We start from the raw sequence: 225,858 nt of genomic DNA, 5'->3' as shown, positions 1-225,858 counted from the left end.
CGAAGTGCGGGCAACAGCACTGAACTTCGGCGAGGTGCACTTCATCGATCGGATGCGTCAACCCGGCGAAGTACCGGGTTGGGACGCCGCGGGCGTGGTTGCTCAGGCCGCCGCGGACGGTTCTGGCCCACCGGTCGGCAGCCGCGTCGTCGGGTTCAACGGCGCGGGCGGCTGGGCGCAGCGGCGGGCGGTGCCGACGGAAAACCTTGCGGTGCTTCCGGATTCGGTGGACTTCGGCCCAGCGGCCGCTCTGCCGGTCGCGGGCGTCACAGCATTACAGGCGCTGCGCAGGCTCGGGCCGGTGGTCGGGCGTCGGGTGCTGATCACGGGAGCATCGGGCGGCGTCGGCCGCTTCGCGGTTCAGCTGGCGGCACGGGCGGGCGCACACGTGATCGCGGCGGTCGGTTCTGCGGCACGCGGGGCCGGTCTGAGCGACCTCGGCGCGGCGGAGGTCGTCGTCGGGCTGGCGGATGTCACCGAGCCCGTCTTCGGCGTTCTGGACAACGTCGGCGGACAACTGCTCGCTGATGCGTTCCGTCTCGTCGACGACGGTGGCTCAGCGCAATCCATCGGGATGGCGTCGAACCAACCCACGACCATCGACTTCGAGGCCGAGCGACAGTTCGGCGTGCACAAGCGGTTGGAACCGTTCACCGTTGGCGCGCCGTTCGGGCCGGATCTCGGGTATCTGGTGGAACTGTTGGTCGCCGGCGAGATCGATCCGCAGATCGGATTGCGGACGTCATGGGACGAGGTAGCGGACGCGGCCGAGGCGCTGCTCGACCGTCGGGTCGCAGGCAAGGCGGTTTTGGACGTGGTCTGAGCCGCGACAGGATACGGTCATCGACCATGACGTCGACATTGGACAGCGAGGTCGTCGCGCGGGCGCGCGGAATGCGCGAGCTGGTGCGAGCACAGGCCGCCGAGTCGGAGCGATTGCGGACCTTGTCGCCCGCCATCGTCGACGAGATGTGGGCGAGTGCCTTGATGTCGTCGTTCAATCCCGTCGCGGCGGGTGGCGTCGAGCCGACGTTCGCCGAGATGATCGAGACGTGGATCGAAATGGCTTGGCAGGACGGCTCGTTCGGATGGTGTGGCATCGCCAACCTGCCGTCGACGTTCGCGGCAGGGGCGTATCTGCCCGACGAGGGCTTCGCCGAGGTGTTCACCGCCAACGACAACCGAATCACCATGGGCGGCCAGTTCTTTCCGAACGGGCAAGGTCATGCCGTCGACGGCGGTTACAAGTTGACGGGATCGTGGAGCTTCGGGTCGGGCACCGGCCATTCGGAGTACATCGCGGCCGGGTTCATGCCGATGGACGACGGTGAGGTCCGCTGGATCAGCGAGGGCCTGCCCGACATGCAGGTGGCGATCGTGCCGCGCGCCGACATCACTTTCACCGACGGCTGGTTTGTCCAGGGGCTCAAGGGAACTGGGTCCTATGACTACAACGCTGCGGATGTGTTCGTGCCGCAGTGCCGGACCTTTCCGTTGATGGTCCGTGAGCCGCAGCGGGGTACGTCGCCGGCGACACGCATGGGCTTGATGCCCGTCGTCGCCGCCGGGCACGCGTCGTGGGCGCTGGGGGTGGCCAAGAGCATGCTCGACGACGTCGAGGAGCTGGCCGCCACGAAGTTCCGGATGAGCGACATGGCTTCGCTGGCCAGCCGTCCGACATTTCAGAAAGGCTTGGCGCATCACGTCGCATCGTGGCGGGCCGCCCGCCTGCTGGTGCTCGACGCATTCACCACTGCGGAGTCTGCGGTGGCGGCAGGCAACGACCTCACCCCGGGGTTGCGCGCCGATATGCGGGTGGCCGCCGTCTACGCCACCGACGTGGCACGGGCATGCGGAGAGTGGGCCCATCTGGTGGCCGGCACCAGTTCGATCCGCGAAGGCAGCCGGTTGGAGCGTGCCTTCCGCGATTTGTACACCGGTACGCAGCATGCGTTCATCAGCGAGAAGGTCGCCATCGATGCGGTCCAGATCTGGCTCGGCATCCTCGAAGACCAGCCGGGCCTGTAGGCGGCGGCGACGCTGCGTCTAGCAGAGCGCCGGGACGCCGCCGATCTGCCGGTCGCCGAAAACGCTTATATGTTGCGGCCCAATCGCTGGATCAGCGCGAACAGCGTTGGCGGACAACCAAAATGATCGTCCGAAACGCCCTCGCCTCAAAAGGCAATGCAGTCGAATAGGAATCAGCACTCGGGTCTGTTTTGTCGGTAGTTATGGCAGATAGTCGACTGCGAAAGTGACATCGACGGCATAGTGCAAGTCGCCCGAAGTTGCGGGGATGTCCATCTTGAAGCTGCTGCTGGTCACCTTCTCCGAAGGCCCGTCGGGCAGATCGAGCCGCCTGCCCCGATCAATCCCACTGCCGGCAGTGTCGTCGCCCCAGGGCGCGTCATCTTCTCGCGCCCATGAGTGAACCCAGATACAGGTGCGCCCCGCAGCAACCGTCTGTGCGTCCGACTCTATGTAGGCGAAGCCCACCGTGTAAGGACGGTCGGTCTCGCCCCAGTCATCGAGGTTGGGCTCAGGGAGGTTGAACCGTTCCAATGAATTCAACGGGCCGGTGTCGGATCCCGCGGAAACCTCGAACCAGAAGTCGCCTTCACCGGTAGTCGCCCAGTCGCCGTCGTTGAATACGTGCATTTTAGGGAACTGCACCGTCAGCTTGCGTTTGAGGGAGTCCTGCTCGACATCGAGTATCTCCCAATTGCCACCAGCATCGACCACCATCGCGGTGAGGAAATAGTGATGCCCGGGTACCAGCGGCTTGAGCTCGAACATATGACTCACAGCGGGGCCGAGCGGCGCGGGAATGACGGCATCGGGATCAACCAATTTTGGGATACCGATTGCGTCGGAAACGGCCGGTGATCGACTGGCACCGGCGAGCACGAGGGTCGTCGGCTTATTGGTTTTTATTCCGTGGCTCAGCCATGTGCCCCCACCCGTGCCACTGTGATCGCTAATCAGTCTCCTTGCCGCCGGTTTCTTGAAGACCGCGACGACAACGACCTTCGTACCCACCGGGTCCGTCGAGACCGGAGTGTGCAGCGAATCGAACAATCCTGCGGTGTAAATCTCGCCGGGGCTCAGGGTGATCGAGTAATTTCCGGAGAAGTCGGCCTCATCACCTAGCCCCGTCAACGTGTGGACATTGACTTTCGTCCAACCCATCCCGGGCTTTTTCTCCCACAGTTCCTCAGCCTGTTCCTTCTTGTACTTCACATTGGTATTTCCGGTGGCCTCGGGTGGAGAGATGGTGTTGTCAACGACGATCGGATTGGGATCGGCCTTAATGGTGCTCATGGGCGTTGCTCCTGGCGTGGTGATTTTCCTGAGAGCTGATGTACCGCTCTCGTACCACTCTGTTTTTCGATCACGAAGGCGCCGCCGGCTCTGGCTCGAACGCTACGCGTCATAGGCACCGCAGGCGGCCTTTACCGATATTCGCGCGAGCGACTTGCCGGCCGAATTCGCTATTGGTCAGCCGCGTTTAAATTCAATTCCGCGGCCGCGAAACGGCCGTCCTCCCATTCGAGAACTTGGATTTTCGCCGTCAATCCCAAAAGGCCGTCGCCATGCAGCGCGAAACCCATGTGGCACAAGCTAGTTGGACACCAATTCGCACGACTCGCTGACGGCCACGCAGTGGCCTAGCCGCCCTTGAGGCGAATCTTCCAGCGCACGAAGCTGATGTAGCCGACGCAGATCGCACCGAGCATGGCCATGTTGAACCACCAAGTGCCCGCCTGGTGTTTCCAGTGCGAATCCTGCGGAGTCAGCGGACCTGGCACAAGTCTGAGCAGATCGATCGTCGACGCGGTGCTTGCGAAGCCCCAGCGGGCCGGGGTGATCCACGACAACTGATCGAGGCCGATGCGGCCGGTCACCGGAATCATGCCGCCCTGGAACACCAGCTGCGACATGATCGCGATCACCAGCAGCGGCATGATCTGCTCGTTCGACTTGGCCAGCGCCGAGAGCGCCAAACCCGTCATCGCGGCGGCCACACAGCATGCCGCGACGTCGACGTAAAGCTCCAGGGTTCGAGGGGGTATGACGGCGCCGCTGGTCACGGCTCCCGGGCCCCACTTCTTGCCCCACACGTTGATGCCGACGACGATCGCCGACTGCAACAACGCGAACCCGGCGAAGACGAAGACCTTGGCCAAGATGTACGCGGATGTCGACAGCCCAACCGCCTGCTCGCGCAGGAAGATCGCCCGCTCGCCGATGAGCGCGCGGATCGTCAGCGCAGTGCCCATGAAGATCGCGCCGACGTTCAGCAGCACCAGGATCTGTCCCGGTTCGTTGGGCGCCTCGCCGCCCTTTATCGCGGGAACGGGCACGCCGAATCCGACGTCGCCGGGCACCGACAACGACAGCACACCCATGATGAACGGCAGGAATGCCAGGAAGATGAAGTAGCCGCGATCGGAAACGATCAGCCGCATCTGACGGCGCGCGATCGTCGAAAACTGCCGTGGCAGACTGGTTTTCGTCGGCTGGCCGAGGTCTGCGGGTTTCTGCGCCGGTGGCTGCGGCGGCGGCGGGCCGTGCTGTGCGATGAACCGCTTGTTCGCGGCATCGGGATCGCTTGCGACAGTGCTGAAGATGTCGGCCCAGTTGGTGGTGCCCATCGACGCGCCGATCTGGTTCGGCGGCCCGTAGAACGCCGTCTTGCCGCCGGGAGCCAGCAGCAGCACCTGGTCGCAGACATCGAGATACGTCAGCGAGTGCGTGACAACCAGCACCACGCGGCCTGCGTCGGCCAGTTGGCGCAGCATCGTCATCACCTGACGGTCCAGCGCCGGGTCAAGGCCGGACGTCGGCTCGTCGAGGATCAGCAGCGACGGCCCGGTGAGCAGTTCCATGGCCACCGATGCGCGCTTGCGTTGGCCGCCGGACAGCTTGTCCACCCGCGTTTCGCGGTGCTTGGTCATCTCGAGTTCGTCGAGCACCTGAGCGACGACCTGGGCGCGGTCCTCCTTGGAGGTGTCCGGCGGCAGTCGAAGCTCAGCGGCATACATCAGCGCCTGGCTGACGGTCAGCTGGCCGTGCACCACGTCGTCTTGGGGCACCATGCCGATGCGGGAACGCAGCGATGCGTACTCCGCGTGAATGTCGTGGCCCTCGAACGAAACCGTGCCCGTCGTCGGATGGGTATAGCCCGCCACCAGGCGCGCGAACGTCGACTTGCCCGCGCCTGAAGGCCCGATGACCGCGGTCAGCGTGCCAGGCCGGGCGGAGATCGAGATGTTGTCCAGCAGCGTCTTGTTGCCCTCGATGGTCCATGTGACGCCATGCACCTCGAGGCCGCCGGTGCGGGTCGCTGCCTCGGTCTCGGTGCGGCGAACCAGCGTGCCGCCGCGGAAAACCAGGTCGACGTTGCCGATCGTGACGGTGTCACCGTCGTGCAGGACCGCCGACTCAACGCGCGCACCGTTGACGAAAGTGCCGTTGATGCTGCGGTTGTCGATGATCTCCGTGCCGCGGCCAGTGGTTACCAGCGTCGCGTGATGGCGGCCCGCCAGCACATCGGGAATGACGATGTCGTTGTCGGTGGCCCGCCCGATCTTGATCGACCCCGGGGGTGCCTTGGGCGCACCGCCGGGCCGCAGGATCTTGAGCATGCTCGTCGCGAGGTTGCCCTCGCTCGTGCGCGGCGCGGCCGTCGGACCCATCTGGGTGACGGACTCCAGGCTGGGCGAGGAGATCGACGGCTGCGACACGGCGGCTGGGCGGGCCTGCTGCGGTGTGCTCGGCGGATACGCCGGTCCGCTCGGATAGGAGTGCGGACCGGAGGGGTAGCGCGCCTGCTGGCCCGACGGATACACCGGCTGCTGCGGGGGAGGCGTATGCGGTCGCGACGTCGGCGGGCTCTGCATGGGGTACGCCGGGCTTGGCCGAGATGCCACCGGCACCGATGTGGTCTGCGGCGGCATGCCGGCCGATCCCTGGTGGCGACCGACCTCGAACGACAGCCCCGGACCGTCGGGGTTGCCGATGTTGACCTGCATGCCGTCGTGGATATCGGCCGTCGGGACGCGGTGGCCGTTGACGTAGAGGCCATTCAGGCTGCCGTTGTCGATCGCGACCCAGCGACCCTGGTCGAATCGCAGCACCAGGTGGGCGCGTGAGATCAGCGGGTTTCCGACGCGGACGTCGGCGCGCAGGTCGCGGCCGACCACAACGTCGTTGCCAGGCGAAAAGGTCCGCGTCGATCCCTCGTGCCGAACGGTCAGCGCGGGTGGGTTTGGTCGGCTCATCGGCACCGACTCTATCGGTCCCGGGGCCGGATGGAGTGCTGCCCGGTGGGGCGCGTCAGGTCGCCTGCCCGATGGTTGGCACTTATGCGGGCTGGTTAACTTTTCGGCCACGTCACGGCGCGTCGCGCACGCTCACAAGCGCGAGCATGCTCTGGTTAGGCATGCGGTCTGTGAAGGCCACGGCATTGCGCCACGGCAAACTGGGGCGAGCGATGCTCCCGGTGCTCTTAGTCTGCGCCGGTCTCATCGTCGCGCTGCTGCTGGCGAATCAGTTGTCAAAGGCAGGCGCCGAGCCCGGCGCGTTTGCCACCGACGATCGCGGGTTCATCGACAGGGCGGCCCGCTGCGACGGGCCGAAGTCCGCCGTCGCGCTCGGGCGTACCGAGCAATCGCTGGTGGTGATCTGCGTCGATGGCAAGGGCCACTACGAATACCGCGGTATGCGGGTGAAGGACGATTACGCGCTCAAGGTGCCCGGCGCCGGGGTGGAGGGCGGGAAGTATGTGGCCCGCAACGACAAGTTCACCTACATCTTCTCGGCGAAGGAACTGATGATCCTGCAGGGCTGGGGATGGGTGATCCACAAGGAGCCCATGGTCGCGTTCGTGGAGCCGCGAGGATCTGCAGGCGGTTAGCCGATTGCGACGCGATCCGGTGATCCGGTGACCACGCAGTGGGTGTGGCTGTAGATCGTCGACATGCAGATGTTGCAGTGCGTGCACGCCGATCGAACAGCGCTGTCGGCCTGGATGCGGTTGATCAGATCAGGTTCGGCCAGCAGCGCCCGGCCCATCGCGACGAAGTCGAACCCCTCGGCCATCGCGAGGTCCATGGTCTCGCGGTTGGTGATGCCGCCCAGCAGGATCAGCGGCATCTTCAACTCGGCGCGAAACAGCTTGGCGTCGCGCAGTAGGTACGCCTCGCGGTAGGGGTACTCGCGGAAGAACTTCTTGCCCGTCATCCGGATGCCCCACCGCAGCGGCGGTTTGAACGCATTCGCGAACTGCTTGACCGGAGCGTCGCCGCGGAACAGATACATCGGGTTGACCAGTGAGCTGCCAGCGGTCAACTCGATCGCGTCCAGGGCGCCGTCGGACTCGAGCCATTTGGCGGTCTGCAGGGACTCGTCGGTCGAAATGCCGCCGCGCACACCGTCGGACATGTTGAGTTTGGCCGTCACCGCGATCTGGTCCTTGACCGCCCGCCGCACGGCCAGCACCATGCCGCGCGCCACCTTCGCGCGGTTCTCCAGCGATCCGCCGAATTCGTCGGCGCGGCGGTTGATCAGCGGGCTGAGGAAGGAGCTAGCGAAATAGTTGTGGCCGAGGTGGATCTCGACCGCGTCGAATCCGGCGTCGATCGCGTAACGCGCCGCGTCGGCGTGCGCCTTGATGATGTTGTCGATGTCGTCTTTGGTGGCCTTCTTAGCGAAGCGCATGGAGAGCGGATTGAAGAACCGCACCGGTGCGTACGCCGTCGCTTTCGTCGACCGGGCATTGGCCACCGGCCCGGCGTGACCGATCTGCGCGCTGATCGCCGCGCCCTCGGCATGGATGGCCGCCGTGAGTTTCTGCAGGCCGGGGATGGCCTCGGGGCGCCACCAGATCACGTTGCCCTCGGTGCGCCCGCCTTTCGACACGGCCAGGTACGCGACGGTGGTCATCCCCACGCCGCCCGCTGCGGGCAGCCGGTGATAGGTGATGAGGTCGTCGGTGACGAGCGCGTTCGGCGACGACGCCTCGAACGTCGCCGCCTTGATGATGCGGTTGCGCAGCGTCACCGGGCCGAGCTTGGCTGGGGTGAACACATTCCGGGGAGTGTCCATGCAGGGGAGCCTGCCACAATGTGATCCGTGGGTGCGATGACACTGGACGGTAAGGCCACGCGCGACGAGATCTTCGTCGACCTGAAGGAACGGGTGGCGGCGCTGACCGCGGCGGGCCGGACCCCAGGGCTGGGCACGGTCCTGGTCGGTGACGACCCCGGCTCCCACGCCTACGTGCGGGGCAAGCACGCCGACTGCGCCAAGGTCGGCATCAACTCGATCCGCCGCGATCTGCCCGCCGACATCAGCCAGGCCAAGCTCGACGAGACCATCGACGAGCTCAACGCCAACCCCGAGTGCACCGGCTACATCGTGCAGCTGCCGCTGCCCAAGCACCTCAACGAGAACGCCGCTCTGGAACGTGTCGACCCGGGCAAGGACGCCGACGGGCTGCATCCGACCAATCTCGGCAGGCTGGTCCTCAACGAGCCGGCGCCGCTGCCGTGTACCCCGCGCGGCATCGTGCATCTGTTGCGCCGCTACGAGGTTGAGATCGCAGGCGCACAGGTCGTGGTGATCGGGCGTGGTGTCACCGTCGGCAGACCGCTGGGTCTGCTGCTGACGAGACGGTCGGAGAACGCGACAGTCACGTTGTGCCACACCGCAACTCGGCATCTGCCGCAGCTGACGCGCGAGGCCGACATCATCATCGCCGCCGCCGGAGTGCCCCACATGGTGACCGCCGAGATGGTGCGTCCTGGCGCCGCCGTCGTCGACGTCGGGGTGTCACGGGACGCCGAAGGAAAGTTGGTCGGCGACGTGGCGCCAGACGTGTGGGAGGTCGCCGGTCACGTATCGCCCAACCCCGGCGGTGTGGGCCCACTGACCCGCGCTTTCCTGCTGACGAATGTGGTCGAGCGCGCCGAAGCCTTGCAGTGACAGTGACGAGCGCTCGCGCGAGGAACCGATGACCTTAAAAGAGTTCGCCCGCAAGGTTTTTGGTGGGCAGTGGCCGATCCTGCTGGTCGGCGTCATCATTGCCGCCGCGTTCGGATTGGTGGTCGCAGGTTACTGGCGGCGCGGTGGACTGGTGCTCGCCATCGGCGTCGGTGTGGCCGCGGCGTTTCGGCTGGCGCTGCCCGAGGACCGGGTGGGTCTGCTGGCGGTGCGCAGCAGGACCATCGACTTCGTCACGACCGCGTCGGTCAGCGCGGCCATGCTCTACGTCGCGTGGACGATCGACCCGCTCGGCACCAGCTAGTCACTCAGACATGCAGGCTGGGGCGGTAGATGAGCTCGTGGATATGACCGTCGAGCGTCCGACTCTCGATCAACTCGAGATCGAAGTCCGCTGCGCCCGCGAAGATGGCGTCGTCGCCCGTCTGACCGGTGATGACGGGAAAGATCGTCACCTGGATGCGGTCGACCAGGCCAGCGGCCATCAGAGCCCGGTTCATCGACAGGCTGCCATGCGAACGCATCGGCACATCGGACTCGTCTTTGAGTCGTGCGACCACGTCGACGGCGTCACCGCTCACGATCGTCGCGTCCGGCCAGTCGAGAGGCCCGTTCAAAGTTGTGGACACGACGGTCGCCGGCAGGCTCCTCATGCGGGTCACCCATGGGTCGTGCACCGTCTCCTCGTCTGAGGCCAGTATCTCTGTGAACGCGCGATATGTGTTGGCGCCGAACACCATCCGCTGCTCGGCCTGATACAAGCCGAGGCGGTGGTCTAGCAGTTCGGGGCCTTGCTTACCCCAATATCCGCCCCAGTCGCCGCCGCTGACGCCGCCGTAGCCGTCGAGGCTGGAGAAGACGTCGAAGGTGTAGGTGGCGGTCATGATGCTCTCCTCGAGTGTGTGCTGGGTTTGAGAAGACAGACTGGGAACCGCGGCGAGACTCATCGCCGTTGGATTTTTCACCCCAATTTCAAGGCACCTGCGACAATCGGCTTCGCCCATTCGGAGGTCGACGAAAGGTCCGGCGGGCCAACGATGTCGCCGTGGTCGAGGTGCAAAACAAGCACCGGCCGCGGTGCCTGACCGGCCTTTGGATCGGCATCTGCGGAGTTGTCGTAGACGCGAAGTTCGGTCAGGTGTGGCAGCAACTGCACCAGATTCAGCCTGCTGTGCCGCCACCGGCGCCGGATGCTGGACTCCGGGATGTCATGACCGCCCGCCTGCACGCGGTTGCGGACCCGTTCGATGTGCAGATCGGGGCTCGCCAGTCCGACGTACCAGACGCGCACCTCGAATCCGTTGGCGGCGGCGTCGGCGAGCAGTCGCGGCATCGTGCTGCCACCGAGCGTGGTCTCGAACGCGAAGTCCTTGCGTTCGGCGATCGCTCGCTCCAGCAGCCGTCGGCCTTCATGCCATGCCGCGGCGTTGGCCTTGACCTGATCGAGGCCGGGATTCGCGGCCATCAACTTCTGAGCCGCCTCGTCGGGATTGAAATAGTCCGCGCCCGACGCACGGATCATTGCGCCACCGATGCTGCTCTTGCCCGCGCCGTTCACCCCGGCGAGGACGTACAGACGCGGTACCTGGGCCTTGCGGGCCATCCGGTCGGCTTACCGTTTGGCGCGGGCCGCCTTGACCGCCGCGCGGCCGAGTTGTTCGGGGGTGGCGTCGAATGCCGACGCCATCGCGCTCTTCGACTCCGGACTCTGCATGCGCTCGAGCAGTTGGTCGAACTCCTCGGAGAGATCGTCCAGCGCGGGTGTGCTGGCCTTGGTCAGCGCCTCGAACTCGGCGTAGGACAACAACACGGCCTTGGGCGTGTTGTGCTTGGTGATCGCGACCGCCCCGCCGAGGGAGGCCTGCTCGAAAATCGAGCCGAACTCGTTCTTGAAGCGGGTGGCGGCGACGGTCGGGACGTCGACCAGCTCGCCGTCGCGATTCCGAAAAGTCAAAGTGGCCATATCAGACATTCTAGCCATTCTATCCGAAATGGCCATTTATGGTGCTACGGGCGAGGGCACCCCAAGAATTGGCACGTGACGTTGGTGTCCTCGCCTGCGACCAAGCGCCAGCTGCCGCCAATGGCGCCGTCTTGGACTTTCAGTCCAACGATCTGAGGTGGATAGCCGCGCGACATTGCGTAGTAGTTGTGGCAGACCGTCCAGTCCCAGTCAACGTCTACAAATCCTCCGGGGACTGGCTGGCCCGGACACCAGGTATCTGCTTGGGCGACGCCGGCGCCCAGCCCGAATGCGGCCAGACCCAGAGCGCCAGACGCCACCACAGTCGTCGCGATCCGCGAAACTCGGTTCATCGTTAGTTCCCTTCGTGAGGCGCAGCCGAAGTTCTCGTCGGCAATGCGCATAGGGCCATATTCGCGTCCGGGCGCCCGCGTGGATGGGGTAATCGACTACTCCATTTCTGGCTACGAAGTGAAGCGTTCTGGCATGCTGGAAAATTGCCTGTCAGGCAATTTTGCCTACCGGGCAAGTTTTGGCTAGCCTGGTCGCATGGACACCGCGTTGGGGCTCCGCGAGCGCAAGAAACTCGGGACCCGGTGGGCTTTGAGCGACGCCGCATTGGCGCTGGCGTTGGAGCGTGGCTTGGACAACGTCACCCGCGAGGACATCGCCAACCGGGCCGGTGTCTCACTGCGGACGTTCAACAACTATTTCGCAGGCAAGTACGAGGCGATCTCCTTCCGGCAGATCGATCGCACGCGACGCAGCCTCGAGGTCTTCCGGGAGCGGCCCGCCGACGAGCCGCTGTGGTCGGCGATCACCGAATCCATGCTCGCGCCGCTCGAGGCTGCAGGCGCAACCGACGTCAGGCCGACTCCTGAGGAACTGGCCGTCATCCGTGAGCTCCTGTCCGCCCGGGACATGCGGGCCGCGCTGACGCGGCACCTCTTCGAGGACTGGGTCGATGCGATCGCCGAACGCACCGGGACCGATCCCGTTCGCGATATGTATCCGCGGCTTGTCGCCGCCGTCGTTCGCGCGGTCGGTGAAACGGCAATGGAGACCTACGCCAATGCCGATCCGCCGGTGGCCTATACCGAACTCCTTCGCCGCGGCTTGACCGATGTCGCGGCCGGACTGCCCGAAAGGTAATGCCGATGTCAGAAAACCAAGTGTCCGTTGTCATTTCAGGCGCCGGGCCGAACGGTTTGATGCTGGCGTGCGAACTGGCGCTGGCCGGTGTGCGGCCGGTGGTGCTCGAGCGACTGCCCGCGCCCAGCGACGAGCCCAAGGCCAACGGCATGGTCGGCCAGGTCATTCGGCTACTGGACATGCGTGGCCTGTACGAACGGTTCACGGGTTCAACCGAGCCGCCGAAGCCGCTGCCCGAGTGGATCTTCAGCGGCATGTCCGTGCCGCTGTTCGGCATGGCGGACAACCCGATGTACGCACTGATGATGGGCCAGCCGCAGCTTGTCCGACACCTCGACGCGCGCGCCCGTGAACTCGGCGTCGACATCCGCTGGGGCCACGAGTTGATCGGCCTCGAATCCCGTTCGGACGGTGTCAAAGTCAACGTCTCGACCTCCGACGAAACATACACATTGGAGGCCACCTACCTTGTCGGCGCCGACGGCGGCCGCAGCACGGTCCGCAAGATGGTGGGCATCGACTTCCCCGGTCACACGTCGAACACTGTCGCGCGGATCGCCCACGTGCGTCTGCCTGACGAAGTCCGCACCGCCAGCGGCGATATCGAGTTGCCCGGTGTGGGCCGGCTGCCCTTCGGTCACAACCGGCTCGACAACGGTGGGCTGATCTATGCCCCGTTCGAACCCGACCGCCCGATGGTCGGCACGATCGAGTTCGGCAATCCTGCTGACGAGGCTGTGCCGATGACCATCGACGAACTGCGCGACAGCGCGCGGCGGGTGCTCGGTGTCGACCTGCCCATGGAATTGCCTGACGACGGCAAGCCAAATGCGCTGCGCCGCATCGCTGGTCAGAACAGCCGGCAAGCCGACCGCTATCGCGTCGGAAACGTCTTTCTGGTTGGTGATTCCGCGCACGTGCACTCGGCGATGGGCGGACCCGGCTTGAATCTCGGTTTGCAGGATGCGATGAACCTCGGCTGGAAACTGGCCGCCGCGGTCGACGGCCGGGCCCCCGAGGATCTGCTCGACACCTACCAGAGCGAGCGGTATCCAGTCGGCGAACGGGTGATGATGCACTCCATGTCGCAGACCGCTCTCTTTGGCCCCGGACCCGAGATCGGCGCTCTGCGAAAGCTTTTCAACGAGCTCCTGCAACTGCCGAGCGTCGCCGAGCACATGGCGCACCTGCTCGCGGGCTCCGACGTGGCCTACGACACCGGTGACAGCCATCCGCTATCGGGTCGGCTGGTGCCGGACGTGACGCTTGGCGACGGACGTCGCGTCAGCGAGCTGCTGCATCACGCCCGTCCGGTCCTGCTCGACCTGTCCGGCGGACGCATCGGCCAGACCGTCGATCGGATCGATGTCGTGACAGGCGAGGTGCCGGACTTCGCGGCCTGTGCGCTGCTCATCAGACCCGATGGCTATGTCGCTTGGGCGGCGGACACTTTCGACGTCGACGCGGAGCGCCGGTTGCGTGACGCGCTGCAGCGGTGGTTCGGTGTCAGCGCCGCAGGGCGCGGCGAAGTACGCCGGGGTGGCGAGCGATCTTCGGCCCCAGCAGAAGAGCGAACAGCGTGATGGCCAGCCATGGCTTGAGGTGAGGGCGGATCCGCACGATCAGCCCCGCATCGTCAAGCTCGAGCACCATCGCGTCGGTGATCGTGACGCCGGCAATGCGCGCATCGCTCACCGCTACTCGCGTCGTGCCCTCGCCGATGACCTCGCGCCAGACAAGGTTGGACAGCCCGCCGTAGACGGCACCGAGTAGCACCCGCAGGTCATCGCGCCCGCGGAAGACCATGCGGCCGAACAGCGGAGAGGCCAGTTCGGCATCGGGCGCAAGGGCGCTCACCATTTGGTCGATGTCGCGGGCCTTGGTGGCCGCCAAGAAGGCAGCAACTGCGTCATCGGTTTGGATGTGTGCCATGCACCCAACGTAACCAGCTCAATTGCAATTTGCAATGGACTATGATGGCCCCATGTCGAAGCCGGAGTTCGCGGACATCGCGTGCTCGATCGCACGCGCCGTCGACGTGATCGGCCAGCGGTGGACACCGTTGATCGTGCGCGACCTGTTCGCCGGAATGACGAAGTTCGAGGACATCCGTCGCGACCTCGGAATCGCATCGAACATCCTGGCCGCCCGGCTGGCCGAGCTCGAACGAAACGGCGTCGTCGAGCGGCGTCAATACCAAAGCGCGCCGGCCCGCCACGAGTACGTGCTGACCGACAAGGGCCGCGACCTGTATCCCGTCATTGCCACCTTGTTGGCATTCGGCGACAAGTGGCTGTCACTCGACGGGCCGCCTGCGCTGATCGTGCATGCCGACTGCGGCCACGTCACCACTGCGAAGATGGTGTGCGCCGATTGCGGGGGAGAACTGAACGCCGCCAATGCGATTCACTCGCCGGGGCCTGGCGCCAAACCAGGCCCGGGCACCGCCCTCATCGGCGACTACATACGTTCGCCGAAATAAGGTTCCGGTACGCGAAACGCGGAAAACCGTGCAACAAGTCTGATCTCGACGAACGGTCTTGTGGGCGTCAGGCCAGCGTCGCCCTGATGCCGACCGTGACGTACGGCAACGCAAGGCCGTTGGTGTTGGCCAATGCGGGATGGGTCGCCAGCAGCTCGCGCACCCGATCCAGCGTCTGGGTGCGCACCTTCTCCGGCGACGTGATGCAGTAACTGCGCGATGCGACCAGGTCGATGAGCGCCTGCGGTGTCAGGTAACTCGTCCACTCGACCTTGCGCCGCTCGACATCGGTGAACGGCGTCGGCAGCGTCACCTTGTCGTGGAATTGCGCGTCCTCGTGGCCGATGATGCGCCCGAGATCCTTCACCCAGCCCATCCGCTCGTCGCGGGCGTTCCATACCAGGCCGAGTCGGCCGCCCGGCCGTAGTACGCGCGCGATCTCCTTGGCGGCGAGTTCCGGGTCGAACCAGTGCCAGGCCTGAGCCACCAGCACGACGTCGACGCTGTCGTCGGGCAGCGGAATGTCCTCGGCCGTGCCGAGCAGCGCGGGCGTGTCCGGCAGCGAGTTGCTCAGCAGCTCGAGCATTTCCGGAATGGGATCGACCGCGACCACACCGAGGCCACGCTCCACGAGCCGCGTGGTCAGCTTTCCGGTGCCGGCCCCGAGATCCAGCACGTCGCGCGCGTTGGCGGGTAGCAGCCAGTCGATCGCTTCGGGTGGGTACGACGGTCGGCCGCGCTCGTATGCCGCGGCTTCTACGCCGAACGACAGTGAACGCTGCTGCCTGGGGTCGGTCACCGCTCGGCCAGCTCCAAGGTCCGACGTATCAACTTGCCCACCGCCTCGGTCTCCAAGAGGAATCCGTCGTGGCCGTAAATCGAGTCGACCACGTTCAGCTCGGTACAACCAGGCAACAGCTCGGCCAATTCCTCCTGCAGCCGAAGCGGGTACAGCCGGTCTGAGGTGATGCCGCCGACGACTGTCGGAACCGGGCAGCCGCGCAGCGCCGCCTCGATGCCGCCGCGCCCGCGGCCCACGTCGTGACTGGACAGCGATTCACTGAGCGCCACGTAGGTGCCGGCGTCGAAGCGGGCCAGCAGCTTGCGGCCCTGGTGCTCCAGATAGCTCTGCACCGCGTAGCGGCCGCCCTTCGCCGGATCCTCGTCGCCCTGCGGATCGTTGCCGAACCGCGCGTCCAGTTCGGGCTCGCCCCGATACGTCAGATGCGCAAACCTTCGCGCGATCTCCATGCCCACATCGGGCGAACGGCCGGTGCCGTAGTAGTCGCCGTTCTGCCAGCCCGGGTCCGATTTGATGGCCGCGATCTGCGTGCTCTGCGTGCCGATCTGGTCTGCGGTCGCGCGGGCGCCGACGGCCAACACCAGCGCCGCGCGCACCGCGTCCGGGTAGCTCACGATCCACTCCAGCGCCCGAGCACCGCCCATCGACCCGCCGACCACCGCGGCGACCTCGGTGATGCCGAGCGCCGCCAGCGCGGCGACGTCGGCCTCGACCTGATCTCGCACAGAAATCAGCGGAAACCTTGAGCCCCAAGGCTTCCCGTCCGGCGCGGGCGAACTCGGGCCCGTCGACCCGCGAAAGCCGCCCAACACGTTGGTGGCCACCGCACACCAGCGGTCGGTGTCGATCGGTGCCCCCGGGCCGGCAACACCTTCCCACCAGCCTTCGGTCTCGTCACCAGGGCCACTTGGGCCGGTGACGTGTGAGTCGCCGGTCAGGGCGTGCAGGACGACGACGACGTTGTCGCGGTTGGGCGACAACTCGCCCCACCGCTGCACAGCGATCGTGACGTCGTCGATCACGGCGCCGTTCTCCAGCGTCAGCGGGCCGATGTCCACGTAGCCGACTTCACCCTCGGCAGGCAGCGTCACGGTGTTCATGTCGATGACCGTCATCAGAACGCCGCCGCGGTCTTCGGGTCTGCGCCCGCGGAGGTGCTGAACGGTTTGGCCGCGGCGAAGCCCTGCTCCAGGTCGGCCAGGATGTCGTCGATGCCCTCGATGCCGACGGCGAGCCGCACCAGGCCGGGGGTCACGCCGGTGGCCAACTGCTCCTCCGGGGTGAGCTGGGCGTGCGTCGTCGACGCCGGGTGGATCACCAGCGACCGCACGTCACCGATGTTCGCGACGTGACTGTGCAGCGTCAACGCGTTGACGAACGCCTTGCCCGCGTCGATACCGCCTGCCAGCTCGAACGCCAGCACTGCGCCGGTTCCCTTGGGGGCCAGCTTCTTTCCGAGCTCGTACCACGGCGAGCTCGGCAGCCCCGCGTAGTTCACCGATGTCACGTCCGGATGTCCTGCGAGGAATTCCGCCACCTTTTGTGCATTTCGCACATGGCGTTCAACGCGCAGGCTCAGCGTCTCCAGCCCTTGTGCGACGAGGAACGCGTTGAACGGCGCGGCAGCCGAGCCGAGATCGCGCAGCAGCTGCACCCTTGCCTTCAACGCGAAGGCCGGCGGGCCGAGTTCGGCGAACACCACGCCGTGATAGCTGGGGTCCGGGGTGGTGAAGCCGGGGAACTTGCCGTTGGTCCAGTCGAAGGTGCCGCCGTCGACGATCACGCCTGCGATCGCCGCGCCGTGTCCGCCCAGGTACTTCGTCGCCGAGTGCACGACGATGTCGGCGCCGTGGGACAGCGGTTGAATCAGGTACGGGGTCGCGACGGTGTTGTCGACGATCAACGGCACACCGGCTTCGTGCGCGACGGCCGCGACGTTCGGGATGTCGAGGATGTCGTTCTGCGGGTTCGAGATGGTCTCGCCGAAGAACGCCTTGGTGTTCGGCTTGACCGCAGCGCGCCAGGACTCCAGATCGTCGGGGTTCTCGACGAAGCTGACCTCGATGCCCATCTTCGGCAGCGTGTAGTGGAACAGGTTGTAGGTGCCGCCGTAGAGCCGCGGGCTGGACACGATGTGGTCGCCCGCGTTGGCGAGGTTGAGGATCGCGAAGTGCTCAGCGGCCTGACCGGACGCGAGGAACAGCGCGGCGACGCCGCCTTCCAGGGCCGCGATGCGCTGCTCGACGACGTCCTGCGTCGGATTCATGATCCGGGTGTAGATGTTGCCGGGCTCGGCGAGGCCGAACAGGGCGGCGGCGTGCTCGGTGCTGTTGAACGTGTACGACGTGGTCTGGTAGATCGGCAGCGCCCGCGCGTTCGTCGCGATATCGGGCGTCTGACCGGCGTGGACCTGTTTGGTTTCAAACGACCAACCGGCCGTCGGATCTGGCGTGCTCATACGAAACGGACCTCCATCTGTCTCTGGGGGCCCGTCACAACGGACCCGCGCTTGCCGGTAGCCGGTGGCGGCTACTCAACCTGGTCAATCACCCGGGGCACCCCACCGCGGTTGGAGGGTTGCCGGCCAGCAAGCCGGGGCTTGACGCTGGCACTCATGACCGATGAGAAGGGTATCGCATGCCACTGACTGGGTGCCACCGGCTGGTTTGTTTCTCGATCGCTCTACGCCATCGTCGCGGTGGCACTACGGCCCAGACATCGGGAGAATTTCCCTATGTTCGCCCAGCACAGAAGCTACTGGTCAGTAGCCAAGCTGAGCCTTCGTGCACCCGATGCTGCTTGTAGTCTGGCCCGCGAGCAGCGAACTGACCGAAACTGAATCCGGGAGACAACACAATGAGCGCCGAGCAGCCGACCATCATCTACACGCTGACCGACGAGGCGCCGCTGCTTGCGACCTACGGCTTCCTCCCGATCATCCGCACCTTCACCGAGCCGGCCGGCATCAACGTCGAAACCAGCGACATCTCGGTGGCGGCGCGCATCCTCAGTGAGTTCTCCGACCGGCTGACCGAGGAGCAGCGGGTCCCTGACAACCTGGCCACGCTCGGTGAGCTGACCCACCACCCCGAAACCAACATCATCAAGTTGCCGAACATCAGTGCCTCGGTGCCGCAGCTGCTGGCCGCCATCAAGGAGCTACGGGAGAAGGGCTACGACCTGCCCGACTACCCGGGCGAGCCGAAGAACGACGAGGAAAAGGCGATCAAGGAGCGCTACGGCAAGATTCTCGGCAGTGCCGTGAACCCCGTTCTGCGCGAAGGCAATTCGGATCGACGCGCGCCCAATGCGGTCAAGGAGTACGCGCGCAGGCATCCGCACAGCATGGGTGAGTGGTCGCAGGCCTCGCGCACCCACGTCGCGACCATGAAGCGCGGCGATTTCTATCACGGCGAGAAGTCGATGACGCTCGACAAGGCGCGCAAGGTCAAGATGGTGCTCGAGCCCAAAAACGGCGAAACCATCGTGCTCAAGCCAGAAGTCGCGCTCGACGAGGGCGACATCATCGACAGCATGTTCATGAGCAAGAAGGCGCTGTGCGACTTCTTCGAAGAGCAGATCGAGGACGCTTACAAAACCGGCGTGATGTTCTCGCTGCACGTGAAGGCGACCATGATGAAGGTCAGCCACCCCATCGTGTTCGGCCACGCGGTCAAGGTGTTCTACAAGGAAGCCTTCGCCAAGCATCAGGCCGTGCTCGACGAACTCGGCGTCAACGTCAACAACGGGATGTCGGATCTGTACGCCAAGATCGAGTCGCTGCCCGCCTCGCAACGCGAGGAGATCATTCGCGACATCCACGCCGTGCACGAACACCGGCCCGAGGTGGCGATGGTCGACTCGGCGCGTGGCATCACCAACTTCCACTCACCCAGCGACGTGATCGTCGACGCGTCGATGCCCGCGATGATCCGGTTGGGCGGCAAGATGTATGGCGCCGACGGCCGGACCAAGGACACCAAGGCGGTGAACCCCGAGTCGACGTTCTCGCGGATCTACCAGGAGATGGTCAACTTCTGTAAGACGCATGGCCAGTTCGACCCGAGAACCATGGGTACCGTTCCCAACGTCGGGCTGATGGCACAGCAGGCCGAGGAGTACGGCAGCCACGACAAGACGTTCGAGATCCCCACCGACGGCGTCGCCAACATCGTCGACATCGACACCGGCGAGGTACTGCTGAGCCAGAACGTGGAGACCGGCGACATCTGGCGCATGCCAGTGGTGAAAGACGCCGCGATCCAGGACTGGGTGAAGCTCGCCGTGAACCGTGGCAGGGCCTCCGGCATGACGGTGCTGTTCTGGCTGGACACCGAGCGCCCGCATGAGGTCGAGTTGCGCAAGAAGGTGAAGACCTATCTGGCCGACCACGACACCGAGGGCCTCCACATCCAGATCATGCCGCAGGTGTGGGCCATGCGGTACACGCTGGAGCGGCTGATTCGCGGCCAGGACACCATCGCCGCGACCGGAAACATCCTGCGCGACTACCTGACTGACCTGTTCCCGATCCTCGAACTGGGCACCAGCGCGAAGATGCTGTCGATCGTCCCGCTGATGGCGGGCGGCGGCATGTACGAAACGGGCGCGGGTGGTTCGGCGCCCAAGCATGTGCACCAGTTGGTCGAGGAGAACCACCTGCGCTGGGATTCGCTTGGCGAGTTCCTCGCACTGGGTGCCTGCTTCGAAGACCTTGGCGCCAAGACCGGCAACAAGCGGGCCGAACTGTTGGGCAAGACGCTCGACGGTGCGATCGGCAAGCTGCTGGAGAACGACAAGGCCCCGTCACGCAAGACCGGTGAGCTCGACAACCGCGGCAGCCAGTACTACCTCGCGATGTATTGGGCGCAGGAACTGGCCGAGCAGACCGAGGATCAGGAACTGGCAGGCCACTTCGCGGGCCTGGCCAAGACGCTCGCCGAGAACGAGGACGCGATCGTCGCCGAACTGGCTGAGGTGCAAGGGAATTCGGTCGACATCGGCGGCTACTACTGGCCGGACCCAGAGAAGACGGCCGCGGTGATGCGGCCGAGCAAGACGCTCAATTCGGCGCTGGAAGGCGTGACGGCCGAGCCGGTGACAAAGGGTTAGCCGAACGCCTGGTGCGGCGGCGGCGTCGCATAGCGGTCGACGAAGTTGACGATCAGATCGGCGACGCGCTGCGGTGCTTCGAACATCGGGATGTGCCCGACGGCATCCAGATGCGTGATCTCCGTGGCCTCCGGCAGGTGCTTGGTGAAGTGCCGGGTGAAGCGCGGATGCGGGAGCACGTGGTCCTTTTCGCAGATGACCAGATGCGTCGGCGCGGTGCCTTCGGCCAGCTCCTGCAGACCAGGCAGCAACAGCGACTTGACCAACAGCTGGTAGTAGGCGGGGCAGTGGGTGACGTCGTCGATGATGTCGAGCCAGTCCTCGTCGGTGAGCCGGTCGGCGCTCGCGCTGATCGGCACGTAGCCGAGCTGGCGCACGTATGGCAGCTTCAGGGCACGGGGACCGAGCGCCTTGGCGACCAGGTAAACGGGCAGGCCGGCAACGAACTTGCCGACGATCTCGAACTTCGCGGGCGTCAGATGGCTCCAGCCGCCGGCCGGCGCGATGCCGGTCAGTGTGCGCGCACGGCCGCGGCGTTCCAGTTCGAAGGCCACCCAGCCGCCGAGCGAGTTGCCGACGATGTGCGCGGTGTCCCAGCCCAGCGCATCCATCCGGCGTTCCATGTCGTCGGCCAACTCGGCGGTATCCAGGAAGAACCGGCCTTTGACGCCGCCGTTGTGGCCGGGCAGGGTCGGCGCGAACACCTCGTAACGACCAGTGCCAGCAATCAGCGGTGCGACGCCTTTCCACACGCTCTGCGACATCATGAACGGATGCAGCAAAAGCATCGGTTCGCCGGAGCCCAGGTGTATCGGTGTGCGCTCGGTCATGAGCCCGACCATAAAGGTGATACCGCCGGTATCGCAAGCCGGTCGACTACGGTCTGAGGCCGTGATTGTCACCACGATCAACGTCAACGGCATCCGCGCTGCGATCAGGCAGCGATCGGAGACCAACCTCGGTCTGCTGCCGTGGCTGGCCGAAACCAAGGCCGATGTGGTGTGTCTGCAGGAGACGCGGGCCGCCGACGATCAACTCGCCTGCGCGCTCAGCCCGGCGCTGTCCGACGGCTGGCAGCTGGCATCCGCGGGTGGAGATCTCAAGGGCCGCAACGGGGTTGCGGTGCTGAGCCGACATCCGATCCATCAGGTGCGCGACCTCGGCGCCGACGAATTCGCGTTGCACGGGCGCTATGTCGAGGTCGACATAGACGGGCTCACGGTCGCGAGCGTGTACGTGCAGACCGGTGAGGCAGGCACCGACCGCCAGCTCGAGAAGGAGCGGTTCATGACGGCGCTCGCGCACCGCATGTCGACGCTGACCGACGGTGACGCTGTGGTCTGTGGCGACTGGAACATCGCGCACACCGAGAACGACATCAAGAACTGGCGCGGAAACGTGAAGAAGTCGGGATTCCTTCCCGCCGAACGGCAATGGCTGACCGAACTGTTGGCCGCTGGCTGGGTCGACGTAGTTCGCGCGCTGCATCCGGACGTGGCGGGACCGTACTCGTGGTGGTCATGGCGGGGCAGGGCGTTCGACAACGACGCCGGCTGGCGCATCGACTATCAGCTTGCAAGCCACGCGCTGGCGGCGCGGGCGAGCAGCGCGCGGGTGGAGCGGGCCGAGGCGTACGCGTTGCGGTGGTCCGACCACGCGCCCGTGACGGTCGAATATTGGTGAGTTCTGTGCAGTTTGTTGCGCTCACCGCCACAAACTGCACACAACTCGCGAGATAGGGTTGGCCAATGCGCCATCGCGTCGTCATCATCGGATCGGGCTTCGGCGGGCTGTTCGCGGCCAAGCACCTCAAGCGCGCCGACGTCGACGTCACCCTGATCGCGAAGACCACGCATCACCTGTTCCAGCCGCTGCTGTACCAGGTCGCCACAGGCATCCTGTCGGTCGGTGAGATAGCGCCCGCGACGCGAATCATCTTGCGTAAGCAGAAGAATGCGCAAGTGTTGCTCGGCGAAGTCGTCGGCATCGACCTGAAGAACAAGACCGTCACGTCGAAACTCCTCGACTGGGAGCGGGTCACGCCGTTCGACAGCCTGATCGTTGCGGCGGGCGCGCAGCAGTCCTATTTCGGCAACGATCAGTTCGAGGCGTTTGCGCCGGGCATGAAGACCGTCGACGACGCGCTCGAGTTGCGCGGCCGCATCCTCGGTGCGTTCGAGGCAGCCGAGGTGACGACGTCGGAGGAGGAACGCAAACGGCGGCTGACGTTCGTCGTCGTCGGTGCGGGCCCCACCGGCGTCGAGGTGGTCGGCCAGATCGCCGAGCTGGCGGACCGGACCTTGACCGGAGCGTTCCGGACGATCGACCCGGCCGAGGCGCGCGTGATTCTCGTCGAGGCCGCACCCGCGGTGTTGCCGCCGATGGGCCCGAAGCTGGGGCTCAAGGCGCAGCGCAGGCTGGAGAAAATGGGCGTCGAGGTCAAGCTGAACACGATGGTCACCGACGTCGACTACATGGGGCTGACCGTCAAGGAGGGTGACGAGGAACACCGCATCGAGGCCGCCGTCAAGGTGTGGTCGGCCGGTGTGCAGGCCAGCCCGCTCGGCAAGCTGATCGCCGCGCAGTCCGATGGCACAGAAGTCGATCGGGCCGGCCGGGTGGTCGTCGAGCCCGACCTCACAGTGAAGGGCCATCCGAACGTCTTCGTCGTCGGGGATCTGATGAGCGTGCCCGGTGTGCCCGGCCAGGCGCAGGGCGCGATCCAGGGCGCCGTGTATGCCACCAAGCAGATCAAGGCCGAACTCAAGGGCGAGCAGCCTGCGGCGCGAAAGCCGTTCAAATACTTCGACAAAGGCAGCATGGCGACGGTCTCGCGGTTCTCCGCGGTGTGCCAGATCGGCAAGCTGGAGTTCGGCGGCTTCCTCGCGTGGCTGGCGTGGCTCGGCCTGCACCTCTACTACCTGGTGGGCGGTCGTAACCGGCTGATCGCCGTCATCTCGTGGTTCGTCACGTTCCTCGGCAGGGGCCGCGGTCAGATGGCGATCACCGAGCGGTGGGTGTTCGCGCGACGGGCGCTGGAACAGTCGCGGGAGCAGAGCGCCGAAAAATCCGTTGGTTGAGGCGTGCGAAACTTGAGCCATCATGAGCACTTCCCGCCCTGTCGTCTTTTCCGGTGTCCAGCCCACCTCTGATTCCCTGCACCTAGGCAACGCTTTAGGCGCGATCAAGCAGTGGGTCGGCATGCAGGACGACTACGACGCCTTCTTCTGCGTGGTCGACCTGCATGCGATCACGATCCCGCAGGACCCCGAGCAGCTGCGGCGGCGCACGTTGGTGACGGCCGCGCAGTACCTGGCGCTGGGCATCGACCCGTCGCGCAGCACGATCTTCGTGCAGAGCCACGTGCCCGCGCACGCCGAACTCGCTTGGGCGCTGGGCTGTTTCACCGGCTTCGGGCAGGCCTCGCGGATGACTCAGTTCAAGGACAAGTCGCAGAAGGAAGGCAGCGAAGCCACCACGGTGGGATTGTTCACCTACCCGGTGCTGATGGCCGCCGACGTCCTGCTCTACGACACCGATCTGGTTCCGGTCGGCGAGGACCAGCGCCAGCACCTGGAGTTGGCCCGCGACGTCGCGCAGCGGTTCAATGCCCGCTTCCCCGAGACGTTCGTCGTGCCCGACGTGCTGATCCAGAAGGCCACGGCCAAGATCTACGACCTGCAGGATCCGACGTCGAAGATGAGCAAGTCGGCGGCCACCGAGGCCGGGCTGATCAGCCTGCTCGACGATCCGAAGGCCTCGGCGAAGAAGATCCGCTCTGCCGTCACCGACAGTGAGCGCGAGATCCGGTTCGACCAGGGCGCCAAGCCGGGGGTGTCCAACCTGCTGACCATCCAGGCCGCCGTCACCGGGACCGACGTGGACAAGCTCGTCGAGGGCTACGCGGGCCGCGGCTACGGAGACCTCAAGACCGATACGGCCGAGGCCGTCGTCGAGTTCGTCACGCCGATCAAGGAGCGCGTCGACGAACTGCTCGACGATCCGGCCGAACTCGAGGCGGTGCTGGCCACGGGTGCTGAGCGCGCCAGGGACGTGTCTGCCAAGACACTCAAGCGGGTATATGACCGGTTAGGGTTCTTAGCGCCACGCGCATAACGCTTTCCGGGGAGGCTGGATGACAGAACCGGCCGAGCCGGCCAAACCGGGGATCCTTGATCGCCTGCGGGCGCGGTACGGGTGGTTCGACCACGTGATGCGAGCGCAGGGGCGCTATCAGGACAACAAGGGCGACTTCTACGCCGCGGGCATCACCTACTTCACGATTTTCGCGCTGTTCCCCCTGCTGATGGTCGGCTTCTCGATCGGTGGCTTCATCCTGGCCAGCCAGCCTGACCTGCTCGCCGAGATCACCCAGCGCATCAAGTCCGCGGTGTCTGGAAACGCCGGCCAGCAACTGATCGACCTGATGGATTCGGCGATCAAGTCACGTACCTCGGTCGGCATCATCGGCTTGGCGACCGCGGCATGGGCCGGCCTTGGTTGGATGGCCAATCTGCGCGAAGCGCTGAGCCAGATGTGGGGGCTGCTGCGCCATGACCCGCCGGGATTCCTCCGCACGAAACTGTCCGATCTCATTGCCATCGCCGGTCTGTTCGTGGCGATCGTCCTCACCACCGCGCTGACGGCTCTCGGCAGTTCGGGTCTGATGAAGCGCGTGCTGGAATGGCTTGGGCTGCAGAATGTTCCGGGCGTCGATTTGGGTCTGCGGGTGGTGTCGCTGCTGGTGTCCGTCGCGGTCTCGTGGCTGCTGTTCACCTGGATCATCGCGCGGCTGCCGCGGGAGTCGGTCAGCCTTCGCAGTGCGGCGAAGGCCGGTCTGCTGGCGGCGGTGGCCTTCGAGATCTTCAAGCAGGTGGCCTCGATCTACCTGCGATCGGTGGTGACAGGACCGGCGGGCGCGACGTTCGGTCCGGTGCTGGGTCTGATGGTCTTCGCCTACATCACCGCCCGCTTGATCCTGTTCGCGACGGCGTGGGCGGCGACGTCGACCGAAAACCTCGTGCCTGCACCGGCGGAACCACCGGCGCCGGCGCAGATCACGCCGCGGGTGCAGATCCGCGAGGGGCTCGGGGTGCGCGGGGCGCTGACCGCTGCGGCAGTGGGAGCGCTTGGCGCGCTGAGCTTTTCGCGGTTACGCAAACACTAGAGCGTCGGGCGCCGGTTCAGCGACCGTGCGCCCATGATGAGTCCGAACACGACGATCGACCCGACGATGCCGACGCCGACCCGAACCGGCATCGCGTTGATGTCCGGCAGCGGCGTGGAGGCGGCGGCGGTCGCAGGGTTGGGTGCGGCGTCCGGCTTGGCTGCGAGCAGCGACGGATCGGGCTCGATCAGCGTGCCCACCTTGGTGCCGGGTGCGGTCGCGAAGCCGTAGTCCAGCAGGTGTGCGGCCTGCTCCCACGGCGCGATCGGCTGGCGAGTGCCGTGCAGCAATACGGCCATCAACCGGCGGCCGTCGTGGTTGGCCGCGCCGACGAACGTCTGCCCGGCATCGTCGGTGTAGCCGGTCTTTCCGCCCATCGCGCCGGGGTAGTTGTAGAGCAGCTGATTGTCGTTTTCGACCGGATAGCCGACGTCGCCGCGGCCGGGAAAGTCGAACGTGCGCGTAGCCACAATGTCGGCGAAAGTCGGGTTCTGCCAAGCGAATCGGTAGAACAGGCCGAGGTCGTAGGCTGACGTGCTCATGCCAGGCCCGTCGAGACCCGACGGCGTCGCCGCACGGGTGTCGCGGCCACCGAGCTTGCCGGCAAGGTCGTTGATCTTCTGTAGCGCGGTATCCATCCCGCCGAGTTGCATGGCCAGAGCGTGCGCGGCGTCGTTGCCGGAGTGCATGAGAAGCCCGTGCAGCAGGTCGTTGATCGAATAGAAGCCGTTCTCACCGACGCCGACTTTGGTGCCCTCGGCGTTGGCGTCCTCCTGTGTACCCGCAACCACTTTGTGGATCGGCAACTCTCGCAGCGCCTGCGTGGCGATCAGCACCTTGATGATGCTGGCGGGCCGATGCCTGCCGTGCGGGTCGCGGGCGGCGATGACGTCGCCGGTGTCGAGGTCGGCGACCAGCCACGCCTCTGCGGAGATGTCCTCGGGTACCGGCGGCGTGCCGGGAGCGGTCACGATGCCGCACCCGGACAGCGCGTCACCGCCGAGCGGCTTGGCCGGAACCGGCAGCGGCGCAGGCGGATCCCCGGCCTCGGGCACCTCGGAGGAGTCGACGGCAGGGGGCGTCGACTCCCGGTACGGGCACGTCGCCGCTTCCGGGGGTGCCTGATCGGGCTCGGCCGTTGCCATGGCCGGGCCTGCCACCAGGAAAAGCGCCGCTGCCAGCGCTGCGGCCCGCGGTAACACGATTCGAACGTTCGCCATCGTGACCGAAGATTAGGCGGACATCCGCCGGATCCCGTGGAGGCGCGCTGTGACTGATGAGTTTGAAGTTACAAATGTGACTTCGCGGGCACGGGCGCTCGGTCAGAGCGCGAGCGCTGCAAGGTCGCAGTGCGCGACCGCCGGCGCCCCGATGCAGCCCATCCAGAGCTTCCCGTCCGCCTCGACGAGGCCGGTCACCAGACCGAAGGACGGATGCGTCGTGCGCACGCCGGCGACCACGTGCCCGCTGTCGGGATCGAACGCGACGGCCCACACCACCGATTCCGGTTTCGGCTGAAGTCGGTCCGGCAAGCGCCACAAAATCTTGCGGAGAATCGGTGGCGCCGCCGCGAGTCGGTCCGCCACGCGGTTCGCGGGGGTGACCAAGGCACACCAGATGCGGCCGTCGGCGCCGGTCGACAGGTTGTCGGGCATGCCGGGCAGGTTGACCGCCAGCGGTGTGACGGTTCCTGCCTGCGACCCGCTCAACCAGTACTTCGACAGCCGTCGTCCCTGCGTCTCGGCGAACACCAGCGCCGACCCGTCCGCTGTCGGTGTCACGCCGTTGGCGAAGTAGAGGCCCGGCACCACGGTCAGCACGGTGCCGTCGGGATCGCGGCGGAACAGGCTGCCGCGGCCGCGCGCCTCGAAGATCGCACCCACATAGTTCGCATACGTGAAGGCACTCGTCGACTCGGTGAAAAAGATTGTGCCGTCCGGTGTTTCGGTCACATTCGAGCAGAACTGCAACCGGCGACCGTCGACCTCGTCGACGAGCGTCTCGAACTTGCCGCTGCCTGTGTCCATCACGAGCAGGCCGCCGGGGCTGGTGCACACCAGCAGCCGTCCGTCGCGCGCGACGGCCAGTCCCAGCGGACGGCCCGCTGCGGTACCGACGACCGTGGGCTGACCGTCGGGCGTGATCCGCACGATGCGTCCGTCGTCGACGCCTGTCCAGATGTTGCCGTCGGCGTCGACGACCACATCCTCCGGCGCGTTGCCGGGCACCGGGACGACGGTGAGGTCGGCCGAGGGCACTTCCGGCAGCGCGTCGACGGGTGGCGGTTGCCAGCGGACGGGGTCGACGGGTGGCTTCGGGGCGGTTGTCACGCGCCCGAGGCTACCGGTCTGGCTAGATCATTCGGCTGGCTTCGCTCAGCACTCCGTGCAGGATCTCGTAGATGGCGTCGAACTCCTTCTGCCCGCTGATCAGCGGCGGCGCCAACTGCACGACTGGGTCGCCGCGGTCGTCGGCCCGGCAGTACAGCCCGGCCTCGAAAATCGCGGGTGTGAGAAAACCGCGCAGCAGTCGCTCGGACTCCTCGTCGTTGAACGTCTCCTTGGTGGTCTTGTCCTTGACGAGTTCGATGCCGTAGAAGAAGCCCTCACCGCGGACGTCACCGACGATCGGCAGGTCGTAGAGCTTCTCCAGCGTCGCGCGGAACGCGGGTGCCGACTCCTTGACGTGGTCGTTGATGCCCTCGCGCTCGAAGATGTCGAGGTTGGCCAGCGCCACCGCCGACGAGACCGGGTGGCCGCCGAAGGTGTAGCCGTGGGCGAACGTCGTCTTGCCGTCGTTGAACGGCTCGAAGAGCCGGTCGCTGGCGATCATCGCGCCGATCGGAGAGTAGCCCGACGTCAAACCCTTTGCGCACGTGATGATGTCGGGCACGTACCCGAAGTCGTCACAGGCGAACATCGAACCGATCCGGCCGTAGGCGCAGATCACTTCGTCGGACACCAGCAGCACGTCGTACTCGTCGCAGATCTCGCGGACTCGCTCGAAGTATCCGGGTGGCGGCGGGAAGCAGCCGCCTGCGTTCTGCACCGGCTCGAGGAAAACGGCCGCGACAGTGTCGGGGCCCTCGAACTCGATGGCCTCGGCGATGCGGTCGGCACAGTACTGCCCGAACGCCTTGACGTCGTGGGCATATGGTTCCGGTGCGCGGTAGAAGTTGGTGTTCGGCGCGCGGAAGCCACCCGGCGTCAGCGGCTCGAACTGTGCCTTGAATGCAGGAAGACCGGTGATCGCCAGCGCACCCTGCGGGGTGCCGTGATAGGCGATCGAACGCGAAATGACCTTGTGCTTACCGGGTTTGCCGGTGAGCTTGAAGTAGTTCTTGGCCAGTTTCCACGCCGACTCGACGGCCTCGCCGCCGCCGGTGGTGAAGAACACCCGATTCAGGTCACCCGGCGCATAACCGGCGATCCGCTCGGACAGTTCGATCGCGGTCGGCGTGGCATACGACCACAGCGGAAAGAACGACAGCGTCTCGGCCTGCTTAGCTGCGGCCTCGGCGAGTTCCTTGCGGCCGTGGCCCACCTGAACGACGAAAAGACCTGACAGGCCGTCGATGTAGCTCTTGCCCTTGTCGTCCCAGATCATCACGCCCTCGCCGCGGGTGATGATCGGCGGCGTGATGCCTTCGCCATGGCGGGCGAAGTGACCCCATAGGTGACGGGCGGCCTTTGCGCCCAGATCGGTTGAAACCTCTTGTGTGATATCGGTAGTTGTCATCTTGTACCCCAATTGTATTGCTGCTTAACGAGTCTCAGGTAAACAAGTGTCTCGGTGGATATCACCCCAGGCAATGCGCGAATTTGAGTATTGAGTAGGTCAAGTAGGTCGTCGTCGTCCTCGCAGACGACCTCGACGATGGCGTCGAACGAGCCGGCGGTGAGCACCACGTAGTCGACGGATTCGAGGGCGGCCAACTTCTCGGCGACGCGGGTGGTGTCGCCGGTGCAGCGGATGCCGATCATCGCCTGGCGGGCGAAGCCCAGTTGCATCGGATCGGTGACTGCGACGATCTGCATGACACCGGCGTCGACCATCCGCTGGACACGTTGACGGACCGCGGCCTCCGACAGCCCGACCGCCTTGCCGATGCCCGCATACGACCGGCGGCCGTCCTGCTGCAACTTCTCGATGATCTGCTTCGACAACTCGTCGAGCTGGAACGCCGCGCCAGGTCGAGACTGGTTGACGCGGAACGAGACGGGGCCCAGTGGCTGCGGTGCGCCGGGGTTGGCCATGCCAGTGATTGTGCACGGAATCCGTCGTTACAAGCAACTACAGCGATGAAATCCCTCGTTTGGAGGGCCTCGCGCGGCGGGAATGCGTAGCCGGGCCGTGAGGCGTGGGCTAGCGTTGGGCCATGACTGTGCTTCAGGGCCGGACGGTATCTACCAGCGTGGCAGGCAGCTGGATCGACGGCGCCCCGGTGGAAAACGGCGGCGCCAGCCATCAGGTCATCAACCCGGCGACCGGCCAGCCCGTCGCCGACTACGCGCTGGCCACCGCTGCCGACGTCGACCGGGCGGTGGCGTCCGCGCGCGCCGCCCTGTCCGGTTGGGCGACCGCGACGCCCGCCGATCGGTCCGCGGTGCTGGCCAAATTGGCGAAGCTGGCCGACGAGCACGCGGATGATCTGGTTGGCGAGGAGGTCAGCCAGACCGGTAAACCCGTGCGGCTGGCCGCCGAGTTCGACGTGCCGGGCAGCGTCGACAACATCGACTTCTTCGCCGGCGCGGCCCGCCATCTCGAGGGCAAGGCCACCGCGGAGTACTCGGGCGATCACACGTCGAGCATCCGGCGCGAGGCCGTCGGTGTGGTCGCCACCATCACGCCGTGGAACTACCCGCTGCAGATGGCGGTGTGGAAAGTGTTGCCCGCGTTGGCCGCCGGATGCAGCGTGGTGATCAAGCCTTGCGAGCTGACTCCGTTGACGACACTGACGCTGGCTCGGCTGGCCAGTGAGGCGGGGCTGCCCGCCGGCGTGTTCAACGTGGTGACCGGGGCGGGTGCCGATGCAGGCACCGCATTGGCCGGGCACCGCGACGTCGACGTGGTGACGTTCACCGGATCGACGGCGGTCGGCCGCAAGGTGATGGCAGCCGCGGCGGTGCACGGTCATCGCGTGCAGCTGGAGCTCGGCGGCAAGGCACCGTTCGTGGTGTTCGACGACGCCGATCTGGACGCCGCGATCCAGGGTGCGGTGGCTGGCGCGCTGATCAACACCGGCCAGGACTGCACCGCAGCGACGCGGGCGATCGTGGCCCGTGAGCTCTACGACGACTTCGTCGCCGGCGTGGCAGAAGTGATGGGCAAGGTCGTCGTCGGCGATCCGCACGACCCCGAAACCGATCTCGGCCCGCTGATCACCGCGGCCCACCGCGACAAGGTGGCCGGCATGGTCGCCCGCGCGCCCGAGGAGGGTGGGCGCATAGTGACCGGTGGCAGTGCCCCGGATCTGCCGGGCTCGTTCTATCGGCCGACGCTGATCGCCGATGTCTCCGAGCAGTCGGAGGTCTACCGCGACGAGATCTTCGGCCCGGTCCTGACCGTGCGGTCGTTCACCGACGACGACGACGCGCTACGGCAGGCCAATGACACCGACTACGGTCTGGCGGCCTCGGCATGGACCCGCGACGTCTACCGCGCGCAGCGTGCGTCGCGCGACATCAAGGCCGGCTGCGTGTGGATCAACGACCACATCCCGATCATCAGCGAGATGCCGCACGGTGGGCTCGGCGCATCCGGTTTCGGCAAGGACATGAGCGATTACTCGCTCGAGGAGTACCTCACGATCAAGCACGTGATGAGCGACATCACCGGCGTCGCCGACAAGGATTGGCACCGAACGATTTTCACCAAGCGATAGGGCCGTTGCCCGGAGACCGTTCGGTTCGGTGACACAATCGACCGGTGAAGTACGAGCAGGGTTGGCAACCCGCACCAGTCGACTGGGCGTCGACGCGGGGCCGCATCCTGCTTGCCGCGTCGGCGTTGTTCGCCCAGCGCGGCTACTTCGGAACTTCGACCCGCGACATCGCAGATGCGGTGGCCATCAGGCAGCCGTCGCTGTTCCATCACTTCGGGGCAAAGCACGAAATCTTCCGCACGCTAGTCGAATTGGATCTCGGACCGTCGATCGACCGCGTCCGCGGTCGCCTCGCCGAGGATTCGACGTGGGCCGAAAAGCTGCATCTCACGATCGCCTGCGATGTGCGTGAGGCGCTGATTCAGCCGTTCGACGCGCGCGGTCTGTACCAAGACGCCGTGCTCGGTCTCGACGAGTTCGCCGACGAACGCGCGGGCATCGCGCTCTTTCACGAACTGGTCGAGGCGCTGATCTCCGGCGGCCGCGAGGCAGGGGAGTTCGTGGTCTTCGAGCCGAGCTTCGTGCAGCGCGCCGTCAACGGCGTGTTGTTTGAAACTCTGCGCGAGCAGGGTGGCCCCGGTGGTCGCATTCGCGAGCAGCGGCCGATGCAGGCGGCCGACTTCATCGTGCGGGCCTTGCTCGTCGATGAGTCCAGGCTCGAACAGATTCGGGTGGTCACTCGAGATCGACTCGGCGAACTCGAGACCGCCGCTCTGCGCTGACCTGCGGCAACGCTGCCAATTCGTTAATTCCGTGCAACAAAAGCGGCCGAACTAGGCAAAGGGCTGGCCTATCGCCCGATAGGGGCCTATCGTTTGATAGGCCAGCGGTGTGGCGGGCGTCACACAACGCTCCGCCGGACCGCTGCCCCCGCCCGAGTCCTGGAGGAACCGTGAAGAAGACCGCAATCGCCGGTGTCATCCTCGGCGCCGTCATCCTCGCCCTGTCCGGTTGTTCATCGTCATCCGAGCAGGCGGCGTCGACCACCACCGGCCCGGCCAAGGTCGCACCGCCAGCGATCTTGCAGGCCGGCACCCTGAAGATCTGCGCGCCCAACGACGGAACCCCGCCGAGCGTCTACCACGACGAGACCGGCGCGCTGGTCGGCAGCGAGGTCGATCTCGGCAAGGCAATCGCAGGCAAGCTCGGTCTGACCCCACAGTTCGTCGAGTCCGCCTTCGCCGCCGTGATCCCGACATTGCAGGCCAAGCAGTGCGACGTCATCATGGCGCAGCTGTACATCAAGCCGGAGCGCGAGAAAGTGGTCGACTTCGTGCCCTACGTCTGGTCGGGCACCGGAATCGCGGTGTCCAAAGAACATCCGGCAGCCATCACCGGACTCGACGACAGCCTGTGCGGCAAGAAGGTCATCGTCGCGGTGGCGACGACGGCCGAGTCGCTCTCCCAGGAACAGTCCGACAAGTGCACCGCGGCAGGCAAGCAGGGTGTCGACATCAGCCGCAACAGCCACGCCGACGTCTCCATTCAGCAGGTCCAGAACGGCCAGGTCGACGCGTATCTCGACACCGCGGAGTCGCTGGGTTACTACGCAACCAAGACGGGTGCGCAGATTCAAATGGCCGGGCAGCCGTTCGGCACCATCAAGATCGGAGCGGCAACGCTGAAGGGAAACACGTCGTTGCACAATGCCATTCAGGACGCGCTCAATCAGCTGGAAGCCGATGGCAGCTACACCAAGATCCTCGCGCAATGGGGGCAGACGGACCTCAGCATCCAGAGGTGACGGGACGGTCCTGATGCACTTTGATTGGCAGTTCTTCTGGAAGAGCCTTGTCACGCCCAGCGGGCCATTTCTCGACGGGCTGGTGCTGACCATCGTGATCTCAGTGATCGCCATGGCCCTGGCCACCGCGCTGGGCCTGGTTGTCGCGTTGATGCGACGGTCGCAATTCGCTGGTTTGCGTTGGTGTGCAAGCATTTACATCTGGGTGATCCGCGGGACACCGCTGCTGGTGCAGCTGGTTCTGATCTATACCGGGCTGGCGGCCGTCGGCCTCTACCAGTTCCACGACGTCTCGCTTTTCGGCCTTTCGGTCAAAGCGGCCGTGCAGGCCGCGATCATCGGGCTGATGATAAACGAGAGCGCCTACATCGCCGAGATCATCCGCGCCGGACTGGATTCGGTGCCAAAGGGGCAGTTCGAGGCTGCGGCATCGCTCGGCATGAAACCCGGCAAGGTGATGCGCTGGATCATCGTGCCGCAATCGCTGCGCGTCATGGTTCCGCCACTGGGCAATTCCTTCAACGGCATGATGAAGACGACGTCGGTGCTGTCGGTGATCGGCGTGAGTGAGATGTTTCTGGTCACCCAGTCGATCAGTTCCTTCACTTTCCACACGTTCGAGATCTTCATCGTCGCAGCGATCTATTACCTTGCGCTGACCACGATCTGGACGTTCATCCAGGCATACATCGAGAACCGGCTGGCGCGCCAGCTCGGCATCGAGCAGCGGGTCAGGATCACCCAGCGGCTCCTCGGCGCGCGTCGTCCGGGGACCCCGGTCCTGCAACCCCACGGATGACCGTGAACACGAAGGAGTCGACCATGAGTGTCAGCGCGGATGCCACGGCACCCATCGTTTCGGTACGGCGGGTGTGCTGCACACTGGGCGGTCGCCGGGTACTCGACGACGTCTCGCTGGACGTGATGCGCGGGCAGGTCGTAGTGCTGATCGGCCCTTCCGGTGCGGGCAAGACGACCCTGCTGCGGTCGCTGAACCACCTCGAACCCGTTGACAGTGGTGAAATCCTGATCGGCGGCGTGCCGATCGGACACCGCGATACCGCCAGCAGGAAGAAGGTCAGCACCAGCGAGCTCGCCCGCCGTCGCCGCGAAATCGGCTTCGTCTTCCAGCATTTCAATCTGTTCCCGCACATGACCGCGGCAGAGAACGTCTGGAACGGTCCCGTGCGCGTGCTCGGCATGCCGAAGGACAAGGCGCGTCAAGACGCTCTTGCCTTGCTGGCGCGGGTCGGCTTGGCCGACAAGGCCGAGTCCAGGCCCAGCCAGTTGTCGGGCGGACAACAACAGCGCGTCGCGATCGCGCGAGCGTTGGCGATGCGACCCAAGGTCATGCTCTTCGACGAGCCGACGAGCGCGCTGGACGTCGAGATGGTGGGCGAGGTGCTTGCGGTGATGCGAGAGCTCGCCGAGGAGAACATGACGATGATCGTCGTCACCCATGAAATGCGGTTCGCCCGCGACGCGGCAGATCGCATCGTCGTGATGGATGGCGGCCGCATCATCGAGGACGCCGCACCCACGGAGTTGTTCGGCCGTCCGCAGCACGAGCGGACCAAGGCATTCCTGTCCACCATCTAACGAGGAGTCGTCCCAACGTGTCCACCGAGTCACCGTCGACGTCGTTCACCGCAGCGCTCGCCACCCCGCATTCGCTGGCGACCGAGGCGGGAATGCGCGCATATCGGGAGGGCGGCAACGCGATCGACGCGGCCATCGCCGCCGCTGCGGTGCTCACGGTCGTGTATCCGCACAACGTCGCGCTCGGCGGAGATCTCATCGCGCTGGTGCGCACTCCCGACGGTGCGATCCGGTGTGTCAACGCGTCGGGGTGGGCCGGTGCCGCGGTCGATGCCGCTACTCTGCGCGCTCGGCACGGCAATCGGCTGCCCGCCCGCGGAGCAGATGCAGTGACGGTGGCCGGCGGTGTCCGCGGATGGGAGGCGTTGCGGCGCTTCGGTGCTCGACTGAGCTGGGAGCACACGCTGCGTGCGGCCGAAGCGACGGCACGCGAAGGAGCTCCGGTAGCGTCGTCGCTGGCCGCTCACATCGCCGACGGTGAGAACGCCGACCTCTATGGCACAGCGGATTTCGACAGGGTGTTTCGGCTCGGCGATCGCTACCTGCGCGCGGGGGACAACTTCGTGCAGCCGGAGTTGGCCGATACATTCAGCGCGCTTCGCACCGGCGGCGCGGACATTTTCTATGAGGGCACGCTCGCCGCACAGTCCGTCGAATATCTGCGATCGCGCGGATCATGTTTGACGGCAGACGATTTCGCGGCCTATCAGCCTGAAGTCGTCGAACCCATCTCCGTGGACTTCCGCGGTCTGACGGTGCTGACCAGCCCGCCGAACACGCACGGCTTCCTGTTGTTGCGAGCGTTGACGGCGGTGGCGGAACTCGACGTCGCCGATCCGCTCGGCGGCGGGCTCGGTACCTTGCTGCGGATCTTCCACCGAGGCAACGCGTTACGCTCGTCGCGCCTGGCCGATCCCAGGCACGCCGACGTCGATGTAGCGGCGTTGGTGCACAGCGGTCTGGATGAGATGACCGAAGTCGGTGCGGGGCAGCAGGGTCCTGCGCTGGTGCCGCACGGCGATACCGTCGGCGTCGCGGCGGCTGACGGTGATGGCTATGCGGTGTCGTTGATTCAGAGCGTCTACCACGCGTTCGGGTCGGGACTGATCGACCCGGCCACCGGGATCCTGTTCCACAATCGCGGGACGGGCTTCTCGCTGGACGATGCCTCCCCGAACGTCATCGCGCCGCGCAAGCGGCCTGCGCACACCCTGATGCCGGTGATGACGACGCACGAGGGTGCGACGCGTCATGTGCTGGCGACCATGGGTGGCCAGGGGCAACCGCAGATCCTCGGGCAGGTGCTGCTGCGCGCGATCGACGGTGCGAGCGCCGAGGCCGCGGTCACCGCACCTCGAGCCATTGTCGGCCTTCAGGTCGACGGTGGCACAACGGATTCGGTGACGGCGGAATCCGATCTACCGCCCGTGGCGGCGTCGTCCATCAGCGGCGGGGGCCTGGTCTCGACCGAGGTCGCCCCGCACACCGAAAGCCTCGGACAGTCCAATGTCGTCTTCATCGACGACGGCGGGTCGATGATGGCGGCATCGGATCCGCGATCAGACGGCGCCGCGGTCGTCGCGCACTACCCGCGATTCACCAAGCCCTAGACTCGTCACATGACCGCGAGCACGCGTGTCGACGAATTCGAGGAGCTACGGCCACACCTGCTGGCCGTCGCATACCGGCTCACCGGCACCGTCGCCGACGCCGAGGACGTCGTGCAGGATGCGTGGCTGCGGTGGGACCGCACCTCGGAGTCCATCAACGATCTACCCGCGTGGCTGACAACAGTGGTCAGCAGGCTGAGTTTGGACCGGCTGCGGTCGGCGGTCAGGCGCCGCGAAACCTATGTCGGCGAGTGGTTGCCCGAACCGGTGGTGACCGGACTCGACGGCGAGGATCCACTCGCGGCTGTGGTCGCCGCCGACGATGCCCGGTTCGCGGCAATGGTCGTGCTGGAGCGGCTGACCCCTGACCAGCGGGTGGCTTTCGTGCTGCACGACGGGTTCGGGGTGCCGTTCGGTGAGATCGCCTCGGTGCTCGGCGTCAGCGACGCATCGGCCCGGCAGCTCGCGTCTCGCGCGCGGCGTGCCGTGGCGTCCGCGCCGCCGCCAGTGGCCGACCAGGCTCACAACGAGGTGGCCGGCTCACTGATGGCGGCGTTGGCTGCCGGTGACATGGAAGCCGTTGTGCGCGTGCTCCATCCGGATGTCACGTTCACTGGCGACTCCAACGGCAAGGCGCCGACCGCCGCGCGGACCATCGTCGGACCCGACAAGGTCGCGCGGTTCTTGTTCGGCTTGGCACGCAGGTACGGGCCGAACTGGTTGGCCGGCGGCCAGCTGGCCTTGATCAACGGGCAGGTCGGCACCTTCACCGAAGGCGCACCGGCCCGCGAGGGCTATCCGGCGCTGATGCCCCGGATCACCGCGATGACGGTGCGCGACGGAAAGGTCTGCGCCATATGGGATATCGCCAACCCGGACAAGTTCACCGCGTCGCCGCTTGCTGATCCTCGGTAGCCCAAGGCACCCGACACGCGTCGCCCGAGTTGAAGCCTTGCTCGGTGATGCCCAGCGCCGAATACATCCGCGCCCGCATGTTCTCGACACCGATCTGGTAGGTCAACTCGATCACGCCGTCGTCACCGAAGCGTCGCTGTAGGTCGGCGACCTGCTCGTCGGTGACGGTGTGCGGATCGGTTGTCATCGCGTCGGCGTAGGCGATCGCGGCGCGCTCGTCATCGCTGTAGCGCGGTGACGTCGCATAGTCGTCGATCTCCTTGAGGCGGTCGACGTCGAGGCCGTCGAGCCGCTGCAGCATCGACCCGAAGTCGACGCACCACGAGCAGCCGATGGTGCGGGCCGTCCAGAACACCGCCAGTTCGCGGACGTTCTTGGGCAGCTTCTTCGAGCCCGAGTCCAGCAGCGTCTCGTGCACGGCGTTGGCGATCAGCAGCCGCGGGTGATGTGCTGCGACGGTGAACGGCTCGGGCACCTCGCCGAACCGGCGCCGGGCCACCCGGTACATGACGCGGGTCAGCAGTCCGGCCTGCTTCGGGGGGACAGGGGCGATGCGGGTTTTCTGTGCTTTTTCCGTCATGCCCTTATGACGAGACAGCCCGTCGATGTGTGACATGCCCCCCCGCGAGCGACCGTGTCTGCGCATGACACGCCGCAAAAAGCTGGCATTTCGCGGTCGCTCGCGGGCGTGGAACTGAGCTAGCGGGCGAACATCAACGCGCGCTTGACCTCTTGGATGGCCTGCGTCACCTGGATGCCGCGCGGGCAGGACTCCGTGCAGTTGAACGTGGTCCGGCAGCGCCACACGCCGTCGACCTCGTTGAGGATGTCCAGTCGCTCGGCGGCGCCCTCGTCGCGGCTGTCGAAGATGAACCGGTGCGCGTTGACGATGGCGGCAGGCCCGAAATACGAACCCTCGCTCCAGTACACCGGGCAGCTGGTGGTGCAGCACGCGCACAGGATGCACTTGGTGGTGTCGTCGTAGCGCATCCGGTCGGTCTGGCTCTGAATGCGTTCGCGCGTTGGCGGATTGCCGCTGGTGATCAGGAACGGCTTGACCGCGCGGTAGGCGTCGAAGAAGGGCTCCATGTTGACCACGAGATCCTTCTCGACGGGCAGGCCGCGAATCGGCTCGATCGTGATCGTGAGCTGCTTACCCGGCTTCTTCGGCAGCATGTCGCGCATCAGCACCTTGCACGCCAACCGGTTCACGCCATTGATCCGCATCGCGTCCGAGCCGCACACACCGTGCGCGCAGGACCGCCGGAACGTCAGCGTGCCGTCCAGGTACCACTTGACGTAGTGCAGCAGGTTGAGCAGCCGGTCGGTGGGCAGGCACGGGACGCGGAAGCTCTGCCACCCGGCGGTGTCAGGGTCCTCCGGATTGAAGCGGGCGATCTTCAGCGTGACCATCACCGCGCCCTCGGGCACCGGCGGTGCGGCGCCTTCGGTGGTATCGACAGCTGGTGCGCTCATATCAGTACTTCCGTTCCATCGGCTCGTACCGCGTCATCACGACCGGCTTGTAGTCCAGCCGGATGTCGGACAGCAGCTCGCTGCCCTCCTTGTAGGCCATGGTGTGCCGCATGTAGTTGGTGTCGTCACGGTTCGGGTAGTCCTCACGGGCATGCCCGCCGCGGGATTCCTTGCGGTTCAGCGCGCCGACCACCGTCACCTCGGCGAGCTCGAGCAGGAAGCCGAGCTCGATGGCCTCGAGCAGATCGCTGTTGTAGCGTTTGCCCTTGTCGTGCACCGTGATTCGGGCATATCGCTCCTTGAGCGCGTGAATGTCGGTCAGCGCCTGCTTCAGCGTCTCCTCGGTGCGGAACACGGCGGCGTTGTTGTCCATCGACTGCTGCAGTGCACTGCGGATGTCGGCGACGCGCTCGTTGCCGTGCTCGGACAGGATGTCGCCCACCCAGCTGACAACCATGCCCGCCGGATCGGACGGCAGGTCGACATGGTCGTGGCCCATCGCGTAATTCGACGCGGCGATGCCTGCGCGGCGGCCGAACACGTTGATGTCCAGCAGCGAGTTGGTGCCGAGCCGGTTGGCGCCGTGCACCGACACACAGGCGCATTCCCCTGCCGCGTACAGCCCAGGCAGCGGTGTCGTGTTGTCGCGCAACACCTGACCGCTCACTGTTGTCGGGATGCCGCCCATGACGTAGTGACAGGTCGGGTAGACGGGCACCAGTTCCTTCACCGGGTCAACACCCAGGTAGGTGCGGGCGAACTCGGTGATGTCGGGCAGCTTGGCTTCGAGCACATCCGCGCCGAGGTGGCGCACGTCGATGTACACGTAATCCTTGTGCGGGCCAGCGCCGCGGCCTTCGAGCACCTCGCGCACCATCGAGCGGGCCACGATGTCGCGGGGCGCCAGGTCCTTGATCGTCGGCGCGTAGCGCTCCATGAAGCGCTCACCCTCGCTGTTGAGCAGGATGCCGCCCTCTCCACGTACCGCCTCGGAGATCAGGATGCCAAGGCCCGCAAGGCCTGTCGGATGGAACTGGTGAAACTCCATGTCCTCCAACGGAAGTCCCTTGCGGAACACGATGCCAAGACCGTCGCCGGTCAGCGTGTGCGCGTTCGATGTGGTCTTGTACATCCGGCCTGAGCCGCCGGTGGCCAGCACGATCGCCTTGGCGTGGAAGACGTGGATGTCGCCCGTCGCCAGTTCATAAGCGATGACGCCGGTTGCGACGGGGCCCGCAGCCGTCTCGGTCAGCGCAAGGTCCAGCGCGTAGAACTCGTTGAAGAACTGCACGTCGTGTTTGACGCAGTTTTGGTACAGCGTCTGCAGGATCATGTGGCCGGTGCGGTCGGCGGCATAGCAGGCCCGCCGCACGGGCGCCTTACCGTGGTCGCGGGTGTGCCCGCCGAACCGGCGCTGGTCGATGCGGCCCTCGGGGGTGCGGTTGAACGGCATCCCCATCTTCTCGAGGTCGAGCACCGCGTCGATGGCTTCCTTGCACATGATCTCGACGGCGTCCTGGTCGGCGAGGTAGTCGCCGCCCTTGACGGTGTCGAAGGTGTGCCACTCCCAGTTGTCCTCTTCGACGTTGGCCAGCGCCGCGCACATCCCGCCCTGCGCGGCACCGGTGTGGCTGCGCGTCGGGTACAGCTTGGTCAGCACCGCGGTGCGGACGCGTGGCCCCGCCTCGACGGCCGCGCGCATACCCGCGCCGCCTGCTCCGACGATGACGACGTCGTAGCGATGTTCAATCAGCATTGATCAGCTCCCCGTCACGAGACGTTCGCGTCGAATGTCACCAGCACATAGGTGCCCAGCACCAACGTGAAGCCCGTCACCAGCAACAACAGCGAATTCAGATAGAACTTGGTGATGTTCTTGCGCGCATAGTCACCGATGATGGTGCGCATACCGTTGGCGCCGTGCACCATGGCCAGCCACAGCAGGGCCATGTCCCAGATCTGCCAGAACGGCGAGGCCCAGCGCTGCGCGACGTAGTTGAAGTCGATCCGATACACGCCGTTGTCCCAGATCAGCCCGATGAACAGGTGGCCGAGCGCCAGCACGACCAGCGCGACGCCCGAGAATCGCATGAACAGCCACGCGTACTTCTCGAAGTACGGGATGCCCCTGGGGCGTCGCGGCGCGCGGGGATGGTCCAGGCTGGCCGGACGGTCGTGTTCTTTTTCCTGAACGGGGGCCAGTCGGCCTTCGCGGTGGTGGGGTGTCCAGGCAGCTCCCGGCGCTTCGGTCATAGGAATCGCTCCGCCATGTGCATTCCGATGACGCCGAGCGTCGGGATCATCACGGCCAGCCAGATGCCGGCGACGATCCACAACATCAGCCGCTGGTAGCGCGGGCCGTGCTGCCAGAAGTCGATCAGGATCACGCGGATCCCGTTGAGTGCGTGGTAAAGCACTGCCGCGACGAGGCCGACTTCCATCAGCCCGACGATCGGTGTCTTGTAGGTGTTGATGACTTCGTTGTAGGCCTCGGGGCTGACGCGCACGAGCGCCGTGTCGAGTACGTGGACGAGCAGGAAGAAGAAGATCGTCGCTCCCGTGATGCGGTGCAGCACCCAGGACCACATGCCGGGATCACCGCGATAGAGCGAACGTCTGCGCGACGGGTGAGGTAGCGGCGCCGGCACGGCCGGGCTTGCTGGTGTCGCAGTACTCATCTGGCCTCCAACGCCATCGGTGGACGCTTGGGCATCGGAGCCGTACCGGCGGCGACATCCGGCTCGGCTGAGAACCTGCCCAAACCTCGGGGCGACTCTAAACCCAGTTCTACTGCTAAACGAACTACCGTTTAGCCGTCGGCGCACGGAAAACGGCAAAACTTAGGGTTACCTATCTAGGTGGCCCTGCCGTGGAGCGGAGGCTTCGGAATGCATTCAGAATCCGAACGGTGGAATTGACGTGACATCCGAGATTGACTGGAAGATGTTGCGGCACAAGGCAACTGAGGCGTCGGCGCACGCTTATGCACCGTATTCGGGCTTCGCGGTCGGGGCGGCAGCGCTGGTCGACGATCACCGAATGGTGGCCGGCTGCAATGTGGAAAATGTCTCATATGGTCTAGGTCTCTGTGCCGAGTGTGCTGTGGTCTGTGCCCTGCATTCCTCGGGTGGCGGCAGGCTGATTGCGCTTTCGTGTGTGGACGCGGCGGGCGAGGTGTTGATGCCGTGCGGGCGATGCCGGCAGGTGCTTCTCGAGCACGGCGGACCCGATCTGCTGATCGACCATCCGCTGGGGCCGCGACCGTTGAGCGTGCTGCTTCCCGACGCGTTCGGACCGCAGGACCTGGCCCGCGGCAACGAGTCCGCGCACGAAGAAACACCGTGACCGGCTTCACATTTAGACCGTTTGAGGTGGTCGCCGACGGGTAGTCCTGGGCTGTCACGGAGTTTGCTTAAGGAGGGCCATGACTAGTCGCGCGAAGCTGGTGGGACATCCGGTTCACCCGATGCTGATCCCGTTTCCGATCGGGCTGCTGACCACAGCCGTGGTGTTCGACATCATTTACCTGATCACGGACCGGCCTGGATTCACGATCGCGGCCGCCTACGCGATCGCCGGCGGCATCATCGGCGGCTTGCTCGCCGCGCCGTTCGGCTGGATTGATTTCTTCAAGATCCCCGCCGATACGCGTGCCAAGCGGATTGGTCTGTTGCATGGGCTGATCAACGTCGTCGTGCTGGTGTTGTTCGCGATCAGCTGGCTGCTGCGCTGGAATGCAGGTGGCTGGGAGCCGAGGCCGTTGGCACTGGCGTGCAGCTTCGTCGCAGTCGTGGTGGCCGCCGTCGCGGCGTGGCTGGGAGGCGAGCTGGTCGACCGCCTGGCTATCGGGATCGACGAGGGCGCCAATCCCGACGCGCCGAGCTCGTTGAGCCATAAGCAGGTGCCCGCGTAGCGGCATTCCTGCGACCGTCACCGGTAACGTAACCGCGGTGACCGCGTTCGCATTTGACGCGCCAACCGTTATTCGGACCAAACGCGATGGCGGCGTCTTGTCCGACGCCGCGATCGACTGGGTGATCGATGGCTACACCCATGGCCGCGTCGCCGACGAACAGATGTCGGCGTTGTTGATGGCCATCTTCCTGCGGGGGATGACCGGTGCCGAGATCGCCCGTTGGACGGCTGCGATGGTGGACTCCGGTGAGCGGATGGACTTTACGGACCTGCGGCGTGACGGCAAGCCATTGGCGTTGGTGGACAAGCATTCCACGGGCGGCGTCGGCGACAAGATCACCATTCCGCTCGTTCCGGTCGTGATGGCGTGTGGGGGAGCGGTGCCGCAGGCTGCCGGGCGCGGTCTCGGTCACACCGGCGGCACTCTCGACAAGCTGGAGTCCATCGCGGGATTCACCGCCGAGATCTCGAAAGGCCAAATACGGCAACAACTTTGCGATCTCGGTGCCGCGATCTTCGCGGCGGGTGAGCTGGCGCCCGCGGATCGGAAGATCTATGCGTTGCGCGACGTCACCGCGACCACCGAGTCGCTGCCGTTGATCGCCAGTTCCGTGATGAGCAAGAAGATCGCGGAGGGCACCCGGGCACTGGTGCTCGACAGCAAGGTCGGCAGCGGAGCGTTCCTTCAGACCGAGGCCGAGTCACGTGAGCTGGCCCGCACGATGGTGGAGCTGGGCGCCGCCGAGGGTCTGAACACCCGTGCGCTGCTGACGGACATGGAGACGCCGCTGGGCCGCACCGTCGGCAATGCCGTCGAGGTCGAGGAGTCGCTGGAGGTGCTCGCCGGTGGAGGCCCGGCTGATGTGGTCGAGCTGACGCTGGCACTGGCCACCGAGATGCTCGACGCCGCGGGACTCGATGGGACCGATCCCGCGCAGACGCTGAAGGACGGCTCGGCGATGGACCGGTTTCGCGCGCTCGTCGCCGCGCAGGGCGGCGACTTGTCCCGACCGCTGCCGATCGGTGCATATTCCGAGACCATCTCGGCGCCGCGCGATGGCACGATGGAAAGCATCGACGCGATGGCGGTGGGACTGACGGTGTGGCGGCTCGGGGCGGGCCGCTCCGTCCCGGGTGAGCGGGTTCAGTTTGGAGCGGGGCTGCGTATCCATCGGCGTCCTGGCGAAGCCGTCGCCGCAGGTGAAGCGTTGTTCACCCTCTACACCGACACTCCGGAACGGTTCGAGGTCGCGATGGCAGAACTGGACGGCGCATGGTCTGTCGGCGATAGCGCGCCGCCTCACCGTCCGCTGATCATCGATCGGATCGTTCCGTGACCACCCCGCTGACCCTTGATTCGATCCGGCGAGCGCCGAAGGCGCTGCTGCACGATCACCTCGACGGCGGGCTGCGGCCTGCCACGGTGCTCGAGCTCGCCGAAACCAACGGGTATGACGAGCTGCCAGCCACTGGCATCGATGAGCTCGCCGCGTGGTTCCGCACGGCCGCACACAGCGGGTCGCTGGTGCGTTATCTCGAACCGTTCGCGCACACCGTGGGGGTGATGCAGACGCCGGAGGCACTGTTCCGTGTCGCCTACGAATGTGTGGAGGACCTGGCGGCTGACAACGTCGTGTACGCCGAAATCCGGTTCGCGCCGGAACTGCACATCGATCGGGGGTTGTCGCTGGACGCGGTCGTGGACGCCGTACTGGCGGGGTTCGCGGATGGTGAGAAGGCCGCCAGCGCCGAGGGTCGCGGCATCACCGTGCGGTGTCTGGTCACCGCGATGCGGCATGCCGCGCGGTCACGCGAGATCGCCGAGCTGGCCATCCGATTCCGGGACAAGGGTGTCGTCGGGTTCGACATCGCCGGCGCCGAGGCCGGCTACCCGCCGACACGGCATCTCGACGCGTTCGAATACATGCGAGGCAACAACGCGCGCTTCACGATTCACGCCGGTGAGGCATTCGGGCTGCCGTCGATTCATGAGGCCATCGCGTTCTGCGGCGCCGATCGACTGGGCCATGGCGTGCGGATCGTCGACGACATCACCGTCGGCTCAGACGGCACCGCGCAGCTCGGCAGGCTGGCAGCGCTGTTGCGCGACAAGCGGATTCCGTTCGAGATGTGTCCGTCGTCGAATGTGCAGACCGGGGCCGTCGGCAGCATCGCCGAGCACCCGTTCGATCTGTTGGCCCGCTTGCGTTTTCGCGTGACGGTCAACACCGACAACCGGTTGATGAGCGACACCACCATGAGCCAGGAGATGCTGCGCCTCGTCGAGGCGTTCGGCTACGGCTGGACAGATCTGCAGCGGTTCACCATCAACGCGATGAAGTCGGCGTTCATCTCGTTCGACGAGCGGCTGTCGATCATCGACGACGTGATCAAACCGCGCTACGCGGTCCTCGTCGGCTAGTTCGATCTTTCGTGACGAGGCGGATTTTCGACAGCTGTTGACGTCTCCAGCATCTGCGGTTACCTTGACTGTGCACGCGGTAAAGCGTGCGGTGGTGACAACCTCACAGGTCAGCGAAGAGATTCGTTGACCTGTTTTTCGTTTCTCTTCGTCGTTGAAAACGATCGATCAAGGGAGCGAGATCATGTCTGAAAACCTGGGTGAGCCGCGAACGGCACTGACGGTGTTCATGTTGGTGAAGACCAACCCAGAGTGGTTGGCGATGTCGGTTGAGCAACGATACGACGAAGTGGTCAAACACTTGCAATCGGCACTCGATCGGCACCCGACTGTCCAATTTCGTTGGTATGACACCGAGTTCTACACTGCGCGCGTTACGGACACTTGGATGTGGGAGACCTCCGCTCCGCATGAGTATGAGCTGGTGGTCGAGGAGTTACGCGAAACCCCCTTGTGGGACCGTTATTTCACGATTGTCGAAATCCTGCCGGGCGTTCTGAACGCCTATGCCGACAACTACGGCAGGGACGCAGTCGCGTGACACGAATTGCCCTCATCACTGGAGGAAACCGTGGTATCGGTCGCGCGGCAGCAGAGGTGCTCGCCGACAGCGGCACAGACGTCATCATCACGTACCGCTCCCACCCCGAGGAGGCAGAGGCTGTGGTGAACGGCGTACGCAACCGCGGGCGCAGCGCGACTGCTCTGCGACTGGAATCCGCTAAACACGACAGGTTTGGCGAGTTCCGCGACAACCTGCTCGTTGCGCTCCGCGAAATGTCGTCAGAACCAAAGTTCGACATCCTGATCAACAACGCGGGATTCGAAGGCCGAACACCTTTCGGCGAAACCGATGCCGTCACAATGGATGCGCTGTACAGCGCGCATGTCAAGGGTCCGATTCTGCTGACAGAGCTGCTTACGCCTCATCTTCGTGACGGCGGCCGCATCGTGTTCCTCTCCACGGGGCTCACCCGGTATGTGGCCAACCCCGTGTACTCCGTCTACGCATCCATGAAGGGAGCCATCGAGGTCTACACCAAGTACGCCGCCAAAGTCCTCGGCGAGCGAGCAATCACAGTCAATGCTGTTGCGCCAGGGGCGACTGCGACCGATTTCGGTGGCGGGATGATCCGCGACGACGACGCCTACCGCGCCATGGTTACTTCCAACCACGCGTTTGGCCGCGTCGGTGAGCCCGCCGATATCGCCGGTGCAATATGTGCAGTCACCGGTATGTCGGCGAATTGGATCACTGCCCAACGGATAGAGGCATCAGGCGGGCAATGCTTGTAAGTCCTCTCGGCTAGCGCAGCACACTCCGCAGCGTCTCGGCGAATTCTGTGGGCGCGCCCATGAATCCACCATGATCGCCGGGGAACTCGACCGGCGCGACACCGAGCCGTTCACACAGCGCCACCGATGTCCGGTAGGTGAGCAATCGACCGGAGTCGACGCCGATGCCGACGACGACGCGCGTCGTGCTGTCCTTCAGCGCGTCGATGTCGGGCAGGTATCGCGTCGTCGGAAAAAGGTCGATCTCGAAGAACCGCGCGGCCTGGCGCACCTCGTCCTCGGACGGTTCGGCCGGACCCGACGGCGCATCGCCTGCAGACACATCGAATCCGGCGTTGCGCATGAAGTGCATCCAGGCCGCGCCGAACCCGTCGCGATGGAAGGTGTCGAGGATCGCCTCGGTGTTCGCGCGCTGCTCGGCGACATCCGGCAGCAATTCCAGCAGCGGCGGTTCGTGCGCGACGACCGTGCGCAGCCGCCCCGGATGCCGCGTCACGAGTGCCAGGCCGGTCACCGCCCCGCCGCTGGAGCCGAAGAGGTCGGCCGATTCGGCATCGAGGTCGTCCAGGATCGCCGCGACGTCGTCGGCGCGCTGCTCGACACCAGACGCGGCCGCGGGGTCGTCGACCGGGCTGTTCGCATAGCCGCGGGGATCGTAGGTGACGACGGTGTGGTCGCCGGCCAGCGCTTCGGCCAGCGGCGCGAACTCCGCAGATGCCATCGGAGAGCCGATGACGAGGAGCAGAGGACCGGCTCCGCGGATCTCATAGTGCAGGCGGGCGCCGGGGACGGACAGAGAACGAGTGGCGATAGGCAGGGTCATACCGGTGCAGACCGCTGCTGGGCCGCAAAATCATCGCGACGTACCGTGGCGCCATGATCACTGGCGCTCATGTCATCATCTACAGCCGCGACGCCGATGCCGATCGTGCGTTCTTCCGCGACGTCCTTGACTACCCGCACGTCGACGCCGGCGGTGGGTGGCTGATCTTCAAGTTGCCGCCCGCCGAGGCTGCCGTGCATCCCGCCGACGCGCCGTCGCATGAGCTCTATCTGATGTGCGACGACGTCAACGCCACGGTCGACAAGCTCAAAGCCAAGGGCGTCAACTGCGGTCCCCTGAGCGATCAGGGGTGGGGCCTGTTGACCAGCATCCGGCTGCCCGGCGGCGGCGACCTCGGCCTCTACGAGCCGCGGCATCCGAAGGCGACCGAGCTGTAACCGGCGATCACCTCACCTCGACGACGACCTTGCCTTTGGCGCGGCCCTTTTCGACGTAGTCCAGGGCGTCTCTGGTCGACTCGAACGGATATACCTTGTCGACGATGGGACGTATGACGCCCTCATCGATGAGAGAGGTGATCCGGCTCAACTGATTGCCGTTCGCCTTCATGAACAAGAACGAGTAGGTCACGTTGCGGCGCTTTGCCTTTCGCCGCGCACCGAAGCTCAAGACACTCATGATCGGCTTCACGAACCAGCGCGCGCCGATCTCTTCGGCAAAGGCCGGGTCGGGTGGACCCGATATGGAGATCAGCTTTCCGCCCGGCTTCAGTACCCGTAACGACTTGTTGAGGGTCTTGGCATCTTGACTGTGCAGCACGACATCATAACCGTGCAACCGCGTCTCGAAGTCCTCTGTCTTGTAATCGATCAACACGTCTGCGCCGAGACTCGTGAGCATGCCGAAGTTGGCTGCGCTGGCTGTTGTCGCCACCGTCGCACCCAGGTGTTTGGCCAACTGAATCGCGAATGTGCCGACGCCGCCGGTGCCTGCCTGAATGAAAACCTTTTGCCCTGGCTTCAGGTTGGCCTTCTCGACCAGTGCCTGCCACGCGGTCAGGCCCACCAGGGGAATGGACGCCGCTTCGGCCATGGTGAGTTCTTTCGGCTTGATCGCCACGTCGTCTTCACTCATCGCGATGAACTCCGCGAAGGTGCCCATGCGATAGGTGTCCGGCCGCGCATAGACCTCGTCGCCGGGCTTGAAGCGCCGCACGCGGGAGCCGACCTCGACCACAACGCCGGCCACATCGTTGCCTAGAACGAGCGGAAAGCGGTACGGCAGAAAGATTTTGAATTCTCCGGCTGAGATCTTCACGTCGACCAGGTTGACGCCCGCGGCATGGATTTGGACCAGTACGTCGTTGTCGCCGACCTCCGGCTGCGCCAAGTCGACGATTCGGCCGCCGTCCTTGCTCTTGTAGCGGTCGATGGCGAATGCCTTCATGCCACACGCTCGCGGATCGGTTTGTTCAGTTGGGCGCGAACGACGAGAGTCATTTCGTCGGCCAGCACTTCGTCGGCGCCGGACTCGATTCCGTCGAGGACCTGACGGACCACGTCGGCGGGATCGGACTTGGGGCTATCCGCAAACGCGCCCATATCGGTGTCCACCAGTCCGACGTAAACGCCGACCACTTGCACGCCACGCGGCCCGAGTTCAAGCCGCATCGAGTCAGTGGCGCTCCACAGCGCGGCCTTCGTCACCCCATAGCTGGCGCCGACGGGCAGCCATGCGAGAACCGACGCGACGTTGACGATTGCGCCCGACCTCTCGGCAATCCGGTCGGCGAAAGCCGATGCCAATGCCAGTGGTCCGAACAGGTTCGTCTCCATCTCTTCGCGCAGTTGGGAGGTGTCGCTGTGAAGGACGGAGGCGCCCCTGGCGATGCCGGCGTTGTTGACCAGAACGCTGACATCGGACGCCGCGTCGGACGCCCTGGCCACGGACGCGGCGTCGGTGACATCGAGTTGTAGCGGAACTACGCGCGGGTCCGCGACGTCGATTGTCTGTGGGTCGCGCGCGGCCGCATACACCTTGGCGACACCCCGATCGAGAAGCTGCACAACGTATTCGCGGCCCATGCCACGGTTGGCTCCGGTGACCAACACCGTCTGACCGGTCAGCGAGGTCATGAGATCGTCGATCCCAGGAATTCGAGCGCTTCGGGGACGAAGCGTTCGTGGGCTTGGAAGATGCCGCCGTGTCCGGCGTCTGGATAGATGCGCAGCGTCGCATTGGGGAGACGGTGAGCCAGGTCGTAGGAGTTGCTGGTCGGCACCATGCGGTCGTCGTCGCCGTTGGCCACCAGCACGGGTTGTTGAATGCGTGACAGGTCGGCCGGCTTCGCCAACCCGAACGCGTGAATGGCCTTGAGCTGAGTGCGGAATGCCCGGATCGAGGTCGCCTTGTCGCGGTCAGTGGTGCGTTCCTTGAGCCGTTTGACGAATGCCTTTGCCTCCGACTTGCCGTGCGCCGTTCTGGTGAAGAACAGCAGTTCCTTGGGGTCTTTGAAAGTGGCGTAGGCGTGCAGGGTGTCGAGGTAGCTCAACTTCGTCACGTTGACGATGCCTTCACCTCCCGCGGGGCCGGTGCCCGCGAGAATGACCTTGCGAACAAGTGCCTGCTCTTGGGCCGCGATCACCTGTGCGACCATGCCGCCGAGCGAGAAGCCGAGCAGGTCGACCTGGGTGAAGCCCAGCGCGCGAATGAACGCCACCGCGTCGTGTGCCATCGCTTCGACGGTGTCGGGCGTCTCGCCCTCCGAGGCCCCCAGTCCGCGGTTGTCGAAGGTGATCACCCGGTGCTTGGCCGCGATGCCGTCGACGACGCGGGGGTCCCAGTTGTCGAGATTGGCGGCCAGATGATTTAGGAAGATCACCGGTACGCCGGTGTCGATGCCCAGTTCACGGTAGACGAACTTGGTTCCGTCCACGGAAACGGATTTCGTCGGCGCGTTCTTGTACGACGTGCCGCCCCAACGGCTGCGTGCCTCGTGCAGATGACTTGTGGGGTCGTGCCGGGTGGTTCGTTTGCCTGCCATGATCGCTTCCTTTGGTAAACCGTTTGGTGTACTTCCTGCGGTTGACCGTAACACGCTGTTCGCACCTGTGTAAACCAATCGGTATACTTGGAACTATGACGTCACTCACCCAGAGCGGTCGCGGGGGCCGCGGGGCGCGTGCGCGGATCCTGACGGCGGCTTCAGAGCTGTTCTATTTCGAGGGCATCAACGCGACCGGTGTCGAACGGATCGCGAGTAGGGCGTCGGTGTCCAAACGAACGCTTTACCGGCACTTTCCGAGCAAGGCAGCCTTGGTGGAGGAGTACCTGCAGCGCCTCCGGCAAGAGGCCGGGGAGTCGACGGCGGGGACGCCACGTGCGCGACTGCTCGCCTTGTTCGAGCTCTCGGACTCCGAGAACGGTCGGATGCGGGGCTGTCCATTTCACAACGCGGCCGTCGAGGCGGCGGGAGCGTTGCCCGGCGTCGAGCACATCGTTCACCTGCACAAGCGGGACTACATAGATGGCCTCAATGAGCTGGCACGACAGGCGGGTGCTGCCGATCCGGAGATGTTGGGCAATCAGATCGCAGTGCTCTACGAGGGTGCATCAGGATTGTCCACCTCGCTCAACAATCCGGCGCCGTGGGCGCGCGCCCGCGTTGCGGCCGAGGCCCTGATCGACCAGGCGATAGGGCGCGCGGGCTGAGAATCAGGCTGTGGCGGGCGATTTCGACGTCGTCGCCGCTGCAAAGATCGTGTCGGTGACCGCGGTGGGCGTGATCGTCACGACAGCCTTCTGGGCGCGGCTGGCGATGTCCAACAGATAGCGCCGCTTGGGCCGACGCGAGGTCAGCGCGTGGTCGACGGCCTTGGTGACTCGTTTCGGATCGGCGGCGAGTTTCTGCATGCGTCCCAACAGCTTCCGGCTGCCGGCGAGATGCGCGGCATAGAGTTCGCGGTGCTCGTCAGCCAATCGCTTGGTCATGCGGTCGTAGTCGTCGACAGCGTCGCCCCACATGTCGGTGCGAATGGGGCCCGGCTCGATGAGCGAGACGCGAATCTTCCACGGACGCAGCTCCATACGTAGTGCGTCGCCCAACGATTCGATTGCGTACTTCGAGGCGTTGTAGGCGCCGGTGCCGGGTGTGGTGATCAACCCGCTGACGGATGACATGAACACCACCCGGCCCCGGGCGGCGCGAATCTTCGGCAGCACTGCCTGAGTAACCGCGATCTGCGAGATGACGTTGACGTCCAGTTGCTGTGTCAGATCATCGAGGGATAACCCCTCGACGGGGCCGTTCAGGATGATGCCTGCGTTGTTGACGACGCCGTTCAGTTCGGCGGGAAGGAGATCGGGAAGCGCCGCAATGGCAGACCTGTCGGTGATGTCGAGCGCGACCGCGCGCACACGGGGCATGCCATCGAGGCTGTGTAGGGCCGCTTCGGATCGGGCGGTGGCATACACGTCCCAGCCCCGTTCGCTCATGTGCTTGGTGATCGCAAGCCCGATGCCTCTGCCGGCGCCGGTAACCAGTACTGAAGGCATGTCGTCAGACCTCACTCGATGAAAGGCTCTTCTGCCATGCCAGAAGACCTGCCACGCCAAACGTCTCCAGTGCTATTGCCCCCACCGTGAAGGGGTGCGGCCTCCCGCGCTGCTGCCATGACCGCAGTCGTGCGAGACCACCGACGAAAATGGTCGACAGCGCGAACGTCACGACCCGAGAGCCCTCGACACGTCCGAGCTGAGACCACATGGCCGGCCCGACTGCCAGTTTGAACACGTTGGCATATCGCAGAGAGCTGTCCACCGTCGGCGCCACGTCCGGAGAACCGCCCGGAACACCCTGCGGGCCATGGACGATCTCACTGATCGCGCTGGCCGTGGGTATGGCAGCGAGCACGGCTAATGTCCGCTGCAATCCTCGTCGACTGCTGTCACTGTGCGCCATGAACACTCCTGGTATACCGAACGGTTTACTGACAGAGGCCGACGCTACACGCCTTTGCGCGTGGTGTAAACCCATCGGTATCCTTTGTCCATGACCACGCAACGCGGCGGCCGCGGTGCACGACAGCGCATCCTGAACACCGCCACCGATTTGTTCTACCGGGAGGGCATCAATGCCACCGGGGTCGAGCGGCTTGCCAGCGAAGCATCAGTATCCAAGCGGACTCTGTACCAACACTTTCTGAGTAAGACGGCAGTGGTCGAGGAGTATCTTCGCTGCATCCAGCAAGGTGTCGGCGACCCGATCCACCCGGGACCGGAGGCCGCGAACAAAAGCCCCCGCGAGCGCATACTCGCCCTGTTCGCCACGCCATCACCGGACGCGACGATGCGCGGCTGCCCGTTCCACAACGCCGCCGTCGAGGCTGCCGACGCCATGCCCGAAATTCACGAGATCGTCCAAGAACACAAGCGCAAATACATCAGGGGCCTGATCAAGCTGGCCCGACAGGCGGGCGCCGGCAACCCCACACTGCTGGGCAATCAACTCGGGCTGATTTACGAAGGCGCTGCTGCACTTTCGACGTCCCTCGACGACCCCACCCCCTGGACGCACGCGCGGAAGGCTGTGCAGACCCTGCTCGACCAAGCAGTGAGTTAACGACGTCTGCCGCGGGATTCAGCCGGACGGTGCTGGGAGATCAACTCGTTGAGGTGTTTCGTCACCTGCTCGAGAGGCTTCGTCGAGCGCGCGGCGCGTGAGAGGATGACGGCTCCTTCGACCGCGGCGACGATCGTCGTCGACAACGACTGGGCGGCAGCGCGATTGATGCCGTCCTTCCGCAACCGATCGGCCAACAACTGACCCCATTCCGCGAAGACATCCGCGGCGGTGGACGCGCCTTCGGGTGATTCGTCGCGACTGCTCGCCGCGGCCACGATCGGGCAGCCCCCTTCGAAGTCCGTGCTCACCAACACCTCGCCCCACATGTCGGCGAAGGCCCCGATTGGATCGGGGTCGTCCAGGTAGCCGCGCACCGTCGCCGTCATCTCGTCTCCGGCGGCACGGGTGGCCGCGGCAACGAGTTCGGCCTTGCCGCCGGGGAAGTTGAGATAGATCGAGCGACGTGTCACGCCGCTGGTCGCCAGGATTTCGGCGATGCCGGTACCAGCCACACCATGTCGCTGCATCAGCGTGGCCGTGGCTGCCGTGAGTCGATCGCGTACCCGCATGGTTGCAATATACCAGTCGGTCTACTAATGTCCGACTTACGCGGTAGACCGAACGGTATACCGCATTCTTTGCCAAGGAAAGGGACGACTGTGTCCTCCGCAGCCCCACACGATTTCGCCTTCTTGCCCGCGACCGAACAGCTGGCCGCGCTGAACGCGAAGGACCTCTCCAGCGCTGAGCTGGTCGAGCTGTACCTGTCCCGCATCACCGAGCACAACGCTGCGCTCAACGCAGTCGTCACCGTTGACGCGGACGGCGCACGTCGCGCAGCCAAGCACGCTGACGGGGCTCGCTCAAACGGCCAGCGCCTGGGACCGCTGCACGGCCTGCCGATCACCGTCAAGGACAGCTACGAGACGGCCGGCATGCGGACGGTCTGCGGTCGCCCCGACCTGGCCGACTACGTGCCGACGCAGAACGCCGAGGCCGTCGCACGCCTTCGCCGCGCCGGCGCAATCATTCTCGGCAAGACCAACATGCCCACCGGCAATGCCGACGTGCAGGCCAGCAACCCCGTGTTCGGCAAGACGAACAATCCATGGGATCTTTCGCGCACCTCCGGTGGCTCGGCAGGCGGCGGTGCCGCGGCGACCGCCGCCGGGCTTACCAGCTTCGATTTCGGATCCGAAATCGGTGGCTCCACCCGGATTCCGGCGCACTTCTGCGGTCTCTACGGTCACAAGTCGACGTGGCAGTCCGTTCCGTTGGTCGGTCACATTCCTGGCGGGCCTGGCGACCCCGGGCGTTGGGGAGAAGCCGACATGGCCTGCGCCGGTGTGCAGGTGCGTGGCGCTCGCGACATCATTCCGGCATTGGACGCCACCGTCGGCCCGCTGAATCCCGACGGCGGTTTCTCCTACACCCTCGCCGCGCCGCGGGCCACCGCGCTCAAGGACTTCCGGGTCGCGGTGTGGGCCGACGATCCCGCCTGTCCGATCGACAACGACACTCACCGAGCCATCGATGAGGCGGTCGCAGCGCTGCGAGACGCCGGCGCGCGGGTCGTCGAGCAACCCGCAGGCATCCCGGTGGATCTGACCACCTCACACGACCTCTTCCTGAGCTTGGTCATGGCCGCGTTCTCGATAGACAGGTCCACGATGAGCCCGCGCTTCGCCGGTGCCCTTGCCCTGCGCTCGCTGATGAGCCCGCGCGGCGACGCCGCCGCCGCGCTGCGCGGGACGATCCAAAGCCACCGCGCGTGGTTGTTCCGCGACGCGGCCCGGCGGGAGATCGCGTACCGCTGGGCGGGATTCTTCAAGGAATTCGACGTGCTGCTGCTGCCGGTGACACCCACCGCCGCGCCCGGGCACCACAACAAGGACCACGACCGCTTCGGCCGCACGATCGACGTCGACGGCGTCACCCGCTCATATTGGGATCAGACCAAATGGAGCGCCGTGGCCAACATCGCCGGTACGCCGGCGACCACGATGCCCATCACCACCAACGCGGCCGGTCTGCCCATCGGCCTCCAGGCGATGGGTCCTGCCGGGGGAGACCGCACCACCGTCGAGTTCGCTGCTCTGCTCACCGAAGTGCTTGGCGGCTATCGCATTCCGCCGCAGCAGCGGGCGTCGGTCATGAGCATCGCGTGATGTCGCCTCTGATGCGTCGAAACCTCACCGGCCGCAAGGTGGTAATCACCGGGGCCGCGCGCGGCATCGGGGAGAAGGTGGCACGGATTGCCGCGGGCCGCGGCGCTCGCGTAGCGCTGATTGGGCTCGAACCCGATCGGTTACGTGCACTGGCCGAGGACCTGGGACGCCGCGTGTCGTGGCGGGAGGCCGACGTGCGCGACGGCGCCGCATTGCGGTCTGCGATAGACGCTTGCGCAACGGCCCTGGGTGGCATCGACTTCGTCGTCGCCAATGCCGGGGTCGCTGCATACGGAACAGTGCGGCAGGCCGACGAGGCGTCGTTCGAACGCGTGCTGGACATCAACCTGAACGGCGTGTTCCGCACCCTCAAATATGCGACGCCGCACTTGGAGCGCAGTCGAGGGCACGCGACGGTGGTGGCGTCGGCGATATCCTTCACACCGCTTGCCGGCCTTGCGTCGTACGCGGCGAGCAAGGCCGGAGTCGAAATGCTCGCTCTGGCCTACCGCCAAGAGGTGGCCCACCTCGGCATCACCGTCGGATTGGTCCATCCGTCGTGGATCGACACGGACCTCGTGCGCGGTGCTGAAGCGGATCTTCCTTCGTTCCAACAACTTCGGGAACGGTTGCCCTATCCGGGCAATGTCACGACCAGTGTCGACCGGGCAGCCACCGCGATCGTCAACGGACTCGTGCGTCGGCGTAGCCGGGTGTACGTGCCGCGCGCAGTCGTGGTGGCCAACTGGGCGAAGGCAGCGCTGAATTCACCCGCCGCCTGGCCGTGGATGAGGCGCTTTGCCGCGCAGGTGACGCCGACTCTCGAGCGTGAGGTCGCGGCATTGGGCAGGCATGACCAACTCCTGCCCGGCGTGGAGCGCACCTATGATTTGGCCGCGGGTTCCGATTCTTTGGCCCCCGTGATCGAGTCGTAGATGCGGGCGGCCTTTTCGTGTGAGGCCTCGGCACGCTCGCGCGTATCACCAAGTCCCACAGATAGATTCACGCCGAGCGGCAGGAGCACTTGGCGTACCGGATCGTCGAACCCGGTGAAGGTCTCTGCCAGTTCGAGAGTGATGAACCCGTGCACGAAACTCCACAGCTGAGCCGCGACGCCCTCATGGTCCTGTTTTCTGACTCGGCCCGAGGTGACAAGGCGTCGGCACGATTCTGCGACGTGCGCATAAGCGGCGCGAAAGCCTGGCGAGCGGCCACTCAAGCGCGCGTCGGGGTCCGTCAGCGGCCGGTACGTCGCACGGCTCGACAGGCCGAACATCAGGTCATAGAGATGGGGGTTCTGGCGGGCCACGCGCCGACACGTCAAGCCCTGCAGGGCCAGATCGGCGATCGGGTCATCGGAGGCCGGCAGTTCCGAGAACGCCCTGTCGAGTTCGTTGAAGCCGTGGTCGATCACGGCGCGGGTGAGCTCGGGGATCCCGCCGAAGTGGTGGTAGACCACCATCGTCGAGAGCCCGGTTGCCGCCGCCACCGTTCTCGCCTTGATGGCGGACGGGCCCTGTTCGGCGAGCAGGCGAACCGTCGCTTGAATGAGCCGCTCCGGTACAGCGTCAGGGGTCGAAACCGCAGTCATCTCCCACACCCATTGTCAATCGGATATAACTTCGTTATATTACCCCATAACGAAGTTATTATCGGAGGGTTGCAATGAACAATCGCCTAGAGGTCGAGGACCGCGGTGCCGTCCTGGTGGTACGGGTCGACGGTGGGCCGCACAGCCTGTTCGGGGTCGACATCGCGAACCAGCTTGATGAGTTGGTAGACCGCGTCGATCGCGATCCGAGCGTCCACGCGGTGGTTTTCACCGGCGCGCGCGCCGGGCGCTTCGTCAGCCATGCCGACGTGCGGTGGCTGCAGGCCGAAGGTGCTGCCGTTCCTGAGTTGGGCCGACGCGGCGCATCGGCCGCCCTGCGACTGGCCCGGGGCGTAGACCGCGCCCGCATCCCTGAGCCACTCCTGCAGAAAACTCCGATGCGGGGTGTCGCGCAACTCGACCGCCTGCACGCGACTTTCTTGCGCATGAATGCGAGCGGGGTGATATTCGTTGCCGCCCTGAACGGTTCGGCTCTGGGTCTGGGCGCGGAGTTCGCCTGGGCGTGCGACTTGCGTGTGATGGCCGACGGTGACTTCTTCATCGGCCAGCCAGAAGTCCTGCTGGGCATCATGCCGGGGGGAGGCGGCAGCCAGCGACTGACCCGCCTGATCGGCACCCACAAGTCGTTGGTGGCGATCCTCGAGGGCAAGCCGTTCACGCCGGCGCAGGCGCTGGCCAACGGCGCTGTCGATGAGGTCGTGCCGACGGACGACGTCGTTCCGCGAGCGGTCGAACTCGCCGAATATTTCGGCCGTCGGACCAAGGGATCGGTCGAGGCCATCAAGCGGTCGGTGTACTTCGGCGGTTCGATGTCGCTGACGGAAGGCCTGCACATGGAGCGCACCGAGTTCCTCGGCACCGATCAGTCCAAGGAGGGCCAGGAATTGATGCTTCAGTACCTCGCCGATACGGCGTCCACCGGCGAGCTACCTCTGTACCGTCCGGACACCTACGCGGAGGCGCTCGAATCGGGCCGGGTGCCCAGTGTTGGCTCGACCAACGGGGCGGTGAGCCGATAGTGGCCCCCTTCACGCGACACGACGTCTCGTTTCGTTCCGGCGAAGACACCTGTGCGGCTTGGCTTTACCTGCCGAACGGGGTCACCTCCCCGCCGGTCGTCATCCTCGGGCACGGCCTCGGTGCCACGCGCGAGATGCGTCTGGACGCCTTCGCCGAACGTTTCGCCAAGGCTGGCATCGCCGCGTTGGCCTTCACGTATCGGCACTTCGGCGACAGCGGCGGCCAACCGCGCCAATTGCTTTCGATCAAGCGGCAGCTCGCCGACTGGGACGCCGCCATCGCGTGGGTGAAGGATCGTCGCGACGTAGACAGCACGCGAATCGCGGTGTGGGGTAGCAGCTTTGGCGGTGGTCACGCTATCACGGTCGCGTCGCGCCACCCAGAACTACGGGCAGCGGTTTCCCAGTGTCCATTCACCGACGGTGTTGCCTCAGCGCTGGCGCTCGGACCGGGTGCCTCACTGAAGGCGTTGCCGTTGGTCGCGCGGGACCTTGCCGCCAAGGTCCGCGGCCGCGCCCCGGTGACGATCCCACTCGCAGGCGCCCCAGGTTCGGTGGCCCTGATGAACGCCCCGGACGCTCTGCCCGGCTATCAGGCGCTGCTGCCGCCCCGCATGACGTTCCGCAACGAGGCGGCGGCACGCGTCGCTCCGACCATCATGGCGTACCGGCCCGGCCGGGCGGCCAAGAAGATCAACTTTCCAATCCTCTTCTGTGTCAGCAACACCGACAGCGTCACGCCGCCGGCGCAAACATTGCGCTACGCGCGCACCGCGCCGCGAGGTGAGATCAAGCGATATGACGCCGGCCACTTCGAGTTCTACCTCGGCGAGGCTTTCGAAACGCTGGTACGTGACCAAGTGGACTTCCTCACCCGCCACCTCCATCCGGTGGATGTGAGTACGTCGTAATGAATTTCGCATCGCTACCCGATCGCCGCGCTGCTGCCGACCCGAATCGTCTCGCGATCGCGGACCCGCGACAGTCCCTTACGAACGCGGCGTTCTTGCATCGCGTCCTGGCGGCGTCAGCTCACATGAACAGCCTCGGCATCGGTCCCGATGACGTGGTGGCCCTCAAGCTCAAGAACCGGGTCGAGTTCGTGGTGCTGTTGTTCGCGGCATGGCGGCTGGGCGCCACTGTCACGCCGGTCAATCCGAGCCTGACCGACAGCGAGGTCGTTCGGCAACTGCACGGCTCCGGTGCGCGCCTGTTGGTGGTGGAGGACGGCGCCCCCGCACCGGCGGGCGTCATCACGCTCGCCGTCGGCGATCTGCGTACCGAACCCGACGACGCGGCTCAGCCGCCCCATCTCGCATCCTCTGGGCTGGCCCTGCTCATCTACACCAGCGGCACGACAGGGATCCCGAAGGGCGTGATGCTGGATCACGCCAACATCGATGCGATGGCCGACATGGGGCGCCGGGCCTTGCAGATCGGTCAGGCAGACCGGTGTCTGCTGATCCTGCCGCTGTTTCATGTCAACGGCATCGTGGTCAGCGTCCTGATGCCGCTGCTGGCAGGCGCCAGCGTAGTCATCGCCGACAAGTTCGATCCCCAGACATTCTTCGACACAGTTGAATACAAACGGCCCACCTTCTTCAGTGCGGTGCCGACGATCTTCGCGATGCTCGCCGCGTTGCCCGCCCACGTCACACCCGACACGTCGTCGGTGCGGTTCGCCGTCTGTGGCGCAGCGCCTGCACCGCCGGACCTGCTGACGCGATTCGAGTCTCGGTACGGATTTCCGGTGATCGAAGGGTACGGGTTGTCAGAAGGCACCTGTGCTTCCACCATCAACCCCATCGCCGGACCCCGAAGGGCCGGGACCGTGGGAATTGCCTTTCCTGGCCAGCAGCTTCGGATCGTCGACGAAACCGGGGCCGAGCTAGCCACGGGTGTCGACGGCGAGGTCGTCATCGCAGGCCCCAATGTCATGCGCGGCTATTTCGGCAGGCCCGATGAAACGGTGCGCGTCATCGTCGACGGCTGGCTGCACACCGGCGATATCGGTCATCTGGACGCCGACGGATACCTGACGCTGGTGGGGCGATCCAAAGACATGATCATCCGCGGCGGGGAGAACATCTACCCCAAGGAGATCGAGGACGTCCTGGCGGGCGATCCGACTGTGCTCGAGGCCGCCGTGATCGGGGTGCCTGACGACAAGTGGGGCGAGATCGTCGCCGCCTACGTCCAGCCACGTCCCGGCCTGACCGTCGATCCTGCAGCGCTGCAAGCACTGTGCGCGCGCAAGCTCGCCGGCTACAAACGCCCGACCTCCATCACCGTCGTAGCCGGCATTCCCAAGAACGCGGTTGGCAAGACCGACAAGGCGCCGCTGCGGGCCGCCCATCTGGAAGGAACATCTCTATGACATCGCTACACGAGCCGCTGACACTGCCGTGCGGGCAGGTGTTGCCCAATCGAATCATGAAGGCCGCGTTGAGCGAAGCGCTTGCGGATAAGCAGAACGCCCCCGACGAGCGCCTCGAACGGCTCTACACGTCCTGGAGTCAGGGCGGATACGGTCTGATCATCACGGGCAATGTGATGGTCGACCGCACGCAACTCGGTGAGCCGGGCAACGTCGTGATCGAGGACGAGCGCAACCTCGATGCGCTGTCCCGATGGGCGAAGTCCACCAAAGACGCCGGGGTGCCGATCTGGGTGCAACTGAATCACCCAGGGCGACAATCGAACCCGCTCGCGCTTGGACACACACCCGTTGCGCCCAGCCCGGTACCGCTGAGCCTTCCCGGTGCGGCGACGCCGCGCGAGCTGACACCTGCCGAGATCGAAGACATCATCGAGCGCTTCGCAACGGCGGCGAAAGTATGCGAGACGGCGGGCTTCGACGGTGTGCAGATACATGGTGCCCACGGCTACCTGGTTGCGCAGTTCCTTTCGCCGCTGTCGAACCAGCGCAACGACGAATGGGGCGGTGACCCCGAGCGCCGGATGCGCTTCGTGCTGGAAGTCGTGCGCCGCATCCGCGCGAGCGTGTCGCCGGGCTTTGCCGTTGGTATCAAACTCAACTCGGCCGATTTCCAGCGCGGCGGGTTCACCGAGGATGAATCCCGTGCCGTGCTGGCGGCATTGGCGCGCGAAGGTATCGATCTGATCGAGGTCAGCGGCGGAAGTTACGAACAGCCCGCGATGATGGGCAAGGCCGCCGACAGCACCAGGGCGCGCGAAGCCTATTTCCTGGAGTACGCCCGCACGGTGCGCAGCCTGGTCGGCGACATCCCGCTGGCGGTCACGGGCGGTTTCCGTTCCCGTGCAGGCATGGCCGACGCTGTCAGCTCAGGCGAGTGCGATGTCGTCGGCCTTGGCCGACCGACTGTAACCACCACCGACGCCGCCGAGGTGATCCTGGCCGGACGCGCAGAGACATTGACCTCACACCGCGTGCGTTTCGGGTTGCGCCGCGTGCTGGGCAAGTTTCTCGACCTCAAGTCGCTGGACGGAATCCTCGAACTTTCCTGGCACACAGACCAACTCCACCGGGTGGGTGCCGGGCTGGCACCCGATCTGAACCGGAGCCGTACCGCCACCACACTTGCGATGGTGCGGCGCAACGGTCGCGCGTCGTTCGGACGCAAGCGCGGTCTGTGACATGCGATATTCACTCTCCGACAAGGTCGTGCTGATCACGGGAGCCGGTCGCGGGCTTGGTGCGGCCACCGCCGCGGCACTGGCTCAGCGCGGCGCACAGGTGGTGATCGCGGACATCGACCTCACCGCGGCGCAGTCTGTTGCCAAGTCGCTGCCGAGCCACGGTCGAGCGCTGCAATGCGATGTCACGCAACTCGATTCGGTCCAACGCGCGACGCGCCAGACTCTCGAGCATTACGGCCGCATCGATGTCGTGATCGCCAATGCGGGCGTGCTCGGTCGTGGTGGCACGATGCGCACACTCACGCCCGGCCAGGTGTGCGGCGTCATGTCCGTCAACGTGGACGGTGTCGTCAACACGGTATCGGCCACGCTGGATCCGGTGATCGACAGCCGCGGGCAGATCGTCTTGGTGAGTTCGGTGTTCGCCTACATCAACGGGGCGGGCGCCATCCCGTACGCGATGAGCAAGGCGGCGGTCGAGCAACTGGGCCGTGGCCTCGGCGTCGAGCTGGCACGCCACGGTGCGTCGGCCATGACGGCGTACTTCTCCCTCATCGAGACCGACATGATCCGCCAGGGCCTGGACGCAGACCCGCATCTGACGGCGCTGCTCGCAGCGATGCCGAAGTTCGTCCTCAAGCGCATTCAGCCGCAGACGGCGGCCGCGGCGATCGCCGACGGTCTCGAGCGCAGGCGAACCTCCATCACCGTCCCTGGCCGCTGGCGACCGGTCGCGGCGCTTCGCGGCGTGGCTGGACCGATCGTCGACGCAAGACTGGCAAGCGACAGCGGCGTGCGGCGAGCCCTGACGCAACTCGAAAACCGGTAGCGCGCTACTCCTGGCGCAGCCGCGACTCGACGAACGCCTCCAGCGCCTCCCACTGCTCGACGGCCTTGGCGTACGGCGGGGTCGGGCGCTTCACGGTGTCCGGGTCCAGCACATGCGCGACCACCCGCCCCAGCGGCTGGTCGACATCCAGTGTCTCGTCGACTGTGGTGTCCTCGGAGTAATCGCCTACGTCCCTGAGGAATTCGACGGCAAGCTCCAGCTGGTCCCGGTCGATGGCGTCGGGCCCGTCGGCGAGGTCGTCGGCAATGCCCGTGAGCACGTAGACGTTTTCGTCGCTGACGTTGACCCGCAGCGAGCCGTCGGTGGCGGCGGTGCGGATGTCGTCGTAGGTCGCCAGATCAGACAAGTCATGATCGTGCTCGTCGGCGAGGTAGCGCGCCAGAGCACCGCCGGAAGTGAAGACGCTGACGCGTCCGTTGCGGCCCAAGAAGATCGGCGCGTCATCGAGATAGCACCGCAGGGTGTAGTAGGTGCCCGCGCTGGTCATCACCCGCACGGGGTCGATGCCGACCTTGATCCAGAAGTCGTCGTCGCTGCCGAGCACCAGGCCTTGGGCCTGGTCGGCGAGGTCGTCGGTCTCCTCGACGTCGGCCTCGGTCTCGTCGGCCTCGTCGGCGGTTGTGTCCTCGGAGTCGGTGGTCTCTTCGACCTCGATCTCCTCGGGTTCGGGTGCCGGCTCGGCCAGTTCCGCCGCGGCCTTCTCCGATGCGGCCTTGTCGACGTCGGGGATCGTGACGATCTCGTCGATCGCGTCGATCGCGTTGTCCCAGCCGCGGCCGATTACGGCCTCGATCTCGGCCCAGCGCTTGCGGCCGGGCCGCCCCGCGAAGGCCTCGATGCCGCCGCCGACCGTGCCGAGTACGGGGTTGCCGTTGAAGAACTTGGTGACCGCGGGCATCTCACAAACCGACCCGATCGACGACACGATCGCCAGCGTGCGATGAAGCTCCTTGACCGTCTCCTCGCTGGGCTTCTCGGCGACCAACTCCTGGAGGCTGACCAGGTCGTACTGGCGATCCTCCGGCGGGTCGAAGCTGTGCGCGTTCGCCTGGGTCAACTTCTCCCAGGACGGATGGTCGACCAGGTCGTTGTCGGTGTTGGTCCTGACAAACGCCACCAGGTCGGCGACCGACTCGAAGGCATACAGATCCTCGTCTTTACCGAGGAGCGCCTCCCACTCGTCGCCCTCATCGCGCCAGCGTGGAGCCCACAGTGTGTACAGGTCGCCCTTGGTCAGCGCGAGCCGAATCGGCACGATGTCAGCAGCCATGGCGCACAGCCTAACGACGACAGCTGGCCGCTAAGCCACCAGGGACGTTAGTCCAAGCGCCACTACGCACAGCACCACCGTCGCAGCGGTCAGACCGTATACCGCGGTGCCCGACCTGCCGACGGCAAAGCGGCCCATCAGGTCCTCGTCGCGACCGATGCCGATCATTGCCAACAGCAGCGGGATCAGCAGCACCGCGTTGAGCACCTGAGTCGCGACCAGGATCGTCACCAGCGGGACGTGGGGGATCAGCACCACACCGGCGGCGAGCACAGTGACAAGACCAAAACTCAGGTAGAAGGTCTTGGCTTCGTCAAAGGGGTCATCGAGTGCGGCCTCGACGCCAACGTATTCGCACACCGAGTACGCCGTCGACAGCGGCAGTAGCGAGGCGGCCAACAGCGCCGCGCCGATCAGCCCCACCGCGAACAGCGTCGAAGCTGCATCGCCGGCCAGTGGTTGCAGAGCCACGGCCGCATCCGCGGCATCGGTGATGGAACGGCCGTCGCGGTGCAGTGTCGCCGCGCAGGCCACGACCACGAAGAAGCCGATCACACCGGTGAGCACCGCTCCGGTCACCACGTCGACGCGCTCCAGCGCCAGGTCCTCGGTGCGCAGCTTCTTGTCGACGGCATACGACTGGATGAACGACAGGCCCCACGGCGCGAGCGTGGTGCCGACGGTGGCGGTGACGATCGCGATCGTGTCGGTGTCCAGCGGCATGGTCGGCACAGCCAGGCCTTCGGCCGCGGCGCCCCAGTCCGGATGGGCGAGAAAACCGGACGCGACGTAGGCGAGGAAGACTGTCGACAACAGCAACAGCAGATGCTCCACCCGGTGAAAGCTGCCGCGCAGCACCAACAACGAGACGACGGCCGCAGCGGCGGGCACGCTCACATAGCGAGTGATGCCGAAGATCTCGAAACCCGCTGCGACTCCGGCGAATTCGGCGCAGGTCGTGCCGACATTCGCGACGACGAGTGTGGCGAGCACTGCACCGCCCAGCCGGACGCCGTAACGCTGCCGAACAAGGCCGATCAGGCCCTGGCCGGTTACCACGCCCATCCGGGCGGCCAGCCCGTGGAACAACACGAGCGCGACCGTGGACAACAGAAGCACCCAGAGCAGCTGGTAGCCGTGGTCAGCGCCGAGCACCGAGTACGTCGTGATGCCGGCGGGGTCGTCGTCGGACAATCCGGCGAGCAGGCCAGGGCCCACCACCGTCAGCAGCGCACCGACGGTCAGCCCCTTGCGCCTCACGTATTCGCTCCCCGCGGATTGTGGCGACGACGCGGCCACACATGCGAACGGAGCAGCCGACGTCCGCGCAGCCCCGGGGCATGCGCAAGGCGGGTACGCCAGTGTGCTGCATGTTCGGCGGGCATGGCGGCCACGATGTCGGCGGCCGCGGTGTCGGGCAACGCCCGCAGCACACGCTCGGCGGTTACGCGATGGCTGACGCGGACGACGTCGGCCGCGACGGCCGGTGCCTTGGCCGCCAGCACTTCGGTGGCCGATTCGGTGTCGAGTCGACTGATCAGGACCGCTAGGCCGCGCGCGTCGAGGTGATGCACGGCGGAGCGAGGCGTAGCCAGTTGCACGGCGTGACCGCGTTCGGAGGTGAGGTGTAAGTCGGTCCAGGCGACGGCGTCGGCGCGGGTACGGGAGGCGATTACGCTCAAGCCCAGCCGTCGCAACACCGCGCCGAAACCGACTTCGGCGCCGACGACTTCGAGTTGGCCATCGGCGGCGTGGGTGAGCACCACGTCGGCGACACGAGCCAGCCGCTGACCCGCGATGTCGACGACCTGAGTATCCAAAACGTCTCGCGCCAATAGGATTTCGTCGGGTTGGAGGGCTTCAGCGATCGATCGGATGATGAACGCGTCCGGATCCTGGGCAAGCGTGACGCTGCCGTGCCGATACGACCCCATCGCGGTCCACGGAACAAGCAAGTCGCGAGCCCCGCCGCGTCGCACCAGGATCCGGTCAACGAGCGTCGGACCGTTCTGCTCAGCAAGGCTGACGGTCAGGTCGACGAGGCGGCCAAGCGACTGCTCATCCGGACCGCGGACGTCCTGACCGACAATCCGACTGAGCAGCAGCACTTCAGCAGCATGCCTGATGCGCCCCCGGCGCGGCGCTCTTGCGAGCAACGAGGTCGCCAGGTCTTAAACCGAGGATGGCTGGACGTTTGTCGTCCTACTCTTTGAGGGGGTTTGAGGTCGACAGCAGCGGGGGTCGGATGAAGGGCATAGCGGCGTGCCCGACGTGTGGCACCGAGCCGCTGCAGAATGCGCGGTTCTGCCACGGCTGCGGCGCCCAGATGGGTGGGGCCGACAGGCGTGCGGAGTACAAGCAGGTCACCGTGCTCTTCGCCGACGTGGTGCACTCGATGAACATCGCGGCCGTCGTCGGCGCGGAGCGGCTGCGCGAGATCATGACCGAACTGGTCAGTCGAGCCATGGCGGTGGTCCAGCGCTATGGCGCGACCGTCGACCAGTTCACCGGCGACGGCATCATGGCGGTGTTCGGCGCGCCCCTCACGCTCGAGGATCACGCTTTCCGGGCATGCCTCGCGGCATTGGACATCCAGCACGAGGTCGAGGGCTTGGCCGCTGAGGTCGAGCGACGCGACGGGGTCGGTCTTCAACTGCGGATCGGCCTGAACTCAGGCCAGGTGATCGCCGGTGACTTCGGTTCGGCGGCAATCGGTTACACCGCCATCGGTCAGCAGGTAGGGATGGCGCAGCGGATGGAATCCATTGCGCCGCCCGGCGGCGTGATGCTGAGCGATTCGACCGCCCAACTCGTCGATCGGATAGCCGTGCTCGGTGAGCCGGAGATGGTATCGATCAAAGGCGCCGACACACCTGTGCTCGCGCACCGCCTTTTGGGCGTCGCTTCTGATCGTGAGCGGATGGGTATCGCGCAGTCGACCTTGGTGGGGCGCGAGCTGGAATTGCACACGCTGACTGGACTTCTGGACCGGTTGATCAGCGGCCGCGGCTCGGTAGTCGGTGTGGTCGGGCCGCCGGGAATCGGGAAAAGCCGGCTAGTTCGTGAAGTCGTGGGAATCGCCAGGAGCCGCGGGGTTTATGTGAATTCACACTATTGCGAGTCCCACACCGCCCAGATCCCGTTTCATGCAATGGCCGGCCTTTTTCGCGCCGCATGGATAGCGGGGCTGGACGATGCCACGGCGCGGGCGCTATTCCGAGCGAGAATTCCCGACGCCGATCCCGAGGATTTGCTACTGCTCGACGACCTAATGGGCATCGCCGATCCGGAGGTGCTTGCGCCCCGGATCGATCCGGACGCCAGACGGCGTCGGCTGACGGCGTTGATCAATACCGCAAATCACGCCCGTACCGAACCGGTTGTTTACGTGATCGAGGACGTCCACTGGATCGACGAAGTCAGTGAGTCGATGATGGCCGATGTGCTTGCCGTGATCGGCCAAACGCCGACGTTGGCCTTGATGACTTACCGCCCCGAGTATGAGGGAGCCCTGTCTCGCATGCACGGCGCGCAGACAATCGCCCTTGCCCCGCTTACTGATTCGGAAACAACGCAACTGACGCGGGAGCTGCTCGGCGCCGATCCATCCGTCGACGAGCTTGCCGCAAAGGTCGTCTCCGGCGTCCGTGGCAATCCATTCTTCGCAGAGGAAATGGTGCGGGAGCTCGCTCAGCGTGGAGTCCTCGACGGCGAGCGTGGCGGTTACATCTGTCAGGTGGACGGTGGTGATGTGACCGTTCCTGGCACCGTGCAGGCGACCATCGGCGCACGCATCGACCGGCTGGATCCCGCTGCAAAGCGAACGCTGGCTGCCGCGGCTGTGATCGGGTTGCGCTTTGGCACTGACCTTCTCACTGAGCTGGGAATTGAGCCCGTGGTTGACGAGCTGCTGCATGCCGAGCTGATCGATCAGGTCCGTTTTCATCCGACAGCGGAATACGCGTTCCACCATCCGCTGATCCGTGCAGTGGCATATGAGGCGCAATTGAAATACGATCGATCCGAGTGGCACCGGCGCCTGGCATCTGTAATTCAAAGCGGCGGAACAGATTCGGTCGACGAGAACGCCGCATTGATTGCAGAGCACTTGGACGCCGCCGGTGACCTTCGCGCCGCCTACGACTGGCACATGCGCGCCGCCGCGTGGTCTGCCCTGCGCGATGTCGCCGCCGCGTACGTCAGTTGGCGACGTGCGCGCGAGATCGCCGACTCGTTACCTTCCAATGATCCGGACCGCACCGCTCTGAGCATCGCCACCCGCACCATGATGTGTCTCAACTCCTTTCGTGTCGGTGTGACTACCGCCGACGCCGGCTTCGAGGAGTTGCGCGAATTGTGCCTGGCTGCGGGGGACAAAGCCTCGCTCGCAATCGCGATGGGTGGGCTGGCGGGCGAGCAGACAATTCATGCCCGGGTTCGTGAAGCATCGCGCACCGTTTCGGAGGCGCAGGCGATGGCCGAGGAGATCGGTGACCCGACCCTCGCGGTCGCGGTGTCAGCTGGATCGCTCACGGTGAAGATCGTGACGGGCGAGATGGCACAAGTGCACCAAGTGGCCCAGCGCGTCATCGACCTGGCGGAAGGTGATCCGACGAAGGGCAACTTCATTGGCTTGGGATCACCTTTAGCCCTGGCGCTGGCTTCAAAAGGTCTCGCTCGACTCTGGTTGGGGCAGGCGGGTGGGCGCGAGGATCTCGAAAAGGGCGGTGCAATGGCCGAAGGCACCGACCCGCTCTCGCGCTCGATAATCGTCTACTGGACATACGGCCTGACGACCGCTCATGGACTGCGCCTGGCCGATGACGGCGCGGTTCGCCAGATCACCGATGTGCTGCAGACAGCGGATCGAAGCGCTGATGATGTGGCGCTGGGCGCGGCGCGGGTAACAATGGCCCACGTACTTCTGCATCGGGATTCGGAGGCGGATCGCGAACGTGGACTGGAACTGCTTGACCAGGTCGGCGAGATGATCCGCCAGGGTCGGTATTACCTGAGCGAACTGCCAGTTGTCTTGATGTACAACGCCTATGAGAGAGCGAGGCGCGGAGACCGTGAGGAAGCGATAGCAGTACTACGGACTGCGGTCGATGATTCATTCAGTAGCGGTCAGCTGCCGCACTGCCTTCTCACCACCCGCGCGCTGGTGGAGATCCTCGTCGATCGCCGGGGCGACGGCGATGTGGCGGAAGCCGAAGCAGCGATCGAACGGTTGGAAGCCGCGCCAGCCGAGGACGGGTTGGCGCCGCGCGATGTCTGGCTGCTGCGGCTGCGGGCGCTGCTCGCTCGAGTCCACGGTGACGAGGCGGCCTACCGCGACCTCCGCGATCGGTATCAAGCCATGTCGAAATCGTTCGGCTTCGAGGGGCACGTGGCTTGGGCCGGGGCGATGCCGTAGCACCAAGAATTCGCCAAGGCCTTCGCGTGATCCTTCTTCGCATGAGAGAGAACCTGTACCGTCCGCAGCTTTGGCTCGTCGCGCTCGCCGCGTTGACCCTGGCTGGGTGCTCTTCGTCGGCCGGCTCGACCCATCCCGCATCCGACAGCCCAACCCCGGTAGCGGCACCGACGGTCACGGTTACCGCGACGCCCGCACCTGCACCGGCCCCCGTGACCGTGACGGTGGCGGCACCGGCACCCGCGCCGGCCCCTGCACCGGCGCCTGCGCCAGCACCGACGATCGTGGTGCAAGCAGCAGCGAATGGCCCGGCGTCGTTCCGCTCGCCGTCAGGCAACATCAACTGCAGCCTGTCCACCCCGGGCGGCAAGATCGCTGCCCGCTGCGAGGTGGTTCAACACACCTGGGTCGCTCCGCCACGAGAGCCGGAATGCCATCTGAACTGGGGCGACCGCTTCGAGCTCAGCGAGGGCAACAACGCCCTCTTCGCCTGCTACGGCCAAGAGTTCCCTCCGGTGAACGAGACCCTGGCATACGGCCAGACACGATCCTTTGGATCGATCACCTGTGACAGCGAGTTCACCGGAATGACTTGCACCGACACCAGCACGGGTCACTACTTCCGCATCTCGCGCGACGGTTGGGAACTCGGGTAGTCACCCCGTCCGTCGCCAGAAGGCCTGAAAACCGTTCCCGGCGTTGGTAGTTCGAATTGGCGACAGCTTGACGGGATCAGCCGCCTCGACTGGGCATCAATATCGGTGCAGCGTGCGCCGCTCATCCGAGCGCCGCTTCGATCCAGTTGGAGAACTCGCATGCGAGGTGCCATCGGTGCCCGGACACCATTCTGTCCAGCGTCGGCAGCGGGAACTCGACGGTCAGGCGAGCGTGGAATCCATCCGAGGTGTCTTGGAATTGGTGACGCACACCGCCGATCGCCGTGCCATTGGAAGCTCTGGCCACACCTGCGATTTGGTAGGGAAATCGCGGATCCGCCTGCGTCCTCAAAGACGAAACATCGTCGTAGTCGATGAAAAAGTGGGACGGCAGTGGACTGCCTCCGGTTGTCTCCAGAACTTCCTGTCGTCCATCGATTCGGGTTCGGATCACGAAGTGATCCGGGCACGCTCGCAGCATTGCTTCTTCGTCAGATGTATTGCTCCAACTCTCGAAGGCCTCGACGAATCGCTCGGCAGTGCCGTCGCCGATGCGGAGGTCCGTAACGCAGAGTCGCCGTCGCTTGCTCATCCCGGCTCCCACCCGCGCCACGTGTTCTGCCAATCGGGTGTCGTTCTTGAGGCGCGCACTGATTCCGTCGGGCCCGAGCGCAAGCTTTGCCTGCAGCAGCGCTTCGCGTCGCGTCGCGACGCCTTCGCCTTCAGGCACGCGCACGCCGAGCTTGCGGGCCGCTGCGCTGATTCGCCGATCCTCCCAGTCGAGGATCTGCTCGCGTGCGACGGTCTCGCCGTGTAGGTGAGCCGTGATCGAGGGAGTGGACACCGTGTTCCTAACGCTATAAAACTTGCGTTAGATACGCTAGGCTGTCTGTAGGCGCAAGTCAACGGAGGTGACGATGGTCACGCAGCGCCGGCTGGGTGGGCGCTCGGAACGGGTTCGTGTCAAAGTCCTCGATGCCGCGCTCGCGCAGCTTCTGAAGGAGGGTTACGACGGACTCAACGTGCGCGACGTCGCACGGGCGGCGGAGGTCGCCGAGACCACTGTCTATCGCCGCTGGCCGACGACACATGACCTCGCCGCCGCGGCGGTCGCGCACCTCACACACGCCGAGAACCCGATCCCGGATACCGGGACCCTCGAGGGTGACGTGCGGGCGCTGCTCTCGCAGATCTTCGTCCTGCTCCGACGGCCAGAGGTGGAGCGCATTCTGCGCACAGTTGCCGCCCTCGATAGTCGAAACAGCGGCGCGGTCGAGGCCCGTAAGAGCTTCTGGCGCAGCAGATTTGCGGGCTCTGCTGTCATCATCGGCAGGGCGGTTGAGCGCGGGGAGCTGCCCGCCGACACCGACCCCGGCGAGTTCGTCGAGTTCCTCGTAGCGCCTGCGTACCTGCGGGTGCTGCTGCTGGATCGCCCGATCGACGATCAGCTACTCGAACAGTCGGTGGGGTTGACCATGGCGGCCTTCGCCGGTCACCCCGTCGGTCGCCAGAAGCCTTGAAAACCCTGCCCGGCGTTGGTGGTTCGAATCGGCGACAGCTTGACGGGATCACCTGCCTCGATCATCGTGCCGTTGCCGACAATCATCGCGACGTGGCCATCCCACACCGCCAGGTCACCCGGCCGCAACGAACCCGCACTCACGGCCGCGCCGACGTCCTGCTCCTGGGCCAGCCGCGGAAGTTCCAGTCCCGCTTCGTGATACGCCCACTGCGTCAACCCGCTACAATCCAGGCCGACGCCCGGCGCGGTGCCGCCCCACTGGTACGGCACGCCGAGTTGGGTCAGCGCGTACCGAACCGCGCTGGCGGCCAAGGCATTCGGCGCCATCGCCGTGCTGCCATCGGGCAGTCGGATTGCGAAGCCATCTCCGAATGCCGCGGCATCCGGTAACGGCGTGTCAGATCCCGAGAACTTCGCGAGGTCGCCTAGGTCGCCCGAACTCGGCATGCCGCCCAACCCGGACAGCGGGCTGACCGGCGCACCCCCGCCCGAGCCGGAGCCCATCGGCATCGACGGCATCGGCGCAGACCCCATGCCGGCTGGCGTCGTCGCGGCAGGTGTGGACGTCGGCGACGGAGCGGCCAGCGCGGCGGCGTGCCCGTCCAACTCGGCCCGAAGCTCCTCGACCACCGCGACGGCCTCTTCGAGCGACCGGCGCGCCTCGGCCATCAGCCCCTCGACGCCGCCCGGTGAATCCAGATACGGCTCGAGCGCGGCAGCGCGAGCCTCGAACTCCTCGACGATGGTTTGTAACCGGTCTCGCGCCCGTTCGACCGCCGCACCCGCTTGATCGGCCATAGTGCCGAGACGGGCGGCGCGCATGGACAGCGCGTCCACGGCCGCGACCGTCGCGGCCGCGAACTCCGCCGCGGCGTCGGCCCCGGTGCCGGACCACCCCACCTCCGACTGCCGCCACGCGCGACGGACAGCCGCCGAGACGTCGGTCAGCGCGTCGCGCGCGCCCATCAGCGTGCCCGCTGGGTCGCCCGACCACCCGGGACCGACCAGAGCCTGCACCTCACGGATCGGCGCCGCCAGCGCCGCGACCAGGGCACTCGGCATCAGTACACCCCGGACACCCGGATCCCGGTGCGCTCGTCGGCATTCTCGTACGCGGCCGCCGATGCGCTCGCCGTGTGTCCTCCGGCCTCCAGGCGGTCGGCCAGCGCCGTGACCGCGCGCGCCGCGTCAGCGGTGGCCTCGGCGAGTGCTGCTACAAAGCGGGCGCCGACGGGGCCCAGCGTCGCCGTGGCCGCCGGAATCGACGACATGGTGGTCGCAACTTTCGCGAGATCTGCCGCGTGCGCCGAGTTGGCGGCGCCGAGGGCGCGGACGGCATCGGTATCGGCGAACATGGGTGTTAGGACGGCCGCGGCGACCGTTCGGTTCCACTAGGGTCGGCCCATGGATGTGCGCGTCGTCGACCACCCACTGGCCGCCGCACGGCTGACCACCCTGCGAGATGAGCGCACCGACAACGCGGCGTTCCGTGCCGCGCTGCGCGATCTGACGCTGATGTTGGTGTACGAGGCGACGCGCGACATCGCCTGCGAAACCATCCCCGTGCGAACACCGCTGGCGGAGACCACCGGCTGCCGGTTGGCCAACCCGCCCCTGTTGGTGCCGGTGCTGCGCGCCGGGCTGGGCATGGTCGATCAGGCCCACGCGTTGATTCCGGAGGCCCGCGTCGGTTTCGTCGGAGTAGCCCGCGACGAGGAAACCCACGAGCCAACACCGTATTTGGAGTCGCTGCCCGACGACCTGAGCGCACAGCCGGTGATGGTGCTCGACCCGATGCTGGCGACCGGCGGCTCGATGGCGCACACGATCGGTTTGTTGCATTCCCGCAACGCCGCAGACATCACGGCCATTTGTGTCGTCTGTGCACCCGAAGGCATTGCGGCGCTGGAGAAGGTCGCACCGGACCTGCGGCTCTTCACCGCCACCATCGACGATCAGCTCAACGACATCGCCTACATCGTGCCGGGTCTCGGTGACGCCGGCGACCGGCAGTTCGGCCCGCGTTAGAACTGCTGGGCGACGGACACCAGCTCGTCCCGGATCGCCCGTGCCTTCGTGCGCGTCTCCTCGAGGTTATTCGCGTGGGCGCAGCGAACCTCTATGTAGGACTTGACCTTTGGCTCGGTGCCGGACGGCCGGACGACCATACGGACCCAGACTTCGTCATCGCCACCGAAGAAGACCAGCGCGTCGGTTCGCAGGTCTCCCGGCTCATGCAGCAGATCCGTCGCCGCTACCTCGAACCCGGCCAACCGATCTGGCGGTGTCGCACGCAGCCTGGCCATCACCGCTTCGGCCTCGTCGACGTCGGCGACTCGCCGCGATACCGCAGTGGTGGTGTGCACCCCATGGCGACGGGCGAGCTCATCGAGGGCGTCGAGCATCGTCCGGCCCTGATCCCGCAGTGCCGCAACGAGATCGCAGATCAACACCATTGTGCTGATGCCGTCCTTGTCGCGGACCGCGCCTGGGTCGACGCAGTGGCCGATCGCCTCTTCATAGGCGTAGACCAGTGTGCAACCTGGTCGGCCGACATCGGCCCTCGACAACCACTTGAATCCGGTCGGTGTCTCGATCTGCCTGGCGCCGTGGTCCTTGGCGATAGTGGCCAGCATCCGCGAAGACACCACCGAGCTGGCCACCGCGATGGCTTCGGTGACCGGGCCGGGATCGATCTGCGAAAGGATGTAATCGCCCAGCAGCCAACCGGTTTCGTCGCCCGTGAGCATGCGCCAACCCTGCGGGGTCGGCACGCCCACCGCGCACCGGTCGGCGTCGGGATCGAGCGCGATGGCGACGTCGGCGTTTACCTCGCCGGCCAGCTTCAGCAGCTCGTCGACCGCGCCTGGCTCTTCCGGGTTGGGGAAGTCCACGGTCGGAAAGTCGGGATCAGGCGCGAATTGGCTTTCGACGACGTGGATGTCGCTGAGCCCGGCGCGCACCAAGGCGTCCATTGCGAACTCACCGCCGACGCCGTGCAACGGCGTCAACGCCACGCGCACCGACCCGTGTGTGTGCCGGACGTGCGCCGCGCGGTCGATGTAGTGCTGAACCGCGTCCACACCTGATGGCGTGACGTCCCGACGCGCAATCTCGTCCGCGTGCGGCGCTTCCGCGACGGCCCGTTCGATCTCCTCGTCGATGGGCGGCACGATCGGAAAACCGCCGTCGAAGTAAACCTTGTAGCCGTTGTCGGAGGGCGGGTTGTGCGAGGCGGTGATCTGGATGCCCGCGGCCGCGCGGTTGTGACGTACGGCGAACGCCACCACAGGAGTCGGCACTGCCACGAACATCAAGGTCACTGCAAAGCCTTCGGCAGCAAGGACTTCCGCAGCAGCCAGGGCGAAGTCCTCGGAGCCGTGGCGGGCATCGCGTCCGACCACCACCGGCTTTCCCGCCATGCCGTGCGCCTTGAGCACCTTGGCGACCGCCCACGTCGTCCGAAGAACGACCGCCAGGTTCATTCCGCTGGGCCCACCCCGCAAAGGACCCCGCAAGCCCGCGGTTCCGAATGTCAGCGACTGCGCGAAGCGCTCCTCGAGTTCGTCCTCGCTGAGCGCCGCTAGCTCGGCCGCGGTCTTCGGATCGGGGTCGTGCGAGATCCACTCCTGCGCGACCGACGGCGGCGCCATACTCGCCTGGCGCGGCGAAGAAGTCATACGGCTAGTGTGCCCGCTTTCGCGTCGGCGTAAGCGAGCTTGCGAAGCACCGGGGCGACGAGCATCAGCAGGTCGAATTCCAACGGTGTGAGGTTGTCGCGCATGGTCGCGTTCAACCACGCATCCCGTTCGGCGCGGTCGGCTTCCAGCAGCGCGGTCCCGGCGTCGGTGAGCTCGATGAGCTGCCGTCGCCGATCCGCTTCGTCGGGGCGGCGCACGATGAGGTCACGGCTAACCAGTTCGTTGATGCTGTCGGTCAGTGACTGCACCCGGACGTGCAACCGGCTCGCGAGCTCGGCAGGTGTGGTGACGCCGGTGCGGCTGACCTCGCCGATCAGCTCCATCTGGCTCAGCGTCAGGCCGTGGTCGGGGCGGTGCCTGCGCATCTGCCGCGTCACCGCCATCATCGATTCCCGCAGTTCGGTGGCCGGGGAGTCCACACGCGTCATAACCAAGGTATACCTTGGCAAAGCCTGTGTGTCACGCCTATCACTGCATGTTGCAGGCGGCCGAATAGCAAGGGCATACTTGTAATCGATATGGCGTGGATGCGACGGACGCTCAGGTGGGCCTTACTGATAGCGGTGACGGTCGCGGTCACCGTCCCCCTCACTCGCGTCGGAGTGCCCTCGGCAGCGCTGTTCGCCGCACTGGTCGTCGGCATCGTGCTGGCGCTGACCTCACTGGCGCCCGCCCGGATACCGCGCCCCGGTGGCGTCGCGGCGCAAGGCGTGTTGGGCGTCTACATCGGGACGATGGTCCACGAAGACGCTGTCGGCGCACTGGGCAATGACTGGCCGATCGTTGTGGCGATCGCCGTCGCCACCCTCTTGCTCAGCGTCGTCGCGGGCGCACTGCTCGGGTTGCACCGTGACGTCACGCCGCTGACCGGATCGCTGGCGCTCGTGGCAGGCGGCGCATCAGGTTTGGTGGCCATCGCCCGCGAACTGGGCGGCGACGACCGCGTCGTGTCCGTCGTGCAATATCTGCGCGTCGGCCTGGTGACCGCGTCGATGCCGGTGGTGGTGACGTTGATCTATCACGCCGACAAGTCGCACGGCGCCGCGCCCGTCGCTGAAACAGATTCAGCCCCTTGGTATTTGAGCGTCGCAATGCTCGTAGGTCTGGTGCTCGTCGGCGCCGCGGTCGGCAAGCTGGTCCGGCTCCCTGGCGCGGGGCTGCTTGGCCCGATGGCGCTGACGGTCGCCTTGGAGGTCACCGGCCTGTCGTTCGGGTTGGCCGTGCCGATGGTGTTGGTTCAGGCCGGCTACATGGTGATCGGCTGGCAGGCCGGGCTGGCGTTCACCAGAGAATCGCTGCGCGCCATCGGCCGCATGCTGCCCGCCGCGATCGGTCTGATCGTCGCGCTCGGCGTCGCGACGGCCGGCCTCGGTGTGTTGCTGGCACACTTCACCGGGCTGACGCCGTTGGAGGGCTACCTCGCCACCAGTCCAGGCGGGGTCTACGCGGTGCTCGCCACCGCCGTCGAGACCGGGTCCAACGTCACGTTCATCATCGCCGCGCAGGTGGTGCGCATCCTTCTGATGCTGTTCGCCGCACCGCTGATGGCGCGCACCGTGGTGTGGATCAGCAAGCGATTCGGCCGTCAGAGCCGCGCGATCACCGAGCCGAGCAGAGAGCCCATCCGCGTCGCGGATTGACGGCCCGCCTCGAGAACTTCCTCGTGGCTCAGCGGCTGTCCCGTCATCCCCGCCGCCAGATTCGTCACCAGGGATATCGCCAGCACCTGCGCACCGGCGGCGCGCGCCGCAATGGTCTCGTGCACGGTCGACATCCCGACCAGGTCCGCGCCAAGCGTGCGCAGCATCCGGATCTCGGCGGGCGTCTCGTAATGCGGTCCCGGCAGCGCGGCGTAGACGCCCTCGGCCAGGGCCGGATCGATTTCCCGGGCGAGTCTCCGCAGCCGCGACGAGTAGGCGTCGGTCAGGTCGACGAACTGCGCTCCGACCAGGGGAGACCTGGCGGTGAGGTTGAGGTGGTCGCTGATCAGCACGGGTTGGCCGACGGTGTAGTCGGCGCGCAGTCCGCCGGCTGCGTTGGTCAGCAGGACGGTGCGCGCCCCGGCGGCGCAGGCCGTCCGCACGGGGTGCACGACATGGCGCAACTCATGGCCTTCGTAGGCGTGAATGCGGCCGACGAACACCACGACCCGGTGCGGGCCGACATGCAGCGACAACACCTCCCCGCGATGACCCGCGGCCGTCGGCGCGACGAACCCCGGCAACTCGGCCATCGGCACCACCGCCACCGGGTCGCCCAGCTGCGCCACGGCGGGCGCCCAGCCCGAACCGAGGATGACGGCGACGTCGTGCGCGTCGACGCCGGTGCGCTCGCGGATGGCGCTCGCCGCTTCTTGCGCCACCGCTGCCGGGCTTGTCACGGTTTGCGAGCTTAGCCGTCGGCCAGCTAGTCGTCGGGACAGTGAGATACTGCTGAGATGCCCACCGCCACCGCGTCGATAAGCGTCGAAGACGCCGTCAACCGACGCAGCGGTGATCTGGTGGAACTGTCGCACTCGATCCATGCCGAGCCCGAACTCGCCTTCGCCGAACACCGCAGCTGCGCCAAGACCCAGGCCTTGGTGGCCGAGCGCGGGTTTCAGATCACCGCATCGGCAGGCGGCCTGGACACAGCGTTTCGCGCCGACTACGGCAGCGGTCCGCTTGTCGTCGGCATCTGCGCCGAGTACGACGCGCTGCCGGGCATCGGACATGCCTGCGGGCACAACATCATCGCCGCCTCGGCGGTCGGCACGGCGCTGGCATTGGCGGAGGTGGCCGACGAGCTGGGCCTGACCGTGGCGCTGATCGGTACGCCCGCCGAAGAGGCCGGCGGCGGAAAAGCGTTGCTGCTCAAGGCGGGAACGTTCGACGACATCGCGGCGACGGTGATGCTGCATCCCGGTCCCATCGACATCGCGGCCGCACGCTCGTTGGCGCTGTCGGAGGTGACGGTGCGGTACAGCGGTAAGGAGTCGCATGCGGCCGTCGCGCCGTATCTCGGCGTCAACGCCGCCGACGCGGTCACGGTCGCGCAGGTGGCCATCGGTCTGCTGCGACAGCACCTGGTGCCGGGTCAAATGGTGCACGGCATCGTCACCGAAGGCGGGCAGGCCACCAACGTCATTCCGGCGCGGGCCGAGCTGCGCTACACGATGCGTGCCGTGAACTCCGAGTCGCTGCACGATCTCGAGGACAAGATGGCCGGCTGCTTCGCCGCTGGATCCGTCGGCACCGGCTGCACGCACACCGTGACCGAGACCGCGCCCGCATATGCCGAGCTGGCGCCCGACCCGTGGCTGTCGTCGGTGTTCCGCGAAGAGATGGTGCGGCTGGGCCGCAACCCGGTGGCCATCGATCTCGAAGCCGCGTTGCCGCTGGGCAGCACCGACATGGGCAACGTCACGCAGGTGATGCCGGGCATCCACCCGATCGTCGGCGTCGAGGCGGGTGGCGCGTCGATTCACCAGCCGGCATTCACCGCGGCGGCGGCGAGCCCCAGCGCCGACAAGGCCGTCGTCGAAGGCGCGATCATGCTCGCCCGCACCGTCGTCAGCCTGGCCGAAACACCGGCTGAGCGGGAGCGGGTGCTGGCACTGCAGGCGAGGCGGGCGTCATGAGCCTCGTTGACGCCACCGAACTGTGGCTGGACACCCACTACGACGACATGGTCGCCTGGCGCAGGCACATCCACGCGCATCCGGAGCTGGGCCGACAGGAGTTCGCCACCACGCAGTTTGTCGCCTCGCATCTGGCCGATGCGGGTCTCAATCCGAAGGTGCTGCCCGGTGGAACGGGGCTGACCTGCGACTTCGGGCCCGAGCACGGGCCGCGGATCGCACTGCGCGCCGATATGGACGCGCTGCCGATGGCCGAGCGCACGGGTGCGCCGTACGCGTCGGTGGTGCCCAACGTCGCGCACGCCTGCGGCCACGACGCGCACACCGCGGTGCTGCTCGGCGCTGCGCTGGCGCTGGCGTCGGTGCCCGAACTGCCGGTCGGCGTGCGGCTGATCTTCCAGGCGGCCGAGGAGTTGATGCCTGGCGGCGCGATCGACGCGATCGCGGCCGGGGCGCTGACCGGGGTGTCACGCATCTTCGCGCTGCATTGCGACCCGCGGCTGGCCGTCGGGAAGGTCGCGTTGCGGCCGGGGCCGATCACGTCGGCCGCCGACCAGCTCGAGGTGACGCTGCAGTCGCACGGCGGGCACACGTCGCGCCCGCACCTGACCGGTGACTTGGTGTACGGGCTCGGCACGCTGATCACCGGAGTGCCCGGAATCTTGTCGCGCCGCATCGACCCGCGAAACAGCACGGTGATGGTGTGGGGCGCGGTGAATGCGGGGGTGGCCGCGAACGCGATCCCGCAGACCGGCACGCTGGCCGGCACCATCCGCACGGCCAGCCGCGACACCTGGGATTCGCTGGAATCGATTGTGCGCGAGATCGTTTCGTCGCTGATGCAGCCGCTGGGCATCGAGCACAGCCTGCTGTACCGCCGGGGTGTGCCGCCGGTGGTCAACGAAGAGATCTCGACGCGCATCCTGATGCATGCGGTCGAGGCGATCGGCCCCGACGTGCTGTGCGACACCCGTCAGTCCGGCGGCGGCGAAGACTTCTCCTGGTATCTCGAGGAGGTGCCCGGCGCGATGGCACGCCTCGGTGTGTGGTCGGGCCGCGGCCCGCAGCTCGACTTGCACCAGCCAACGTTCGACTTGGATGAGCGGTCGCTGGCAGTCGGGGTTCGCGTGCTGGTCAACATCATCGACCAAGCCGCCCAGTTCTAACCCGCCTTCTCGCGAGCGACCGTGTCTGTACGTCGACACACCGTGATCCGTTGGCATTTTGCGGTCGCTCGGCGGTAGTTATCCACAGCTAGCGTGGTATCTGCTGCCTCGGTGCGGTTGGGGCCGTGACGATCTAAGTCATGCCACCGGAGCTCGACGCGTTGTTCGATCGCCAGCATGGAGTCGCGAGCAGCGGCCAGATCCTGAACTACACAACACGTCGCGGCTTCGAGGCGATGGTGAATTCCGGTGTGCTGGAACGGATATGGCAGGGAATCTACTGCCGTGGCGAGCCGGACGACCTAACACGGTTGCGTGGTCTGAATCATGCCTGCGGTACCGCTGTCCCGGTTTGCCTTGGTACGGCGGCAGCACTTCACGGGTTCGACACGGAGCAGCCTGCCGATCTCCATGTACTCAGTCCGACAGGCTCTCGGCTGCGCTCGGCAGACGGGCTCGTCGTGCACCGCCGCGACGGCGCACCGCTGGTCAAGGTGAGCGAGCGTCTCGCCACATCGCCTGCATGGACGGCGGTCGAAGTCGCTCGCAGCCTTCGCCGGCCCCGTGCCCTGGCGACGTTGGATGCTGCTTTACGTAGCGGGTCGTGCCAACACGTCGATTTGACGCGGGCTGCTGCCGAACAAGCGGGACGGCGGGGCATAGTCGCCGTTCGCGAGTTGATCCCGCTGGCCGACGGGCGAGCTGAGTCGCCGATGGAAAGCGAGGCGAGGTTGGCCATGATCGACGGCGGCCTGCCGATGCCTGAGCTGCAATACGAGATCATCGACGGGAATGGCGAACTGCGCCGCGTTGATTTCGCCTGGCCAGAGGAACGCGTCGCGGTGGAATACGACGGCGAAGACTGGCACAGCGGCGCTGAAGCCATGCGACGCGATCGCAGACGACAAGCAGCCCTGCAGGACGTGCGATGGACTGTCATACCAATCGTGTTCGAGGACGTCAGATACCGGACGTGGGACTTTGTTAACCGCATCGACCGACAACTTCGCCGCGTTCGCGCCGCGTGAGCGACCGCAAAATGCCAACAAACAGCGGCGTGTCGCGTACAGACACGGTCGGTCGCGGGAAAGGGGAGTTACGAGGTGCCGGGGCCGATGTTGCGTGCTGGGCGGGTGCGCAGGTCGTGGACGTATTCCGCTGGCGCACCGGCGATTTCGGCGGCGTCGGCCATCACGCCGAGGTAGCGCGCCGACGGTATGCCGCCCTCCCACGCGTCGACGACATACAGCCACGCGAGCACCGGATCGGTAGTGGTGTCGGACGACGTGCGCTCGACCCGACATCGGATCTTCTTGTGGATGCCGAGTTCTGAACCTTCCCAGCGGTCCAGGTTCTCCTCGTCTTCGCGCGTCATGTCGTAGAGCACGACGAAGACCTTCGAATCCGGGTCCTGCACGACGGTGGCCAGTGCGCCGTCCCAACCGATGTCCTCGCCGCCGAACGTCAACCGCCAGCCGTGCAGCCACCCGGTTCCCGCCATCGGGGAATGGGGAGCGCGCTCCAGCATCTGCTCCGGATGCATGTTCGATCCGTACGCGGCGTATAGCGGCACGGGGAAAGCCTAGAGGTTCGCTCACTGGCTGCGCGATCAACGGCACGCTTGGCTAGGTTTAGGCCGTGGCTACCCGCATCGTGATCATCGGCGGCGGGCCCGCCGGCTATGAGGCGGCGCTCGTCGCGGCCGCGAGGGGACGACAGGTGGCTGAGGTCACCGTCGTGGACTCCGACGGCATCGGCGGCGCCTGCGTGCTCTGGGACTGCGTGCCCTCGAAGACGTTGATCGCATCGACCGGAGTGCGCACCGAACTGCGCCGCGCGTCACCGCTGGGGTTCGACATCGCGATCGAGGACGCCAAGATCTCGCTGGACCAGATCCACAACCGAGTGAAGACCCTGGCCAAGTCGCAGTCGACCGATATCGGCCATCAGCTGCTGCGCGCGGGCGTCAATGTGGTGCAGGGACATGGCGAACTGGTCGACGACTCCTCGGGCCTGGCTCAGCACCGGGTGAAGGTCACGACCGTCGACGGCAGGGTCGCGACGCTGAAGGCCGACGTCGTGCTGATCGCCACCGGCGCCAGCCCCCGCGTGCTGCCCAACGCCGTGCCCGACGGCGAACGAATTCTGAACTGGCGCCAGCTCTACGACCTTCACGAGCTGCCCAAGCACCTCATCATCGTCGGCTCCGGCGTCACCGGCGCCGAGTTCTGTAACGCCTACACCGAACTCGGCGTCCCCGTGACGGTGGTGGCCAGCCGCGACCAGATCCTGCCGCACGAGGACTCCGACGCGGCCGCGGTGCTGGAAGAGGCGTTCGCCGAACGCGGCGTCCGGTTGGTGAAGAACGCGCGAGCGGAATCGGTGACCCGGACAGAAGACGGCGTGCTCGTGACGATGGCCGACGGGCGAACCGTCGAGGGCAGCCACGCGCTGATGACCGTCGGTTCGGTGCCCAACACCTCGCGGCTGGGTCTGGAGAACGTCGGCATCGAACTGGGGCCGGGCAACTACCTGACCGTCGACCGCGTCTCGCGGACCTCCGCGGCGGGCATCTATGCGGCAGGCGACTGCACCGGGCTGCTGCCACTGGCGTCGGTGGCGGCCATGCAGGGCCGCATCGCGATGTATCACGCGCTAGGCGAGGCGGTCAGCCCGATCCGGCTGCGGACGGTGGCGGCTGCGGTGTTCACCAGGCCGGAGATCGCCGCCGTCGGCGTGCCGCAGTCCCGGATCGACGACGGCACGGTGGCCGCCCGCACGCTGATGCTGCCGCTGAACACCAACGCCAGAGCGAAGATGTCCCTGCTGCGGCTGGGTTTTGTGAAGATCTTCTGCCGGCCGGCGACGGGTGTGGTGATCGGCGGCGTTGTGGTCGCACCGATCGCCTCTGAGCTGATCCTGCCGATCGCGCTGTCGGTGCAGAACAACCTCACGGTCACCGACCTTGCGCAGACGCTTTCGGTGTATCCCTCGCTGTCCGGCTCGATCGTCGAGGCGGCGCGACGGTTGATGGCGCACGACGATCTGGACTGATCGCCAGTAACCTGTGAATGGAAACGTACCGACGAGTAACAAGGATCCATTCGACGTGAGCGCCCCGATCTCGGCCGACGGCGAGACCTTGCTGGGCCCGGAGCAGCGGAAACGGGCCTGGCAGCGGCTCGGCAGCGAGCAGTTCGACGTCGTCGTGATCGGCGGGGGCGTCGTCGGCGCGGGCGCGGCGCTGGACGCGGCGACGCGCGGGCTGAAGGTGGCGCTCGTCGAGGCTCGCGACTTCGCTTCCGGCACGTCGAGTCGCAGTTCGAAGATGTTCCATGGCGGACTGCGCTACCTCGAACAGCTGGAGTTCGGCTTGGTGCGCGAAGCGCTCCACGAACGCGAGTTGTCGCTCAGGACGTTGGCTCCGCATCTGGTCAAACCGTTGCCGTTTCTGTTTCCGCTGACCCACCGGTGGTGGGAGCGGCCGTACATCGCCGCTGGCATCTTCCTTTACGACCAGCTCGGTGGCGCGAAATCCGTTCCGGCGCAGAAGCATTTGACCCGCGCGGGCGCGTTGCGACTGACTCCTGGGCTCAAGCGCAGCTCGCTGATCGGCGGCATCCGCTATTACGACACCGTGGTCGACGACGCGCGTCACACCATGACGGTGGCACGCACGGCGGCTCACTACGGCGCGGTCGTCCGCACCTCAACGCAGGTGGTGGCGCTGCTGCGCGAGGGCGACCGGGTGATCGGCGTGCGCGTGCGCGACTCCGAGAACGGTCACGCGACCGAGGTGCGGGGTCATGTCGTGGTCAACGCCACCGGGGTGTGGACCGACGAGATCCAGGCACTCTCCAAGCAGCGCGGCCGGTTTCGGGTGCGTGCCTCGAAGGGCGTGCACGTGGTGGTGCCACGCGACCGCATCGTCAGCGAGGTCGCGATCATCCTGCGCACTGAGAAGTCGGTGCTGTTCGTCATCCCCTGGGGCACGCACTGGATCATCGGCACCACCGACACCGACTGGAATCTCGACCTGGCCCACCCCGCGGCCACCAAGGCCGACATCGACTACATCCTCGGACACGTGAACACCGTGCTGGCAACGCCGTTGACGCATGACGACATCGACGGTGTCTATGCCGGGCTGCGGCCGCTGCTGGCGGGGGAGAGTGAAGAGACGTCCAAGCTCTCGCGTGAGCACGCGGTCGCCGTCCCCGCTCCCGGCTTGGTCGCCATCGCCGGTGGCAAGTACACCACCTATCGGGTGATGGGCGAGGACGCGATCGACGCGGCAGCCGAGTTCATTCCCGCTCGCGTCGCGCCGTCGATCACCGAGAAGGTGCCGCTGATGGGCGCCGACGGCTACTTCGCGCTGGTGAACCAAACCGAAAGCGTCGGTTCACATTACGGCCTGCACCCGTATCGGGTCCGGCACCTACTGGACCGGTACGGATCACTGATCGGCGAGGTGCTCGCCCTGGCCAAGGGCAGGCCGGAGCTGCTGACGCCGATCACCGAGGCACCGGTGTACCTCAAGGTGGAGGCGTGGTACGCCGCGGCGGCCGAGGGTGCACTGCATCTGGAGGACATCCTGGCGCGCCGGATGCGGATCTCGATCGAATACCCGCACCGCGGGGTCGAGTGTGCCCGTGAGGTGGCGGAAGTCGTTGCGCCGGTGCTGGGTTGGAGCGCCGAGGACATCGACCGCGAGGTGGATACGTATTGCGCGCGGGTCGATGCGGAGGTCCGGTCGCAGCAGCAGCCCGACGACGAGTCCGCCGACGCGCTGCGGGCCGCGGCGCCGGAGGCGCGCGCAGAGATCCTCGAGCCGGTGCCGCTCAATTGAGACCCGCGCCGCTGCCGGTGCGCGATGGTCTCGGCCCGGCGCGGGTGCGGTTGCGCGGGGGACTGGTGGTCGACGAGTTCCGGTCCCGGTGGGGCGATGCGGCGGCCGCGAAAGTGCTTGCGGGAGAAGTGGTTCTGCCCGACGGCACCGCAGTCGATGCGACGACGACGTTACGGGCCGGCTCGCACGTCTTCTTCTATCGCGAGCTGCGCGACGAAGTGCCGGTGCCGTTCGACATCCCTGTGCTGTATCGCGACGACGACATCGTCGTTGTCGACAAGCCGCATTTCCTGGCGACGATGCCGCGTGGCCGGCATGTGGCGCAGACGGCGGTGGTGCGGCTGCGCCGCGAACTCGACCTACCGGAACTGAGCCCGGCCCATCGGCTGGACCGGTTGACCGCCGGCGTGTTGGTGTTCACGACGCGCCGCGCGATACGGGGCCGCTATCAGACCTTGTTTTCACGCGGCGAGGTGCGGAAAACATATCTGGCGCAAGCGACTCCAGACCCGAAATTCGAGTTCCCGATCACCGTACGCAACCGAATCATCAAGCGGCGCGGGCAGTTACAAGCAATCGAAGAGCCGGGCGAGCCGAACGCCGAGACATTCATCGAGCACTTGGGCGATGGCCTGTACCGGCTGACTCCGCGAACCGGTCGCACGCATCAGCTGCGACTGCAAATGGCCTCGCTGGGCCTGCCGATCGTCAACGACCCGCTGTACCCCGTTGTCGTCGATGTGCCGCCCGATGACTTCTCGCGGCCGTTACAACTGCTGGCGCACACCCTTGCGTTCACCGATCCGATCCGCGGCGACGAGCGTGAGTTCGTCAGCAGACGTGTGTTGATCACCGACGGTCGGCAGACTCCGTCCCCGCCGCGATGACCGCGCGGTTCCGATCGGCCACCGCCCCGATATCCATCTTGACCACTCGCCGGTCATAGCTGAGAAATCCGTTGACCTCGTTTTCGACATCGGTGGTCTGGGTGTAGATCGCGCCCGACAGGTTGGCCCCGCGGATGAACTCTTCGAGATCCTGGCTGACTTTGATGTACCGCTGCGTCAGCTGCTCCTGGCTGCCGGTCATCTCGTAGGACTCGGGTCGTCCTGGCCAACGGTTGTGATCGAGCACCAGTCCGAGTCCGCCGTATTCGCCGTCCACCGTCACCCGAGGGTCGAGCGGATCGGGCAACACGGGTCGGCCGGGCCCGACATAGGTGTGGTCGTCCCAGATGTCTCCGGCATGGCTGTCGGGTCGTGATTTGCAGCAGTTGGCGCCGCTGTTGGCGTTGACCATTCGCGTCGGGTCAGCCGCTTTCACCGCGTTGGTGATCCGTGCGGTGTCGTATTCGGCCCAGCCTTCGTTGAACGGCACCCAGCCGACGATCGACGTGACGCTGCGCAGCTGATCGATCATCGCGAACAGTTCGCGCTCGAAATTCGCCTTAGCCAGCGGAGGCGGATCAGGAAGTGGTCCGGTCGGGATGTCGAGCGACACGGACAGCGACGGCATGTCCTGCCACACCATCAGCCCGAGCTTGTCGGCCCAGTAGTACCAGCGCGCCGGTTCCACCTTGCCGTGCTTGCGGACGAAGTTCATGCCCAGTTTCTTGATCTGCTCGAGGTCGAACTTCAACGCGGCGTCGGTGGGCGCGGTGTAGAGGCCGTCGGGCCAGTACCCCTGGTCCAGGGGGCCATGCAGGAAGGTGACCTTACCGTTCAGCGCGACTCGGGGTTTACCCTTCGCATCGCGGACGGTGCCGATGGTGCGTAACCCGGCATAGCTCGAAACCTCGTCGATCACCTTGCCGGACGCGTTGCGCAATGCGACCTTGACGTCGTAGAGGTACGGATCGTCGGGACTCCACAACCGTGCGTTCGGTATCGAAAGCCGAATCGGCTCACCCGCTTTGCCAGACCTGATCGAAACCACGCCGCGGCCCGGCGCGGAGACCATCACAATCGCGCGCTCGTTCTTGGTGGCCGCAACCCTTGGTGTGACTGTCAGACTCGTCAGATCGGTGGTGATGTCCAGCTTCTCGACGTGCGTGGCGCGCACGGGCTCGAGCCACGCGGTCTGCCAGATGCCCGATGACCCGGTGTAGAAGAGGCCGCTCGGGTTGTTGCGCTGCTTGCCGACCGGGAACGGGTTGGTTTCGTTGCGGTCGTCGACCCGTACCGTGATCTCCTGCGGCCCGGGCCACCGCAGTGCTTTCGTGATGTCCGCGCTGAACTCGGTGAACCCGCCTTCGTGGTGGGCCACCTCCTGGTTGTTCACCCATACCGTCGCGATCTGGTCGACGGCCCCGAAGTGCAGCAGCACGTGTCGGCCCAGCCACGAACTCGGCAGCTTGAAGATCTTGCGATACCACATCTGTTCGTCGTGTCGCTGGATGCCGGACAGCGCCGATTCCGGTGGGTACGGGACCAAGATCCGCTCGCCGTATTCGTGCGGCGCGGGTGGTGTCGGTCCGGCGCCGTCGCGCCGACCGAGATAGTCCCACACACCGTTGAGGTTCAGCCAATTCGTCCGAGTCATCTGCGGCCGCGGATAGTCGGGCAGTGCGTTGTCCGGTCCCACAAGATTCGTCCATGGGGTGGACAACGGCGCCGCTTTGGGATGCCAGGACACGGCCGCGTTGGCAATCGCGTTACCGGTCATGAAGACAGCTAACAGCGCGCACCCCGCCGCCGCGAAGCACCTGATCCACAGGCGATTCCGTCGTTCAACAGCATGGGACGGCTCGAAGCCAGCGCGCACAGCGATAACCCCCAGGGTTTGATGCCGGGACAGGACGGATGTCAGCGCCTGCCCCCGCCTGGCTGCGCACCGCTTCTGCATAGCAAACGCACGGCGCCGATCGGTGATGCCGAAATCCGGTGCTTACGACCGAACTGCGTCGAAAACGGGTCGAGACCTTGCGATTGCCGATGGCAAATCTACGCTAGCACCGATCAAGATCGCCACTAATCCAAATGCGTTTCGCCCAAGAACTTTTCAGGATATGTGAGGGCTGAGAAAGTCAAGTGGCAACGCCGGAAGCCAGACGAAACAGCGAGCCGTCGAATTTGGGCACGCCCGATGGCGGGTGCCGCTCGATGCGGACAGGCGAGTGGTGCTTGCCCAGGGAGCAAAATATATACGCCCATGCAAGTTTTCGCCGTGATTTCCGGTTCGAATCGCCAAACGGCGAGTGCAGCGACAGCACCACAGGCAGGATAAGGCCTCACTAGCCGAGGGAGGTCACTGTGCGAGTTGTCTGGCTGTCCGCTGCGACGGTCGTGTCCGCCGCAGCTCTGATGCTGCCTGTCACACCGACGGCGCACGCGACCGTATGCGGTTCGGTCGGTGGCAGGTTCGTCGACGTCAGCGGGTGCGCCGATCCGTTCTCGGAACTGAACGACGCGCTGTACGCGCCGCCACCTCCGCCCGCACCCAATGTCAATGTCTGCGTGAACGCGGGTCGACGCATCAACGTGAGCGGGTGCGTCGGATGAGCTCATCCCTTGAACCGACGCAGGAGCAGATCGCCGCGCTCGCAGCGCGTCCGGCGGACGAACCCGTGGTGATGATCAACCTGCTGCAGTTCCGCGGCGACGAAGGAAGGCAGAGCTATATCCGGTACATCCAAGAAGTCACCCCGCATCTCGAACGTGTCGGCGGAACCGTCCGGTATGCAGGTGAATCGCCGGGCGTCGTCATCGGCGAGGGCGAAAAGCCTTGGTGGGACGCCATCATCGTCGTCGAGTACCCGACGCCAGGCGCTTTCCTCGACATGGTGACCGATGAGTCTTACCTCTCCGTGCACGAGCATCGGGTGGGCGGGTTGGACCGCGGCGATCTCATCGCCACTTCCGTTTGGACTCGCGCGGAGTAGCCGTGTATCTGATCACCGGAGCCGGCGGCGGTAGCGGCAGCATCAGCCGTCGTGTCGTCGAGGCGCTGCTCGACGGCGGCGCGCAGGTGCGTGCGATGGTGCGCCGCGACGACGAGCGCGCCGGCCAACTGCGTGCGATGGGTGCCGAGGTGATCCTCGGCGACCTGACCCGTGCCGGCGACATCGTCGACGCGCTGGACGGTGTGCGCCGGATGTTCTTCAACATGAGCGTTTCGCCGGACTATCTGCGTGCGACCACCGAGGTCTGCGCGGTCGCGTTGGAACGCGCAAAGCTCGACGTCATCGTCAACATGTCGCAGATGACGGTGTCGCAGATGACGCTGACCAGCACCAGCGAATCCAAACAGCACCGCTTGCACTGGCTTGCCGAGCACGTACTGAACTGGTCGGGTCTACCGGTAATCCACGTCAGGCCAACGAGTTTTCTCGACAATCCGTTGTTCACCCTGCTGGCGAAGCAGTCCGTGCGCGAGCGTGGTGTGTTGCCATTGCCGTTCGGCACCGGGCGCACCTCGCCGATCTCCGCTGACGACGTCGCCCGCGTGGTGGCAGCACTGCTTGTCGACCCCGGCGGCCGGATCGGCCAGGTCTGTGAGCTCACCGGCCCAGAGGTGCTCGACATGAACGGCCTCGCCGAGCAATACAGCCGGGCGCTGAACCGGCCGATCACCGCCGAAGACGTGCCCCTCGACGAGTGGGAGCGTGTGGTGCTCGCACCGCTTGGCCTGCCCGACCACCTGAAACAGCACCTCGCCACCATGGCGCGGTTGCATCGCGAGGGCCGCTATGACCGTCGCACCGACGACGTCGAGCAGATCACCGGCAGACCCGCACAAAGCGTCGAGCAGTACGTGGCGGCCAATCCCGATCTGTTCTACTGAGCGCGTGAATCGCGAAGTCTTCGAGCGTCTTTTCGACATGACCGGCCGCACCGTCATCGTGACGGGCGGCACGAGGGGCATCGGCCTCGCCCTCGCCGAGGGCTACGTGTTGGCCGGTGCGCGCGTCGTGGTGGCCAGTCGCAAGCCCGACGCCTGTGAGCAGGCGGCGCAGCATCTGCGCGGGCTCGGCGGCGAGGCCATCGGCGTGCCCACTCACCTCGGCGACGTCGACTCTCTGGGCGCGCTGGTGCAGCGGACCGTCGACGAATTCGGCGGCCTCGATGTGGTGGTGAACAACGCCGCGAATGCACTCACCCAACCGCTGGGCCAGATGACGGTCGACGCGTGGGGGAAATCCTACGAGGTCAACCTGCGCGGTCCGGTGTTCCTGGTGCAGCACGCGTTGCCTCATCTCAAGGAGAGCCCGCATGGCGCGGTGCTGAACCTGGTGTCCACCGGCGCATTTCAGTTTGCGCCGCAGGTGTCGATGTACGCCGCGGGTAAGGCCGCGCTGCTGTCATTCACCCGGTCGATGGCCGCCGCCTACGTTTCACACGGCATCCGGGTGAACGCGCTGGCGCCAGGACCCGTCGACACCGACATGATGCGCAACAACCCGCCCGAGGCGATCGAGTACATGAAGGGCGGGACACTGATGAAGCGGCTGGCCGCTCCCGACGAAATGGTCGGCGCCGCATTGCTGTTGACCTCGGACGCCGGCAGCTATATCACCGGGCAGGTCATCATCGCCGACGGTGGCGGAACGCCTCGGTAGCCTCGCCGAGCATTCCGCCTGCGCCTGCCAGGATCTGGCTGCGGTTCTCCAGGTGCAGAGCGGACTCCAGGCTTCCCGCGTCGAGATTCGCCCACATCACCTGTTTGGTGGACTCGAGCCCGAATTTGCCGTAGCTGCAAAGTGTTTCGGCGATGGCCAGCGCGTCGTCGACCACCGATTCCGACAGTCGCGAGACGATGCCGAGCCGCAGTGCCTCGTCGGCATCGACGTCGCGCGCCGTCAGGATCAAGTCGAATGCGGTGCCGGCGCCGACGATTCGGGGCAGCGTGTAGCTGACGCCGATGTCGCAGCCGCCGATGCCGAGCTTGATGAACTGGGTGCAGAACCGCGCCGACTCGGAGGCGATCCGGATGTCGCAGGCCAGCGCGATCCCGAAACCGCCGCCGTAGGCGGGGCCGTTGACGGCCGCGATCACCGGCTGACGCAGCCGGTGGATTTTCGCGGTGAGGTTCGCGATGAGCTCCTGCCAGCGCATGCCCGACCGCGGGAATTCGGTGCCGCCGCCCGCGTGCGGCGGGTTCGGATCGGACAGGTCAAGACCTGAGCAGAAGCCGCGGCCGGCCCCCGTCAACACCACGACGCGGCAGTCGTTGTTGGCGGCGATTCCGTCGACCGCGGCGTGCAATTCCTCGACGAGCTCGAAGTTCAGCGCGTTGAGCTTCTCGGGACGGTTCAGGGTGAGCATCGCGATGTCGGAACGCGGGTAGGCCAGTTCGAGGTGCGACATGCGCCTCACGCTATCCGTCGCTGCGCCACCCGCTGACGCCGACGGCGATCATCCGTAGCTGCTTGACCGCCGTGCGCTTGATCTCATCGATTGCCGCCGCGTCGTTGGCGTCCTCGGTGGCTTCAGCGATCACGATCATCGCGTTCACGAACAGGCTCGCCAGGATGTTGAGGTCCTCGCTAGTCCAGGTGTTCAGCCCGGGGAACCGGGCCAGGTCGATCGCCAACTCCGACGTGATCAACCGGATTTCGGTGCGGATCGCATACCGCAGTACCGTCACGCCGCTGGAGCGCTCACGTCCGATGAAGCGCCAGTGTTCTCGGTCCTCGTTGAAGCTGTCGATGAGGATGTCGACAGTGGATTCGATGACGCGGTTGGGGTCAAGCTTGCCTGCCCGCGCGGAGCGCAGCATGTCGCGAAGCCTGCGAAACGACTCGTCAATCAGGACCAGCCCCAGCGCCTCCATCGACTCGAAATGCCGATAGAACGCCGCGGGCACGATGCCGGCCTCACGGGTCACCTCACGCAGGCTCAGCGCGGCGAAGCTGCGGTCCTCGAGCAGCCGGAGCGCCGCCGCGACGATGGCGCGGCGGGTGGCTTCCTTGCGTTCCTCACGAGAAAGGGTGTCGCGGGAGCGCGATTTACTCGAACGAACCGATCTACTCGTTCGTGAACTGGGCGTACGACTGTTCACTGTGTGAAACCTACCACAACCTGCTCGAATCGGTTGACGCGGTCCGCTGCCATGGCGCACGGTGTACACATGTTCACTCAAACTTTGGCACCGAGGCTCAGGGACAGGGTGCTGGCGTCACCGCTGGTCGACCTGCTGACCGGGCCGCACGGCGTGGATCGCTACACCGAGCTGGTTGCCCCGACTTGGACCACGGGAGATGCCCGGGCCAAGATCGTCGCGGTCCGTCGCCAGACTCCCCGCAGCGTCACCCTGACCCTCGAGCCCAACCGGGCATTCACCGGCTTTCGCGCCGGCCAACACATCAACCTGACCGTCGAGATCGACGGTCGTCGCCGCACCCGGCCCTACTCACCGGCCAGCGCCGAGGGCTCCCGGCACATCGAGCTGACCATTGGCCGCCACGACGGCGGGCTGGTCTCCACCTATCTGTATGAGCATGCGCGGCCGGGCATGGTCGTCGGCCTCGACTCTGTCGGCGGCGAGTTCACGCTGCCGGTGCAGCGGCCGCAACGGATCCTGTTTGTGTCCGGCGGCAGCGGCATCACCCCGGTGATGTCGATGCTGCGCACACTGCGCACCCAGGGCCACACCGGTGAGATCGCGTTCGTTCACTACGCGCGGTCCGCCGACGAAGCGTGCTACCGCGCGGAACTCGACACGATGCGTGGGGTTCGAGTCCTGCACGGCTACACACGGGTGACCGCAGGCTCCGATCTCGACGGCCGATTCAGTTCCGACCACCTGGCCGCCGCGATGCCGCAGCCCGAGGCTGTGTTCGTCTGCGGCCCACCGGCTTTGGTCGACGCCGTTCGCGAACATTGCACCAACGTGCGCTCGGAGAGCTTTGTGCCGCCGGTATTCGACCTCGCAGCAGAGGCCTCCGGCGGCAGCGTTACCTTCGCCGAAAGCGGCGTCGCGGTCACCGACGACGGCAGGCCGCTGCTCGAGCAGGCCGAATCCGCGGGCCTCACCCCCGAAAGCGGATGCCGGATGGGCATCTGCCACAGCTGCACCCGCCGCAAGACCCGCGGCGCGGTGAAGAACCTGATCACCGGAGCGGTGTCGAGTGCCGAGCAGGAGGACGTGCAGATCTGCGTGTCCGTCCCTGTCGGCGACGTCGACATCGCCCTCTAAAGAGAAAGGTGCTCGAAATGACTACCACTATCACTGCCGCCCCGAAGACGATCAGCAAGACCGTCGGCGGCAAGACCATCACGATGACGCCGGAGCAGGCCGACGAGTTCGGCCGTGAGCTTGATGCCCTCAAAGACCGGGTGATCGCCGACCTTGGCGAGCGCGACACCACCTACATCCGGCGCATCATCAAGGCGCAGCGCACATTCGAGGTCGGCGGCCGCGCGCTGTTGTTCGGCGGAATCTTCCCGCCGTTCTGGCTCGCAGGCACCGCGATGCTGGGCATCTCGAAGATCCTCGACAACATGGAGATCGGCCACAACGTGATGCACGGCCAGTACGACTGGACGGGCGACCCGGCGTTGTCGAGCAAGAAGTTCGAATGGGACACCGCATGCCCGGCCGACCAGTGGCGCCACTCGCACAACTACATGCACCACACCTACACCAACATCGTCGGAATGGACCGCGACATCGGCTACGGCATCCTGCGGATGAGCGAGGACCAGAAGTGGCGGCCGTACTTCCTCGGCAACCCGGTCTATGCGTTCCTGTTGATGGTGTTGTTCCAGTACGGCGTCGCATTGCACGAGTTGGAGACCGAGCGGATCCGCGCCGGTGAGATTTCCATCGCTGACAAGCGGGAGATCCTCGAGGGCATCTGGCGCAAGACCAAGCGCCAGACGCTGAAGGACTATGTGGCTTTCCCGCTGCTGGCCGGCCCGTTCGCGCCATGGGTGTTGGCCGGCAACCTGACCGCCAACCTGATCCGCAACGTCTGGTCGTACATGATCATCTTCTGCGGCCACTTCCCCGAAGACGTCCAGGAGTTCTCCATCGAGGAGACCAAGGCCGAGACCCGCGGCATGTGGTATTTCCGACAGGTCCTCGGATCGGCAAACCTGACCGGCGGCAAGCTCTTTCACATCCTCAGCGGCAATTTGTCGTTCCAGATCGAACACCATCTGTTCCCCGACATCCCGGCCCACCGGCACGCGGAGATCTCGCAAGAGGTGCGCGAGATCTGCAGGCGCTACGGCGTGCCCTACAACACCGGCCCGCTGCCGAGGCAGTTCGCCACGGTGGTCCGCAAGATCGTCAAACTGGCGCTGCCGTCACGCGGCTAGGTATGGCACCGAGAGTCGGGAAGTTGACGGAATTCGACCGAAATCCGTCATGTATCCCACTCTCGGCGATGTCAGGTCTGACAAACCGGGCACCAATAGCAGATTCGGTCGCCAGTGTTGTCTGATTCGATCGGGGTGCCGCAGCGCCGGCACGGCAACCCGCGGCGGCCATAGACCCATAGCTCTTGGCCGTGGCGGGTGTTGCCGGTGGTGGTGCGATTCCATCGAGAGCGGTTCAGCCACAGCATGTCTCGGGCCCGCTGCACCATTCGCAGCGGGTCCTTGACGTTGCTGACCGGCGCGGTGGGCAGGTGTCCGGTGACGAAGCACAACTCGTTGCAGTAGACATTGCCGACACCGGCCATCACGCGTTGGTCGAGAAGTGCCTCCGACAACGGGCGGTCGGGATCGGCCGCCAGGTTCGCCGCCGCGAGCCGTGGATCCCAGTCGTCGCCAAGCAGGTCGGGGCCCAGATGGGCGACGGCGTCCATATCGTGGTCGCGCTCGAGCACCTCGAGCACCCCGAGATCGATACCGGCCGCTTGAATATCGGCTGTTTCCAAGATGATCCGGATTCGATAGCCGGCCCGGCTCGGCTTGCCGACCGGATTGACCTTCCAGCTGCCCTCCATTTTCAGATGCGAATGGATGCTGGCCGACCCGACGCGGATGAAAAGGTGCTTGCCCCGGCTGATCACCTCGTCGACCACTTCGCCGGTCAAGTCGACGGTCGCGTACTTGGGCACTCGGACGTCACACCGGGTCAGCGTTTTGCCGACCAACGCATCGCGCAAGATGGTGGCGGTGTGCCAGACCGTGTCGCCCTCAGGCATGTTTCATTGCACCCATGCCAGCGAGAGTTCCCACAGCCGTTCGGCATTGGCAGCATCGAGCGCATACGGCGCGACACCGCCGGTGCCTGGCCCGCCGCGCCGGTAAACCAACGCCGCCTCGTTGCAGTTCTCGAAGTAGCGACCGCCGACGCCTTCCACCAACGGGGAAGCGGCCAGCAACACCGAGGTCGCCGCGCCTTGCTCGACCGTCTTGAAGTCGCTGCCGCCCGCCCGGAACGCCTTGAGCGCGTCGGCGGCGTAGTGGGCCGGCAGGTGTCGCTGCAGCGGCGTGGCGATTCCGCCCGGCATCAGCGCGTTCGCGACGATTCCCTCGGATGCCCACCGGCGAGTGGCCTCCACGGCGAACAGCACATTGGCCGTCTTCGACTGACCGTAGGCGCCGAACGGGTCGTAGTCGCGAAACGCGTAGTCGATGTCGTCGAACACCACCGGTGAACGCAGGTGCCCACCGGAGCTGACCGAGACGATGCGTGCGGAGCCGGCAGCGGCCAGCGCATCGTGTAACCCGAGGGCCAGCGCGAAATGCCCGAGATGATTTGTGGCGAACTGCATTTCGTGACCGCTGGCCGAGATCGTCAGCTCTTGAATCGCCATCACCCCGGCGTTGTTGACCAGGATGTCCAGTGGCCCGCTCCACGCGGCGGTGAATGCGTTCACGCTGGCGAGGTCCGACAGTTCAAGCGCCGCGACGTCAACCGCGTCGTTGCCCGTGCTCTGGTGGATGTCGGCGGCCACCCGCTCGCCGGTTTCCGTGTTTCGGACCGCCAACGTGACCGCCGCTCCGGCTGCGGCCAGTGCCCGCGCGGTTTCGACGCCGATTCCCGACGATGCGCCGGTCACGACGGCTCGCTTACCGCTCAGATCCACGCCGGCGATGACCTCGGCGGCCGTGGAGGAGAAACCGAAGGGTGTCTTGATCAAGTCAGGGCTCATGTCAATCGCCAACCCGCGGCCCCAGGACACTGTTCCCCGTAGCCGTGATCACGTCCTCGGCCTGCTGGGCGATGCGGACGACCAGGGCACTCGCGGAGTCGCGCTCGTTCACCAGGTCGACGGCTTCACCGGCCCAGATCGGCAGGTAGTCGCGGTCGCCGCGGTCGGCCGCGGCGCGGTATTCGGCCAACGCGGTGCGATCGGATTCGAGTTCGGACTCCTTGCCGTCCCATGCGTCGGTGAAGCGGTTGCGCAGCGTCCTGGCCGGATAGCGGGCGGGCCAGCCGGCGTCCGCGGCGATGTCGAGCACCCGGCCGCGGACCGTCCCCGCTGCCCCCGCCGCCATGATCGCCTGCACTTCCTCGTCGTCGAGCAGCGCCTCGTTGGTTGCCTCGAACCGGGTTCCGATCATGGCGCCCGCGGCGCCGAGCATCAGCGCGGCCGCCAGCCCGCGACCGTCGGCGATCCCGCCCGCAGCGAGCACCGGTGTGCTACCCGCGATGTCCACCACCGCAGGCACGAACGGGAGTGTCGCCCGGCCGCCGCCGTGGCCGCCTGCCTCACTGCCCTGTGCCACAACGACATTCGCGCCGACGTCCAACGCACGTCGTGCCTCGTCCATGTTGGTGACCTGCACCATGAGCGGAATGCCTGCGGCCAGGATGGTCTCGGCGAACGGGCTCGGATCGCCGAACGACAGCATGATCGCCGCAGGCGATAGTTGTATCGCCGCCTCGACGGCCTCCTGGCCGATCGCCCACGTCAGGAAACCGATGCCCCATGGCTTCGAGGTGGCCGCCGTTGCTATCGCACTCTCGCGTTCGAGCCAGTTCAGGCCGCCGCGGCCGGCGCCGAGCAGTCCGAGGCCGCCGCCCTCTGACACTGCCGCGGCGAGCGCACCACCGGCGACACTGCCCATCGGGGCAAGCACGATGGGGTGGTCGATTCCGAACATTGTCGTCAGCGCCGTACGGAGGGCCATGTCCCGAACTGTAGGCGTCGATGTCAGCGCAGCCGAAGTCCCCTGGGGGTACGTGCGAACCCGGCGCCGATCAACGCGTCCTGCACCGCCCCACGCTCGCCTTCGGCGATCGGTTCCAGCACGGGCACGCCATTGACCTTCTCGACCAGCAACGCACCGATGTGCCCACCGGTGACCAGATCGGCCAGCGCCTGTGCGGCCGAAGCATGCGCCTCAGCGTCGGCCGTGAAGCTCAGCAGCGAGCGTCCGCCACGCTCGAGGAACCAGGCCAGTTCGCCGTCGACGATGGCGACGAGCGCACCGGCCTTGCGGCCAGGCCGGTGCGTTGCGTCCTCGTCGGTGAGGTTGCGCGACGGCCACGGCAGTGCGGCGCCGTACGGGTTGGCGGGATCGGCGGCGGCCAGCACGACCGCGTGGTATTCGCGGCGCTCCGGGTCGACACCGTCGAGGTAGGACCGCAGCCGGTCGACGGTCGACGCGACCGCGAATTGCGCCCCGCCCAGCGATTCGACGAAATAACCGCGCTGGCATCGGCCCGCATCCTCGAATGCGGTCAGCACCTTGTACAGCATCGCGAAGCCGCCCGGCACCTCCTCGGCTCCGACCGCCCCCTTGGTCAGCACGCCGTAGCGGCCGAGCAACAACTCGGCCTGGAAATGCGCGCGCACGGTCGACTCCGGCTCCGCCGTCGGCAACGCAGACCACCGGCCTGCCACCGTCGGGTCGGAACTGCGGGCCTGCGCATGCGCGACGCTGTAACGGCTCAACCGCGGCGGCCGCTGGCGTTGTCGATGTGCGGGCGTCCCGCGCCGACCGGTGGACCGTCGCGAGCCCACAAGCATCGCGCGTACGGGAGCGAAGGTGTCGCCGGTTACCCAGCCCGCCCAAATCAGTTCCCACAGCGCTTGTTTGAACTGTTCGGTATCGCTTTCGGCGAGTTGCCGGAAGAAGTAAGCGCCGCCGCCACCAAGCGTGGCCATGATGGCTCGGTGGGTGTCGGTGAACTCGATCTCGTTCGGCGCGGCCAACGTCAACGGGGCCGATTCGGCGTGATGGAACGCGATCCAGCCGTCGCCGCCACCGATCTGGCCTACCCCCGACCACGTGACCTCACCGGAGGCCAGCAACTCGTCGAGCATCGCGGGCTGGTAGTCGCGCACCCGCTGCCCGAGCACCAGCGATTCGACCGCAGAGGCCGGAATGGGCACTCCAGCCAGTTGTTCGATCGCGGCGGCGAGACCGTCGATGCCCGAATTGTGGGAGCCGACGTGCTGCCACGACGGCAGAAAGCGTCCGTACGCCGCTGTGCTGACCGGCTCGACCTGGGCGCGAAGCGCAGCCAGCGACCGTCGTCGCAAGATCTTCAAAACGTCTGCGTCACACCATTGATCGCCGTCGGCGTCGGTGGTGAACTCGCCGCGGATCAGCTTGCCGTCGATCGCCATTCGGCCCAGCACGTCGGCGGTCACCCGCAGCCCGAGCCCGAAGCGAGCCGCGGCGTCGTTGGTGGTGAACGGTCCGTGGGTGCGGGCATATCGGCCGAGCAGTTCGCCGAGCGGATCGTCGACCGATTCGGTGAACGCGGTTGGCACCCCGACCGGCACGGCCACTCCGACGCCGTCGCGCAGCAGCCCGATGTCTTCGACTGCGGCCCACCAGGTTTGGTCGGCGAACGACACCCTGACCGCCCGCTTGGCGGCCAGCAGGCCGTCCAACCAGCCGCCCACCTCGGTTGTGGTGCAGCGCTGGGCGATCTCTCCTTCGGTCAGCGGACCGAGCACACGCAGCAGATCCGCAATGCCTTCCGCGTCGCGAGCCAATCGGTCGGAGCTCAGATGCTGCAGCTGTTGGGTGGTGGTCGCGATGACCTGTGGATCGAGCAGCTCGCGTAATTCGACCCGGCCCAACAGCTCCGCCAGCAGCACACTGTCCAGTGACAGCGCCGCGGCGCGGCGTTCGGCGAGCGGGCTGTCGCCTTCGTACATGAATGCCCCGACGTAGCCGAACAACAGCGAGGCCGCGAACGGCGACGGCGTCGCGGTCTCCACCTCGACCACGCGCAGCCGCCGCTGCGCCACCCGGTGCATCAGCTCGGTGAGCGCCGGTACGTCATAGACGTCCTGCAGGCATTCGCGGACCGCCTCCAGCACGATCGGGAAGTCCGGATACTTGCGGGCGACATCGAGCAGCTGGGCGGCGCGCTGGCGCTGATGCCACAGCGGCGAGCGCTTGCCGGGATGCCGGCGCGGCAAGAGCAATGCGCGGGCAGCGCATTCGCGGAACCGGGACGCGAACAACGCCGAGCCACCGACCTCTGCGGTGACGATCGGTTCGATCTCGTCGGCGTCGAACACGAACAGGTCGGCACCAGGCGCCGCGTCCTCGGTGTCGGGCAGCCGCACGATGATGCCGTCGTCGGACGCGGTCGGTTTCTCGTCGATGCCGTAGCGCTCGCGCAGCCGCCGCGACACCGCCAGTGCCAGTGGGCCGTGCACTCGAAGCCCGTAGGGGGAGTGCAGGATCACCCGCCAGTCGCCGAGCTCGTCGCGGAACCGCTCCACCAAAAGCGTGCTGTCGCTTGGCACCGTGCCCGTCGCCTGGCGTTGGTCATCGAGCAACTGCCACAGGTTGTCGGAGGCGAACTCGTCGAAACCCATTGCCCGGCACCGCTCGACGAACTCGTCACGCTTCAGCCGTGCCAGCTCACCGGTGAATGCCCCGACGGCTGCACCCAGTTCGGCGGGCCTGCCGACACCGTCGCCCTTCCAGAACGGCAGCCGCGCGGGTTGTCCGGGCGCCGGGATGACCAGCACCCGGTCGTGGGTGATCTCGGTGATCCGCCAACTCGTCGCGCCAAGCGAGATCACATCGCCAGGGCGGGATTCGTACACCATCTCCTCGTCCAGTTCGCCGACCCGCGAAGGCTTTTCGGAGTCGGTGGCGAGGTACACGGTGAACAGGCCGCGATCGGGAATCGCGCCGCCGGACGTCACCGCAAGCCGCTGCGCACCCGGTCGCGCGGTCAGTGTGCCCGCATCCCGGTCATAGACCAGCCGTGGCCGCAGTTCGGCGAATTCGGTGGACGGATACTTGCCGGACAGCAGGTCCAGCGTCGCCTCGAAAGCGCTGCGCGGCAGGGTCGCAAACGGCGCACTGCGGCGCACCGCGTCGAACCAGCGATCGGCGTCGATGGGCTCAAGGGCGCAAGCCGCCACCGTGTGCTGGGCCAAGACGTCGAGCGGGTTCGTCGGCACGTGCATGGTCTCGATTTCGCCTGCCAACATCCGCTTCACCGTGACGGCGCACCCGATCAGGTCGGTGCGGTGCTTGGGGAACAGCACGCCCTGCGAGATCTCGCCGACCTGGTGTCCGGCGCGGCCGATGCGCTGCAGACCGCTGGCCACCGACGGCGGCGCCTCGACCTGGATCACCAGATCGACCGCGCCCATATCGATGCCCAACTCCAGGCTGGAGGTGGCGACGACCGCGCGCAGGCGCCCGCTCTTGAGGTCGTCCTCGACAAGCGCGCGCTGCTCCTTGCTGACCGACCCGTGATGCGCGCGGGCCAGCAGCGTGGGTGCTCCGTGTGACTGGCCGCTGGCCATCAGTTGCGCAGGCGATCCTCCGCCGACCTGCGGGTTGCGCGCGCCGGACAGTTCGACGCCCGAGCGTTCGGCGTGAATCTCGTTGAGCCGCGAGGTGAGTCGCTCGGCAAGTCGGCGCGAGTTGGTGAACACGATCGAGCTGCGATGCGCCTCGATCAGATCGACGATGCGCGCCTCGACATCCGGCCAGATCGAGTTGTTCTCGAGGTTGGCCATGTCGGGGACCGGAACCTGCACCGACAGGTCGAAGGTCTTGGCTGCGGGCGGCGCGACGATGGTCGTTCTGGCCTGCCCGGAGAGGAACCGCGCAACCTCCTCGGGTGGGCGGACGGTGGCCGAAAGGCCGATGCGCTGCGCGGGGGTGGCCAGGATCTGGTCGAGCCGCTCCAGCGACAGGGCCAGGTGCGCGCCGCGTTTGGTGCCTGCCACGGCGTGCACCTCGTCGACGATGACCGTCTGCACCTCGGCCAGCGTCTCGCGGGCCGCGGACGTCAGCATCAGGAACAACGACTCAGGCGTGGTGATCAGGATGTCCGGCGGATTGGTGATCAGCGCGCGGCGCTGGGCGGCGGGAGTATCGCCGGAGCGGACGCCGACGCTGATGTCAGGCGCGGGCACGCCGCGGCGTTCGGCGATGCGGGTGACACCCGTCAGCGGGGTGCGCAGGTTGCGTTCGACGTCGACGGCCAGCGCTTTCAGCGGCGATACGTACAGCACGCGCGTGCCGGCCCTCGCGGGCCTTGGCGCAGACGCGGCGAGCCGGTCGATGGCCCACAGGAACGCCGCCAGCGTCTTGCCGGAGCCGGTAGGCGCGATGACCAGCGTGTTGTCGCCGTCGGCGATGGCTGACCAGGCCTGCGCCTGGGCAGGCGTCGGCTCGGCGAAGGTACCCCGGAACCACTCACGGGTCAGCGCGCTGAAGCGCTCGAGCGGATCGGAGGTCATCTAGCCATGGTGCCAACGGGCACCGACAAATATCAGCGATGCTCGGGGGCGACGGCTTCGCTCAGCGCCGACGGGATGCCCGGCACCCGGCCGATCGCGTCGAGCAGCGCGTGTGCGCAGGCATTCCCGACGTAGTCGGCGTCGATCGACGGGTCCATGATCCGCCGCCGGCAGCACTCGAACGTGAACGCCAGCCAGCCGTAGATGGTGACGCGCAGGTCGCGTTCGACCTTGGAGTCCATCGCGTCCCCGACCGCGCCCAGGATGCGGGTGATGATCCGGTTGGCCTGCCGGTCGTTGTCGACGTCCTCGATGCCGCGCAACACAGGATCTGAGCTGCCGATGCCGACGTACGCGGCCCAGGCGCCATGAGGATGCTCTTCGTCGTAGCGCACGTACGCCAGCACGCCCTCCCGGACCTGGTCAAACAGGCTCTGCCCTGGATCCGGCGGGGTGCTGGTGGCCTCGAAGAGCCGGTCACTCTCGGCGCGCACCACCGCGGCGAAGAAGGCCCGCTTGTCCGGGAAGTAGTGATACATCAGCGCCCGCGACACCCCGGCGCGCTCGGCGACCTCGTCGATGCGGACCTCGTCGTACGGCCGCTGGCCGAACACCTCGGCGCCCAGCGCCAGCAACTCGTTACGACGGTCGTCGGGAGACAGCCGACGTCTGGACTCAGCCATCCCACCATTCTAGTTAACACATGTACAACAGCGTCGGAATCACGTGCCCTTGACGTTGACGACCTGCCGCAGGCTCGTGACCACCTCGACCAACTCCTTCGAGTCCGCCATCACCACGTCGATGGACTTGTATGCGTCCGGAATCTCGTCCACCCACTGCTCGCCGTGGCGGTACTCGATGCCAGCCATCCGTTCGGCCAGATCGGCAGCAGTGAACCGCCGCTTGGCCTCGGTTCTGGAGAACCGCCGGCCCGCGCCGTGCGGGGCGCTGCAGAGCGCGGCGGCGTTGCCCTTGCCGCGCACGATGTACGAGCGAGTCCCCATCGATCCGGGGATGATGCCCATCACGCCTTCGTGCGCGTTGACTGCGCCCTTGCGCGTGACCCAGACATCCTTGTCGCCGTGGCGTTCTGGCGTCGAATAGTTGTGGTGCGTGTTGATTCTCGCCGTTTCGACGTTGTCGGGTTCGACGTTCAGCCAATGCGCCAACGCCTGCCGGAACCGGTCCATCATCTCGGCGCGGTTGGCGAGTGCAAACTGTTGGGCCCAACGGAGTTCGGCGATGTACGTGTCGAACTCAGCAGTGCCTTCCTCGAGGTATGCGAGGTCGGCGTTGGGCAGCGAGACGCCGCGGTTGGCGCACAGTTGCTTGGCGACGTTGATGTGTCGCGTGGCGATCCTGTTGCCAACGCCGCGCGATCCGGAATGCAGGAACATCCACACCGTGTCCTCGTCGTCGAGGCAGAGTTCGATGAAATGGTTTCCGCCGCCGAGGGTTCCCAACTGAAGCTTCCACTTCGGGGAGTGCGACAGGTCGGTTCCGGTGTCGGCAGCCAGTTGTTCGAGTTCGTCGATGCGGGCGTGGGTGAACGCATACCGGCGCAGCGACTGGTTGTAGTTGCCTGCGCTCAGCGGGATGGCCGACTCGAGCGAACCGCGAAGGCGCGCAAGATCCTTGCCCTCGATATCGGCTGCGGTGAACCGTGTTTGGGCCGCGATCATGCCGCAGCCGATGTCGACACCCACCGCCGCTGGAATGACCGCTCCGAGCGTCGGGATCACCGTCCCGACGGCTGCGCCCTTTCCGAGGTGCGCGTCGGGCATCAATGCCACATGCGGATAGACGAACGGAAGCGCGGCAGTCTGATTGGCCTGCTCGATCGTGCGCGCGTCGATGTGGCTGGCGAAGTTGAGGACCTTTCCCCCTTCGAGCTGTTGGATCACTGTAGATTTCCCTCCCCGAGTAGCAACCACAAATGGTCCGCTGCGGCGAGGACGAACGCAACACGTTTTAGTCGAGCAACGTGCCGAGGGTCGGTCGACGAATCGGTTCGCGGCCGGGGGCCTGTGTCGGCGTGGGCAACAGCGGCTTACGACGTTGTATCGCCACGGTCGTCGGCGAGTCGGTGTTCAGGTCAAGCTTCTCGCCTGCGTGGCGGATAGTCAGCTGATGGCCGGGTCCGTCCCGCAGCGCGTAGGTCACCTCGTCGTGGTCGACGTCAACGGTCAATCGGAAGTTCTTCCAGCGCAGCCGAAATCGCAATCGCGATATGCCGTCGGGCAGCTGCGGATCCAACGCGAGGTCGCCGCCGTCGTCGCGCAGGCCGCCGAAGCCTGCGACCAACGCCGTCCACGCCCCGGCCAACGACGCCATGTGCAGCCCGTCGCGGGTGTTGTGATGCAGGTCCCGCAGGTCGATCAGTGCTGCTTCGTAGAGGTAGTCGTGGGCCAGTTCCAGATGGCCCACCTCGGCGCACATCACGGCCTGCGTGCAGGCTGACAGTGACGAGTCCCTGGTGATGCGCCGCTCGTAATAGTCGACGTTGTGGGCCTTCTGCTCGGCGGTGAACTCCTGGCTGCGCCAGTGCATCGCGAGCGTGAGATCGGCCTGTTTGACCACTTGCGACGGGTACAGCCGCACATAGGGCTCGTTCAGCAGCAGCGGATAGGACGTGTTCTCCGTGAAGTTCCATTCGCGCAGGGTGGTGAACCCCTCGCACTGTTGATGGACGCCGAGTTCCTTGTCGTAGGGGATGTTCACCGCGGCCGCCGCGTCGCGCCACGCGGCGGTCTCCTCGGACCCGACACCCAGGGTGGCTGCGGCTTCGGGGTGACGGCTGCAGGCCTCGGCGGCGGTCCGAAGGTTGTGTGCCGCCATCAGATTGGTGAACACGTTGTCCCGAACGATCGCCGTGTACTCGTCAGGACCGGTGACGCCGTCGAGGTGCCAGATCCCGTGCCGGTCGTGATGGCCCAGCGACATCCATAGCCGCGCGGTTTCGACGAGCACCGTCAGGCCGCACTCGACCTCCAGCGAATCATCGCCTGTGACAACGCGATACCGTTCGAATGCCATCGCGATGTCGGCGTTGATGTGCCAAGCCGCGGTGCCTGCGGGCCAGTATGCCGAGCACTCCTGGCCGCGGATGGTCCGCCAAGGAAATGCCGCGCCTGCGAGATCCAGTTCTGCGGCCCGTTCACGCGCGAGATCGAGGGTCGAGGCGCGCCAGCGCAATGCATCGGCGGCGGCGTGTGGCGCGGTGTAAGTGAGCACGGGAAGGACGAAACCCTCTGTGTCCCAGAAGGTGTGGCCGTCATAGCCGGTGCCCGTGAGGCCCTTGCCGGGAATCGCGCGGCGCTCGGCCCGCGCGCTGGCCTGCAGCACGTGAAACAGGCCGAAGCGCACGGCCTGCTGGCAATCGGCGTCGCCTTCGACTTCGACGTCCGCGCAGTCCCAGAACTCGTCGAGATAGTCCCGCTGTGACTTCAGCAGGCCGTCCCAGCCGCAGTACTCGGCTCCTGCGACAGCGCCGAGCACCTGATCGCGCAGCGCGGGTCGCGACCGCAGGCTCGACCATCCGTAGGCGAGGAACTTCACGATGCGCAACTTCTGACCGGGCCGAAGGCCGCAGATGACGGTCGTTCTCGCCCAGTCCTCACCGGCCTCGGTTTCCGCTTCAACGCGGCCCGGCACGTCGATCTGGTGTTGCATCGCGGCGGCCATCATCAACCGGCTGCTCCTGGTGCGGTGCACGAGCAGCGCTCCCTGCTTGCCGGCGTCGTGCTGCACGGCCTCCAGCGGATTGAGCAGCATCGCGGCGACCCGCGGATCGGCCGAGGGCTTCGGCTGGTCCTCGTTGGCGACGAGCTCCGATTGCACCGTCATGCGCGAGAATTCGTCGACAGCCTCGACCACGTATTCGATGGCAGCCACACTCCGTTGCGCCAGCGACACCAGCCGGGTGGTGCGAAGCCGTATCCGCTTGCCCGCAGGCGACGTCCAACACACCTGCCGCGTCAGAGTGCCCGCGCGTAGGTCAAGCACGCGTTCATGTTCCTCGAGTTCGCCGTAGCGCACATCGAACGGTTCATCGTCGACGAGCAGCCGCAGAATCTTGCCGTTGGTCACGTCGACTACAGACTGACCGTCCTCCGGATAGCTGTATCCAGCTTCCGCGTACGGCAGCGGCCGCGTCTCGTAGAACGAGTTGAGATAGGTTCCTGGCAACCCGTACGGCTCGCCCTCGTCGAGGTTGCCCCGCAGCCCGATGTGGCCGTTGGACAACGCGAAAACCGACTCGCTTTGCGCAAGCAGATTGAGATCGAGTGTCGTCTCGCGGATGCACCACGGCTCTACGGGGAACGTCTGTTCGGTGATCATCGGTTCGGCAGCAATTCGGCCAGGTCGGCAACGACGACGCTGGCGCCGTTGCGGCGCAACGCTTCTGCTTGGCCGACACGATCTACGCCGACGACGCAGCCGAAGTCTCCGCGCTTGCCCGCCTCGACGCCGGCCAGCGCGTCTTCGAAGACCGCGGCCTCGGCAGGCGCTACGCCAAGCAATTCGCCTGCCCGCAGGAACGAGTCGGGGGCCGGCTTGCCTTCGATGTGTTCCTCGCGCATCGTCCTGCCGTCCACCCGCTGCTGAACGAATTTGTCCAGTCCGGTGACTTCGAGCACCTCACGGGTGTTGGCGCTGGAGGACACCACGGCCACCGCGAAGCCCGCGTCGGCGACCGCCTCCAGATAGCGTCGTGAACCTTCGAATACCTTGACGCCGTCCTCACGAATGGTCTGGTGAAACAGGTCGTTCTTCCGATTGCCCAACCCGTTCACTGTTTCTTGCGACGAGTCGTCGTCGGGATCGCCCTCGGGCAATGTGATGCCGCGCGACGACAGGAACGTTCGCACTCCGTCTTCGCGTTTCTTGCCGTCGACGTAGGTCAAGTAGTCGGAGTCGATATCGAATTCGACGAACGGATCTCCGGTTCGATTCGCCCGCTCCCGCAGGTAGGAATCGAACATGGCCTTCCAGGCCTTCTTGTGCACACTCGCCGTGTCGGTCAGCACGCCGTCGAGGTCGAACAGGCAGGCGCGCACGCCGTCAGGCAACCCGAGCATCGTCCCTGCTGATGCTGGGGTGCACGACGCGCAGCGCAACCAGTCCCAGGATCAGCACGCACAGTGCTGGACCGCCGAAAAGCACAACGGCCGGCAGCAGCCCCGTCGCCGAACCCGACAGTGCCGTCGCGAACGCGACGGCGGCGATGACCCAGGAGACCACGCAGGCGATGGCCGCTATCACGACGGCGATCACGCAGCTGGTGAGCGCGCCGTAGTGCGGGGCACCCGTGGCCGCCAGCACCAGAAGGACAGGTATCCCGATGATCGCGGCCGCCGTCAACATTCCACTCGCCGGGCCGAGTTGACGTGCGGCGGGCATCACCAGAAGGGCCGCTGCGACCGCCGCCACCACCACGCCGACCATGGCAATTACGCGCGAATTGTGGTTTCGCATGGTCGTAGAGTGACCCGACCGCCTGACATCAAAACGCCCGCGGCACGCGCAGGGTTAGCCGAAATGCACGCCTTGGGCCAGCGGCAGCTCTGACGAGTAATTGACGGTGTTGGTGGCCCGACGCATGTACGCCTTCCACGCGTCCGAACCTGACTCGCGGCCGCCGCCGGTCTGCTTCTCTCCGCCGAACGCGCCGCCGATCTCCGCGCCCGACGTGCCGATGTTGACGTTCGCGATACCGCAGTCCGACCCGTCGGCTGCCATGAAACGCTCGGCCTCCCGCACGTCGAGGGTGAAGATCGCCGATGAAAGACCTTGCGGCACAGCATTGTTCAACGCGATGGCCTCGTCGAGGTCGTCATAGGTCAGCACGTAGAGAATCGGCGCGAACGTCTCCGAATGCACCACGGCGGTCTGCGACGGCATCCGCACCACCGCGGGTGCCACGTAGTACGCGTTTTCGTCACCCACGTCGTGGCGCTCGCCGCCGACAACCTCGCCACCGTCGGCGCGGGCCTGTTCGAGCGCGCGCACCATGTCGCGGTAGGCGGTCTCGTGAATCAGCGGACCCACCAGCGTGCCGTCGGCCGCCGGATCACCGACCGGCAGCTGCCGGTAGGCGTTCGCGATCCGGCCGACCAGCTCGTCGGCGATCGAGGAATGCACGATCAGCCTGCGCAGCGTGGTACACCGCTGACCTGCGGTGCCCGCCGCCGAGAACACGATGCCCCGCACAGCAAGGTCCAGATCGGCCGACGGGGTGACGATCGCGGCGTTGTTGCCGCCCAGTTCCAGCAGCGCCTTGCCGAACCGCTGCGCCACCCGCGGGCCGACCTGCTGGCCCATTCGCACCGATCCGGTCGCGCTCAGCAGCGCCACCCGAGGATCGTCGACCAGTCGTTCGCCGACCTCGCGGCCACCCTGCACCAGCCTGCTGACCTCCGCCGGCGCCCCGACATCGGCCGCGGCCCGCTCGATCAGCGCCTGGCATGCCAGTGCGGTCAGCGGCGTCAACTCCGAGGGCTTCCACACCACGGTGTCCCCGCACACCAACGCGATCGCGGTATTCCACGCCCACACGGCGACCGGGAAGTTGAACGCCGTGATCACACCGACGACACCCAGCGGATGCCACGTCTCCATCAACCGGTGCCCCGGCCGCTCCGACGCAATCGTCTTGCCGTACAGCTGTCGCGACAGGCCGACCGCGAACTCGCAGATGTCGATCATCTCCTGCACCTCGCCGAGGGCCTCGGACGTGATCTTGCCCGCCTCGAGCGTGACGAGCGTGGCGAGATCAGCCTTGTGCTCGACGAGCAGCTCGCCAAGCCGGGCCACCAGCGCGCCCCGCACGGGAGCCGGGGTGGTGCGCCATGTCGTAAACGCTTGCGCGGCTTGTGCTATCGCGGCCTCAGCCTGTTCAGGTGTTGACTCGGCGACGGTGAACAACACCTCGCCGGTGATGGGCGTGCTGGCCTGCAATCCGTCGCCGCCCGGGTCGCCGAGCGATACGTGCGAGCCGACGGCGCTGAGCGCGTCGCGGGCCTGCGCACGCAGGTCCTCGGCGGTCGGAAGCTTCGATTTCTGAGCAGTGGTCATGATGATGCGACTTTCTCGTAGAGCTCGTAGGGGTCGTGGATGTGGTGTCCGAGCCGGCCGGCAAGCCAGTGCAGGCTGTACTCCGAATCATCTGCCGCCTCGACGGCGTTGGTGTCGGTATCGAGATTCGACCGGAAGATGCCGGCCGCGGAGGCAGGCAGGAAGTCCTCGTACACAACGGGTTTCGCCGGATCGCCACCGTGGTAGTAGGCGAGCCCCTCGGCCGCCATTTCCTCGTGGGTAACTGGGAAGAAGTCAGCCCACTCGGCGGCAGGATTCGGTGCGGCCATCGCCGCGTCGTAGCGTTCCCGGCCCTTCGGGGTCAGCGCGACGCCACGCGCCTCGACCTCACCGAACCGCACCCGCAGTGTGCCGTCGACCACGGTGCCGTCGGCTTCTCTGAAGCGGCGCGGCTCGGCCAGCGCCCGAAATGACGTCTGGCGCAACAACACATCGGGACCATCCCCGGCGGGCGGGCCCTGGATCGCATCGATCATGGTGATGCCGCGGGCGGTCATCCGCCGGTACAGCTCATCGATGTCGAGCACGCGCGGCGTCAGGTGGTTGATGTGGGTGGTACGAACACCGGCGATGTCGGCGGCCACCGCCGAGACGCGCGCCAATTCGTCGTACCAGCCGCGGTCGATCGGCTCACGAGACAGCGCGAAGGCGGATACCGCCGCTGCCACGAACCGCTCGGCCCGTGCGAAGTCGGCCCCGCCGTCCTCCGCGATGCGTCGCGCCTCGGCGATCAGCGCGGGGTCGAACAACTGCCGCGCGCCGATGAACCGCTCGACGCGCTCTCGCAAGTCAGGGGAGAAGAACCGCGCGTCGGCAGTCGCCAGCATCGAGGTGAACACGCGGAACGGATTGCGGGCCAACTCGCCGGTGTCGATCGGCCGAAACGCGGTGGACACCACCGGAACCGGCGAGGCGGCATCGCGCAGATCGTAGAAGCCGACCGGATACATGCCGAACGCGGCGAACAGGTCGGCGGCGTCGGCCAGTTCACGCACGCCGCCGACGCGGATCGCGCCGTGGCGTTCGGCCGTCACTCGATCAGATGCGCCCAGTTCCCGGTTCACCTCGGCACTGACGTCGACGAGCGTGGTGTAGGCAGGCACCTCGGCGCCGTAGAGGCGCGACAGCGCTGCGGCGAATTTCGCGCGCAGCTGCCAAGTTTCGATACGGCGGCTCACGATGTGCACCGCCTCGGATACAGTGCGGCCATGGTGGAGGCCGCTGAACACCTCGACGAGATCGATCGCATCTTGGTGCGCGAACTGGTCGCCGACGGGCGGGCGACGCTGGCCCATCTCGCGGCAACAGCCGGGCTGTCGGTGTCGGCAGTCCAGTCCCGGGTGCGCCGGCTCGAATCACGCGGGGTGGTGACCGGATACACCGCCCGGATCGACCCTGAGGCCGTCGGCAAGATGCTGTCGGCGTTCGTGGCCATCACTCCTCTCGATCCCTCTCAACCCGATGATGCGCCTGCCCGGCTCGAACACATACCGGCCATCGTGTCGTGTCACTCGGTGGCCGGTGATGAGAGCTACGTCCTGCTCGTACGTGTCGAGTCTCCGCGCGCGCTTGAAGACTTGTTGCAACAGATCCGGACGACGGCGAACGTGCGCACCCGAAGCACCATCATCTTACAGACTTTTTACTCCGGACGCGAAATCATGCCGTAATAGTTCCTGCTGACCGGGTAGCATGCCGTAAAAAGTTTGTTAAGATGGTCTCATGACCGCTGTGCTGACACCTGCTGCCCTGCGCCCCGATGACGTCCGCAAGGTGCTCGCCCGCAGCATCCTGGCCGATGGGCTGGACTTCGTCCTCGACATCGACCAGTCCTCGGGCTCGTATCTGGTGGACGCGCGTACCGGCGAGCGCTACCTCGACATGTTCACCTTCTTCGCGTCCTCCGCGCTTGGGATGAACCACCCCGCGTTGGCCGACGACGAGGCGTTTCGCGCTGAGCTCGCACAGGCGGCGGTGAACAAGCCGAGCAACTCCGATGTCTACAGCGTGCCGATGGCCCGCTTCGTCGACACGTTCGCCCGCGTGCTCGGCGACCCGGCGTTGCCGCACCTGTTCTTCGTCGACGGCGGAGCGCTCGCTGTCGAGAACGCACTGAAGGTGGCGTTCGACTGGAAGAGTCGTCACAACGAGGCGCACGGCCGGGATCCCGAACTCGGCACCAGGGTGTTGCATCTGCGCGGCGCGTTCCACGGCCGCAGCGGCTACACGCTGTCACTGACCAACACCGACCCCAACAAGGTCGCGCGGTTCCCCAAGTTCGACTGGCCCCGCATCGACGCGCCAGTCATCCGGCCTGGCATGGATGAGGCGGCCATGGACGCCGTCGAGGCCGAGACACTGCGTCAGGCCCGCGCGGCATTCGAGGCACATCCACACGACATCGCCTGCTTCATCGCCGAGCCGATCCAGGGGGAGGGCGGCGACAGGCACTTCCGTCCGCAGTTCTTCGCGGCAATGCGCGAGCTGTGCGACGAGTTCGACGCACTGCTGATCTTCGACGAGGTGCAGACCGGTTGCGGACTGACCGGAACCCCTTGGGCCTACCAGCAATTGGGCGTCGCGCCCGACGTCGTCGCCTTCGGCAAGAAGACTCAGGTCTGCGGCATCATGGCCGGCCGCCGGGTCGACGAGGTGCCCGAGAACGTGTTCGCCGTCAGCTCGCGGATCAACTCCACGTGGGGCGGCAACCTGGTCGACATGGTGCGGTCGCGCCGCATCCTGGAGACCATCGAGGCCGAGGATTTGATGTTGCGGGCTGCCAAGGCGGGCCGCTATCTGCTGGACCGCCTCGAGAATCTGGCAACGGAATTCCCGGGCTTGGTGCTCGACGTGCGTGGCCGCGGGCTGATGTGCGCGTTCAGCCTGCCGAGCGGCGCTGAGCGCGACGAGCTGATCCGTCGGCTCTGGGACCGCCGGGTCATCATGCTGGCCAGCGGCGCCGACAGCGTGCGGTTCCGTCCGGCGCTGACGGTTTCGCGCGAGGAGATCGACGTCGCCGTGGAAGCGGTGCGCCAGGTGCTCAACCAGATGCGGTGAGCCGGCGAATCGTCGACCGCAACCGGGTCAGTTCGGTTCGGCCGACGAGCTCGCAGCCGTGCAACTCCGCGAGTTTGCGTGCCGCAGGCGTGAATTCGTGGTTGGTCACCACCATCGTCTTTGCGCAATCCTGCATGGGCGCGCCAGCCACCACTTCCTGAATGGCACTCGTTCCGACCGGCCGGGCCTGCCGCTTGCATTGAATCGCAAGACGATTGGGCCGTCGACCGACAATGATGTCGACGCCCCAGTCGCCTGTCACCGACGTCATGATCACCGGGACGCCACACGACCGGACCACCCGCGCGACGTAGTCCTCGAATTCTATTCCCGACATTTCGGCCGCGGTGTCGTCGTGAGTGCGAAGGCCGGCCAGAGCGCCACGTAGGAAGTGAGGCAGCGCCGCGAGCGCCGCAGGCGCGAGTGTGCCGACCACTAGACTCCATGCCGGGGCGAGGCCGAGAAGGTATGCGGCGACACTTGATACGACCCCGGCAAAGAGATACACCTTCAACCTCACGGGCCGAATGCTACGAGCCAGGGCCGACAGCAGTCGTCTGTCCGGATAGCGAACTACTCGACGAGCTTGGATGCAGCGCCGTCGTTAGCGGGGTTAATCTCGCATCATGACCGATGAGCTGACCGACCTCGAGGGGCAAACGCCCGTCGAGCACGCACTGGCAGGCGGCGAGCCCCAGCGCATCGGTTGGTTCCGGTTTTATTTCGCCGACGAGCGCTGGGAGTGGTCACCTCAGGTCGAGCACATGCACGGCTATCAGCCAGGGACTGTGCATCCGACCACCGACCTTGTGCTGTCGCACAAGCATCCAGACGACTACGGACAGGTCGCCGACACGTTGGACGAGATCCGGCGCACCGCGGGGGCTTTCTCGACCCGGCATCGGATCATCGACACCAGAGGCGATGTCCACCATGTCGTGGTCGTCGGTGACCAGATCTTCGACGACGCCGGTGTGGTCATCGGCACCCACGGCTTCTACGTCGACGTCACGCCGACCGTCCAAGAGGCCCACGATGAGAGCGTCTCGGAGGCGGTGGCCGAGATCGCCGAGGCCCGAAGCGGCATCGAACAGGCCAAGGGCATGCTGATGCTGATCTACCGGATCAGCGCCGACTCCGCGTTCGAGCTGCTGAAATGGCGTTCGCAGGAAACCAACACCAAACTGCGCGCGCTGGCGGAGCAAATCGCGAAAGACTTCCTCGACCTCCCCTATGACGAGGTGCTGCCGGCCCGCGCGGTCTACGACAGGTTGCTGCTGACGGCGCATTACCGCGTCGAATCCTGAGGTTTATTCGCTGTATGGACAGGGAATTCTGTCCGACATCTGATTGCGGGTGGTCTAGCAGCGAATTTGGAGTGCGGAAGTGGCTGTCTCTCATAGCCCCAACGACGTGCAACACGACGACGCAAACGTGCGAGCGGCCCTGCGGTTTGCTCTCGTGGTCGTGTTGCTCGCGGTGGCGTATCTTGTCACCGCAGCCCTATGGGTCAGCACATGCAACGGCGCGACAGCGGACACCGCGGCGTGCGGCGTACCTCAGCGCACCCTGCTCGCCGTCGGTGCGCCGATCATCCTGCTGGTCGGCGGACTGCGGTCCTTTGTCCGCACCTATCAGACCTGGCGCAGCCACAAGAACTGGTGGGCATGGCAGGGCGCAGGGTGGTTCCTGTTCACCTTGATGCTGGTGGTGCTGACGATGAGCATGCCGACCCTGGCGGGCCCTGCCGTTTTCGGCGCCTGAGAGCCGCCATTACCGACGAGAAGTCGGCTTTACCTGGCGTTTTCCCCATAACGGTGTCGGGTAGGCCTACCGTTGAAATCAGCCCCTGTTTGGCGGGTGTAGGTATCCGAGAGAGGAGTACCGATGAAGGGCCCAAAGGATCCCGTCGACCACGCGAGGACAACACGGCCACATGCCGGCGAGTCGATGAAGGACAACAAGATCATGCCGGGGCTCATCGTGATCGGCGTTGCCCTGGTGCTTTTCGTGTCGTGCCTTGCGGCGTTCGCCACTGGGCACCATGACGTCGGATTGACACTGTCGTCTCTTGCCGGCGCGGGTTTCATCATCGGCGCGGGCTGGCTGCTGATCGAGCACATGCGCGTGCGTCGTATCGAAGAGCGTTGGTACGCAGAGCATCCCGATGCGCATCGACAGCGCCCCAGTAGTTGACGGCATAAGAAAAAGGCCCAGCCGATCGGCTGGGCCTTTTCCATCGAGTGCTTACGGACGCTGCTCGGCTTCCTGGCGTTTCTCGGCAGCCTTGGCGCCTGCGCGAGCCGAGTCGGCCTGCGCTTCCTTCTTCGCGACGTCCTGCTGAGCGTCGGCCTTGTCCTGCTGAGCCTTGCCCTCGCGGACCATGTCGTCGCGGCCCGTCACAGTGCCGACCGCTTCCTTGGCCTTGCCCTTGACGTCCTCGACGACGCCCTTGATGCCTTCTTCAGGACCGGTGTTCTTCTTGTCGGTCATGCTTACCTTTCCGCGTATTTGGCTGGATCGGTCGTTGCCCACTTCTTGAGCGTCAGCCCTTGCGGGCGGCACGAGGGGAATCTCCCCACGTGATTGCGGGGTTCCCGGTCCGGCCGGGGGGCTAAACGTGACGATCAATCACCTTGGCGGAGAACCGCAGATTGGCGGGTGTACCCGGCGCGCAGCTTGACCAGGTCAGACCCGACCCGCGCCACGTCCTCCCAGGCGGCGAGGAAGGTGCCGCGATGCCGCCAGCGCAGCAGTGAGGCAAGCATCACAGGTGCGTCTGCATCGGAGCGTTCGTATCCCAGGAACGCGGACCTCGTGTGGGGGCTGATCACCAGCCCCAGCACCCGGGGCGCTGCCGGGCCGTGCTCGCGGTCGCCGGTCATGGTGAGCCGAACATCGACGACGGTGCCGACCGGGTGTTGTGCCGCATCCATGACGCGCAGGCCCAACAAGCTACTCAGTTGCATGCCTGCCCCCGGGGATGTGTTTGATGATGCGGTCACGCAACCACCGCTCGACCCACCCGACGTCGAATGTCATCTCGGTCGGCTTGAGCTTTATCACCGTGCCGACAGAATCGACGAGATTCCATGGAATTTCCTGGAGCCGCGACCGCGGCGGTGATCCGCCGAAGATGCGAGTAGCGACCACTCGGCCAGACAGGATGCCGGTCACCCGCGGGGCAGGCGTGCCCGACGGGATGTCTTTGTCCACATCGAAATCGCTGAGCTCGAGGTCATCGACGATGCCGACGGGAGCGTCGTCATCGTCGAGCAATTGGCGGTCCAGTAGGTGCAGTCGCGCGTCGAGTGTGGTCATTGTCCTGCTCCCGTCACGATCATCAGAGGAATGGCAGCCAGCGAGGCGGCCAGGATGATCACCAGGTACACCGAGCCGAGCGCATTGATCAGGCGCCCGTTCGTTTTTTCGCCCATGTACTGAGAATCGTTGGCCACGATGAGGATCGGTAGATAGGTCAGGGGCAAAGCGATGGCGGAGAACACCACCGAATACTCCGTGACCATGATCGGGTCGACGCCGGTGAACAGCACCGCGACGCCGAGCACGATGGCGACGAACATCAACACGTGGAAGCGCGCGGCTTGCGCCGGACGGCGGAATTTGCCCCATGGCCAGCCCAGAAATTGGGCGATGATGTAACCGGCCGAAAGCGTGGTCTCCAGGGCTGCACCGAAGGTGGCGGCGACGATGCCGACGATCGCGAAGGCCAAGGCGAGCTTGCCGCCCGCCGCCACGACCGGCATGACGATCTGCGAAAGCGAAGTCACTTCGATCTGGGCGGGCAGCAGCACGACCGCCGCACAGGCCGCGATGGCGATCGAAAGAATGCCACCCAATGGGAAGCCGACCATCACGTTGAGCCTGGCGGTGCCCAGATCCTTGTCGGTCCAACGCTCTTCGACCGCGCCGGACGAGAAGAAGAAGACCTCGTAGGGCGTCATCGCGGCACCGAACAGTCCAATCGCGAAATACCAATACATGGCCGCCGATTCCTTTTCCGGAATCACGGGCGCGGCAGCTTGGTGGGCGAGATCGCCCCAATTCGGGTGCAGCAGAAAGACGGCGACGGCGAACACGATGAGGCACAGGCCGAGCAGACCGGTCACGTTTTCCATGACCTGGAAGCCCACGCGCCAGATCACCACCCAGACCGCGAATGCGGCGACCGGAATCCACATGAATCGGCCCACATCGGTGGCCAATTGCAACGCGAGTGCGACGCCACCGATCTCGGCCGTCAATGTCATCATGTTGATGAAGAACGACGCACCCAGGTTCGCGCCGGCCATCTTGGGCCCCAACCGTTCCCGGATGATTTCAAAGGTTGCCCGACCACTGACGACGGCGACGCGGCCGGCCATCTCGGCGAACAAACAGATGCCGACGATTCCGACTACCACGACCCAAGCGAGCGCCAACCCGAACCGGGAACCGACGACGGCATTCATCACCAGGTCGCCGATGTCGAGAAAGCCGCCGATTGCGGTGAGGATGCCAAGGGCTACCGCGAATATCTTCTTCATCAGCGGTATCCCGACTCCAGTGCATCGGCCGACGCCAGCAGGCTGGCACGCACCGAGTCCAAGGTTGGCTCGCGGGTAATCGTGCGCAGCGTGGCCGATGCAGCATTGAGCTGGCCGATGATCTTGGTCATCGACTGCGTGAGCATCTGCTGACGCCTGATGTCCGCGGGGTCTTCGGCCCTCAGCTGCGCAACTCCCTTGTACGCTTTCACCACTTCATCACGGGCATCCGAGATCTGCACGCTGGCAAGTTGATTCGTGGACCGTCGCTGCAGCCAGAGGTCGATGGCAAGGGCGCCACTGCGCGCAGAGTTCACGGTCTCATCCATGGATTGCGCCAGTTGGCCAGGCATACCGTCCCTGTTCGCAGGACACTGCGTCAACAACAGGCCGAGACCGACGAAGAACGCCGCGAGAAGAGCCAGGGTGCGCCACCGTCGCAGACGCTCACCTTGTTGTGCCATCGCGGCTCCTGTCAGCCGGGAAGCGTCTCACCGCCGATGGGGGCAAGTACCTCGCCGCTGTAATAGGACGACATCTGCGCCGCGGCGAAAAACACGTAGGAGGGCGCGATCTCGTCGGGTTGAGCCGCGCGCCCGAAAGGCGTCTGCTCGCCGAATGATTCGACTTTTTCAGTATCCATGGTCGCGGGAATCAGAGGTGTCCACACCGGGCCGGGCGCAACACAGTTGACGCGGATGCGGCGCTCTGCAAGCGATTGGGCAAGCGAATACGTCAGCGCCAGCACCGCACCCTTGGTCGCGGAGTAGTCAATCAGCGTCTTGTTGCCCCGAAGGCCGTTGATCGAACCCGTGTTGATGATCGCGCCGCCGTCGGGAATGTGCTCGAGCGCTGCTTTCGTGACGTGGAAGAAACTGTCGATGTTCACCGCGAAGGTGCGACGCCACTGGTCGTCGGAGATGTCGGTGAACTTGTCGGTGGGGTTTTGATACGCGACGTTGTTCACCAGGATGTCGAGCCCACCCAACGCTTCGGTAGTGCGCTCGACGATCGCGCGGCAGTGCGCTGGATCTGCGAGGTCGCCAGGCAACCGCACGCAGCGTCGCCCAGCGTGTTCGACCAGCTCGGCGGTGTGCGCCGCGTCGTCGTTTTCCTCGAGGTAGGCGATCGCGACGTCTGCACCTTCCTTCGCGAACGCCACCGCGACCGCGCGTCCGATACCGGAATCCCCGCCAGTGATTAGCGCGCACTTGCCGTGCAACAGGTCGCGTCCGACGTACTCGCGCATTTCGTCGCGCGGCTGTTCGTCCATTTCGGACGTCTCGCCTGGGTAGGAAATGACACCGTCGGGATCGGTCATGGCCGGTCGACCTCATCGAACTCCGGGTCCAGCTCAACGGTTTCGAGCTGTTCCTGCCAGTCGGCGCCCGCCGCCTCCAGTGGCGCGTCCTGCGACGGCTCGACGGTAGCCTCTTCGTCGGGAACCGATTCGCTGGCTGGCCGGTGCTGCTCGACTGCATCGGCGACCGGGACGTCGTCGGGGAGCTGCTCGTTGTCTTGCATGGCCGCGGAATACCCGGTGCAATCTCGGTGAAAACCGCTGCGGCCCACCTTTGATCCCGAAAGCGAACCTGTGAATCCGGATTGCGAACAGCGAACCCTCGACAGTTTGCGGATCAAACGCCGCGGCTATCCGATGGCGTGACTCATGGCGTCATCGACGAGCCTGTGACCATCGCGATGATCTCGGCCCACGCAAACCCGCTCGCGGCGACGGCGGGCGATGCGGCCGACGAGCAAAGTGCGCACGTTGCAGACCTTTCCGCCGCACTTGCCCGGCGTGGACATCGAGTGACGGTCTACACCCGCCGTGACGACCCTCATCTGCCCGAGCGTGCCGAAACACCACAGGGCTACAACGTTATTCAGGTGCCCGCCGGTCCGCCAAAGCGCCTCGTCGGCGACGAGCTGCTACCCGCGATGAGTTCGTTTGCCCAATATCTTGCGGCAGACTGGACCCACGGCGCGCCCGATCTCACCCACGCGCACTTCTGGACGTCGGGCCTCGTGGCCGAACTCGTGGCACGTCAGTTCGGACTGCCGACCGTGTTGACTTTTCACGGCTTGGGCACGGATGGGCCGCGACGCCGGTTGGAGTCGAAGCTGGCCAAGGCCGCGACGCAGGTGTCGGCGAGTTGTCAGGCGGAGGCGTTCGAGTTGACTCGGATGGGACGGCCGCGAAGAGGCACATCTGTGATTCCGTCCGGTGTCGACGTCAGCCGGTTTACCCCAAATGGGCCACAAGCGCCGCGAACCGAGATGCATCGCATTGTCAGCGTCGGAAAGCTGTTGGCAGGCAATGGGTTCGAGACCGTGATTCACGCTCTGCCCTACATCCCCGACGCCGAATTCGTCGTCGTCGGGGGGAGCGTCGCCGGGGAGTCCCGCGCCGAGGCGTCCCGGCTTCGCGGCCTCGCGACACAGTTGGGTGTCGCCGACCGGTTACGACTGCACGGTGCAGTTGCACCCGACGATATGCCGGGGCTGCTGCGGTCCGCCGATGTGGTCGCGTGTACCCCTGCCGGCGGGTCGTCCGGCGTCGTAGCGCTGAAAGCCATGGCCTGCGGCGTGCCCGTGGTGGCGTCTGCGGCGGGCGCACTGGTCGACATCGTCATCGACGACGTGACGGGCCGCTTGGTCGAACACCAGCATCCTCGGCAACTCGCGGCCGCGGTGAACCTGCTGCTACGCGACTCCTTCTTGCGGCGCAGCCTCGGCGGTGCCGGACGTGATCGTGTGGTGGCCCGCTACAACTGGGACCGGATCGCCGAGGACACCGTCCGCCTCTACCATGCGTCGATATTGGCGGAGAGCAAGCCGGAAGCCGCCACTGGCTAGCCCTTGGCCACCTTGCGGATCAGCCTCGCGGTGCTGCTTTCAAGGATGGCCTGCCGCTTGGCGGGGACCCTGGTGCGGTCGGCTCGACGCACACCCGCGGCAATGGTCAAGCCGGCCTCGTATCCCTCGACCACCCGCGGGTCGACGTAAGACGACCGTGCTACCGCCGGCGTGTTGCCGAGTTCTTCTGAAACCTCCTTCATCACAGCGGATTCGACTCGCTTGATCACAGTCTTGTTCACGGGAGGGTCCGCGTCGGCGAATGCGGCGGCGCCGAGCACGGTGCCGTGCCAGGTGCGCAGGTCCTTGACCGTGTACTCGTCGCCGACGAGTTCCTTGAACCGAGCGTTGAGGTCGTCTGCATGCAGTTCGATGCGGTCAGAACCGTTGCGGCACACCAGCAATCGATCGGACCGCGGCCGACTGCGCATCAATGCGCGCACCGAGCGGATCACCTCGGGATCATCGATCAGCAGCGTGCGGCGCACCCCGCTCTTGGCCGGATAGTCGAACTCGACAGCTTGCTTCTGTAACGCCACGTGCTCGCAGCGCAGCGTGGCAATGCCATAGGAATTGTGCTCCTCGGCGTACTGCTCGCCGCCGGCACGGAAGTAGCCGAGGTCCAGCAGGTGCAGCGCGAGGGCAAGCACCCGATCCCGGCCCATTCCCCGGCCGCGCAGGTCGGCAGCGATGCGCTGGCGCATCTCCGGAAGCGCCGCCGACATCTCCAGCACCCGGTCGAACTTCTCCTCGTTCCGCTCCTGCCGCCATCGCTGGTGGTAGAGGTACTGGCGACGGCCCGCGGCGTCGGTTCCGACCGCCTGGATGTGCCCGTTCGGGTACGGGCAGATCCAGACCTTCTTCCAGGCGGGCGGGATCACCAGATCGCGAATGCGCTGCAGTGTGGCCGCATCGGTGACTGGTGTGCCGTCCGGGTGCTCGTAGGCGAAACCCCTGCCGCGGCGCACCCGACGTATTCCGGGGCCGCGGACGGCGCTACGACGAAGCCGCATGTTTGAGGAGCAACCACGGTGGGGTACTGCACGTGCACCATGGTGAAGAGGACATCAACTGGCGCGTCGGCTTGCTCGCCATCGGCGTCACAGCGTCATCACCTTGTCAACCGCACGGCGTCGCCGAACTTCGTCCATGGCGGGGGGATTACCCCGCCGCCGTCGTTGCCACACGTCGTCCCCGACAGGTCGTTGGTGCTCCGGTGACTAGCTGGGATTCGACCTGGGGTAGTGTCGCGAGGAAATTTCCGGGAGGTCACATGGCCGACGACACGAATACAGACAACGGGCAGGCGCGCAGCGCCCGTTCCGTCGAATTCCGGGTCGCTGCGAAGCTGGAGAACTTGGCGGTGCTGCGTACCTTGGTGGCGGCCGTCGCGACGTTTGAGGACCTCGATTTCGACGCCGTCGCCGACCTGCGGCTCGCCGTGGACGAAGCCTGCACCCGGCTGATTCGATCGGCCGTTCCGGATTCCACGCTCTCGCTGGTGGTGGTCCCGCGAGACGACGCGGTGGTCATCGACGCGTCGACCACGTGTAAGAGCCCGGACATCCTTGCCCCGGGCAGCTTCAGTTGGCATGTGTTGAGCTCACTCACCGACGAGGTGCGCACCTTCCAAGACGGGCAGGGCCCCGAGGAGGAGCGGGTGTTCGGAATCTCGATGACGGCAAGGCGAGCGAGTTCGCTGCAGTGACCCCCTCGTCGGCCCAGGGTTCATCGTCACGATCGAACTCTGAATATGCGGACGTCGCAGCCATGTTCCGCGAACTCGAAGGGCTGCCCGATTCGTCGGCGCAGTTCCAGCGTCAGCGCGACCGGATTGTCGAGCGCTGTCTGCCGCTTGCCGATCACATCGCCCGCAGATTCGACGGCCGCGGCGAACCCCGCGACGATCTGGTGCAGGTGGCCCGCGTCGGGCTGGTGAACGCGGTGATCCGATTCGACGTCAATGCGGGATCGGACTTCGTTTCGTTCGCGGTGCCGACCATCATGGGTGAGGTTCGCAGGCACTTTCGCGACAACAGCTGGTCGGTCAAGGTTCCGCGCAGGCTCAAGGAACTGCACTTGAGGCTGGGTGCCGCCACGGCGGAACTGTCGCAGCGACTCGGCCGCGCCCCGACGGCAACCGAACTCGCTCTCGAGCTCGACATGGATCGCGACGAGGTGATCGAGGGTCTGGTCGCGGGTAGCTCCTACAACACCCTGTCTATCGACAGCGGCGGTGGCAGCGGCAATGAGGATGCGCCTGCGATTGCCGACACGCTGGGCGACGTCGATCTCGGCCTGGACCAGATCGAGAACCGAGAAGCGTTGCGGCCCTTGCTCGCTGCGTTGCCGGAGCGTGAGCGGACCGTGCTGTTATTGCGGTTCTTCGAATCGTTGACGCAGACGCAGATCGCCGAGCGGGTCGGCATCTCGCAGATGCACGTGTCTAGGTTGTTGGCGAAATCCCTAGCGAGACTTCGGGACCAGCTGCAATAGCCGGCGTGGCTCACCCTGCACGGCTGCCAGCGCTGAGTCCACGCCGTCGCAAATGGGCAGCGTCGAGTCCGGATCGCAGATGCGCATGAGCCGGCTGACCGCTGGGCTGGGCGCCATGGCCCATTCGATCTTTTCTGCAGCGCAGCGGACGTTCAGGGTGTGCAAGGCGGAAAAACCTGCCGTGCCGAAGAACTCCACGCCTGTCAGGTCCAAGACCAAGCGGTCGGTGTGCGGTGCGTGCCGCAAGGCGTAGTCGACGAACTGCTGTGAATTTGCCGCATCGAGTTCGCCATGCGCCGTGATCACGGCCATCGAAGGCTTCAACCACCGGGTGGCGAAATGCGCCGCGTGGCAGTCGGTGGGTTCGATTAAAGCGCCCGGGGAGCCCGGACGGACATTGGGGGTAGACATTGTGACTCCATCAGTGGGAATACGTGATTCGTACTGTGGTTCACGTCAAATTGTTAGGCCCTGCGTCCTCAAAGCCTCGCTACAAGGCGGGTTTCTCTACCCTGCGCGTCGTCTGACGCTTCCGCTGGCTGTGAACTCAACCTGATTTGACCCTACGCCCAATCGCGAACATGTCGCAATCGATCTACCAGGTTTTTCGTTCCCCCAGCTCAGACCCGAAACAGTACGAACGGTCGCCTGGATCGGTGGCCGCCGATGTTTCACACTGTTCACATGCAGAACAGCGGCACCGCGGCGGGTGTGCTGCTGGCGGCCGGGGCGGGGACGCGTTACGGCATGCCAAAAGTGCGTGCCGAGAACGGTCGGTGGCTGCGTGCCTGTGTGGCTGCGCTGAACGACGGGGGGTGCGACGACGTCGTCGTGGTGCTGGGTGCCGCAATCGTCGACGTACCTGCGCCCGCGCGGGCCGTGCTGGCGCACGACTGGGCAGACGGGCTCAGCGCGTCGGTGCGTGCGGGCATCGCGGCCGTCGACGCGCAGTACGCGGTTTTGCACGCAGTCGACACCCCCGACGCCGGCCCCGACGCGATACGACGGGTGCTGGACGCGGCACGCTCGTCGTCCTCCGGTTTGGCCCGCGCGCATTACGACGGCAGGCCCGGGCACCCGGTCGTCATAGCGCGCGAGCACTGGCCGGAGTTGTTGGCGACGCTTCGTGGTGACGAGGGCGCGCGGCCTTTCCTGAGCAGGCGGACGGACGTGATCGCGGTCGACTGTGCGGATCTCGCGACCGGTCGGGACATCGACACGCGTTAGAGGCTGTCGGCGAATCGCCGCACCGCGTCGCCTGCGGCCTGCGCCGCCTCGGCGTGGCCCTGGCGCGCGCGCAAACCGATCAACCCGGTCGCCGGTTGCAGCGTGACTTCAGCGACCAGTTCGCCGGTCGTCGGCTCGCACACCGCCCACGTGTAGGTGGTATCCGACTCCCACTGGGCAGCCCGTTTTTGGACGTAGTCGTCGTCGGTCTCACCCAGCTCGGCCAGTGCGGGCCGGTCGTCCACGCGGTCATCCGCGCGCGGCATACGCAAATACCAAGCACCTGCATTGATTTCGACGGGCTCCACGCGTGTGATGGTAAGCATGAAGATCACAGTTATCGGCGCGAGCGGTCTCATTGGCACCAAGGTCGTCGACCTCCTCACCGCGGAGGGCCACGACGTGGTCGCCGCATCGCGCGGATCGGGCGTCGACGTACTCACCGGCTCAGGTCTCGCCGAGGCGCTCAGCGGCGCCGACGTGCTCGTCGACGTCGTCAATTCGCCCTCGTTCGAGGACGATCCCGTGATGGAGTTCTTCAAGAAGTCGACCAGCAATCTGGTGGTCGTGGCGGCGCGTGCCGGAGTCGGCCACTACGTGGCGCTGTCGATCGTTGGAGTCGACGGGTTACCCGACAGCGGTTACATGCGGGCAAAGGTGGTGCAGGAGAAGATCATCACCGAATCGGGCCTGCCATACACGATCGTGCGGGCCACGCAGTTCACCGAATTCACCGACGCCATCACCGATTCGATGGCCGACGACGATCAGGTCCGGGTACCGGACGCGTTGATTCAGCCGATCGCCGCGGACGATGTCGCCGGGGTCGTCGCCCGTGCGGCCGTCGCCGACCCACTCAACGGCGTCGTGAACATCGGTGGGCCGCAGAAGATCTCGTTCGAGCAGATGGCCCGTGACACGTTGGCGCGCCGCAACGACGACACGACGGTCGTCGTTGACCCCGACGCCGAGTACTTCGGTGCGAAACTGGCCGAACGCAGCCTGGTGACTCCAGACTGAATCACTTGATCTCGGCGAGCACCGTTCCCTGAGTGATGGCGGCACCGGCCTCGACGGCGAGCCCGGTGATGGTGCCGTCCTTGTGGGCGGTCACGGGGTTCTCCATCTTCATCGCCTCGAGCACGACGACGAGATCTCCCGCCGAAACCTGTTGCCCCTCTTCGACGGCCACCTTGACCACGGTGCCCTGCATCGGTGCGGTCACCGCGTCACCGGACGCGGCCGCGCCGGAGTGTGCGCCACGCTTGCGCGGCTTCGGCTTCTTTCGCACTACGCCGCCGCCGGCGGCGGGCGCGCCCCCGTTGCCGATCGCGAGGTCGCCGGGCAGCGACACCTCGAGCCTGCGGCCGCCGACCTCGACCACGACAGTCTGCCGCGGGATGGTGTCCTCTTCTTCGATCGGGTCGCCACCGGTGAACGGCTCGACGGTGTTGTCCCACTCCGTCTCGATCCAGCGGGTGTGCACGGTGAAGCCGTCCTCATCACCGATGAACGCGGGGTCGGACACGATCGCGCGGTGGAAGGGGATGACGGTCGCGAGGCCCTCGACGTTGAACTCGGCGAGTGCGCGCCGCGACCGCGCCAGCGCCTCGTCGCGATTGGCGCCGTACACGATCAGCTTGGCCAGCATCGAGTCGAACTGTCCGCCGATGACCGAGCCGCTCTCCACGCCGGAGTCCAGTCGCACGCCGGGGCCGCTCGGCGGCTCGAACTTGGTCACCGGGCCGGGTGCGGGCAGGAAGCCGCGGCCTGCGTCTTCACCGTTGATGCGGAACTCGATGGCGTGGCCGCGCGGGGTCGGGTCCTCGGTGATGTCCAGGGCCTCGCCATTGGCGATCTTGAACTGCTGCAGCACCAGGTCGATGCCCGCGGTCTCCTCGGTGACGGGGTGCTCGACCTGCAGACGGGTGTTGACCTCGAGGAATGAGATCAGCCCATCCTGGCCGACCAGGTATTCGACGGTGCCTGCGCCGTAATAGCCGGCCTCCTTGCAGATGCGCTTGGCCGACTCGTGGATCTCCTTGCGCTGCGCGTCGGTCAGGAACGGCGCGGGCGCCTCTTCGACCAGCTTCTGGAACCGGCGCTGCAGCGAGCAGTCGCGGGTCCCCGCGACGACGACGTTGCCATGCTGGTCGGCGATGACCTGGGCCTCGACGTGGCGGGGCTTGTCCAGGTAGCGCTCGACGAAGCACTCACCGCGGCCGAATGCTGCGACGGCCTCACGCGTCGCCGAATCGAACAGCTCGGGGATCTCCTCGATGGTGCGGGCCACCTTCATGCCGCGCCCGCCGCCGCCGAAGGCGGCCTTGATCGCGATCGGCACGCCGTACTCCTTGGCAAACGCGACGACCTCGTCGGCGTTCTTCACCGGGTCGGGGGTGCCCGGGACCAGCGGGGCCTGGGCCCGCGCAGCGATGTGGCGTGCGGTCACCTTGTCGCCGAGGTCGCGGATCGACTGCGGGCTCGGCCCGATCCAGATCAGCCCGGCGTCGAGCACCGCCTGAGCGAAATCCGCGTTCTCCGAAAGGAATCCGTACCCGGGGTGGACCGCGTTGGCGCCGGACTTCTCGGCCGCGTCGAGCAGCTTGGCGAAGTCGAGGTAGGACTCCGCGGAGGTCTGGCCACCGAGTGCGAAGGCCTCGTCGGCGAGCCGTACGTGAGGCGCGTCGGCATCAGGTTCGGCGTACACGGCCACGCTGGCCAACCCGGCGTCCTTGGCCGCCCGGATCACCCGGACCGCGATCTCCCCACGGTTGGCGACGAGCACCTTGGAGATCTTCGAGCTGGCGTGACTAGGCACTTCGCCTCCTGATGGCATGTTCTCTAAGAAACGTCTTTAAGAATGTAGCGCCTCGCAGTTTAAGGGGCATGACTGCCTACCCAACCCGCGGGTGCGGCACGCCCGCGAGCAAATTCGCGGTGAGTTTGGAAGGTTGACCGCGCACCGGGCTAAGGTGGCTGTCGGTCCAGCAAATCGCTGATGCACATAGGGGAGCCCCGTTGTTCGTTGAACCGCAAGCTTCAGACCCCGAGATGATCGCCCGCAAGCGCCAAGTCAACCCGAACGTGCGGATCCCACCGAAGATGGAGTGGGTCACCGAACCCGACGGTCGCATCGTCAACTACAAGCTCGAGGGCGAAACCCTGTTCCGCAGGATCGCCGACGTGTACGTGGCGTACTTCTACAACACGGTCGTCACCTACATCCCGTTCCACTTCATCCGACTGGGATACCTGCGACTGTTCGGCGCAAAGATCGGCAAAGGCGTCGCGATCAACCGCGGCACCGGCGTCTGGTCGATTCAATACATCGTGATCGGCAACAACGTGTCGATCGGGTTCCGCTGTCTGCTGGATGCCAGGGCAGGGATCGCGATCGGCGACGACGTCGTGATCGCCAGCGACACGCAGATCATCGCCGGCGGCCACGACATCAACCACCCCAACTTCGTGCCCGCGCCGAACCCGCCGGATCCCATCGTCATCGACGATCACGTATGGATCGGCAGCCGCGCCATGGTGCTGCCCAGCCTGATCGGCAGGGGCGCCGTCGTCGCCGCACATTCGGTGGTGAACAAAGAGGTGCCGCCGTTCGCGATCGTCGGCGGTGTGCCTGCCAAGGTCATCGGTGAGCGCAACAAGGAAGCCCTGCAGTACAGCGGCAAGTACAAGCTGCCGTTCTTCTGATCGTCAGGCAGGCGTTGCCGCGCGCAAGTGCCGCTTGATGCGCGTCAGCATCGCGGACATGCCGCGCAACCGCAGCGGGCTGATCAGTTTCGCCAAGCCGAGTTCGGAGTAGAAGTCGTCGGGTACGGCCAGGATGTCGTCGGCAGACTGCTTGTCGAGGCCCGCGGCGAGGATCGCGGCGAAGCCGCGCGTCGTCGGGGCTTCGGCCGGTGCGCTGAAGTACAGTCGGACCTTGTCGCGGTCACCCGCGTCGACGTGAAGGAACAGCGGCGACTGGCATTCGGGCACCGGTTCCATCGCCGCCTCTTCGAGATCGGCTGGGAGCGGCGGTAATTCGTTGGCGAACTCCAGCAGCAGGGCGAGTTTGTCCTGTCCCTGTACGTCCTGGAAGTCCGAAACGACTTCGGCCAGCGCGGCCGGCATGGTCATGGCGCGCTTCCGGGTTCTTCCCCGACGGCGACGGGCACACGCACCGCGTTGCCCCACTCGGTCCACGAGCCGTCGTAGTTGCGCACGCCCGGCTTGCCGAGCAGATGGGTCAGCACGAACCAGGTGTGGCTCGACCGCTCGCCGATGCGGCAGTACACGACCGTCTTGTCGTCGGCGGTGAGGAACCCGTACAGCTCGTCGAGCTCGGCGCGGCTGCGGAACTTGCCGTTGTCCTGAGCGGCTTTGGCCCACGGGATGGACCGTGCGGTGGGGATGTGGCCACCGCGCAGCGCGCCTTCCTCGGGGTAGTCCGGCATGTGGGTGCGTTCGCCGGTGTACTCCTGCGGTGAGCGGACATCGATCAGCGGCTGCTTGCCGAGGATGTCGAGCACGTCCTCCTTGAAGGCGCGGATCGGTGCGTCGTCGCGTTCTACGACCGGGTATCCGGTGGACTGCTTGGACGGGACGTCCAGCGTGGTGTCGCGGCCGTCGGAGATCCACAAGTCGCGGCCGCCGTCGAGCAGCCGAACGTCGGGATGACCGAACAACGTGAACACCCACAACGCATAGGCCGCCCACCAATTGCTCTTGTCCCCGTAGATGACGACGGTGTCTTCGCGGGCGATGCCCTTGCGGTTCATCAACTCGGCGAACTGCTCGCCGTTGATGTAGTCGCGAACGTGCGGATCGTTGAGGTCGGTGTGCCAGTCGATCTTCACCGCACCGGGGATGTGGCCGGTGTCGTAGAGCAACACGTCCTCGTCGGACTCAACGATGGCGAGCCCTGGGCGGCCCAGATTGCCCGAGAGCCAGTCGGCGGTGACCAGGCGTTCGGGATGGGCATATGACTGCAGGGCGGGATTGGGATCGGCAGGCAGCGGCACACCACGAGCCTACCCAGGCGCTGTGCGAAACAGCACACGCCCACTGCTCCAAATGGATGGGGGCAACGTATTGTGAACACCTGTTGTCGCAACGTCTCCGCGCAAGGAACTTGAGGAATGATGGCTGGGCCAGCAAATTACGACGTCGGAATCGTCGGACTCGGTTATGTGGGACTGACCTTGGCGACCGTTCTCGCCGAGGCCGGCAATACGGTCATCGGCGTCGAGAAGCGCCCCGACATCGTCGAGATGACAAACGCGGGAACGCCGCATTTCACCGAGACGGGTCTGCCGGACGCGTTGGCAGGCGTGACCAGGTCGAAAAAGTTGGTGGCCGCAGAACGCTTCGATGACAGCTTCTCTTGCGACACATACATCATCACGGTCGGCACGCCGTTGTCGCCTGACGGTGTGGCGCGCCTCGACATGATCGAAAGTGCGGCCCGCGACATCGCCGAGAACATGCGCGACGGGGCGCTGGTGCTGTTGCGATCGACCGTGAAAGTCGGGACGACGCGCAACGTCGTGGCGCCGATTCTGGCGGCCAGCGGCAAGAAATTCGATATCGCGATGTGCCCGGAACGCACACTGGAAGGCAAGGCGCTGCAGGAATTGCGTGAATTGCCGCAAATTGTCGGAGCCGACGATCCGGCTGTTGCAGATCGCGCCGCTGCAATATTTCGCCGGCTCACCATTTCGATCGTTCAGGTCGCCGATATCGAGACCGCCGAGATCATCAAGCTCGTCAGCAACACGTTCCGTGATGTGCAGTTCGCCTTCGCCAACGAGGTCGCGCGGGTGTGCGACGCGTTCGGAGTCAGTGCGCACGAGGTGATCTCGGCGGGCAAGCTGGGCTACAACCGCACGAACATCCCGCTGCCGGGGCTCGTCGGTGGCCCATGTCTGGAAAAGGATCCGCACATCCTGATGGAGAGTGCGCGCACGCGGGGCATCGAGATGGAGATCACCTCGGCGGGCCGACTTGTCAACGAGCGCCAGCCCGAGGAGACGGTGCAGTTCATCAGCAGCGAGATCAACCGGCGCAACCTGGCGTCGGGTCCGCTGAAGATCAGCATCCTCGGCATGGCCTTCAAGGGCCTGCCGGAAACCAGCGACCTGCGCGGGTCGATGTCGATCAAGGTGCTCGACGCGCTGAAGAAGGCGCACCCGAATGCCGAGATCGGCGTCTACGACCCGGTGACCTCGCCGGAAGTATTGGCGTCGGAGTTTCCGGACGAGGCAGTGTTCAACCGGTTCGGCGATGCGGTCAGCGGCGCGTCGGTGGTGGTGATCGCGAACAACCATCCCTCGCTTGGCACCATCGGGCCGCGCACCATCAGTGAGTTCATCAGCCCGGACGGCTTCGTGTTCGACTACTGGAACCACTTCAGCCACCTGCCGGCTTCGGAACTCGGCGATTCGTACTTCGCGGTGGGCCGCAGCGGATGGGCGCCGATCGATGGCTAAGAGGGTAGTCGTCACCGGCGGTGGCGGTTTCATCGGCGCGTATCTGGTCAAGCGACTGGTGGCCGACGGCTGGAACGTCGCGGTAGTCGACTCGATGGTGCGCGGCGATGCCAGCCGATTCGCCGAAGTCGCTTCGGAGGTCGAGCTTTTCACGTGCGACGTGCGCGACCAGGGCGCGTTGGAAAAGGCGTTCAAGGGCGCCGAGGTCGTGATGCACCTGGCGGCGGTCAACGGCACCGAGAACTTCTACAAGCAACCGGAACTCGTGCTCGAGGTCGGCATGCTCGGCATGCTGGCGGTCGCCAACGCCGGCCGCGAAGTCGGTGTGCCCGATCTGGTGGTCGCGTCGACGGCCGAGGTTTATCAGACGCCGTCGATCATCCCGACGCCGGAGACCATCCCGTTGATGCTGCCCGACAGCCTCAATCCGCGGTATTCATACGGCGGCGGCAAGATCGTCAGCGAGTTGATCGCATTCAACTACGGCCAGGACCACTATCGACAGGTGCAGGTTTTCCGGCCGCACAACGTCTTTGGGCCGAACATGGGCTGGAAGCATGTGGAGCCCCAATTCATCATGCGGGCGCTTGCGGCGCAGGAGGCAGGTGACGGGACTTTCCCGATCCAGGGCGACGGCACCGAGACGCGGTCTTTCTGCTATGTCGACGACGTCGTCCAGGGGATCCTGACGATGTACGAAAAGGGCGGGCACCGCGAGATTTACCACATCGGCAGCGATGAGGAGATCACGATTCGCGACCTTGCCGCGCGCATCGGCAAGATCGTCGGCATCGACTTGGACATCCAGCCGGGCGAACTGCAACACGGCGGCACCAAGCGCCGCTGCCCGGACATTTCGAAGATGCGCGCACTGGGCTGGTCGCCGGTCGTGGGACTTGATGAGGGTCTGGAGCGCACGGTTGCCTGGTATCGGGAGCATCGCAACGATGTCCCCGCCAACGACCTGATGTAGCACTTGTCCCGCGAGCAGACGCGAAATTGCAGTTATCGTGCGGAGTTTCGAGTGCGGCGCGCAATAAGTGCAATCTCGCGTTAAGAGGGGAGCGGGTTCGCCGCCCAGAGGTCCGAAATCGACAGGCCCGCATGGCCGAGTAGTCGTCGCGTCAGCGGCAGGCCGATGCCGATCACCGCCGACGGGTCGCCCTCCACGCCATCGATGAACCAGCCACCGAGCCCGTCGAGGGTGAAACCGCCAGCCACTGCGAGCGGTTCGTCGCGGGCCACATACGCGTCCAGATCAGCGGGTGAGGGCACGCCGAAGTTGACTGTCGTGCAGACCGCGTCGGCGGCGCGATACGTAACCTTGTTGCCTGACAACCGAATAACGCAATGCCCGGTATAGAGCTGGCCGGACTTGCCTGCCATCCGCTGCCAGCCCTCACGCGCCGCGTCCGCAGTCGCGGGCTTACCCAACAGCTCCCCGTCGCGATACAGCATCGAATCACAGCCGATCACAACGCAATCGGCGCCAACCTCCGGATCAAGTACATGTGCGACAGCATCCGCCTTCGCAGTGGCCAACGCCGTCGTCACATCGCCTGGCGTCGCCAATGGATCGAGATCCGCGACGACGGCGTCCTCGTCCACCCCGGAGACGATGACCAGCGGATCGATTCCCGCCTGGCGCAACACCTTACGACGGCCTGGTGAGGCCGACGCAAGCACCAAGCGGGTCATTTCCGCATGTGTGTCCGCTCCAGCAGCGTCACCCGCTGCCAGCTGAAGGTTGCATAGCGCAGCCGGTCCACCGGATGGCCCCACAGGTTCTGCTCGGCTTCCCGCGGCTCGGGCGGGGTGCCCGAACCACTGGCCAGCACGGCGATCACCGCGGCCAACTCCTCAGCGGTCGGCTCGCCCTTGACCACCTTGATGTGCGGGTCATGCGCGTGCGGATCGGTGGCCACAACTTCGTTTTCGTCGCTCACAGTTGCTGAATCGTTCGCTCGGCTCACAGTGGAATGTTCCCGTGCTTCTTCGGCGGAATCTGAGTGATCTTGCGCTCCAGCAGTCGCAGCGCCGTGGCGACGTAGCCACGGGTATGCGACGGCGGGATCACCGCGTCGACGTAACCACGCTCGGCGGCGATGTACGGGTTCACCAAGGTGTCCTCGTAGTCCTGTTGCAGCTTCAAGCGAAGCGCATCGACGTCCTCGCCGTTCTTGGCGGCCTCCGTCAGCTGCTGGCGATACACGAACCCGACAGCGCCCGACGCGCCCATGACGGCGATCTGGGCCGTCGGCCATGCCACCACGACGTCGGCACCCATGTCCTTGGACCCCATCACGCAGTACGCGCCGCCGTAGGACTTGCGGGTGATGACGGTGACCTTCGCGACCGTGGCCTCACCGTAGGCGTACAGCAGCTTCGCGCCGCGGCGGATGATGCCGTTGTATTCCTGGTCGGTGCCCGGCAGGAAGCCCGGCACGTCCACCAGCAGCACGATCGGGATGTTGAAGCAGTCGCAGGTGCGGATGAACCTGGCGGCCTTCTCCGAGGCGTTGATGTCCAGGCAGCCGGCGAACTGTGTCGGCTGGTTGGCGACGATGCCGACCGTGCGGCCCTCGACCCGGCCGAACCCGACCACGATGTTGGTCGCGTAACCGGCCTGCACCTCGAGGAACTCGTCGTCGTCGAGGATGCGGGTGATCACCTCGTGCATGTCGTACGGCTGGTTCGGCGAATCCGGAATCAGCGTGTCGAGTTCGAGGTCCTCGTCGTTCAGGTTCTCTTCGATACCGCCGGAAGGCACCGGCACGTTGTAGCGCGGCGGATCGGCGTAGTTGTTGCTCGGCAGATAGCTCAGCAGCTCACGGACGTACTCCAGGGCGTCCTGCTCACCGGAAGCGACGTAGTGCACGGTGCCCGACTTGGCCATGTGCGTGTGCGCGCCACCGAGCTCCTCCATCGTGACGTCCTCACCGGTGACCGTCTTGATGACGTCGGGTCCGGTGATGAACATCTGGCTGGACTTGTCGACCATGATGACGAAGTCGGTCAGCGCGGGGGAGTACACGTGGCCACCGGCCGCGGCACCCATGATCAGCGAGATCTGGGGGATAACCCCGGAGGCCAGGATGTTGTTGCGGAAGATACGGCTGTACAGGCCGAGCGAGACCACGCCCTCCTGAATGCGGGCGCCCGCGCCGTCGTTGATGCCGATCAGTGGCCGGCCGGTCTTGATGGCGAGTTCCTGGACCTTGACGATCTTTTCGCCGTACACCTCGCCGAGGCTGCCGCCGAACACCGTCGCGTCCTGGCTGAAGATGCAGACCTCGCGACCGTCGATGGTGCCGTAACCGGTCACCACGCCGTCACCGAGGGGACGCTTGTCCTGCAGGCCGAAGTTGGTGCTGCGGTGCCGCGCCAGCGCATCGAGTTCGACGAACGAGTCCTCGTCCAGCAGCGCAAGGATGCGCTCGCGAGCAGTCAGCTTGCCCTTGGCGTGGGTCTTCTCGACTGCAGCCTCACCGACCGGGTGCAGAGTCTCTTCGGTCCGCTTGCGCAGGTCTGCCAGCTTGCCCGCGGTCGTGTGGATATCGATCTCGTGCTCTGCCGCAGCCTCAGCCCGATGCTCGGAAACGCTCGTCATGGTGCTGATGTTAACGAACGCCCTTAAAGTCTTCTTAGGCAGGCTTGCGCGCCGTGGCGACGGTTTAGCCGGACGCGTTCTTCAGAGTCGTTTCGGAGACCTTGGCGCTCGCCGACAGCGACCCGCTGCCGTAGCCGACATGAGGCTTGCGCAGGATGACCACGACGAAGCTCGCCAGGTATGGCACCGGGTGACGGTGCAGCAGCTTCATCTTGAGGCGTTCGAGCGCGTGCAGCGGCGGAAGCCGGCGGTAGTAACCATGCCCGAAGGTCGCGTTGATGCGCTCGACCTCGAAGCCCACACTCTCGTAACGCTTAGCGGTACGCCGCGACGGGCCGAGGCACCAGCGGTAGTAGGCGGGGAACTTCTGCTGCTTGGGGTCGGAAATCCGCCACGGCTGGAAAACCTGGACCAGCGCCCGGGCCTGCTTCTCCGGGATCAGGTGGTTGACCAGAATCGGCAGGCTGTGCAGCGTCGGGAAGAAATGCACCGAAAGGCCGCCTGGGCGCAGGAGTTTGAAGCAGTTCTGGTGGAACGTGACCGGGTCCGGCAGGTGCTCGCACAACATCTTCGAGAACACGAGGTCGTATTGATTGTGGCCGTCCTCGATCGGCTGGCAAAGGTCGGCCACCCTGGTCTCGACATTGCCTTCGCTCTTGTCGAGCTCGGTCGCTGAGATGTCGAGCACCACTCGTTGCTGTACGAAATCCCACTTGGACTCGGCGACGATCGGATTGGCACCGCCTCCGAGCTCCGCGACAGCCTTGACGCCCTCCCGCTTGGCAAGGTCGACGAGTAGGTCCTCGTAGCCGTTCCACAGCTCATCGATGTCTTGGTAGACAACGTTGCCGCCGGGCTTGCCCATATGCGCACTCCAATAAGGTCGTAGGGCTTGTCGCGTCAAATTGTAATGATCGTCAATGGTAGCGGGCGCCATTTGCTGTGGCGTATTTGCCGGTTAGTTGCCTAGCAAAGAAACTTAATTGCCAGACTCCCGAGGCTAGCACGCCGGACTTGCAATGACCTTGCTCTCCCGCTGGAAGAAACTGCGGGCCGACGCGCACACAGGTGGCTAACACACGCGCCATTGAATCCACGATAACCCGTAACTTGATGGGTGCGCAAAAGCAGCTTTCGGCCAGCGCACCGCGGGACTCCGCTCGACGTGATGTTGGCAGGTGGGCAAACGTCTGGCAGTTGCGTTCACCGCATGACAGATTCCCAATCCATCGTCATTGACGACGGCTGCGTCCGTGCGCGCCTGCAAAATTTACCTCACCGTCAAGCTAAGAACTCATCCGTAGCGGCGAGCAGCAGTCGGCCCCGTCAACTCCGTCATCGCGCCCAGTCCAGTGCGCCAGGCGTTCGGTGGGCGAACAACGCACCAGCCCGAATTCTATTCGCAACCGGCCCGTTTTGCCCAGGTGTACGGGTGTGAGTGACGCTGCCGCACGACGTGCTCGTAACGGTCGCGAAGCGGCAGTTGGGGACGGCGTCTCGGTAGACCGAAACTCGCAATCCGCCATTTGCCGGGATTTGCCGTGGCGATCTTTGGCACGGGTTGTGAGTACGGTACGTTTGCAGTTCTAATGGAGTCGTCGGGCACGCTCTCCGGCCCGGCCGACTCCCGTCCGTCGTCCGCACAGCCTTTCAAGGGGATTACCAGCGTGCAACCAGATCGCAGGTACGACGGTGTCGACGGCCCGAAGGTGGCGATCGCCCACGACTACCTCACGCAGTTGGGCGGCGCCGAGAAGATGGTTCTTTCGATGAGCCGGGCCTTCCCGAACGCACCGATTTACACGTTGCTATACGACCCGGCGACGACTTATCCGGAATTTGCCGAACGCGACATTCGGGTTTCGGCGGCGAACAAGATCGGGCCGTTGCGCAAACACCATCGGCTCGGACTGCCCATTTGGCCTGCGTTCGCCCAGTCGATGTTCGTCGATGCCGACGTGGTCCTCACCAGCAGCAGCGGATGGGCCCATGGCTTCCGCACCAGGGGACGCAAGCTCGTCTATTGCTACTCTCCCGCGCGCTGGCTCTACCTGCCGGACAAGTACCTCGGTGAGGACGCCAGCTTCGCCAAGCGCGTCGGCCTCGCCGCAACGAGCCCATACCTCAAGGCGTGGGATCGGCGCATGGCGCGCTCTGCCGACAAGTATCTGGCGATCTCGACGCTGATCAAGGGACGCATCACCGAGGCATACGGCATCGAGTCCGAGCTGGTCTTTGGTCCCGCCGAAACGGCGAATCTTGCTGCAGCCGAGACGATTCCAGCCCTCAATGGCACCGGCGCGGAGAACGGCGGCTTCTACCTGTGCGTCTCCCGGCTGCTGCCGTACAAGAACGTCGACGTCATCATCCGGGCTTTCGCGGACACCGACCGCAAACTGGTGGTGGTTGGCCGTGGACCCGAGGCCGAAAGGCTGCGCGGCATCAAGACGCCGAACGTGCTGATGCTCTCGGACCTCACCGACGGTCAGATCTCGTGGTTGTACGAGAACTGCCAAGCGCTCATCGCGGCCAGCTACGAGGACTTCGGTTTGACGCCGATCGAAGCGGGGCTGCGCGGCCGGCCCACCGTCGCACTGCGCTGGGGCGGGTTCCTGGACACCGTCGACGAAGGCCTGTCCGGGGTGTACTTCGACGAGCCGGAGCCCAAGGCCATCGCCGAGGCGATCGACCGGTTCGAGCAGATGCAGTTCGATCCGGACAAGATCCGACGTCACGTGGAGCAGTTCAGTGAAGAGCATTTCGCCGAGCGGCTCTACGGCATCGTGAACGAATTGGCCGGCGACTGATGTCGATTGTCGGCGCGAGCAGCACGGCGCTGATCACCGGTATCACCGGGCAGGACGGCTACTACCTGTCGCAGTTGTTGCAGCGCAACGGCTTCGACGTGCACGGCGTTCCGCGCGACGCCTTGACCGATGTCCCTGCACTCACCGCGTTGATGACCACTGTCAAGCCGGACGTCGTCTTTCACCTCGCCGCCGTTTCCTCTGTTGCCGCGTCATGGCAGGACCCGGCGACGACGACGCGGGTGAACTCGCTTGCCACCGCCGCCCTTCTCGATGCGTGCATTGTTGCGCAGGATCGCACGGCCAGACGGATCGCGATGGTCAATGCGTCGAGTTGCGAGATCTTCGCAGGCGCCGACACGTCGCCGCAGACCGAAGAGACCCCGCTGAGGCCGATCTCAACCTATGGCGCGTCCAAGGCGTTCGGCCACATGTTGTGTCAGGTCTACCGCGACAAGGGACTCGACGTCTGCAACGCGATCCTCTACAACCACGAATCACCGCGCCGCCCAGAGCGATTCGTGACTCGCAAGATCACGAAGGCAGTGGCCGCGATCGCCGCGGGACGCCAGGACCGGCTCGTGCTCGGTGACCTCGGTGTCGAGCGCGACTGGGGCTGGGCGCCCGACTATGTCGACGCCATGTATCGAATGGCGCTGCACGGCAAGGGCGACGACTACATCGTCGCCACCGGTGTGTCCCACTCGGTCCGCGACTTCGTCGCCGCGGCGTTCTGTGCCGCAGGTATTCCTGACTGGCAGGCATACGTCGAGACCGATGCCGCATTTCTGCGTCCTCGCGAGGGCGCCGCGGTCGTCGGCGATGCCACCAAGGCGGGCGACGTCCTCGGCTGGCGCCCGACCACTGACTTCGACGAAATCGTCAAGGCGATGGTGATTTCCGATTTACGACAGGAGCAGGCACATGTGGAAAGAACCTCAGAAGGCGGATCCCGCGGACATAGCTCGCAAGCTCGAGGTCGCTCCTGATCTGACGATCGTCCCAGGGCCGGTCATCCAGCTCTCCGAAGACGGCGAGAAGCTCGTCGGCTACAAGATGCAGGACATCAGCCTGCCCCGGAAGGTACGTAACCGCCTCGCCACGCTGCTGTACAACATGTTCGTCACCTACATCCCGTCGCACACCGTGCGGTTGGGCTTCCTGCGACTGGCAGGCGCCAAGATCGGCAAGGGGTCGTCGATCATGCGGACCACGACGATCCTCGATCCCGAGTTCTTGAGGATCGGGGAGAACAGCACTATCGGCATGCGGTGCATGATCGACGCGCGCGCCAGCGTGTGGATCGGCGACAACGTCACGCTCGCCAGCGACGTGCACGTCGTCGGCGGCGGCCACGACATCAACCAGCCCGACTTCCTGCCGATCCCGGGCATCCCGACCGTCATATGCGACTACGTCTGGATCGCCAGCAGGGCAATGACGTTGCCGTGCATACTCAATCGGGGCGCGGTCGTGGCGGCGCACTCACTGGTCACCAAGGACGTCGGTGAATGCGAGGTCGTCGGCGGTGTGCCTGCCAAGGTGATCGGCAAGCGGGATCCGGAGGCGCTCAAATACAGCGCCAGCTATCGGCCGCTGTTCCACTGATGGCCGACCTCAAGGACTATCGGCTGGTTTTCGTCGCGCCCGCGCGTGGCAAGACCGCGGTCGGCGACTATTCCGAAGACTTCATCACGCCGGTTCGCCGGCATTTCGGTGAGGTGGTGGAGGTCAGGTGCGGGTCGCCTGGCGAGGACGGGGTAGCCGAGGCCAGGCGTGCCCGAAAGGAAGTCAGGGAGGCCGTCGCCACCGCACCGCAGGGCCGCGTGTTGGTACACGCCGAGTTGGCGGCCGGCGGGTTTGTGCCGTTCTGGTCGATCGTGGGCCTACCAGGTGTGCCGGTGACAGCGACCATTCACGATCCGCCCCAAGGGGTTTGGTGGCCGTGGTCGGCACGATTCCTGCACCGCAGCCGCCTGATCTTCCACGGTGTGCACTTCACATCGCAGAAACTGACCACAGCGCTGGAGGGCCGGGTTTACACCGGCCGCACGCTCGTCGCGCTCACCGAAACGGGCAGGCGGTCCATCGAAGAGCGCTACCCCCGCCTGTCCGCTGTGCACATCCCGCACATCGTGCGCGACCGCCCGACGATCCGGCCCGTCCAGGAGCGCCCGAAAGCCATCGGCTTCTTCGGACATGTCTACCGCGGCAAGGGATTCGAGCAGATCGAAGGTATTCGCAGGCACCTGCCCGATGACATATTGATTCGGATCGCAGGCCGCGGCACCGAGGCGCTGCCGCGGCAGGACGGAATCGAAGTCCTCGGCGCCGTCGACGGTCCCCAAGAGGACGCGTTCTTCGAGTCCGTCCGCGCGATCGTGGTGCCCTACGGCAAGCGGCACTGGCAGGACGTGACGTATCCCGCGTCGGGTGTGGTGGCACACGCCATGGCCTACCGCACGCCGATCGTGACCACCGGCTACGGCGCTTTGGCTGAACTGGACACAAAAGCCGGAGCCGTCGTCGTGCCGGTCGACCATTCGCAACCAGAAACCGTCGCAACGGAATTGGCGCGCTCAATCGAGCAGCTGGTCAATGATCAGGCGAGGCTGACGGAGCTCGGCGAGTATTCCGAGAAGACGCGACAGGACCGCTCAGGACCGCGCACGGCAGAGGCGTTCGCCGCGCTGTGGACGCGAATCCTCGCGCAGCCGAACTGAGTTACTCGGGATCGATTTCGTACTTACGGATCGCGGCGTCGAGTTGCTCGGGGCTGAAGTCCTTGAGAGAGGTGATCACGGCCATCCGGCCGCCGACGAGGCGGTCGATGTTCGCGAACTCATTGATCACGTGATATGGCGGCCGGTCGCCGTAATCGTCCATCGCGATCGTCCAGCCGCGCTCGTTCTGCAGCATGCGAATCGACTTGAGCACGCAGGCAACGCGGAACCGCCCGTCCACCAACACGAAATCGGGGGTGCGGCCGCCCTCGAGGCATTCGGCCGGGGGATCGGAGTAGCGCCGGAACTTCTCCAGCCTCTTCGGCGACGGATCGCGCAAGCCGATGGGACGACCCCAATGGCCGGTCAATCCGATGTCGCCGTAGCGGTACGTCTGGCCGGTCGGCCGCTCCAGCCCAGCGCTGCTGATCTTCTTGCGGACGCTCTTCAAGAAGAACGGGTCCGAGTCGACGGCGATGAATTCGATGCCGTGTTTCGCGGCCAAATACGTGGAGCCGCCGGTACCGAATTCCAGGTAGCGCTTCGAGCCCTTAAGTGTCTCGAGGAAAAAGGCGAGACCTTCGTCGCCCTTGCCGTCGGTGCCGTAAAAAAACGGACTATCGGGGACAGGGAAGTCCATAACCCGCTGCAGAACGAGAAATTTCAGGGTCCCAGCAATACTCACGCGTTACTCCCGCAGAAGGCGAACGATGGTCGGCACAGCCTACTCGATAGGCCCGGTGGTCGCCCGCAGGGGCCGGGTATCGGCCGGGCGCAGGGAAGATCGCGATAATCGGCCATGCCAATCCGAGCCGCGGGCGCGTTTTGCGATCATGCCGCGAAGGCGCGCAGGCAGACTCCCAGCAACTTCATGTCGACATTCGTGGCCAGGGCAAATGGGGTGAACGACTGTGCCCGGCTTGTCACCATGGCGAGTTTGCGGTTCCATCTAGTTCGGAAAAAATAATCCGCTATCGCCACGCGGCCGCAGAAAACGGCCGCACCGCCACTCAAAGGGATTGTCAGCTTGATATCAGCTTGCAAACAGGGGGCCTGAGCTGACCGCGCCAGAAGCGGGCACCCGCCGGTCCGTCAAGACGCTGATGTCGCTGATGTTCGTCTACGGCGGCCGCGCCGCGGGTCTGCTGTGGACGCTGGCGATGATCCACCAGCTGGGCATCAGCCAGTACGGCTTGTACAGCCTGGGGTTCGCGGTCACGTCGGTGCTGGGGCAGACCCTGAACAACCCGTACGTGGTGCGTGCCGCTCGCGAACCGGAGGAGGACTTCGTCCGGGAGCGCGCCAGCCGATATCTGCTCGGTGTCGCGCTGATGGTGATCGCACAGGTCTTCCTGCCGATCAACTACATCCTCTGGTTCGGCATCCTCGCGGCCGGAGGCGAGCTGTGTGTGGGTGCCTACAAGGCGCGCGCACTGCGCGAAGGAGACCCCCACCGCACCTCTCGGATCGACACCAGCCGGCAGATCGGCAGCGTCGTGGCCGGCTGCGCCTACCTGTTCGGTGCGCATCTGTTTTCGGCAGACGGACCCAACTTGTTCGGTGCGAGCATCGCCTACTGCATCCCCTATGTGGTGATCGCAGTGCTGGCCGCCGTCACCGTCCGCGGCCACCGCCCCCAGTGGCCTGGGCCGATTCGGACGATCCTGGTGCTCTCGGGCGAGATGCTGGGCACCGCGGCCTTCCTTCAGGGTGACATCCTGCTTCTGGGTTGGCTCACCGACACCACCGTCGTCGGGTACTACAACCTGACGTGGGTGCTCGCCTCGGCCATCGGCTATGTCGGCCAAGCCTTCGGCGCGACGTATACCCAGCCCCTGCGCGACAGCGGTGGCGATGTGAAGACGGGGCCGCCGCTGCGCCTCACTGTCGCAATAGGTTTGGCGGGCGGCGTGATCGTGCTGATCACCGGGATCGTGTTGTTGTTCACGCCGGTTCCGCGTCAACTCGCGATCGCGATGATTGTGATGTCGGCATACGCCACGTTCCGCACGATCATCATGGTCTTCACCTTCATTCTCTATGCCCAGCGGCGAGACGTGATCCGGCTGACCTCCGTGATCGGTTTGGTGCCAGTCAAATTCGGCATCCTGGCCGCATTGGCATCACCCCTTGGCGCGGTCGGGGCCGCGATCGCGACGTCCGTGAGCGACCTCCTGCTGTTGGTGATCTTCACGATGGCGATCTACGGGGGGAGGTGGAATGCCAAGAGCGACGTTCCTGTTGTCGAAGGACCCGGTGACCGAGAGGGCGGGTGACGTCGAACTCGGCAGGCTGATGATGCAGCTCGCCTCCGATGCCTACGACGTGTCGGCGGTGTGCCTGTCCAGCGAGGTGGGTCCGGCGGAGCTGCCCGGCGGCATTGCCGTTACGCGGATCCCCAAGCCGAAGGTGCAACCCGTGCAACTGCTCGCCGACGCCGTTCGCAAGCGTCGCAGCCTCGTTCACGTCCGCTTCGACACCGCGCCTCTGGTGGCCGCGATCGACGCCGCCGACTCCGACGTCTTCGTCGCCGAGCACAGCTATATGGCCGAATCTTTCTTGCGCAGCAACAAATTTCGTAGTGCGCGGCTGATCGTCAACACGAACGTCAGCGAGGCGCTGGTGTGGCGGGCGAGTCGAGGTGCGCTCGGTCGGCTGGAGGCGCCGCGGCTGCGACGAGATGAAGTGCGCGTCGCCCGCGCCGCCGACGCCGTCGGCACCTATGACGAACCGGAGGCCGAGTTCTACCGGGCCAATGGGGTGCCGCGTGCTCGCTGGCTCGACCTGACACTTCCGCCGGTCGAGCCCGTGAACGTCTCGACGTCGCCGCGCCGGTTGGTTTTCATGGGCCTGCGTGACTGGCCGCCGAACCAAGAGGCGTTTTTGTATGCCTTGCGGCTGTGGCCGCGCATCGCGGCGGGCATTCCCGACGCGGAGTTGTGTGTGATCGGGAAGAAGAAGCCCGGCGCCGCGGACCCGGTCTATCCCGAAGGGGTGCGCGACCTCGGATTCGTGGACGACCTAGGGGAGTTCCTCGGGACCTGCCGAGCGTTGGTGGCCCCGATCAAGACCGGCGGCGGTGTGCGCGTCAAGATCCTCGACTCGCTGCGGATGGGGTTGCCTGTCGTTGGCACCAGCGCGGCCGTCGGTGACCTCGGCTCGCTCTTCGGCCTGCAAACCTTCGACGACGACGACGGTTTCGTCGACGAATGCCGTCGGTACCTTCTCGACAAGCAGGCCGCAGTCGAGGCCGCCGGCCGGCTGTACGAAATCAACAAGCGGCGCTGGGAGGAGCGACGGCCGCATCGCGCGGTCGAAGCGCTGCTGCGCGCCGAGGCCGTCGCCGCCTGATCAGGTGAGGACCACCTTGACGCCGGTAAACGGCGCCCAGGTGATGTAGCCGTGTTCGAAATCCATTCTGGCGGTTCCACTTTGAGGCGCATACTTGTCGCTGGTCGCCAGCCCGAGTGCGGGCACGTAGGCCGCGGCCATCTGGCCGTCGAGCCAGTGCGCCCCGGTTGCTTGGGACCACCACGCCTTGATGCCGCTCTCGAACTCCTGCATCCCGTTGGCGAACTGGGTGGTCGGCGCCACCTTCTTGGGTATCAGCAACTGCGCGATCTGCGTCGGTGAGGTGATGAACATGCTGGCCTTCGGGGTTTCGTAAAGCGTGCTCACAGAACGCATTTGCGCCCACACGGTCGGCGTTGCCCGGAACACGGGACTCAGCACCTCACCCAGATCAGGGCTGGTCTGCTTGGCGAACCTGGTGAACTCCAAGGACTTACCGGGCGCAAACAACATGACCTGCTGAGCCGGCTTGGGGGTCCAGTCGCTGTGGTAAACACCAAAGGTGTCCTGCGCGTCGGTGCTACCCGTCGCCCGATCGCGCGTCGTGTAGATCAACACCGGTCCGGTGTAGGGCATTTCCTGCCATTTGAGCAGCACGTCCTTGATGAATGCGCCTTGATCGGCCTCACTGACCTTCGACGTCGGTTGGCCGTATTCGGTGCACCAGATCTTTTTGGCGCTGTCGCCATTGGCGACCATCGCCTGGCGCATACCCATCAGCTGGTTTACCGGCGAATTGGCGACGGGAACGCCGTCGGAGAACTTCAGCGTGTAGTGGTACGGATGAAATGACAGCGCATCGAAATAGTCCTTGGCGCCCGCGGCGTACATCTCACTGACAAAGCGGACCGGATTGATGGTCGCGCTTCCGAAGTCGATGACCGCGCCCAGTACACCGCCGATGATCGTGACCGACGGATCGACCGCCTTGATTTTTGGATACGCCGCCTTGAGTAGATCGGTGTAGCCGGCCGGATCAGGGGTGGGGGTGTAGAAGGTGATCGCGTTGGGCTCATTCCAGATTTCGTATGCCGCGATCTTGCCCTGATAACGCTGGGCCACTTTCGCGGCGAAGTCCGCATACACATCGGGTGATGCCGGCCGACCGCTGAGTGGTCGGCCACCTGGCGCCACCGCCCACGATGGAGTCGAGTTGATGAATCCCATGACGGCCAGGTTCTTCGCCACTGCGGCATTGACGACCTTGTCGACGTTGGCCCAATTCAGCGTGCCTCCGCGAATGGGTTCCACCCCGGCCCACGGGATCATCACCCGTACCGTGTCGACTTTGGTCAACGCCCACTTCGCGGCCGTTTTGTCGACATCGGCCTGCGTCATGCCGTAAGTGTCGGCATCCGCAAAACCGATTGTTGTCGGCAGCGGATTAATTGCTGCGGCGTCAATAACATTCACCTGCCGGGGTTTGCCCGACGGCATTACCACGGCAATTGCGGTTACGCAGATAATCGCAATTGCCACAGCGATGGTGACCGTAAAGAAGGTGCGGTGAGAACCCCAATAATGCGCGCGTCGCACGAGTATGTCTCCAAGTCTTGTTGGCGAGGAGTGACGGTGGATTCCGATCTTGATTCACGGCAAGTTTGGGTCATCCACCAGCAATTTCACAGCTTCTGTGCCGTCGGGCGTGTCGCAAAAGAATGCGGCGACGGGCGCATCCGTATTGCCGACGCATACCAACTGCATTTCTAGCAAATTCGGGATCATTGACTGGAATCTGTAAATCCGCTTTGCGGGGTCTTGTCACAGTTTCCTCGGCAGTCACGCTGTTAACATTTGCGCCATTTCGGCGGCAACCGCATCCGCCACACGGCCGCAAAAAATTCGGCCCCGCCAGCACATGCGGTGAAGACAGGCGAGAACCGATACGATGCGTGACAGCGCAACCAGCTACAGCAACCACCGACCCCGAGGGGGACGCGCCGATGGCCGGCCGTAAGCGAGACGTGATTCTCTACGAGCTCAACGAAGTGCCCTGGAGCATCGTCGACTACTACGTACAGCGTCGTCCGAAGTCGAATTTCGCGGCGCTGCTGGACAACGGACAGTCACTGACGACGCGGCATTCCGACGACCCGAAGTTGCAGGGTCTGCAGCCGTGGCGCACGTGGCCGTCGCTTCACAATTCGACGTACGACCACAATTCCTTTGACCTGGGCCAGGATCCGGCCACCTTCCGCGGCGATCCGATCTGGGACGTGGCCGAGCGCGCGGGGCTGAGTGTCGGTCTGTTCGGGCCGCTGCAAAGTTGGCCCGCACGTCAGTTCCGCCACGGCGGCTTCTACGTTCCGGACACTTTCAGCCAGGACAGCAAGACCTACCCGGAGTCGTTGAGCAGGTTTCAGGCGTTCAACTTGGCGATGACGGGCCAGAACGGCTTCTCGTCTGATGCCGCCCTTAATCCGAAGTCGCTCTTGGGGACTGGCGTCGATCTGCTGCGTCAGGGCCTCACCCCGCACTCAGCGACGACACTGGGCACCCATCTGGTTCGCGAGGTGCGCGACGAGCGCTACAAGCAGCTTCGAGCCTCCATGCAGGTGTTGCCCAGCTTCGACCTGTACTGGCGACTGCATCGCAAGCATCAGCCGCGGCTGTCCATCTTCTTCACCAACCACGTCGCGAGCATGATGCACCGCTTCTGGGGTGACGCGGTGCCCGGCTACACCGACGAGCATGACTACACCGCCGACGAGGTGTACGGCAGCTTCATCCTGACGGCTATGGACTTCACCGATCGCCACCTGGGCCGTATCCGCAAATACCTGGCGTCGCACCAAGATTCGATGCTGGTACTGGCCGCGAGCATGGGGCAGGGGCCGGTCGATCCGCGGTTCACCGACATCGGCCTTTTCGTCCTCGACGAACACGACAAGCTGGTGTCGCGGCTGGGGCTGCCACCCGCCGAGCTTGGCCTGACGATGTACCCACACCTGTCGTTGGTGTTCGCAGACGAGGCGCAGGCGCAGGCCGCGATCAAGCCGCTCGAGTCCGTGGTGGTCGAAGGCATCGGGCAGTTGTTCGGCCGGTTCCGGGTGGAAGGCCGCACGGTGACGTTCGGCATCGCCAACGTGATCGACAATCCGGTCGACCAGCAGGAGCTGTCGTTGCCGGTGCATTTCCGCCCTGCCGGCGCCGAAAGCGACGTGACCGCAAGCCCTGCGGATCTCGGCTTCATCATCCGGTCGCGGGTCGGTGGCGACAACACCGCTTACCACATCCCCGAGGGCATCATGCTGGCCTATGGAGCGGGCGTGACCCGCGATCCGTCGCGCAAGGAGGTCGACGTCCTGGACGTCGCTCCCTCGCTGCTGGCCAACGTGCTCGGTGTCGAACCCGCGGCCTCGATGCAGGGCTTGCCCAGCCTCTTCGACTGAACGGCGTAGCGGTAGCCGGCCGCGCTATCGGGCGCCGGCAGGCACCGGCTGCGTCGGCGCTGCGGCCGGTGGCCCGGCGGCGGTTTCGCGAGGCGCCGCTTCGTCTTTCGCCAATCTGCGCGATTGGTCGACGTAGACCATAAACGCCAGGAACATCGCGAACTGCAATGCCATCACCGGCATGTCGACGACCGACTGAGCCAAATTCATATAAACGACGGCTGTGCCGATGAAGACACCGCCGAAAACGGCATTCGGTAGCGATGGGGAGCGCATCGCGCGGTACCCCAAGAAACAGCCGATAAGGAGGATGGTGACAAACACCAGGCCGGTGATGATGCCGCCTCGATAGACCGTCAAAAGCGGTGCATTCGACACGTAGTTGAGCGACTGGGCCGCTTGTCCACTGCGGAATTCGGGTCGATCCCAGCCCAGGCCGAAAACCCAATGTCCGGACAGTTGGTGCGGGAAATTGTGCAGCGCCGCCACGCGGTCCGATCGGCCTTTGTCTTCGCTGGCGAACGACGCGAGGATGCGGTCGCGGATCATCGGGGTGAGGAACGCGGCGGCGGCGCCGACGGCCACCACGCCTATCGCGACCTGGCGATCGCGCGCCCGCATGCTGTGGAACAGGAACACCAGCACGAGCCCGGCGGCCACGCTGAACAGGGTGGCCCTACTCAAGGTGAGCAGCATGGCCGCGAACAGGATCACCGACAGTGACACGCGGATCCAGCCGCGGAACAGGACGAGACACATCACCAAGGCGATCGTCAGGCAGAAGCCCGCGCTGTTCGGCAGCACCCAGGTGCCGCCGAGCCGGATCGTCTTGCCGACCACGCCTGAGCCCTCATCGGAGTAGACGTAGAGCGCGGTGTTCTGACGCAGTTCGGCGCCCACGCCGTAGCCGAATACCTTGAGTGGTTTCAGGATGCGTTGTTGCTGGTCAACGGTGGCCATGGCGATGCCGGCGAGGGCGTTGACCGAGGCCGACACCACGAAAACCCGCCCGAATTTGGCCAGGTTTTCCCGCGACAGCCGCAGCAGCGCCACGACCAGCAGGGTGGCGATGGCCCACCTGGTGAACGACATCAAGCTGAACAGTGAGATACCGGTGGCGATCACCGAGATGCCCGACGCGAGAACCAACAGCAACACCGCAACTTCGAGCCTGTTGAGCGAGCTGCGCTCGGTGGTATGAATCAGTACGGCGAGCAGAACCCCTGCAGCGAACAACAGATACATCGGCACGTGCACGCCGGGCAGGTATCCGAACGGGATTGCGCCCATCACGATGGCCAGGCCCCAGAAGAGCCACAGCGGGTGCCGCAAACCGACGTAGACCCCGACGACGAACGCTAGGAGGGCCACCAGGCCAAAGGTCGGCATCCTGCCTTGGCTGATGACCGCCCAGACCCCTGCGGGGACTGCAGCAACCGTTGCGACGGCTAACATGTATTTGCCGAGCAGATTCCAGCGGGGCTTCACGGGGTCTATGGTGTCAGGTCGAGCGACGCGACACCAGCTTGCCCCAAGAAGTTCATAGGCGCCGCGGGCGCGACAACCCGATACCCTAGTCATTGTTTGCCGAGTTTCTCGAAAGGGCTGATCTTGGAGATCATGGATTACCTGCGCATATTTCGCAGGTACTGGTGGCTGGTAGTAGTCCTGACGATCGTCGGCACCGCCGCCGGCTACATAACGACGCTTTTTCTGACGCCCGAATATTCATCCACCGCCCGGCTGTTCGTGGCAACTCAGAACGGCACTTCGGTAACAGAGGCGTACCAGAACAATCTCTTTTCGCAGGAACGTGTGAATTCATATGCTGGCTTGGCCACCAGCGAACAAGTGGCAGCCCGAGCGGTCGATCAGCTCAAGGCGCCCATTTCGCCGGAGGACCTCCGCGCTGCGATCTCGGCCGCACCGGAAGGCAAGACCGTCCTGCTCGACGTCAGCGTCACCGACCCCAATCCCGCTCAGGCGCAGACCTACGCGAATGCCGTCGCCGATCAGCTCGTCGGCCTGGTCAGTGAACTCGAAACCTCACGCCGCGGTGGCAGCCCTGCCGCGGGCGTTGTCGTCGTCGACGAGGCGAGCTATCCGACCGAGGCCAACGGCCTCGGCTTCTGGACGATTCTGGGTCTTGGCGCCGCGGGTGGTCTGCTCGTCGGCATCATCGCCGCCGTCCTCTGGGGCATTTTCGACAAGCGCCTGCGCGGCCGGGAGTCGATCGAGGGGACCGCAGGAACGAACCTGATCGGCGCGCTGCCGGAAGACTCGGCCCGGCCCCGCGTCGAGGTCGTCGACCTGGACGGCAATGGGCTCTACGCGGAGCGTGTGCGTGAGCTGCGGACCAACCTTCGCTTCTCCGTGCCGCCAGGCGCTCAAGGCCCTGCGCGGACCGTGGCGATCACCAGCGCATCGAGCGATGAAGGCCGGACCACCACCGCGATCGACCTGGCGGCGGCGCTGGCCGAGTCGGGCCGCTCCGTCGTGCTGGTTGAAGGCGACCTGCGCAATCCGGTGCTCGCCGACCGGCTCACGCTCGAACCGCAGGCCCGGATCGGTGCGTCCGAGCGCGGCGTCAGCACGGTGCTCGCCGGTGAGCACGCACTGCCTCAGGTTCTGATCGGCGAGGTAGCCGTCGGCGCACATGCCATCGCGCTGCTGCCTGCTGGACCCAAGCCGCCGCGGCCCGGGGAGTTGTGGGCCAACGACCGGGCCGGTGCGCTGTTCGAAGATCTTGCGCGCGGATTCGACTACGTGATCGTCGATACGCCTCCGCTGGGCACCTACGCCGACGGCGCCAACGTCGGCGCGCTGTGCGACGGCGTCCTGGTGCTGTCCCGGATCGGCCGGACCACCAGTTCGGCCCTGCGTCGCGCCATCCAGACCCTGCAGGCTGCCAACGTTCGGATCCTCGGGCCGGTGGCGACCTTCGACCGGGTCGGCATGCTGAGCAAGCGTGCGCACCGCAAGCAGATCGAGCAGGACGCTGCAGGAAGCGGTGGCCCGCAGGGCGATGCGACCTCACGCGGCGGCGGTGGCGGCTCCGACGACACTGCCGTGATCACTTCCCAGGAAGGTCAGCTCGTCGGGTCGGGGAGCCCGCGGCGTCCCAGGGCTCGGCACGGAAGCAGCTGATCGTGCGTTTGCGGCTAGTCGTAGCCGTAGTCGGCGTGATGTCGATTCTCGCCGGCTGCGCGCCGAGTCCGCCGGCGCCGCCGCCCGACTACAACCGGCCTCAGCGGGCGTTGGTCCCGGCGTTTGCCGGTGCGGCGCAGTTGCCGCCTGCGAACATGACCGACGACGGACCCGGCTCGCTGATCGACGCGAGGCCGTACACCGAGAGTTCGGTCCTGCAGTCGGCCAACGCGTCAGCGGTGCGAGTGGTGTATCGCTCGACGTCGAGCACCGGGGAGCCGACTCAGGTTTCGGGCGTGGTGGCGGTGCCCGCGGGGGTAGCGCCGAAGGGCGGCTGGCCGATCGTCTCGTTCGGGCATTCGCTGACCGGCCTTGACATGAAGTGTGCGCCGTCGATGGCCAAGGAACTCGGCGGCTACTCGTCGGCGATGGTGACCTTGCTCAATCGCGGATACGTGGTCGTCATGTCCGATTACCAAGGGCTCGGCGTCAAGGGCGAGGACCACAACGCCACCGACTGGACGGCGTTGGGCAACAACATGATTGACGCCGTCCGCGCGGCACGCAAGGTGTCGCCCGACGCCGGGGTGAACTGGGCGGCCGACGGCAGCGGCCAGGGCGGCCTGGCGGCGTGGGCGGCGGCGGAACGAGCGCGAGACTATGGCGGCGGGCTCAATATGGTTGGCGCCGTTTCTCTTTCGCCGTTCTCGGATCTTTCGCCGCTGGTCGACATCGCGAACAAGGGCGCGCTGAGTGCCATGCAGGAGCGGTTGATGATGGTGCTGCTGCAGAACACCGCTCAGCACACGCCCGATTTCGATCTCGACCTTTACCGCTCGGGGGTGGCGAAGGACAACTGGGACCTGCTGACGGACTGCGCGCCGACCGACGCCAACGGGGCGCAGAAGATCGCATCCCAGGTGAAGGCCGACGATCTGCGTCCGCGCGACGATGCCGCGGCCAACGCACTGCGTGATCTGTTGAGTGCCAGCGCATTACCGGGGAACGCGGGTCCCGCGATCGCACCGATCCTGGTTGTCTACGCCACCGACGACACGCTTGTTCCGCAGGCAGGCATCGCCCGCGCCCTGAAAAACGCATGCGGCAAGGGCGATCCCATCGTGGTGATGAGGCAGATCGGCGACACCTCCACCACCAACTACCAGATCATCCAGACCTCACTGAGTTGGCTGACCAACCGCTTCAACGGGGTGAAGCCGAACGACGTCTGCGTGGGTGCCTCATGAAGTCGCCGGCCAACGCGCCACTGGTGCGGGACTACGCCCAGCTGTTGCGCAACGGATGGATCGTGATCCTGTGCGCGACGGTGCTTTCGGTTGGCGCGGGCTGGCTGGCATGGCAGACGTCGGATCCGGTCTACAGCTCGACCGCCAAGGTGTTCGCGACGACGAAGGGCAGCGCGACGCCGGTCGATGCCTACTACGGACATCTGAACTCGGTCTCGCGGACCCTGACGATTCAAAGCCTGGCCCGCAGTCCGCAGGTCACGATGCGCACCATCGACCAACTGGGCCTTCAGGACACACCTGGCGACCTGGCCGGACGGATAGCCGTCGTGGTCACCAACTCCGCCCTGATGGACATCATCGTGACGGGCAGCGATCCGACGTCCACCAGGCGCACCGCGAACGCGGTGGCGGCCAACCTGATGCAGCTGACGCGCGAAATCGGTGGCATCGACACCTCCAACGTCGACCTCACGCTCGTGGACAGCGGCAGCGCGCCCGTACGAGTAGGTTCGATGTGGCAGTTCATGTTCCACGCCGGCGCGCTGGGCCTGGCTTTGAGCGTTGTTCTGGTGCTCGGCTACGGCTTGGTGAGAAACAAACTGCTTGGCAAGGGTCACGTCGACCGCATCGTCGGTGAGGCTATCGCGGGAAGGGATGCATGAACCGCGCTCAGTTCGGAACTGCAATGGCGTGCCTGGCCGTGGTGGCAGGCATGGTGGTATCCGGGTGCAGCAACAAGGCGCCTGAGCAGAAGGAGCCGGCGGCCGCGCAGGGCATGCACCTGGAAGCCGACTACACGGGCGCCGGCCAGGAGCCGGGTGCGCTCTCCGATGCCACCACCTTGCCGACCGTCGACCGCAGGCTGCGTGCGGCCACCTCGCTCGCGGCTCGCATCGAGTACACCTCGACCTCCGGCGTAACCGGAGGGACCGAGCAGGTGACCGGCACGGTGTTCGTGCCGATGGGCAAGCCGCCAGAAGGTGGCTGGCCGGTGGTGGCCTATGCGCATGCGACGACGGGCATCGAGCCCGAGTGCGCGCCCTCGCTGTCACCGACACTGCTGAATTCGTCGACGATCGTGACCACCTTGGTGAAGGCCGGCTTCGTCGTGACGCTGCCCGATTACCAGGGCCTGGGGCTGGACAAGACGTATCACCCGTACCTCGACGCGACGACGGCCGGTTACAACGTCATCGACGCGGTGCGCGCGACGCGCAAACTGGTGCCCGAGTCATCCAATCGTTGGGTGGGACTTGGCCTTTCGCAGGGCGGACAGGCGACCTGGGCCGCCAATGAACTGGCGGCCAACTACAACGGTGGGCTGGCGCTGGTCGGAACCGTCAGCCTGTCGCCTGCCGCCGACATCACCGGTTTCGCCGATGCGGCCGCGGCTGGTCAGCTGACCCCGGAGCAGGCGCCTGCGTTGCCGTCGATCCTGTCGTGGCTGAAGAAGGCCCACCCCGAGCTCAACCTCGACGACTACCGGCGCGGGATCGTGGCTGACAAGTGGGACACCCTGCTGGCCTGCTCGGGACCGAAAGCCGCTGAGCGCGAAAAGATCACCGACCAGATCACCCCGGACGATCTGCGGCCGAGCACGCCGGAAGCGGTCGACACCCTGCGCAGCTATCTGCAGAAGATGAGCCTCCCGCAGGGCCCGGCCGCGGCGCCGATGCTGGTCATCTACGGCGGCAAGGACAATTTGGTGCCGGCGCCGTGGACCGATCGCGCGCTGACGGCCGCATGCGGCATGGGCGACGTCATCGACATCCTGACGCAACCCGACAAGGGCCACAGCGACATCGATGTCTCCTCGGCGTTCGGCTGGATCAACAACCGGTTCAAGGGTGAGCCCGCGCCGAACAGCTGCTTGTCGTTCTCCGCCGCCCAACGGTTGGGCTCCATCGCTGTTCAAGGGCTGGGAGTGCCTCAATGACGGTTGAGCCGAAATCCACGACCGCCGCCTCTGCCCGGGGCGGCGGTCGTCATCGACGGGACCAGCCCGCAGCCAAAACGCCGCAGGCCGCACCGGGCACCGCTGCACGCATCATCGGGCTGGACGGCGCGCGTGGGCTCTCCGCGGTCGGCGTGGCGGTCATGCACGTGGCAGGCAACTTCTCCCCGCACGCCGCGGCGACCACGAAGATCACGCTGGTCGGCATGAGCCTGATCTTCTTCTACGTACTCAGCGGTTTCCTGCTGTTCTTGCCCTACGTCCGCAGGTTGACCGAAGACCCTTCCGTCGCAACGATTCCCAGCACCAAGAACTTCGCCATCCACCGGTTCGCCCGCATCGTGCCCGGCTACCTCGCGATCTTCCTGCTGTGCAACTACGTCTTCCAGGTCGTCTATGTCGAGAATCCGGCGCTGCAGCCGATCGGCACCGACAAGGGCACCGGGATGATCACCGACCCCTGGCAGCTGCTGGCCAACCTGACCTTGGTGCAGACCTACATTCCCAAGTACGCGCTGACCGGTTTGAACCCGTCCTGGTCGCTGACGCTGGAGTTCGCGTTCTACGCGTCGCTGCCGCTGATCGGCTACCTGCTGTTCGCCACGCGTAAGCGATCGTCGATGCGGCCGATGCGGGTGGCCCTCATCGGCCCGGTCATCCTGCTCGCCATCGGGTTCATCGGAAAAGCCCTGGCCCCCTTGGTTGTTACGCACTTCGGTATCACCGACCCCGAGCTCATGCAGTGGGGACCGAACTGGGTCGCGGTCTACATGAGAAGCTTCCTGGCCAATGCGGACAACTTCGCATTCGGCATGCTGGCGGCGATGCTGATGGTGGCAATGGAACAGCGGACCGTCAGTGAGCGGATAAGCCGTCGGGTGCAGTTGTATTCGGCCATCGGCATCGTCGTTTCGCTGGTGGGTTCACTGGCGCTGATCGCCGCAGGAAACCTGTTCGGGCTGTCGGGGATCGCGCTCGCGTCGGCTCTGGTGATCCTGGTGATCGTCGCGCCGCTTGCCCGTGGTCAGCGCTCGAAGATCGGCGAAGCCCTCGAGATGGCGCCGTTCCGCTACGTGGGCAAGGTCTCGTTGTCGCTGTACCTGCTGCACTTCCCGATCATGTTGATGATGTACCGATACGGCCTGTTGGCCGGTGACTCGATGGGCGGGATGGGCATCAACATCGTGACCGTGCTGGCCGTCACGATGGTGGTGTCCACGGTCACCTACTACGCCGTTGAACAACCCGCGATGAACCTCGCGAGGCGCTACCGGTATCGGTGGCGCTGATGCGCAGGGTTGCCATTGCAGTGGCCGCAGGTCTCGGGGTCGCTTTGGTCGCCGGGTCGATCACGGTGGCATGGGTGTTCGGGCCCGACATCGTCAACCACTTCAAGGACGCGTCGTCGGAGTCGTCGCAGATTGCCACCGCCCAGATCGGTGGCTCAGAGCCGGGCTCGTTGGTCAGCGCGACGACGATGGACCAACTGGACAAGGACCCCGACAGCTCACTGTGGAGTTCCGCTCGGGTGCTGTACCGCTCCACCGAGGGCGACACCGGGCAGTCGACCGTCGTCTCCGGATCCGTCTATGTCCCAAAGGCTCCCGCGCCCGCGGGCGGCTGGCCGGTGATGGCGTTCGGGCACGGCACGGTGGGCATCGACGAGCCGTGCGCACCCTCGCTGTCGCCTTCACTGCTCAACATGAAGGTGTGGGTCGTCTCGCTGATCAGGAAGGGCTACGCGGTCGCGTTCACCGACTACCAAGGCCTCGGCGCGCCGGGGGTGCATCCGTACACCGACAACAAGACCGAGGGTTACAACGTCATCGATTCGGTGCGCGCGCTTCGACACACGTTCCCTGACGTCTCCAACCGCTGGGCGGCGTTCGGGGGATCGCAGGGCGGGGGAGCGGTCTGGGCTGCCGCCGAACTGGCCGCCACCTATGCGCCTGAACTCGACCTCGTCGGGGCGGTCGCGATGTCGCCCGCCGCCGATGTCAGCGGGATTGTCGACAAGGCGACGGCCAAGACGTTGACGACCGACCAAGCGCCGGCGTGGTTCCCACTGGTCGAGGTGATGGGACGGCTGCACCCGGACTTCAACCGCGACGACTACCGCAGTGGCGCCGCCGCCAAGTACTGGGACATCCTGACGTCGTGTTCGGGTCCAAAATCGCTGGACCGCAACGCCGCTGCCGCCGAGCTCAAGGACACCGACTTCGTTCCGCGCACGCCGGAAGCCGCCGATCGCCTGCGCACCCTGCTCCAGCAATGGGCGCTGCCGCACGAGCGGGTCTCCGCCCCACTGTCGATCATCTACGGCGGCCAGGACACTCTCATCGATCCGCAGTGGACCACCGATGCGATCGCTCGGGCATGTGCGCTCGGCGGACCGATCGTGTGGGACTTCCAGCCGGACAAGGACCACGGCAGCGTGGACATCAGCACTCAATTCGATTGGTTGGCAGACCGATTCGCGGGGAAGCCGGTGGCCAGTGAGTGCCCGTAGGAACCCCGACGGCGACAGCCCGCTGTGGCGTCGCGCATTGATGGAGGCCAAGTCTGCCGTCAAGCGCAGGCTGGCGCCCGCCGGCACGCCGGTCGACTCGCCGGACGCGCCCTACTTGATCGTGCCGGTGCTCGGCCAGTCCAACGCCGTCGGGATGGGTCTCGGGCTCGACCTCGAGGGTCCGGACCGACCCGACCCGCTGGTGCACCAGTGGGCGATGTGCGGGCCGTCAAAAGGTTCCGCCGTCTTGGCCGTCGACCCGCTCCTGCACGAAATCCCGGCCGGCGGTGTGGGATTCGGCATCACGTTCGGCAAGCAGCTCGCCGCACAGACCGGCCGCGCGGTGCTGCTGATTCCCGGCGCGCGCGGCGATACCTCGTTCACTCCGAAGAACGGGTGGACGTGGGACCCCGCTGACACCCGCACCCGAAGGAACTTGTACCGCAACGCTATTGCCGCCATCGACGCGGCGCTGGCCCGCTATCCAGGCAGCACGGTCGCCGCGATCCTGTGGCATCAGGGCGAGACCGATGTACCGCTGATGGCAGCGCCGGAGTATCAGCGCAAGCTCGACTCGGTCATCGACGACCTTCGCAGTCGGTACGGCGCCGGGCTGCCTTTCCTGGTCGGCCAAATGGTTGCCGAGGAAATGGAATTGAGCGGCAAGAACTACGGGCCGATCAACGCTGTGCACGCCGACACCCCCAACCGCCGACCACGTACCGCGTTCATTCCCGGTGCCCGCTCCTCGATCAACGGCGGCGCCGACCGGCACTACAACGCCGCAGGGCAGCGGGACATGGGCAGGGCGATGTGGTCGGCGTACCGCAGCATCGCAGTGGATGACCTGGCCGACTATGGCGCTCAATGATCTTCGTCGCGCGGTCGTCGTCGCCGCGGCACTCCTCGTCGCACTGACGGTGGTGATGGCGGTGTCCGGTGTCACGCTGTTCACCAACGCCAAGACCGACCCGTTGCAAAAGGCCGACGCGGTGGTGGTGCTCGGCGGTGAACACGACGGCCGTGAGGACTACGGCATCGGGCTGGCGCGCGGCGGATGGGCGCCGACGGTCGTCATCTCGGATGCCTATCCGAAGGATGACCCGGTCATGCAGCGGGTGTGCAAGTCGCAGCCGACGATAGAAGTGATCTGCGCGCGGGCGAGCGAGCTGACCACCCGCGGCGAGGCGCAGATGGTGGAGCGGCTGGCCACGCAGCGATCGTGGTCCAAGATCATCGTGGTCACGTGGCGCTACCATCTACCCCGGGCACGGCTGATTTTTCAGCAATGCTTTTCCCCTAATTCAGACGCGGTTGTGATGGAAGCCGTTCCGCGCCGATACGACTTCTCGTTGGCGCGCTGGCAATTCATCTATGCATATCAATACGCCGCATTTGCGAAAGCGGAGGCGATGGGCGATTGCAAATCCGTTGACCAGGCACCGTCGTCGTCGACGGACGCGGCACGGTAATGACGCAGGTACGGTGGCGTAGTGCCCCACTCTGAACCAATGGCACTGGCCCCCATCTCGCTTCTTGGTGGCTGGGCGCCGATAGCGCTGCAGGCGATTGCCGCCGCAGTGCTGGTTTATGCGATCGGGTGGCGCACCCGGCGCTGGCGGCTGATCTGGTTACCGGTGGCGCTGGTCGTCGGTTTGATCGCAGCGGCGCTGACGTACTGGTACATCCAGTGGTCCGATCTGTCGAGCGGCCGGTTGGCGCCGTACTACTTCTGGATCTGGGTGGTACTGGGCGGTGTGGCCCTCGCGGTACTCGTGCTCGGTTGGCGCGACACCAGTTGGTCGCGACGCGGCGCATCGGTGCTCGCGGTTCCGCTTTCACTGTTGTGCGTCGCGTTGGCGCTGAACATGTGGACGGGGTACGTGCCGAGCCTGCAGACCGCTTACGACCAACTCACCGGCAAGCCGGTGGCCGGTCAAACCGACGCGGCCGGTGTGAAGGCGATTCAGGAAAAAGGTGGTATCCCCGACAAGGGCACCGTGATGACGGTGACGATTCCGGACAACGGCTCCGGGTTCAAACACCGCGACGAAGTGGTCTACCTGCCGCCCGTCTGGTACGCCAGCAATCCGCCTCCCAAGCTGCCGGTCGTGATGATGATCGGCGGCGTGATCGGCAGGCCGGGAGACTGGCTGCGCGCGGGAGACGCGCAGAAAACGCTTGACGACTTCGCGGCCAAACACGGCGGCAACGCACCCGTTGTGGTGTTCGTCGACGTGCTCGGCGCGTTCCTCAACGACACCGAGTGCGTCAACAGCGGCCGTGGTAATGCTGCCGACCATCTCACCAAAGACGTTGTGCCTTACATGATTTCGAAGTTCGGAGTCAGCCCGGACCCGGCAAACTGGGGTGTGGCCGGCTTTTCGATGGGCGGTACGTGCGCGGTCACGCTCGCGATGAAGTACCCCGAGTTGTTCAGTGCATTCATCGACATCGGCGGCGACCTGTTCCCCCGTGACGGTGGCGGCAGGGACGAGACAATCGCCCGACTGTTCGACGGTGACGAGGAGGCGTTCAAGTCGTGGGAACCGGCCAGCGTGATCCAGGCGCACGGACCGTACCCGGGCACCGCCGGATGGTTCGTCGTCGGGGAGCAGGTGCCGAACCTGTACCGCCCGCCTGACCCGAATCCGGGCTCGGCGCCGCTGCCTGAGCCGCCCGATGTCGCCAGCGACCACGCCGGGGCGGCGCAGTACCTGTGCGAACTGGCCAGCGACTACGGCGTCGAATGTGCTGTGGTGTCGGACCCGGGCAAGCACGACTGGCCCTCGGCGGCGAGCGCGTTCCCGATGGCGCTGCCGTGGCTCGCGGGCCGACTGGGCACCCCGGGCGTCCCTGCAGTACCCATGCCGGGCGCCCCGGGCGCTTCGTAACGGACCCGCTCCCCGGAGCGATTAAACAGGGGGTGCTCGACTGCCCCCTGCGGCCTCTCAGCGATCACGTTGTGCGGGATTCGTAGTGACAAGAATTCGTCGGCTGAACGCTAGCTGGGGTGTGGCTGGGCAATGCTTTTACTCGGCTTCGCTCTCGCTTCGTAATACGGCTCCGCACACGCTACTATTGGCTGTCCGCGCCGTTGCGGAGCGTTATCTTCGCCGTTCAAAACGCCGCGAACAGCAATCAAGCCATCCGAGGGGATTGTGACTGACCAGCGTCTTTTCCGGTTCGCTCAGCGAACTCTTGACAGTAGTGCAATAGTTAGTCATTGGCCGCTATGATCGGCCAGGGCTACCGATTCTTAGCAAACGGAAGGTACGCACTGCTGTGACCGCGGTTGAGACATTTCTCGCTCCGACCGAGTCGCCGGCGACGGCTATCACCCCCGCGTCTCGCACGAATTGGCAGCGTCGGTATCGCCTCTCCCTGATCGTCACGGACGTCGTCGTCGTCGCGCTCGCCCTCGTCGGCGGCCAGATGGTGCGTCTTGGCCAGCCGTTCACCAAGTTCGACCTGGCGATGGCTTACTACACATTGGCTTCGCTGATCGTCGGCACGATCTGGTTGACGCTGCTGGCGGCTTACCGCACGCGCTCCCCGCGGATTATCGGCGCTGGTGTCGAGGAATATCGCCGCGTCTTTTCCGCCACGCTCGCAACGGTCGGCGTGATCGCCGTCGGCCTGATGATCTTCCGCCCCGAATACGCGCGCGGATATTTGGCTGTCGCACTTCCTCTCGGGTTATTCGCCCTGCTCCTTGGCCGCAGCTTGTGCCGTCGCGTGCTCGCCAGGCAGCGCCGCAAGGGCAAGGCCGTCATCTCGGTGCTCGCCGTCGGCGATCCCCGCGCGGTGCGCAGCCTGGTGCAATGCCTTTCGCGGGAAGTCTGCTACGGATACTCCGTCATCGGCGTCTGCCTGACCGGGCGTGGCACCGGCGGGACGATCGAAATCCCCGGTGCAGGCACCCTGCCTGTGCTTGGCGATGAGAACGACGTCGAGCGCGCGATCCTCGAAACCGGCGCGGACACGGTCGCGTTGACCGCCACCGAACACCTCGGCCCCGAAGGCATCCGCGAACTGTCCTGGCAGCTGGACAAGCTCGGCGTCGACCTCGTGGTCTCGCCAGGCGTCGTCGATGTGGCCGGCCCGCGGCTGACCATGCAGCCGGTGTCCGGACTTCCGCTCATTCACGTGGAGAAGCCGCAGTACAGCGGGACCAAGCGGCTGCAGAAGCGAGCGTTCGACATCTGCGTGTCGATGACCGTGCTCGCAGGTGCGCTGCCCGTGATGCTTCTTGCCGCGATCGCCATCAAGCTGACCAGCCGTGGCCCGATCTTCTACCGCTCCGAGCGCATCGGCCTGGACGGCAAGCCGTTCCAGATGATCAAGTTCCGCACGATGGTCGACGGCGCTGACAAGCAGGTCGACGCGCTGCAGGCACTCAACGAGAGCGCAGGCGGCGTGCTGTTCAAGATCCGCCAGGACCCGCGCGTCACGAAGGTCGGCCGGGTGCTGCGCCGATACAGCATCGACGAGCTGCCTCAGTTCTTCAACGTGCTGCGCCGCGATATGAGCGTGGTGGGACCGCGTCCGCCGCTGCGGCGTGAGGTGGACACCTACGACTTCCAGGTGCGCCGTCGGCTTCTCGTGCTGCCGGGCATCACCGGGCTGTGGCAGGTCAGCGGCCGCTCGGATCTGTCGTGGGAGGACTCGGTTCGGCTCGACCTCTCATATGTCGAGAATTGGTCGATCGCCAACGACCTGCTGATCGCGGCCAAGACTGTGCGCACGGTGTTCGCCGGCAGCGGCGCGTACTGACGTCCAGCAACCTCACAGGCATCGCGACTGGGACTCCGGCCGGGCGCGCGCGGTACGCAAAATTAACGCGATGGCAAACACCGGGAAATCGCTCGGCCGCCGTGGGCATCAATTGCAGCGGGCACGGTCTTGAAATAATCGGCGGCGATGCCTGAATACGACGCACTGCCACCGCTCGATACGCCTTCGCTGCGCGCCGAGGTTGCTGGCCCCGGCCGGCACTGGCGACAACTGGACGTGGTCGAGCAGACCGGGTCCACCAACGCCGACCTGCTTGCGCGTGCCGCCGCAGGCGAGGACATCGCAGGCGCAGTGCTGATCGCCGAACACCAGACCGCAGGGCGCGGCCGCAATGGGCGGGTGTGGACCTCCCCGGGAGCGCAGCTGACGATGTCGGTCGGCGTCGACGGCGGCGGGGTGCCGCCCGACTCCTGGGGCTGGCTGCCGCTGGCCACCGGGGTGGCCGTCGTCGACACCGTCGCGCCTTACGGCGTCGCCGCGGGGCTGAAGTGGCCCAACGACGTATTGGTCGGCGATCGCAAGCTGGCAGGCATCTTGACCGAGGTCGCCGCGGCCCAGCGCTTCATCGTCGTCGGCATCGGCCTCAACGTGACGCTGCGCGGCGACGAGGTTCCCGACGCGGACGCCACCTCACTGCGCGCCCTCGGCGTCGAGACGCTCGACAGGGGTCAACTCGTGGCGGCGCTGCTGCGGGAGTTGGGCACGCGCTTCTCGCGTTGGCGGGAAGCCGACGGCGCCGACGCGGGGCTCATCGCAGACTATCGAGCGCGCAGCGTGACCATCGGTTCGCGGGTGCGCGCGATCCTTCCGGGTGGAGGCGAGGTGCTCGGCGTCGCCCAATCGATCGACGAGCAGGGCAGGCTGCACATCGATTCCGACGCAGGAACGGTCGCGGTGTCCGCGGGCGACGTGGTGCATCTGCGCTGAAATCGCGATGCGGCGTTGGCGCCCGGCGACGCGAAGGTTGGTCAGGTAGGTTGTGCCGGGGCTGGTGTCGATGGGGTTAGCCAAGGGAGGCGCATGCGCCGTAAAGCGCTCTGGTCCGGTGTGGCGCTTGTTCTGGTGGCGGAAATCGTGGCGGTGGTGCTGCTGCTTCCCTATCTGCAGCCGTCCGTCATAAAGTTCCTCGACATCTTTCCGTCGTCGGGCGGTGCGCCGGTTCATGTGGCGACAGCGGATTTGACGGACGCCGGGCCGGGAAGCCTGGTGTCGGCCACCACCATGCCCGGCGTCACCCGCACCTTCGCGGGCAGGGATTTGCAGGCTGCAAGGGTGCTGTACCGATCAACGGAGGGTGACACCGGGGCGCCGACCGTCGTATCGGGTTCGGTGTTCGTGCCCAAAGGCAAAGCGCCCGACGGCGGCTGGCCCGTCGTCGGGTTCGGCCACGGCACCCTTGGCATCGACAACGAGTGCGCGCCGTCGCTGTCTCCGGACCTCTCCACCTACATCGGGGTGGTGCGGGTGCTGATCAAGCTCGGCTATGCGGTCGCGTTTCCCGACTATCAGGGACTCGGCGCGAAAGGCGTTCACCCATACGCGGATTCGAAAACCGCGGCGCTCAACATGATCGACGCGGTGCGGGCGCTGCACCGGACGTTTCCCGACATCTCCAACAGGTGGGCGGCGATGGGCGGATCGCAGGGCGGCGGCGCCGCGTGGGCGGCCGACGAACAAGCCGCCGGTTATGCGCCGGAGCTGACACTTGTCGGCGCAGCCGCGACCTCACCGCCGACCGATCTTTCCGACCTCGTCGACAAGGCCCAGGACGGCAAGCTGACAACGGAGCAGGGTGCGGTGATGCAGGCGATCATCGAATCGCTTGCCCGGCTACACCCGGACCTCGACCGCGACCTGTACCGCCACGGCACGGCCAAGGAATTCTGGAACGCCATGTCCGCCTGCAGTGAGGACACCGCATACCAACGCGGAGAGGCGATCAAGCGGCTCGGGCCCAAGGACTTCGCGCCCGACAACGCCGACGCGGCCATCCACTTGCGCGATCTACTGAAGCAATGGGCCTTGCCGCAGAAGCCGCTGTCCGCGCCGCTATATGTGTGGTACGGCGGCCAGGATCCGTTCATCGACGCGGACTGGACGAAGGCCGGCATTGAGAAGGCATGCGAGATGGGCGGCACGGTCACGGTCGACTTCGATCCGAACGGCGGCCACAACCCGCCGACCGGCGACGCCGTGATTGCCTGGATCGCCGACCGGTTTGCAGGCAAACCCGCGACCAACGACTGCAAGTCGGGGTAAGTCCCGCTCGCCGGGGTGGCGGCTGGGTAGAGTTCCAGCCGTGGGCTACCCGGACAATGTGCTCGCCGGCGACGAGCAGGTCGTGCTACACCGCCATCCGCATTGGAAGCGGCTGGTCGGCCCCGTGCTGATCCTGTTGATCGCCACCGCAATCGCCGCGTTCGGCCTTGGCTACGTCAACACCCTCGACTGGGACGCCACCGCGAAGCGGGTCGTGCTGATCGTCATCGGGGTGGTCTGGCTGGTCATCATCGGGTGGCTGACGGTCTGGCCGTTCCTCAATTGGTGGACAACGCATTTCGTCATCACCGATCGGCGGGTGATGTTCCGCCATGGCTTGCTCACCAGATCGGGCATCGACATTCCGCTGGCACGCATCAACAGCGTCGAGTTCCGGCACGGCCTGCTGAACCGGATGCTGCGCACCGGAACGCTGATCATCGAGTCCGCGTCGCAGGATCCCCTTGAATTCCACGACATTCCGCGCGTGGAACGGGTGCACTCACTGCTGTATCACGAAGTCTTCGACACCCTGGGCTCGGAGGAATCGCCGAGCTGAGCCAGCCGGCGCGCCCGTCGGGTGGGGCGGCGCAGCGGGGTGACCTTCCCGCGCTCGTATTCATCCTCCATCGCCTCGGCGATGCCGCCTGCGGTAAGCGATTCGACGGCCATGTCGGGGTGGCGGCCGAACTCGTCGGGGAACACCCAGCGGCGGAACGCCCAGAACCGGAACGCCATCTGTAGCAGGTTGCCGATCACGTAGGCCGAGACGAAGTCGGCGATGTTCTCCGTCGTCAGGCTGACTTCGGGAACGCGCAACATCAGCACGTAGCTGGAGAAGTACAGCGGCGCCATCGACAGCAGCACGCCCACACCGCTGAACGCGAAGAACATCAGCGCCTCGTGGTGGCGCTCGCGGCCACCGCGGTTCTGGAAGCTCCATTCGCGGTTGAGGATGTAGGACGCGATCACCGCGACGATGCCTGCGATGATCTTGGCGGTGACGGGCTTGGGCTCCAGCACCGTGAGCTTGAGCGTGTAGAACACCGCCGAGTCGATGACAAAAGTCGTTGCGCCCACGATGGCGAACTTGATCAGTTCGTGATGCCGCTCGAAGTACGGCCGGATCGGGCGGGGCAGCCGTGCGATCGTGGCATCAGTAAAGGACACAACAGCGCAGTGTACGGAAATACCGGAGGCCACGCGTACCCGTGCAGGTCACGGCGTGTAAACAAGCTGATTGCCGCCATGACACCATATGGCTGTGCCGCGTAACCCGACTTCGCCTCCAACCGTGACCATGGTCGGCGGTGGGCAACTGGCCAGGATGACTCATCAGGCCGCAATTGCGCTTGGTCAGACGCTGCGCGTGCTGGCCGCCAGCCCTGACGATCCGGCTGCGCAGGTCAGCCCCGACGTGGTGATCGGTGCGCATACCGACCTCGAGGCGCTGCAGCAGGCGGCGGCAGGCGCGAGCGCGCTGACGTTCGACCACGAGCACGTGCCCACCGAACTGCTCGAGAAACTCGTCGCCGACGGCGTCAACGTCGCACCGCCGCCGTCCGCCCTGATCCACGCCCAGGACAAGCTGGTGATGCGGCGCCGGCTCGAGGCGTTGGGCGCACCCGTGCCGCGGTACGCCGAGGTGACCGAGGTCGGCGATGTGGATGCGTTCGCAGCGCGCGTCGGCACCGACATCGTCGTCAAGACCGCGCGCGGGGGCTACGACGGACGCGGCGTGACGCTGGCGCGTGACGTCGCCGAGGCGCGGGAGGTCGCCGGGCGGTATCTGGCCGACGGCGCCGCGGTGCTGATCGAGGAGAAGGTCGCAATGCGCCGCGAGTTGGCGGCGCTGGTGGCGCGCTCGCCGTTCGGCCAGGGCGCGGCGTGGCCGGTGGTGCACACGGTGCAGCGCGACGGCATCTGCGTCGAGGTGATTGCGCCTGCGCCGCAGTTGAACCCGGAATTAGGCAGCGCCGCAAGCCAACTCGCGTTGCGACTGGCCGACGAGCTCGGTGTGGTCGGCGTGCTGGCGGTCGAACTCTTCGAGACAATCGACGGCCACCTCGTCGTCAACGAACTCGCCATGCGGCCGCACAATTCGGGGCACTGGAGTATGGATGGTGCGCGCACCGGTCAGTTCGAGCAGCACCTTCGGGCGGTGCTCGACTATCCGCTCGGTGACACCTCGCCGATCGCGCCGGTCACGGTGATGTCCAATGTGATTGGCGCACAACAGACTCCGGCGATGAGCATGGATGAGCGACTGCATCATCTGTTCGGCAGGCTGCCTGAGGCCAGGGTGCACCTTTACGGCAAGGGGGAGCGGCCGGGTCGCAAGATCGGCCACGTCAACATTCTCGGCGCTCCTGGCGGCTCGCTCGGTGACGACGCGTACGTCGCAGATGTGCGGGAACGCGCGAATCGGGCCGCACACTGGTTGTCGCATGCCGAATGGACCGATGGATGGAGTGGACATGACTAGCCCTCGCGTCGGCGTGATCATGGGCAGCGACAGCGACTGGTCGGTGATGGAGCAAGCGGCGCATGCGCTTGCCGAATTCGAAGTGCCGTTCGAAGTCGGTGTGGTGTCCGCACATCGGACCCCCGACCGGATGCTCGCGTACGCCCAGAGCGCGGCCGACCGCGGCATCGAGGTGATCATCGCGGGCGCGGGCGGTGCCGCGCACCTGCCGGGCATGGTCGCCTCGGCGACGCCGCTGCCGGTGATCGGGGTTCCGGTGCCGCTAGCCAACCTGGACGGGATGGACTCGCTGCTGTCGATCGTGCAGATGCCAGCGGGCGTGCCGGTCGCCACGGTGTCGATCGGCGGTGCCCGCAACGCCGGATTGTTGGCGGTGCGCATTCTCGGCGCCTCGGATTCGGGGTTGCGGACGCGAATGGCGGAATTTCAGAGCAACTTGGCAGACATGGTGCTGCAAAAGGATGCCGCACTGCGAAATCGGCTGCTCGGGCAGTAGGCTGCCAACCGATGCAGCCAAACTTCAATCGATACCGGGCAATTGGTCAGCGGCTAGTCACCGGCTTCCTGCAACCCGAGATCCTGTTGATCCTCGACGTGCTCAACGCGGCGCAGCGGGCTAAGCAGGTCTCGGGCGCCGTCGCCGAGATCGGCGTTCACCACGGCAAGCTGTTCATCGGGTTGCGCTTGCTACAGCGGCCGGGGGAGAAGTCCGTCGCGATCGACATCTTCGGCGATCAGGAACTCAACGTCGACGGCTCCGGGCACGGCGACTACGAGAAGTTCGCGAACAACGTCAAGCTGTGGTCGTCGATGGACGACGTCGCCGTGCACCAGGGTGATTCCACCAAGCTGGAACCGGCGAAGCTGCGCGAACTGACCGGTGGCGACATCCGGTTCTTCTCCGTCGACGGCGGCCACACCGACGAGATCGTGTACAGCGACATGAAGCTTGCCGAGGCGACGCTGGCCAGCGGCGGCATCGTGATCGCCGACGACGTGTTCAACGAGTACTGGCCCGGCGTTGCGACCGGCACGCTGCGGTACCTGAACGACGGCGCCAAGCTGGTGCCGTTCCTCATCGGCTTCAACAAGGTGTTCTTCACCCACGCCGAGTTCAGCGAGTTCTACCGCGGCGAGGTGTCCTCGGCGCTGGCAGGCAAGCTGCTCCTGGCGACCGGGACCTCTGAGTTCGCCGGCCACGAGGTCTCGCTGGTGGCACCGCAGGGCGCGAAGGACATCCTGCGCAAGAGCCAGCTCGCCCGCACGCTCTACCACAGCACCTACCGGCAGATGGTCCGTGGGCTGCAGGTCGTCTCCGGCGGAAAAGGTAAGGTTACCGGCGAGTAGCAAGGAGTCGCCATGGCCATCGGTAACCCGTCGTTCGACGCTTTCAAGCTCGCCGACGAGCACAATGAACTGCGTTCGGTGCTGCGTGATCTCTGCGAGAAGGAGATCGCCCCGTACGCCGCCGACGTCGACGCCAAGGCCCGCTATACCGATGAGGCGCTGGCGGCGCTGACGTCGTCAGGCTTCGCCGCGATCCACATCCCCGAGGAGTACGGCGGACAGGGCGGCGACTCGGTGGCGGCCTGCATCGTGATCGAAGAGGTCGCGCGGGTGTGCGCGTCGTCGTCGCTGATCCCGATCTGCAACAAGCTCGGCACGATGGGCCTGTTGATGCGGGGGTCCGAGGAACTCAAGAAGCAGGTGCTGCCGTCGATCGCCGCGGGCGAGGCGGTCGCCTCGTATGCGTTGTCCGAGCGCGAAGCAGGCAGCGACGCGGGGTCGATGCGGACCCGCGCTAAGGCCGAGGGTGACGAGTGGGTGCTCAACGGCGCCAAGTGCTGGATCTCCAACGGCGGTCACTCGACCTGGTACACGGTGATGGCGGTGACCGATCCGGACAAGGGCGCCAACGGCATCTCCGCGTTCGTCGTGCACAAGGACGATCCCGGTTTCACGGTGGGCGCCAAGGAGCACAAGATGGGCATCAAGGGCTCGCCAACCACGGAGTTGTACTTCGAGGACTGCCGTATCCCTGGCGACCGCATCATCGGTGAGCCCGGTACGGGTTTCAAGACGGCATTGGCAACGTTGGACCACACCCGGCCGACGATCGGTGCGCAGGCGGTGGGTATCGCGCAGGGCGCGCTGGATGCGGCGATCGCATATGTCAAGGACCGCAAGCAGTTCGGCAAGGCGATCGCCGATTTCCAGGCCGTGCAGTTCATGCTCGCCGATATGGCGATGAAGCTGGAGGCCGCCCGCCTGATGGTGTACACCGCGGCCGCGCGGGCCGAGCGTGGTGAGCCCAACCTCGGCTTCATCTCCTCGGCGTCGAAGTGCTTCGCCTCCGACGTTGCGATGGAGGTGACCACCGACGCCGTGCAGTTGTTCGGCGGCTACGGCTACACCACCGACTTTCCGGTCGAGCGGTTCATGCGGGACGCCAAGATCACCCAGATCTACGAGGGCACCAACCAGATTCAGCGCGTCGTGATGTCGCGCGCGCTGCTCAAGTAGGTCCTCTGCAGCGCACACCGACAGTTCGGCATGCTATGCGCGATTTCGACACCAAGGCTGTGCAATTCCGCACAACAGGTGCGTGGCACGACCCTGACGTAGAAATCGCTGTTAGTCCTGCGATCAACTATCGCCCCCCAGCTGCAGGGCACCTGCGCGGCTGCTCGCGAGTGCTAGCCGCGGGTGACTTTCTCCATCTCGCGGCGACGGTCGAGTGCACCCGCATCAGGGTTGGCCACCAGTACCAATGACGCGCCCGCGGCGAACACAGCCAGCAGGTTGTCGGTCAATTCGTCGACCGTCGTCCAGCCAGCCGTCGACATCACCCGGTCGTCACGGCCGAAACCCTGTGTGGCAGCCGAGGTTTGGGCAGCGGTGAGGACTTCGGCCACTGACCGGCCGTCGAGTGCTGGTCCCGGGTGGCGTTCCGGCGATATCTGGTCGCCGTGCACCCGGACCGACGTCGCGTAATCGGTGAGGCCGACGGGGAGGTCGGCCACCGGCTTCCCGAACGGGTCAAGCGACAGCACCGCGATCTCGCCCGTCCCGACGGCATCGTCTGCGTCGGACAGCCGATCAGCTGTGCACATCGCGATGTCCGCGTCGCCGTCGAGCACGACGTCGGCGCCGATCCACCAGATTCCGAGAAGCACTGCCGCGGTCTGCCAGTGTGCAGGCAGCAGCACCGCCACCCGACTGCTGGGTCCTGCGCCCATTTCGTCGCGCAGCAGGTTGCCGGTCTTGGCGGCCCAGTTGGCCAGTGTCACCGTCGACAACTCGATGCGTTCACCGGTGGCGTCGTCGTAATACGTGATTCGCGGGCCCATCGGGTCCGCCGCCATCAACGGATCCAGTAGCGCCGATGTGACCGTGGTCAGTTGACGCACTCCGGGTCGTTGGAGCCTGCGGTGAGAATCGGCGACGGCGTGGGCTCGGCGTCGCCCGAGTCGGTCGACCCCGCGGCTGCCGGGTCGACGGTCGTCAGCGTTGGATCCATGCCCGAGGACCCGGGGCCGGTGTAGTCAGCCGAGAGCACCACCCGCGCGGAGCCGGGTGCGACCGAGGCGTTCTCGACCACAGGCAGCCCTCCGAGTTCCTTGGAGATCGCTTGCGCGCCAAGGTCATCGGCCTTCGCCGCCTGCACCTGGCTGCCTGTCACGTGGCCGCCCTCGTTGTTGCCGGTGTTGCCTGCGGCGAACCCTTTGTTGGTCAGCACCTGCAACACCGCCGCGGCCAGTCCGTTGATGTCGGAGTCGTTGACCACGTCGACGGTGGTTTTGCTTGGCGAGTAAGCCAATTGCTCGGTCTTGCCCTCGTCCTGGTCGTGCAGCAGGCTGCCCACCCACTCCTTGACATGAGCCGGGTCGACGCGCACCACGCTCTGCATGCCGTCGTCGCTCCAGCCGGCCTCTTCGACGATCGGTATGGTCGCGAATGCGACACTGCCCCCGGCGAGCTGCTGCAGCTGCTTGACGAAATCCATGATGTCCCAACCCTCGGACAGCACGACCGAGCGCTGGACGGCGTCCTCGAGGCGGTTCAGGGTCGACGGGCTCGACAGCGTCTTGCTGGAGATGACGTCGTGGGCCAGCGACGCCATCACTGCCTGCTGTCGGGTCACCCGGTCCAGGTCGCCGCGCGGAAGGTCGTGGCGCTGCCGCACGAAGCTCAACGCTTGCGGGCCGTTCAGCTTCTGCCAGCCAGCGGGGAAGTCGGCGCCCGAAAGGGGTTCGTACACAGCATCTTTCAGGCAGACGTTGACCCCGCCGAGGGCGTCGGTGATCAACGCGAAGCCGAGCAGGCCGATCTCTGCGTAATGGTCGACGGTGACACCGGTCAGGTTGGCGACCGTCTTGATCAATGCTTCGCGGCCGGCTTCGACGGCCTCGGGCTCGGCCTTTGCCGGATCGACACCGTCCTGCTCGACGAGTTCGGTCTTCTTGTCGAAATACGCCGAGCCGTACACACCGTTGATCTTCATCTTGTTTCCGCCCGGCGTCTGGACGTACGAGTCGCGGGGGATGGAGATCGCAGTGGCCGACTTTCCGTTGTTCGGGATGCGCACCAGGATGATCGTGTCGGTGTTGGTGGACTCGTCGTCGCCCGCCCGCAGCGTTGCCAGTTCCTCCGCCGACAGCGGATTACCGTGCGCGTCGGTGCGGCTGTCCAAGCCGACCAGCAGGATGTCGATCGCGCCGTCGGCGCCGCCCTCGCCCAGCGCGACCGAGGAAAAGTGGTTGATGCCGGATTCGAACGACCGGATCTTGCCCCACGCGACACCCGTGCCGACCACGATGGCCAGGGCCACCGTCACAGCGATGACACGGGACAGGCGAGCGGGCATCTGCCCAGGCTACTGGCGAGATGCCCGCACATCCGGTAGCGCAGGTCGGCGTGCCAGACTCGTGACTGTGAATTCCCGTAAGCCTGACCGAATTGTTATCTCCGGCGCGGGTGGCATGGTGGGCCGCACCCTGGCCGCTGCGGCGCGCAGGCGAGGCCGTGAAGTGCTGGCGCTGACGTCTGCGGACTGGGACATCACCGATCCCGTGGCCGCCGAGCGGTTCATCGAGCCCGGCGACGTCGTGATCAATTGTGCGGCCTATACGCAGGTCGACGCCGCTGAACAGGAACCGGAGCGGGCCCACGCGGTCAATGCCGTCGGGCCTGAACACGTCGCGCACGCCTGCGCGCGCGCCGGGGCAGACCTCATCCACATCTCCACCGACTACGTGTTTTCCGGCGGTCAACACCACCCCTACGAGATCGACGACGAAACCGGGCCGCTGAGCGTGTACGGCCGTACCAAGCTGGCCGGTGAGCTGCTGGTTCTCGCCGCGATGCCCGACGCGCACATCGTGCGGACCGCGTGGATCTACGAGGGCGCCGATGGAAAGGATTTCGCTGCGGTGATGCGGCGACTGGCCGCCGGTGACGGGGAGGTGGAAGTCGTGGCCGACCAGGTCGGTTCGCCGACCTACGTCGGTGATCTCGTCGAGGCCCTGCTGCAACTGGCCGATGACGGATCGATCCGCGAGCCGGTGCTGCATGCCGCCAACGAGGGTGCTGCCAGTCGCTTCGAGCAGGCCCAGGCGGTGTTCGAGGCCGTCGGTGCCGATCCCCAGCGAGTTCGGCCGGTGGGCACCGACCGCCATCCGCGTCCCGCGCCGCGGCCGGCCTATTCGGCGTTGTCCGCCCGCCGATCCACGGAGGCTGGCCTCAAACCGCTGCGGCCGTGGCGTGAAGCGCTGGCCGCTGCGCTCGCGCAATAGTCAGGCGCGGCGCGCCTTCTCGGCAGGCGCGGTGTCGAGGATCAACTCCGCGGCCCGCCCGGCCATCGCCAGCATCGGTCCGGCGAGGTTGCCCGACATCTGCTTCGGCATGATCGAGCAGTCGACGATGCGCAGCCCCTCGATGCCGCGGACGCGCAATTGATCGTCGACGATGTCCTCGTCGTTCGGGCCCATCATGCAGGTGCCTGCCGCGTGGCTGCCCGTCGCGCCGGTTTTGATTGTGGCGTCGACGATTTCGTCGTCGGTCTGCACGCCGGCCCCTGGGGTCGTCTCCAGCTCGACGTGCTCGGCAAGCGGCGAACGCTCGAAGATCTCCCTGATCTTGCGCACCACACCGACCATCGTCGTGCGGTCGTACTCGGTGGCCAGATAGTTGGGGTCGATCGAAAGCTTGGCGTGCGGGTCGGCTGAGGTGATCCACACGCTGCCTTCCGACGTCGGCCGCAGAATCTCGGCCGCGCACGAAACGCCTCCGTGGGAATCGATTTGGCCGCGCTCGCCGCCACTGACGTCGGCAACCGACATTAGCCGAGCCAGGAACTGGCCGTCGACGCGCTCGAGCTCGGGTCGGGTCTTGAAGATCGCCATCACGTCGCCCGTCGGCGTGGCAAGCGGTCCCCTGCGTGTCGCCGCGAACTTCAGTGCCGCAATCGCCTTGCCGACAGTGGTGCGCAGCTGCCGGTTGTAGCCCAGATCGTCGCGCAGCCGGTACATCATGATGGCGCAGAAATGCTCGGTCATCCGGCGGCCGACGTTGTCGCGTTCGAGATACAAAGGCACACCGGCCTTTTCGAGCACCTCGCGGGGGCCGACGCCGGATAGCTGCAAAATCTTCGGGGTGTGCAACGCACCCAGTGCGCTGATCACCTCGCGTCGCGCGCGCACCTCCGAGGTGTTGCCCCCGCTGCGGATCTGGACACCGACTGCCCGCCCGTTCTCGAAAATCAGCCGCTGCGCGTAGGTGTCGGTGGCCAGGTGCAGATTGGGCCGCTTGAGAACCGGATCGAGGAAAGCCTTGGCGGCGCTGACCCGCAGGCCACGGTGGATCATGGCCATCGCAGGCCCGACGCGCTCGTCGTCGGATTCGTTGTAGTCCTGCACGCTCTTGAGGCCGGTGCTGGCGGCGGCGTCAATGATGTACTGGCTCAACTCATCTGGGAACTTCGGCTGCGAGATATGCAGTGGCCCACCGACACCGCGCGTCGGCGAGGGACCGAACTGGTTGTCCTCGAAGGCCTTGAAGATCGGCAGGATGTGGTCCCAGCCCCAGCCATGGTTGCCCAGCCGCTCGAGTTCGTCGTAGTCCTCGCGGTTGCCGCGGTTGTAGACCAGGCCGTTGATGGCGGTGGAGCCGCCGACCGCCTTTCCGCGCACCCATCGTTCATTGAGTTTGTCGGCGGCGCCGTAGGGCTCGAGTTGGTAGACGAAGCTGTGCTTATGTCCCTCGTAGGAGAGGGGGTCGGGGTGATCGGTGCGCTGTTCGAACAGGCCTGCGCCCATCATCGGGATCGCGAAGTAGGGACCGCGGGCAGGCGGACCCGCTTCGACCACCAGCACCTCGGTTCGCGGATCCTCCGAAAGTCGGTTTGCCAGCACACAGCCGGCGGCTCCTGCGCCGAGGATGACGTAGTCGAACGCGGGCATACTGCTCGTCCTTTCAGGCCGCGGTTGTCCACCCCCTTAGCGGCCGTTAGACAGACTACCGGGCTGAAGCGCCAACACCGGAGTTGGTTGCCGTTGCTGCGGTGGCCCATTGGGATGCCGCTACCCTCTAGCCAATGATTGACGAACTGGGTCTGTCCGCGTGAGCGATGGACTGACCGTGGTCACGGTGACCTATTCACCGGGGCCACACCTCGATCGGTTCCTTGCGACGCTCTCGCTTGCCACCGAACGGCCTGTGACGGTGATCATGGCCGACAACGGTTCGACTGACGGCGCGCCAGAAGAGGCGACGGAGCGCTACTCGAATGCGCGCTTGCTGCGCATGGAGGGAAACCTCGGCTACGGCACCGCGGTGAACCGCGCGGTCGCTGAGATCACCCCGGAGTCGGAGTTTGTCATCGTCGCCAACCCCGATGTGCAGTGGGGACCCCGCAGCATCGACCTGTTGCTGGAAGCGGCCGAACGCTGGCCGAAGGCGGGGTCGCTGGGGCCGTTGATCCGCGATCCCGACGGCTCGGTCTACCCGTCGGCGCGCCACCTGCCGAGCCTGATCCGCGGCGGCATGCACGCGGTCGTCGGCCCGTTCTGGAAATCCAACCCGTGGACAGCGGAATACCGCCAGGAGCGAACCGAGCCCAGCGAACGCCCTGTCGGCTGGCTTTCCGGCTCGTGCTTGTTGCTGAGGCGTTCTGCATTCGATGAGGTGTCGGGCTTCGACGAGCGCTATTTCATGTACATGGAGGACGTCGACCTGGGAGATCGCCTCGGCAAGGCGGGCTGGCAGAACATTTATGTGCCGTCGGCGGAAATTTTGCACGACAAGGGCCACGCCACGGGCCGCGACCCGGCCCGCAACTTGGCGGCCCACCACACGAGCACCTACACTTTCCTGTCAGATCGGCATCCGAAGCTGTGGCAGGCGCCACTGCGGTGGACCATCAGGGGCGCGCTAGCTGCGCGCGCGGGCCTTGTGGTCCGCAACTCGAAGCGCAAGCTGAGAAAGGGACGGCACTAGTGGTCAATCCTGCTGAAGTGGACGCGGTCGTACTCGTTGGCGGTATGGGCACGCGCCTGCGGCCGTTGACCCTGTCGGCGCCCAAGCCGATGCTGCCGACGGCCGGCCTGCCGTTTCTGACGCACTTGCTGTCGCGGATCGCCGATGCAGGCATCGAGCATGTCGTGCTGGGCACCTCGTACAAGGCGGGTGTTTTCGAGTCGGAGTTCGGCGACGGATCCAAGCTTGGCCTGCAGATCGACTACGTCGTCGAGGACGAGCCGCTTGGCACCGGCGGCGGTATCGCCAACGTGTCAGAGAAGCTGCGCCATGACACCGCATTGGTGTTCAACGGCGACGTGCTCTCGGGTGCTGACCTGCGGGCGCTGCTGGACTCGCATGGGAACAGCGGCGCCGATGTCACGCTGCATCTGGTGCGCGTCGGCGACCCTCGTGCATTCGGCTGTGTGCCCACCGACTCCGAGGGCGTGGTGACGGCTTTCCTGGAGAAGACGCAGGACCCGCCGACCGATCAGATCAACGCAGGCTGCTACGTGTTCAAGCGCGACGTCATCGACCGCATCCCCAAGGGCCGGGCGCTGTCGGTGGAGCGGGAGGTCTTCCCGGGGCTGCTGGCTGACGGGCTGCGGGTATGCGGTTACGTCGACTCCACGTATTGGCGTGACATGGGCACACCCGACGACTTCGTGCGCGGCTCGGCCGACCTGGTGCGCGGCATCGCGCCGTCGCCTGCGCTCGGCGGTCAGCGTGGCGAAAAGCTGGTGCACGACGGTGCCGCTGTCGCCCCCGGTGCACTGCTGATCGGCGGCACGGTCGTCGGCCGCGGCGCCGAGATCGGCGCCGGTGCCCGGTTGGACGGCGCGGTGATCTTCGACGGCGCATGCATCGGGGCCGGCGCGGTCATCGAGCGTTCGATCATCGGCTTCGGTGCTCGCATCGGGCCGCGCGCGTTGGTCCGCGACGGCGTGATCGGCGACGGGGCCGACATCGGCGCGCGTTGTGAGCTGTTGCGCGGCGCGCGGGTGTGGCCGGGGGTCGCCATCCCTGACGGCGGCATCCGCTACTCGACCGACGTCTAAGCGATTTCGGCGCGCTAACCGTCGCTGAGCGTGCGTTTGCGCGCCGAATCCGCCAATTGCGTGAGGCCGAAGTCGCAGTCTTCGGGCAGCGCATCCAGCGGCCACCACCGCAAGTCCAAAGACTCGTCGCTGACCGCGATTTCGGCGTTCGCCGGCGCATGAACGATGAACTGCATGTCGAGGTGACGCGTCGGCACGCCCAGCGAACACGTGACGGGGTGCACGTGCAGCGCGGCAGGCTCAGGATCGATGATGAGGCCGTCGATGCCGGATTCCTCGGTGGCTTCACGCAACGCGGCGGCGACGATGTCGGCATCGGTCTTCTCGCAATGCCCGCCCAGTTGCAGCCACCGACCAAAGCGTGGATGCAGCGTCAACAACGCGCGCTCGCCGGTGTGGTCCAGGACCAGCGCCGAGCCGGTGACGTGACCCGGTACGCACTCGCGCAGGCAGCCATCCGGCCGTGCGGCGAGAAACGCCAGCACGGCGTGCCGCAGCGTGTCCTGTGCGGGATCGGGTGCGTGCCAACGCGTCAACGCGTCGACGGCCGATTCATGCAGGCTCACTTGCGGACCAGCAGCCCGTCGGTTTCCACCGGATCGCGAGGGCCAGGCGGTTCTTCAGGGTAGCCAATGGCGATGGCGCCCAACGGTTCCCAGTCACCGGGCAGCGCGAGTTCGTCGCGTACCAGGTCGGCGGCGAAGATCGTGGAGCCGATCCAGCAGCTGCCGACCCCGCGCACTGCCAGTGCCACCAGCAGCGCCTGCACGGCTGCACCGACCGCAACCGTGAACATGGTGTGCTCGGCGGCGGTCCTGCTCTGATCGGGGTAGCTGTGCGCTCCGTCAGGCACCATGAACGGGATGACGAGTTCGGGTGCGTCGTAGAGGATCTGGCCGCGCCCGACACGCCGCTCGACAGAATCCGGAGAGCGACCGTCTGAGGTCAGGTCGGCGCGCCACTGATCTTTCATCCGATCCAACAGGCGCAGGCGCCGTTGCGGGTCCTGCATCCACACGAAGCGCACGGGACGGGTGTGGTGGGGCGCAGGCGCGGTGAGCGCTTCGGCGACCGCGGCCTCGATGAGGTCGGGGGCGACGGGTTCCGCGCTGAACCGCCGGATCGATCGGCGCAGCAGCTGTGCCTGACTGCGGCCAAGGGCCAGGGCTTCTTCGGTGCCGAGCCAGAAGAGGTCGTCTTCGCCTGGCCGCAGCAACGTGCGCGCGTTGGAACCGTTGTCGGACAACGTGAGTCCACGCACCACGGCGACCGGGATGTCGGTCAGCTTGCCCTTGACGAGATCGGCCGCCGCGGCGATCTCGTCGGCGACAGCGATCTCGGTGACGATCAGATCGTTGCCGTGCCGGTCCCGCGATCCCGCGTAGCCGTGCAGCACGGTCAGTCCTGCGGCCCCGATCGCGAAATCGGTCTGGCCGTTGCGCCAGGCCCTGCCCATGGTGTCGGTGATGACGACGCCGACGGTGACGCCGAGCCTTTCGCGCAGACCGGTGCGCAGCGCCGCGGCGCTGCCATCGGGATCGGTTGGCAGTAGCGCCAACTCGCCGGAGTCGACGTTGGAACCGTCCACCCCGGCCGCGGCCTGCACCAGCCCCAGTGCGTTCTCAGTGATCAGCGTGCGGCCCTTGCGTGCGAGCACGCGGACGGCCTCGGCATCGATCAGCTTGCGCCGCAACGCATCCCGCTCTTCGGGATCGATTGGGGCGTCAACGATGCGGCCCTCGCACTTGGACACGACCTTGCTGGTGATGACCACGACGTCGTTGTCGCGCAGCCACGGCGCCGCTTGCGCCAGGGCGGCTGCGAGGTCGTCACCGGGCCGGAACTCGGGAAGTCCTGGCACCGGGAGCAGTTCGACTGCCGCAGCTGACCCATGCTCGGTCACGGCTTCACCCCTGCCAGATCCAGTCCGGCACGCACCATTTCGGCCGTGGCCGCCGGATCGGTCATCAGCAGCGGCACCGAGCGCACCTCGACTCCCTCGATGTCGGCGTGATCGCCCTCGTGTATCAGCCAGCCGTCGAGGATGCCGACGCCGGAGCGGGGTCCGTAGTAACCGCCGACGGCCTCCGAGGTGCTGGCCACCCCGATCACCGAGAGGCATTCGTCGGCCATGCCGCGCACCGGCTTTCCGCCGATGATGGGGGAGTAGCCGATCACGCGGGCCGTCGTCGAGCGCAGCGCGCCACGGATTCCCGGGATGGCCAGGATTGCGCCGATGCTCACCACCGGATTGGAGGGAGCGAGCAGCACCACGTCGGCGGTCTCGATGGCTTCGGTGACGCCTGGCCCCGCGGTGGCTTTGTCGGCGCCGACGAACGCGAAGCTGTGCGTCGGCACTTGCGCGCGGTGGCGCACCCACCACTCCTCGAAGTGGATGGCCCGTTTCTCGCCAGCCTGATCACCGGGGCTTGGATCGGTGATGACGACGTGGGTTTCGCTGCGATCGTCGCTGGCGGGCAGCAGACGCGCGCCCGGCTGCCACCGGTCGCACAGCGCCGCGGTCACATCCGAAAGCGGATAGCCGGCGCGCAGCATCTGGCTGCGGACCAGATGGGTGGCCAGATCGCGGTCGCCGAGACCGAACCAGTCTGGCTGTACGCCGTAGGCGGCGAGTTCTTCTTTGGCGTGCCAGGTTTCGTCGCGACGTCCCCACCCACGCTCAGGGTCTATGCCGCCGCCGAGGGTGTACATGCAGGTGTCGAGGTCCGGGCAGATCCGCACGCCGTACATCCAGGCGTCGTCGCCGACGTTGACGATCGCGGTCAGTTCGTCGTCTGATGGGGACCCGCCGAACTGGCCGAGGCCCAACAGGCGCTGCACCCCTAACAGGAAGCGGGCGCCGCCGACGCCACCCACCAGAACCGTGACCTTCACGTGACCGACATTAGGCCGTGGCGCCAAAGCCCGTGCGCCGCGGTGCTGTGACAGACACGCCGACGTGACGACGCGCCGAATTCGTGTCACGGAATGGTATGAATTTCTGTTCCAGCGCTTGACCGCGACAGCTAACGCGTGTGTAATCACACCAGTGTCATTTCCTGGTTGGACGGCCGGTTTCGGTGGCGCAGACCGAGATTCGATCACTTGTTCGAATTGAAGCGGGCCCTACTTATAAATGGTGGGGCTCAAATAAGGGATCTACGAGACCAGGTGAGGAGGCGGAGCATGGCTTATGAGCAGGTCGATTCCAGTCACGACGATCGATTCGACAACCGGATTCTCGGCTCAGTAGGCGACACCCGTCACACCATTACCGGACCTACACCGATTGGGGTCCCCGGGCGTCCTCAATTGAGTTTGGTACCCGAACAACCCGAGAGATATGAAGTTGCTCCGGCAACTACCGAAGACGATCAATGGCAAGAGCGCGCATTGTGCGCTCAAACCGACCCCGAGGCGTTTTTCCCCGAGAAGGGCGGCTCGACCCGGGAAGCCAAGCGAATCTGCCTGGGTTGCGAGGTCCGCGACCGGTGCCTGGAGTACGCGCTGGCTCACGACGAGCGTTTCGGCATCTGGGGCGGCCTGTCCGAGCGGGAGCGCCGCCGCCTCAAGCGCGGAATCATCTGACCTCTAGCGGGTCACTCGTCATCGATCGTCGGGTCGATGACTGACGGTTCGACGCCCAGATAGGTGGCCACCTGAGCCACCAACAGTTCATGAAGCAGCTCGGCGAGTTCGATGGTGTCCTTCGCCCGTCGCTCAATTGGCTTGCGGAACAACACAATTCGCGCGCGCGTCGCGTTGCCGCGGACATCGACCCCTGCCGGTATCAACCGAGCGAGCGCGATCGGACCGTCCGCGACCACTTCGGGCGGCCACTGCACAGATTCGGGGTCCTTCGGCGAGATGCGGGGGATCTCGTCGACGGCGACGTCCAGCCCCGTGACCCGGTCCTGCCATCGCCGTTCGATCGGTTCGTAGGCCTCGAGCACCGCCATGTCGAACCGCTCGGCCCGGCTGCGCCAGCCAGGCACGGTCGGCGGAAGCAGCGGGCCGCGCATCTCTCGGCCGCGGCGTGATCGGCCCAGATTGCGCTGCGTCACGCAGCCGATCGTAACGGTTGGAGATCGGCGGTCTGATGGCTGCGCGTGTCCGGCGGCTTACAGCGTTTTCGCACGATAACCTCTCGTTCGTGAATGTTCCCCGTCGCTGCTGCCGGCCCGGGTGTCCCCACTATGCGGTCGCGACGCTGACCTTCGTCTACTCGGATTCGACCGCCGTGGTCGGCCCGCTGGCGACGGTGTCCGAGCCGCATTCGTGGGACCTGTGCGTGGCACACGCCGGCCGCATCACCGCGCCACGCGGCTGGGAGCTGGTTCGCCACGCGGGACCGTTGCCGACCCACCCCGACGAGGACGATCTGGTCGCTCTTGCCGACGCGGTACGCGAAGGTCGCGACAGCCCTGGACCGATCAACGGCGTGGCGGCAGGGTTTTCGGACCCGGCCACCGGCGTGCACGGCGGTGCGCTGATGGCGCCCGCGGCCCGGCGGCCCGAGTCCAACGGGCGCAGACGCGGCCACCTGCGGGTGTTGCCGGACCCCTCCGATTAATTGGGCCTAGCTGTACTGACCAACCCGGGCCTCGAGCCCGCCTAGCCGCGATCTCTTCACCGCCCGACGGCTAGGCTGACGCCAACGGTCCCCTTCGCAAGGAGCTCTATGTCTCGGCCCGCCGCGGCTGTTCACCGCGTCATCAAGGCGTATGACGTTCGCGGCTTGGTCGGCGAGGAAATCGATGAGGGTTTCGTCGCCGACGTCGGCGGTGCCTTCGCTCGGTTGATGCGCGACGGCTCATCTCAGGTCGTGATCGGCCACGATATGCGGGCCAGCTCTCCGTCGCTGGCGGCCGCCTTCGCCGAAGGTGTGATGGCCCAGGGGCTCGATGTCGTGCACATCGGGCTGGCCTCGACAGATCAGCTCTACTTCGCCTCGGGGCTGCTGGATTGTCCCGGCGCGATGTTCACCGCCAGTCACAATCCTGCCGCCTACAACGGCATCAAGCTGTGCCGCGCAGGTGCGAAGCCCGTCGGCAAGGACACCGGGCTCACCCAGATCAGCGAGGACATCATCGCCGGCGTGCCGGAATTCGACGGTCCTCGCGGCAGCAGTTCGCAGCGCGATGTGCTGGGCGAGTACGGGGACTTCCTGCGCTCCCTCGTCGACCTGGCCGAGCTGCGCCCGCTGCGCGTCGCCGTCGACGCGGGTAACGGCATGGGCGGTCACACCACGCCTGCGGTGCTCGGCGTGATCCCGTCAATCACCCTGCTGCCGTTGTACTTCGAACTGGACGGCACGTTCCCCAACCACGAGGCCAACCCGCTGGATCCGGCCAACCTCGTCGACCTGCAGGCGCACGTCGTCGAGACCGGCGCCGATATCGGTTTGGCGTTCGACGGCGACGCCGACCGGTGTTTCGTGGTCGATGAAAAGGGGCATCCGGTTTCTCCGTCGGCGGTGACGGCTTTGGTCGCTGCGCGGGAATTGAACAGGGAGATCGGGGCGACGGTGATCCACAACCTGATCACCTCCCGGGCGGTACCGGAACTGGTCGCTGAGCGGGGTGGCACACCGGTGCGTTCGCGCGTCGGCCACTCCTATATCAAGGCGTTGATGGCCGACACCGGAGCGATTTTCGGTGGCGAGCACTCCGCGCACTATTACTTCCGCGATTTCTGGGGCGCCGACTCAGGGATGTTGGCCGCCCTGCACGTGCTTGCCGCGCTCGGCGAACAGGAGCGGCCGCTTTCGGACATCATGGCCGACTACCAACGCTACGAAGCCTCCGGCGAGATCAACTTCACGGTCAATGACGCCGAGGCGTGTGTCGATGCGGTGCTGAAATCGTTCGGCACCCGCATCCACTCCATCGATCACCTCGACGGGGTGACTGTCGACCTGGGCGACGGCAGCTGGTTCAACGTCAGGATGTCCAACACTGAGCCGCTGTTGCGGCTCAACGTCGAAGCGCGCACGTCCGACGAGATCGAGGAGATCGTCGGAGTCGTCGGTGCCCAAATCGCCTCCGTCGAGAAGGCGGCCACGTGAACGGTACGCAGGCCACCATCGACCTCGACGATGTGGAGGGCCTGCTCGCCGCCGATCGTGACGGTTTGCTGCGCTCGGCGTCGATGGCAGGCGCGCAGGTGCGTGCCACTGCCGCGGCACTGGACGAGGGCGACCTGGATGCGCTGAAGTCCGACCAACCACCGCGCACCGTCGTCTGGGTGGCAGGCCGCGGCATTGCCGAGACGGCGGGAACAATGCTGTCGGCGACACTGGCCGGTTCGGTGGCGGCGCCGATCGTCGTCGTATCCGAGGCCCCGCCGTGGATCGGCGCACTCGATGTCCTGGTCCTCGCCGGTGACGACCCCGGCGACGCCGCCCTGGTTTCTGCGGCGGCCACCGGGGTGCGCCGTGGTGCGCGCATCGTCGTCGTCGCGCCGAACGAAGGCCCACTGCGCGACGCCACCGCTGGTCGCTCGGCATCGCTGGCGCCACGCCTGTGGGTCCGTGAGGACTTCGGCCTGGCCCGCTATCTGGCTGCGGGCCTTGCCGTGTTGCATGTGGTGGATCCCGGACTGCAAGTGGATCTCGCGATGCTGGCCGACGAACTCGACGCGGAGGCTTTTCGCAACAGCGCCGGGCGCGAGTTGTTCACCAATCCCGCCAAGGCGTTGGCCGAACGCATGTCGGGACGCGACGTGGTGTTGGCCGGCGACAACGCGGCGACGGTGGCGCTCGCCCGCCATGCCGCGACGGTCCTGCTGCGGATCGCGCATCAACCCGTGGCAGCGGTCGGGCTGGGAGACGCGCTGGTCGCACTGCACACGGGTTTCGGTGGTGGGGCTGCCGCCGATGGCGAAGCGTCGATATTTCATGACGAGCAGATCGACGGCCCGTCACCGCGACGGGTGCGCACGTTCGTGTTGGCCACCGACGCCGAACGGCCGGTCGTTGCCGCGCGGATCAGCGGGTTCGACGACGTCGACGTGATCAATGCCGAAGACGTACCGGAAGTATTGGGAATGGTGGATGCTCCGGTGGCAGCCGCGCCGCCCGGCCGGCCGGAACAACAACTGGCGATGATGGCCGTGCGGTTGGAGATGGCGGCCACCTATCTGCGACTGGTTCGAGGTTAAGCAAGTGCACTTGCTACGCGGAGCGGTGCGGACCTATGCATGGGGTTCGCGAACCGCTATTGCCGATTTCACCGGACGACCAAGTCCCACAGCGCATCCCGAGGCAGAGCTGTGGTTCGGTGCGCATCCGGGTGATCCGGCGTGGCTGGAGACTGACGATGGTGAGGTCTCGCTACTCGATACGCTGCGAAGCGATCCCGAAGGCCAGTTGGGTGGCGCGGTGCGCGGCCGGTTCGGTGACACCCTGCCGTTCCTGGTGAAGGTGCTCGCCGCCGACGAACCGCTTTCGCTGCAGGCGCATCCGAGTGCCGAGCAGGCGCTGGAAGGCTTTGCGCGCGAGGAGAAGCTGGGCATCCCGATCACGGCGGCCACGCGTAACTACCGCGACCGCAGCCACAAACCCGAATTATTGGTAGCGCTAGGGCAATTCGAGGCGCTGGCCGGATTCCGATCGGCCGAGAGCGCGGTCGAGTTGATGCGCGCGCTTGCCGTCAGCGACCTCGACCCGTTCGTCAACCTGTTGTCCGGGCAGTCCGACGCCGACGGTCTGAGGGCGTTGTTCACCACGTGGATCACCGCGCCGCAGCCCGACCTCGATGTGCTGGTGCCCGCGGTGATCGATGGTGCGATTCAATACATTCGAGCGGGCAACAAGGAGTTCGCGGCCGAAGCCAAGACCGTGCTCGAACTCGGCGAGCGGTATCCGGGCGACGCCGGGGTACTGGCTTCGCTGCTGCTGAACCGGATCAGCCTCAAGCCGGGTGAAGCCATTTACATGCCCGCGGGCAATCTGCACGCCTATCTGCACGGTGTCGGCGTCGAGGTGATGGCCAACTCCGACAACGTGCTGCGTGGCGGGCTCACCCCCAAACACGTCGACGTGCCTGAGTTGCTGCGGGTGCTCGACTTCACGCCGGCCACCGACGACGTCATTCATCCCGAAATCACCAGGGACGGAACGGAACTCGTCTACAACACGCCCGCACCGGAGTTCGCGGTGTCGGTGTTGCGCATCGACGGCGAGAACCTTGGCCATGAGATCGACGCCCCTACCCAGCACGACGGGCCCCAGATCCTGCTCTGCACAGAGGGTTCGACGGTGGTGCACGCCAAATCCACTGCAGTGACGCTGGAGCGCGGAATGGCCGCATGGGTGGCAGCCGACGACGGGCCGATCCGGCTGGTCGCGCAGACGCCCACGAAGTTGTTCCGGGCGACCGTCGGGATTTAATGCCCTTGCTCGTCGTTGCGGCCGAACGGCAGCACGTGCATGATCGCGACCACCACGGCGCCGACGATCAAGCCGACCACGGCCGACACCGCGGTGTTGAGCAGCCAGGCCAGCAGTGCGCCGACGCCCTGCACGGCGTGGTGGACGAAATCTTCGGCGTGGTGGACCAAGCCGTAGGGTGCGTGCCAACCGAGCGTGTCGGTGCCCTGCAGCAGGATGTGGCCGCCGACCCAGAGCATCGCGACCGTGCCGACGGCCGAAAGCGTCGACAGCACTTTGGGCATTGCCGCGAGTAAGCCGCGGCCGACCCGCTGCGCGAAGCGGGAGCCGCGCTGGGCCAGGTTCAATCCGACGTCGTCCATCTTCACGATGGCGCCAACCACCCCGTACACCGCGACGGTGATCACAATCGCCACGATGACAAGGATGATGAGCCGCGGCCAAAACGACTGATCGGCCACCTCGTTCAGCGCGATGACCATGATCTCGGCGGACAGAATGAAATCGGTTCGGATGGCCCCGGCCGTCATTTTCTTCTCGGCGTCTTCGCCCGCGGCCGTGGTCGGTGCGCCATGGCTGTCGTGTCCGCGAACATAACCCCACGCCTTCTCGGCGCCCTCGTAGCACAGGTACGTCGCGCCGACCATCAGGATCGGCGTCAGCAGCCACGGCACGAACTGGCTGAGCAGCAATGCCGCGGGCAGGATGAAGATCAGCTTGTTACGCAGAGACCCGATCGCGATCCGCTTGATCATCGGCAGCTCGCGGTCGGCGGTGATCCCGTGCACGTACTGCGGTGTCACGGCGGTGTCGTCGATCACGACGCCAGCGGCCTTCGCTGTCGCACGTCCGGTGGCAGCGCCGATGTCGTCGACCGAGGCGGCGGCCAGCCGGGCCAGAGCCGCGATGTCATCAAGAAGCCCGAACAGACCAGCGCTCATCGCGTCGTCCCCATGGCACCGAAGGCTACCTGTGCGTGCGCATGAACCTGATCAGCACGTCCTCGGCGACGCCGTACTGCATCGCATCAACCCACACCCGGCAGTTGACCGGGCCGCCACCCGCCCTGGCCCGGATGCCGCCGGGAACGGCCACGTAGCCGCCGACCTCTGCTTTGGCCAACAGGTCGAGAACCGCACCGGCGTCACCGGATTCGAGGTCGGCGATGGCTACCCACATATCGGCCCACACGCCGTTGTCCCTGCCGCCCGGCGGCAACCAGTAGGCGATGCCGAACTGCGCCAGGTCGTCCAGCGGCCGGATCTGTGTGGTCATGCAACACCGCGGCGGGCGGCCGCGCGGATGAAGCGGTGCACATCCTCCTTCGTGGTGCCACCGTCATGAGCGATCCACGGTCCCTCGATCGACGGGTCGAGAATTCCTTCCTCGAGCCAGGTGTACTGACCGCCGAGCACATCTTTCGCCAAGGTTCGGTCACTGCCGTCGCTGTTGCGCCACAGTTCAGCGAACCGTCGGTCGGCGCGCACCCGCGCCTGGCGGCAGAACGCGTCGGCAAGCCCGATCGCCGAATCGTCCACCCCTGGCCGCTGTGTGCGGACACAGGCGGCCGTCATCGCGAACAACTCGGCTCCGATGTCAACGATGCGGCCAAGGAACCGCTGCTTGTGTTCGAGCTTGCCTTGCCAGCGTGACATCGCATAGAACGTGCTGCGCGCCAACCGGCGACTGGCCCGCTCGACATAGCGTAGATGCGTGCCGAGAGGCCCGAATTCACCGAATGATGTTGGTAATTGCCCCTTTCCGGCGAACAAGGTGGGAAGCCAGCGTGCGTAGAACAGGCCAGCGTTGGCCGCCGCTTTAGCTTTGCGCCGCATGTCGGCGTCGGGGTCGATGATGTCGCCCGCGACGCTCAAATGCATATCCACCGCTTCGCGCGCGATCAGCAGATGCATGATTTCTGTTGAGCCCTCGAAGATCCGGTTGATGCGCACGTCGCGCAGCACCTGTTCGGCCGGGACTCCGCGCTCGCCGCGGGCGGCCAGCGACTCGGCCGTCTCAAAACCGCGACCCCCGCGGATCTGCACCAGCTCATCGGCGATCAGCCAGGTCATCTCCGAGCCGTACAACTTCGCCAGAGCCGCCTCGATCCGAATGTCGTTGTGGCCGGCATCGGCGAGTTCACTGGCCAGCTCGACCATCGACTCCAGCCCGTAGGCGGTGGCGGCGATGAACGCCACCTTGCCGGCCACCGCGTCGTGCTCGCCGACCGGCCTGCCCCATTGCACGCGTTCGCATGACCACTGGCGGGCGACCGACAAACACCATTTCGCCACGCCGCAGCACGTCGCGGGCAGCGACAGCCGCCCCGTGTTCAACGTGGACAGCGCGATGCGCAGGCCGTCGCCTTCCTCGCCGATTCTGTTTTCCGCGGGCACCCTTACATCGGTCAGCCGGGTCAGACCGTTCTCGATGCCGCGTAATCCCATGAACGCGTTGCGGTTCTCGACCGCGATGCCCGGTGTATCGGCCTCCACCACGAATGCGGTGATGCCGCCGGGATGGCCTTCGCCTTTGGGCACCTTGGCCATCACGACCATGAGGTCGGCGATCACGCCGTTGGTAGTCCACAGCTTCACCCCGTCGAGCAGATAGTCGTCGCCGTCCGGGGTCGCGGTGGTGCGCAGCCGGGCCGGGTCGCTGCCGACATCCGGTTCGGTCAGCAGGAACGCGCTGATCTCGGTTGTGCACCGCGGCAGCCACTTTCGCTTCTGCTCTTCGCTGCCGAACATCGAGATCGGCTGCGGCACCCCGATCGACTGGTGCGCGGAAAGCAGCGCGCCCAGCGCGCTGTGTACCGAGCAGACCATGGCCAGAGCCCTGTTGTAGTACACCTGCGACAGGCCAAGACCGCCGTATTCGGTGTCGATCTTCATGCCGAACGCGCCGATTTCCTCGAGCCCGAGGATCACCTCGTCGGGAATCTGGGCATCGCGTTCGATCACGGCGGCGTCGATCTGCGACTCGCAGAACTCCTGCAACTTGGCGAGGAAAGCCTCGCCGCGCTCGCTGTCCTCCGATGAGCCGCTGGGGTGCGGATGGACCAGGTCCATTCGCAATCTGCCGAGGAACAATTCTTTGCCGAAACTGGGTGCCAGCCACTGCGCCTCGCGCGCGTGCTCGGCGGTTTCCCTGGCCTGTTTCTCGCTGATTTCCCCGGTAGCGGTCATCGCAGACCTCCCTAGCAATTGGCCCTACTCGACGGTAACTCCAATAGCCCCTGTAGAGGAGGGGTAAACGCAGGGGAGTGCGCCGGCTTCCCTGCCATGGCAGTCCTCCGGCCGACAGGTCAGCTCAGCTGGTCGACGATGGCCGCAGAGTCAAGCCAGATGTTTTCCCGGCTGATCAGGCCGTCGCGAAATTGGAAGACATGCAGCATACGAAAAGTAATGCGGCGGTTGTTGCCTGGAAGGCCGAGCATCGAACCGATGACCGTTCCGGTCATTGCCTGTTCTAGGACCAGCGCCTCCGGTGTTGCGAAACGATGCAGGACTTCCCAGCCTTCGGTCCGAAAGTTCGCGACGAGATATTCATAGAATTCGCGCGCGCCTTCTTTCCCATGTCTTGGGCTTCCGGGAAAACCCACCACATCGTGCTCGACATCGTCTGTGTAGACAGCCACGGCGCCGTCGACGTCGCCTGCGTCCTCTGCTTGCATATGCCTTGACACCAGCGCATGCAGCTCGTCACTGTCCATCTGCCTCCCCTCGAACGCAATGCCAGCAACCGGGTGGGTCCGATGTTGCGCTGCGCTTTAGCGCACGCCTTTACCGTGGTGATGACACGATAGATCGCGTGGTTGAAGGCGGGGTGCGCTCGTCAAAAGACGGCGGTATCCGCGAAAAGCAAAGCTCGTCGATTGACGAGTGGCTCGATGATGCGATCGAAGCGATCAATCGGGGTGACCTCGCCACCGCGACCGCGTTAGCCGGCCAGGTGCTGACGGTAGACCAAGGCAACATCGACGCCGAGGACTTGTTGGCGGCGCCTGGCGATGGGGGCGAGATCCGGCGGCTCACGATCTTCTTCGCCGACCTAGTCGACTCAACGGCCCTTTCCACCCAAGTGGAGCCGGAGACGTACGGCACGGTGGTCGGTCGCTATCGAGATGCGGTCCAGCGTGCCGTGAATCGTTACGAGGGCCATATCGACTCCGTTAAGGGTGACGGGCTACTCGCGTTATTCGGTTACCCGATCGCACACGAGGACGATGTCTGCCGGGCAGTGCGGGCAGGACTGGACGTCTGCCGGGACGTGTCCCGGCTCAGTGAGCAAGCTCGGCGGCGCTTCGGAGTCGTGATCAGTGTCCGGGTCGGGGTGCATCGCGGATTGGTGTATTTAGACAAGGCTCGAGGCGGCGTCGATGGGTTGGGCGCCAACCTGGCTGCTCGCGTTTCGAACCTGGCTCCACCGGGAGCGGTGGTGGTTTCCGAACCGGTTGAGAGGTTGATACGCAATAGGTTTGACCTTGAGGCCCGGGCCGCAGCACCAGTCAAGGGTGTCACGGAACCGATCGCCTATCACCGCGTTGTCGGCGAGCGGGCGCCGTCGCACCGCCTGAGTGTGGGTCCTACGGTGGGCCGCGATTCGGAGCTCAATCGACTGGAAATGTGTTGGGCGCAAGCGAAATCCGGCGTGCTCGCTCCACCTGCTGTGGTTTTTCGCGGTGAGGCCGGAATTGGGAAGAGCCACCTGGCTGCCGCCGCTGGTGAGCTGATCCGGCGTGACGGCGGCGTCGTGTTGGAGCTTGTGGGATCGCCGTTTCACACCGACGCCGGCCTGCACCCGGTCCGTGCCCTGCTCGAGCGCCGGTGCGGCATCGGTCGCACCACTGAAGCAGCCGAACGGCTGCGCCTGCTCGGCGACGAGGTGCGCGCTCTCGGGCTGGGGTCGGCACTCATCTCCCTGCTGGCGCCGGTATTGAGTATCAGCACCGAAGCGGGTTATGAGCCTGTCGCCGTCCAGGGCCACAAACTCTACGAACAGATCGGTGATGCCGTCCGCGATTACCTGTTGGCCTGCTTGAGGAATGCCCCCGGGCTGGTGGTGGCCGAAGATATGCACTGGTTCGATCACTCCACCATTGAGATCCTCAGCTCCTTGCGCGACAACGCAAACGGCGCCTTGATGGTGGTGGCGACCGGACGCCCAGGAGAGTGGTTGCCGGCCGGGTGGCCGGCAACCGTCGTGGACCTGACGCCGTTGACCGAACAGCAGACCGATGATCTGATCTGCGCCCTCGACCCCGGTATGTCGGCCCAGGATCGCGCCGCGGTAGCGCGCCGCTGCGACGGTGTGCCCTTCTACATCGAAGAGGTCGTCAACGGGCACAACGACGTCGGCGTACCCGAGACGTTGTATGAGCCGCTATTCGCCCGGCTGCGCACCAGTCCCGACGTCATGCCGGTGGTGGAAGTCGCCGCCATCATTGGTCGGGAGATCGATCGCGACCTGCTTTGTGCAGTGGTCGGCCTCGGGGATGAAGCCATCAACAAGGCCCTCGACGATCTCACAGATGCGCGAGTGCTCGAGCAGTTTGGAACTGGCAACTGGCGCTTTCGCCACGAGCTGCTGCGCGAAGTCGCCGCCGAGCTGGCGCCGCCATCAGTGCGCCGGAGAATTAACGGAAAGGTGGCTGACGCCCTGACGGCCGCGGGTGACCCGGATTGGCGATTGGCCGCCGCCCACTACGAGCAGGCAGAGCGCTTCGATGAGGCTGCGTCGGCCTATCAGCGGGCATCCAGCGAGGCTCGCCGGCGCGGCGCACTTGCCGAGGCGCGCACTTATCTCAGCCAGTCACTTGCGCAGCTGGCCTATAGCGCGTCGGGTCCCAGCCGCGACCACGCCGAAAGATCGGCACGGCTCGAGCGGGGCCTGCTGACTTCTGCCGCAGACGGCTATCAAAGCCAAGCCGCCGCCGTCGATTTCGAACGATGCTTGCAGCTAGCTGGTACGGATCTGCGAGACGACGAACTTTTCGCGGCGCTGGTGGCGGTCGTTGGCTATTTCACGGTACGTGCGGATTTGCGGCGGGTAGCCCAACTGATTGAGTCGCTGCGGACAGGCCTCGAACACGGAGACCAGGCGCGCCGTGCCGTGATCGCGGAGATGGCGGGTGTGCTGGCATTCCGCCGTGGCGAGTTCAGCGACGCCCATTCTCATTTCGAGGAGGCGCTGGTCGGCCTGGCCGGCGAAGACGTCCGCAGGATTGGCGCCGTCTGGCGCAACCTCACAGATCCTGAGACACACGCGCGGATGCACCTAGGAGTGGTTCATCTCTTTCGAGGCGATCTCGCCGGCGCCGACGGCCTGCTGACTCAGGCGGCCCAGCGAGCCACGGACCAGGCATTCCCTCGAGGCCCGTACAGCTTGGCGTTCACTCGATCACTCCAAACCTGGATGCACATGGAGGCCGGTCATCTCGACCGTGCCGGAGCCCTTGCCGCAGAAGTCAGCGAACTGGCCGAGCGACATGGTTTCGATCAGTGGCGACTGGAAGGCGACACGTGCCGCGCTGCAGTCGACGGCCTCACCGCCGTAGCCGAGGGCGATACAACCCTCAATAGTCATATCGACACCCTGAGTAGCCTCCTTGAGACTTGGCGCACGCTCGAAATCAATCGATTCCGCACGTACTACGACGCTGTCCTCAGCCGACTGTTGAGCGCCGCCGGACAACCAGAAGCGGCCCGCAGCCGCCTTGACACCGCACTTCAGTTCGCGCGCACCACCCAGATGCACTTCTACGACGCGGAACTACTGCGAATACGTGGGTCCGTCCAGAAGGACCCCACGGACCGGCAAGCCGACGTTGATGGCGCAATACAACTCGCGCGCTGTCAGGGCGCCACGCTATTCGAATTGCGTGCGGCCCTTGATGATTACGCGCTGCGTGGCGCGCCCGCTCGTCTCGCGCTGACGAGCGTTGTCGAACGAATGCCAGCCGATAGCATATTGACCGAAATGGCCCGGGCCCGTGATGCTTTAGGGCTCGCCCAGCCGGACACACCGGGATTGTGAGGCCGCAGCTCAGCTACGTCCAGTGGTCGGCGCACCTCGTATTTCGTCAGCCAACCGGGCTTTTTGCCCGCGCAACGGCCGGTCGTCGCCGGTCAGCCAGCCACATCCGCATGTTGTGCCGGACGGTGCGACCGATCAACCGGGCCGAGGGCACCATGTAGAGGCTGTCGAGCAAACTGAATCGGCGTAAAAACCATTCGGCCAGAACGGGATCCGTCTCCGCGGCGCCGAGGAATTGGTCGAACAGGTTGCCGACAGGCTTGTACCACCACTTCGTGTCGCCGGTCGCGTTGTGCAGCGTGAGATCCCCGATCGAGGTCATCATCCAGACCGGCCACGTCGTCTTGGCGGTGGCCTTGGCCAGTCGGCCCGCGACATCGACGTCTCCAAGAGCCAGCACCGTGCGCAGGTTGCTTGCCTGGATCGCCGTCATGGTCATGCCCTGGCCGAACGTCGGGTTGAAGCTCACCACCGAGTCGCCGAACGGAATGATGCCTTCGGGGAAACGCTCGAGCTTGTCGTAGCGGCGCCACCGACTGGTCGGGTACTTGTGGAAGGCCATCTCGCCGAGCGGAGTGCCGCGGCGCAAGGCCGACGACACGTGTGCGGGCAGGATTTCGTCGGCGAGGTCGAGGATCTCGGGGAAGGTCTGCGGTGGCTCGACCCTGCCGATTCCGAACGTCGTGACGTTCCAGTTGCCGTCTTCGTAGAAGAGCATTCCGATGCCCAGCGGTTGTGCGCGTGATGCGCCGGCCACCACGACCTTCTCGGCCAGCAAACCGTCAGGAACACGCACCTGGTGGCTGGCATATGCGATGCCGACGTCGACGGTCTCCTCATGTGGACGCCCGTATCCCCATGCCTCCAGCCACACCGGCAGCCGGGTGCCGCGGCCCGCGGCGTCGACGACCAGGTCGGCGTCGACCACCTCGCCGGAGTCGAGTCGCACCCCGGTCACACGCTGTTGTGCGGCGTCGAAGATCGGTTCGCTCACCGCGGCCGAGACGATGTCGACGTTGTCGATGGCCAGCACGCGGCGCCGGATCTGCCACTCCAGCTGCGGCCGGCTCGGCACATATGCCGTGAACTCGTCCTGCAGCCGATGGGCGGTGCCGAGCACGTGACCGGCGGCCCCGAAATGGATGCAGTCGGGCCGATTTTCGAGGATCGGCACACCGTCGGCCACCATCTTCTCGAGAAGGCCTGGAAACAGCTGTTCGAACTCCTGCGCACCGCGCGCCATCAGCAGGTGCACGTGCTTGCCCTGCGGGACGGCGGCGCGGTTCTCGGGGCCGGCAGGCAGTGGGTCGCGCTCGTAGACGGTGACCTGCTCGCTGACGTCTGACAGCACCCGCGCTGCGCACAGGCCGGCCAGGCTGGCACCTATCACGATCGCGTGGTTATAACTCCGCCCCATCGGGGGAACAGTACCGAATAGATCCCGGCTGGCGGGACCAGGAAGGGGCCGGTGATGGCTACGGGTTCTTTGGGTTGGCGAGTCAAGTCTGTTGAGCAGTCGATCGAGGACACCGACGAGCCCTCGACGCGGTTGCGTAAGGACCTCACCTGGTGGGACCTCACGGTGTTCGGCGTCGCCGTGGTGGTCGGCGCGGGCATTTTCACCGTCACCGCCTCGACCGCGGGCAACATCACCGGTCCCGCGATCTCCGTCTCGTTCATCATCGCTGCCATCGCATGCGGCCTGGCGGCGCTGTGCTACGCCGAATTCGCATCGACCGTGCCGGTGGCAGGCAGCGCGTACACGTTCTCGTACGCGACGTTCGGCGAGTTCATCGCATGGGTCATCGGTTGGGATCTGATTCTGGAGTTCGCGGTCGGTGCCGCGGTGGTCTCCAAGAGTTGGTCGACGTATCTCGGCACAGTCTTCGGATTCTCCGGCGGGACAGTGGAATTGGGGCCACTGAAGTTTGACTGGGGGGCTCTGCTTATTGTCGCCGTATTGACAGTGCTGCTGGCGTTGGGCACCAAGTTGTCGTCGCGCGTCAGCGCGGTCATCACCGCGATCAAGGTGGGTGTCGTGCTCTTGGTGATCGTGGTGGGCGCCTTCTTCATCAAGGCCGCCAATTATTCGCCGTTCGTTCCGCCGCCTGCGGCAGGCGGCTCCGACGCGACTGAGCAGTCACTGTTTTCGTTGCTCACCGGCGCAGGCAGCAGCACATACGGCTGGTATGGGGTGCTGGCCGGCGCGTCGATCGTGTTCTTCGCGTTCATCGGGTTCGACGTCGTGGCCACCACCGCCGAGGAGACCAAGCGGCCACAGCGCGATGTACCGCGCGGCATCATCGCCTCGTTGATCATCGTCACCCTGCTCTACGTCGCGGTGTCGGTGGTGCTGTCGGGCATGGTGCGCTACTCCGACCTGAAGAGCGCGGGTGAGGATTCCGGCGCCAACCTCGCGACGGCCTTCGAACTGAACGGCGTCGACTGGGCGGCCAAAGTGATTGCAATCGGCGCCCTGGCCGGTCTGACCACCGTGGTCATGGTGCTGATGCTGGGGCAGTCGCGGGTGTTGTTCGCGATGTCCCGCGACAGGCTGTTGCCCGCCAGTCTGGCGCAGACCGGTGAGCGCGGCACGCCGGTGCGCATCACGGTGCTGGTCGGCGTTGTCGTGGCGCTGACGGCGGCGCTGTTTCCCATCGCCAAGCTCGAGGAGATGGTCAACGTCGGCACGCTGTTCGCGTTCGTCCTGGTGTCCGCCGGTGTGATGATCCTGCGCCGCACGCGCGGCGACCTGGAACGCGGTTTCCGAGCACCGGGGGTTCCCCTGGTGCCGATTCTGTCGATCCTCGCTTGCGTGTGGCTGATGTTGAACCTGACGACGCTGACCTGGATCCGGTTCGTGGTCTGGATGGCCGTCGGCGTGGTCATCTATTTCGCCTATGGGCGCAGGCACTCGGCGCTGGCGCAACGGGAAGAGGTACTTGCCAGCTCCTAGCCCGTTCTTTACAAAACGCGCCTCTGTGTCTAGACAGCCGACAAAATCGGCTCTATAGTCAACTGAACGTGATGGCACTCACTTCAGGAGGCATGTAGTGACCACTCAAATGTCCGACCTCGAGGTCACCCAGTGGCGCGATAAGAAGCGCCATCTGTGGCTGATGGGGCTGATCGCGCCGACGGCGCTGTTCGTGATGCTGCCGTTGGTGTGGGCGTTCAACCAGTGGGGTTGGCACGCGGCGGCCCAGGTGCCGTTCTGGATCGGGCCGATCCTGCTCTACATCCTGCTGCCGGCGCTTGACCTTCGCTTCGGTCCCGATGGTCAGAACCCGCCCGACGAGGTGATGGAGCGGTTGGAGAACGACAAGTACTACCGCTACTGCACCTACATCTACATCCCGTTCCAGTACGCCAGCGTGATCCTGGGCGCGTACCTGTTCACCGCGTCCGACCTGAGCTGGCTGGGTTTCGACGGCGGCGTGGGCTGGCCGGCGAAGATCGGTCTGGCGCTCTCGGTGGGTGTGCTCGGAGGCGTCGGCATCAACACCGCACACGAAATGGGCCACAAGAAGGACGAACTCGAGCGCTGGCTGTCGAAAATCACGCTGGCCCAGACCTGCTACGGCCACTTCTACATCGAGCACAACCGCGGCCACCACGTCCGCGTCGCCACCCCGGAGGACCCCGCGTCGGCCCGTTTCGGAGAGACGTTCTGGGAGTTCTTGCCGCGCAGCGTATTTGGCAGTCTGAAGTCGTCGTGGGAACTGGAAGCCCAGCGGCTGCGACGTGCCGGCAAGAGTCCGTGGCACTGGTCCAACGATGTGCTCAACGCGTGGGCGATGTCGGTGGTGTTCTACGGCATCCTGATCGCGGTCTTCGGCGTGGCACTCATCCCATACGTCGTGATCTCCGCGGTGTTCGGCTTCACGCTGTTGGAGACGGTCAACTACCTCGAGCACTACGGCCTGCTGCGCCAGAAGCTGGAAAGCGGTCGCTACGAGCGGTGCGCGCCGGTGCACAGCTGGAACTCCGACCACATCGTGACCAACCTGTTCCTGTACCACCTGCAGCGGCACAGCGATCACCATGCCAACCCGACGCGGCGCTACCAGACGCTGCGCAGCATGGAGGGCGCGCCGAACCTGCCGAGCGGATACGCGTCGATGATCGCGCTGACCTACTTCCCGCCGCTATGGCGTCGCGTGATGGATCACCGGGTGCTCGAGCACTACGACGGCGACATCACCCGCGTCAACGTGCAGCCACGGATGCGCGACAAGGTGATGGCCAAGTACGGAGCACGGGCATGAGCACGTACCGCTGCCCGGGTTGTGACTACACCTACGACGAAGCGAAAGGCGCACCGCGGGAAGGGTTTCCCGCTGGCACGCCGTTCAGCGAAATCCCCTAAGACTGGTGCTGCCCGGACTGTGCAGTACGCGAGAAGGCCGACTTCGAAGAGATTTCTGAAAAGAAGGACGAGGTAATGAAATGACCGACTACAGACTGTTCATCTGCGTGCAGTGCGGATTCGAATACGACGAGGCCAAGGGCTGGCCGGAGGACGGCATCGCCCCGGGCACCCGGTGGGACGACATCCCCGACGACTGGAGCTGCCCGGACTGCGGCGCGGCGAAATCCGATTTCGAGATGGTGGAGGTCGCACGGTCGTGACCGCTACGGTTGCGCGTGTGACTAGCCCGCGCGACCATCGAACCGCGCAGCGCATTCCGTACGCCGAGGCGTCCCGGGTGCTGCTGCGCGATTCGATTTTGGACGGCATGCGGGAACTCCTGGTGAGCCGTGATTGGTCGTCGATCACGCTGTCGGACGTCGCGAAGGCCGCAGGCATCAGCCGCCAGACGATCTACAACGAATTCGGATCGCGCCAGGGGCTGGCGCAGGGCTATGCGCTGCGGCTCGCCGACCGCCTGGTGGATCAAATCGAAGACGCGATCGGAGGCAACGTCGGCGACATCTACGCCGCGTTTCTGCAGGGATTCCGCGACTTCTTCGCCGAGTCGGCCGCAGACCCGCTGGTGATCTCGCTGTTGACCGGTACCACCAAACCAGACCTGTTACAGCTGATCACCACGGACTCCGCGCCGATCATCACGCGCTGTTCGGAACGGCTGACCGAGACCTTCATGAATAGCTGGGTGCGCACGAGCGAGGAGGATGCGGGGGTCCTTGCCCGGGCCATCGTCAGGCTCGCCATGAGCTACGTTTCGATGCCGCCGGAGGCCGACCACGACGTCGCCCGCGACCTCGCCCGTTTGATGACGCCGTTCGCCGAACGCTACGGTGTTGTAGATACTCCTTAGCTGTCAGAGCGCCCCTGCTGTTCAACCGCACAAGCGCCTGTCCCGCGAGCCCGCAGGCTAAGGGGGTTTCCGCATGGGTGTCGCCGCTGCGTACGTCCGTGCGCACATTGGCAATGACGAACGAAGAAGGGCTCTAATACATGACTGAGTTGAAGGCCGACGTGCTCAACGGCATCGACTTCAAGGTGGCTGATCTGTCCTTGGCCGAGTTCGGCCGCAAGGAGATCCGGCTGGCCGAGCACGAGATGCCAGGCCTGATGTCGCTGCGGCGCGAGTACCACGATGTGCAGCCGCTGAAGGGAGCCCGGGTTTCCGGCTCGCTGCACATGACCGTGCAGACCGCGGTGCTGATCGAGACCTTGGTCGCCCTCGGCGCCGAAGTTCGCTGGGCGTCTTGCAACATCTTCTCCACCCAGGACCACGCCGCGGCGGCCGTCGTCGTCGGCCCGCACGGCACACCCGAGGAGCCCAAGGGCACCCCGGTCTTCGCGTGGAAGGGCGAGACGCTCGAGGAGTACTGGTGGGCCGCCGAGCAGATGCTGACCTGGCCGGGCGAGCCGGCCAACATGATCCTCGACGACGGCGGTGACGCCACCATGCTGGTGCTGCGCGGTGCGCAGTACGAGAAGGCCGGTGTGGTGCCGCCCGCCGAGGAGGACGACTCCGCCGAGTGGAAGGTGTTCCTCAACCTGGTGCGGACGCGCTTCGAAACCGAAAAGGACAAGTGGACGAAGATCGCCGAGTCGGTTCAGGGCGTCACCGAGGAGACCACGACCGGCGTGCTGCGGCTCTACCAGTTCGAGGCTGCCGGTGAGCTGCCGTTCCCGGCGATCAACGTCAACGACTCGGTTACCAAGAGCAAGTTCGACAACAAGTACGGCACCCGGCACTCGCTGATCGACGGCATCAACCGTGGCACCGACGTGCTGATCGGCGGCAAGAAGGTGCTGATCTGTGGCTACGGCGACGTCGGCAAGGGCTGCGCGGAGTCGATGGCGGGCCAGGGCGCGCGCGTGGCCGTCACCGAGATCGATCCGATCAACGCGCTGCAGGCGCTGATGGACGGCTTCGACGTGGTGACCGTCGAGCAGGGTGTCGGCGAGGCCGACATCATCATCACCTCGACGGGCAACAAGGACATCATCACCCTCGATCACATGAAGGCGATGAAGCACCAGGCGATCCTGGGCAACATCGGTCACTTCGACGATGAGATCCAGATGGCCGCACTCGAGAAGTCGGGCGCCAAGCGTCTGAACATCAAGCCGCAGGTTGATCAGTGGACGTTCGACGACGGCAAGTCGATCATCGTGCTGTCCGAGGGCCGCTTGCTGAACCTGGGCAACGCGACCGGTCACCCGTCGTTCGTGATGAGCAACAGCTTCTCCAATCAGGTGATCGCACAGATCGAGCTGTGGACCAAGAACGACGAGTACGACAACGCCGTCTACCGATTGGCCAAGCACCTGGACGAGAAGGTGGCGCGCATCCACGTCGAGGCGCTCGGCGGCACGCTGACCAAGCTCACCAAGGAGCAGGCGGAGTACATCGGCGTCGACGTCGAGGGCCCATACAAGCCCGAGCACTACCGCTACTGACGTAACGCGACGAAACCCCCGGCGCATAACGCGTCGGGGGTTTTGCGTCTTCGGCAAAATGGCTTGACCTCAAGTCCACTTGAGGTGCCAAGCTGCTCATATGAGCGACTGGACAGATGACGTCTCGGCACGTTTCGTCCGCGATGTGTTGCCGTTGGTCGATCAGCTCTACCGCGCGGCGCTTCGCTACACGCGCCGGCCGGCGGACGCTGAAGACCTCGTGCAGGAGACGATGGTCAAGGCGTACGCAGGATTTCACAGGTTCTCGGACGGAACCAATGTGCGTGCATGGCTCTTTCGGATCCTGACGAACACCTGGATCAGTTCGTATCGCAGCGCGCAGCGACGTGTTGACGAAGTGCTCTCTGGTGACGTTGCCGAAGTGTGGCCTGCTGCGGCCAGAAACCCGTCGGCCGAACTGGCTGTGTTGGAGGCGATGGGCGATGAGGACGTGCGTGATGCGCTGCAGGCTCTGCCGGAGGGTCAGCGGTTGGTGGTCTACTACGCCGACGTAGAAGGCTTCCGGTACAAGGAGATTGCCGAGATCTTGGACGTGCCGCTGGGCACGGTGATGTCACGACTGCACCGCGGGCGCGCCAATCTGCGGAGGCTGCTCATGCGCGTTGCCGCGGAGCGTGGCTACGCGGCGTAGTCCCGGTTAGGGGCTGGGCGGAGCAGCGCACCGCTGCTTGATATCGATGAGCGGCTGCCGAATATTGGTCATGTCCGCCTGGACATCGGGGTGAGAGTTCAAGTAGGCCTTGGTCTTTTCGGCGACCTGAGCCCGCGTGAGGCCTTCGAGGCTTGTGTAGAAATAGTTCACGTCGGGATGGGTGAACAGATAGGCCGACGTCGCTGCCGAGACCCCTGACCGCACGCCTTCGAGATCGGCTGCGCTGCAGTTCGGCGGATCTGCGGCGGGGTCCTGGTCGGCATGAGCGAGGGGACTGCCGGCAAACAGCGCCGCACCGACTCCTGCGCCCGTGAATACGGCGGCGGCGAGGCGAGTCAACATCATGTCTCACAGTCTGCGCACAACGGGCACTCATGCGCCGCCATCGCAAGCAGTTCCACAGCAGATTCGGGCAGTGCTCACAGGCGGCGGACGTTTCGGCGACGGTAGGCCCTCACGGCGGGCGGATAGGCTGCCCGCGTGCTCATCGTGATCGAGGGTGTCGACGGAGCAGGCAAGCGCACGCTGACCAACGGGCTGCGCTCGGCGTTCGAAGCCGCCCACAAGTCCGTCGCCAGCCTGGCGTTCCCGCGCTACGGCCATTCGGTGGAAGCCGACCTCGCCGCCGAGGCACTGCACGGCGGCCACGGCGATCTGGCGCAGTCTGTCTATGCCATGGCCGTGCTGTTCGCCCTCGATCGCGCGAACGCCAAAACAGAAATCGCGCACCTCACCTCCGCGTACGACGTGGTCATCCTCGACCGTTACGTCGCCTCCAACGCCGCGTACAGCGCCGCGCGGTTACATCAGGGCGCCGACGGCGAGGCCGTCGAGTGGGTCCGCACCCTCGAATACGAGCGGCTGCACCTGCCCAAGCCGGATGCCCAGGTGCTCCTGGACGTGCCGACCGAACTGGCCGCCGAGCGCGCCGAGCGCCGCGCCAACGAAGAGGCCGACCGCGCCAAGGACTCCTATGAACGCGACGACGGGCTGCAGCGGCGCACCGGCGAGGTCTACTCCGGGCTCGCCGCCGCGCAGTGGTGCGGGCGCTGGCTGGTGGCCGGACCCGACGTGAACGCCGCCGCGCTCGCCGCAGACCTGGCTCAATAGCCGACTCGCGGGCGTGCTAGCAGCGTTTTATCGCAATCTGGTGCCACCATGGACACCATGAGGCAAAGGATTCTGGTTGTCGATGACGACCCGTCGCTGGCCGAGATGCTCACCATCGTCCTGCGCGGGGAAGGTTTCGACACCGCGGTCATCGGCGATGGCACGCAGGCACTCACGGCGGTCCGCGAGTTGCGGCCCGATTTGGTGTTGCTCGACCTGATGCTGCCAGGCATGAACGGCATCGACGTGTGCCGCGTGCTGCGCGCCGACTCCGGTGTGCCGATCGTCATGCTCACAGCCAAGACCGACACGGTCGACGTGGTGCTCGGCCTCGAGTCCGGGGCCGACGACTACGTCATGAAGCCGTTCAAGCCCAAGGAGCTGGTAGCGCGAGTTCGCGCCCGGCTGCGCCGCAACGAGGACGAGCCCGCGGAGATGTTGTCGATCGCCGATGTCGAGATCGACGTGCCCGCCCACAAGGTCACCCGGCAGGGTGAGCAGATTTCACTGACACCGCTGGAGTTCGACCTGCTGGTGGCGTTGGCGCGCAAACCGCGGCAGGTGTTTACTCGTGATGTGCTGCTCGAACAGGTGTGGGGCTACCGGCACCCCGCGGACACCCGTTTGGTGAACGTGCATGTCCAACGTTTGCGGGCCAAGGTTGAGAAAGACCCGGAGAACCCGCAGGTGGTCCTGACCGTTCGAGGAGTGGGATACAAGGCCGGACCCCCGTGATCGGACGGCTCGCCGTCGCCGCGATTTTGACCGCTCGGCGGTGGCCGTGAATTTTGCCGCTTGGCGGTCGCCGTGATCTTTCGCTCGAAGCGACGTATCCATCGGCGTTCTGCACCACTGCTACGCGGATTCGCGGCGCTGAGTCGAGCGATGGGTCTGGCGTGGAAGCGCTCCCTGCAACTGCGGGTGGTGGTGCTCACGCTCGGGCTGTCGCTCGCCGTCATCTTGGTGCTCGGCTTCGTGCTGACCAGCCAGATCACCGACCGCATCCTCGAAGTCAAGGTCCGCGCCGCAACCGAAGAGATCGAGCGCGCCCGCAACACCGTCAGTGGCATCGTCGGCGGTGAAGAAACACGGTCGCTCGACAGCAGCCTGCAGTTGGCGCGAAACACTCTGATCGACCGCAAGGCCGACACCGGCGCAGGACTTGCGGGCACCTTCGACGCGGTCCTCGTCGTTCCCGGCGACGGTCCCCGCGCCGCGACGGCGGCAGGCCCGGTGCAGCAGGTACCCAACGCGTTGCGCGACTTCGTGAAGGCCGGGCAGGTCAGTTATCAGTACGCAACCGTGCACACCGACGGTTTCTCCGGCCCGGCGCTGATCATCGGCAGCCCGACGTCCTCTCCGGTGACGAATCTCGAGCTGTACCTGATCTTTCCGCTGAACAACGAGGAATCCACCATCGCGCTGGTGCGTGGCACCATGCTGACCGGCGGCGTGGTGCTGCTCGGCCTGCTGGCCGCGATCGCCTTGTTGGTTGCCCGCCAGATCGTGCTGCCCGTGCGGTCGGCGTCGCGGATCGCCGAACGCTTCGCCGAAGGCCACCTCACCGAGCGCATGCCAGTGCGCGGCGAGGACGACATGGCGCGGCTGGCAGTGTCGTTCAACGACATGGCCGAAAGCCTGCACCGCCAGATCACCCAACTCGAGGAGTTCGGCAACCTGCAGCGCCGGTTCACCTCCGACGTCAGCCATGAGCTGCGCACCCCGCTGACGACGGTGCGGATGGCAGCCGACCTGATCTATGACCACAGCGAGGACCTGGATCCTGCGCTGCGCCGCTCCACCGAGCTGATGGTCAACGAGCTGGACCGATTCGAAACGCTGCTCAACGACCTGCTGGAAATCTCGCGCCACGACGCCGGTGTCGCCGAACTGTCGGTCGAGTCGGTGGATCTGCGCTCCACCGTGCAGAGCGCGCTGGACAACGTCGGCCACCTGGCTCAGGACGCCGACATCGAGCTGATCGAAGACATGCCCGCCGAAGAAGTGATCGCCGAAGTCGACCCGCGGCGCGTCGAGCGCATTCTGCGCAACCTGATCGCCAACGCCATCGACCATGCCGAGCACAAGCCGGTGCGTATCCGGATGGCCGCTGACGAGGACACCGTGGCAGTTACCGTCCGCGACTACGGCGTCGGGCTGCGGCCCGGCGAGGAGAAGCTGGTGTTCTCCCGGTTCTGGCGCTCGGACCCGTCGCGGGTGCGGCGCTCCGGCGGCACCGGTCTCGGCCTGGCGATCAGCATCGAAGACGCCAGGCTGCACCAGGGCCGGCTCGAGGCGTGGGGTGAACCAGGCAAGGGCGCCTGCTTCCGGCTGACGCTGCCGCTGGTACGCGGCCACAAAGTGACCACAAGCCCGTTGCCGATGAAACCCATTGGGCCAGAACGTAATCCGCGCCGAAACCGCGAGCGCGAACCCGCAGCGGAGAACGTGTGAAACGCGTCCTTGCCGCACTGTGGCTGCTTGCGTTCGTCCTCACGGGCTGCGCGGGAGTACCCAGTTCGTCCGCGCCGCAGGCCATCGGTACGGTCGATCGTCCGGCGCCGCCGAGCCTGCCCAAGCCGACCCCGGGCATGGATCCCGACGTCCTGTTGCGTGAATTCCTCAAGGCGACAGCCGATCCCGCCAACCGCCATCTCGCGGCACGACAGTTTCTCACCGAATCCGCTTCGCGCGCATGGGATGACGCCGGCAGCGCCCTACTGATCGACAACGTCGTTTTCGTCGAAACTCGCGGCCCCGAACATGTTTCGGTCAACATGCGCGCCGACATCCTCGGTTCCCTGTCGGATGTCGGTGTCTTCGAAACAGGGGAGGGCGCGCTGCCCGATCCCGGTCCCATCGAATTGGTCAAGACACCCGGCGGGTGGCGCATCGACAGGCTGCCCAACGGCGTTTTCCTTGACTGGCAACAGTTCCAGTCGACGTACAAGCGCAACACGCTGTACTTCGCCGACCCTACCGGGCATACCGTCGTACCCGACCCGCGGTACGTCGCGGTGTCCGACTCCGACCAGTTGGCCACCGAACTGGTCAGCAAATTGATCGCAGGCCCCCGGCCGGAGATGACCAACACGGTGCGCAACCTGCTTGGTCCGCCGCTCAAGTTGCGCGGGCCGGTGACGCGCGCCGATGGCGGCAAGACGGGTGTGGGCCGTGGCTACGGCGGCGCCCGCGTCGACCTGGAAAACCTATCGACGACAGACCCGCACAGCAGGCAACTGCTTGCCGCACAGATCATTTGGACCCTGTCCCGGGCCGGGATCAACGGACCGTATGTGATCAACGCCGACGGCGCGGCGCTGGACGATCGCTTCGCCGACGGCTGGGACACCTCCGACGTCGCGGCCACCGACCCCGGCGCGGCCGACGGCGCCGCTGCCGGCCTGCACGCACTGGTGGGCGGATCGCTGGTGTCACTGGATGGCCAGCGGACGAATCGGGTGGCGGGCCAGTTCGGTCAGATGCCCGGCCAGACCGCAGCGGCGGTGTCGCGCACCGGACAAGAAGTGGCATCGATCGTGACGCTGCGGCCGGGCGCGCCCGACATGGCGTCGTCGCTATGGGTGGGCCCGCTGAACGGCAATGCGACACAAGCGATGGAAGGGCGCACGCTGTCGCGGCCCAGTTGGGCTCTCGACGACGCGATCTGGGTGGTGGTCGACGGCATCAACGTGGTACGCGCGATCCAAGATGCCTCAGGCCAACCGGCCCGCATCCCCGTCGACTCCAGTGTGGTGTCGATGCGCTTCCCCGGTGTGATCGCTGAACTCCAGCTCTCCCGGGACGGAACGCGTGCCGCGATGGTCATCGAGGGTCAGGTGATCCTCGCCGCTGTCGAGCAGACCGCGGGCGGCGGCTATGCGCTGACATATCCACGGCGGCTTGGCTTCGGGCTCGGCAATACCGCGGTGTCGCTGGCCTGGCGTACCGGCGACGACATCGTCGTCAGTCGCACCGACCCGCAGCACCCGGTGTCCTACGTCAACCTCGACGGCGTGAACTCCGATGGCCCGAGCCGCAACCTGTTGATGCCGGTCACCACTGTGGCCGCCAACCCGTCGACGGTTTATGTCGCCGACGCGCGCGGTGTGCTTCAACTATCCGGCTCGGCGGCCGACAACGATCCGGCGTGGGCCGAGGTGCGGCCGCTGATGATGCCAAACGCGCTGCCCGTGTTGCCCGGCTAGCTTTCCAACCTCGCGCGAAATTGCGTTGAACCTTCCCCCTGCATCGCCCGTTGTGCAGACAAAACACCACTAGAGGTGTTTGCTCAACTCCCAGGAGGGGATGATGAAGATTCGCGGCCCGATAGTCACCCTCGCCGCGGTGGCGGTGCTCGGGGTCGGCATATTACTCATCAATATGTCGAAGGAGGGCCCGGCGCCGGCGAATCCGTACAGCCAGTCCACCACCACAGCCGCCGCGACGCCGGCCGCTCCGCCACCCGCACCGAGCACGCCACCGCCACCGCCCGCGTTCCCGGCCAAGGCCGACTACGTCGGCAAGGTGCCGACCGCCAACGGCACGCTCACGTTGGAGATCACCGTCGACGGTGACAAAGCCATCGCGTATGCCTGCGACGGCAACGCCGTCGAGTCGTGGTTGCGGGGTAGCGCCGTCAACGGCGCTGTGAGCCTTGCGAACAAGGACAAGACGAGCCGACTCGAGGGCCACCTCGAAGGCAGTGCGATCGTCGGAACCTTGTCCATCGGCGAAAAGAAGTGGGACTTCAACGCGCCCGTCGCGCAGCCACCCGCTGGGTTGTATGTCTACGAGAACGCGGGCGTGCGCAACAGCTGGATCGTCGACTCGACGGGCGGGGTGACCGGAGTGCAACGGCGCGAAGACAATTCGACCGCCCCGGCCCCCAAGCTGACGACCGACGGGATCGCGAACATCGACGGCATAGAGGTCAAGGCGATTCGGGTGGAGGGCGACAGCAATGTCTGATACCGAGGCCTCGACTGCCGCGGTGCCTGCGAAGTCGTCGGCAGTTGCGGTGTTGATTGCCGTTGCGCTCGGTGCGCTCGTCGCCGGCGGGCTCGGGGTGTTCGGGAAAGTACATGAGCCACAGTTCTTTTCGATCAACCTTGCCGGCTTCTCCAGCGGACTTGCGGTCAAGGCTTGGCTGGCGACGCTGGCCGTGGCGTTGGCGCTTTTCCAGCTGGGTTCGGCATTCGCGATGTATCGGCTGGTTCCGGGCGGCAAGGCGCCATCGTGGATCGGCACCGCGCACGTGTGGTCGGGTCGGCTGGCGGTGCTCACCAGTGTTCCGGTCGCCGTGCACTGCTTGTACGCGTTGGGGTTTGAGTCCTACGACAACCGCGTGCTGTTCCATTCGCTGTTCGGGTGCTTCTTTTACGGCGCATTCGTCACGAAGATGATCTTGCTGACCCGCAAAGGCCTTCGCAGCTGGGTGATTCCGGTTGTCGGCGGCCTGGTGTTCTTCGGTTTGGTGTATGTCTGGTTGACCTCAGCCCTGTGGTTCTTCCAGACCAACGGTGTCACGTTCTAACTGAAAGGTTGTGTATGAACATCGGAGAGTTCCCCATCTCGCGGCAGAAGGTTTTGCTCGGTGCCGGTCTGGGGCTGGTGACGGCGGTTGTGGCCGCATGCAGCACCTACGGCAAAAAGACCGAAGCGGCAAGCGAATCCGCCACTACGACCGCGGCCCCGACCGCGGGCGGCACCGCGACCCCGGCGGCGAAGTCCATCGCCAAGACCGCCGATGTGCCGGTGGGGTCCGGCGTGATCGTCGACGACATCGTGGTCACGCAACCCTCAGCCGGTGTCTTCAAGGGGTTCTCCGCGAAATGCACACATAAGGGGTGCATGGTGGACAAGGTGGCCGACGGCACCATCGACTGCCCGTGCCACGGCAGCAAGTTCAACCTCGACGGCACCGTGGCCAAGGGGCCTGCGGACAAACCGCTCGCAACCGAGAACATCTCGGTTCAGGGTGACTCGATTGTCCTTGGCTGAGAGGACCAGCGGCCAAGTCGTACCGCGGCGAGTGTGGACTTGATACACACGAAACGGCGAATGGCGTGACACAAGCCCACACTCGACGGTGATGTCGTACCTCGCCGCCACACTTCGCACATGCTCGACCTCGTCTTGCCGCTCGAGTGCGGCGGCTGCGGGGCCCCATCGACGCGATGGTGCCGCGCCTGCGCCCAGGACCTTGCCGTCAAGCCTGACCAGCCCCACCTGATCACCCCGCGCGTCGATCCCGGCGTGCCCGTCCTGTCGCTCGGTCGCTACGCAGGCCCGCGCCGCGACGCCATCGTCGCGGTCAAGGAGCACGGCCGCGCCGACCTGGTCGCACCGCTGGCCCGCGCGCTTGAACAAGCCATCGATCGCCTCCTCGACTGGGGTGTCATCGACACGCCGCTGACCGTCGTCCCGGCACCCACCCGGCGCTCGTCGGCCCGGCGCCGCGGCGGTGACCCGGTCACCCGGATCGCGCTGGCGGCCACCAAGCAGCACGCCGGGATCGCCGTCGTCCAGGCCCTGCGGCTGCGGGGTATGGTCCGCGACTCCGTCGGCCTGTCGGGCGCCGACCGTCAGCGCAACATCGCCGGCCGCGTGAAGATCACGAAGCCCGTAACGGGAGCGGTGCTCGTCGTCGACGACATCGTGACCACGGGCGCCACCGCCTCGGAATCGGTCCGCGTCCTGCACATCGCGGGTGCTCACGTGGCCGCGGTGCTTGCCATCGCCAACGCCTGACGCGCGGGCAACCGAGATTCAAATCAACCCTGTGTGAAGAACTGAAAACGGGTCCGCGAATTTACTGGCACTACCGGGTGAACACGATTACCGTCGGCAACAACCACCCGTGAAGCCTCACGGCGGCGCTCAACCCCGACGCGCCAGCATCGCCGACCAGCGGTAGGAGGTGAGTACTCGACACCTTGCGCCGGAGGGCGAAGCGACATGCAGGCCCGCCGGCGCGGAATCCGAAAGCCAAGCCGGGCACGCGAAGCGTGCGACTCCGTAGAGAAACGAGTTGCCAAGCATGTCAAGCCATTCCGTGGACTCAGACCGCACAACGATGGTGATCGAGGACGAGCCGCCCGAACCAACCCCGAACGCTGAGGTCGTCGTCAAGGGCCGCAACGTCGAGGTTCCCGACCACTTCCGCATCTATGTCTCAGAGAAACTGTCCCGCCTGGAACGATTTGACCGCACCATCTACCTCTTCGACGTCGAACTAGACCATGAGCGCAACCGGCGCCAACGCAAGAACTGTCAACACGTAGAGATCACCGCGCGAGGCCGCGGGCCCGTTGTCCGAGGCGAGGCCTGCGCCGACAGCTTCTACGCGGCCCTGGAATCGGCTGTCTGCAAGCTCGAGAGCCGCCTGCGCCGCCACAAGGACCGCCGCAAGATCCACTACGGGGACAAGACGCCCGTCTCGCTGGCCGAGGCCACCAAGATAGAGCCGGAATCATTCCAGCCCGCTCCGCCGCTTGCCGAGGAAAACCCGCAGGTCGACGGCGCCGCCATCGACGATCATGAACCCGGTCGCGTGGTGCGCGTCAAGGAGCACCCGGCAACCCCGATGACCGTCGACGATGCACTTTCCCAGATGGAACTCGTCGGCCACGATTTCTTCCTGTTCCACGACAAACAGAGCGACAAACCGTGCGTCGTGTACCGCAGGCACGCCTACGACTACGGACTGATCAGGCTCGCCTAGCCCTTTCCAGCGGCTTCGACCAGCAATTTCAACGGGTCACCTACGATGGACCTCGTCTGAATAAGACTGAGGTCCATCGAACCCATTGAGAAAATTGAGGAAATCGCGTGCTGGACAAGTTGCTCCGTCTCGGTGAAGGCCGCATGGTCAAGCGCCTCAAGGGGGTGGCTGACTACGTCAACACCCTGTCCGACGATGTGGAGAAGCTCTCCGACGCCGAGTTGCGGGCCAAGACCGACGAATTCAAGAAGCGCGTAGCCGACGGCGAAGACCTCGACGAACTGCTGCCCGAGGCATTCGCCGTCGCCCGCGAGGCGGCGTGGCGGGTGCTCGACCAGCGCCACTTCGACGTCCAGGTGATGGGCGGCGCGGCGCTGCACTTCGGCAACGTCGCCGAGATGAAGACCGGTGAGGGCAAGACCCTGACCGCTGTGTTGCCGTCGTACCTCAACGCATTGAGCGGCAAAGGCGTGCACGTCGTCACGGTCAACGACTACCTGGCCAAACGCGACGCGGAGTGGATGGGCCGCGTGCACCGCTTCCTCGGGCTCAACGTCGGCGTCATCCTTTCCGGGCTGAACCCCGAAGAACGCAGGGCGGCGTATCACGCCGACATCACCTACGGCACGAACAACGAGTTCGGCTTCGACTACCTGCGCGACAACATGGCGCACTCGCTGGCCGACCTGGTGCAGCGTGGGCACAACTTCGCGATCGTCGACGAGGTCGACTCCATCCTGATCGACGAGGCCCGCACGCCGCTGATCATCTCCGGACCCGCCGACGGCTCTTCGCACTGGTACACCGAGTTCGCCAGGCTGGCCCCCTTGATGGAGAAGGACGTCCACTACGAGGTCGACCTGCGCAAGCGCACCATCGGCGTGCATGAGCTGGGTGTCGAGCTGGTCGAGGATCAGCTCGGCATCGAGAACCTCTACGAGGCCGCCAACTCGCCGCTGGTCAGCTACCTCAACAACGCCATCAAGGCCAAGGAACTGTTCCAGCGCGACAAGGACTACATCGTCCGCGACGGCGAGGTGCTGATCGTCGACGAGTTCACCGGCCGCGTGCTGATCGGCCGCCGCTACAACGAAGGCATGCACCAGGCCATCGAGGCCAAGGAGCACGTGGAGATCAAGGCCGAGAACCAGACCCTGGCCACGATCACGCTGCAGAACTACTTCCGCCTCTACGAGAAGCTCTCCGGCATGACGGGCACCGCCCAAACCGAGGCCGCGGAACTGCACGAGATCTACAAGCTCGGCGTCGTGTCGATTCCGACCAACAAGGCCATGATCCGCCAGGACATGTCCGACCTGATCTACAAGACCGAAGAGGCCAAGTACATCGCGGTCGTCGACGACGTCGCGGAGCGGTACGAGAAGGGCCAGCCGGTGCTGATCGGCACCACCAGCGTCGAGCGTTCGGAATACCTGTCGCGCCAATTCCAGAAGCGGCGGCTCCCGCACAACGTGCTCAACGCGAAGTACCACGAGCAGGAAGCCAACATCGTCGCCGAGGCCGGTCGGCTGGGCGCGATCACCGTGGCCACCAACATGGCAGGCCGCGGCACCGACATCGTGCTTGGCGGCAACGTCGACTTCCTCGCCGACAAGAAGCTGCGCGCGCAGGGCCTCGACCCCGTCGAGACGCCCGAAGAGTACGAGGCGGCCTGGCACCAGGTCCTGCCCCAGGTGAAGGCGGAGGCGGCCGAGGAGGCCAAGGACGTCATCGAAACCGGCGGCCTGTACGTGCTGGGCACCGAGCGGCACGAGTCGCGCCGCATCGACAACCAGCTGCGCGGCCGCTCGGGACGTCAGGGCGATCCTGGCGAATCGCGGTTCTACCTGTCGCTGGGCGACGAGTTGATGCGGCGGTTCAACGGCGAGACGTTGGAGGCGCTGCTCAACCGGTTGCAGTTGCCCGACGACGTGCCGATCGAAGCCAAGATGGTCACCCGCGCGATCAAGAGCGCTCAAACCCAGGTCGAGCAGCAGAACTTCGAGGTCCGCAAGAACGTCCTCAAGTACGACGAGGTGATGAACCAGCAGCGCAAGGTCATCTACGAGGAGCGTCGCCTGATCCTCGAGGGGGAGAACCTCGCCGAGCAGGCGCACCGGATGCTCATCGATGTCATCACCGCCTACGTGAACGGCGCGACGGCCGAGGGCTACGCCGAGGACTGGGATCTCGAGCAGCTGTGGACGGCGCTCAAACAGCTCTACCCGGTCGGTATCGACCATCACGACCTGCTCGACTCCGACGCGGTCGGCGAGCCCGGCGAGCTGACCCGCGAGGAGCTGCTGGACGCGCTGATCGAGGACGGCGAGCGCGCGTATGCCGAACGCGAGAAGCAGCTCGAGGAGATCGCGGGTGAGGGCGCGATGCGGCAGCTCGAGCGCAACGTGCTGCTCAACGTGCTCGACCGCAAGTGGCGCGAACACCTTTACGAGATGGACTACCTCAAGGAGGGCATCGGCCTGCGGGCGATGGCGCAGCGCGATCCGCTGGTCGAATACCAGCGGGAGGGCTACGACATGTTCGTCGGCATGCTCGAGGGGCTGAAGGAAGAGTCGGTGGGCTTCCTGTTCAACGTCCAGGTGGAGGCCGCGCCGGCGCCGACCGTCGCGCCGGTCGCCACCCCCTCAGGGTTGGCGCAGTTCGCCGCCGACGCCGCTGCGAAGGCACAGGACAGCACCCAGGGCGGATTGGCCACCAAGGAGCGTCCAGCTGGCTTGCGCGCCAAGGGAATTGAAGACTCCGCGCCGCCGCTGACCTACTCCGGCCCATCCGAGGACGGCTCGGCACAGGTGAAGCGTGACGGTGGCGGCGGCAAGCACGCCGCGCCGACGGGCGGCACCAGTCGTCGTGAGCGGCGCGAGGCCGCTCGCCAGCAGGCCAAGTCCGCCAAGGGTATGCGCAGGCGCTAACGCGGTTCGAGGATCGCGGCGATGCGCTCCAATGTGGCGCGCATGCCGTCCTCGGTTTGCTTGGGCATGCCGCCCATCTTGAGCATCGGTCGCTGACGGTCCCGCGAGACGTCCCAGGTTTCGCGCACCAGCGTGCCCCCCTCGACCGGGCTCAGTTCGTAGCGCCAGATCCGCCCGCCGATCAACCCGAGCGGTCCCGTTCTGGTCTGCCACGCGATGCGGCGGTCGGGCTCGAACTCGATCACGGTGTTGGTGGTGCGGTACGGCACGAACAGTGTTTCGGGCCGTCCGCGCATCGACATGCCGAACTTCGAGCCGAGTTCCAGCGGTTGAGACTTTTCCCGGGAATGGTCGACGGTCCCGGAACCGTCGAAGCTGGAATGCTGCCCGGCGTCGGCGATCATGGCGAAGATTTCACTTGCGGACGCATTGATGACGCGCTCGACACTGATGCTGTTTACCTGCACGCCGCAACGCTAGTCGCGTCATCCCAGCTGTAAGGCAACAATTCGCCAGCGACCGTCGCGGCATTCGATCCGTCCTGCGATGGCCCGGACCCGTTGCGCGCGGGTGTAGGTCGCGAACAGCTCGCAGGCATCGGTGTCGACCATGCGCAGGCGGGATCGCTGCAGCGTCGCGGCGGCAGTCTGCGGCATTCGCGTCAACGCCGTGACCGTGTCGATCAAAGCCGGCGCCACCAGTGGACGCAGCTGCGCTATCGGCCTGCGCCGGTCGATCACCTCCAGCACGCGGCGCAACGCCGCGTCGGCGAACACCACCGCGGCGCGCGGTGGCAGCGGGTCGTGCGGCACCGGACGGGGCACGGGCCGATGGGTTCGGTTGGTGCGGCGGTGTAGCGCCGCGGACGTTGGCGGCGGGCACGCGGTGATTCCCACGGGCGGTGGTTCGCAGTCGATGATCGGCGTCGTCAACGACAGCGGTTTTGGCGGAATCCGAGATGCGGTCATCGGTGCTCTCCAGCGTTGGGTGCGACAAGCGTTCGGTACGACAAGACGGCATCTGCTGGAGAGTCGCAGACACGTCCATGATCCCACGGATTCCCAGGGCCTCACGGCGCCGGTATCCACCCGTGATGCGCGCGCACGGAACCTGCCGATAGCCTGCACGGGGGTCAATCGACAGCGACGACATCACGAGGGGGACTGCACCGGATGGTGACCAGGTTGTCGGCGTCAGACGCGTCGTTCTATCACCTGGAAGACACCTCGACCCCGATGTATGTGGGCACGCTGTCGATCCTGCGCAAGCCGCGCAACGGCCTGAGCTACGAAACCCTGCTGGCCACAGTCGAACAGCGCTTGCCGCAGATTCCGCGCTACCGGCAGAAGGTGCGCGAAGTGACGCTGGGGTTGGCCCGGCCGGTGTGGATCGACGACGGCGACTTCGACATCACCTACCACGTCAGGCGATCGGCGCTGCCGTCGCCCGGCAGCGACGCGCAGTTGCATGAGCTCATCGCCCGGCTCGGCTCGCGGCCCTTGGACAAGTCCCGGCCGCTGTGGGAGATGTACTTGATCGAGGGGCTGACCCGCAACCGCGTCGCGATCTACACGAAGTCACACCAGGCGTTGGTGAACGGCATGACGGCGCTCGCGCTCGGCCACGTCATCGCCGATCCCACGCAGAAGCCACCGGAGTTCGGCGAGGACATCTGGATTCCGGCGCGCGAGCCCAGCGACCGTCAGCTGTTGCTCGGCGCGGTCGGTGAGTGGATCACCCGGCCGGCAGAGCAACTCGGCGCGGTGCGCTCGGCGGTGACGGAGGTGGCGACCAACGCCGGTCAATTGGCCGAGGTCGGCCGCCGCGTCGTCGACGTAGCGCGCACCGTCGCACGGGGCACCGCGCCGAACAGCCCGCTGAACACCACGGTTTCGCGCAACCGTCGGTTCACCGTGGCAAGCCATCGGCTCGAGGACTACCGAGCGGTGCGAGCGCGGTACGAGTGCGACATCAACGACATCGTGCTGGCGGTGGTCGCCGGTGCGCTGCGGAACTGGCTGATGTCGCGGGGCGAGCCGGTGACATCGACGACGACCGTGCGCGCGATGGCGCCGATGTCGGTCTATCCCGACGCAGATCTCGACACGACCGGACCGGGTCAGGCCATCAGCGAGGTCGCGCCGTTTCTCGTCGACCTGCCGGTAGGTGAGGGAAACGCGGTCGTGCGACTGTCTCAGATTTCGCATGCCACCGAGTCACACCCGACGGCCGCCAGCCTCGTCGACGCAAGGACCATCGTCACGCTGTCCGGTTTTGCGCCACCGACGTTGCACGCCATGGGAATTCGGGTGGCCACTACGTTCTCGGCGCGGCAGTTCAACCTGCTGATCACGAATGTGCCGGGCGCGCAGAAGCAGATGTTCATAGCGGGCACCAAGCTGCTGGAGACCTATGCGGTGCCACCGCTGCTGAACAACCAAGTGCTCGCGATCGGCGTCACGTCCTACAACGGCATGCTTTATTTCGGCATCAACGCCGACCGCGACGCGATGAGCGATGTCGACGTGTTTCCCTCGCTGCTGCGGGAGTCGCTCGACGAATTGCTGGAAGCCGCGCAGTAGCAGTTAACCTCGCCTGGTGCGTGTCTATGTTCCGGCGACCCTGGCGATGTTGCAGCAGCTCGTCGCCGATCGGCTGCTGCACGCCCGCAGTGGGACCGCGTTCGCGGTCACGCCGGCGCTGCGCGAGTCCTATGCCGAAGGCGACGACGAAGAGCTTGCCGATGTTGCGCTTCGAGATGCGGCACTCGCCTCGCTGCGACTGTTGTCCGGCGAGGGCGCCTCGGATTTGCCTCCGCGGCGAGCGGTGGTGGTCGCCGAGGTCGAGGGCGTGACTGCGCGCCCGGATCTCGACGACGCGGTGGTGCGACTGTCGGCGCCGATCGCCTACGACGACGTGATCGCCGCATATGTCGACAATGCGGACGCCGAGCCCGCAGTGGTGGCTGCGATCGAGGCCGTCGACGCCGCTGACCTGGGCGATGAGGACGCGGAATTCATCGTCGGCGACGCCCAGGACCACGATCTCGCCTGGTATGCGCCCCAAGAGCTGCCGTTCCTGCTCGAGCTGCTGTGATGGCTCTCCCTTGGCTCAAGCGGCGAACCTACGGTACCGTAGGTTACGTCTCCCGGAGGACGGGAGACGCGATCCTGAAACTGGGGCAGGAGCTTTCGTTGGGCAAGAAATACAGCAGCAGCAGGCCCGCGGCCGTGCTCGCGGACACTGTGCGGCCGACCGTCGCCGGTGCCGGTAAGCATCGCGGGTGGGACGCGGCGCGGGCCCTTGCCGAGCGGATCACCACGCCACTGCTTCCCGACGACTATCTCAAGCTCGCCAACCCGTTGTGGTCGGCGCGCGAACTTCGCGGCCGGATTCTCGAGGTGCGCCGGGAAACCGAGGACTCCGCGACCCTGGTCATCAAGCCGGGCTGGGGATTCTCCTTCGACTATGAGCCCGGTCAGTACATCGGGATCGGGGTCCTGGTCGACGGCCGCTGGCGATGGCGGTCGTATTCGTTGACGTCCAGCCCGGTGACCGGGGCACGCATCATCACGATCACCGTCAAGGCGATGCCCGAGGGGTTTCTGTCGTCCCACCTGGTCGGCGGAGTGGCACCCGGCACGGTGGTGCGACTAGCGGCACCGCAAGGCAACTTCGTGATGCCCGACCCTGCGCCCGCCTCGGTGTTGTTCATCACCGCCGGCTCCGGCATCACACCGGTGATGTCGATGCTTCGCACTCTGGCTCGCCGCGATCAGATCACGGACGTGGTCCATTTGCATTCTGCCCCAACGGAATCCGACGTCATGTTCGCCGCCGAGCTGGCCGCTCTCGAGCGCAGCCATGACGGCTATCGGGTCAAGCTGCGGTCGACACGCACCGAAGGCCGCCTTGACCTGTCTGCGCTTGATGAAGAAGTGCCCGACTGGCGTCAGCGGCAGTCCTGGGCCTGCGGTCCCGAGGGCATGCTCAACCACGCCGAGGAGGTTTGGACGGCCGCCGGCATAGCGGAGCGGTTGCATCTGGAGCGCTTTGCCGTATCGAAGGCCGCCGCGCACGGCGAGGGTGGCTCGGTGCAGTTCGCCCGCAGCGGGAAGACGCTGTCCGTGGACGGGGCGACGCCACTGATGGACGCCGGCGAGAGCGTCGGCATCCAGATGCCGTTCGGCTGCCGGATGGGCATCTGTCAGTCGTGTGTCGTCCCACTGCTCGAGGGGCACGTCCGCGACCTGCGCACCGGTGTCGAGCACGAGCCGGGAAGCCGGGTGCAGACGTGCATTTCCGCAGCTTCTGGCGATTGTGTGCTCGACGTCTAAGGTTTACTGACCGGTAACCTACGGTATCGTAGGTTACGATAGGGTTGGCATCAGAAGGGAGGCAGAACAATGGCAATCACCGATGTACCGGCATTCGCGCATCTGACCGACTCAGACATCGAAAGTCTCGCGGTCGAGCTCGACGCCATCCGGCAGGACATTGAAGACTCCCGTGGGGAGCGCGATTCGCGCTACATCCGCCGCACCATCGCCGCCCAGCGTGCACTCGAGGTGGCGGGCCGGCTCATGCTGGCCGCGAGCTCGAAGCGATCGGCATGGTGGGCGGGCACTGTGACTTTGGGTGTGGCCAAGATCGTCGAGAACATGGAGATCGGCCACAACGTCATGCATGGCCAGTGGGACTGGATGAACGATCCCGAGATTCACTCCTCGACGTGGGAGTGGGATATGAGTGGGGCGTCCAAGCACTGGCGGTTCACCCACAACTTCATGCACCACAAGTACACCAACATCCTCGGCATGGACGACGATGTGGGCTACGGCCTGCTGCGGGTCACTCGTGACGACAAGTGGAAGCCGTTCAACCTCGGCAACCTGTTCTACAACACCATGCTCGCGCTCGGTTTCGAGTGGGGCGTGGGGCTGCAGCACCTCGAACTCGGCAGGATGTTCAAGGGCCGCGACGACCGCGACGCCACCATGGTGCGGCTGCGCGAGTTCTCGGCGAAGGCCGGTCGCCAGCTTGCCAAGGACTACGTGGCGTGGCCCGCGGTGACGTCGCTGTCGCCCGGCGCGACGTTCTCCTCGACAATGAAGGCCAACGCGGTCGCCAATGTCATCCGAAACGTGTGGGCCAACGCGGTGATCTTCTGCGGCCACTTCCCTGATGGCGCAGAGAAATTCACCAAGACCGATATGGCAGGCGAGAGCAAGGGCGAGTGGTACCTGCGCCAGATGCTGGGCAGCGCCAACTTCGAGGGTGGACCCGCACTGCGCTTCATGAGCGGCAACCTGTGCCACCAGATCGAGCACCACCTGTATCCGGACCTTCCGAGCAGCCGGCTTCATGAGATCTCACTGCGGGTGCGCGAGGTCTGCGACAAGTACGACCTGCCGTACACGACGGGTTCGTTCCTGGTGCAGTACGGCAAGACATGGCGAACGATCGCCAAGCTGTCGCTGCCGGACAAGTATCTGCGCGATACTGCCGACGATGCGCCCGAGACTCGCAGCGAGCGGATGTTCACCGAGTTGGAGCCCAGTCAGCGGCGGGGCCTCAAGTCGGCCATCGCCGCAGTGCGGGCGCGCAGGCGCGAAAAGCGGGCTCTGGCAGCCTGATTCGCTTCAGGTTCGGCGCGCGATGAGGTAGGCGTGCGGCGTCGATTCGAAGCCGTCGTCATTGGGTTCGCGCACCAGACCCGCGTAAGGCTCTAGCCCGGCCTCGTCCAACAACAGTGCGACGGTGTCGGGCTGGCGGCGGTAGAACGTCAATGACACCTGCTCGCCGAACATCTCCTTGAATGTGCGTGGCTGATCGCCCACTTGGAATGCAATCAGCGCGACGCCGTCGGGTCGCAGCACCCGATGGAATTCCGCGAAGACCCGAGGCAGCAATTCGTCGGGTATGTGGATGACGGAGTACCACGCGCAGATCCCGTCGAAGAGGCCGTCCTCGAAGTCCAAACTCGTCATGGAGCCGACCTGAAACTGCAGGCCGGGATTGAGCCGTCGGGCGGTGGCAATCATGTTGGGGGACAAGTCGATACCGACGACGTTCATCCCGCTCTCCGACAACATGCGCGACGTCGCACCCGTGCCGCAGCCGACGTCGGCGATGAGCGCATCAGGGCCGGCCAGTCCGGCGAAGCCGGTCAGCATCGCGCGATCCAGCGGCTTGTTGTGCAGGTGGTCGTGGAACCGTTCGGCGTATTCGGTTGCGGTGAGGTCGTAGCCCTCGCGCGTCGTGTCCAGGAAGTCCAGATCGGTCACCTTCGCACTCTACGCACGGTCATCGGCCGCGAGCGTGCATGAAACGCCCGCGCCGGGCGGCGTGTCATTGTGCAGACACGCACGCTCGCGGAATGTGTCAGGTGTCGAGGCGGTCGAATTGGTCGGGGTTGGGGCCCGTTCGTCCGGCCTCGCCCCTGTTCAGCGCGTCAAGGGCCGCGACATCGGCGTCGCTGAGTTCGAAGTCGAACAGCGCGAGATTCTCCCTGATCCGTTGCGGTGTCACCGATTTCGGGAACACCACATCGCCGCGTTGGATGTGCCAGCGCAGCACCACCTGCGCAGCCGACCTGCCCACCGCCTTGGCAATGCGCGCCACGGCGGGATCATTGGCCACCGCGCCGCGCGCCAGCGGCGCCCACGCCTCGGTCACGACGCCGTGCTCGCGGCCATACGCGCGCACTTCGTCGTTGCCGAAGTACGGGTGTAGCTCGACCTGGTTGACCGCGGGCGTGGTGTCGGCCTCGCGGGCCAGGCGCTTCAGATGTGCGACCTGAAAATTCGAAACCCCGATGCTGCGGGCGCGCCCGTCCTCCTTGAAATCCTCGAGCGTGCGCCACGTCGAGACGAAGTCACCGCCGTAGCGCGTCGGCAACGGCCAGTGGATCAGAAACAGATCGACGTAGTCGAAGCCCAGCGCGGTCAGCGTGTCGTCGAAGGCACGGCGCGCCTCGTCGGGTTCGTGCACGCCGTTGTTGAGCTTGCTGGTGACGAACACGTCGTCGCGGTCGACTCCCACCTCGCGGATAGCCTGCCCGACGCCATGCTCGTTGCGGTACATCTGCGCGGTGTCGATGTGACGGTATCCGGTCTCCAGCGCGGTGCGCACCGCGGCGGCCGTCTGATCAGGCGCGATCTTGTACGTGCCGAACCCCAACTGCGGGATGGCAGTGCCGTCGTTGAGCGTGATGGCGGGTACCTGGCTCACGTCGGCCAGCCTAGTTCCCCCGATCGGGGGACAACGGATTCCACCGCTGCGACGGCCGATCACCGGACATACAGCGAGCGCAGGTCAGGGCATTCTTTAGTCATCGCCGGAAAGCACCGGCGCAGAAACCGAAAAGCCCACTCACACAGGAGAATTCACAATGACCATCAACATCGCCCGCACCTTCGCACTGTCCGTCGTCTCGGCCGGCATCATCGGCGGCGCCGCTCTCGGCATGGCCGGCATGGCGAACGCTTCCACCTCGACACATCCGACCGGCCCCGGCCACATGTTCACCCCGAGCGTCAAGGCGCACCCCGCACCCGATGCGATGCCGGGCTGGCACGGCCACCACGGCGCCTGGCGCATCGAGCACTTCGAGCCCGGCTACCGCCCCTGACAGGCCGACGACCGACTGAGGCCCTCCCTTTCCCGGGGAGGGCCTCAGTTTTGTGCGGCCTCCCGCAGCACCGCAAGCAGCCGTCGCGCTGCGGCGACGCGCCCCGCCGCGGGCCCGGTCAGCGTGTCCAGCGCGCATTCCGGGTCGGCAGGCGGGCCCATGTGCCCGCATCCACGCGGGCAGTCCTTGATCGCCTCGGACAGATCCGAGAACGCCAGCATCACGTCGTCGGGTTCGATGTGCGCAAGCCCGAACGACCGGATACCCGGCGTGTCGATCACCCAGCCGCCAAAGCTCAGCGGTAGCGCCACCGACTGCGTCGACGTGTGCCTGCCCCTGCCGATGTCGGTCACTGCACCGGTGGCCCGATCGGCATCCGGCACAAGGCGATTCACCAGTGTCGACTTGCCGACGCCCGAATGCCCCAGTAGCACGGTCACCTTGTCTGTCAGCAGTGGCGCTACAGCGTCGAGCGGATCATCGCGGCCTGCGGTGGTGATGGTCAGGTCGAGGTCGGCGAACTGCGCGGCAAACGGTTCCGGCGGCGCCAGGTCGGTCTTCGTCAGGCACAGAATGGGTTCGAGCCCACCGGCATACGCCGCGATCAGTGTCCGCTCGACCAGGCCGGTGCGCGGTGGGGGGTCGGCCAACGCGACCACGATCAGCAGCTGATCGGCGTTGGCTACGACGACGCGCTCGGTCGGATCCGTGTCATCGGCGGTGCGCCGCAACACCGTTCGCCGGTCACCACGCCGAACGATCCGCGCCAGCGTGTCGGGTCGTCCGGAGAGATCGCCGACGATGCCGACCTCGTCGCCGACGACGATCGGCGTGCGGCCCAGCTCCCTGGCCCGCATCGCGGTGACGCGACGTTCGGGGTCACCGCCCAGCGCACAGCCCCACCGGCCACGGTCAACGGCGACGACCATGGCTTCCTGCGCGTCGGCGTGCTCGGGGCGAGTCTTGGTCCGCGGCCGCGAGCCGCGACCGGGTCGCACCCGGACATCGGACTCGTCGTACTCGCGAGGACTCAATTGCCGGTTGTCCTCCTCGCGTGCGGATTGCCCGCGAGCAGTTCATCCCATAGCCGTGGGAAATCCGGCAGCGTCTTCGCTGTCGTGCCGATGTCTTCCACTTCGACTCCGGGCACGCGCAGCCCGACGATGGCTCCCGCGGTCGCCATCCGGTGGTCGGCATACGACTGCCACACCCCGCCGTGCAACGGCCGCGCGGTGATGCGAAGGCCGTCGGGCGTCTCCTCGCATCGCCCACCGAGCCGGTTGATCTCGGTCGACAACGCCGCGAGCCGATCGGTTTCGTGGCCACGCAAATGCGCGATCCCGCTGAGCTGCGACACCGATCCGTCGGAGGCCAACGCGGCAAGCGCTGCGATCGCAGGTGTCAGCTCGCCGACGTCGTGCAGATCGACCTCGAAGCCGCCGTAACTCGGTGCGCCCTGCACCTCCAAATATGAACCGCCTTGGCGCACAACGGCACCCAGCTTCTCCAAGATCGCGAAGATGTCCTCGACCGGCTGGATGCTTGCCTCCGGCCAGCCCGAAACCCTGACGCTGCCACCGCTGACCACTGCGGCGGCCAGGAACGGTACCGCGTTGGACAGGTCTGGCTCAATGGTCCAGTCCCGCGCGGCAATTGGGCCCCGCGCGACGCGCCAGCGGTTGGCCGAGCTGTCGTCGACGTCGACGCCTGCATCGCGCAGCATCGAGACCGTCATCGCGATATGTGGCGCCGACGGCACCGATTCGCCGGTGTGCACGACCGTCAGCCCGTCGGCGAACGCTGCCCCTGCCAGCAGCAGACCCGAGACGAACTGCGACGAGGCCGAGGCGTCGATCTCGACCGTGCCACCGGCCACCGAACCGGCGCCGCGCACCGAGAACGGCAGGCCGTCGCCGTCGATATCGACACCGAGGCCGCGAAGCGCGTCGAGCAGCGGCGTGATCGGGCGAGCCCGGGCCTGTTCGTCACCGTCGAACAGCACCGACTGCGTGCTCAGCGCGGCGACCGGCGGAAGGAAGCGCAGCACCGTGCCTGCCAGACCACAATCCACGCGGGCCTCGGGCCGGGGTGCGATGGCACCGCCGACGGTCAGCTCGCTGCCCGCACCGTCGATGGCGACACCGAGGGTCTGCAACGCGCCGATCATCAGGTCGGTGTCGCGGCTGTGCAGTGCGCCGCTGATGGTCGACGTACCGTTCGGCGTCGCCAGCGCCGCGAGCACGAGCGCCCGGTTGGTCAGGGATTTGGAGCCGGGGATCGTCACGGTGGCATGCACAGGGGTCGACGTCGACGGTGCCTGCCAGTTGCTCACGGCTCTATCCTGCACTGTCGGTTGCGCGTGCCACCATGGGATATATGTGTGGGCGATTCGCGGTAACCACCGATCCGGCCCTGCTGGCCGAAAAGATCAAGGCCATCGACGAGAGCACAGCGGCCGCCAAGGACAAGGACACTCCCGGGGCCAACTACAACGTCGCGCCGACCACGACGATCAGCACGGTGGTCAAGCGGCACACCGAACCGGATGACGAGTCGACGCGGCGGGTGCGATCGATGCGGTGGGGTCTGGTCCCGCCGTGGGCCAAGGCCACAGTCGACGGCGGTCCCGACACCAAGGGACCGCTGCTGATCAATGCGCGGGCCGAAAAGATCACCACCTCACCCGCGTTCCGCAACTCGGCGAAGAGCAAGCGCTGCCTGGTGCCGATGGACGGCTGGTACGAGTGGAAGCCCAACGGCGAACTCGCGTCGGGCAAGAAGGCGCCGAAGACTCCGTATTACATGTACGGCAGCGACGGCGAGATGCTGTTCATGGCGGGCCTGTGGTCGACGTGGCGGCCGAAAGACGCACCCAAGGATGCGCCGCCGCTGCTGAGTTGCACGATCATCACCACCGACGCGGCGGGCCCGCTGGCCGAGATCCACGACCGGATGCCATTGACCATCAGCCGCGACGACTGGGACCGCTGGCTCGACCCCGACGCCCCCGTGGATGAGGGGCTGCTGCGCGGCCACGGCGACCTCGATCGCATCGCGATTCGCGAGGTCTCGCGCCTGGTCAACAGCATCCGAAACAACGGCCCCGAGTTGATCGAGCCGGCCAAGCAGGAGCCTGAGCAGGCGACACTGCTATAGCCGAGGATTTCTCGGTTAAGTTAGAGTATTCCTCGTGCCGCGTTCGGGTGCGAGGACGTCAGACGCCCGGGACCGGTTGCTGCACGTGGCGCGGCGCCGGTTCGCGGTCGACGGTGCACTGGTGCCGACGCTCGACGAGGTTCGGCGCGAAGCCGAGGTCAGTGTCGGCGCGCTGTACCACCATTTCCCCGACAAGGCCGCGCTTGCCGCGGCTGTCTATGCGCAGTTGATGGCCGAATACCAAGCGGGATTCGTCGCGATGCTGCGCGAGCACGACACCGCCGAGGGCGGCATCCGCGGCGGCGTCGCGTATCACCTGCGGTGGGTGAGCGAGCATCGCGGCGAGGCCAGGCTGATGCTCGGCGACCGGCTCGACAGTGCGGCACTGCACGACGCCAATCGCGAGTTCTTCGCCGCTGTGAGCGACTGGTGGCGGCCGCATCACACGTACGGGGCGTTGCGGCCGATGCGCGTAGGGATCACGGCCGCGCTCTGGCTGGGCCCCGCGCAGGAGTTCAGCCGCCATTGGGTCGCAGACGGCGATGCCAAGTTGCCACGCGATGTGGTCGAGACGTTCGCGTCAGCCGCATGGACTGTATTGCGCGCCAACGATATTGAGGAGCAGAAGAAATGAATTCCATGTACCGCACCATCGTGGCGTCCGGTGACGACCCGGATGCGCCGCAGCGCGTGCACGTCGACCGCCGCGGCGACCGCACGGTGATCACGCTCGACGAATCCGACCGTCTCAACGTGCTTTCCGCTCCGTTGGTGCGTCAACTGCGGAGGGCGTTGGAAGCCGTGGACGCCGACCCCGATGTCCGCAGCGTCGTGCTGACCGGCGCCGATCCCGGGTTCAGTGCAGGCGGCGACCTGAAGATGATGAACGTGGCCATCGAATCGCTCGGCGAGCCTGAAGGCGTCGCCGACGTGTGGCGGTGGATCCGCCGCGAGTTCGGCGGCATTGCCAGGCTCATCGCACGGTCGGACACCATCTTCATCGCTGCGCTCAACGGCGCGGCCGCCGGCGTCGGTCTGGCGTGGGCTCTGACCTGCGATTTGGTCGTCGCCAGCGACCGCGCGGTCATCGTCCCCGCGTTCGGCCGCCTCGGCCTCATCCCCGAGGTCGGCACCAGCTGGGCGCTGACCCGGCGGCTGGGCTATCAGGGCGCCCTGGCTTATTACCTGCGCGGCGACCACATAGACGCCGAGACGGCGTTACGGCTCGGGCTCGTGCAGGAGGTCGTCGAACACGACCGTCTGCTGGCTGCCGCCGACGAATGGTGTTCGCGCATCGCCGATTTGCCACCTCATGCGGTCGCGATGAGCAAACCATTGCTGCGCGCGACTGCCGACGCGAATTGGAACGATGCGATCACGTTGGAGGAATTCGCCGAGCCCGCGTGCTTCACCACCGCGGCGTTTGCCGACAGTGTGCGCTCGATGCTGAAGTAGGCACAGCTGTTCACATCCGGTCCGATTTTTGACTGAAACAATCGCAAATGGCTACCCGCTAGCCGGAATCGTCATTAACATAATCGCCGTGCTCACCCCGCTGCGCCGAGTATTGAGCTTTGAGATGACCATCGCCGAGTGGATCGGCACTGCGGCGATGCTCGCGGTCCCGTATCTGGCCGTCGGAGTGCTGTGGGCGCTGCTCAACTCGGGAGGGATGGCCGCGATCGTGTGGTGGCCTGCGCAGTTGGTGTCGACGGTATGCCTGGCTTGAACCCAGCGGACTGCCGCATCGGTATCGGTCGACGCACCGCGCGCTGGGATCCGATCGGCGATGTCAGCGCCACTGAGGCCATGGACTTTTGGGCATTCGCCGCCGGGGCCGCCAACGTCGTCATGCAACTGTCGTGGCCCGAGGTGGGTTACGGGGTCGCCGAAAGCAAGGTGGACTCCGGCAATCTGCTCAAGCACCCGTGGAAGCGGGCGAGAACGACTTTTGGTTACCTGGCCGTCGCACTGCTCGGCGGCCCCGAGGACCGGGCCGCGTTCCAAGAGGCGGTCAATAGTGCCCATCGCCACGTCAAGTCCACCGCGGACAGCCCGGTGCGCTACAACGCCTTCGACCGTGAACTTCAGATGTGGGTCGCCGCATGCCTTTTCGTCGGACTCGAGGACACCTATCAGCTGCTGCGCGGTGAGATGACCGCCGAACAGGCCGAACAGTTCTACCGGTCGGCGTGGACGTTGGGCACCACCCTGCAGGTCACCGAGGACCAGTGGCCGCCCACGCGCGCGGAGTTCGACACCTACTGGGTCGATGCGTGCGGGCGCGTCTCAATCGACGACAACGTGCGTGCGTACCTGCAGGATCTGCTGAACCTGCGCATGATCAAACCTGTTCTGGCGTGGGCGTTTCGGCCGCTACTGAAATTCCTCACGGTCGGCTTCCTTGCTCCGGTTTTCCGCGAAGCCCTTGGTGTGCAGTGGAGCGATTTCAGACAGCGTCAGTTCGAGCGGCTGTTTCTGCTGGTTGCCCTCGTGAACCGGTTCCTGCCGGTGTTCATCCGCCAGGGCGGCAGTTACGTCCTGCTGGCCGACGTGCGCAGGCGGGTTCGCGATCACCGGGCGCTGGTGTGACCGTGCTGCGCCGGGTGTTGAGCCGCCGAGTCAGCGTCGAAGCGATGATCGAGTTCGCGTTGTGGATGGCGATTCCCTACGTCGTGGCCGGGTTGGTGTTCGCCTTCGTCCGCGCCGAGCAGGTGGCCATGATCCAGACGCAACTGCAGACCCGGCTGCCGGCAGGCTCCGACATCGCGGCCTATGGGCTGACGGCTCTGTTCTGGCCTGCGGGGCTGTTCGGCGTCGACGTCTGCGTGGCGTAGCCGAGACGAGTATCCGAATACCTGCATCCGCGCGTGCGGCCGATGGGATTCTGACCACACGGCGCACATCCCGCTGCGCCGCGAAATGGGGGCCCCTGTATGACCGCGATCCAGCCAGACACCCGCCGAAACACGATTGAGGTGCGCAATCCAGCCGACGGCAGCGTCGTCGGGGAAGTACCCAACGATTCGGCAGACACCGTCGCAGCCAAGGCTCGCGAGCTTCGGCTGTACCAGCCGGAGTGGGAGGCACTCGGCGCCAGGGGCCGAAAGACATGGCTACTGAAGTTCCAGGACTGGGTCCTCGACAACGCCGAACATCTCACGGATGTCGTGCAATCGGAGACCGGCAAGGTGCGGGCGGACGCTTCGCTCGAGGCGCCCCTGACCGCGGGACTGCTGGACTATTGGGCCGGCAACGCGGAGGCCTTCCTGCGCGACCGCCATCCGAAGCCACACAACATTCTGATGAAGACCAAGCGGTTGACCACCGCCTACCGGCCTTACCCTGTCGTCGGGTTGATCATCCCGTGGAATTTTCCGTTCGCAAACGCCGCACTCGATGGCGTCGCCGCGCTGGCCGCAGGGGCCGGCCTGCTACTCAAGCCCTCGGAGGTGACGCCGCTGAGCGCGGTCGAATTCGCCCGCGGCTGGGCCGAAATCGGCGCGCCGCCGGTGCTCGCGCTGACCACCGGCTACGCCGAAACCGGCGCCGCCGTGATCGCCAACTCCGACTACGTCCACTTCACCGGCTCGACGGCCACTGGCCGCAAGGTCGCGGTGGCGTGTGCCGAGCGGTTGATCCCTTACAGCCTCGAGTTGGGCGGCAAGGATCCCGCGGTGGTATTGGCCGACGCCGACCTCGAGCGCGCCGCCAACGGCATCGCGTGGGGCGGGATGACGAACTCCGGTCAGGTATGCGTGTCGATCGAACGGGTTTACGTCGAGGCGCCGATATACGACGAATTCGTCGCCAAGCTCACCGACAAGGTGAGCCAGCTGCGCCAGGGTCAGGACGACAACAGGTACCGCTTCGACGTGGGAGCGATGGCCACCGCCGCGCAACGCGACATCGTCGCGCGCCACGTCGACGAAGCGGTCGCCGGGGGAGCGCGGATAACCACCGGCGGCAAGCCGACTGGAGTCGGAACGTTCTTCGAGCCGACGGTGCTGGCCGACGTCGACCAATCGATGTCGTGCATGAGAGAAGAGACGTTCGGACCCACACTGCCGGTGGTGAAGGTGGCCGACGAGGACGAGGCGGTCCGGCTGGCCAACGATTCGCGCTACGGCCTTTCGGCCACGGTGTGGACCAGCGATGCCGCCCGCGGTGAACGGGTTGCGCGCCGGATCGAGGCGGGTGCCGTCAACATCAACGACGCGATGGCCAACGGGTTCCAGTTCGCGGTGCCGATGCCGGGCTGGAAGGACTCGGGGATCGGGGCACGCAACGGCGGAGCCGAAGGAATCCTGAAATACTGTCGCGTCCAAGCGATTACAACGCCGCGAATGCCGACGCAGGCCAATGAGCCACTGTGGTACCCGTATTCGCGCAGGAAGTTCCGATTCGGGCTGGGTCTGATGCGCGCGAGCGCGGCTCACGGTTTGCGACGGCTCGGCGTCAAACCGCGGGGAGGTGCGCGATGAAGTGTCAGGGCGCGGTGATGCGGGGAGTCGGGCATGACTGGGACGTCACGGAGATCACCCTCGACCCGCCGCGCGACGGTGAGGTATTGGTGAAGATGTCCGTCGCGGGAATCTGTCATTCCGACGATCACTTCAGCACCGGAGACATGGTGCCCACTCCAGACATGACGGCGATGATGGAGGCGATGGGCATGCCCACGCCGGACTACTTCCCGGCGCTCGGAGGCCATGAAGGTGCCGGCGTCGTCGAGGCGGTCGGTCCCGGTGTGCGGTCCGTGCAGCCGGGAGACCACGTGGGCCTGTCATTCATCGCCGCGTGCGGCGCATGTCGATGGTGCGTGTCGGGGATGACCTATCTCTGCGACAACGGCGCCAGCATGCTGGCCAGGGAAATGGTCACCGACAACACCGTGCGGCGTCACATCGGCGACCAGGATCTGATGGCCTTCTGCCAGCTCGGCACATTCGCCGAATACGCCGTCCTCGCAGAGGAATCGGTGATCAAGCTCGACGAGTCGACTCCGCTCGAAGCGGCATCGCTGGTGTCCTGCGGGGTGACGACAGGGTGGGGTTCCGGCACGGTCGGCGTGGGAACCAAACCCGGCGATACCGTTGTCGTAGTCGGCACGGGAGGTGTGGGAATCAACGCCGTGCAGGGGGCCCGCGCCGCGGGCGCAAACCTGGTGATCGCGGTGGATCCCGTTGAATTCAAGCGTGATTCGGCGAAATTCTTCGGCGCGACCGACACCAGTCCGTCGATGGAGGAGGCCATCCCGCAGGTAAAGGAATTGACTCGTGGGGTGATGGCCGACCGCGTGGTGCTGACGCCCAGCGTGGTCACAGCGGACATGCTGGCCCCGGCCTTGATGTTGACCGGTAAGGGCGGTACCTGCCTGATCACCGGTGTCCCGAAGTTCGAATTCAGTATGGTGCCGATGCTGCTCGTGGACATGCTGCAGAGCTGCAAGACGCTCAAAGGGCTGATCTACGGCGGCATGAACCCGCGCGCGAGCATGCCCATGCTGTTGGACATGTACCGCAACGGTCATCTCAAGCTCGACGAGCTGATCACCAAGCGCTACAAGCTCGACCAGATCAACGACGCCATCCGGGACATGCGCGAAGGACGCAACATCCGCGGAATCATCGAATTCGACTAAGGTGCTTTGTATCCGGGCGGGTTCGGGGTGTCGACCCACAGGTCCACGCCCAGTTCGGAACCGGGGATGCAGTCGTAGACCGAGAGGTCGGTCACGCCGGATTCGAGCAGCACGTCCTCACACAGCAGGGCGTTACCGGTGTACTCGCGGGCCGGCTTGTTGAGGATCGCGTACGCCGCGTCGGCGTACACGTCGGGCTTGCGCGCCCGGCCCATCGCCTCGTCGCCGCCGAGCAAGTTCTGCACTGCGGCGGTGGCCACCAGCGTGCGCGGCCACAGGGTGTTCGACGCAATGCCGTCCTCGCGCAGTTCCTCGGCCATCGCCAACGCGCACAACGACATTCCGTACTTGGCCATCATGTACGCGGTGGGCTTGAGCCATTCGGGCTCCAGCCGGACCGGCGGCGACAGCGTCAGGATGTGCGGGTTGTCACGGCCGATCATGTGGGGAATGCAGGCCTGCGACACGGTGTAGGTGCCGCGGACCTGGATGCCGTTCATCAAGTCGAAGCGCTTGAGCGGAACCTCTTTGATGGAGCCGAGGTTGATCGCCGAGGCGTTGTTGACGCAGATGTCGATGCCGCCGAACTGCTCGACGGTCTGCGTGACCGCCGCCGCGACAGATTCCTCGTCGCGGATGTCGCCGACGATCGGCAACGCCTGCCCGCCTGCTTCCTCCAGTTCCTTGGCCGCGGTGTACACCGTGCCGGGAAGCTTCGGGTGCGGCTCGGCGGTCTTGGCGATCAGCGCGATGTTGGCGCCGTCGGCGGCCGCCCGCTTGGCGATCGCCAGCCCGATGCCACGACTGGCGCCGGAGATGAACATGGTCTTCTGCGAAAGCGACATGGGGTCACCCTAGGCGGCGTGTGCCAACCGACGGTGCGAGTGTGGGATTAATACACGTCCCCGCCCCAGAAAGCGTGACGGTAACCCACGTTCGGCACAGCGTCAGGCGCAGATGTCGGCGGTGACCGCGTTCGTCAGCGCGATCAGGTCCTGCGGATGCAGCGCGACGTCCCAGCCGCGCTTACCCGCGCTGCACAACACCTCGTCCCAATCCAGCGCCGACGCATCGACGACGGTCGGCAACCGCTTGCGCTGCCCGAACGGTGAGATCCCGCCGATCACGTAGCCGGTCGATCGTTCGGCGGCCGCCCGCTCGGCCATCGTCGCCTTGGGCACACCCAGCGCCGCCGCGGCGGCCTTCAACGACAACTTCGACGGCACGGGAATCACCGCGACGGCCAGACCCTTGGGCAGCGCGATGACAAGCGTCTTGAACACCTGCTCCGGCACGATCCCGTTGTTGCCCTCCACCGCTCCTGCGAGCGCTTCGACCGCCTCCTCGCCGAACGAATCGGTCCGGGGGTCGTGGTGGTACTGAAGCACCTGGTGAGGAATTTGCGCGGCTAACAAGGCCGCGACCGCCGGAGTTGCCGCACGCGCCACCGGCTCAGCGTATGCGGGAACAATCGCGTCCGTCCGCGCTGTTATTGCATGCAGTTCGGCCCGCAAAGGGGTCATGTCCGTTGCAGCCTCTAGGATCAAGGAAGGGGTCTTTGGTGCCTGCCACATGCCTGGACCGTCCGGTCGACGTGCCGGGCCTGTTTGGCGGCACCGCAACGGAAGGGACGGTGTTCCCCACAATGACCGACATCGACGGGCAGGCGCCGGACACGGCGCCGGAAACGCCGGTGCCCGATTCGGCGCCCGCGCCGGTGCCCGACAAACCGGAAGAGACCGACGCCGAGCTCACGGCGCGGTTCGAGCGCGATGCGATTCCGCTGCTCGACCAGCTCTACGGCGGTGCGCTGCGCATGACGCGCAATCCGGCGGATGCCGAGGACTTGCTGCAGGAAACCATGGTGAAGGCCTACGCCGGCTTCCGCTCGTTCCGCGAGGGCACCAATCTGAAGGCGTGGCTGTACCGGATCCTGACCAACACCTACATCAACAGCTACCGCAAGAAGCAGCGGCAGCCGTCCGAGTATCCGACCGAGGAGATCACCGACTGGCAGCTGGCTGCCAACGCGGAGCACT

At 65.7% G+C, this 225,858-nt stretch carries 224 protein-coding genes, 2 pseudogenes and 1 riboswitch (2 of these 227 cut by a window edge); of the genes and pseudogenes, 130 read left to right on the top strand and 96 right to left on the bottom strand.

Translation table 11 applies throughout. The annotated features are described in order from the left end of the window. Positions 1–823 carry the 3' portion of a zinc-binding dehydrogenase gene (locus GGC64_RS08140; RefSeq protein ID WP_192721884.1) on the top strand. It extends 92 nt beyond the left edge of the window, so only the last 823 of its 915 coding nucleotides appear in the window; the start codon falls outside the window, past its left edge; its stop codon occupies positions 821–823. A gap of 26 nt (positions 824–849) precedes the next feature. Further along, positions 850–2,028: an acyl-CoA dehydrogenase family protein gene (locus GGC64_RS08135; protein WP_192721883.1), complete on the top strand. Its 1,179-nt coding sequence runs from the start codon at positions 850–852 to the stop codon at positions 2,026–2,028. A 201-nt stretch (positions 2,029–2,229) separates the two neighbouring features. On the opposite strand, the gene GGC64_RS08130 is transcribed toward GGC64_RS08135, so the two are convergent. Then, positions 2,230–3,321 (bottom strand): hypothetical protein, encoded by a 1,092-nt coding sequence (locus GGC64_RS08130; protein ID WP_192721882.1) that lies wholly within the window; start codon positions 3,319–3,321, stop codon positions 2,230–2,232. Positions 3,322–3,668: 347 nt separating this feature from the next. Continuing rightward, a complete protein-coding gene (locus GGC64_RS08125; protein WP_370582024.1) occupies positions 3,669–6,290 on the bottom strand; it encodes an FHA domain-containing protein in 2,622 nt (873 codons plus the stop codon). 155 nt (positions 6,291–6,445) lie between these two features. Here GGC64_RS08125 and GGC64_RS08120 point away from each other — a divergent pair, with 155 nt between their 5' ends. After that, positions 6,446–6,919: a hypothetical protein gene (locus GGC64_RS08120; RefSeq protein WP_192721880.1), complete on the top strand. Its 474-nt coding sequence runs from the start codon at positions 6,446–6,448 to the stop codon at positions 6,917–6,919. Here the strand turns inward: GGC64_RS08120 and GGC64_RS08115 are convergent. Then, a complete protein-coding gene (locus tag GGC64_RS08115) occupies positions 6,916–8,109 on the bottom strand; it encodes an NADH:flavin oxidoreductase (protein ID WP_192721879.1) in 1,194 nt (397 codons plus the stop codon). The two genes, GGC64_RS08120 and GGC64_RS08115, sit on opposite strands and share 4 nt — an antisense overlap. Positions 8,110–8,136: 27 nt before the next feature. On the opposite strand from GGC64_RS08115, the gene GGC64_RS08110 reads away from it, so the two are divergent. Together GGC64_RS08110 and GGC64_RS08105 are read left to right on the top strand one after the other, a co-directional pair. Continuing rightward, on the top strand, positions 8,137–8,988 hold the full coding sequence (locus GGC64_RS08110; protein WP_192721878.1) for a bifunctional methylenetetrahydrofolate dehydrogenase/methenyltetrahydrofolate cyclohydrolase: 852 nt from the start codon (positions 8,137–8,139) through the stop codon (positions 8,986–8,988). 28 nt (positions 8,989–9,016) lie between these two features. Then, positions 9,017–9,310 carry a DUF3017 domain-containing protein gene (locus GGC64_RS08105; protein WP_192721877.1) on the top strand — a complete coding sequence of 98 codons (294 nt, stop codon included), beginning with the start codon at positions 9,017–9,019 and terminating at the stop codon, positions 9,308–9,310. Positions 9,311–9,314: 4 nt separating this feature from the next. Here GGC64_RS08105 and GGC64_RS08100 read toward each other — a convergent pair whose 3' ends face one another. From GGC64_RS08100 to GGC64_RS08085, 4 genes are all read right to left on the bottom strand, one after another. Further along, complete coding sequence (locus tag GGC64_RS08100) at positions 9,315–9,890, bottom strand: dihydrofolate reductase family protein (RefSeq protein ID WP_192721876.1); 576 nt, start codon at positions 9,888–9,890, stop codon at positions 9,315–9,317. A 77-nt stretch (positions 9,891–9,967) separates the two neighbouring features. Further along, the gene (locus GGC64_RS08095) at positions 9,968–10,609 is read right to left on the bottom strand and encodes a zeta toxin family protein (protein ID WP_192721875.1); all 642 of its coding nucleotides are present in this window, start codon (positions 10,607–10,609) and stop codon (positions 9,968–9,970) included. Between the two features lie 9 nt (positions 10,610–10,618). Beyond that, positions 10,619–10,969, bottom strand: coding sequence for a type II toxin-antitoxin system Phd/YefM family antitoxin (locus tag GGC64_RS08090; RefSeq protein ID WP_192721874.1), 351 nt, complete (start codon positions 10,967–10,969; stop codon positions 10,619–10,621). Between the two features lie 44 nt (positions 10,970–11,013). After that, on the bottom strand, positions 11,014–11,322 hold the full coding sequence (locus GGC64_RS08085) for a hypothetical protein (RefSeq protein ID WP_192721873.1): 309 nt from the start codon (positions 11,320–11,322) through the stop codon (positions 11,014–11,016). 196 nt (positions 11,323–11,518) lie between these two features. Here GGC64_RS08085 and GGC64_RS08080 point away from each other — a divergent pair, with 196 nt between their 5' ends. Further along, entirely contained in the window at positions 11,519–12,121 is a 603-nt protein-coding gene (locus GGC64_RS08080) for a TetR family transcriptional regulator (RefSeq protein WP_192721872.1), read from the top strand. Positions 12,122–12,126: 5 nt separating this feature from the next. Next, positions 12,127–13,704 (top strand): FAD-dependent monooxygenase, encoded by a 1,578-nt coding sequence (locus GGC64_RS08075; RefSeq protein WP_192721871.1) that lies wholly within the window; start codon positions 12,127–12,129, stop codon positions 13,702–13,704. On the opposite strand, the gene GGC64_RS08070 is transcribed toward GGC64_RS08075, so the two are convergent. Continuing rightward, positions 13,628–14,053: a nuclear transport factor 2 family protein gene (locus GGC64_RS08070; RefSeq protein ID WP_192721870.1), complete on the bottom strand. Its 426-nt coding sequence runs from the start codon at positions 14,051–14,053 to the stop codon at positions 13,628–13,630. The genes GGC64_RS08075 and GGC64_RS08070 overlap by 77 nt on opposite strands. A gap of 52 nt (positions 14,054–14,105) precedes the next feature. Here GGC64_RS08070 and GGC64_RS08065 point away from each other — a divergent pair, with 52 nt between their 5' ends. Continuing rightward, a complete protein-coding gene (locus GGC64_RS08065; protein ID WP_192721869.1) occupies positions 14,106–14,603 on the top strand; it encodes a helix-turn-helix domain-containing protein in 498 nt (165 codons plus the stop codon). A 67-nt stretch (positions 14,604–14,670) separates the two neighbouring features. On the opposite strand, the gene GGC64_RS08060 is transcribed toward GGC64_RS08065, so the two are convergent. The 3 genes from GGC64_RS08060 to GGC64_RS08050 are packed head-to-tail and all read right to left on the bottom strand — an operon-like array spanning position 14,671 to position 17,863. Then, on the bottom strand, positions 14,671–15,402 hold the full coding sequence (locus GGC64_RS08060) for a methyltransferase domain-containing protein (protein ID WP_192721868.1): 732 nt from the start codon (positions 15,400–15,402) through the stop codon (positions 14,671–14,673). Then, positions 15,399–16,520, bottom strand: a complete 1,122-nt coding sequence (locus tag GGC64_RS08055; protein ID WP_192721867.1) for a homoserine O-acetyltransferase — start codon at positions 16,518–16,520, stop codon at positions 15,399–15,401. The genes GGC64_RS08060 and GGC64_RS08055 overlap by 4 nt, the downstream gene beginning before the upstream one ends. After that, positions 16,520–17,863 carry a bifunctional o-acetylhomoserine/o-acetylserine sulfhydrylase gene (locus GGC64_RS08050; RefSeq protein WP_192721866.1) on the bottom strand — a complete coding sequence of 448 codons (1,344 nt, stop codon included), beginning with the start codon at positions 17,861–17,863 and terminating at the stop codon, positions 16,520–16,522. Before GGC64_RS08050 ends, GGC64_RS08055 begins: the two co-directional genes overlap by 1 nt. Before the next feature lie 42 nt (positions 17,864–17,905). Beyond that, positions 17,906–18,025, bottom strand: a riboswitch (SAM riboswitch). Positions 18,026–18,261: 236 nt separating this feature from the next. Here GGC64_RS08050 and GGC64_RS08045 point away from each other — a divergent pair. Continuing rightward, positions 18,262–20,517, top strand: coding sequence for an NADP-dependent isocitrate dehydrogenase (locus tag GGC64_RS08045; RefSeq protein ID WP_192721865.1), 2,256 nt, complete (start codon positions 18,262–18,264; stop codon positions 20,515–20,517). Here the strand turns inward: GGC64_RS08045 and GGC64_RS08040 are convergent. Beyond that, positions 20,514–21,347 carry an alpha/beta fold hydrolase gene (locus GGC64_RS08040; protein ID WP_192721864.1) on the bottom strand — a complete coding sequence of 278 codons (834 nt, stop codon included), beginning with the start codon at positions 21,345–21,347 and terminating at the stop codon, positions 20,514–20,516. The genes GGC64_RS08045 and GGC64_RS08040 overlap by 4 nt on opposite strands. Positions 21,348–21,408: 61 nt before the next feature. Here GGC64_RS08040 and GGC64_RS08035 point away from each other — a divergent pair, with 61 nt between their 5' ends. The 4 genes from GGC64_RS08035 (at position 21,409) to yhjD (ending at position 25,684) form a co-directional block, all read left to right on the top strand. Beyond that, positions 21,409–22,200 carry an exodeoxyribonuclease III gene (locus tag GGC64_RS08035; protein ID WP_192721863.1) on the top strand — a complete coding sequence of 264 codons (792 nt, stop codon included), beginning with the start codon at positions 21,409–21,411 and terminating at the stop codon, positions 22,198–22,200. Between the two features lie 65 nt (positions 22,201–22,265). After that, positions 22,266–23,597: an NAD(P)/FAD-dependent oxidoreductase gene (locus GGC64_RS08030; RefSeq protein ID WP_192721862.1), complete on the top strand. Its 1,332-nt coding sequence runs from the start codon at positions 22,266–22,268 to the stop codon at positions 23,595–23,597. A 22-nt stretch (positions 23,598–23,619) separates the two neighbouring features. Next, the gene (trpS, locus tag GGC64_RS08025) at positions 23,620–24,633 is read left to right on the top strand and encodes a tryptophan--tRNA ligase (protein ID WP_192721861.1); all 1,014 of its coding nucleotides are present in this window, start codon (positions 23,620–23,622) and stop codon (positions 24,631–24,633) included. Between the two features lie 19 nt (positions 24,634–24,652). Beyond that, the gene (yhjD, locus tag GGC64_RS08020) at positions 24,653–25,684 is read left to right on the top strand and encodes an inner membrane protein YhjD (protein WP_192721860.1); all 1,032 of its coding nucleotides are present in this window, start codon (positions 24,653–24,655) and stop codon (positions 25,682–25,684) included. On the opposite strand, the gene GGC64_RS08015 is transcribed toward yhjD, so the two are convergent. The 4 genes from GGC64_RS08015 to GGC64_RS08000 form a co-directional block, all read right to left on the bottom strand. Next, on the bottom strand, positions 25,681–26,904 hold the full coding sequence (locus tag GGC64_RS08015; RefSeq protein ID WP_192721859.1) for a D-alanyl-D-alanine carboxypeptidase family protein: 1,224 nt from the start codon (positions 26,902–26,904) through the stop codon (positions 25,681–25,683). The two genes, yhjD and GGC64_RS08015, sit on opposite strands and share 4 nt — an antisense overlap. A 102-nt stretch (positions 26,905–27,006) precedes the next feature. Beyond that, positions 27,007–28,014, bottom strand: a complete 1,008-nt coding sequence (locus GGC64_RS08010) for an SMP-30/gluconolactonase/LRE family protein (RefSeq protein WP_192721858.1) — start codon at positions 28,012–28,014, stop codon at positions 27,007–27,009. Between the two features lie 22 nt (positions 28,015–28,036). Continuing rightward, positions 28,037–29,422, bottom strand: coding sequence for an aspartate aminotransferase family protein (locus tag GGC64_RS08005; protein WP_192721857.1), 1,386 nt, complete (start codon positions 29,420–29,422; stop codon positions 28,037–28,039). Continuing rightward, positions 29,419–29,940: an Lrp/AsnC family transcriptional regulator gene (locus GGC64_RS08000; RefSeq protein ID WP_192721856.1), complete on the bottom strand. Its 522-nt coding sequence runs from the start codon at positions 29,938–29,940 to the stop codon at positions 29,419–29,421. Before GGC64_RS08000 ends, GGC64_RS08005 begins: the two co-directional genes overlap by 4 nt. A gap of 122 nt (positions 29,941–30,062) precedes the next feature. On the opposite strand from GGC64_RS08000, the gene GGC64_RS07995 reads away from it, so the two are divergent. From GGC64_RS07995 to GGC64_RS07965, 7 genes are all read left to right on the top strand, one after another. Continuing rightward, positions 30,063–31,568: a gamma-aminobutyraldehyde dehydrogenase gene (locus GGC64_RS07995; protein WP_192721855.1), complete on the top strand. Its 1,506-nt coding sequence runs from the start codon at positions 30,063–30,065 to the stop codon at positions 31,566–31,568. A 44-nt stretch (positions 31,569–31,612) separates the two neighbouring features. Next, complete coding sequence (locus GGC64_RS07990) at positions 31,613–32,290, top strand: TetR/AcrR family transcriptional regulator (RefSeq protein WP_192721854.1); 678 nt, start codon at positions 31,613–31,615, stop codon at positions 32,288–32,290. A gap of 170 nt (positions 32,291–32,460) precedes the next feature. After that, positions 32,461–33,312, top strand: coding sequence for an ABC transporter substrate-binding protein (locus GGC64_RS07985; protein ID WP_192721853.1), 852 nt, complete (start codon positions 32,461–32,463; stop codon positions 33,310–33,312). A gap of 13 nt (positions 33,313–33,325) precedes the next feature. After that, positions 33,326–34,111, top strand: a complete 786-nt coding sequence (locus GGC64_RS07980) for an amino acid ABC transporter permease (RefSeq protein WP_192721852.1) — start codon at positions 33,326–33,328, stop codon at positions 34,109–34,111. Positions 34,112–34,134: 23 nt separating this feature from the next. Then, entirely contained in the window at positions 34,135–34,911 is a 777-nt protein-coding gene (locus tag GGC64_RS07975) for an amino acid ABC transporter ATP-binding protein (protein ID WP_192721851.1), read from the top strand. 17 nt (positions 34,912–34,928) lie between these two features. Then, the gene (locus GGC64_RS07970; protein ID WP_370582023.1) at positions 34,929–36,521 is read left to right on the top strand and encodes a gamma-glutamyltransferase family protein; all 1,593 of its coding nucleotides are present in this window, start codon (positions 34,929–34,931) and stop codon (positions 36,519–36,521) included. 9 nt (positions 36,522–36,530) lie between these two features. After that, positions 36,531–37,436 carry a sigma-70 family RNA polymerase sigma factor gene (locus GGC64_RS07965; RefSeq protein WP_192721850.1) on the top strand — a complete coding sequence of 302 codons (906 nt, stop codon included), beginning with the start codon at positions 36,531–36,533 and terminating at the stop codon, positions 37,434–37,436. Here the strand turns inward: GGC64_RS07965 and GGC64_RS07960 are convergent. The 5 genes and pseudogenes from GGC64_RS07960 to sdhC all read right to left on the bottom strand — a co-directional run. Next, a pseudogene (locus GGC64_RS07960) lies at positions 37,405–38,007 on the bottom strand (carboxymuconolactone decarboxylase family protein); the annotation flags it as partial. The gene GGC64_RS07965 and the pseudogene GGC64_RS07960 sit on opposite strands and share 32 nt — an antisense overlap. Before the next feature lie 128 nt (positions 38,008–38,135). After that, positions 38,136–38,912 carry a succinate dehydrogenase iron-sulfur subunit gene (locus GGC64_RS07955; RefSeq protein WP_015305206.1) on the bottom strand — a complete coding sequence of 259 codons (777 nt, stop codon included), beginning with the start codon at positions 38,910–38,912 and terminating at the stop codon, positions 38,136–38,138. A gap of 1 nt (position 38,913) precedes the next feature. After that, a complete protein-coding gene (gene sdhA / locus GGC64_RS07950; RefSeq protein WP_192721848.1) occupies positions 38,914–40,668 on the bottom strand; it encodes a succinate dehydrogenase flavoprotein subunit in 1,755 nt (584 codons plus the stop codon). 14 nt (positions 40,669–40,682) lie between these two features. Next, positions 40,683–41,165 carry a succinate dehydrogenase hydrophobic membrane anchor subunit gene (locus GGC64_RS07945; RefSeq protein ID WP_192721847.1) on the bottom strand — a complete coding sequence of 161 codons (483 nt, stop codon included), beginning with the start codon at positions 41,163–41,165 and terminating at the stop codon, positions 40,683–40,685. Further along, positions 41,162–41,590, bottom strand: a complete 429-nt coding sequence (gene sdhC, locus GGC64_RS07940) for a succinate dehydrogenase, cytochrome b556 subunit (RefSeq protein ID WP_192721846.1) — start codon at positions 41,588–41,590, stop codon at positions 41,162–41,164. The genes GGC64_RS07945 and sdhC overlap by 4 nt, the downstream gene beginning before the upstream one ends. Before the next feature lie 241 nt (positions 41,591–41,831). Here sdhC and GGC64_RS07935 point away from each other — a divergent pair, with 241 nt between their 5' ends. From GGC64_RS07935 to GGC64_RS07910, 6 genes are all read left to right on the top strand, one after another. After that, positions 41,832–42,257, top strand: a complete 426-nt coding sequence (locus GGC64_RS07935) for a cytidine deaminase (RefSeq protein ID WP_192721845.1) — start codon at positions 41,832–41,834, stop codon at positions 42,255–42,257. A 79-nt stretch (positions 42,258–42,336) separates the two neighbouring features. Further along, positions 42,337–42,825 (top strand): DUF2231 domain-containing protein, encoded by a 489-nt coding sequence (locus GGC64_RS07930; RefSeq protein ID WP_192721844.1) that lies wholly within the window; start codon positions 42,337–42,339, stop codon positions 42,823–42,825. Between the two features lie 37 nt (positions 42,826–42,862). Then, positions 42,863–44,164: a thymidine phosphorylase gene (locus tag GGC64_RS07925; RefSeq protein WP_192721843.1), complete on the top strand. Its 1,302-nt coding sequence runs from the start codon at positions 42,863–42,865 to the stop codon at positions 44,162–44,164. Beyond that, on the top strand, positions 44,161–45,249 hold the full coding sequence (locus GGC64_RS07920; protein ID WP_192721842.1) for an adenosine deaminase: 1,089 nt from the start codon (positions 44,161–44,163) through the stop codon (positions 45,247–45,249). The genes GGC64_RS07925 and GGC64_RS07920 overlap by 4 nt, the downstream gene beginning before the upstream one ends. A 184-nt stretch (positions 45,250–45,433) precedes the next feature. Then, positions 45,434–45,790: a darcynin family protein gene (locus GGC64_RS07915; protein WP_192721841.1), complete on the top strand. Its 357-nt coding sequence runs from the start codon at positions 45,434–45,436 to the stop codon at positions 45,788–45,790. Further along, entirely contained in the window at positions 45,787–46,545 is a 759-nt protein-coding gene (locus GGC64_RS07910; protein WP_192721840.1) for an SDR family oxidoreductase, read from the top strand. Before GGC64_RS07915 ends, GGC64_RS07910 begins: the two co-directional genes overlap by 4 nt. Before the next feature lie 10 nt (positions 46,546–46,555). Here GGC64_RS07910 and GGC64_RS07905 read toward each other — a convergent pair whose 3' ends face one another. Continuing rightward, positions 46,556–47,368, bottom strand: a complete 813-nt coding sequence (locus GGC64_RS07905) for an alpha/beta fold hydrolase (protein ID WP_192721839.1) — start codon at positions 47,366–47,368, stop codon at positions 46,556–46,558. Between the two features lie 53 nt (positions 47,369–47,421). On the opposite strand from GGC64_RS07905, the gene GGC64_RS07900 reads away from it, so the two are divergent. Beyond that, positions 47,422–47,766, top strand: a complete 345-nt coding sequence (locus GGC64_RS07900; RefSeq protein ID WP_192721838.1) for a VOC family protein — start codon at positions 47,422–47,424, stop codon at positions 47,764–47,766. Positions 47,767–47,773: 7 nt separating this feature from the next. Here the strand turns inward: GGC64_RS07900 and GGC64_RS07895 are convergent, their stop codons facing one another. The 3 genes from GGC64_RS07895 to GGC64_RS07885 are packed head-to-tail and all read right to left on the bottom strand — an operon-like array spanning position 47,774 to position 50,372. Beyond that, on the bottom strand, positions 47,774–48,775 hold the full coding sequence (locus GGC64_RS07895; protein WP_192721837.1) for an NADP-dependent oxidoreductase: 1,002 nt from the start codon (positions 48,773–48,775) through the stop codon (positions 47,774–47,776). After that, positions 48,772–49,464, bottom strand: coding sequence for an SDR family oxidoreductase (locus GGC64_RS07890; protein ID WP_192721836.1), 693 nt, complete (start codon positions 49,462–49,464; stop codon positions 48,772–48,774). The genes GGC64_RS07895 and GGC64_RS07890 overlap by 4 nt, the downstream gene beginning before the upstream one ends. Continuing rightward, positions 49,461–50,372 (bottom strand): alpha/beta fold hydrolase, encoded by a 912-nt coding sequence (locus tag GGC64_RS07885; protein ID WP_225951207.1) that lies wholly within the window; start codon positions 50,370–50,372, stop codon positions 49,461–49,463. The genes GGC64_RS07890 and GGC64_RS07885 overlap by 4 nt, the downstream gene beginning before the upstream one ends. Positions 50,373–50,467: 95 nt before the next feature. Here GGC64_RS07885 and GGC64_RS07880 point away from each other — a divergent pair, with 95 nt between their 5' ends. Beyond that, positions 50,468–51,040, top strand: a complete 573-nt coding sequence (locus tag GGC64_RS07880; RefSeq protein ID WP_192721835.1) for a TetR/AcrR family transcriptional regulator — start codon at positions 50,468–50,470, stop codon at positions 51,038–51,040. Positions 51,041–51,043: 3 nt separating this feature from the next. Here GGC64_RS07880 and GGC64_RS07875 read toward each other — a convergent pair whose 3' ends face one another. Then, positions 51,044–51,883: an SDR family oxidoreductase gene (locus GGC64_RS07875; protein ID WP_192721834.1), complete on the bottom strand. Its 840-nt coding sequence runs from the start codon at positions 51,881–51,883 to the stop codon at positions 51,044–51,046. 4 nt (positions 51,884–51,887) lie between these two features. After that, entirely contained in the window at positions 51,888–52,289 is a 402-nt protein-coding gene (locus tag GGC64_RS07870) for a DUF4345 domain-containing protein (protein WP_192721833.1), read from the bottom strand. 90 nt (positions 52,290–52,379) lie between these two features. Here GGC64_RS07870 and GGC64_RS07865 point away from each other — a divergent pair, with 90 nt between their 5' ends. Further along, positions 52,380–52,949 carry a TetR/AcrR family transcriptional regulator gene (locus tag GGC64_RS07865; protein WP_192721832.1) on the top strand — a complete coding sequence of 190 codons (570 nt, stop codon included), beginning with the start codon at positions 52,380–52,382 and terminating at the stop codon, positions 52,947–52,949. Here the strand turns inward: GGC64_RS07865 and GGC64_RS07860 are convergent. Further along, a complete protein-coding gene (locus GGC64_RS07860) occupies positions 52,946–53,521 on the bottom strand; it encodes a TetR/AcrR family transcriptional regulator (RefSeq protein WP_192721831.1) in 576 nt (191 codons plus the stop codon). The genes GGC64_RS07865 and GGC64_RS07860 overlap by 4 nt on opposite strands. A 90-nt stretch (positions 53,522–53,611) precedes the next feature. Between GGC64_RS07860 and GGC64_RS07855 the strand changes: the two genes are divergently transcribed. Together GGC64_RS07855 and GGC64_RS07850 are read left to right on the top strand one after the other, a co-directional pair. After that, positions 53,612–55,120, top strand: a complete 1,509-nt coding sequence (locus tag GGC64_RS07855) for an amidase (RefSeq protein ID WP_192721830.1) — start codon at positions 53,612–53,614, stop codon at positions 55,118–55,120. Beyond that, entirely contained in the window at positions 55,120–56,055 is a 936-nt protein-coding gene (locus GGC64_RS07850) for an SDR family oxidoreductase (RefSeq protein ID WP_225951206.1), read from the top strand. The genes GGC64_RS07855 and GGC64_RS07850 overlap by 1 nt, the downstream gene beginning before the upstream one ends. Here GGC64_RS07850 and GGC64_RS07845 read toward each other — a convergent pair. Next, positions 56,004–56,711 carry a TetR/AcrR family transcriptional regulator gene (locus tag GGC64_RS07845; RefSeq protein WP_192721829.1) on the bottom strand — a complete coding sequence of 236 codons (708 nt, stop codon included), beginning with the start codon at positions 56,709–56,711 and terminating at the stop codon, positions 56,004–56,006. The two genes, GGC64_RS07850 and GGC64_RS07845, sit on opposite strands and share 52 nt — an antisense overlap. Before the next feature lie 74 nt (positions 56,712–56,785). Here GGC64_RS07845 and GGC64_RS07840 point away from each other — a divergent pair, with 74 nt between their 5' ends. From GGC64_RS07840 to GGC64_RS07820, 5 genes are read left to right on the top strand one after another with little or no spacing between them, the layout of a single operon-like run. Beyond that, entirely contained in the window at positions 56,786–57,751 is a 966-nt protein-coding gene (locus GGC64_RS07840) for an enoyl-CoA hydratase/isomerase family protein (protein ID WP_192721828.1), read from the top strand. Further along, positions 57,751–58,662: an alpha/beta fold hydrolase gene (locus tag GGC64_RS07835; RefSeq protein ID WP_192721827.1), complete on the top strand. Its 912-nt coding sequence runs from the start codon at positions 57,751–57,753 to the stop codon at positions 58,660–58,662. Before GGC64_RS07840 ends, GGC64_RS07835 begins: the two co-directional genes overlap by 1 nt. Continuing rightward, positions 58,662–60,128, top strand: coding sequence for a class I adenylate-forming enzyme family protein (locus GGC64_RS07830; RefSeq protein ID WP_192721826.1), 1,467 nt, complete (start codon positions 58,662–58,664; stop codon positions 60,126–60,128). Before GGC64_RS07835 ends, GGC64_RS07830 begins: the two co-directional genes overlap by 1 nt. Then, entirely contained in the window at positions 60,125–61,369 is a 1,245-nt protein-coding gene (locus GGC64_RS07825; RefSeq protein WP_192721825.1) for an NADH:flavin oxidoreductase/NADH oxidase family protein, read from the top strand. Before GGC64_RS07830 ends, GGC64_RS07825 begins: the two co-directional genes overlap by 4 nt. Position 61,370: 1 nt before the next feature. Then, complete coding sequence (locus GGC64_RS07820; RefSeq protein WP_192721824.1) at positions 61,371–62,201, top strand: SDR family NAD(P)-dependent oxidoreductase; 831 nt, start codon at positions 61,371–61,373, stop codon at positions 62,199–62,201. Positions 62,202–62,205: 4 nt separating this feature from the next. Here the strand turns inward: GGC64_RS07820 and GGC64_RS07815 are convergent, their stop codons facing one another. From GGC64_RS07815 to GGC64_RS07805, 3 genes are read right to left on the bottom strand one after another with little or no spacing between them, the layout of a single operon-like run. Next, a complete protein-coding gene (locus tag GGC64_RS07815) occupies positions 62,206–63,492 on the bottom strand; it encodes a primosomal protein (protein WP_192721823.1) in 1,287 nt (428 codons plus the stop codon). 30 nt (positions 63,493–63,522) lie between these two features. Continuing rightward, on the bottom strand, positions 63,523–64,752 hold the full coding sequence (locus GGC64_RS07810) for a divalent metal cation transporter (protein ID WP_192721822.1): 1,230 nt from the start codon (positions 64,750–64,752) through the stop codon (positions 63,523–63,525). Continuing rightward, positions 64,749–65,600 carry a PRC-barrel domain-containing protein gene (locus GGC64_RS07805; RefSeq protein ID WP_192721821.1) on the bottom strand — a complete coding sequence of 284 codons (852 nt, stop codon included), beginning with the start codon at positions 65,598–65,600 and terminating at the stop codon, positions 64,749–64,751. Before GGC64_RS07805 ends, GGC64_RS07810 begins: the two co-directional genes overlap by 4 nt. 137 nt (positions 65,601–65,737) lie before the next feature. Here GGC64_RS07805 and GGC64_RS07800 point away from each other — a divergent pair, with 137 nt between their 5' ends. Next, positions 65,738–68,908, top strand: a complete 3,171-nt coding sequence (locus GGC64_RS07800) for an AAA family ATPase (RefSeq protein ID WP_192721820.1) — start codon at positions 65,738–65,740, stop codon at positions 68,906–68,908. 41 nt (positions 68,909–68,949) lie between these two features. Beyond that, complete coding sequence (locus GGC64_RS07795) at positions 68,950–69,564, top strand: DUF6636 domain-containing protein (protein WP_192721819.1); 615 nt, start codon at positions 68,950–68,952, stop codon at positions 69,562–69,564. Between the two features lie 121 nt (positions 69,565–69,685). Here the strand turns inward: GGC64_RS07795 and GGC64_RS07790 are convergent, their stop codons facing one another. Further along, positions 69,686–70,408 (bottom strand): hypothetical protein, encoded by a 723-nt coding sequence (locus tag GGC64_RS07790; RefSeq protein WP_192721818.1) that lies wholly within the window; start codon positions 70,406–70,408, stop codon positions 69,686–69,688. A gap of 73 nt (positions 70,409–70,481) precedes the next feature. Here GGC64_RS07790 and GGC64_RS07785 point away from each other — a divergent pair, with 73 nt between their 5' ends. Further along, complete coding sequence (locus tag GGC64_RS07785; RefSeq protein WP_192721817.1) at positions 70,482–71,084, top strand: TetR/AcrR family transcriptional regulator; 603 nt, start codon at positions 70,482–70,484, stop codon at positions 71,082–71,084. Here the strand turns inward: GGC64_RS07785 and GGC64_RS07780 are convergent. Continuing rightward, on the bottom strand, positions 71,057–72,148 hold the full coding sequence (locus GGC64_RS07780) for a C40 family peptidase (protein ID WP_192721816.1): 1,092 nt from the start codon (positions 72,146–72,148) through the stop codon (positions 71,057–71,059). The two genes, GGC64_RS07785 and GGC64_RS07780, sit on opposite strands and share 28 nt — an antisense overlap. Next, positions 72,148–72,441: a type VII secretion target gene (locus tag GGC64_RS07775; RefSeq protein WP_192721815.1), complete on the bottom strand. Its 294-nt coding sequence runs from the start codon at positions 72,439–72,441 to the stop codon at positions 72,148–72,150. The genes GGC64_RS07780 and GGC64_RS07775 overlap by 1 nt, the downstream gene beginning before the upstream one ends. Before the next feature lie 49 nt (positions 72,442–72,490). Between GGC64_RS07775 and upp the strand changes: the two genes are divergently transcribed. Then, positions 72,491–73,114, top strand: a complete 624-nt coding sequence (gene upp / locus GGC64_RS07770) for a uracil phosphoribosyltransferase (RefSeq protein ID WP_192721814.1) — start codon at positions 72,491–72,493, stop codon at positions 73,112–73,114. Here upp and GGC64_RS07765 read toward each other — a convergent pair. Then, positions 73,111–74,766, bottom strand: coding sequence for a phospho-sugar mutase (locus GGC64_RS07765; protein WP_192721813.1), 1,656 nt, complete (start codon positions 74,764–74,766; stop codon positions 73,111–73,113). The two genes, upp and GGC64_RS07765, sit on opposite strands and share 4 nt — an antisense overlap. Then, positions 74,763–75,215 (bottom strand): MarR family winged helix-turn-helix transcriptional regulator, encoded by a 453-nt coding sequence (locus GGC64_RS07760; RefSeq protein WP_192721812.1) that lies wholly within the window; start codon positions 75,213–75,215, stop codon positions 74,763–74,765. Before GGC64_RS07760 ends, GGC64_RS07765 begins: the two co-directional genes overlap by 4 nt. 99 nt (positions 75,216–75,314) lie before the next feature. Between GGC64_RS07760 and GGC64_RS07755 the strand changes: the two genes are divergently transcribed. Beyond that, on the top strand, positions 75,315–76,427 hold the full coding sequence (locus GGC64_RS07755; RefSeq protein WP_192721811.1) for an AbrB family transcriptional regulator: 1,113 nt from the start codon (positions 75,315–75,317) through the stop codon (positions 76,425–76,427). On the opposite strand, the gene GGC64_RS07750 is transcribed toward GGC64_RS07755, so the two are convergent. Then, positions 76,373–77,167, bottom strand: coding sequence for a purine-nucleoside phosphorylase (locus GGC64_RS07750; protein WP_192721810.1), 795 nt, complete (start codon positions 77,165–77,167; stop codon positions 76,373–76,375). The genes GGC64_RS07755 and GGC64_RS07750 overlap by 55 nt on opposite strands. 57 nt (positions 77,168–77,224) lie before the next feature. Here GGC64_RS07750 and GGC64_RS07745 point away from each other — a divergent pair, with 57 nt between their 5' ends. From GGC64_RS07745 to GGC64_RS07735, 3 genes are all read left to right on the top strand, one after another. After that, positions 77,225–78,406, top strand: coding sequence for a M20 family metallopeptidase (locus GGC64_RS07745; RefSeq protein WP_192721809.1), 1,182 nt, complete (start codon positions 77,225–77,227; stop codon positions 78,404–78,406). Further along, positions 78,403–79,572 (top strand): amidohydrolase, encoded by a 1,170-nt coding sequence (locus GGC64_RS07740; RefSeq protein ID WP_192721808.1) that lies wholly within the window; start codon positions 78,403–78,405, stop codon positions 79,570–79,572. Before GGC64_RS07745 ends, GGC64_RS07740 begins: the two co-directional genes overlap by 4 nt. A gap of 140 nt (positions 79,573–79,712) precedes the next feature. Next, entirely contained in the window at positions 79,713–80,600 is an 888-nt protein-coding gene (locus GGC64_RS07735; protein WP_192721807.1) for a hypothetical protein, read from the top strand. 68 nt (positions 80,601–80,668) lie between these two features. On the opposite strand, the gene GGC64_RS07730 is transcribed toward GGC64_RS07735, so the two are convergent. Next, positions 80,669–81,145, bottom strand: a complete 477-nt coding sequence (locus GGC64_RS07730; RefSeq protein ID WP_192721806.1) for a gamma-glutamylcyclotransferase — start codon at positions 81,143–81,145, stop codon at positions 80,669–80,671. 65 nt (positions 81,146–81,210) lie between these two features. Between GGC64_RS07730 and GGC64_RS07725 the strand changes: the two genes are divergently transcribed. Genes GGC64_RS07725 through GGC64_RS07715 form a run of 3 tightly spaced genes read left to right on the top strand, consistent with a single transcriptional unit; the run spans position 81,211 to position 85,308 of the window. After that, positions 81,211–82,626, top strand: a complete 1,416-nt coding sequence (locus tag GGC64_RS07725) for an NAD(P)H-quinone dehydrogenase (protein ID WP_192721805.1) — start codon at positions 81,211–81,213, stop codon at positions 82,624–82,626. Between the two features lie 55 nt (positions 82,627–82,681). Next, positions 82,682–84,421, top strand: a complete 1,740-nt coding sequence (locus GGC64_RS07720) for a glycerol-3-phosphate dehydrogenase/oxidase (protein WP_192721804.1) — start codon at positions 82,682–82,684, stop codon at positions 84,419–84,421. Then, complete coding sequence (locus GGC64_RS07715; RefSeq protein ID WP_225951205.1) at positions 84,418–85,308, top strand: pseudouridine synthase; 891 nt, start codon at positions 84,418–84,420, stop codon at positions 85,306–85,308. Before GGC64_RS07720 ends, GGC64_RS07715 begins: the two co-directional genes overlap by 4 nt. Here the strand turns inward: GGC64_RS07715 and GGC64_RS07710 are convergent. Beyond that, positions 85,271–87,085, bottom strand: a complete 1,815-nt coding sequence (locus tag GGC64_RS07710) for a glycoside hydrolase family 2 protein (protein ID WP_192721803.1) — start codon at positions 87,083–87,085, stop codon at positions 85,271–85,273. The genes GGC64_RS07715 and GGC64_RS07710 overlap by 38 nt on opposite strands. 587 nt (positions 87,086–87,672) lie before the next feature. Here GGC64_RS07710 and GGC64_RS07705 point away from each other — a divergent pair. The 4 genes from GGC64_RS07705 to GGC64_RS07690 are packed head-to-tail and all read left to right on the top strand — an operon-like array spanning position 87,673 to position 89,978. Then, complete coding sequence (locus GGC64_RS07705; RefSeq protein ID WP_192721802.1) at positions 87,673–87,921, top strand: RNA-binding protein; 249 nt, start codon at positions 87,673–87,675, stop codon at positions 87,919–87,921. Continuing rightward, entirely contained in the window at positions 87,918–88,301 is a 384-nt protein-coding gene (locus GGC64_RS07700; protein WP_192721801.1) for a DUF1330 domain-containing protein, read from the top strand. The genes GGC64_RS07705 and GGC64_RS07700 overlap by 4 nt, the downstream gene beginning before the upstream one ends. A gap of 2 nt (positions 88,302–88,303) precedes the next feature. Beyond that, complete coding sequence (locus GGC64_RS07695) at positions 88,304–89,203, top strand: NAD(P)H-binding protein (protein ID WP_192721800.1); 900 nt, start codon at positions 88,304–88,306, stop codon at positions 89,201–89,203. Between the two features lie 37 nt (positions 89,204–89,240). Then, on the top strand, positions 89,241–89,978 hold the full coding sequence (locus tag GGC64_RS07690; RefSeq protein ID WP_225951583.1) for an SDR family NAD(P)-dependent oxidoreductase: 738 nt from the start codon (positions 89,241–89,243) through the stop codon (positions 89,976–89,978). On the opposite strand, the gene GGC64_RS07685 is transcribed toward GGC64_RS07690, so the two are convergent. After that, positions 89,947–90,726, bottom strand: a complete 780-nt coding sequence (locus GGC64_RS07685; RefSeq protein ID WP_192721798.1) for an enoyl-CoA hydratase/isomerase family protein — start codon at positions 90,724–90,726, stop codon at positions 89,947–89,949. The genes GGC64_RS07690 and GGC64_RS07685 overlap by 32 nt on opposite strands. A gap of 10 nt (positions 90,727–90,736) precedes the next feature. Then, on the bottom strand, positions 90,737–91,420 hold the full coding sequence (locus GGC64_RS07680; protein WP_192721797.1) for a TetR family transcriptional regulator: 684 nt from the start codon (positions 91,418–91,420) through the stop codon (positions 90,737–90,739). A 69-nt stretch (positions 91,421–91,489) separates the two neighbouring features. Here GGC64_RS07680 and GGC64_RS07675 point away from each other — a divergent pair, with 69 nt between their 5' ends. Continuing rightward, a complete protein-coding gene (locus GGC64_RS07675) occupies positions 91,490–92,557 on the top strand; it encodes a ferredoxin reductase (protein WP_192721796.1) in 1,068 nt (355 codons plus the stop codon). A gap of 17 nt (positions 92,558–92,574) precedes the next feature. Beyond that, positions 92,575–93,684, top strand: coding sequence for an acyl-CoA desaturase (locus GGC64_RS07670; protein ID WP_192721795.1), 1,110 nt, complete (start codon positions 92,575–92,577; stop codon positions 93,682–93,684). A 71-nt stretch (positions 93,685–93,755) separates the two neighbouring features. On the opposite strand, the gene nei2 is transcribed toward GGC64_RS07670, so the two are convergent. The 11 genes from nei2 to GGC64_RS07615 form a co-directional block, all read right to left on the bottom strand. After that, positions 93,756–94,517, bottom strand: a complete 762-nt coding sequence (nei2, locus tag GGC64_RS07665) for an endonuclease VIII Nei2 (RefSeq protein WP_192721794.1) — start codon at positions 94,515–94,517, stop codon at positions 93,756–93,758. A gap of 3 nt (positions 94,518–94,520) precedes the next feature. Continuing rightward, on the bottom strand, positions 94,521–95,471 hold the full coding sequence (locus GGC64_RS07660; RefSeq protein ID WP_192721793.1) for an SDR family NAD(P)-dependent oxidoreductase: 951 nt from the start codon (positions 95,469–95,471) through the stop codon (positions 94,521–94,523). A 1-nt stretch (position 95,472) separates the two neighbouring features. After that, on the bottom strand, positions 95,473–96,453 hold the full coding sequence (locus tag GGC64_RS07655; protein ID WP_192721792.1) for a nitronate monooxygenase family protein: 981 nt from the start codon (positions 96,451–96,453) through the stop codon (positions 95,473–95,475). Positions 96,454–96,476: 23 nt separating this feature from the next. Beyond that, positions 96,477–101,003: an ATP-dependent helicase gene (locus GGC64_RS07650; RefSeq protein WP_192721791.1), complete on the bottom strand. Its 4,527-nt coding sequence runs from the start codon at positions 101,001–101,003 to the stop codon at positions 96,477–96,479. Positions 101,004–101,035: 32 nt separating this feature from the next. Further along, positions 101,036–101,686, bottom strand: coding sequence for a TetR/AcrR family transcriptional regulator (locus GGC64_RS07645; protein WP_192721790.1), 651 nt, complete (start codon positions 101,684–101,686; stop codon positions 101,036–101,038). A gap of 39 nt (positions 101,687–101,725) precedes the next feature. Continuing rightward, positions 101,726–102,907, bottom strand: a complete 1,182-nt coding sequence (locus GGC64_RS07640; RefSeq protein ID WP_192722452.1) for an RtcB family protein — start codon at positions 102,905–102,907, stop codon at positions 101,726–101,728. A 70-nt stretch (positions 102,908–102,977) separates the two neighbouring features. Next, entirely contained in the window at positions 102,978–105,347 is a 2,370-nt protein-coding gene (locus GGC64_RS07635; RefSeq protein ID WP_192721789.1) for a glycoside hydrolase family 65 protein, read from the bottom strand. After that, positions 105,344–106,087 carry a beta-phosphoglucomutase family hydrolase gene (locus GGC64_RS07630; protein WP_192721788.1) on the bottom strand — a complete coding sequence of 248 codons (744 nt, stop codon included), beginning with the start codon at positions 106,085–106,087 and terminating at the stop codon, positions 105,344–105,346. The genes GGC64_RS07635 and GGC64_RS07630 overlap by 4 nt, the downstream gene beginning before the upstream one ends. Then, positions 106,071–106,484 carry a hypothetical protein gene (locus tag GGC64_RS07625; protein WP_192721787.1) on the bottom strand — a complete coding sequence of 138 codons (414 nt, stop codon included), beginning with the start codon at positions 106,482–106,484 and terminating at the stop codon, positions 106,071–106,073. Before GGC64_RS07625 ends, GGC64_RS07630 begins: the two co-directional genes overlap by 17 nt. 54 nt (positions 106,485–106,538) lie before the next feature. Next, the gene (locus GGC64_RS07620; protein ID WP_192721786.1) at positions 106,539–108,083 is read right to left on the bottom strand and encodes an aldehyde dehydrogenase family protein; all 1,545 of its coding nucleotides are present in this window, start codon (positions 108,081–108,083) and stop codon (positions 106,539–106,541) included. Further along, on the bottom strand, positions 108,080–109,282 hold the full coding sequence (locus GGC64_RS07615) for a 2-oxoadipate dioxygenase/decarboxylase family protein (protein WP_192721785.1): 1,203 nt from the start codon (positions 109,280–109,282) through the stop codon (positions 108,080–108,082). The genes GGC64_RS07620 and GGC64_RS07615 overlap by 4 nt, the downstream gene beginning before the upstream one ends. 30 nt (positions 109,283–109,312) lie before the next feature. Here GGC64_RS07615 and GGC64_RS07610 point away from each other — a divergent pair, with 30 nt between their 5' ends. Both GGC64_RS07610 and lat read left to right on the top strand, forming a co-directional pair. Further along, positions 109,313–109,774, top strand: a complete 462-nt coding sequence (locus GGC64_RS07610) for an Lrp/AsnC family transcriptional regulator (protein WP_192721784.1) — start codon at positions 109,313–109,315, stop codon at positions 109,772–109,774. Positions 109,775–109,826: 52 nt separating this feature from the next. Beyond that, positions 109,827–111,161 carry an L-lysine 6-transaminase gene (lat, locus tag GGC64_RS07605; protein ID WP_192721783.1) on the top strand — a complete coding sequence of 445 codons (1,335 nt, stop codon included), beginning with the start codon at positions 109,827–109,829 and terminating at the stop codon, positions 111,159–111,161. On the opposite strand, the gene GGC64_RS07600 is transcribed toward lat, so the two are convergent. Continuing rightward, the gene (locus GGC64_RS07600) at positions 111,145–111,690 is read right to left on the bottom strand and encodes a restriction endonuclease (RefSeq protein WP_370582057.1); all 546 of its coding nucleotides are present in this window, start codon (positions 111,688–111,690) and stop codon (positions 111,145–111,147) included. The two genes, lat and GGC64_RS07600, sit on opposite strands and share 17 nt — an antisense overlap. 97 nt (positions 111,691–111,787) lie before the next feature. On the opposite strand from GGC64_RS07600, the gene GGC64_RS07595 reads away from it, so the two are divergent. The 3 genes from GGC64_RS07595 to usfY all read left to right on the top strand — a co-directional run bounded on the left by GGC64_RS07595 (position 111,788) and on the right by usfY (position 113,357). After that, positions 111,788–112,468 (top strand): PAS and ANTAR domain-containing protein, encoded by a 681-nt coding sequence (locus tag GGC64_RS07595; RefSeq protein ID WP_192721782.1) that lies wholly within the window; start codon positions 111,788–111,790, stop codon positions 112,466–112,468. A 79-nt stretch (positions 112,469–112,547) separates the two neighbouring features. Further along, positions 112,548–112,925, top strand: a complete 378-nt coding sequence (locus tag GGC64_RS07590) for a hypothetical protein (protein ID WP_192721781.1) — start codon at positions 112,548–112,550, stop codon at positions 112,923–112,925. A gap of 123 nt (positions 112,926–113,048) precedes the next feature. Beyond that, on the top strand, positions 113,049–113,357 hold the full coding sequence (gene usfY / locus GGC64_RS07585) for a protein UsfY (RefSeq protein ID WP_192721780.1): 309 nt from the start codon (positions 113,049–113,051) through the stop codon (positions 113,355–113,357). 51 nt (positions 113,358–113,408) lie between these two features. Here usfY and GGC64_RS07580 read toward each other — a convergent pair whose 3' ends face one another. The 7 genes from GGC64_RS07580 to GGC64_RS07550 all read right to left on the bottom strand — a co-directional run bounded on the left by GGC64_RS07580 (position 113,409) and on the right by GGC64_RS07550 (position 117,232). Further along, the gene (locus GGC64_RS07580) at positions 113,409–113,654 is read right to left on the bottom strand and encodes a CsbD family protein (RefSeq protein WP_015305316.1); all 246 of its coding nucleotides are present in this window, start codon (positions 113,652–113,654) and stop codon (positions 113,409–113,411) included. 134 nt (positions 113,655–113,788) lie between these two features. Beyond that, the gene (locus GGC64_RS07575) at positions 113,789–114,130 is read right to left on the bottom strand and encodes a hypothetical protein (RefSeq protein ID WP_192721779.1); all 342 of its coding nucleotides are present in this window, start codon (positions 114,128–114,130) and stop codon (positions 113,789–113,791) included. Next, positions 114,117–114,482 (bottom strand): hypothetical protein, encoded by a 366-nt coding sequence (locus GGC64_RS07570; RefSeq protein WP_192721778.1) that lies wholly within the window; start codon positions 114,480–114,482, stop codon positions 114,117–114,119. The genes GGC64_RS07575 and GGC64_RS07570 overlap by 14 nt, the downstream gene beginning before the upstream one ends. Next, positions 114,479–115,708 (bottom strand): Nramp family divalent metal transporter, encoded by a 1,230-nt coding sequence (locus GGC64_RS07565; RefSeq protein WP_192721777.1) that lies wholly within the window; start codon positions 115,706–115,708, stop codon positions 114,479–114,481. The genes GGC64_RS07570 and GGC64_RS07565 overlap by 4 nt, the downstream gene beginning before the upstream one ends. Then, positions 115,708–116,172, bottom strand: coding sequence for a hypothetical protein (locus GGC64_RS07560; RefSeq protein ID WP_192721776.1), 465 nt, complete (start codon positions 116,170–116,172; stop codon positions 115,708–115,710). The genes GGC64_RS07565 and GGC64_RS07560 overlap by 1 nt, the downstream gene beginning before the upstream one ends. An 11-nt stretch (positions 116,173–116,183) precedes the next feature. Continuing rightward, positions 116,184–117,029, bottom strand: a complete 846-nt coding sequence (locus GGC64_RS07555) for an SDR family oxidoreductase (RefSeq protein WP_192721775.1) — start codon at positions 117,027–117,029, stop codon at positions 116,184–116,186. Continuing rightward, entirely contained in the window at positions 117,026–117,232 is a 207-nt protein-coding gene (locus tag GGC64_RS07550; RefSeq protein ID WP_192721774.1) for a hypothetical protein, read from the bottom strand. The genes GGC64_RS07555 and GGC64_RS07550 overlap by 4 nt, the downstream gene beginning before the upstream one ends. 165 nt (positions 117,233–117,397) lie before the next feature. Between GGC64_RS07550 and GGC64_RS07545 the strand changes: the two genes are divergently transcribed. Then, positions 117,398–118,567 (top strand): glycosyltransferase, encoded by a 1,170-nt coding sequence (locus GGC64_RS07545; RefSeq protein WP_192722450.1) that lies wholly within the window; start codon positions 117,398–117,400, stop codon positions 118,565–118,567. On the opposite strand, the gene GGC64_RS07540 is transcribed toward GGC64_RS07545, so the two are convergent. Further along, positions 118,564–119,580 (bottom strand): DNA topoisomerase IB, encoded by a 1,017-nt coding sequence (locus tag GGC64_RS07540; RefSeq protein ID WP_192721773.1) that lies wholly within the window; start codon positions 119,578–119,580, stop codon positions 118,564–118,566. The two genes, GGC64_RS07545 and GGC64_RS07540, sit on opposite strands and share 4 nt — an antisense overlap. 260 nt (positions 119,581–119,840) lie before the next feature. On the opposite strand from GGC64_RS07540, the gene GGC64_RS07535 reads away from it, so the two are divergent. Continuing rightward, complete coding sequence (locus tag GGC64_RS07535) at positions 119,841–120,275, top strand: ATP-binding protein (protein ID WP_192721772.1); 435 nt, start codon at positions 119,841–119,843, stop codon at positions 120,273–120,275. Further along, complete coding sequence (locus tag GGC64_RS07530; protein ID WP_192721771.1) at positions 120,272–121,063, top strand: RNA polymerase sigma factor SigF; 792 nt, start codon at positions 120,272–120,274, stop codon at positions 121,061–121,063. The genes GGC64_RS07535 and GGC64_RS07530 overlap by 4 nt, the downstream gene beginning before the upstream one ends. On the opposite strand, the gene GGC64_RS07525 is transcribed toward GGC64_RS07530, so the two are convergent. After that, positions 121,034–121,474 (bottom strand): STAS domain-containing protein, encoded by a 441-nt coding sequence (locus tag GGC64_RS07525; RefSeq protein ID WP_192721770.1) that lies wholly within the window; start codon positions 121,472–121,474, stop codon positions 121,034–121,036. The genes GGC64_RS07530 and GGC64_RS07525 overlap by 30 nt on opposite strands. A gap of 273 nt (positions 121,475–121,747) precedes the next feature. Here GGC64_RS07525 and GGC64_RS07520 point away from each other — a divergent pair, with 273 nt between their 5' ends. Then, positions 121,748–122,290, top strand: coding sequence for an NTP transferase domain-containing protein (locus GGC64_RS07520; RefSeq protein ID WP_225951202.1), 543 nt, complete (start codon positions 121,748–121,750; stop codon positions 122,288–122,290). On the opposite strand, the gene GGC64_RS07515 is transcribed toward GGC64_RS07520, so the two are convergent. Beyond that, complete coding sequence (locus GGC64_RS07515; protein ID WP_192721768.1) at positions 122,287–122,598, bottom strand: hypothetical protein; 312 nt, start codon at positions 122,596–122,598, stop codon at positions 122,287–122,289. The two genes, GGC64_RS07520 and GGC64_RS07515, sit on opposite strands and share 4 nt — an antisense overlap. A 16-nt stretch (positions 122,599–122,614) precedes the next feature. Here GGC64_RS07515 and GGC64_RS07510 point away from each other — a divergent pair, with 16 nt between their 5' ends. Next, positions 122,615–123,310 (top strand): SDR family oxidoreductase, encoded by a 696-nt coding sequence (locus GGC64_RS07510; protein ID WP_192721767.1) that lies wholly within the window; start codon positions 122,615–122,617, stop codon positions 123,308–123,310. A 1-nt stretch (position 123,311) separates the two neighbouring features. Here GGC64_RS07510 and GGC64_RS07505 read toward each other — a convergent pair whose 3' ends face one another. Further along, positions 123,312–125,111 carry an acetyl/propionyl/methylcrotonyl-CoA carboxylase subunit alpha gene (locus GGC64_RS07505; protein WP_192721766.1) on the bottom strand — a complete coding sequence of 600 codons (1,800 nt, stop codon included), beginning with the start codon at positions 125,109–125,111 and terminating at the stop codon, positions 123,312–123,314. Between the two features lie 200 nt (positions 125,112–125,311). Here GGC64_RS07505 and GGC64_RS07500 point away from each other — a divergent pair, with 200 nt between their 5' ends. Beyond that, entirely contained in the window at positions 125,312–125,998 is a 687-nt protein-coding gene (locus GGC64_RS07500; protein WP_192721765.1) for a DapH/DapD/GlmU-related protein, read from the top strand. Between the two features lie 3 nt (positions 125,999–126,001). Here GGC64_RS07500 and GGC64_RS07495 read toward each other — a convergent pair whose 3' ends face one another. Then, positions 126,002–126,427, bottom strand: a complete 426-nt coding sequence (locus GGC64_RS07495; RefSeq protein WP_192721764.1) for a SufE family protein — start codon at positions 126,425–126,427, stop codon at positions 126,002–126,004. Beyond that, entirely contained in the window at positions 126,424–127,311 is an 888-nt protein-coding gene (locus tag GGC64_RS07490; RefSeq protein ID WP_192721763.1) for a sulfurtransferase, read from the bottom strand. The genes GGC64_RS07495 and GGC64_RS07490 overlap by 4 nt, the downstream gene beginning before the upstream one ends. Before the next feature lie 120 nt (positions 127,312–127,431). On the opposite strand from GGC64_RS07490, the gene GGC64_RS07485 reads away from it, so the two are divergent. Both GGC64_RS07485 and GGC64_RS07480 read left to right on the top strand, forming a co-directional pair. Next, a complete protein-coding gene (locus GGC64_RS07485; protein WP_225951199.1) occupies positions 127,432–128,778 on the top strand; it encodes a nucleotide sugar dehydrogenase in 1,347 nt (448 codons plus the stop codon). Further along, positions 128,771–129,751, top strand: a complete 981-nt coding sequence (locus tag GGC64_RS07480) for an NAD(P)-dependent oxidoreductase (protein ID WP_192721761.1) — start codon at positions 128,771–128,773, stop codon at positions 129,749–129,751. Before GGC64_RS07485 ends, GGC64_RS07480 begins: the two co-directional genes overlap by 8 nt. A gap of 80 nt (positions 129,752–129,831) precedes the next feature. On the opposite strand, the gene GGC64_RS07475 is transcribed toward GGC64_RS07480, so the two are convergent. The 4 genes from GGC64_RS07475 to GGC64_RS07460 form a co-directional block, all read right to left on the bottom strand. After that, positions 129,832–130,476, bottom strand: a complete 645-nt coding sequence (locus GGC64_RS07475; RefSeq protein WP_192721760.1) for a nucleoside triphosphate pyrophosphatase — start codon at positions 130,474–130,476, stop codon at positions 129,832–129,834. Then, positions 130,473–130,751: an acyl-CoA carboxylase subunit epsilon gene (locus GGC64_RS07470; RefSeq protein WP_192721759.1), complete on the bottom strand. Its 279-nt coding sequence runs from the start codon at positions 130,749–130,751 to the stop codon at positions 130,473–130,475. Before GGC64_RS07470 ends, GGC64_RS07475 begins: the two co-directional genes overlap by 4 nt. Then, positions 130,748–132,388: an acyl-CoA carboxylase subunit beta gene (locus GGC64_RS07465; RefSeq protein ID WP_225951198.1), complete on the bottom strand. Its 1,641-nt coding sequence runs from the start codon at positions 132,386–132,388 to the stop codon at positions 130,748–130,750. Before GGC64_RS07465 ends, GGC64_RS07470 begins: the two co-directional genes overlap by 4 nt. A gap of 64 nt (positions 132,389–132,452) precedes the next feature. Then, on the bottom strand, positions 132,453–133,253 hold the full coding sequence (locus GGC64_RS07460; protein WP_192721758.1) for a methyltransferase domain-containing protein: 801 nt from the start codon (positions 133,251–133,253) through the stop codon (positions 132,453–132,455). An 802-nt stretch (positions 133,254–134,055) separates the two neighbouring features. Between GGC64_RS07460 and GGC64_RS07455 the strand changes: the two genes are divergently transcribed. The 4 genes from GGC64_RS07455 to GGC64_RS07440 are packed head-to-tail and all read left to right on the top strand — an operon-like array spanning position 134,056 to position 137,918. After that, positions 134,056–135,195 carry a glycosyltransferase gene (locus GGC64_RS07455; RefSeq protein ID WP_369434942.1) on the top strand — a complete coding sequence of 380 codons (1,140 nt, stop codon included), beginning with the start codon at positions 134,056–134,058 and terminating at the stop codon, positions 135,193–135,195. Then, complete coding sequence (locus GGC64_RS07450; RefSeq protein WP_192721756.1) at positions 135,195–136,184, top strand: GDP-mannose 4,6-dehydratase; 990 nt, start codon at positions 135,195–135,197, stop codon at positions 136,182–136,184. The genes GGC64_RS07455 and GGC64_RS07450 overlap by 1 nt, the downstream gene beginning before the upstream one ends. Further along, the gene (locus GGC64_RS07445; protein WP_192721755.1) at positions 136,120–136,803 is read left to right on the top strand and encodes an acyltransferase; all 684 of its coding nucleotides are present in this window, start codon (positions 136,120–136,122) and stop codon (positions 136,801–136,803) included. Before GGC64_RS07450 ends, GGC64_RS07445 begins: the two co-directional genes overlap by 65 nt. Further along, positions 136,803–137,918 (top strand): glycosyltransferase, encoded by a 1,116-nt coding sequence (locus GGC64_RS07440; protein ID WP_192721754.1) that lies wholly within the window; start codon positions 136,803–136,805, stop codon positions 137,916–137,918. The genes GGC64_RS07445 and GGC64_RS07440 overlap by 1 nt, the downstream gene beginning before the upstream one ends. A gap of 1 nt (position 137,919) precedes the next feature. Here the strand turns inward: GGC64_RS07440 and GGC64_RS07435 are convergent, their stop codons facing one another. Beyond that, complete coding sequence (locus tag GGC64_RS07435) at positions 137,920–138,558, bottom strand: hypothetical protein (protein ID WP_192721753.1); 639 nt, start codon at positions 138,556–138,558, stop codon at positions 137,920–137,922. A gap of 463 nt (positions 138,559–139,021) precedes the next feature. Here GGC64_RS07435 and GGC64_RS07430 point away from each other — a divergent pair, with 463 nt between their 5' ends. Then, positions 139,022–140,194: a lipopolysaccharide biosynthesis protein gene (locus tag GGC64_RS07430; RefSeq protein WP_192721752.1), complete on the top strand. Its 1,173-nt coding sequence runs from the start codon at positions 139,022–139,024 to the stop codon at positions 140,192–140,194. Beyond that, a complete protein-coding gene (locus GGC64_RS07425) occupies positions 140,139–141,269 on the top strand; it encodes a glycosyltransferase (RefSeq protein WP_192721751.1) in 1,131 nt (376 codons plus the stop codon). Before GGC64_RS07430 ends, GGC64_RS07425 begins: the two co-directional genes overlap by 56 nt. On the opposite strand, the gene GGC64_RS07420 is transcribed toward GGC64_RS07425, so the two are convergent. Further along, complete coding sequence (locus tag GGC64_RS07420; RefSeq protein WP_225951197.1) at positions 141,270–142,607, bottom strand: cellulase family glycosylhydrolase; 1,338 nt, start codon at positions 142,605–142,607, stop codon at positions 141,270–141,272. It lies immediately after the preceding gene. 605 nt (positions 142,608–143,212) lie between these two features. Here GGC64_RS07420 and GGC64_RS07415 point away from each other — a divergent pair. Beyond that, positions 143,213–144,661 carry a hypothetical protein gene (locus GGC64_RS07415; protein WP_192721750.1) on the top strand — a complete coding sequence of 483 codons (1,449 nt, stop codon included), beginning with the start codon at positions 143,213–143,215 and terminating at the stop codon, positions 144,659–144,661. Positions 144,662–144,685: 24 nt separating this feature from the next. Here the strand turns inward: GGC64_RS07415 and GGC64_RS07410 are convergent, their stop codons facing one another. Beyond that, positions 144,686–146,149 carry an O-antigen ligase gene (locus GGC64_RS07410; protein ID WP_192721749.1) on the bottom strand — a complete coding sequence of 488 codons (1,464 nt, stop codon included), beginning with the start codon at positions 146,147–146,149 and terminating at the stop codon, positions 144,686–144,688. Between the two features lie 96 nt (positions 146,150–146,245). On the opposite strand from GGC64_RS07410, the gene GGC64_RS07405 reads away from it, so the two are divergent. The 13 genes from GGC64_RS07405 (at position 146,246) to GGC64_RS07345 (ending at position 161,136) form a co-directional block, all read left to right on the top strand. Further along, on the top strand, positions 146,246–147,808 hold the full coding sequence (locus GGC64_RS07405) for a polysaccharide biosynthesis tyrosine autokinase (RefSeq protein WP_225951196.1): 1,563 nt from the start codon (positions 146,246–146,248) through the stop codon (positions 147,806–147,808). Between the two features lie 2 nt (positions 147,809–147,810). Further along, positions 147,811–149,055, top strand: a complete 1,245-nt coding sequence (locus tag GGC64_RS07400; protein WP_192721748.1) for a lipase family protein — start codon at positions 147,811–147,813, stop codon at positions 149,053–149,055. After that, a complete protein-coding gene (locus GGC64_RS07395) occupies positions 149,052–149,720 on the top strand; it encodes a YveK family protein (protein ID WP_192721747.1) in 669 nt (222 codons plus the stop codon). Before GGC64_RS07400 ends, GGC64_RS07395 begins: the two co-directional genes overlap by 4 nt. Beyond that, positions 149,717–150,994: a lipase family protein gene (locus GGC64_RS07390; protein ID WP_225951195.1), complete on the top strand. Its 1,278-nt coding sequence runs from the start codon at positions 149,717–149,719 to the stop codon at positions 150,992–150,994. Before GGC64_RS07395 ends, GGC64_RS07390 begins: the two co-directional genes overlap by 4 nt. Continuing rightward, positions 150,991–152,301, top strand: a complete 1,311-nt coding sequence (locus GGC64_RS07385) for an acyltransferase (protein WP_192721746.1) — start codon at positions 150,991–150,993, stop codon at positions 152,299–152,301. Before GGC64_RS07390 ends, GGC64_RS07385 begins: the two co-directional genes overlap by 4 nt. Next, entirely contained in the window at positions 152,301–153,521 is a 1,221-nt protein-coding gene (locus tag GGC64_RS07380) for a lipase family protein (RefSeq protein WP_192721745.1), read from the top strand. Before GGC64_RS07385 ends, GGC64_RS07380 begins: the two co-directional genes overlap by 1 nt. Then, a complete protein-coding gene (locus tag GGC64_RS07375; protein ID WP_370582022.1) occupies positions 153,508–154,392 on the top strand; it encodes a sialate O-acetylesterase in 885 nt (294 codons plus the stop codon). The genes GGC64_RS07380 and GGC64_RS07375 overlap by 14 nt, the downstream gene beginning before the upstream one ends. Then, positions 154,364–154,993 (top strand): YdcF family protein, encoded by a 630-nt coding sequence (locus tag GGC64_RS07370; RefSeq protein ID WP_225951194.1) that lies wholly within the window; start codon positions 154,364–154,366, stop codon positions 154,991–154,993. The genes GGC64_RS07375 and GGC64_RS07370 overlap by 29 nt, the downstream gene beginning before the upstream one ends. 39 nt (positions 154,994–155,032) lie before the next feature. Beyond that, positions 155,033–156,415, top strand: coding sequence for an alpha/beta hydrolase family protein (locus tag GGC64_RS07365; RefSeq protein ID WP_192721744.1), 1,383 nt, complete (start codon positions 155,033–155,035; stop codon positions 156,413–156,415). Between the two features lie 391 nt (positions 156,416–156,806). After that, positions 156,807–158,297 carry a sugar transferase gene (locus GGC64_RS07360; RefSeq protein WP_369434946.1) on the top strand — a complete coding sequence of 497 codons (1,491 nt, stop codon included), beginning with the start codon at positions 156,807–156,809 and terminating at the stop codon, positions 158,295–158,297. 147 nt (positions 158,298–158,444) lie between these two features. Next, positions 158,445–159,245 (top strand): biotin--[acetyl-CoA-carboxylase] ligase, encoded by an 801-nt coding sequence (locus GGC64_RS07355; protein WP_192721743.1) that lies wholly within the window; start codon positions 158,445–158,447, stop codon positions 159,243–159,245. 93 nt (positions 159,246–159,338) lie between these two features. Beyond that, entirely contained in the window at positions 159,339–160,577 is a 1,239-nt protein-coding gene (locus GGC64_RS07350; protein ID WP_192721742.1) for a lipase family protein, read from the top strand. 40 nt (positions 160,578–160,617) lie between these two features. After that, positions 160,618–161,136 (top strand): PH domain-containing protein, encoded by a 519-nt coding sequence (locus tag GGC64_RS07345; protein ID WP_192721741.1) that lies wholly within the window; start codon positions 160,618–160,620, stop codon positions 161,134–161,136. On the opposite strand, the gene GGC64_RS07340 is transcribed toward GGC64_RS07345, so the two are convergent. After that, positions 161,091–161,747: a GtrA family protein gene (locus tag GGC64_RS07340; protein WP_192721740.1), complete on the bottom strand. Its 657-nt coding sequence runs from the start codon at positions 161,745–161,747 to the stop codon at positions 161,091–161,093. The two genes, GGC64_RS07345 and GGC64_RS07340, sit on opposite strands and share 46 nt — an antisense overlap. Positions 161,748–161,835: 88 nt before the next feature. Here GGC64_RS07340 and GGC64_RS07335 point away from each other — a divergent pair, with 88 nt between their 5' ends. The 4 genes from GGC64_RS07335 to GGC64_RS07320 are packed head-to-tail and all read left to right on the top strand — an operon-like array spanning position 161,836 to position 165,585. Continuing rightward, complete coding sequence (locus tag GGC64_RS07335; protein WP_192721739.1) at positions 161,836–163,062, top strand: 5-(carboxyamino)imidazole ribonucleotide synthase; 1,227 nt, start codon at positions 161,836–161,838, stop codon at positions 163,060–163,062. Continuing rightward, on the top strand, positions 163,055–163,558 hold the full coding sequence (gene purE, locus GGC64_RS07330) for a 5-(carboxyamino)imidazole ribonucleotide mutase (RefSeq protein ID WP_192721738.1): 504 nt from the start codon (positions 163,055–163,057) through the stop codon (positions 163,556–163,558). Before GGC64_RS07335 ends, purE begins: the two co-directional genes overlap by 8 nt. An 11-nt stretch (positions 163,559–163,569) precedes the next feature. Further along, a complete protein-coding gene (locus tag GGC64_RS07325) occupies positions 163,570–164,409 on the top strand; it encodes a class I SAM-dependent methyltransferase (protein ID WP_192721737.1) in 840 nt (279 codons plus the stop codon). Between the two features lie 12 nt (positions 164,410–164,421). Beyond that, positions 164,422–165,585, top strand: coding sequence for an acyl-CoA dehydrogenase (locus GGC64_RS07320; protein ID WP_192721736.1), 1,164 nt, complete (start codon positions 164,422–164,424; stop codon positions 165,583–165,585). A 173-nt stretch (positions 165,586–165,758) separates the two neighbouring features. Here GGC64_RS07320 and GGC64_RS07315 read toward each other — a convergent pair whose 3' ends face one another. Next, positions 165,759–166,463: a TIGR03089 family protein gene (locus GGC64_RS07315; protein ID WP_225951572.1), complete on the bottom strand. Its 705-nt coding sequence runs from the start codon at positions 166,461–166,463 to the stop codon at positions 165,759–165,761. Then, a complete protein-coding gene (locus GGC64_RS07310; RefSeq protein ID WP_192721735.1) occupies positions 166,460–167,929 on the bottom strand; it encodes an LCP family protein in 1,470 nt (489 codons plus the stop codon). The genes GGC64_RS07315 and GGC64_RS07310 overlap by 4 nt, the downstream gene beginning before the upstream one ends. Between GGC64_RS07310 and rfbD the strand changes: the two genes are divergently transcribed. Next, on the top strand, positions 167,826–168,857 hold the full coding sequence (rfbD, locus tag GGC64_RS07305) for a dTDP-4-dehydrorhamnose reductase (protein WP_370582020.1): 1,032 nt from the start codon (positions 167,826–167,828) through the stop codon (positions 168,855–168,857). The genes GGC64_RS07310 and rfbD overlap by 104 nt on opposite strands. On the opposite strand, the gene GGC64_RS07300 is transcribed toward rfbD, so the two are convergent. Further along, the gene (locus GGC64_RS07300; RefSeq protein ID WP_192721733.1) at positions 168,858–170,522 is read right to left on the bottom strand and encodes a GMC family oxidoreductase; all 1,665 of its coding nucleotides are present in this window, start codon (positions 170,520–170,522) and stop codon (positions 168,858–168,860) included. Between the two features lie 178 nt (positions 170,523–170,700). Between GGC64_RS07300 and GGC64_RS07295 the strand changes: the two genes are divergently transcribed. Further along, positions 170,701–171,558 carry a glycosyltransferase family 2 protein gene (locus GGC64_RS07295; protein WP_370582056.1) on the top strand — a complete coding sequence of 286 codons (858 nt, stop codon included), beginning with the start codon at positions 170,701–170,703 and terminating at the stop codon, positions 171,556–171,558. Beyond that, the gene (locus GGC64_RS07290; protein WP_192721731.1) at positions 171,558–172,637 is read left to right on the top strand and encodes an NDP-sugar synthase; all 1,080 of its coding nucleotides are present in this window, start codon (positions 171,558–171,560) and stop codon (positions 172,635–172,637) included. The genes GGC64_RS07295 and GGC64_RS07290 overlap by 1 nt, the downstream gene beginning before the upstream one ends. Before the next feature lie 14 nt (positions 172,638–172,651). On the opposite strand, the gene GGC64_RS07285 is transcribed toward GGC64_RS07290, so the two are convergent. Genes GGC64_RS07285 through cofD form a run of 3 tightly spaced genes read right to left on the bottom strand, consistent with a single transcriptional unit; the run spans position 172,652 to position 175,532 of the window. After that, positions 172,652–173,203 (bottom strand): NUDIX hydrolase, encoded by a 552-nt coding sequence (locus tag GGC64_RS07285; protein ID WP_192721730.1) that lies wholly within the window; start codon positions 173,201–173,203, stop codon positions 172,652–172,654. Further along, the gene (locus GGC64_RS07280) at positions 173,200–174,540 is read right to left on the bottom strand and encodes a coenzyme F420-0:L-glutamate ligase (protein WP_192721729.1); all 1,341 of its coding nucleotides are present in this window, start codon (positions 174,538–174,540) and stop codon (positions 173,200–173,202) included. The genes GGC64_RS07285 and GGC64_RS07280 overlap by 4 nt, the downstream gene beginning before the upstream one ends. Further along, positions 174,537–175,532: a 2-phospho-L-lactate transferase gene (cofD, locus tag GGC64_RS07275; RefSeq protein WP_192721728.1), complete on the bottom strand. Its 996-nt coding sequence runs from the start codon at positions 175,530–175,532 to the stop codon at positions 174,537–174,539. The genes GGC64_RS07280 and cofD overlap by 4 nt, the downstream gene beginning before the upstream one ends. A gap of 291 nt (positions 175,533–175,823) precedes the next feature. Here cofD and GGC64_RS07270 point away from each other — a divergent pair, with 291 nt between their 5' ends. Further along, positions 175,824–176,225 carry a WhiB family transcriptional regulator gene (locus tag GGC64_RS07270; protein ID WP_370582019.1) on the top strand — a complete coding sequence of 134 codons (402 nt, stop codon included), beginning with the start codon at positions 175,824–175,826 and terminating at the stop codon, positions 176,223–176,225. 11 nt (positions 176,226–176,236) lie between these two features. Here GGC64_RS07270 and GGC64_RS07265 read toward each other — a convergent pair whose 3' ends face one another. Further along, positions 176,237–176,659: a metallopeptidase family protein gene (locus tag GGC64_RS07265; RefSeq protein ID WP_192722440.1), complete on the bottom strand. Its 423-nt coding sequence runs from the start codon at positions 176,657–176,659 to the stop codon at positions 176,237–176,239. A 131-nt stretch (positions 176,660–176,790) separates the two neighbouring features. On the opposite strand from GGC64_RS07265, the gene GGC64_RS07260 reads away from it, so the two are divergent. From GGC64_RS07260 to manA, 4 genes are all read left to right on the top strand, one after another. After that, positions 176,791–177,210 carry a DUF3499 domain-containing protein gene (locus GGC64_RS07260; protein WP_192721727.1) on the top strand — a complete coding sequence of 140 codons (420 nt, stop codon included), beginning with the start codon at positions 176,791–176,793 and terminating at the stop codon, positions 177,208–177,210. Between the two features lie 108 nt (positions 177,211–177,318). Beyond that, a complete protein-coding gene (locus tag GGC64_RS07255; RefSeq protein WP_192721726.1) occupies positions 177,319–178,704 on the top strand; it encodes a phosphomannomutase/phosphoglucomutase in 1,386 nt (461 codons plus the stop codon). After that, positions 178,701–179,798 carry a TobH protein gene (locus GGC64_RS07250; RefSeq protein ID WP_192721725.1) on the top strand — a complete coding sequence of 366 codons (1,098 nt, stop codon included), beginning with the start codon at positions 178,701–178,703 and terminating at the stop codon, positions 179,796–179,798. The genes GGC64_RS07255 and GGC64_RS07250 overlap by 4 nt, the downstream gene beginning before the upstream one ends. 4 nt (positions 179,799–179,802) lie before the next feature. Beyond that, on the top strand, positions 179,803–181,029 hold the full coding sequence (manA, locus tag GGC64_RS07245) for a mannose-6-phosphate isomerase, class I (RefSeq protein ID WP_192721724.1): 1,227 nt from the start codon (positions 179,803–179,805) through the stop codon (positions 181,027–181,029). On the opposite strand, the gene GGC64_RS07240 is transcribed toward manA, so the two are convergent. The 4 genes from GGC64_RS07240 to GGC64_RS07225 all read right to left on the bottom strand — a co-directional run bounded on the left by GGC64_RS07240 (position 181,026) and on the right by GGC64_RS07225 (position 184,705). After that, the gene (locus tag GGC64_RS07240) at positions 181,026–181,970 is read right to left on the bottom strand and encodes a DUF808 domain-containing protein (RefSeq protein ID WP_192721723.1); all 945 of its coding nucleotides are present in this window, start codon (positions 181,968–181,970) and stop codon (positions 181,026–181,028) included. The two genes, manA and GGC64_RS07240, sit on opposite strands and share 4 nt — an antisense overlap. 25 nt (positions 181,971–181,995) lie before the next feature. Then, the gene (locus GGC64_RS07235) at positions 181,996–182,304 is read right to left on the bottom strand and encodes a hypothetical protein (RefSeq protein ID WP_192721722.1); all 309 of its coding nucleotides are present in this window, start codon (positions 182,302–182,304) and stop codon (positions 181,996–181,998) included. Further along, on the bottom strand, positions 182,301–184,217 hold the full coding sequence (locus GGC64_RS07230; protein ID WP_192721721.1) for an acyl-CoA dehydrogenase family protein: 1,917 nt from the start codon (positions 184,215–184,217) through the stop codon (positions 182,301–182,303). The genes GGC64_RS07235 and GGC64_RS07230 overlap by 4 nt, the downstream gene beginning before the upstream one ends. Positions 184,218–184,336: 119 nt before the next feature. Beyond that, complete coding sequence (locus GGC64_RS07225) at positions 184,337–184,705, bottom strand: nuclear transport factor 2 family protein (RefSeq protein ID WP_255528850.1); 369 nt, start codon at positions 184,703–184,705, stop codon at positions 184,337–184,339. 137 nt (positions 184,706–184,842) lie between these two features. Between GGC64_RS07225 and GGC64_RS07220 the strand changes: the two genes are divergently transcribed. Continuing rightward, positions 184,843–188,067 carry an adenylate/guanylate cyclase domain-containing protein gene (locus GGC64_RS07220; RefSeq protein WP_370582017.1) on the top strand — a complete coding sequence of 1,075 codons (3,225 nt, stop codon included), beginning with the start codon at positions 184,843–184,845 and terminating at the stop codon, positions 188,065–188,067. Between the two features lie 46 nt (positions 188,068–188,113). On the opposite strand, the gene GGC64_RS07215 is transcribed toward GGC64_RS07220, so the two are convergent. Beyond that, a complete protein-coding gene (locus GGC64_RS07215) occupies positions 188,114–189,484 on the bottom strand; it encodes an NAD(P)/FAD-dependent oxidoreductase (RefSeq protein WP_192721719.1) in 1,371 nt (456 codons plus the stop codon). A gap of 54 nt (positions 189,485–189,538) precedes the next feature. Between GGC64_RS07215 and GGC64_RS07210 the strand changes: the two genes are divergently transcribed. From GGC64_RS07210 to GGC64_RS07180, 7 genes and pseudogenes are all read left to right on the top strand, one after another. Next, positions 189,539–191,023: an amino acid permease gene (locus tag GGC64_RS07210; RefSeq protein ID WP_192721718.1), complete on the top strand. Its 1,485-nt coding sequence runs from the start codon at positions 189,539–189,541 to the stop codon at positions 191,021–191,023. Positions 191,024–191,132: 109 nt separating this feature from the next. After that, positions 191,133–192,335, top strand: a complete 1,203-nt coding sequence (locus tag GGC64_RS07205; RefSeq protein ID WP_192722438.1) for an alkane 1-monooxygenase — start codon at positions 191,133–191,135, stop codon at positions 192,333–192,335. After that, positions 192,332–192,433, top strand: a pseudogene (locus GGC64_RS07200) (rubredoxin); the annotation flags it as partial. The gene GGC64_RS07205 and the pseudogene GGC64_RS07200, both read left to right, overlap by 4 nt. 83 nt (positions 192,434–192,516) lie before the next feature. Next, entirely contained in the window at positions 192,517–192,699 is a 183-nt protein-coding gene (locus GGC64_RS07195; RefSeq protein WP_192721716.1) for a rubredoxin, read from the top strand. Beyond that, positions 192,696–193,349 (top strand): TetR family transcriptional regulator, encoded by a 654-nt coding sequence (locus tag GGC64_RS07190; protein WP_370582016.1) that lies wholly within the window; start codon positions 192,696–192,698, stop codon positions 193,347–193,349. The genes GGC64_RS07195 and GGC64_RS07190 overlap by 4 nt, the downstream gene beginning before the upstream one ends. Before the next feature lie 140 nt (positions 193,350–193,489). After that, complete coding sequence (ahcY, locus tag GGC64_RS07185; RefSeq protein WP_192721714.1) at positions 193,490–194,947, top strand: adenosylhomocysteinase; 1,458 nt, start codon at positions 193,490–193,492, stop codon at positions 194,945–194,947. Positions 194,948–195,047: 100 nt separating this feature from the next. Continuing rightward, positions 195,048–195,599 carry a sigma-70 family RNA polymerase sigma factor gene (locus tag GGC64_RS07180; RefSeq protein WP_192721713.1) on the top strand — a complete coding sequence of 184 codons (552 nt, stop codon included), beginning with the start codon at positions 195,048–195,050 and terminating at the stop codon, positions 195,597–195,599. Between the two features lie 6 nt (positions 195,600–195,605). On the opposite strand, the gene GGC64_RS07175 is transcribed toward GGC64_RS07180, so the two are convergent. Beyond that, positions 195,606–195,962, bottom strand: a complete 357-nt coding sequence (locus GGC64_RS07175; RefSeq protein ID WP_370582055.1) for a heme-binding protein — start codon at positions 195,960–195,962, stop codon at positions 195,606–195,608. 138 nt (positions 195,963–196,100) lie between these two features. On the opposite strand from GGC64_RS07175, the gene GGC64_RS07170 reads away from it, so the two are divergent. The 10 genes from GGC64_RS07170 to secA all read left to right on the top strand — a co-directional run bounded on the left by GGC64_RS07170 (position 196,101) and on the right by secA (position 207,386). Beyond that, positions 196,101–196,730, top strand: a complete 630-nt coding sequence (locus GGC64_RS07170) for a dTMP kinase (RefSeq protein WP_192721711.1) — start codon at positions 196,101–196,103, stop codon at positions 196,728–196,730. A 48-nt stretch (positions 196,731–196,778) separates the two neighbouring features. Then, complete coding sequence (gene mtrA / locus GGC64_RS07165) at positions 196,779–197,465, top strand: two-component system response regulator MtrA (RefSeq protein ID WP_178360924.1); 687 nt, start codon at positions 196,779–196,781, stop codon at positions 197,463–197,465. A 72-nt stretch (positions 197,466–197,537) separates the two neighbouring features. Next, positions 197,538–199,184 (top strand): MtrAB system histidine kinase MtrB, encoded by a 1,647-nt coding sequence (gene mtrB, locus GGC64_RS07160; RefSeq protein WP_192722437.1) that lies wholly within the window; start codon positions 197,538–197,540, stop codon positions 199,182–199,184. Continuing rightward, positions 199,181–200,938 (top strand): MtrAB system accessory lipoprotein LpqB, encoded by a 1,758-nt coding sequence (gene lpqB / locus GGC64_RS07155; protein WP_192721710.1) that lies wholly within the window; start codon positions 199,181–199,183, stop codon positions 200,936–200,938. Before mtrB ends, lpqB begins: the two co-directional genes overlap by 4 nt. 103 nt (positions 200,939–201,041) lie before the next feature. Next, a complete protein-coding gene (locus GGC64_RS07150) occupies positions 201,042–201,701 on the top strand; it encodes a hypothetical protein (RefSeq protein WP_192721709.1) in 660 nt (219 codons plus the stop codon). After that, positions 201,694–202,266: a DUF6529 family protein gene (locus GGC64_RS07145; protein ID WP_192721708.1), complete on the top strand. Its 573-nt coding sequence runs from the start codon at positions 201,694–201,696 to the stop codon at positions 202,264–202,266. The genes GGC64_RS07150 and GGC64_RS07145 overlap by 8 nt, the downstream gene beginning before the upstream one ends. A gap of 14 nt (positions 202,267–202,280) precedes the next feature. After that, entirely contained in the window at positions 202,281–202,733 is a 453-nt protein-coding gene (locus tag GGC64_RS07140; RefSeq protein WP_192721707.1) for a ubiquinol-cytochrome c reductase iron-sulfur subunit, read from the top strand. Between the two features lie 120 nt (positions 202,734–202,853). Further along, positions 202,854–203,483, top strand: a complete 630-nt coding sequence (locus tag GGC64_RS07135; protein WP_192721706.1) for a ComF family protein — start codon at positions 202,854–202,856, stop codon at positions 203,481–203,483. Between the two features lie 325 nt (positions 203,484–203,808). After that, positions 203,809–204,456, top strand: coding sequence for a ribosome hibernation-promoting factor, HPF/YfiA family (gene hpf / locus GGC64_RS07130; RefSeq protein WP_192722436.1), 648 nt, complete (start codon positions 203,809–203,811; stop codon positions 204,454–204,456). Positions 204,457–204,563: 107 nt separating this feature from the next. Further along, positions 204,564–207,386 (top strand): preprotein translocase subunit SecA, encoded by a 2,823-nt coding sequence (gene secA, locus GGC64_RS07125; protein ID WP_192721705.1) that lies wholly within the window; start codon positions 204,564–204,566, stop codon positions 207,384–207,386. On the opposite strand, the gene GGC64_RS07120 is transcribed toward secA, so the two are convergent. Continuing rightward, on the bottom strand, positions 207,383–207,853 hold the full coding sequence (locus GGC64_RS07120) for an SRPBCC family protein (RefSeq protein WP_192721704.1): 471 nt from the start codon (positions 207,851–207,853) through the stop codon (positions 207,383–207,385). The genes secA and GGC64_RS07120 overlap by 4 nt on opposite strands. 18 nt (positions 207,854–207,871) lie before the next feature. Further along, on the bottom strand, positions 207,872–208,354 hold the full coding sequence (locus GGC64_RS07115; protein WP_192721703.1) for an Rv3235 family protein: 483 nt from the start codon (positions 208,352–208,354) through the stop codon (positions 207,872–207,874). Between the two features lie 204 nt (positions 208,355–208,558). On the opposite strand from GGC64_RS07115, the gene GGC64_RS07110 reads away from it, so the two are divergent. The 4 genes from GGC64_RS07110 (at position 208,559) to GGC64_RS07095 (ending at position 213,022) form a co-directional block, all read left to right on the top strand. Then, positions 208,559–209,968 (top strand): wax ester/triacylglycerol synthase family O-acyltransferase, encoded by a 1,410-nt coding sequence (locus GGC64_RS07110; RefSeq protein WP_192721702.1) that lies wholly within the window; start codon positions 208,559–208,561, stop codon positions 209,966–209,968. A 13-nt stretch (positions 209,969–209,981) separates the two neighbouring features. Then, on the top strand, positions 209,982–210,482 hold the full coding sequence (locus GGC64_RS07105) for a hypothetical protein (RefSeq protein WP_192722435.1): 501 nt from the start codon (positions 209,982–209,984) through the stop codon (positions 210,480–210,482). Next, a complete protein-coding gene (locus GGC64_RS07100) occupies positions 210,482–211,723 on the top strand; it encodes a ferredoxin reductase (protein ID WP_304611080.1) in 1,242 nt (413 codons plus the stop codon). The genes GGC64_RS07105 and GGC64_RS07100 overlap by 1 nt, the downstream gene beginning before the upstream one ends. Positions 211,724–211,792: 69 nt before the next feature. Next, positions 211,793–213,022 (top strand): fatty acid desaturase, encoded by a 1,230-nt coding sequence (locus GGC64_RS07095; protein ID WP_192721700.1) that lies wholly within the window; start codon positions 211,793–211,795, stop codon positions 213,020–213,022. A gap of 6 nt (positions 213,023–213,028) precedes the next feature. Here the strand turns inward: GGC64_RS07095 and GGC64_RS07090 are convergent, their stop codons facing one another. Both GGC64_RS07090 and GGC64_RS07085 read right to left on the bottom strand, forming a co-directional pair. Next, positions 213,029–213,673: a class I SAM-dependent methyltransferase gene (locus GGC64_RS07090; protein ID WP_192721699.1), complete on the bottom strand. Its 645-nt coding sequence runs from the start codon at positions 213,671–213,673 to the stop codon at positions 213,029–213,031. Between the two features lie 97 nt (positions 213,674–213,770). Beyond that, positions 213,771–214,619: an aldo/keto reductase gene (locus GGC64_RS07085; protein ID WP_192721698.1), complete on the bottom strand. Its 849-nt coding sequence runs from the start codon at positions 214,617–214,619 to the stop codon at positions 213,771–213,773. A 160-nt stretch (positions 214,620–214,779) separates the two neighbouring features. Between GGC64_RS07085 and GGC64_RS07080 the strand changes: the two genes are divergently transcribed. Next, positions 214,780–215,019 carry a hypothetical protein gene (locus GGC64_RS07080; RefSeq protein ID WP_192721697.1) on the top strand — a complete coding sequence of 80 codons (240 nt, stop codon included), beginning with the start codon at positions 214,780–214,782 and terminating at the stop codon, positions 215,017–215,019. 44 nt (positions 215,020–215,063) lie between these two features. Here GGC64_RS07080 and rsgA read toward each other — a convergent pair whose 3' ends face one another. After that, the gene (rsgA, locus tag GGC64_RS07075) at positions 215,064–216,053 is read right to left on the bottom strand and encodes a ribosome small subunit-dependent GTPase A (protein WP_192721696.1); all 990 of its coding nucleotides are present in this window, start codon (positions 216,051–216,053) and stop codon (positions 215,064–215,066) included. Further along, positions 216,050–217,351: a 3-phosphoshikimate 1-carboxyvinyltransferase gene (gene aroA, locus GGC64_RS07070; protein ID WP_192721695.1), complete on the bottom strand. Its 1,302-nt coding sequence runs from the start codon at positions 217,349–217,351 to the stop codon at positions 216,050–216,052. The genes rsgA and aroA overlap by 4 nt, the downstream gene beginning before the upstream one ends. Before the next feature lie 44 nt (positions 217,352–217,395). On the opposite strand from aroA, the gene GGC64_RS07065 reads away from it, so the two are divergent. The 8 genes from GGC64_RS07065 to GGC64_RS07030 all read left to right on the top strand — a co-directional run bounded on the left by GGC64_RS07065 (position 217,396) and on the right by GGC64_RS07030 (position 223,819). Beyond that, positions 217,396–218,175: an SOS response-associated peptidase gene (locus GGC64_RS07065; protein ID WP_192721694.1), complete on the top strand. Its 780-nt coding sequence runs from the start codon at positions 217,396–217,398 to the stop codon at positions 218,173–218,175. A gap of 34 nt (positions 218,176–218,209) precedes the next feature. Further along, a complete protein-coding gene (locus tag GGC64_RS07060; RefSeq protein WP_192721693.1) occupies positions 218,210–218,809 on the top strand; it encodes a TetR/AcrR family transcriptional regulator in 600 nt (199 codons plus the stop codon). Then, positions 218,806–219,630: an enoyl-CoA hydratase/isomerase family protein gene (locus GGC64_RS07055; protein ID WP_192721692.1), complete on the top strand. Its 825-nt coding sequence runs from the start codon at positions 218,806–218,808 to the stop codon at positions 219,628–219,630. Before GGC64_RS07060 ends, GGC64_RS07055 begins: the two co-directional genes overlap by 4 nt. 88 nt (positions 219,631–219,718) lie before the next feature. Then, on the top strand, positions 219,719–219,904 hold the full coding sequence (locus GGC64_RS07050; RefSeq protein WP_225951692.1) for a hypothetical protein: 186 nt from the start codon (positions 219,719–219,721) through the stop codon (positions 219,902–219,904). Next, on the top strand, positions 219,892–220,767 hold the full coding sequence (locus GGC64_RS07045) for an oxygenase MpaB family protein (protein WP_192721691.1): 876 nt from the start codon (positions 219,892–219,894) through the stop codon (positions 220,765–220,767). The genes GGC64_RS07050 and GGC64_RS07045 overlap by 13 nt, the downstream gene beginning before the upstream one ends. Then, positions 220,764–221,012, top strand: a complete 249-nt coding sequence (locus tag GGC64_RS07040) for a hypothetical protein (RefSeq protein ID WP_192721690.1) — start codon at positions 220,764–220,766, stop codon at positions 221,010–221,012. Before GGC64_RS07045 ends, GGC64_RS07040 begins: the two co-directional genes overlap by 4 nt. A 99-nt stretch (positions 221,013–221,111) precedes the next feature. After that, the gene (locus GGC64_RS07035; RefSeq protein WP_192721689.1) at positions 221,112–222,659 is read left to right on the top strand and encodes an aldehyde dehydrogenase family protein; all 1,548 of its coding nucleotides are present in this window, start codon (positions 221,112–221,114) and stop codon (positions 222,657–222,659) included. Further along, positions 222,656–223,819, top strand: a complete 1,164-nt coding sequence (locus GGC64_RS07030) for an NDMA-dependent alcohol dehydrogenase (RefSeq protein WP_192721688.1) — start codon at positions 222,656–222,658, stop codon at positions 223,817–223,819. The genes GGC64_RS07035 and GGC64_RS07030 overlap by 4 nt, the downstream gene beginning before the upstream one ends. On the opposite strand, the gene GGC64_RS07025 is transcribed toward GGC64_RS07030, so the two are convergent. Both GGC64_RS07025 and GGC64_RS07020 read right to left on the bottom strand, forming a co-directional pair. After that, the gene (locus GGC64_RS07025; protein ID WP_192721687.1) at positions 223,816–224,664 is read right to left on the bottom strand and encodes an NAD(P)-dependent oxidoreductase; all 849 of its coding nucleotides are present in this window, start codon (positions 224,662–224,664) and stop codon (positions 223,816–223,818) included. The genes GGC64_RS07030 and GGC64_RS07025 overlap by 4 nt on opposite strands. Positions 224,665–224,766: 102 nt before the next feature. Continuing rightward, complete coding sequence (locus GGC64_RS07020) at positions 224,767–225,267, bottom strand: aminoacyl-tRNA deacylase (protein ID WP_192721686.1); 501 nt, start codon at positions 225,265–225,267, stop codon at positions 224,767–224,769. Between the two features lie 197 nt (positions 225,268–225,464). On the opposite strand from GGC64_RS07020, the gene GGC64_RS07015 reads away from it, so the two are divergent. After that, on the top strand, positions 225,465–225,858 hold the 5' portion of the coding sequence (locus GGC64_RS07015) for a sigma-70 family RNA polymerase sigma factor (protein WP_225951554.1). It continues 296 nt past the right edge of the window; the window shows 394 of its 690 coding nt (coding positions 1–394); it begins with the start codon at positions 225,465–225,467; its stop codon lies off the right edge, out of view.

The organism is Mycobacterium sp. OAS707 (assembly GCF_014873705.1).
GTDB lineage: Bacteria > Actinomycetota > Actinomycetes > Mycobacteriales > Mycobacteriaceae > Mycobacterium.
This window is presented reverse-complemented; position numbering and strand designations above follow the sequence as displayed.

Coding starts and splice junctions, on each gene's coding strand:
- usfY (WP_192721780.1), top strand. CDS start 113,049: ATGAAGGGCCCAAAGGATCCCGTCGACCACGCGAGGACAACACGGCCA.
- GGC64_RS07485 (WP_225951199.1), top strand. CDS start 127,432: ATGGCTGGGCCAGCAAATTACGACGTCGGAATCGTCGGACTCGGTTAT.
- GGC64_RS07740 (WP_192721808.1), top strand. CDS start 78,403: ATGAGCCTCGTTGACGCCACCGAACTGTGGCTGGACACCCACTACGAC.
- GGC64_RS07915 (WP_192721841.1), top strand. CDS start 45,434: ATGTCTGAAAACCTGGGTGAGCCGCGAACGGCACTGACGGTGTTCATG.
- GGC64_RS07825 (WP_192721825.1), top strand. CDS start 60,125: ATGACATCGCTACACGAGCCGCTGACACTGCCGTGCGGGCAGGTGTTG.
- GGC64_RS07495 (WP_192721764.1), bottom strand. CDS start 126,427: ATGACCATGCCGGCCGCGCTGGCCGAAGTCGTTTCGGACTTCCAGGAC.
- GGC64_RS08105 (WP_192721877.1), top strand. CDS start 9,017: ATGACCTTAAAAGAGTTCGCCCGCAAGGTTTTTGGTGGGCAGTGGCCG.
- GGC64_RS07945 (WP_192721847.1), bottom strand. CDS start 41,165: ATGACCGAAGCGCCGGGAGCTGCCTGGACACCCCACCACCGCGAAGGC.
- GGC64_RS07900 (WP_192721838.1), top strand. CDS start 47,422: ATGATCACTGGCGCTCATGTCATCATCTACAGCCGCGACGCCGATGCC.
- GGC64_RS07395 (WP_192721747.1), top strand. CDS start 149,052: ATGAAGTCGCCGGCCAACGCGCCACTGGTGCGGGACTACGCCCAGCTG.
- GGC64_RS07240 (WP_192721723.1), bottom strand. CDS start 181,970: ATGAGCGCTGGTCTGTTCGGGCTTCTTGATGACATCGCGGCTCTGGCC.
- GGC64_RS07565 (WP_192721777.1), bottom strand. CDS start 115,708: ATGAAGAAGATATTCGCGGTAGCCCTTGGCATCCTCACCGCAATCGGC.
- GGC64_RS07095 (WP_192721700.1), top strand. CDS start 211,793: ATGGCAATCACCGATGTACCGGCATTCGCGCATCTGACCGACTCAGAC.
- GGC64_RS07365 (WP_192721744.1), top strand. CDS start 155,033: ATGGCACTGGCCCCCATCTCGCTTCTTGGTGGCTGGGCGCCGATAGCG.
- GGC64_RS07595 (WP_192721782.1), top strand. CDS start 111,788: ATGACCGATGAGCTGACCGACCTCGAGGGGCAAACGCCCGTCGAGCAC.
- GGC64_RS08090 (WP_192721874.1), bottom strand. CDS start 10,969: ATGGCCACTTTGACTTTTCGGAATCGCGACGGCGAGCTGGTCGACGTC.
- GGC64_RS07430 (WP_192721752.1), top strand. CDS start 139,022: ATGTCGCTGATGTTCGTCTACGGCGGCCGCGCCGCGGGTCTGCTGTGG.
- GGC64_RS08080 (WP_192721872.1), top strand. CDS start 11,519: ATGGACACCGCGTTGGGGCTCCGCGAGCGCAAGAAACTCGGGACCCGG.
- GGC64_RS07035 (WP_192721689.1), top strand. CDS start 221,112: ATGACCGCGATCCAGCCAGACACCCGCCGAAACACGATTGAGGTGCGC.
- GGC64_RS07320 (WP_192721736.1), top strand. CDS start 164,422: ATGGCCATCGGTAACCCGTCGTTCGACGCTTTCAAGCTCGCCGACGAG.
- GGC64_RS07635 (WP_192721789.1), bottom strand. CDS start 105,347: ATGATCACCGAACAGACGTTCCCCGTAGAGCCGTGGTGCATCCGCGAG.
- sdhC (WP_192721846.1), bottom strand. CDS start 41,590: ATGAGTACTGCGACACCAGCAAGCCCGGCCGTGCCGGCGCCGCTACCT.
- GGC64_RS07450 (WP_192721756.1), top strand. CDS start 135,195: ATGTCGATTGTCGGCGCGAGCAGCACGGCGCTGATCACCGGTATCACC.
- GGC64_RS07310 (WP_192721735.1), bottom strand. CDS start 167,929: ATGCCCGCTCGCCTGTCCCGTGTCATCGCTGTGACGGTGGCCCTGGCC.
- GGC64_RS07225 (WP_255528850.1), bottom strand. CDS start 184,705: ATGCAAGCAGAGGACGCAGGCGACGTCGACGGCGCCGTGGCTGTCTAC.
- GGC64_RS07840 (WP_192721828.1), top strand. CDS start 56,786: ATGAACAATCGCCTAGAGGTCGAGGACCGCGGTGCCGTCCTGGTGGTA.
- GGC64_RS07820 (WP_192721824.1), top strand. CDS start 61,371: ATGCGATATTCACTCTCCGACAAGGTCGTGCTGATCACGGGAGCCGGT.
- GGC64_RS07775 (WP_192721815.1), bottom strand. CDS start 72,441: ATGTTCGCCGATACCGATGCCGTCCGCGCCCTCGGCGCCGCCAACTCG.
- GGC64_RS07655 (WP_192721792.1), bottom strand. CDS start 96,453: ATGGCCCTCCGTACGGCGCTGACGACAATGTTCGGAATCGACCACCCC.
- GGC64_RS08085 (WP_192721873.1), bottom strand. CDS start 11,322: ATGAACCGAGTTTCGCGGATCGCGACGACTGTGGTGGCGTCTGGCGCT.
- GGC64_RS07785 (WP_192721817.1), top strand. CDS start 70,482: ATGGTCACGCAGCGCCGGCTGGGTGGGCGCTCGGAACGGGTTCGTGTC.
- GGC64_RS07880 (WP_192721835.1), top strand. CDS start 50,468: ATGACGTCACTCACCCAGAGCGGTCGCGGGGGCCGCGGGGCGCGTGCG.
- GGC64_RS07625 (WP_192721787.1), bottom strand. CDS start 106,484: ATGCGAAACCACAATTCGCGCGTAATTGCCATGGTCGGCGTGGTGGTG.
- GGC64_RS07045 (WP_192721691.1), top strand. CDS start 219,892: ATGCCTGGCTTGAACCCAGCGGACTGCCGCATCGGTATCGGTCGACGC.
- GGC64_RS07795 (WP_192721819.1), top strand. CDS start 68,950: ATGAGAGAGAACCTGTACCGTCCGCAGCTTTGGCTCGTCGCGCTCGCC.
- GGC64_RS07540 (WP_192721773.1), bottom strand. CDS start 119,580: ATGCGGCTTCGTCGTAGCGCCGTCCGCGGCCCCGGAATACGTCGGGTG.
- GGC64_RS07815 (WP_192721823.1), bottom strand. CDS start 63,492: ATGGCTGCTGACATCGTGCCGATTCGGCTCGCGCTGACCAAGGGCGAC.
- GGC64_RS07300 (WP_192721733.1), bottom strand. CDS start 170,522: ATGCCCGCGTTCGACTACGTCATCCTCGGCGCAGGAGCCGCCGGCTGT.
- GGC64_RS07860 (WP_192721831.1), bottom strand. CDS start 53,521: ATGCGGGTACGCGATCGACTCACGGCAGCCACGGCCACGCTGATGCAG.
- GGC64_RS07955 (WP_015305206.1), bottom strand. CDS start 38,912: ATGAGCGCACCAGCTGTCGATACCACCGAAGGCGCCGCACCGCCGGTG.
- GGC64_RS07145 (WP_192721708.1), top strand. CDS start 201,694: ATGTCTGATACCGAGGCCTCGACTGCCGCGGTGCCTGCGAAGTCGTCG.
- GGC64_RS07030 (WP_192721688.1), top strand. CDS start 222,656: ATGAAGTGTCAGGGCGCGGTGATGCGGGGAGTCGGGCATGACTGGGAC.
- GGC64_RS08040 (WP_192721864.1), bottom strand. CDS start 21,347: ATGACCGAGCGCACACCGATACACCTGGGCTCCGGCGAACCGATGCTT.
- GGC64_RS07080 (WP_192721697.1), top strand. CDS start 214,780: ATGACCATCAACATCGCCCGCACCTTCGCACTGTCCGTCGTCTCGGCC.
- GGC64_RS08000 (WP_192721856.1), bottom strand. CDS start 29,940: ATGGCCAACCCCGGCGCACCGCAGCCACTGGGCCCCGTCTCGTTCCGC.
- hpf (WP_192722436.1), top strand. CDS start 203,809: ATGGTGATCGAGGACGAGCCGCCCGAACCAACCCCGAACGCTGAGGTC.
- GGC64_RS07620 (WP_192721786.1), bottom strand. CDS start 108,083: ATGACCACTGCTCAGAAATCGAAGCTTCCGACCGCCGAGGACCTGCGT.
- GGC64_RS07195 (WP_192721716.1), top strand. CDS start 192,517: ATGACCGACTACAGACTGTTCATCTGCGTGCAGTGCGGATTCGAATAC.
- GGC64_RS07510 (WP_192721767.1), top strand. CDS start 122,615: ATGAAGATCACAGTTATCGGCGCGAGCGGTCTCATTGGCACCAAGGTC.
- GGC64_RS07555 (WP_192721775.1), bottom strand. CDS start 117,029: ATGACCGATCCCGACGGTGTCATTTCCTACCCAGGCGAGACGTCCGAA.
- lat (WP_192721783.1), top strand. CDS start 109,827: ATGACCGCTGTGCTGACACCTGCTGCCCTGCGCCCCGATGACGTCCGC.
- mtrA (WP_178360924.1), top strand. CDS start 196,779: ATGGACACCATGAGGCAAAGGATTCTGGTTGTCGATGACGACCCGTCG.
- GGC64_RS07780 (WP_192721816.1), bottom strand. CDS start 72,148: ATGCCGAGTGCCCTGGTCGCGGCGCTGGCGGCGCCGATCCGTGAGGTG.
- GGC64_RS07875 (WP_192721834.1), bottom strand. CDS start 51,883: ATGCCTTCAGTACTGGTTACCGGCGCCGGCAGAGGCATCGGGCTTGCG.
- GGC64_RS07660 (WP_192721793.1), bottom strand. CDS start 95,471: ATGAGCCCTGACTTGATCAAGACACCCTTCGGTTTCTCCTCCACGGCC.
- GGC64_RS07140 (WP_192721707.1), top strand. CDS start 202,281: ATGAACATCGGAGAGTTCCCCATCTCGCGGCAGAAGGTTTTGCTCGGT.
- yhjD (WP_192721860.1), top strand. CDS start 24,653: ATGACAGAACCGGCCGAGCCGGCCAAACCGGGGATCCTTGATCGCCTG.
- GGC64_RS08045 (WP_192721865.1), top strand. CDS start 18,262: ATGAGCGCCGAGCAGCCGACCATCATCTACACGCTGACCGACGAGGCG.
- GGC64_RS07235 (WP_192721722.1), bottom strand. CDS start 182,304: ATGACCACACAGATCCGGCCGCTGGACGACCTGGCGCAGTTCGGCATC.
- GGC64_RS07150 (WP_192721709.1), top strand. CDS start 201,042: ATGAAGATTCGCGGCCCGATAGTCACCCTCGCCGCGGTGGCGGTGCTC.
- GGC64_RS07230 (WP_192721721.1), bottom strand. CDS start 184,217: ATGACCGCTACCGGGGAAATCAGCGAGAAACAGGCCAGGGAAACCGCC.
- GGC64_RS07890 (WP_192721836.1), bottom strand. CDS start 49,464: ATGACCTCGCTGACCGGTCAGACGGTGTTGGTCACCGGAGCCAACCGT.
- rfbD (WP_370582020.1), top strand. CDS start 167,826: ATGCCGGATTCGAACGACCGGATCTTGCCCCACGCGACACCCGTGCCG.
- GGC64_RS07110 (WP_192721702.1), top strand. CDS start 208,559: ATGGTGACCAGGTTGTCGGCGTCAGACGCGTCGTTCTATCACCTGGAA.
- GGC64_RS07270 (WP_370582019.1), top strand. CDS start 175,824: ATGGCTTATGAGCAGGTCGATTCCAGTCACGACGATCGATTCGACAAC.
- GGC64_RS07420 (WP_225951197.1), bottom strand. CDS start 142,607: ATGACGCAGGCCGATGTCGACAAAACGGCCGCGAAGTGGGCGTTGACC.
- GGC64_RS07115 (WP_192721703.1), bottom strand. CDS start 208,354: ATGACCGCATCTCGGATTCCGCCAAAACCGCTGTCGTTGACGACGCCG.
- GGC64_RS07415 (WP_192721750.1), top strand. CDS start 143,213: ATGGCCGGCCGTAAGCGAGACGTGATTCTCTACGAGCTCAACGAAGTG.
- GGC64_RS08075 (WP_192721871.1), top strand. CDS start 12,127: ATGTCAGAAAACCAAGTGTCCGTTGTCATTTCAGGCGCCGGGCCGAAC.
- GGC64_RS07055 (WP_192721692.1), top strand. CDS start 218,806: ATGAATTCCATGTACCGCACCATCGTGGCGTCCGGTGACGACCCGGAT.
- GGC64_RS08015 (WP_192721859.1), bottom strand. CDS start 26,904: ATGGCGAACGTTCGAATCGTGTTACCGCGGGCCGCAGCGCTGGCAGCG.
- GGC64_RS07610 (WP_192721784.1), top strand. CDS start 109,313: ATGGTGGAGGCCGCTGAACACCTCGACGAGATCGATCGCATCTTGGTG.
- GGC64_RS07995 (WP_192721855.1), top strand. CDS start 30,063: ATGACTGTGCTTCAGGGCCGGACGGTATCTACCAGCGTGGCAGGCAGC.
- purE (WP_192721738.1), top strand. CDS start 163,055: ATGACTAGCCCTCGCGTCGGCGTGATCATGGGCAGCGACAGCGACTGG.
- GGC64_RS07905 (WP_192721839.1), bottom strand. CDS start 47,368: ATGACCCTGCCTATCGCCACTCGTTCTCTGTCCGTCCCCGGCGCCCGC.
- GGC64_RS07325 (WP_192721737.1), top strand. CDS start 163,570: ATGCAGCCAAACTTCAATCGATACCGGGCAATTGGTCAGCGGCTAGTC.
- GGC64_RS07445 (WP_192721755.1), top strand. CDS start 136,120: ATGTGGAAAGAACCTCAGAAGGCGGATCCCGCGGACATAGCTCGCAAG.
- upp (WP_192721814.1), top strand. CDS start 72,491: ATGGATGTGCGCGTCGTCGACCACCCACTGGCCGCCGCACGGCTGACC.
- GGC64_RS07885 (WP_225951207.1), bottom strand. CDS start 50,372: ATGGCAGGCAAACGAACCACCCGGCACGACCCCACAAGTCATCTGCAC.
- GGC64_RS07460 (WP_192721758.1), bottom strand. CDS start 133,253: ATGGGCAAGCCCGGCGGCAACGTTGTCTACCAAGACATCGATGAGCTG.
- GGC64_RS07025 (WP_192721687.1), bottom strand. CDS start 224,664: ATGTCGCTTTCGCAGAAGACCATGTTCATCTCCGGCGCCAGTCGTGGC.
- GGC64_RS07670 (WP_192721795.1), top strand. CDS start 92,575: ATGACTACCACTATCACTGCCGCCCCGAAGACGATCAGCAAGACCGTC.
- GGC64_RS07745 (WP_192721809.1), top strand. CDS start 77,225: ATGCCCACCGCCACCGCGTCGATAAGCGTCGAAGACGCCGTCAACCGA.
- GGC64_RS07175 (WP_370582055.1), bottom strand. CDS start 195,962: ATGTTGACTCGCCTCGCCGCCGCCGTATTCACGGGCGCAGGAGTCGGT.
- GGC64_RS07355 (WP_192721743.1), top strand. CDS start 158,445: ATGCCTGAATACGACGCACTGCCACCGCTCGATACGCCTTCGCTGCGC.
- GGC64_RS07475 (WP_192721760.1), bottom strand. CDS start 130,476: ATGACCCGCTTGGTGCTTGCGTCGGCCTCACCAGGCCGTCGTAAGGTG.
- GGC64_RS07735 (WP_192721807.1), top strand. CDS start 79,713: ATGCCACCGGAGCTCGACGCGTTGTTCGATCGCCAGCATGGAGTCGCG.
- GGC64_RS07760 (WP_192721812.1), bottom strand. CDS start 75,215: ATGACGCGTGTGGACTCCCCGGCCACCGAACTGCGGGAATCGATGATG.
- GGC64_RS07135 (WP_192721706.1), top strand. CDS start 202,854: ATGCTCGACCTCGTCTTGCCGCTCGAGTGCGGCGGCTGCGGGGCCCCA.
- GGC64_RS07535 (WP_192721772.1), top strand. CDS start 119,841: ATGGCCGACGACACGAATACAGACAACGGGCAGGCGCGCAGCGCCCGT.
- GGC64_RS08115 (WP_192721879.1), bottom strand. CDS start 8,109: ATGGACACTCCCCGGAATGTGTTCACCCCAGCCAAGCTCGGCCCGGTG.
- GGC64_RS07975 (WP_192721851.1), top strand. CDS start 34,135: ATGAGTGTCAGCGCGGATGCCACGGCACCCATCGTTTCGGTACGGCGG.
- GGC64_RS07525 (WP_192721770.1), bottom strand. CDS start 121,474: ATGTCTACCCCCAATGTCCGTCCGGGCTCCCCGGGCGCTTTAATCGAA.
- GGC64_RS07265 (WP_192722440.1), bottom strand. CDS start 176,659: ATGCGCGGCCCGCTGCTTCCGCCGACCGTGCCTGGCTGGCGCAGCCGG.
- GGC64_RS07700 (WP_192721801.1), top strand. CDS start 87,918: ATGAGCTCATCCCTTGAACCGACGCAGGAGCAGATCGCCGCGCTCGCA.
- GGC64_RS07830 (WP_192721826.1), top strand. CDS start 58,662: ATGAATTTCGCATCGCTACCCGATCGCCGCGCTGCTGCCGACCCGAAT.
- GGC64_RS07630 (WP_192721788.1), bottom strand. CDS start 106,087: ATGCTCGGGTTGCCTGACGGCGTGCGCGCCTGCCTGTTCGACCTCGAC.
- GGC64_RS07435 (WP_192721753.1), bottom strand. CDS start 138,558: ATGGACTTCCCTGTCCCCGATAGTCCGTTTTTTTACGGCACCGACGGC.
- GGC64_RS07690 (WP_225951583.1), top strand. CDS start 89,241: ATGACCGGCCGCACCGTCATCGTGACGGGCGGCACGAGGGGCATCGGC.
- GGC64_RS07570 (WP_192721778.1), bottom strand. CDS start 114,482: ATGACCACACTCGACGCGCGACTGCACCTACTGGACCGCCAATTGCTC.
- GGC64_RS08005 (WP_192721857.1), bottom strand. CDS start 29,422: ATGACAACTACCGATATCACACAAGAGGTTTCAACCGATCTGGGCGCA.
- GGC64_RS07845 (WP_192721829.1), bottom strand. CDS start 56,711: ATGACTGCGGTTTCGACCCCTGACGCTGTACCGGAGCGGCTCATTCAA.
- GGC64_RS07865 (WP_192721832.1), top strand. CDS start 52,380: ATGACCACGCAACGCGGCGGCCGCGGTGCACGACAGCGCATCCTGAAC.
- GGC64_RS08030 (WP_192721862.1), top strand. CDS start 22,266: ATGCGCCATCGCGTCGTCATCATCGGATCGGGCTTCGGCGGGCTGTTC.
- GGC64_RS08070 (WP_192721870.1), bottom strand. CDS start 14,053: ATGGCACACATCCAAACCGATGACGCAGTTGCTGCCTTCTTGGCGGCC.
- GGC64_RS07710 (WP_192721803.1), bottom strand. CDS start 87,085: ATGACCGGTAACGCGATTGCCAACGCGGCCGTGTCCTGGCATCCCAAA.
- GGC64_RS07870 (WP_192721833.1), bottom strand. CDS start 52,289: ATGGCGCACAGTGACAGCAGTCGACGAGGATTGCAGCGGACATTAGCC.
- GGC64_RS08120 (WP_192721880.1), top strand. CDS start 6,446: ATGCGGTCTGTGAAGGCCACGGCATTGCGCCACGGCAAACTGGGGCGA.
- GGC64_RS07580 (WP_015305316.1), bottom strand. CDS start 113,654: ATGACCGACAAGAAGAACACCGGTCCTGAAGAAGGCATCAAGGGCGTC.
- ahcY (WP_192721714.1), top strand. CDS start 193,490: ATGACTGAGTTGAAGGCCGACGTGCTCAACGGCATCGACTTCAAGGTG.
- GGC64_RS08050 (WP_192721866.1), bottom strand. CDS start 17,863: ATGAGCACGCCAGATCCGACGGCCGGTTGGTCGTTTGAAACCAAACAG.
- GGC64_RS07380 (WP_192721745.1), top strand. CDS start 152,301: ATGCGCAGGGTTGCCATTGCAGTGGCCGCAGGTCTCGGGGTCGCTTTG.
- GGC64_RS07480 (WP_192721761.1), top strand. CDS start 128,771: ATGGCTAAGAGGGTAGTCGTCACCGGCGGTGGCGGTTTCATCGGCGCG.
- GGC64_RS08100 (WP_192721876.1), bottom strand. CDS start 9,890: ATGACCGCCACCTACACCTTCGACGTCTTCTCCAGCCTCGACGGCTAC.
- GGC64_RS08135 (WP_192721883.1), top strand. CDS start 850: ATGACGTCGACATTGGACAGCGAGGTCGTCGCGCGGGCGCGCGGAATG.
- GGC64_RS07255 (WP_192721726.1), top strand. CDS start 177,319: ATGTCTCGGCCCGCCGCGGCTGTTCACCGCGTCATCAAGGCGTATGAC.
- sdhA (WP_192721848.1), bottom strand. CDS start 40,668: ATGCTGATTGAACATCGCTACGACGTCGTCATCGTCGGAGCAGGCGGC.
- GGC64_RS07650 (WP_192721791.1), bottom strand. CDS start 101,003: ATGACCTCCGATCCGCTCGAGCGCTTCAGCGCGCTGACCCGTGAGTGG.
- GGC64_RS07895 (WP_192721837.1), bottom strand. CDS start 48,775: ATGAAGGCATTCGCCATCGACCGCTACAAGAGCAAGGACGGCGGCCGA.
- GGC64_RS07755 (WP_192721811.1), top strand. CDS start 75,315: ATGCGACGGACGCTCAGGTGGGCCTTACTGATAGCGGTGACGGTCGCG.
- GGC64_RS07370 (WP_225951194.1), top strand. CDS start 154,364: ATGACCTGGCCGACTATGGCGCTCAATGATCTTCGTCGCGCGGTCGTC.
- GGC64_RS07685 (WP_192721798.1), bottom strand. CDS start 90,726: ATGTCGCACCTCGAACTGGCCTACCCGCGTTCCGACATCGCGATGCTC.
- GGC64_RS07520 (WP_225951202.1), top strand. CDS start 121,748: ATGCAGAACAGCGGCACCGCGGCGGGTGTGCTGCTGGCGGCCGGGGCG.
- GGC64_RS07065 (WP_192721694.1), top strand. CDS start 217,396: ATGTGTGGGCGATTCGCGGTAACCACCGATCCGGCCCTGCTGGCCGAA.
- GGC64_RS08055 (WP_192721867.1), bottom strand. CDS start 16,520: ATGACGGTCATCGACATGAACACCGTGACGCTGCCTGCCGAGGGTGAA.
- GGC64_RS07550 (WP_192721774.1), bottom strand. CDS start 117,232: ATGCAAGACAACGAGCAGCTCCCCGACGACGTCCCGGTCGCCGATGCA.
- GGC64_RS07215 (WP_192721719.1), bottom strand. CDS start 189,484: ATGGGGCGGAGTTATAACCACGCGATCGTGATAGGTGCCAGCCTGGCC.
- GGC64_RS08065 (WP_192721869.1), top strand. CDS start 14,106: ATGTCGAAGCCGGAGTTCGCGGACATCGCGTGCTCGATCGCACGCGCC.
- GGC64_RS07180 (WP_192721713.1), top strand. CDS start 195,048: ATGAGCGACTGGACAGATGACGTCTCGGCACGTTTCGTCCGCGATGTG.
- GGC64_RS07965 (WP_192721850.1), top strand. CDS start 36,531: ATGACCGCGAGCACGCGTGTCGACGAATTCGAGGAGCTACGGCCACAC.
- GGC64_RS07980 (WP_192721852.1), top strand. CDS start 33,326: ATGCACTTTGATTGGCAGTTCTTCTGGAAGAGCCTTGTCACGCCCAGC.
- GGC64_RS07930 (WP_192721844.1), top strand. CDS start 42,337: ATGACTAGTCGCGCGAAGCTGGTGGGACATCCGGTTCACCCGATGCTG.
- GGC64_RS07425 (WP_192721751.1), top strand. CDS start 140,139: ATGCCAAGAGCGACGTTCCTGTTGTCGAAGGACCCGGTGACCGAGAGG.
- GGC64_RS07560 (WP_192721776.1), bottom strand. CDS start 116,172: ATGGCACAACAAGGTGAGCGTCTGCGACGGTGGCGCACCCTGGCTCTT.
- nei2 (WP_192721794.1), bottom strand. CDS start 94,517: ATGCCTGAGGGCGACACGGTCTGGCACACCGCCACCATCTTGCGCGAT.
- GGC64_RS07575 (WP_192721779.1), bottom strand. CDS start 114,130: ATGCAACTGAGTAGCTTGTTGGGCCTGCGCGTCATGGATGCGGCACAA.
- GGC64_RS07100 (WP_304611080.1), top strand. CDS start 210,482: ATGGCTCTCCCTTGGCTCAAGCGGCGAACCTACGGTACCGTAGGTTAC.
- GGC64_RS07440 (WP_192721754.1), top strand. CDS start 136,803: ATGGCCGACCTCAAGGACTATCGGCTGGTTTTCGTCGCGCCCGCGCGT.
- GGC64_RS08095 (WP_192721875.1), bottom strand. CDS start 10,609: ATGGCCCGCAAGGCCCAGGTACCGCGTCTGTACGTCCTCGCCGGGGTG.
- GGC64_RS07850 (WP_225951206.1), top strand. CDS start 55,120: ATGTCGCCTCTGATGCGTCGAAACCTCACCGGCCGCAAGGTGGTAATC.
- GGC64_RS07675 (WP_192721796.1), top strand. CDS start 91,490: ATGTTCACTCAAACTTTGGCACCGAGGCTCAGGGACAGGGTGCTGGCG.
- GGC64_RS07390 (WP_225951195.1), top strand. CDS start 149,717: ATGAACCGCGCTCAGTTCGGAACTGCAATGGCGTGCCTGGCCGTGGTG.
- GGC64_RS07350 (WP_192721742.1), top strand. CDS start 159,339: ATGCGCCGTAAAGCGCTCTGGTCCGGTGTGGCGCTTGTTCTGGTGGCG.
- GGC64_RS08130 (WP_192721882.1), bottom strand. CDS start 3,321: ATGAGCACCATTAAGGCCGATCCCAATCCGATCGTCGTTGACAACACC.
- GGC64_RS07205 (WP_192722438.1), top strand. CDS start 191,133: ATGTCCGACCTCGAGGTCACCCAGTGGCGCGATAAGAAGCGCCATCTG.
- GGC64_RS07385 (WP_192721746.1), top strand. CDS start 150,991: ATGACGGTTGAGCCGAAATCCACGACCGCCGCCTCTGCCCGGGGCGGC.
- GGC64_RS07800 (WP_192721820.1), top strand. CDS start 65,738: ATGAAGGGCATAGCGGCGTGCCCGACGTGTGGCACCGAGCCGCTGCAG.
- GGC64_RS07465 (WP_225951198.1), bottom strand. CDS start 132,388: ATGACGAGCGTTTCCGAGCATCGGGCTGAGGCTGCGGCAGAGCACGAG.
- GGC64_RS07335 (WP_192721739.1), top strand. CDS start 161,836: ATGGCTGTGCCGCGTAACCCGACTTCGCCTCCAACCGTGACCATGGTC.
- trpS (WP_192721861.1), top strand. CDS start 23,620: ATGAGCACTTCCCGCCCTGTCGTCTTTTCCGGTGTCCAGCCCACCTCT.
- GGC64_RS07645 (WP_192721790.1), bottom strand. CDS start 101,686: ATGGCTGAGTCCAGACGTCGGCTGTCTCCCGACGACCGTCGTAACGAG.
- GGC64_RS07765 (WP_192721813.1), bottom strand. CDS start 74,766: ATGACTTCTTCGCCGCGCCAGGCGAGTATGGCGCCGCCGTCGGTCGCG.
- GGC64_RS07210 (WP_192721718.1), top strand. CDS start 189,539: ATGGCTACGGGTTCTTTGGGTTGGCGAGTCAAGTCTGTTGAGCAGTCG.